The sequence below is a fragment of the Nocardioides sp. Z38_18 genome, assembly GCF_058215695.1.
On the sequence record NZ_JBZAJE010000002.1, the window covers coordinates 1,515,731 to 1,718,122 of the forward strand.

Here is a 202,392-nt window from a genome sequence, read left to right on the forward strand (position 1 = left end):
GGCTCCTCCTCCGGGTCGGCGAGCGCGGTCTCCCTGGGCCACGCCACCGTCGGCCTGGGCACCGACACCGGGGGGTCGGTGCGGGTGCCCGCGGCGTACCAGGGGCTGTGGGGGCTCCGCGCCAGCCACGGCGTCGTACCCGTCGAGGGGCTGCTGCCGCTGGCACCCAGCTTCGACGCGGTCGGCTGGCTGACCCGTGACGCGGCCACGCTGGCCCGGGTCGGTGACGCGCTGCTGCCGTCGGCGACCGCGGTGCCGAGCCTGCACGAGGAGCTGGTGCTCGTCCCGGTCCTGCTGGACCTCTGCAGGGACGAGGTCGCGGAGGCCGTGGACCGCTGGGCACTGGAGCGTGAGGCCGGGGCGGTGACCTGGGCGCTCCCGGATCTGGGCCAGTGGCTGGCCGCCTTCCAGCGCGTCCAGGCGTGGGAGGCGTGGCAGAGCGACGGCGGCTGGCTCGAGCAGCGGATGGACACCCTAGGGCCCGACGTCCGCGGCCGGTTCGAGACGGCGTCGCGGATCTCCGAGGCGGAGGCCGACCGGGAGCGGGCCGTCCTCGCCGAGGCCGCCGCCGAGATCCGGGACCTGGTGACCGGTCGCGTCCTCGTGCTGCCCTCGGCTTCCTCGGTGGCGCCCGCGACCGGTCCCGGGCTCGCGGCAGAGCTGCAGTCGGTCCGCGACGCCACGATGCGGCTCACCTGCCTGGCCGGGATCGCCGGGCTCCCGGCGCTCAACGTCCCCCTGGTGACGGCGGCCGGCCTGCCCTGCGGCGCCTCGCTGGTGGCCGGCCCCGGCCGGGACCGCGACCTGCTCGCGCTCGCCGAGCGGCTGGACGCCGAGTGAGCCGCGCTGCCGGACCAACTGCCGGGCGCTGGCACGGCGACGCGGCGTCACAGGTCCGAAACACTGGATGCCCATGGCTGTAAAGACGACCACCTACCGTCCGCGAGGGGCCAGACGATGAAGATCGAGGAGTTCAACCTGATGGGTACCGCCGAGGCACGCGAGCTGGTGCGCTCCTGCGCGGACGTGCCGAGCTGGGCGCAGGCCGTCGTCGACGGCCGCCCGTACGCCGCCCCGGACCATCTCGTCGCACGCGCCGACGAGCTCGCCGCCGGCTGGTCCGCGGCCGACGTGGAGCAGGCCCTGGCCGACCACCCACGCATCGGGGAGTCCCACGCGGGCTCCGGGACCAGCGCCGAGATGTCCGGCCGCGAGCAGTCCGGGGTGGACCGCGACGACACCGACGTCGCGGCCCGGCTCGAGGCCGGGAACCGCGCCTACGAGGACCGGTTCGGCCGGATCTTCCTGGTCCGGGCCGCGGGCCGCAGCGCGGAGGAGATCCTCGACCAGCTCGAGCAGCGGCTCGGGAACGATCCCGACACCGAGCTCGAGGCCACCTCCCGGGCGCTGCGCGAGATCGCCGGCCTGCGACTCGACGCGATGTTCGCATGAGCACCCTCTCCAGCCACGTCCTCGACGCCGCGCTCGGGGTGCCGGCCGTGGGGCTGGCGATGACCCTGGGCGGTCCCGGTGGCGACCCGGTCTCCACCGCCACCACCGACGCCGACGGGCGGGTCAGGTTCGACCTCGACCTCGAGCCCGGCGGGTACCACCTGCTCCTGGAGACCGGGCTCTGGTTCGCGGCCGCTGACCGGCCGACGTTCTTCCCCGAGATCTCGGTCGCGTTCGTGGTCTCCCCGGTCGAGCAGCACTACCACCTCGCCGTGCTCCTGAGCCCGTTCTCCTACACCACCTACCGAGGGAGCTGAGATGACCGCTGAGATCCCTGGGGCCGCCACCGGCAGCATCGTGCTGGGCGCCAACCAGTACGGCAAGGCCGAGTGCCGCCTGGTCCGGATCACCCGGGACAGCGCCAGGCACGAGATCGAGGACCTGACCGTGACCTCGCAGCTGCGCGGTGACTTCAACGCCTGCCACACCGAGGGCGACAACAGTCAGGTGGTGGCCACCGACACCCAGAAGAACACCCTCTACGCCTTCGCCAAGGAGCACGGGGTCGGCTCGCCCGAGCGGCTGCTGCTCACCCTGGGCCGGCACTTCGTGGACGGCTTCGAGTGGGTGACCGGGGGTCGCTGGGAGGCCGAGCAGCACGCCTGGCAGCGCATCCTCGTCGACGGGCAGCCCCACGACCACTCCTTCGTCCGGACCGGACAGGAGACGCGGACCGCCCTGGTCCAGATGGACGGCGAGACCACCCACGTGCTGGCCGGGCTCAAGGACTGCACGGTGCTGAAGTCGACCGGCTCGGAGTTCCACGGGTTCCCCCGCGACCGGTTCACCACCCTCGCGGAGACCGACGACCGGATCCTGGCCACGTCGGTGACCGCCTGGTGGCGCTACACGGACACCGACCTGGACTTCAACGCGACCTACGACTCGATCCGGACGACCCTGCTCGAGACGTTCGCGAGCGTGCACTCGCTCGCGCTCCAGCAGACGATCTTCGCGGTGGGCAAGGCGATCCTCGAGACCCATCCCGAGGTCGCCGAGGTGAAGCTCTCCTGCCCGAACAAGCACCACTTCCTGGTCGACCTCGAGCCGTTCGGGATGGAGAACCCGGGCGAGGTGTTCTTCGCCGCCGACCGGCCCTACGGGCTGATCGAGGCCACCGTCGAGCGCGCGGGTGCGGTCCCGGTCCCCGAGGCCTGGGCCACCGTCGCCGGGTTCTGCTGAGGTGCGCCTCGACGCCGTCCAGGCCCAGCGGGTCCTGGTCGAGGACACGTTCGTCCCCGCGACGCTGACCCTGCACCACGGGCGGATCGCCTCGATCGAGCCGTTCGAGCACGAGGCCGACGGCTTCGTGCTGCGGGTCCCGGACACGGCGTACGTCGTGCCGGGGATCGTGGACACGCACGTGCACATCAACGAGCCCGGCCGCACCGAGTGGGAGGGGTTCGTCTCGGCGACGGAGGCGGCCGCCCTGGGCGGGGCCACGACGCTGATCGACATGCCGCTGAACTCGGTGCCGCCCACCACCACCATGGCGGGGCTGCGCGCCAAGCAGGCCGCGGCCGCCGGCGAGCTGATGGTCGACGTCGGGTTCTGGGGTGGCGCCGTGCCCGGGAACCTGCCGGACCTGGAGCCGCTGTGGGAGGCCGGGGTGTTCGGCTACAAGTGCTTCCTCTCACCGTCCGGGGTCGAGGAGTTCCCGCCGCTGGACCCCGCGGAGTTCCTCGCCGCGCTCACCGAGGTCGCCCGACTCGGCGCCCGGATGATCGTGCACGCGGAGGACGCCCGCGTGCTGGAGGAGGCGCCCTCGCCGCCGAGCCGGGCCTACCGCGACTTCGTGGTCTCCCGGCCCGACCGGGCCGAGGTCGCGGCCATCGCCCAGGTGCTCGACGGCGCCCGGGAGACCGGCGCCCGCGTGCACATCCTGCACCTGTCATCGGCCCGCGCCCTGGACCTGATCGCGGACGCCCGCGCCGAAGGGCTGCCGGTCACGGTGGAGACCTGTCCGCACTACCTGTGCTTCGCCGCCGAGTCGATCCCCGACGGTTCCCCTCAGTTCAAGTGCTGCCCGCCCATCCGCGACTCCGGCAACCGCGAGGAGCTCTGGCAGGCGCTGCGGGACGGGATCATCGACACCATCGTCAGCGACCACTCGCCCGCCACGGCAGAGGAGAAGGGTCGTGGCGACGGTGACCTGCAGCAGGCCTGGGGCGGGGTGTCCGGGCTCCAGGTCGGGTTCAGCGCGATCGCCCAGGAGGCCCGCCGGCGAGGGATCCCGCTGGCCCGGGTCAGCCGGTGGATGTCGCGCAACAGCGCCGACCTCGTCGGGCTGACCAACAAGGGCCGGATCGAGGTGGGCGCCGACGCCGACCTGGCCGTCTACGACACCGGCGTGGACTTCCGGATCGAGGCGACCCGCCTGGCGCACCGCAACCCGATCTCGGCGTACGACGGCCTCCGCTACGGCGGCCGGATCACCCGCTCGGTGGTCCGCGGCAACGCCGTCGACGTGGAACGCCCCGACCACGGCTGGGGCCGGCAGCTGCTCCGCCCCTGACCTGACCGCGTCCGGTCAGTCGCCCGTCAGTGGTGGCGGCGCCGCGGCCGTCGAGGCGCGCACGACGAGCTCGGTGGCCAGCTCGACGTGGTTGGAGTCGATCTTCTCGCCGTCGACGAGGCGCAGCGCCGTGCGCAGGGCGACCGCGCCCATCTCCTGGAGCGGCTGGCGCACCGTGGTCAGCGGCGGGGAGGCGATCCGCGCGATCTCGGTGTCGTCGAACCCGACCACGCTGAGGTCCTGCGGCACCGAGAGGCCCATCGAGCGGGCGGCCTCGATCGCTCCACGGGCGAGCTCGTCGCTGGCGGCGAAGATCGCGGTCGGCCGGTGGGGGAGCGAGAGCAGCCGCGGCGCCCCGTCGAGACCGTCCTGGTAGCGGAAGTCCAGCGTGCTGTGCACGTAGTCGTCGGGGAGCGCGACCCCGGCCGTCTCGAGAGCGGAGCGGAGCCCGGCCAGCCGCGCCTGGCTGCACTCCGCCGTCGAGCGCCCACCCAGGTAGGCGATGCGGCGGTGCCCGAGCTCGACGAGGTGGCGGGCGGCGGCCTGTCCGCCGCGGAAGTTCGTCGAGCCCACGCTGACGACGTCGGGCGAGGGGATGTTCATCGGGTCGATCACCACGAGGGGCAGGCGCAGCCGGCTCAGGGCGGTGAACTCCTCGGGCCCGAGCTCGTCGGTCACGGCGATCACGGCGCGGCGCCCGCTGACTGCGAGGTTGCGCGCCCAGGTCGTCGCCTCGACCTTCGCCGAGGGCCGCTGGTCGACGGGCTTGACCCCGATGGTCACCGAGACGCCGAGCTCCGCAGCCGCGGCGGCGACGCCCTGGACGATCTCCGAGGAGTAGGCGCCGATGGTGCCGCGGAAGGTCAGCTCGATGGTGGGCTGCCGCTCGATCGTGCGCAGCTGGCTGCCGTAGTCGTGCGTGCGGAGCAGCTCCTGCACCCGGGCCCGGGTCGCCGGGGCGACGTCGCTGCGCCCGTTGAGCACCTTGGAGACGGTGGCGACCGAGACGCCGGCGGACGCGGCCACCGTGGCGAGCGTCGTACGGCGCTGTGTCACGGGCATCTCGGGTGCTCCTCCTGCAGGCTGGCTACTCTGACGCGTGGTGCTCGACCCGGACGGGGGTGTCCAGCCGGCGGTCGTGACCAACGACGCGGGTCTGACCCACCAGACGGACGGGGACCCGGGCCCGTTCGTCTGCCGCGGAGGTGCCGACGAGGAGCTCCACGTCGCCTGCCTCGACGATGCGGTCCAGACTCGGGTCAGTGTAGGCCGTCCGGTCGGCGTGGAGGTCGAAGAAGACCTCGGCCGAGCACCCGGCCTCGAGGTGGACCCGGGCGAAGCCGACCAGCTGCCGTACGGGCCGGGCGACGCGCGCCACCGGGTCGTGCAGGTAGACCTGGACGACCTCGTCACCTGCCCGTTCTCCGGTGTTCGTCACCACCGCGCTGACCTCCACCGACGCGTCGGTGCTGATCTCCTCCGCGCCGGCCCGCACCTGGTCCACCCGGAAGGAGGTGTACGACGCGCCGTACCCGAAGGGGAACAGTGGCGTGGAGTCGACCGAGGTGATGCCGGCGCTCTCCACGCCGCCCAGCGCCGGCTGGAGGTAGGTGCTCGGCTGGCTGCCCGCCCGCCGGGGGACCTGCACCGGCAGCCGTCCGGCGGGGCAGAGCCGTCCCGAGAGGACACCGGCGATCGCGGCGCCGCCCTCCTCGCCGGGGAAGAACGACTGCACCAGTCCCGCCACCCGGCCGTGGAAGGCGCCCAGCGCGTAGGGACGGCCCGAGACGACAACCAGCACGACGGGGGTCCCGGTCGCCAGCAGCGCCTCGACCAGCTGGGCCTGGACCCCCGGCAGCCGCAGGTCCTCCGCGTCGCAGCCCTCGCCCGAGGAGCCGTGGCCGAACAGTCCGGCGAGGTCGCCGACGTAGGCCACGCAGAGGTCTGCCTCCCGGGCGGCGGCCGCCGCGGCCTCGATGCCGCTGGTGTCCTCGCCGGTCACCGCACAGCCGGGCTCGTGCACGACCTCGGCCTCGCCCAATTCGGGGCCCAGCTCGGCACGCAGTGCATCGAGAGCTGTGGGGACCTCGATGCCGAGATCGGAGCCGGGGTGACGCGGCAGCACGTGGGTGGGGAAGGCGTAGCAGCCCATGAACGTCAGCGGGTTGTCGGCGCAGGGCCCGACCACGGCCACCCGTTGGGGCAGCGGCCGCTGTGGGTCGCGGATCGGCAGGGCGGTGCCGGCGTCCAGCAGGACGACCGAGCGCTCCGCCATCTCGCGCGCCAGCGCGCGGTTGGCCGCCGAGTCGAGGTCGACCCTCGCGGCCCCGGCCACCGACGCCTCGGCCGACCAGTCGTCGTCGAGCAGCCCGAGCTGGACCTTGGCGAGGAGCGCGCGACCCGCGGCCCGGTCGACGAGGGCCTCGTCGACGACGCCGGACCGCACCAGGTCGACCAGGCCGGCGCCGTACCCCAGGGTGTCGGGCAGCTCGACGTCGATGCCGGCCTCAAGGGCCAGGGCGCCGGCACCCGCAGGGTCCGCGGCGACACGGTGCATGGAGGCCAGGAACGGCACCGCCCAGTAGTCCGAGACGACCGTGCCCTCGAAGCCCCACTCCTCGCGCAGCACCTCGGTGAGCAGCCAGCGGCTGGCGCCCGCGGGCACCCCGTCGAAGTCGGAGTAGGAGTTCATCACCGACCCGGCGCCGCCGAGCGCGATCGCCGCCTCGAAGGGGGGCAGGATGACGTCACGCATCTCCCGCGGCCCCATCGAGACGGGGCCGTGGTTGCGTGCGGCGCGCGAGGCGGAGTAGCCGGCGAAGTGCTTCAGGGTCGCGATCACGCCGGCGGACTGCAGCCCCTGGACGTAGGCGGTGCCGAGGGTGGCGACCAGGTGCGGGTCCTCGCCCATCGTCTCCTCGACCCGGCCCCACCGGTAGTCGCGCACGACGTCGAGCACCGGGGAGAGGCCCTGGTGCACCCCCAGGGCCGCCATGTCGCTGCCGATCGCGGCGGCCATCCGGCGGACGAGGTCGGGGTCCCAGGTCGCTGCCCAGGCGATGGCGGCCGGGTAGACAGTTGCGCCGTACGCCGTGAAGCCGGTGAGGCACTCCTCGTGCACCAGTGCGGGGATGCCCAGGCGTGAGGAGCCCTGCACCACGCGCTGCTGCCGGACGAGCTCCGCCGCCCCCTCGGCGACCGTGACCGGAGCGCTGCCGTAGACCCGGGTCAGGTGGCCCAGTCCGTGCCGGCTCGCCTCGCCCAGCGAGGTGGTCCCGGACGCGGCGAAGACCTCCTGCATGGGCGCCACCTGCAGGTCGCTGCCCTCGGTGCCGGGGTCGCCTCCGAGGTTGTTGCCGACCCAGCGGCTGCCCAGCTGGCCCACCTTCTCCTCCAGGGTCATCGCGGCCAGGAGCGAGGCGACCCGCTGCGCCGCCGGCCGGTCGCGGTCCGCCCAGGGGCGCTCCTGGGCAGCCTCGCCAGGGCTCTGCGGAGTGGGGGCGGACGTGGTGCCCGTGGGCTGGGTCATGGCTCCTCCTGGGTGGCTGAGCGCCCGCCGTCGCGGACGAGTGTCGAAAGATCTTTCGATCCATCCGAAAGAAGGCGACGACTTCGTGGCACAGTACCGCCCCGCCAGGGACTTGGGAACGACCGGGCAACGATCCGAGGCCCGCTTGCTGAGCGTGCTGAACCAGTAGAGTGTGATGCTTGACACACTCCGGCACCCGTCCTACGGTCAGCAACTAGATGCAGTCGAGATCGAAACATATTTCGGTCACGTTGCTCGACGTCGCCTCGCCTCGTGGCGACACGTCGCACGCTGACGAGCCGTGGTGGTCGCGGTCGTCGAGGTGGAGGTCAGAGACATGGAACCGATGAACGCATCCCGGCGCAGCTTCCTGCGCCTGGTCGGGCTGGGCGTGCCCGTGAGCGCGGCCCTGGTGGCCTGCGGCGGCTCCCCCAGCAAGACCGGCGCCGCTGGCGGCTCCGGCGGCGGCAAGGGGGTGGCGTCGTACTGGACGCTGTCGGGCAAGCCGCAGGAGGAGATCCGCAAGGACACGATCGCCCGCTTCAACAAGGCCAACCCGAAGTCCGCGATCGACATCACCCTGATCGCCAACGACCCCTACAAGCAGAAGGTCAAGACGGCGATCGGCGCCGGCAAGAGCCCGACGCTGATCTGGGGCTGGGGCGGTGGTGGCCTGAAGAGCTACGTCGAGGCCGACCAGGTGCTCGACCTGACCAGCTGGTTCGCGGAGAACCCGGACCTCAAGGAGGGCCGCTTCCCGGCCACGTTCGAGGCGGCCACGGTCGACGACAAGCTGTACGCCGTGCCGATCGAGACCGTCACGCCGATCGTCCTGTACTGGAACAAGAAGCTCTTCGAGCAGGTCGGCGCCGAGCCCCCGGAGTCGTGGGGCGACGTGATGGACCTCGTCGCGAAGTTCAACGCCGAAGGCATCGCGCCGTTCTCGCTCGCGGGGCAGTCGCGATGGACCAACATGATGTGGCTGGAGTTCCTCTTCGACCGCATCGGCGGGTCAGAGGTCTTCGCGAACATCTTCGACGGCCAGAAGAACGCGTGGAGCCAACCGGCGGCCCTGCAGGCGCTGGGCGAGGTGCAGAAGCTGGTCAAGGCCGACGGGTTCCAGAAGGGGTTCCAGTCCACCGTCGCCGACCAGAACGCCGACCAGGCGGTGCTGTTCACCGGCAAGGCCGCGATGATGCTGCACGGCGCGTGGACCTACGGGTCGATGAAGGCCGACGGTGGCGACTTCGTGACCGGCGGCAACCTCGGCTACATGAACTTCCCGGCGGTCGACGGCGGCAAGGGCGATCCTTCGAGCACCGTGGGCAACCCCGGGCAGTACGTCTCCATCTCCTCCCAGGCGAGCAAGGAGGCGCAGGACGCCGCCAAGAAGCTGCTCACCACCACGATGCTCGACGAGACCGAGATCAAGAAGTGGGTCGACATCGGCAACATCCCGGTCGTGAAGAGCTCCGGTGACCTGATCTCCGGCGTCTCGGACGAGAACGACAAGGCGTGGCTGCAGTTCGTCTACGACACCTCCAGCAAGGCCTCGGGCTTCGCGCAGTCGTGGGACCAGGCGTTGCCGCCCTCGCAGGCGACCGCGCTGCTGGACAACATCGGCAAGCTCTTCCAGCTCGACATCAGTCCCCAGACGTTCGCCGACGAGATGAACAAGACCATCGGCACATGAGCGCCCACGCTGCCACGTCCGGGACCCGGCATCGGGGCGGTGCCCGGGCGCGGCAGCGCGGTTCAGTGGCGTGGATGGCGCTTCCCGCACTGGCCGTCTTCCTGCTCTTCGCGATCCTCCCGCTCCTGGGGGTGCTGGCGCTGAGCTTCACCCGCTGGGACGGGCTCGGTGCGATCCAGCCCATCGGCATCGGCAATTGGCGCTCGGTGCTGACCGACTCCGCACTGCTGCACTCCCTGTGGGTCACCTTCGAGGTGATGGCCTTCTCCTGGGTGGTGCAGACCCCGATCAGCCTCCTGCTCGGCGTCTTCATGGCCAGCCGGCAGCGCTACCGGGCCGTGCTGGCGGTCTTCTACTTCGTGCCGCTCCTGCTCAGCGCCGCGGCGATCGCGGTCACCTTCAAGGCGCTCCTCGACCCCAACTTCGGTCTCGGTCCCGGGCTCGGGTCCGAGCTCCTGACGCAGAACTGGCTCGGTGAGCCGGCGCTCGCCATGGGCGTGATCATCTTCATCGTCTCCTGGCAGTTCATCCCGTTCCACTCCCTGATCTACCAAGGCGCGGTGCGTCAGATCCCGGCGTCGCTCTACGAGGCCGCGTCCCTCGACGGAGCCGGCCGGGTGCGCGCGTTCTTCAGCATCACCCTGCCCCAGCTGAAGTACACGATCATCACCTCCTCGACGCTGATGGTCGTGGGGTCCCTGACGTTCTTCGACCTGATCTTCGTGCTCACCGAGGGCGGCCCGGGCGACTCCACCCGGGTGCTCGCGCTGGACATGTACCGCCGCGGCTTCGGCGCCAACCAGATGGGACCGGCGAGCGTGATCGCGGTGATCCTCGTCCTGGTCGGCCTGGCCATCGCGCTGGCGCTGCGGCGGCTCGGCGGCAACGCGGACGACTCCCAGCTGGAAGGGATCTAGGCGATGGCCACTCTCGTAGGAGGCACGGTCCAGGACCCGACCGATCGGCTCACGGCACCTCCCTCCCAGCCTTCGGGGGGTGGCTGGGCAGGCCGCAACTGGGGCGCCGGGCTGGCCGGATGGTTCTGGCTGGCGGTGATCCTCGTGCCGCTGTACTGGATCGTGATCACCAGCTTCAAGGCGTCCAGCGACTACTACCAGCAGAACGCCTTCGCGCCACCGGCGAACCCGACGCTGGAGAACTACCGGCTGGTGATCGCGAACGACTTCGTGCACTACTTCTTCAACAGCGTGCTGGTCGCGGCGGGCACCACGATCCCGACCGTCCTGCTGGCGCTGATGGCGGCGTACGCCATCGTTCGCGGAGCGCACAGCAGGCTGCTCAAGGGCATCCACGCCCTGTTCCTGATGGGCCTGGCCATCCCGCTGCAGGCGGCGATCATCCCGGTCTACCTGATGATCATCAAGATGGGGCTCTACGACTCCCTGGCCGCGATCGCGATCCCGTCGATCGCCTTCGCCATCCCGCTCGCGGTGCTGGTGCTGACCAACTTCCTGCGCGACGTCCCGCGCGACCTGTTCGACTCGATGCGCCTCGACGGGGCCAGCGAGTGGATGATGTTGTGGCGGCTCGCGTTCCCGCTCACCCGGCCGGCGATGGTCACGGTGGCCGTCTACACCGGCGTCACCGTGTGGAACGGCTTCCTGCTGCCGCTGGTCCTGACCCAGAGCCCCGACCGGCGCACGATGCCGCTGGCCGTGTGGAGCTTCCAGGGCCAGTTCCAGGTCAACGTCCCCGCCGTGCTGGCCTCCGTCGTGCTGAGCACCGTGCCGATCGTGGTCCTCTACACGATCGGTCGCCGCCAGCTGGTCAGCGGACTGAGCGAGGGCTTCAGCAAGTAGTCCCGCCGCTCACCCGTGGCCGAGGAGGGTGGTGGGGTGGGCGGTCGTCGGAAACAGTTCTGAAACGAGGCCGCCCTAGCCTCCGCGGGTGACCACCTTCGCGCCGATCGATCCGCCGCCGCGCCTGCTGATGGGACCGGGGCCGATCACTGCCGATCCGCGGGTGCTGCGCGCGATGTCGGCGCAGCTCGTCGGCCAGTACGACCCGTTCATGACCGCGACCATGAACGAGACGATGCAGCTCTACCGCGACGTGTTCCGCACCGGCAACGAGCAGACGTTCCTCGTCGACGGGACCTCGCGCGCGGGCATCGAGGCGGCGCTGGTCTCACTCGTCGAGCCCGGCGACCGGGTGCTGGTGCCGGTCTTCGGCCGCTTCGGGCACCTGCTCGTCGAGATCGCCACCCGGTGCGGCGCGGAGGTGCACACCATCGAGGTCGAGTGGGGCGAGGTCTTCGAGGCCGACACCGTGGAGCGCGCCGTGGTCGAGGTGCGGCCCAAGGTGCTCGCGGTCGTGCACGGCGACACCGCGACCACGATGCGCCAGCCGCTCGAGGACCTCGGCGAGATCTGCCGGCGTCACGACGTGGTGCTCTACTGCGACGCCACCGCCACCCTGGGCGGGAACACCTTCGCGACCGACGCCTGGGGCATCGACATCGCCACGGCCGGCCTGCAGAAGTGCCTGGGCGGACCCTCCGGGAGCGCGCCGATCACCGTCTCCGACCGCGCGACCGAGGTGATCAACGGGCGCAAGCACGTCGAGGCCGGCATCCGGGAGGCCGACGACGCCGAGCACGGCGCGCGGATCGGCTCGAACTACTTCGACCTCGCCATGGTGATGGACTACTGGGGCCCGCGACGGCTCAACCACCACACCGAGGCGACCACCATGCTGTACGGCGCCCGCGAGTGCGCCCGGCTGCTCGTCGAGGAGGGACTCGACGCCGCCGTCGAGCGGCACCGGCTGCACGGCGCCGCGATGCTCGCCGGGGTCCAGGGAGTGGGCCTGCAGGTCTTCGGCGACCCGGCGCACAAGATGAACAACGTCGTCGCGGTGCACATCCCTGACGGCGTGGACGGCGACGCCGCCCGGGCGGGCCTGCTGGCGGACTTCGGCATCGAGATCGGCACCTCCTTCGGTCCCCTGCACGGCAAGGTCTGGCGGATCGGCACGATGGGCCACAACGCCCGCAAGGACGCCGTACTGCTCACGCTGGCCGCCCTCGAGCAGGTGCTCCGCGGCTGCGGAGCCGGCGTGATCGCCGGCGGCGGGGTGGGCGCTGCGCGGGAGGTCTACCAGGACGCCGCGGGGGAGACGCAGCCATGACCACGGCGGAGACGGTGCTGACCCGGTGCGCGGACCTGGACGCGTTCTCCGCGAGCCCGCGCTGGCTGGAGCGGGTCTACCTCTCTCCCGAGCACGCCGCGGCCAACGCCCGGGCGGCGTACTGGATGCAGCAGGCCGGCCTGACCACCTGGCAGGACGCGGCCGGCAACCAGTGGGGACGCTGCGAGGGACGTGAGCCCGGCCTGCCGGCACTGGTCCTGGGATCCCACCTCGACACCGTCCCGGACGCCGGGAGCTACGACGGGATGCTCGGGGTGGTGATGGCGATCGCGGTGGTCGAACGCCTCGCCCGGGGCGAGACCGACCTGGTCGCGCAGTTCCCGTTCGCGATCGAGGTGGTCGGGTTCAGCGACGAGGAGGGCACCCGCTTCGGAACCGCCCTGCTGGGCAGCAAGGCGGTGGCCGGGCTCTGGGACCAGGACGACTGGGACCTCCGCGACCGCGACGGAACCACGCTGCACAAGGCGTTCAAGGACTTCGGGCTCGACCCGCGCCTGGTCGGCGAGGCCGCCCGCGCGCCCGAGGAGATCATCGGCTACCTCGAGGCGCACATCGAGCAGGGACCGTTCCTGGAGGCGGCCGACACCTCGCTGGGCTACGTCACCACCATCGCGGGTGCCCGCCGCTTCCGGCTCTCGGTCCACGGTGAGGCCCGGCACGCAGGCGGTACGCCGTACGCCCGCCGCAAGGACGCGCTCGTCGGCGCGAGCGAGGCGATCTCCGCGATCGAGCGACTGGGCCGCGCCTCGGAGTGCATCGCCACCGTCGGACGCATCGAGGTGCTCCCCGGCGCCATCAACGTCATCCCCGGCCGTGCCGACTTCAGCCTCGACCTACGGGCGGAGACCGACGAGGAGCGCGACGCGATGTGGGTCGCGATGCGCGAGGAGATCGAGGAGCTGTGCCACCGCCGCGGCCTGCGCTTCGAGGCGGTCGAGCACCACAGCGCCCCTGCCTCGCCGTGCGCGGACTGGCTGCAGGAGGCGATCGTCGCCGGCATCCGCACGACCGGAGACCTCGACCCCCCAGGGCTGTGGAGCCGCGCGGGGCACGACGCGATGGCGATCTCGGCCGTGGCCGACACCGGGATGCTGTTCCTGCGCTGCTTCGACGGGATCAGCCACCACCCGGCCGAGGACGTCCGCGCGATCGACGTCGCCCGCGGCCTCGACGCCCTCGAGGCCACCGTCCTCGAGGTGGCCCGGACGGAGACGGCGCGCCTCGACGCGGCCCGGCTCGAGGCGGTCGAGGACTGATGGACCTGCCCACGGTCACCTCCTTCCGCCGCGCCGAGGTCCGCGGCGACCTCGCGCTTGCACACGGGGAGACCGTGGTCTCCGGCGGCACCTGGCTCTTCTCCGAGCCGCAGCCCGGTACCACCGGCCTGGTGGACCTGACCGCCCTCGGGTGGGAGCCGTGGGAGCGCCTCCCCGACGAAGGCCTGCGGATCGCGGCCACCTGCACGATCGAGCAGCTGCTCGCCGTCCCGGACGACATGCTCGGCACGGCCACCGGGCTGGTCCGCTCGTGCGCGGACGCGTTCTTGATGTCGTTCAAGATCCAGCACCTCGCCACGGTCGGCGGCAACGTCTGCCTGGCGCTCCCGGCCGGCGCGATGATCTCGCTGCTGGTCGCCCTGGACGCGACCGCGGTCGTCTGGACGGCCGACGGTGACGAGCGCCGGCAACCGGTCGCCGACCTCGTCACCGGGGTGCGCAGCACCACCCTGGAGCCGGGGGAGGTGCTCCGCGCCGTGGAGGTGCCGGCCGCCTCCCTGCGCGCGCAGTACGCGTTCCGCCGGCTCTCGCTGGCCCCGCTCGGCCGGTCCTCGGTGGTCCTCGTGGCACGTCGTACGCCGACCGCGCTCGTGCTCTCGCTGACCGCCGCCACCACCCGGCCGGTGCTGATCGAGCTCTCTGAAGACGACTGGGCCGACGAGCTCCCGCGCGCGCTGGACGCGGTCACCTGCTGGCACCAGGACGCGCACGGCGCCGCCGACTGGCGCGCCGCGATGGCGGCCCGGCTCGGTGCCGAGTGCCTCGCCGAGGTCACCGCCCACGGGGAGGTGCAGCCGTGAGTGCCGAGCCGCCACCGCCCGCCGTCGTGGACGGGAGCGCGTTGCCCTGCGAGCCCAGGCCGGGCCAGTGCCTGCGCACCTATCTGCGCGAGCACGGCCACCTCGCCGTGAAGAAGGGCTGCGACGCGGGTGACTGCGGCGCCTGCACCGTGCTGGTCGACGGGTCGCCGGTGCACTCCTGCGTGTTCCCCGCGACCAGGGCAGCGGGGCGGGAGATCACCACCGCCGCCGGCCTGGGCACTCCGGAGGAGCTGCACCCGGTCCAGGGCAACTTCGTCGGGGCGGCCGGCTTCCAGTGCGGGTTCTGCACCGCCGGCTTCGTCACCACGGCCGCCGCGCTGGCCGGGGAGGACGGCAGGGTCGAGGCTGGGGACGAGGAGCTCGCCCGGCTGTTCAAGGGCAACCTGTGCCGCTGCACCGGCTACCGGTCCGTGCGCGACGCCCTCGCGGGGAAGACCAACATCGAGCCCGGTGCCGGCTTCGGCGGCTCCCCGGGGGCCCTCGCCGGTCGCCGCATCGTCTGCGGTGCTGAGCCGTTCACCCTCGACCTCCCCGAGAGCGGCGTACTCCAGATGGCGCTGCTGCAGAGCCCGCACGCCCACGCCCGCATCGTGCACCTCGACACCTCTCGCGCGGAGGCGCTGCCCGGGGTGCACCTGGTGCTCACCCACCGCGACGTCCCGGACGTGCGCTACTCCAGCGCCCGGCACGAGAGCCGGCTCGACGACCCCGACGACACCCGGATGCTCGACGACGTCGTCCGGTTCCGCGGCCAGCGGATCGCCGCGGTGGTGGCGCAGAGCATGGCGATCGCCCAGGAGGCGGTCGGCCTGATCGAGGTCGGCTACGACCTCCTGCCCGCCGTCCTCGATCCCGAGGAGGCGCGCTCGCCGGGGGCGCCGCTGCTGCACGGGCACCTCGATCCCGTGACCTCACGGGTCTCCGACCCCGGGCGCAACGTCGCAGCGCAGAGTCACGGCGAGGTCGGCGATGTCGCCGCCGGGCTGGCGGCGGCCGCCGTCACCGTGCGCGGCACCTGGCGCACCGGACGGGTCAACCAGGCGGCCCTGGAGACGCACGGTGCCCGGGGCTGGCTCGACGAGCTGGGCAACCTGGTGATCCGCAGCAGCACCCAGATCCCCTTCCTGGTGCGCAAGGAGCTGGCCTACGTCTTCGGGATCCCGGAGGAGCAGATCAGGGTGCTCGCGGCCCGGGTGGGCGGTGGCTTCGGTGGCAAGCAGGAGATGCTCGTCGAGGACATCGTCGGACTGGCCGTGCTGCGGCTGGGCCAGCCGGTGCAGCTCGAGCTCACCCGCGAGCAGCAGTTCACCCTCGTCCCCGGCAGGCACCCGATGCGGGTCAGTGTCGAGCTCGGCGCCGACGCCGACGGCGTACTCACCGCGATGAAGCTCGACGTGCTCACCGACACCGGCGCCTACGGCAACCATGCGCCCGGAGTGATGTTCCACGGCTGTCACGAGTCGGTGGCGCTCTACCGCTGCCCCAACAAGCGGGTCGACGCCGAGGCGGTCTACACGAACACCGTCCCCTCCGGGGCGTTCCGCGGCTACGGACTGGGCCAGGTGATCTTCGCGATCGAGTCGGCCCTCGACGACCTCGCCCGCGAGCTCGGCATCAGCCCGTTCGACGTACGCCGCCGCAACGTGGTCGTGCCCGGCGACGACTTCGTGGTGAACGGGCCACCCGACACCGACCTCGAGTTCGGCAGCTACGGGCTCGACCAGTGCCTGGACCTGGTGGAGGCGGCCCTCGGTGACCACGACGGTGAGCCCGCGGGTGACCAGGGGGTCCCCGAGGGGTGGCAGGTCGGGCACGGCATGGCCGCCTCGATGATCGCCACGATCCCGCCCCGGGGGCACTACTCCGCGGCCACCGCCACGATGCACCCCGACGGCCGGGTCGTGCTCGACGTCGGCAGCGCCGAGTTCGGCAACGGTACGGCGACCGTGCACGTCCAGATCGCCGCCACCGAGCTCGGCGTGGACCCGGCCCTGATCGAGCTGCGTGCCTCCGACACGGCGATCGCGGGCTACGACACCGGGGCCTACGGCTCCACCGGCTCCGTGGTCGCGGGCCGCGCCGTCGCGGAGGCGGTCCGCAACCTGCGCACGATGCTGGACGGGTTCGAGGGACCGTTGCTCGGTCCTGTCTCGGCCTCGGGTGCCCACCGGGGGTCACCGCGGTCGGTGGCCTTCAACGTGCACGGCTTCCGGGTCGCGGTCGACCCGGGGACCGGCGAGGTGCGCATCCTGCGCTCGGTCCAGGCCGCGGACGCGGGGGTGGTGATCAACCCCGAGCAGCTCCGCGGACAGGTCGAGGGCGGCGTGGCCCAGGGGATCGGGTCGGCGCTGTACGAGGAGGTGGTGGTCTCGACAGGCTCGACCGCCGGGGACAGTTCGACCGCCGGGGACGGCTCGACCGACAACCTCGGGGCGGTGACCACCCGGAGCTTCCGGGACTACCGGCTGCCGCAGATGGGGGACGTGCCGCAGACCGAGGTGCTCCTCGCGGAGACCTACGACCGGCTCGGGGTGCGGGGGGCGAAGTCGATGAGCGAGGCGCCGTACAACCCGGTCGCCCCGGCCCTGGCCAACGCCGTGCGCGACGCGATCGGCGTGCGGCCCCACGAGCTGCCGATGAGCCGCGACCGCGTGTGGCGGCTCGCGCAGTCCACCTCGACCCCGCAGGAGGGCAGATGAGGGACCAGTACTGGCTGAGCCTGGCCGTGGAGCTCGCCGTCGACAACGTCGCCTCCGGCGGGGGACCGTTCGGCGCGATGATCGTGCGCGGGGAGGAGGCGCTCGCCCGGGGCGTGAACCGGGTGACCCGGGACAACGACCCCACCGCCCATGCGGAGGTGGTGGCGATCCGCAGTGCGTGCCAGGCGATCAGCGACTTCTCCCTGGCGGGCTGCGTCCTGTACACCTCCTGCGAGCCCTGCCCGCTGTGCGTCTCCAGCGCCCTGTGGGCCCGGGTCGACCGCGTGGTCTACGCAGCAGACCGCGACGACGCCGCCCGTGGGGGCTTCGACGACCGCGAGTTCTACGAGCTGTTCGGCAAGGAGCGCGACGCCTGGCCGACCCCGATCGAGGGGCTGCGGCTGCTGTCCTCCACAGCGCCCTTCGAGTCCTGGCTGCGCAACCCCGACCGCACGCACTACTAGACCGGTGGGCGGCGTAACGCCGCCGAAACTTCCAGCGTCGGGGCGCGAAACGCGACCGCCCTAGGTTTCGCAGCGATCAGGATCCGACCCGCCCCCGCACGCTCGCCACGAGGAGCCCCAGATGCGACTTCCCACCCGTCACCACCAGCGCCGCGCCAGGCGCGGAGCCGTACTGCTCGCCGCGGCGGCCCTCGTCCTCGCGGGCTGCGGCTCCTCGGACGAGGACGAGGGTGCCGCTGCCTCCTCCGGTGACGACCTCGGCGACATCGCCGTCCAGTTCTCCTGGATCAAGAACGCCGAGTTCGCCGGCGAGTTCATCGCCGACGACGCCGGCTACTACCAGGAGGCCGGAATCGGCAAGGTCAACTTCCTCGCGGGCCCCGTGGCCCAGGAGGAGATCGTCGCCACCGGCAAGGCACAGTTCGGGCTGAGCAACGCGGTCTCCACCGCCGCGGCCATCTCCAACTCCCAGTTCCCACTGAAGATCGTCGGCGCGACGTACCAGAAGAACCCGTTCACCATCCTTTCGCTCGCCGACAAGGGCAACATCAAGACGCCCCAGGACCTGATCGGCAAGAAGATCGGCGTCCAGGACCCCAACCTCTCGCTCTTCAAGGCGCTGCTGGCCGCCAACGACATCGACGAGAAGCAGGTCACGATCGTGCCCAACGGCTTCGACATCTCGCCGCTGGAGGACAAGAAGATCGACGGACTGGTCGCCTACGTCACCAACGAGTCGCTGCTCGTCAAGGGACACGGGTTCGACACCGTGGACCTGTCCTTCGCCGACAACGGCCTCCCGTTCGTCGCGGAGAGCGTCATCACGACCGACGAGATCCTCAAGAGCAAGCCCGACCTGGTGAAGGCGTTCCTCGAGGCCGAGATCAAGGGCTGGCGCGACGCCTGCGACGGCGAGGAGGGCTACAAGCGGGGAGCCGAGCTCGCCGTGAACAAGTACGGCAAGGACCTCGACCCTCCGCTGGAGCTCGACAAGGAGATCGCCCAGGCGACCCAGCAGTGCGAGTCGTTGGTCAACACCGACGAGACCAAGACGAACGGCATCTTCACGATCAGCGACGAGCTCATCGCTGCGAACATGAAGTCGCTTAAGGAAGCCGGCCTCGAGCTCGAGGCCGACGAGCTCTTCGACATGGGGCCGCTCACCGAGCTGCTCGAGGAGAAGCCCGAGCTCAAGGTCACCGGCTGATGGCGGTCTCGTGAGCGCAGAGACACACCTGTCCGCCGGGGCGCACGCTGCCGGTGGACCCTCGTCCGCAGGGTCCACCGGCACCGGCGTCCGCATCGACGGCCTCAGCAAGACCTTCTCGCTCGGCCGCCGCAGCGTGACCGCGCTCGAGGACGCTCACCTGTTCACCGACAAGGGCAGCTTCTTGTCGCTGCTCGGCCCGTCGGGGTGTGGCAAGTCCACGATCCTGCGCATCCTCGCCGGCCTGGAGACACCCACGTCGGGGTCGGCGCTCGTGGAGGGCAAGACGCCACGCGAGCTGCGTCGTGACCACGAGCTCGGCATCGCCTTCCAGGACTCGGCGCTGCTGCCGTGGCGCTCGGTCGTCTCCAACATCCGGCTGCCCTTCGACGTCTCGGGGGAGAAGGCCGACGAGGGCCTGGTGAGCGAGCTGATCAAGCTGGTCGGGCTGGAGGGCTTCGAGAAGGCGAAGCCCGGCCAGCTCTCCGGGGGGATGCGCCAGCGCGTCTCGATCGCCCGGGCGCTGGTGGTCAAGCCCAGTGTGCTGTTGCTCGACGAGCCCTTCGGCGCCCTGGACGACATGACCCGGCAGCGGCTGAACCTGGAGCTGCTCCGCATCTGGACCGAGAAGCCGGCGACCACGCTGATGGTGACCCACGGCATCTCCGAGGCGATCTTCCTCTCCGACCACGTGGCGGTGATGAGCCCGCGTCCGGGGCGGGTCCAGACCGTGATCGACGTCGACCTCCCGCGCCCCCGCACGCCGGACATGATGCGCTCGCCGGAGTTCCACGCACTGCACGACCAGGCCTCCGAGCTCCTCTTCGGGGCCGGCGGCGCCGCGGTCGACTGATGGCCGTGAGTCCCGAACGCCTGCGGCGCGCCCTGGGCACCCTGGGTACCGCCACCCTCGGCATCGTGGCCGTGGTGGCCGCGTGGTGGGTGCTCGCCGCGACCGTCCTGAGCACCAGCGTGCCCACGCCACTCGAGGTGCTGGCGAAGTTCCACGAGCGCGGCTTCGGCTACTACCGCCGGATCTTCTCGGTCACCCTCGAGGAGGCGGTCACCGGCTACGTGTACGGCGTGCTCATCGCCCTGCTGCTCGCTGTGCTCGTGCTGCTCGTGCCGATCCTGGAACCGGTGATCATGCAGTTCGCCGTGATCACCTACTGCCTGCCGATCGTGGTGCTGGCGCCGATCCTGATCCTCGCCCACGAGATCCCGGTCAAGGGCGGCACCTCGGCGACCGCGGTCGACCTCGCTGCCATCTCGGTCATCTTCACCACGGTCGTCGGCGCCGTGCTCGGCTTCCGGTCCGCCGACAAGGCCGCCCTGGACGTCGTCCACGTCTACGGCGGCGGGTCCCTCCAGCAGTTCTTCCGGGTGCGCCTCGTGGCGGCCCTGCCGGCGATCCTGACCACGCTCCAGCTCGCCGCCCCCGCGGCGTTCCTCGGCGCGCTCCTCGGCGAGTGGTTCGACAAGCACCTCGAGATCGGGGTCGGCCCTTCCCTCTACCTGGCCCAGAACAACCGCGAGATCGCCCTGGCCTGGAGCCTGGGCTTCGGCTGCGCCGTCGTCTCCGGGCTGGCCTACTTCCTGATCGGGATGGTGAGCCGGGTCGTCACTCCCTGGTCCAAGGGCGTCGCGCGATGAAGCTGCTGCGCGCGGTCGTGCGTCCCCTGGCCAACTTCTTGTTCGTGGTCATCGCCCTGGTGGTGGCCTGGCTGGTGCTGCTCGAGGTGGGCGGCGTCAACGACCTGGTCGCCCGCAAGCCCGACCAGGTCATGGAGTTCCTGTTCAGCGACGCGCAGGCAGCCCAGAACCGCGCCGCCGTCTTCGGCCCACTGCGGCAGACCCTCCTCGATGCCGGCATCGGCTTCGTGGCAGGCCTGCTCGCGGCGACCGTCGTGGCGGTCGGCACCTACCTGTCCCGGGGGGTGGAGGCGGCCACGATGCCGGTGGCGATGGTGGTGCGCACGGTGCCCCTGGTGGCGCTCGCGCCGATCATCACGCTGGTGTTCGGCAACGGCTTCGTCACCGTGGCGGTGATGAGTGGCATCGTCGTGTTCTTCCCCGCCCTGGTGACCATCTCCTTCGGGCTGCGCTCGGTGACCCAGCAGATGCACGACGTGGTCTCCGTCTACGGCGGCTCGACGTGGGACGTGCTGCGCCGCGTCGCCTTCCCGACCGCGCTGCCCAGCTTCTTCGCCGCCATCCGCATCTCCGTGCCCGGCGCGGTGACGGGCGCGTTGATCGCGGAGTTCTACACCACTCCTGACAGCGTCGGGAAGGCCGTCAACCAGGCACTCGCCCTCTACCAGTACTCGCTGGTGTGGTCGTTGCTCGTGGTCGTCACCGCTGCCTCGATCGTGCTCTACCTGCTGGCCCAGCTGCTGGAGCGCCTCATGCTGACCCGCTTCGACATGGACCAGGCCCTCTCGTGACGCGGCGGCGCTCGATCTTCACCAGCCGGCTGGTGAACAGCGCCGTCGACGGTGGACACCCACGGGTGACCGAGGACCTGCGCCACGCGATCCTCGTCGGCGACGAGCCCCCGGGCACCCCGATCCCGATCGACGCGGTCGCGCAGTTCTTCGGGGTCAGCCAGATCCCGGTCCGGGAGGCGCTGAAGGTGCTGCTCGGGGAGGGCCTGGTCGAGCACGTCCCCCGGGTCGGCTACACCGTGGCCAAGCTCGGGTTCGACGAGTTCAGCGAGCTCTACGACGTCCGGGCGGCGCTCGAGGTCTCGGCGCTGCGCCAGGCAGTGGTCCGGGCCTGCGAGCGAGACGACGAGGAGGTCCGGCGTACGCACGCGGGGATGCGGTCCGCGATGGACGCCGACGACGAGCGGGGCTACCACGCGGAGTCCCGGCGCTTCCACATGGCGCTGATCGCGCCTGCGCAGATGCAACGGCTCACGCACATGTATGAAGCGGCCTGGAACATCACCGAGCCCGCCCGGCCGATGTCGCGGGTGGACACCAGCGGCCGGCAGCGCTTCTACGAGGACCACGACCGGATGCTGGCCGCCTTCGTGGCCAGGGACGCCGACGAGCTGGTCCGGGAGTCCCAGCGACACTACGAGCACCTCAAGCGGGCGATCCACGCATTTCGTGATGATCCCGAGGTGTTCCGCTCTCCTATATCTCTCCCGTGACACGGGCGTGACGCGACGACAGACCGGCTGAAACACCGCGCTCCTAGTTTCGCCGGAACGTCCGAGCGAGGAGTCCGCCATGACCGATGTGCAGCCGTCACAGACCCAGTCCGAGCACCACGTGGTCATCACCCCGCCGCATCCTGCGGGGCCGGGGCTGATCAAGCAGGGCTACGACCCCCGCCTGACCAACGAGGACCTGGCGCCGCTGAAGGAGCAGACCTGGAGCACCTACAACATCTTCGCGTTCTGGATGTCCGACGTGCACAGCGTCGGCGGCTACGTGACCGCGGGATCGTTGTTCGCGCTCGGCCTGACCAGCTGGCAGGTGTTCGTCTCCTTGATCGTCGGGATCCTCCTCGTGCAGTTCTTCTGCAACCTGGTCGCCAAGCCGAGCCAGGTGGCAGGGGTTCCCTACCCGGTGATCAGCCGGGCGTCGTTCGGGGTGCTGGGGGCGAACATCCCGGCCATCATCCGCGGCCTGATCGCGGTGGCCTGGTACGGCGTGCAGACCTTCCTCGCCGCCGGGTCGCTGAACATCGTCTTCCTCAAGCTCTGGCCCGGGCTGGCGCCGTACGCCGACGTCGAGACCCACGGCTTCCTGGGCCTCTCCGCGCTCGGCTACCTCAGCTTCGCCATCCTCTGGGTGGCGCAGGCGGCGGTGTTCTGGCGGGGCATGGAGGCGATCCGCAAGTTCATCGACTTCTGCGGCCCGGCCGTGTACGTCGCCATGTTCGCCGTGTGCATCTACATGCTGGCCCGCGCCAACTGGGACATCAGCTTCACCCTCACCGACAAGGACCTCTCCACCGGCGCCACGATCACCACCATGCTCGGCGCGATCGCCCTGGTGGTGTCGTACTTCTCCGGACCGATGCTGAACTTCGGTGACTTCTCGCGCTACGGCAAGAGCTTCGAGACCGTGAAGAAGGGCAACTTCTGGGGCCTGCCGGTCAACTTCGTGTTCTTCTCGCTCCTGGTCGTGGTCACCGCCTCCGCCACCGTGCCGGTGTTCGGCGAGCTGCTCACCGACCCGGTGGAGACCGTGCAGCGGATCGACACCTTCACCGCGGTCCTGCTCGGCGGCCTGACGTTCGTGATCGCCACCGTGGGCATCAACATCGTGGCCAACTTCATCTCGCCGGCCTTCGACTTCTCCAACGTCGCGCCGCAGAAGATCAGCTGGCGCATGGGCGGCATGATCGCCGCGGTCGGTTCCGTGCTGCTCACGCCCTGGAACTGGTACAACGAGCCGGACGCGATCTTCTGGACGCTCGGCATCCTGGGCGCGATGATCGGGCCGCTCTTCGGGATCCTGATCGCCGACTACTACCTGATCCGGGACCAGCAGGTGGTGGTGGACGACCTGTTCACCCTCGAGGAGTCCGGCTCCTACTACTACAGCCGCGGCTACAACCCCGCCGCGGTGATCGCGGTCGCCGTCTCCGGCGCCATCGGCATCCTCTCCGTGGTGGTCCCCAAGGTGGGCGACGTGCTCACCTGGCTGCCGGACTACAGCTGGTTCCTGGGGTGTGCGCTCGGGTTCGTGACCTACTACTTCCTGGCCAGGGCCATGGGAGTCGGCCCGGCATCGATCGAGCCGACCGGGACCGCGAGCGAGGCGACCGCCTCCAGATGAGGATCAAGGTCGTCAACCCGAACACCACGGCGTCGATGACCGCGACGATCGGTGAGTGCGCCCGGGCCGTCGCCGGCCCGGGCGTCACCGTGGATGCGGTCAGCCCGTCGACGGGTCCGGTCTCGATCGAGTCCCACTACGACGAGGTGATGAGCGCGCCTGGCGTGGTCCGCGAGGTGCTCAGCGGTGAGGTCGAGGGGTACGACGGCTACGTGATCGCCTGCTTCGGCGACCCCGGCCTGCTCGCCGCTCGTGAGGTCGCGTCGGGCCCGGTGGTGGGGATCGCGGAGGCAGCGATGCGTACTGCGGCGTACCTGGGCCGCTCCTTCAGCGTGGTCACCACCCTGGAGCGCACGATCGGGCACACCCGCGACATCGCCCGCTCCTACGGGGTCTCCGACCTGTGCGCGGGGGTGCACGCCTGCGAGATCCCCGTCGTGGAGCTCGAGACCGATCCGGCCGCGCGGGCCACGATTCTCGCGGCCTCCCGGTCGGCCCTCGCCGCCGACGGGTCGGACGTGGTCGTCCTGGGGTGCGCCGGGATGGCCGACCTCTGCGGCTGGCTGTCGGCCGAGCTGGAGGTGCCGGTCGTCGACGGGGTGGCCGCCGCGGTCACGACGGTCGAGCAGCTGCTCCGGCTCGGGTTGCGCACGAGCAAGCGCGGCGAGCTGGCCACGCCTCCGGTCAAGGAGCACCTGGGGAGCTGAGCGGCTCGTCGGCGCTGACGCGGGCGTGCAGGAAGCCGACGAGGACGACGAGGAGCACCAGGACTCCCTCGGCCACGAGCCCTGCCCACAGGTGCCAGTGCAGGAGCGCGGCACCGGCCGCCGCCCCGGCGACGATCAGCAGCACCGCGGCAGCGCGACGCGCGCTGCTGGCGCCCCTGCCGCTGCCGTTGCCCAGGACGGAGTCGGCCGCGAGACCGGTGATCGTGGAGGTGACCACGACCGTGGTCACGTCCTTGACCCCGATGAACCTCGCCGTCGCGGCCTGGACCCCCATCGCCGCGCCGAGCACGGTGGTGACCACGAACAGGGCCTCGGCGGACGGGTCCTCCACCAGGGCCAGGGGCAGCGCCAGGGCGAGCACGGAGAGGCCGACCAGGGCGAGGAGAGCGGTGGTCCGACCGGTCCAGGCATGCGGGGCTCCGCGGAGGGCGCGGCCGCCCAGGGCCGCCCCGGCCATGAACCCGGCCAGGGCCAGCAGCGGGCCGAGGATCGGGAGGCCGTCCCCGCCCACCAGGGCCATCCCCAGGATGACGACGTTGCCGGTCATGTTGCCGGTGAACACCTTGTCCAGCCCGAGGTAGCCGACGGCGTCGACGATCCCGGTACCGAAGGTGAGGACCAGCATCAGCACCAGGTGCAGCCGGTCGGGATCGATGCGGCGGAGCCCGGTCATGTGCTGATTGTGCCGGACAACCATCGTGACGAAGGCCACCGTACAAACCTGTTCAGTGCACGGCTGTTCACCCCTAGTCTTGGCCGGTGACCCAGAACATCGATGTGAGCCAGCGCACTCCCGACGCGGACCCGAGCGACCGGCTGGACAAGCGGGTGCTGCTCGTCGCGGGCGTGGTCGTCCTCGGCGGAATCATGTCGATCCTCGACATCACCGTGGTCTCGGTGGCGCTGCAGACCTTCCAGCAGGAGTTCGACGCCACCGCGGCCCAGGTCGCGTGGACCATGACCGGCTACACCCTGGCCCTGGCGAGCGTGATCCCGCTGACCGGGTGGGCCGCGGACCGGTTCGGCACCAAGCGCCTCTACCTGCTCGCGGTGGCGCTGTTCACGGCGGGCTCCGTGCTCTGCGCCATGGCCGACTCGCTCTCGATGCTGGTGGCCTTCCGGGTGGTGCAGGGTCTCGGCGGCGGCATGCTGATGCCGCTGGGCATGACGATCCTGACCCGTGCCGCCGGTCCCGACCGGATCGGCCGCGTGATGGCCGTGCTCGGCATCCCGATGCTGCTCGGCCCGATCTTCGGCCCCATCCTCGGCGGCTGGATGATCGACTCCCTGAGCTGGCACTGGATCTTCCTGATCAACCTGCCGATCGGCGCGATCGCGTTCATCTACGCCCTGCTCGTGCTGGAGAAGGACAACGTCGAGCCCTCCGAGTCCTTCGACTTCGTCGGCATGCTGCTGCTCTCGCCGGGTCTGGCCGCCTTCCTCTATGGCGTCTCCTCGATCCCGGAGGCGGGGACGATCCTGGACACCGGCGTGATCACCTGGACCGCGGTCGGCACGGTGCTGATCATCGCGTTCGTCCCGTGGGCGCTGCGGCCCAAGAACATCCACCCGCTGGTGGAGCTCCGGCTGCTGAAGAACCGGGCGATGACGGTCTCGGTGCTGGCGATGATGCTGTTCGCGATCGCCTTCTTCGGGGCCAGCCTGCTGTTCCCGCTGTACTTCCAGCAGGTCCGTGGCGAGGAGGCCCTCCGGGCCGGCGTACTGCTGGCCCCGCAGGGCATCGGCGCGATGCTGACGATGCCGCTCGCCGGCCTGCTGGCCGACAAGATCGGCCCCGGCAAGGTCGTGATGACCGGCATCGCGGTGATCACCGTCGGCATGGCGATGTTCACCCAGATCGGTGCGGACACGCACTACCCCTACATCATCACCGCTCTGTTCATCATGGGCCTGGGCATGGGCGCCACGATGATGCCGATCATGAGCGCGGCCCTGGGCACCCTGACCCGGCACAACATCGCCCGCGGGTCCACGTTCCTCAACATCACCCAGCAGGTCGCGGCCTCGATCGGTACCGCGCTGTTCTCGGTGCTGCTCACCAACGGCTTCAAGAGCAGCGAGGCGATCAAGCTCTCCGGTGCGGTGGCCGAGGCCAAGGACGACCCGTCCAGGCTGGCAGCACTGCTGGAGAAGGCCGGGCTCACCCCGGCCGACCTCGACAAGCTGGGAGCCCGCGCGCTCGTCGACATGGCGGACGCCTTCAGCAACGTCTTCATCGTGGCGACCATCCTGGTGGCCTGCTGCCTGATCCCGGCGTTCTTCCTGCCGCGCAAGAAGAGCGAGACCCCTGTCGACCCCACCGCGATGATGGGGCACTGAGGGGTCTCGACTGGGCGCTTGGCTCGGCTGGAGGGGGTCTCGACTGATCGCTCGCTGCTCGACCGCCTAGGGCTCGACCGCCTAGCTCTCGACTCCCAGGGTGAGGGGGAGGACGGCGGAGGCGCCGGCGCCGCGGAGCGCGCGGCCGGCCATCGTCAGGGTCCAGCCGGTCGCCATCAGGTCGTCGACCAGCAGCACCGGTCCTCCGTCCAGCGGCTGGTCCACGGCCAGGGCGTAGCGGCGGCCCACGGCCGCAACGCGCTGCGCGGAGTTGGCCGACCCCTGGCCCGGGGGGACGTCGGGGTCCACGATCTCCCAGCGGGCCACCAGCGGCAGGTGCAGGTAGCGCGCGATCCCCTCCGCGAGGTCGCGGACCAGCTGGGGGCGCCGCGCGGAGTCGACGTAGGCCACCCCGGTGGGCCGAGCCGGCCACGACGGGTGCCAGTCGCCGAGCACCTCGAGGACCGCGTCCACCAGGGGGCGGGGGACCGGCCCGTCCTCGGCGTCGGGGCGGAAGAGCTCGCGGAGCAGCTGACCGTGGCCGAGGTCGGTGAGCCGGCCCACCGCCCGCCCCTCCTCGGCGCCCTCGGCGATCTTGCCGCGCAGGTCGATGCCGAGGTTGGCCAGGGCGCTCGGCCACATCTTGCGGGGGGCCAGGGTCACCCCGGGGCGGCGTAGCCGTTCACCGGCCTGCTGCACGGCCTCGCCCGAGACCCCCGCGGGCAGGTCGATCCCGCCGCAGTTGTCGCAGCGCCCGCAGTCCTGCGCCCCCGGGTCGTCGAGCTGCTCACGCAGGAACCTCATCCGGCAGCCGTCGGTCGCGATGTAGGCGAGCATCGCTGCCTGCTCGTCGCGCCGGGCGGCGGCCACCCGGTCGTAGCGCTCCTGGTCGTAGTGCCACTCCTGCCCGGTGGCGGTCCACCCGCCGCGGACCCGGTTGACGGCCCCGTCGACGTCGAGCACCTTGAGCATCGTCTCCAGCCGGGTCCGGCTCAGGTCGACATGGGTCTCCAGCGCAGCCGTGGACAGCGGGGCGCCGGCCTCGGAGAGCGCTCGCAGGGTGGCGCGGACGTGCTGCTCGGGCGGGAAGGCCAGGGAGGCGAAGTAGCGCCAGATGTCGCGGTCCTCCTGGGCGGGCATCAGCACCACCTTCGCGTGCTCGGTCCCGCGGCCGGCTCGGCCGACCTGCTGGTAGTAGGCGACCGGCGAGGAAGGTGCCCCGAGGTTGACCACGAACCCGAGCCGGGCGTCGAAGCCCATCCCGAGCGCGCTGGTCGCGACCAGCGCCTTGAGTCGCCCCGCGAGCAGGTCCTGCTCGAGTGAGAGCCGCTCGGTGGTCTCGGTCTGGCCGGAGTACGCCGCGACGGCGTGGCCCCGCGAGCGCAGGTGCTCGGCGACCTCCTGGGTGGCAGCCACGGTGAGCGTGTAGATGATCCCCGAGCCCTCGAGGTCGCCGAGGTGCTCCGCGAGCCAGGCCAGTCGCTGCTCGGGGCGCTCGAGCTGCAGCACGGCGAGGTGCAGCGACTCGCGGTCCAGCGACCCGCGCAGCACGAGCACATCCTGGCCGAGCTGCTCGGCGACGTCCCCGGTCACCCGCGAGTTCGCGGTCGCGGTCGTGGCGAGCACCGGGATCCCGGCGGGCAGCGTGGTGAGCATCTGGCGGATCCGGCGGTAGTCGGGCCGGAAGTCGTGGCCCCAGTCGGAGATGCAGTGCGCCTCGTCGACCACCAGCAGCCCGGCGGTCTCGGTCAGCTGGGGCAGCACCTCGTCGCGGAACGTCGGGTTGTTCAGCCGCTCGGGACTGACCAGGAGGACGTCGATCTCGCCGGCGTCGACCCGCGCTCGGATGGCCTGCCAGTCCTCGATGTTGGTGGAGTTGATCGTGGCCGCCCGGATCCCGGCCCGCTCGGCGGCCTCGATCTGGTTGCGCATCAGCGCCAGCAGCGGCGAGATGATCACCGTGGGCCCGGCCCCGAGGCCGCGCAGCAGCGCCGTGGCCACGAAGTACACCGCGGACTTGCCCCAGCCGGTCTTCTGCACCACCAGCACCCGGCTCTGCTCCACCACCAGTGCCTCGATCGCCGCCCACTGGTCGTCGTGGAGGCGGGCGTCCTCGCGGCCGACGAGCGCCCGTAGGTGCTGCTCGGCCTCGTGGCGGGCACTGGTGGTCGTCGTCATGGGCCCCTGTCTACCAAGAGGGAGCGACATGTTCATCGGCGCGCTCCCCGACAGACACCTGGCTGCTGGAGCGTCGGGACCACACCAGTTCTTTTCCAGGAAAGGTTCCCCATGCAGCTCAAGCACTCAGCGCTCGTACTCGGCGCCGCGGTCCTCTCGCTCGGCGCACTCGGCTCCTCGGCCGTCGTCGCCGGCGGGCGACTCCCTCTCGTCGAACGCTCGGCAGTTGGCAACGTCGACCAGTACGGCGGCGCTGCCCGCCTCGAGGGCGACCAGAGCAAGGTGATCGCCGGCTCGATCAAGTCCGGGAAGGCGAAGAACGTCATCCTGGTCATCGGTGACGGGATGGGTGACTCCGAGATCACCGTGGCCCGCAACTACCTCGAGGGAGCCGGCGGGGCCTTCAAGGGCCTCGACGCGCTGCCGCTGACCGGGCAGATGACCCACTACAGCGTCGACAAGGCCACCGGGAAGCCCGACTACGCGCCCGACTCGGCCGCCACCGGGACCGCCTGGGCCTCCGGGGTGAAGACCTACGACAACGCCGTGGGCGTGGATCGCCACGGGAAGGCGCACGCGACGCTGCTCGAGCTGGCCAAGAAGCAGGGCAAGGCGACCGGCAACGTGAGCACCTCCGAGATCCAGGACGCCACCCCTGCGGTGCAGGTCAGTCACGTCAGTCAGCGCAGCTGCTACGGACCCGTCGCCACCTCGAGCAAGTGCCCCGAGGCGGCCAGGGAGAACGGTGGTCGCGGCTCGATCACCGAGCAGCTGCTCGACGCCCGGCCGGACGTGACGCTGGGAGGCGGCTCCGCGACGTTCGCGGAGGTCGCCACGGCCGGGAGCTGGAAGGGAAAGACGCTCGAGCAACAGGCCAGGGAGCGTGGCTACAACTACTTGACCGCGAAGAAGGATCTCGCTGCAGTGGCGAGCGCGGATCAGAAGAGGCCACTTCTCGGACTGTTCGCACCGGGCAACCTGCCGGTGAAGTTCGCACCCCTGGTGGCCACCCCGGGTGGGGCGAACCGAACCGCCCAGACCTGCAGGCCCGAGCCGGCGTTCGGCTCGGTGCCTGACCTGAGGTCGATGACCGGGAAGGCGATCGACCTGCTCTCCAGGAACGCCGCGGGGAAGAAGAACGGGTTCTTCCTCCAGGTGGAGAGCGCCTCGATCGACAAGAAGGATCACGCTGCGGACGCCTGCGGCCAGATCGGCGAGACCCAGCAGATCGACGAGGCCGTCGCCACGGCCCTGGACTTCGCCCGCCGGGACGGCAACACCCTGGTGATCGTGACTGCCGACCACGCGCACACCAGCCAGGTCGTCGACGGCAACACCCCCGGGCTCACGACCCGGCTCCGGACCAAGGACGGCTCCGACATGGTCGTGGCCTACGGCACCTCGGCCGCCGGTGGCAGCCAGCAGCACACCGGCAGCCAGGTCCGGGTCGCCGGCTACGGTCCCGGCGCGGCCAACGTGGTCGGCCTGATCGACCAGACCGATCTGCACTTCATCATCAAGAAGACCCTGGGGTCGGGTCGCCGCTGAGCCCTACTCCCGCCGCAGGACGACAGCCCCGGTGTTGGTCGCGACCGCGACCAGCCCGGGGCTGACGGCCACCTGGTAGGGCCAGTAGGTGGTGTTGATGCCGTCGGTGGGCAGGGCAGCGGAGGTCATCGCGCCCGTGCGCAGGTCCAGGGTGTGCAGCGCAGTGGTGCCGCCGATGAGCGCGTGGTCCTCGTCGAGCAGCGGGACGGCGCCGACCTCGAAGCCGTACGGCAGCGGCTGCGGCGACTCGGGCAGCGACCGGCTCCACAGCCGCCGCCCGTCACCGAGGGCGTACGCCGAGAACCGGTTGCCCACCCGCACCAGCACCCGCCCTGACCGCAGGGCGGCATCGAAGAAGACGCCCGTGGCTGGGACGGTCGACCAGACCGTCTCTCCCTCGCGGTCGATCGCCGTCAACCGGGCCTTGCCGGCCCGGGCGTCCCACTCCTGGACCACCGCGAGACCCTGCCCTGTGTCGGTTTCGGCGTCGGGGTCGGTGCCGATGACGTGGAGCCCGGAGCCCGCACCGGCCTCCCGCTCCCAGATCGTGCTCCCGTCCCGCGCCGAGAGCAGCGCGAGGGCAGGTCCCGCGGGCCGCTTCGCGAGTGACTCGGTGTCCACGAGGTCGAACTGCGCCCTGCCGCCGACCAGCAGCGTCTCCTCGTCCAGCGCTCCCAGGAAGTCCCCGGAGTCGGCGTCGAGGTCACGCTCCCACTTCTGCGACCCGTCCGCCCCGCTCAGCCTGCGCACCCGCTCGTCCTGGTCGCTGCCGGGTGCGAGGACGACGACGTCCTCGCCGCCGAGCAGCTGGGTCGCGAAGGCGTCCGAGGCCTTCACCGCACGCCCGCTCAGCTCGCTGCACCACTTCCGCTTGCCCGTGCCGGCGTCGAGCGAGACGAGCGTCGGCGCCCGGCCGCCCGGCATCGTCGCGACGAGGTAGCGCTCGTCGCTGGCGTCGTACGCCGACCGGCGACTGCTCACCTGGACGCTCCACCGTGGCTCCAGCGTGCGGTCGTCGAGCATCGTGAAGTCGGGGTTGTCGCGGGTGCGCACCCCGATGCCCTGCGCGAACGCCGACACCTGGGCCCACTGCTCGTAGTGGTAGCCCACCGCCCCGAGCACGTCCCCGAACGGGGCCGGGGCGGCCTCCATCGCCGCGACCAGCGCGTCCCGGTCGCGATCGGGCTGCTCACTGCGCCGCGCCGCATCCAGGAAGGGCGACTCGGAACGCGCCCCGGGGACGGACACGACCTGCTTGCCGCAATCGGCCCCCCGGCCGGGGATCAGGCTGGGAGCCGCGACAGCCCCCACGGTGGCCAGCGCCACGACACCGGCCACCGTGCCGATGACCCAGGCGCGTCTGCTCACGCCGGACAGCGTAGGGCCGGACTCTTCCTGCCACGAGGAGTAGCAGTTCCCGGGGTCGGGTCCAGCGGGTTGTGCGGTCAGTGGTTTCGCGAGCTGCGTGCGTCCCCGAGCTCCGGGCACGCGAGCCTGACCTGCGGATCAGGCCCGTCGTCGGCGGAGCTCCTCGTTGATCGCGGGGACGACCTCGTGCATGTCCCCGACGACCGCGTAGGTGGCCTTGGTCATCATCGGCGCCTCGGCGTCGGTGTTGATCGCGATGATCACCTTCGAGCTCGCGCAGCCGGCCCAGTGCTGGATCGCACCGCTGATGCCGCAGGGGAGGTACACCTCGGGCGCGATCCTGCTGCCCGTCTGGCCCACCTGCTCGTGGTGCGGGCGCCAGCCCAGGGAGGTGACCACGCGGGAGACGCCGAGCGAGCCGCCGAGGAGGTCGGCGAGCTCGAGGACGCCCTTGAAGCCGTCAGGGCCACCGGCGCCGCGACCCGCCCCCACGACGATCCGGGCCGATCGCAGGCCGCTGTCGTCCTCGGCGGAGTCCTTCTCGACCGAGACCACCCGGACGGCGAGGTCGGCCGCGGTCAGCTCCACCGGGAGCGGGGTCACGCTCGCGCCCTCGGGGGCGGTGACCGGCTCCGGGGCGGGGGTGGGCTCGAGGGCGTGCCCGGCGACGGTGAACACGGCCGGGCGTTGGGCCAGCCGCACCTCCTCCAGGGCGGCCCCACCGACGACCTGCCGGGTGACCACGAAGGGGGAGAGGCCGCCGAAGGAGACCACGTTCGCTGCCATCGGCACGCCGAGGCGGGTGGCGACCCGCGCCAGCACCTCGTTGCCGCGGTTGGTCCCGCCGGCCATCACGACCACGGCACCGGCGGCCTGACGCGCCGCGATCACGGCAGTCGCCGTCGCCGCACCGGAGAACAGGTCGAAGTCGTCGCCGCCGGCGTGGTGCACCGTGCGGACGCCGTACGTCGCCAGCTCGGTCGCCACGCTGCCGGGGGCAGGGCCGACCACGACCGCGTCGACGGGGACGCCGCCCCCGGCCGCGGACAGGTCACGAGCGAGGGTGACCGTCTCCAGGGAGACCTCGCTGACGGCCTCTTCGGTGGTCTCGACGTAGACCAGGATCATCGCCCGACCCCCAGCTTCTGCAACAGGTCCACCACGGCGGTGGCGGCTTCGGGACCCTCGCCGAGCACCTCGGCCGAGGACGGTGCGGGGGGTGGTACGTCCAGCCGGACCCGGCCGCTGCCGACCAGCTCGGCGGAGGGAGCCCGGGTCTCGACGGCGACCTTCTTGGCCTTCATCCGGCCGGTGATCGTCGGGTAGCGCGGCTCGACGCCGCCCTCCATCACGGTGACCACGGCGGGCAGCGGCACCAGGTAGGTCTCCAGGCCCTCGGGGCCGTCGCCCTGCAGGCGGACCGAGCCGTCCTCGACGGTGATGTTCTTGATGCCGGTCACGACCGGGCGGTCGAGCTCGTGCGCGATCCGGATACCGACCTGGAAGTCGCCGGAGTCGGCCGCGTCGTTGCCCACCAGGACCAGGTCGTGGGTCGTCCCGGCGGCCTCGTGCTCGCGGACGACCGAGGCGATCTCGCGGGCCACGTCGATCGGGCCCAGGGCGACCGGGTCGGCCTCGACGAGCACTGCGGCGGAGCAACCGACCCCGAGGGCGGAGCGCAGCTGCTCCACGGAGTCGGCGGCCCCCACGGTGAGCACGGTCGCCTGGCCGCCGGTCGCGGTCGCGACCTGGACGGCCAGCTCGACCGCGCAGTTGTCGTGGTCGCTGAGCGTGTACCCGACGAAGCGCGCGTCGGTGGACTGGGCGTCCTCGGTGAGCAGCACCTCGCCCGAGAAGTCCGGCACCCGCTTGACGCAGACGAGCACGTTCACGCCACTCACCGGATCCGCTCGTTCGCGGGGTCCAGCAGCGCAGTCGCGTCCACGGAACCGACCGTCACCGGGTAGAGCTCCTCCATGTAGGAGACAGCGAGCTCGTTGCCGATCCGGGCCTCCTCCGGAGGCAGGTAGGCGAGCAGGACGTGCTTGCCCAGCGAGGGCGCGGAGCCCGCGGAGGTGACGTAGGGGTGGTGCCCGTGACCATCGGTCAGGGTGCCGCCCTCACGGGTGAGGATCGGCTCGCCGCCGAGCATGTAGCGCTTCACGCCGCTGGCCGAGGTGTGGTCCTCCACCGTCAGGGTGCACAGCACGGCGGCCGGGTCTGCCTCGCGTTGCGCCAGGTAGGCCTCACGGCCGACGAAGTCTGCCGCCTTCACCTTCGGCCGCTGCATCCCGGCCTCGACGATGGTGCGCTCCGCGTCGAGCTCCGCGCCGAAGGCGCGGTAGCCCTTCTCCAGGCGTCCGGTGGTGCCGTAGACGCCGATGCCGACGGGTACGGCGCCGTGGTCCTTGCCCGCGGCGAGCAGCGCGTCCCAGAGCTGGGCCGCGGAGGCGAACGGCACGTAGAGCTCCCAGCCGAGGTCGCCCACGTAGGAGATCCGCGACGCCAGTACGGGGCCGTCGACCCCCTTGACGGTGATCTCGCGGCTGCTCAGGAAGCCGAAGCCGGCGTCGGAGACGTCGTCACCGGTCAGGCCGGCCAGGATGTCGCGGGCCCGAGGACCCCACAGCCCGATCGTGGACAGCTCCTCGGTCAGGTCCTGGATCCGGGTCTCCCCGGACGGGTCGTCGGCGAGGTGGCGGGTGAACCACTGGAGGTCGGCCCGGCCGTGGGCGCCGCCGGTGACCACCCGGAAGTGATCCTCGCCGAGCCGCATCACGGTGAGGTCGGAGATGAAGCCGCCCTTGGCGTCGAGGACCGGGGTGTAGATGACCTTGCCCACGGCGACGTCGCACTGGGCCACGCAGGTCTGCTGCACCGAGGCCAGGGCGCCGGGACCGGTGATGTCGAAGATCGAGAAGGCGGTCAGGTCGATCACGCCCGCGTTCTCGCGCATCGCGAGGTGCTCGGCGTTGATGATCGGGCTCCACCAGCGCGAGTCCCACTCGTGCTCGCGGGGCATCACGGCGTCGCCGTACTTCTCCACCAGGGGCGCGTTGGACTCGTACCACCACGGCCGCTCCCAGCCGACCGTCTCGTAGAAGACGGCGCCGAGGGCCTTCTGGGACTCCGCCATCGGCGACCAGCGCACGCCGCGGTCCGACTCGTACTGCTCGGAGGGGTGCACGATCCCGTAGGTCTTGATGAAGGACTCGCTGGTGCGTGCCCGGACGTGCTCGCGGGTGGTCTCGTGGGGGTGGAACCTCGCGATGTCGCTGTGGTGGATGTCGATCTCGGAGTGACCGTGGGTCATCCACTCGGCGACCGCGCGGCCGACGCCGGGACCCTCCTTGATCCACACGGCGGCGCAGACCCACAGTCCCTTGACCTCGCTCTCGCCGAGGATGGGGGAGCCGTCGGCGGTGAGCGAGAGGAGCCCGTTGATGGCGTAGCGGATCTCGGCCCCCTCGGCGCCGAGCAGCTCGGGCATCAGCTCGAGCGCCTGCTCGAGCTGGGGGTCGAAGTCCTCCTCGGTGAACGGCATCTCGGTCGGGGAGAGCTTGGCCTGGTCGATCGAGGGGATGTCCTCGGGCTCGTGCAGGATCGCGCGGTGGGCGTAGGAGCCCACCTCCATGTCGGCGCCGTGCTGGCGCTCGTAGCAGAAGGTGTCCATGTCGCGGACGATCGGGAAGCTGATCTCACCGTCGGTCTCGGCGAGCTGGGGGCAGGGGCCGACCGAGATCATCTGGTGCACCGCCGGGGTGAGGGCGATGTTCACGCCGGCCATGTCGCCGATCTTCGGGCTCCACACGCCGGCGGCGATCACGACGTACTCCGCCTCGATGTCGCCCTGGTTGGTGACCACCTTGGTGATCCGCGTGCCGTGGGGGCCGGCCTCCACCCCGAGGTCCTCGACCTCGACGTTGGGTACGACGGTCAGCGCGCCGGCTGCCAGCGCCGCCTCGCGCATGATCGTGCCCGCGCGCAGGGAGTCGACCACGCCGACGCCGGGGGTCCAGAACGCGCCGACGATCTGGTCGGGGTCCAGGAAGGGCACCTTCTCGGCGACGAACTCGGGCGAGACCAGCTCGGACTCGATGCCCCAGGCCTTGGCGCTGGACATCCGCCGGCGCAGCTCCTCCATCCGCTCCTCGGTCCGCGCGACCTCGAAGCCGCCGGACTGGGTGAAGACGCCCATCTCCTCGTACTGGCGCACCGAGTCCAGGGTGAGGTCGGTGATCTCGCGGGAGTGGTCCACGGTGAAGATGAAGTTGGAGGCGTGCCCGGTGGATCCGCCCGGGTTGGGCAGCGGCCCCATGTCGAGCTGGACGATGTCGGTCCAGCCGAGCTTCGCGAGGTGGTGGACGAGGCTGTTGCCGACGATGCCGGCGCCGATGACCACGACCTTGGCGGTGGCGGGGACTGTAGCCACGAGGGCCTCCTTAGGTGTTGCGCAATAGGCAACATGATGCGCGATACGAAACAAGTCCAGAATCGGTCAGGGGCCCGGCACCTGTCAAGGGTGCCGGGCCCCCACCTGCAGCTATCGGGCCAACTATCGGGTCGTGGTCAGCTCAACCAGGCCTTGACCTTGTCGGGGTTGTCGGCGATCCACTTGTCAGCGGCCTCCTCGCCGGACATGCCGTCGCCGGCGATGTACTTGCCGACCAGGTTCTGGTCCTCGTTGGTCCACTTGAAGTTCTTGACCAGGTCGACGGCCGGTGACCCCTCCTTGACCCAGGAGGTCGAGAGGATCTTCTTCAGCGGGGTCTCGGGGTAGTCGCAGGCGACCTTGCCCGGGTCGTCCTGGCAGCCCTCGGTGTACTCCGGCAGCTTGACCGGCACCAGCGGGACCTCGGCGAAGAGCCACTGCGGGTCGTAGAAGTAGCCGATCAGGAACTCCTTGTTCTTCTCCGCCTTCCGGAACGCCGCGATGCTGGCGGCCTCGGAGCCGGAGAAGGTCACCTTGAAGTTCAGCTTCAGGTTGCTGATGATCGCCTCGTCGAACTGCACGTAGGACGGGTCGGCCCCGAGGAAGGAGCCCTTGCCGCCCGACTCGGAGGTCTTGAACTTGTCGGCGTACTTGTTCAGGTTCTTGTAGTCGGTGATGTCGGGGTACTCCTTGGCCAGCCACGGCGGCACGTACCAGTGGATGATCCCGATGTTGCCGGTCGGCCCGCCGTCCTCGGCGCTGCCGTCGCCACTCTCGGCGAAGAACTTCTTCTCCAGGTCGGGGTGGTTCCAGTCCTCGATCACCACGTCGACGTCCCCGGTGCCGAAGCCCTGCCAGGAGACGTCCTCCTTGAGCTCCTTGTAGTTCACCTTGCAGCCCAGCTCGGTCTCGGCGAGCCGGCCCACGACGTAGGCGTTGGCCTCGTAGCCGACCCACGGGTTGACCGCCATGTTCAGCTCGCCGCAGTCGCCCTTGCTGGCGGCGTTGGACTCGTTCTCCTTGGTCTGCTCGTCGATGGAGCCACCGCTGCCGCAGCCGGCGAGGACCAACGTCGCGCTTGCCACCAGGGCGAGCACGCGTCCGGTGCTTCTGCTTCTCAATCTCATCTTCGATCTCCCGCTCGTTCGTTGTCGGACACTTCTCGCCCCGGTCGGGGCCTTTCCGAGACCTGTTAGAGAGCGGGTCGCCACCACTGGCGTCGCTCGGTCGAGACGTTGCCGGTGCCCGCGGCCGCGGCCTTGGTGATCCGGTCGATCATGATTCCGAGGAAGACGATGGTGATGCCTGCGGCAGCGCCCTTGCCCCACTCCTCGCTGCGCGAGAAGCCGAGCACGACGTCGTACCCGAGCCCGCCGGCGCCCACGAGCCCGCCGATGACGACCATCGCCAGGACGTAGAGCAGACCCTGGTTGGTGGCCAGCACCAGCGAGCCCTTGGCCATCGGGAGCTGTACCTGGGTGATCTCCTGCCAGGCGGTGGTGCCCGAGGAACGCGACGCCTCGATCGTGGTCGGCGAGACGGCCTTGATCCCGTCGGCCACAAGCTTGATCGCGGCCGGGGCGGCGTAGACCACGCCGGCGACGATCGCGGTGAACCGGCTGGGGCCGAACAGGGCCAGCACCGGGATCAGGTAGACGAACGCGGGGATCGTCTGTCCCGCGTCGAGCAGCGGGCGCAGCACCAGGTCGGCGCGGGGGCGCCGCGCCATCCAGACGCCCAGGACGACGGCCAGGAGCATCACCAGCAGGGTCGCGACCAGGGTCATGTTCAGCGTGATCATCGCGTTGTGCCACAGGTCGAAGAACCAGATGCCGGCCAGGCAGACCAGCGTCGGGACGAGGGCGCGTACGCCCCCCAGCACCACGGCGATGCCGGCGATCGCCAGCCCGGCCAGCCACCACGGCGACTCGGCGAGCAGCTCCTGCATCGGGTTGAGCAGCACGGCGCTGACCAGGTCCTTGAAGCTCCCCGCGGGGCCGTCGATGACGTTCACGACCCCGTTCACGAACGAGTCCAGGGTGTCCGCGAGCCGGGAGCCCAGCTTCGAGGCGGGGAAGGCCGCGGCGTCGGGGTAGGTGCGCGAGGCCCACAGCAGGACCAGGGCGACCGCGGCCCCGATCCCGAGCACCAGCTGGCGGGTGCGGCCGGTGAGGCCACGTCCGCGGGTGGCGAGCTCGGCTCGCTCGCTCGCCGCCGTGGTGGCCCGGTCGAGCATGATCGCGATAGCCACGATCAGGAGCCCCGGCACGATCGCGCCGCCGACGTCGCTGCGCACCAGCGCGCGGAGCACCGGCTTGCCCAGCCCCGGACCGTCGACGTACGACGCGATGATCGCCATCGACAGCGCCGCCATCGTGGTCTGGTTGAGCCCGACGATGATGGTCTTGCGAGCCATCGGGATCTGCACCTTGGTCAGCCGCTGCCAGCCGTTCTGGCCGGCGGAGTCGGTCGCCTCGATCGTTGTCGCGGAGACGCTGCTGATGCCGTAGCCGCCGATGCGGACCAGCGGTGGCAGCGCGTAGACCAGCGTGCACACCACCGCGCCGGAGACGCCGATGCCGAAGAACAGCACCACCGGGATCAGGTAGACGAAGGTGGGCATCGTCTGCATCAGGTCGAGGAACCAGGTGATCACCGTACGAGCGCGGGGCCGGGTGCCGACCAGCACCGCGAGCGGCATTCCGATGAGCACAGCGAGGCCCACCGAGAGCCCCGTCACGAGCAGCAGGTCGATCGAGTCCTGCCAGTAGCCGAGGAGTCCGAAGGAGACGAAGGTGGCCGCGATCAGCACCGCGATGCGCCAGTTGGCCACCGCGAGACCGACCCAGGTGGCGACAGCGGTGACGCCCAGCCAGCCGATCTGCGGGACCGGGCGGGGGAAGTCGGGCGTGGAGACCATCCGCTGCAGCCAGTCGAAGACGCTGCGGAAGATCTCGGCGATGTTGGTGGTGAACTGGATCAGTGGGTTGGTGTCGCGGCCGGCCAGCACGGAGTTGCGGAACTCGCTGAGGTCGTTCCACAGGTCGGTGCGTTCGCGGCCGGGCACGGCGAGGGTGTTGGTGCCCTTGGTGAACGTCCAGACGAGGTACCAGACCACGAGGATCCCGAGCACGTACGCCCACTTGGGCACGCCGCGCGACTGCACGTCCTCGGGTGGTGCTTCCTTCCCGGGGCCCTCGGGTGCGACGGGGGCCTCGGTGACCGCGGTCATGGCTTCTCGACCATCGGCGTCACCCGCTCCTCGGCGACCACCACACGCAGGATCGCCTCGTCGTCGACTATCCCGACGAGCTGGCCGTCGTCGACGACCCGCAGCGGGTGCGCGGAGGCCAGTGCGGCCTGCGCGGCTTCGCGGATCACCGTGGTGGACGGCATCACCGGGCCCTCGGTGGAGTCGCCCTCGCGCGGTGGTCGCATCACCCACTTCAAGGTGAGCACGTGCGAGCGGGGTACGTCGGAGGTGAAGTCGGCGACGTACTCGTCGGCCGGTGCCCCGACCACCTCGTCGGGCGTCCCGATCTGCACGACCTCGCCGTCGCGCAGGATCATGATCCGGTCACCGAGCTTCAGGGCCTCGGCGAGGTCGTGGGTGATGAAGACCATCGTCTTGCCGACCTCCTCGTGGAGGCGGATCACCTCGTTCTGCATGTCGCGCCGGATCAACGGGTCCAGCGCCGAGAACGGCTCGTCGAACAGGAGCATGTCCGGGTCGCCGGCCAGGGCCCGCGCCAGCCCGACGCGCTGCTGCATGCCGCCGGAGAGCTGGTCGGGGTAGTTGTTCTCGTAGCCGGTCAGGCCGACGAGGTCGACGACCTTGCCCGCCTGGGCCCGGCGCTCCTTCTTGCCCATCCCGCGGACCTCGAGGCCGTAGGCGACGTTGTCGATGACCTGCTTGTGGGGCAGCAGCCCGAAGTGCTGGAAGACCATCGAGACCCGCTTGCGGCGCATCTCGCGCAGCTGGGCGGCGCTGGCGCCGGTGACGTCTTCCTGGCCGATCCGGATCGTGCCGGCGGTCGGCTCGATCAGCCGGGTCAGGCAGCGCACCAGGGTGGACTTCCCCGACCCGGAGAGCCCCATCACGACGAAGACCTCGCCGGGGGCGACGTCGAAGGAGACGTCCTTGACGCCGGCAACGCAGCCGGTCTTCTCCTTCAGGTCGCTGCGCGAGAGGTCGGCGTCCGGGGTGCCGATGATCTTGTCGGCGCGCGGCCCGAAGATCTTCCACAGCTCGCGCACCTCGAGCGCCGCGCCGCTCTCGGCGCTCTCGGTGGGCTCTTCGGAGATCGTGGTGCTCGTCATGGGCTGTCCTCACCGTCAGGAGCAGTGCTCTGGAGTTGACCCGCGTTGCGCGGGTCGCCGGGCGGGTAGAGCGGTGAGCCCTCGCGGTAGCGGTAGAAGGGAGCCTGCGAGGGGGGCAGTGGGGTGTTGCCGAGGATCAGGTCCGCGGACTTCTCGGCGAGCATCATCACCGGCGCGTAGATGTTGCCGTTGGTGACGTAGGGCATCGCGGAGGCGTCGACGACCCGCAGTCCCCGGACCCCGTGGACTCGCATGGTCTCGGGGTCGAGGACCGAGTTCGCGTCGGTGCCCATCCGGGCGGTGCAGGACGGGTGCAGCGCGGTCTCGGCGTCCTTGGCCACCCAGTCGAGGATCTCCTGGTCGGTCTCGACCGAGGGGCCGGGGGAGATCTCGCCGGCGTTGAACGCGGCGAACGCGGGCTGGTTGAGGATGTCGCGAGCGGCCCGCACCATCTCGATCCACTCGCGCCGGTCGTTCTCGGTGGAGAGGTAGTTGAACTGCAGCGCCGGGTGCTCGTAGGGGTCCCGGGACTTCAGGGTCAGGTTGCCCCGTACGTCGGAGTACATCGGGCCGATGTGCACCTGGTACCCGTGGTCGGCGGCCGGCTTCGACCCGTCGTACCGGATCGCGATCGGCAGGAAGTGGAACATCTGGTTGGGGTAGTCGACCCGGTCGTTGCTGCGGATGAAGCCGCCCGCCTCGAAGTGGTTCGAAGCGCCGACCCCGCTGCGCAGGAACAGCCACTCCGCACCGATCCGGGGCTTGTGCCGGTGCTTGAGCCAGGGGCCGATGGAGACCGGCTGCAGGCTCGCGTACTGGATGTAGACCTCGAGGTGGTCCTGGAGGTTCGCACCGACGCCGGGCAGGTCGGCGACGACCGGGATCCCGAGCTTCTCGAGGTCGTCCTTGGGACCGATGCCGGACAGGAGGAGCAGCTGGGGGGAGTTGATCGCCCCGCCGCACAGGATCACCTCGGACGCGGTGACGCGGCGGTCGCCGCGTCCGGCCCGGTGGTAGTCGACGCCGGTGACCCGGTCGCCCTCGGTCACCAGCCCGGTCACCATCGCGAGGGTCTCGACGCGCAGGTTGGGCCGCTTGCGGACCGGGTGCAGGTAGGCGCGTGCGGCGCTGAGGCGGCGGCCGCGGTGGACGTTGCGGTCGAAGGCCGCGAACCCCTCCTGGCGGTAGCCGTTCACGTCGTCGGTCAGCGGGTGCCCGGCCTGCTGGACGGCCTCGAAGAAGGCGCCGAAGAGAGGACTGGTCGCGGGGCCCCGCTCGAGCACGAGCGGTCCGCTGCCACCGCGCCAGGTGTCGGCCCCGGCGAGGCAGGTCTCCATCCGCTTGAAGTACGGCAGGCAGTGCGCGTAGTCCCAGGAGCTCATCCCCTCGTCGGCAGCCCAGCGCTCGAAGTCGAGGGGGTTGCCGCGCTGGAAGATCATCCCGTTGATCGAGCTCGACCCGCCGAGCACCTTGCCGCGTGCGTGGTAGACCTTGCGGCCGTCCATGAACGGCTCCGGCTCGGACTCGTACTTCCAGTCGTAGAGCTTGTTGCCGATCGGGAAGGGCAGCGCGGCGGGCATGTGGATGAACGGATCGATCCGGGCGTCGCTGCGTCCCGCCTCGAGCACCAGCACCGAGGTGCCCGGGTCCGCACTGAGCCGGTTGGCCAGCGCACACCCGGCCGACCCCCCGCCCACGATCACGTAGTCCCAGTGCGTCATGACCCACCCCCGGTGGTCGAGCCCAGTCGAGACCTCATGCCCCACCCCCGAACCAGCCCTGCGGTGCAGGCGCGATGTTGTGCCACACGTGCTTGGTCTCGAGGTACTCCTCGAGCCCGGCGCTGCCGAGCTCACGCCCGATGCCGGACTGCTTGTAGCCGCCCCACTCGGCCTGGGCCACGTAGGGGTGGAAGTCGTTGATCCACACCGTCCCCATCCGGAGCCGGCCCGCGACGCGCTGGCCCTTGCCGCTGTCCTGGGTCCACACGGCGCCGGCGAGACCGTAGATCGAGTCGTTGGCGATCCGTACCGCGTCGTCCTCGTCGGTGAACCGCTCCACGGTGAGCACCGGACCGAACGACTCCTCCTGCGCCACGCTCATGTGCGACTCGACGTCGCCGAGGATCGTGGGTGCGAAGAAGTAGCCGTTCTCGAGGTCGCCGTCGGTGACCCGCTGCCCGCCGAGCAGGAGCGTGGCGCCCTCGGCGACGCCGGCATCGACGTACGCCGTCACCTTGTCGAGGTGGGCCAGCGAGATCAGCGCGCCGGTCTGGGCCGACTCGTCGAACGGGCCGCCGAGCCGGATCTTCCGCGCGCGTTCGACGAGCTCCGCGACGAACTCGTCGTGGATCGAGTCCTCCACGAGCAGCCGGGCGCCGGCGGAGCAGACCTGCCCGGAGTGCAGGAACACCGCGGTCAGCGCCATGTCCAGCGCGCTCTCCCGGTCGGCGTCGGCGAAGACGATGTTCGGGTTCTTGCCACCGAGCTCGAGGGCGACCTTCTTCACCGTCCCCGAGGCGACGGCCATGATGTGCTTGCCGGTCTGCAGGCCCCCGGTGAACGACACCAGGTCCACCCGCGGGTCCTCGCTCAGTGGTCCTCCGGCGCCGGGGCCGTCCCCGACGACGAGGTTGGCCACGCCGGCCGGCACGCCGGCCTCGTCGAGCAGGCGCATCAGGTGGATCGCGGTGTGCGGGGAGAGCTCGCTCGGCTTGAGCACGAACGTGCAGCCGGCCGCCAGGGCAGGCGCCACCTTCCACGAGACCTGGAGCAGGGGGTAGTTCCAGGGCGTGATCAGCCCGCACACCCCCACGGGTTCGCGGACGACGCGGCTGACCACGTCGGCGCGCCCGGTGTCCACGACGCGGCCGGGGTCGATGTCGGCGGTCCGGCCGAAGTGCGCGAAGACGCTGGTGACGTCGTCGACGTCGTACACGCTCTCCACCAGGCGCTTGCCGGTGTCCAGCGACTCCATCCGGGCCAGCTCCGCCTTGTCCCGCTGCAGCAGGTCCGCGACCCGCAGGAGCAGGTCCCCGCGCTCACGTGCGCTGGTGGCGGGCCACGGCCCGGTGTCGAAGGCCGTCCGGGCTGCGCCGATCGCTGCGACGGTGTCCACCTCGGTGGACTCGTCGATCTCGGCGACCAGCTCGCCGGTGCCCGGGCAGCGGATCTCGCGTGTTCCGCCCTCGCGGGCGCAGACCCATTCTCCGTCGATGAAATTCTCGGGCATCAGGTTCCGTCCTCGCCTAGTCGTTGCGCTGTTCGCAACGCCTCGGCGCTATTTGAGACACAATGGAGAACCCGGACGGTCCCGTCAAGGTTCGTGCACGGATCGAGACCAAGCGGTCTGAACCGGGCGGAGCGGCATTGGGGCCGGTCATCTCTCGCCCCAGCCCAGGCGGTGGGAGAGCTCGTCGGCCGCGTCGAGGAGCTGGGGGACCACCTCGCTGACCCGCTCGGGAGGCAGCCGGAAGGTCGGTCCGGAGAGGCTGATCGAGGAGATGACGTCGCCGTGGGCGTTGCGCACCGGAGCGGCGATCGCGGTCAGCCCGACCTCGAGCTCGTCCACCGCCACGGCGTACCCCTGCTCCCGGACGTGCTCGAGCGCGCGCCGCAGCTGGGCCTTGGTGGTGATCGTGGAGCCGGTGAACGCCGGCAGCCCGCCGAGCAGCTCGTCGAGCTCTGAGGGTGGCAGCCAGGCCAGCAGCACCTTGCCGTTGCTGGTCGCGTGCAGCGGGATGTGCTGGCCCACCCAGTTGTGCGGCTGCAGCGCGGAGGGGCCGGCGACCTGGTCGAGGTAGAGCGCGCTGTGGCCGCTGAGCGTGGCCAGGTTGACCGTCTCCCCGGTGCTGGCGGCCAGCTGCTTGCACAGGGGACGCGCCTCCTGGACCACGTCGAGGCGGGCGCTGGTCGCGCCGGCGAGACGGAGCAGCCCCACGCCGAGGCGGTACTTGCCCCGTCCCTCGACCTGCTCGACGAGACCGTGCTGCTCCAGGGTGGCGACCAGCCGGAAGGCGGTGCTCTTGTGGACCTCGAGCATCGCGGCGATGTCGGTGACGCCCGACTCGCCGGAGCGGGCCAGGATCTCGAGGATCCGCAGCGCCCGATCCACGGACTGCACGCCGACACCTGCCTCGGGGGCCGAGTTGCTCATCGCGCAACCGTAGACCCTGCGGCGCCCGGGCCCCGGCAGCCGAGCCGGGCCGGAGGGGCGGGTGGGATGATCCGGACCGTGACCGGCCCCGACCCGGGGCGTCGACCGAAGGGATCCAGAACTGATGCAGGCGAGATATGCCGGGCAGTGCGCGGCATGCGCGAAACGCATCGAACCGGCGGCCGAGATCGCCCGCTCCGCAGACGGTTCCACGTGGGTGCACGCCGCCTGCGCCGGAGCCACGCTGCCGACGGCGAGCGCCTCGGGGGGCAGCAGCGCTGCCCGCAAGCGGACGCCGAAGAAGGCCCCGCGGGTGCAGGCACCCGACGAGCCGATCCCCGAGGGCGCCACCGTGGTGTTCACCGACGGCGCCTGCCGCGGCAACCCGGGACCCGGCGGCTGGGCGTGGGCCGTCGAGGGAGGACCCCAGGACTCCGGCCACGACCCGGCGACCACCAACCAGCGGATGGAGGTCCGGGCCGCCTACGAGGCGATCCGCTCCCTGCCCGGCGAGCTGGTGGTGGTCAGCGACTCGACGTACGTCGTGAACTGCTTCAAGAACAACTGGTGGACCGGGTGGCGTGCACGCGGCTGGGTGAACTCGGCCAAGAAGCCGGTCGCCAACCGCGATCTCTGGGAGCCCTTGATCGACCTGGTCGAGGAGCGCGGTGACGTCACCTTCCGCTGGGTCAAGGGTCACTCCGGGCACCCGATGAACGACCTCGTCGACCAGCTGGCGGTGGAGGCGAGCCACAACCCCGGCTGAGCGGGGCCGAGGAATTCGAATTCACCGTGATGGCGGCCCCGAGCCGCGTTAGATTGTCGTGGCCATCGGTCCGAGGTCCATCGTGCCGGGCTCGAGAATCGAACCGAGGAAGTCCTCATGCGCGCCATCGAGCGTCCTCTCGCGAGCGCCTCCGGGCGCAACCACACCCACCGGTGCGCCGGCGTCGCTGCCCTGGCGGTCGTCACCGCCCTGACGACGCTGGTGGGGGTCGGCGCCCCTGCCGAGGCCGCGGTCCGATCCAAAATCAGCCTGTACGCCGCCCGCACCACCGCCATCGCAGGCGAGGTGCTCAGCTTCCGGGGCACGGTCGCCCCGAGGGTCTCCCGGCCCGTGGGGCTGCAGCGCCTGGCCGGGCGCCGCTGGGTGCCGGTCACCTCCACCCGGTCGGCTCGCGACGGCAGCTACCGCCTCTCCACCCGGGCGCTCTCGGCCTCGACGGTCTACCGGGCCTACGTCCCCGCCATCAAGGTCAAGCGCAAGAAGCTGAAGCTCGCGGTCTCGGTGGCGCGCGGCGTGCGCACCCTGCCGCAGCGGGGCTGGTTGACGTTGTCGGCGGGACGCGTCGGTGAGCCCTCCACGGCGAGCGCGGCCTTCACGCCGGCCCGCACCGGCCGCGCCGTCCACCTGGAGCGCTGGACCGGCTCGGCCTGGGCCTACGTCGCCGGCGGCCGGGAGTCGGCCGCGGGCCGGGTGAGCTTCACGTTCCGCAACCGGGTCCCCGGCCGCATCTCCTACCGTGCCCGCGCGCTGGCCTCGGCCGGAGCCGCGACCGTCAGCAGTCCCGCCGTGGCGCCGACCTTCACCTATGCCCGGACGGCATCGCCCACCTCCGGGCTCCCCGCGAAGAGCGTGGAGAGGGCGAGCTCCGACGGGTCCCCCTCGGCGGACGGCCGGTTCGTGGTCTTCGAGTCGAGCGTCGCCAACCTGGTCGCCAACGACACCAACGGCACCAGTGACGTGTTCGTGTGGGACCGCGCCACCGGTGCCACCCTGCTGGTGTCCCGCTCCCGTGCCGGCCGCCCGGGCAACGGCGCGAGCACCCAGCCCGACATCTCAGCCGACGGGCGCTGGGTCGCCTTCCGATCCTCTGCCTCGGACCTCGTCACGGGCGACACGAACAACGCCGCCGACGTCTTCTTGTGGGACCGCACCAACGGTGCCGTCACCCGCGTCAACCCGAACAACACCAGTGGCTTCGTCCGCGCCGAGCGTCCGTCGGTCTCCGGCAACGGCCGCTTCGTCACGTTCGTCTCCGAGGGCTCCAACCTGATCGCGGGTGACACCAACGGCGTCCGCGACCTGTTCGTCTGGGACCGGGAGAACGCCGGGATCCGGATGGTCTCCCTGGACACCGAGGGTGGACCGACCAACGGCGCCACCTATGAAGGGGTCATCTCCGACGACGGCACCCACGTCGCCTACACCTCCGCGGCCTCGGACCTGGTCGTGGGCGACACCAACGACCGCCTCGACGTGTTCGTGCGCAACCTCGACGAGGGTGAGCAGCGGCTGGTGTCCACCAGCTCGGCCGGGGGGCCCGCCGACGGCGACTCCGAGGAGCCGGCCATCTCCGCGAACGGGAGCGTGGTCGCGTTCTCCTCGAAGGCGACCAACATCTCGGCCAGCGACGCCGACGGCCAGCCCGACGTCTACCTGCGCCAGATGACGCAGGGCGCCCCCCAGCTCGTCTCCCGCCGTCCCGGTGGCAGCGGCTCGCGGATCTCCAGCGACGCGCCCTCGATCTCCGGCAACGGCTCCCTGGTGGCGTTCCGCTCCGAGGAGAGAGACCTCTCCACCGCCGACAAGAACGCCTTCGACGACGTGTACGTGTGGCGCTCGGGGACCGGGACGATCGAGCTGGTCTCCCGCAACGTCTCGGGATCTGCTGCCGGCAACGGTCACAGCTCCGCGCCGAGGCTCTCGGCCAACGGGACCTTCCTCGCGTTCTTCTCCGAGGCGACCGACCTCGTGGCGAGCGACGCCAACGGTGGGTACGGTGATGTGTTCATGCGGGACCTCAGCGCCCCCTGAGCCGCGAGAGCCGGGGCCTGACAGCTGAGCCCTGGAACCCGAGCCGCCGAGGGACGGAGCCGGACGTGACGCCACCGCAGCCCCCGGGCCCCGCCAGGACGGGGAGCCGCCCGGCGAGCCGGGCGCCCGGGGACGTGCTCGTGCACCTGCGCCGGGCGCGGGACCACGTGGACCGGCACTACGCCGAGCCGATCGACCTCGACCTCCTCGCGGGCACGGCGGGCCTGAGCAAGTACCACTTCCACCGGCTGTTCCGGGCGACGTACGGCGTCACGCCGGCGGCGTACCTCTCCGAGCGGCGCATCGAGCGGGCCCAGGACCTGCTGCGGGCCACCACGCTGAGCGTGACCGAGGTCTGCCATGCGGTGGGGTTCTCCAGCCTGGGCTCCTTCAGCAGCAGGTTCCGCCAGGTCGTGGGGGAGAGCCCGCGGGAGTTCCAGGCGCGCTGGGGAGCGCAGGCCCCGCGGATCCCGGGCTGCTACGTGTTCATGTGGGGGCTGGCCGAACGTTGCGCAAGCGAGGAGAAGCCGGACGTCGGTCCCGAGTCCTAGCGTGAGGACATGATCACCAACATCAGCCTCGCCTCGGTCTTCGTCAAGGACATCGACGCGTCCAAGCGGTTCTACCTCGACGTCCTCGGCTTCGTCGAGGGCGCCGACCTGACCCTCGGGGACGACTACCGCTGGTGCACGGTGGTGCACCCCAACCAGCCCGAGCTCCAGGTGCACCTGACCACGCCCGGCCCGCCGTTCGCCCCGGACCTGGTCGAGGCGATGAACCGTGCGCTGGACGGGGGCGGCATGAACGGGCTCGGGCTCGCCGTCGACGACTGCCGCAAGACCGCCGAGGAGCTCAAGGCCAAGGGTGTGGAGTTCCTCCAGGAGCCCGAGGAGCGCCCGTACGGCGTCGAGGCCGTGTGCCGCGACAACTCCGGGAACTGGATGGTGCTGGTCGAGCAGAAGCCCTGGACCGAAGCAGACTTCGAGTGAGGCCGACTTCGAGTAGACCGACCTCGACTGGGGTGGGCTAGCGGAAGACGACCGTCCGGCTGCCGTCGAGGAGCACCCGGGACTCCGAGTGCCAGCGCACGGCCCGGGAGAGCACCTGTGCCTCCACGTCGCGGCCCGCCGCGGTGAGCTGGGCCTGGTTGTGGTTGTGGTCGACCCGGATGACGTCCTGCTCGATGATCGGGCCCTCGTCGAGGTCCGCGGTGACGTAGTGGGCGGTGGCGCCGATCAGCTTGACCCCGCGCTCGAAGGCCTGGTGGTAGGGCTTGGCGCCCTTGAAGCTCGGCAGGAACGAGTGGTGGATGTTGATCGCGTGCCCCTCGAAGCGGCGGCAGGCGTCGTCGGAGAGCACCTGCATGTAGCGCGCGAGCACGACGAGCTGGATGTCGAGCTCGTCGTGCAGCGCCAGGAGCTCGGCCTCCGCCTCGGCCTTGGTCTGGGGCGTGACCGGGATGTGGCGGAAGTCGATGCCGTGGCTGCGCACCAGCGCCTCGGCGTCGGGGTGGTTGGAGACCACCACCGGGATGTCGATCTGCAGGTCGCCGTTCGCGGTGCGGAAGAGCAGGTCGTTGAGGCAGTGCAGCTGCTTGCTGACCATCACCAGGGTCCGGTAGGGGACCCGGGCACCCCAGATCTCGAAGGTCATCGCGAAGCTGCGACCGATCTCGGCGAAGTCGGTGCGCAGCGACTCCGCCGTGACACCGGGCTCGTTCAGCGCGAAGTCGATGCGCATGAAGAAGCGGCCGTTGAGCCGGTCGAAGAACTGCTGGCTCTCCACGATGTTGCCACCGCGTTCGAACAGGAAACCCGAGACCGCGTGCACGATGCCGGGCTGGTCCGGGCAGTCGAGGATGAGCACGAAGTCACCGGAGGGGTTGCCCGCGTTGGCGGAGGTCCGGTCGAGCGAGATCGCTGCCATCAGTCGCCGAGTTCCTTGCGACGGCGTACCACGAACTCCTCCATCTCGGCCCTGATCGACTCCTCGAGCGCCGGCTGCTCGTAGGCGGTGAGCCTGTCCTGGTAGATCTTAGAGGCCCTCGCTGCGGCGTCGTTCCCCCCGTTGCGGGTCCAGCGCTCGAAGTTCTCCGAGGAGGAGAGCAGCGGCCGGTAGAAGCAGGTGCGGAAGCGCTCCATGGTGTGCATCGCGCCCAGGAAGTGGCCGCCGGCGCCCACCTCCTCGTGGGCCCCGAAGGCCAGCGAGTCCTCGTTGATCTCGAGCGGGGTGAACTCCGCCTGCATCATCTGGAGCAGCTCGATGTCGACGATGAACTTCTCGTAGCCGGCGACCAGTCCGCCCTCCAGCCAGCCGGCGGAGTGCATCACCCAGTTGGCGCCGGCCAGGAAGGTCGGCATCAGGGTCATCAGCGCCTCGTAGCCGGCCTGCGCGTCCGGGACCTGCGAGGAGGTGAGCGTGCCGCCGGAGCGGAACGGGAGGCCGAAGTGGCGGGCGATCTGGCCGGTGCAGAGCAGGCCGATGCCCGACTCCGGGGTCCCGAAGGTCGGGGAGCCGGACTGCATGTCGATGTTGGACAGGAACGAGCCGAAGACCACCGGGCAGCCGGGGCGGATCAGCTGGGCCAGCGCGATGCCGGTCAGGGCCTCCGCGATCTGCTGGACCAGGGCGGCCGGGATCGTGACCGGCGACATCGCGCCCATCAGGATGAACGGCGTGAGCACGACGGCCTGGTTGGCCTCGGCGTACTCGAACAGCGAGTCGAGCATCCGGTCGTCCCAGCGCAGCGGGGAGTTGCAGTTGATCAGCGAGATCAGGGCGGGCGTCTGCTCCATGCTCGCGCGGCCGGCCTCGCGGCCCTTGCTGCCGCCGAGCAGGATCGAGGTCAGCTCGATCGTGTCGCGGGCGTTGGGACCGGAGACCACGTTGCCCATGAACACCTTGTCGGTGAGCGTGGCCAGCGCGTAGGTCATGTCGAGGTGGCGGCTGTCCAGCGGGGTGTCGTTCGGCTCGCAGATGACACCGCCGGCGGAGTCCATGATCGGGAACGACTGCGCGAGCTTGGTGAAGTTCTTGAAGTCGTCCATGGTCGCGTCGCGGCGTACGGCGCCCTCGCGCACGAACGGCGGGCCGTAGACCGCACCGAAGGCCATCATGTCGCCGCCGATGTGCAGGTTGTTCGCCGGGTTGCGGGCCTGCAGGTCGAACTCACGGGGTGCTTTGGCCACCTGTTCGAGAATGAACTCAGGGTCGAAGAACACCTTGTCGCCCTCCACCCGCTGGCCCGCGGCGCCGAGGAGGTCGAGGGCCCGCTGGCTCATGAACTCCACGCCGAGCTCGGAGACCAACCGGCGCCAGCCCGCGTCGAGGGTGGCCATCGCCTGCTCGGAAAGGATCTCGTAACGGGGCATCTGGTTGCGGAACATCGTCACTCCCTGTGGTTCGCGGCCCGAGGTGCTTGACCCGGCGGTTGAGGAAACCTAGCCTCACCATGTGGGCACAGAGTTCCACATCGTGGGAGCAGGCTTCCACCGACACACTGGACTGAACCGGGAAGGCAGGTCAAGAGTGGCCAGCACATCGGTCATCGAGAACGTCGGCGGCACCCAGGCGGTGGACCGGGCCGCCCTGCTGGTCACGCTCGTGGTCGAGGCGGACGCGCCGGTTAGCTTCGGTGAGCTGATCGAGACCACCGGCCTCGCCAGGTCCACCACGTCGCGACTGCTCGCGGCCCTCGAGCGCACCCGGCTCGTGGAGCGGCTGCCCAGCGGGGAGTACATCGGCGGGCCGCTGTTCGTGCTGTACGCCGCCCGGCACGACCGCAACGCACAGCTGGCCCGGCTCGCCACCCCGATGCTGGAGAAGATCGGTGCCGAGACCGGTGAGTCCGTGCACCTCGCGGTCGCCAACGGCGGCCGGGTCGCCCACATCGCCCAGGTGGACTCGACGTTCCTGCTCGGGGCTCGTGACTGGACCGACGTCGAGGTCCCCTCGCACTGCTCGGCGCTGGGCAAGGTGATGCTCGCCTGGAACGTGCTGAAGACTCCCGAGGACCCCTTGGAGCAGTGCACGGAGCAGACGCTGCCGACGCGGACCGAGCTCGAGGCGGACCTCGGTCTCGCCCGCAGCCGTGGTTTCGCGATCACCATCGACGAGCTCGAGGTGGGGCTCGCCGGGGTCGCGGCGCCGGTCCTCGGCCCGGACACCATCGCGGTCGCCGCCATCGGGGTCTCCGGCCCCACGGCCCGGCTCGAGGACAGGACCGACCATGTGGGTCGGCTCCTGATGGAACAGACGGAGGCGCTGTCCCGGCTCCTTCGCCACGGAACCCGCACGGAGGCCCAGGAAGGGGCGCAGCATGACACCTGAAGAGATCCTGCAGGGGCTCTACGACGAGACCCTGGTCGGCAACGCCCCGAGAGTCCTCGAGCTCACCCACGAAGCGCTGGGAATGAGCATGGAGCCGCAGAACCTGCTCTTCGACGCGCTGATCCCCTCCCTGGAGGAGGTGGGTGCGCGGTTCGAGCGAGGTGACTTCTTCGTGCCGGAGATGCTCATCGCCGGACGCGCGATGGCGGGCTCCATGGAGGTGCTGCGCCCGCTGCTCGCCGAGACCGGGGTGGAGACCGTCGGCAAGTTCCTGATGGGCACCGTCAAGGGCGACGTGCACGACATCGGCAAGAACCTCGTCAACATCATGCTCGAGGGGGCCGGGTTCGAGGTGATCGACCTCGGCGTCCAGGTGGCTCCGGAGACCTTCATCGCCAAGATCGAGGAGCACCAGCCCGACATCGTCGGGTTCTCGGCGTTCCTGACCACCACGATGCCGATGTTCAAGGCCAACATGAACGCGCTCGAGAAGGCCGGCATGCGCAACGACGTGATCGTGATGGTCGGCGGCGCCCCGGTCACCCAGGAGTACGCCGACGCCGTGGGCGCGGACGGGTACGCCGCCGACGCCTCCGGCTGCGTGCGCAAGGCCAAGGCCCTGCTCCAGGAGCGTCGCGCCAAGGTGTCCGCATGACCGCGCCGATGCACGAGACCCGGCTGCGCTCGGCCACCCGCGAGGTCGTGATCGGGCGCCAGCACCGGTTCTGCCTGATCGGCGAGCGGCTCAACCCCACCGGGCGGCGCATCTTCCAGGAGCAGATCCGGGCCGGGGACCTCTCCGCGGTGGAGCGCGACGTGAAGGCCCAGGTCGAGGGCGGCGCCGACGTGCTCGACGTGAACATGGGCGTGCCGCTGGTCGACGAGGCCGAGCTGCTCGCCAAGGTGGTCACGATGGTGCAGGAGCTGACCGACCTCCCGCTGTGCATCGACTCCTCGGTCGTGGAGGCGCTCGAGGCAGGCCTTGCGGCGTACAACGGACGCGCGCTGGTCAACTCGATCACCGCCGAGGACGAGCGGATAGAGCAGATCCTCCCGCTGGTCAAGAAGTACGACGCCGCGGTGATCGCGCTTCCCAACGACGTGGACGAGATCCCGATGGAGCCGGAGAAGCGACTGGCGCTGGTGGACAAGATCGTCCGGGTCGCCACCACCGAGTACGGCATCGCGATCGAGGACATCGTGATCGACCCGCTGGCGATGCCCATCGGTGCCGACGTGACCAACGGGCTCGCGACGCTGGAGACCATGCGCGGGATCCGCGACAAGCACGGGCTGAACATGACCTGCGGCTCCTCCAACGTCTCCTTCGGGATGCCGGGGCGCCACGTCCTCAACGGCACCTTCCTTTCGATGGCGATGACCGCCGGCCTGACCAGCGCGATCATGGACACCCGCACCCCCGAGGTGGTCTCCATGGTCAAGGCCACCGACCTCCTGATGGGCCACGACGAGTGGGGGATGGCCTGGATCTCCCGCCACCGGGCGGCTCAGGCGGCGGCCCAGGCGGCCGCGTCGGCGTGACCGGGGTCCCGGTGGTCGAGGCGTCGCCCACCCCGCAGGACGGGGTCGGGCGGGTCCAGCTGTCCTTCACCGTCGAGGACGGGCAGGACCGCGAGGTCCGGGTCCCGCCCGGCGTCACCGTGTTCGACTCGGGGTCCTGGAACGGGATCGCGATCGACTCCACCTGCGGTGGCCACGGCACCTGCCACAAGTGCAAGGTGCGCATCGACACGGGTGACTCCTCCGGGCTGCCGGTCTCGCGCCACGAGCGGCGTACGTTCAGCGAGGCCGAGCTGGCCGACGGCTGGCGCCTCGCCTGCCTGGCCACCGCCACCCGGGACCTGAAGATCACCGTCCCCCCGCTGACCACCCGGCCCAAGGCCGCCACGGTCGGTGTCGGCCGCCAGGTGATCCTTCGTCCCGCGGTGCAGAAGCGGTACGTCGAGCTGTCGGACCCGTCGCTCTCGGACCAGCGCAGCGACCTGCAGCGACTCACCGACGCGATCGAGGACCTCGAGCTGACCATCGAGCTCGAGGTGCTGCGCCGGCTGCCGAAGGTGCTGCGGGAGGCCGACTTCAAGGTGACCGCGGTCGTCGTCGACGAGACACTGATCGACGTGGAGCCCGGCGACACCACCGGCCACCGGCACGCGATCGCCTTCGACCTGGGCACCACCACCGTGGTGGCCACCCTGCTCGACCTCAACACCGGCACCCCGGTCGCGGTCGCTTCGCGGATGAACAAGCAGCAGCCCTTCGGTGGAGACGTGATCACCCGGATCAGCGCCACCATGATGGATCCCGACGCGCTGGGACGCCTGCAGGCGCTGGCCTCCGAGACGCTCGACGAGCTGGCGCGAGAGGTGTGCGCCGAGGGTGGTGTCGACCCGCTGCACGTCTACGAGGTGGCGATCGCCGGCAACGCGACGATGACCGCCCTGGTGCTCGGCATCGACCCCGAGCCGCTGGGGGTGGCCCCGTTCGTGATGACCACCGCCCAGCCGCCCGTCGTGCTCGCCCGGGACCTCGGCCTGGGCCTGCACCCGCGGGCGCAGGCGGTGATGTTCCCGGCGCTGGGCGCCTACGTCGGCGGCGACATCGTGGCCGGCATGCTCGCCACCGGGATGGACCGCGACAAGCGCACCCGGCTGTTCATCGACGTCGGCACCAACTGCGAGATCGTGCTCAGCAACGGCGACACCATCCTTTCCACCGCCGCGCCGGCGGGGCCGGCCTTCGAGGGTGGTGCCATCCGCTGCGGCATGCGCGCCGCGGAGGGGGCCATCGAGGTGGTCAGGCTCGACCCGGCTGCGGGGGTGACCCTGCAGGTGATCGGCGACGTCCCCGCCAAGGGACTGTGCGGCTCCGGACTGGTCGACGCCGTCGCGGAGCTGTCGCGGCTCGGGCTGCTCGACGCCAGCGGCCGGTTCGTGCCCGACGAGGACGCGGCCCTGCGTGCGCCCGGGCTCGCCGACCGGTTCGCGCGGATCGGCGAGGAGCGGGTCTTCGTGCTGGACCGTCGCGATCCGGAGACCGAGGTCCGCGACAGCGTCTACCTCTCCCAGCGCGACGTGCGCGAGCTGCAGTTCGGCAAGGCCGCCATCGCCACCGGGTGGACGCTGCTCCTCGAGGAGCTCGGCCTCGAGCACGCCGACGTCCAGCAGGTCCTGCTGGCGGGCTCGTTCGGCTCCTACCTCTCACCGGCCGCCGCGGTCCGGATCGGGCTGGTGCCCAAGCTGCCGGTGCTGCGCATCGTCTCCGCGGGCAACGTCGCCGGGGAGGGCGCCAAGATGGCGCTGCTCTCCCTGCGCGAGCGCGCCGGCGCAGCCACGCTGCTGGAGGAGGTGAAGTATGTCGAGCTCTCCGACCGACCCGACTTCAACGACAAGTTCGTCGACCAGCTCTCCTTCCCCACCTGAGCTGGTCGAGCAGCGAGCCGATGGTCGAGACCCTCACGAGCAGGTCACCACCACCGCCCTGATCGCCTGCGGCGCGATCGCCCAGCCGGCGGCCCGGATCGTGGAGCAGCAGGGGTGGCCCGTCGACGTGCACCCGCTGCCGCCGCTGCTGCACAACCAGCCGCACCTGATCGCCGGCGCGGTCGAGGTGCTCGCGGACCGGCTCGGTTCGTCGTACGACACCGTCGCGGTGGGGTACGCCGACTGCGGCACCTACGGCGCCCTCGACGAGGTCTGCGACCGGCTCGGCCTGCGGCGCCTCGAGGGACTGCACTGCTACGACGTGTACGCCGGGGCCAGCCGGATCGAGTCCTTCTTCGCCGACCAGCCCGGCACCTACCTGCTCACCGACTTCCTGGTGAAGTCGTTCGCCCGCACGGTGGAGACCGAGCTCGGCCTGGACCGGTGGCCCGAGCTGCGCGACGACTACTTCCGCCACTACACCCGGATGGTCTGGCTCGCCCAGGACGAGACCCCCGAGCTGCGCGAGGCCGCCGAGGCCGCCGCCTCCCGCATCGGCCTCCCCCTCACCGTCGTACCAACAGGCCAAGGGGGCCTGGAACAGGCCTTGGCAAGCCTCCTCACCTGACCCCAGACCCCGCCGAGACGTCCCATCTGAAACCCCAGCACCCGCCGAGACGTCGCATCTGGAAGCTTCAGAGGCGCGCCAGCAGCTCCTGACGCCACTGCTCGGTGGCGTCGATCTGGTTGAAGGTGAAGATGTGCAGGCCCTCGATCAGTGACTCCGGGCGCGCCGCGGTGACCGCACACTCCTCGAGGAACCGCTCTCCGGTGAACCCGCCGGGCGCCGCGAGGCGGGCGAAGGTGCTCTTGTGCTTGGCGAGGAACCGCGTCGACTCGCCGACGCCGATCTTGGTCGCCATCGCCAGCAGCTTGGCGCGGTCGATCGGCCCGGGCATGCCGAGCAGCAACGGCATCGTGACGCCACGGCCGCGCATCCGCCCGACCCAGTTCTTGATGGCGCCGGCGTCGAAGGTCAGGTTGCTGACCACGTGCGTGGCGTGGCGGCGCTTGTCCCACATCGCCTGCACGGTGAGGTCGTCGGTGATCTTGGGGTGGGTCTCGGGATACCCGGTGACGCCGATGTGGTCGAACGGCGCGTCGAGTGCAGTGAGGTCCTCCAGCAGGCTGAACGCGTCGGGGTAGTCACCGACCGGGTCGACGTCGCCTCCGGGGACGAAGACCTGGGTGATGCCGGACTGCGCCAGCCGGGCGCAGATCTCCGCGAGCTCGGAGCGGCCGCTGATCATCCGGGCGGCGAGGTGGGGCACGCTCACGTAGCCGTGGCCGGCCAGGGTCTCGGCGAGGGACAGCGTGGCCTCGAGGCCCTTGGCGCCCGAGGCGGTCACTGTCACTGGCACGTCGCGCGGGACCGAGGCGAGCACCTTCTCCTCGGTCGTCGCCGTTGGCAGGACCTCGTAGCGGGCATGGGTCAGCAGGCGATGAAGGGTCTGGTTCCGAGCCACCGTCTTGTTGCGCATGATGAGACTCGTTTCGTATTACGCAGCGCTGAGGGGTTCACGCTACTGCGCCGGACCGCCCGCGACAAGGGCGCGACGGAACGCAATTGCCCGGTCGGCGTCGTACGGCGGGACGCAATTGCCCGGTCGGCGTCGTACGGCGGGACGCTCGTGCCCGGTCACCGCCGTACGACGCGCGAGGTCACCAGATGCGGACGCGGTCCTCGGGGTCGAGCCAGAGGCCGTCACCGGGCTGGGTCTCGAAGGCGCGGTGGAACTCCTCGAGGTTGCGGGCGATGTTGGCGCGGAACTCCGGCGGGCTGTGCGGGTCGGTGGTCAGGAACTGCTTGGCCAGCTCGAGGCGACGCTTGGTGCGCCACACGTAGGCCCAGCTCAGGAACAGCCGCTGCTCGCCGGTGAGGCCGTCGCGCTCGGGCATCTCGGATCCCTCGAGGGAGATCAGGTAGGCCTTGTGGGCGATGGTGAGGCCGCCGAGGTCGCCGATGTTCTCCCCGACGGTGAGCGCGCCGTTGACGTGCTCGCCGGGCAGGTCGCGCGGCTCGAAGGCGTCGTACTGCTCGATCAGCGCCTTGGACTTCACCTCGAACGCGGCCTTGTCGTCCGCGCTCCACCAGTCGTTGAGGTTGCCTGCGCCGTCGTACTGCGCGCCCTGGTCGTCGAAGCCGTGACCGATCTCGTGACCGATCACCGCGCCGATGCCGCCGTAGTTCTCGGCCGGGTCGGCGTCGGCGTCGAAGAACGGCCGCTGCAGGATGCCCGCGGGGAAGCAGATCTCGTTGGTCCCGGGGTTGTAGTAGGCGTTCACGGTCTGCGGCAGCATGAACCACTCGTCGCGGTCCACCGGCGAGCCGATCTTGTTCAGCTCGCGGTCGGTCTCGAAGGCGGTCGCGGCCAGCACGTTGTCGACCAGGCTGTCGGCGCTGATCTGCAGGTCGGAGTAGTCGCGGAACTTCTCCGGGTAGCCGATCTTGGGCCGGAAGCTGTCCAGCTTCTCGAACGCGCGCTGCTTGGTCTCCTCGCTCATCCAGTCGAGGTCGGTGATGGAGCGGCGGTAGGCCTCGAGCAGGTTCTCCACCAGCTCGTCCATCATCTCCTTCGAGCGCGGCGGGAAGTGCCGGGCGACGTACTCCCGGCCCACGGCCTCGCCCAGCGCGCCCTCGACCAGGCCGACGCCGCGCTTCCAGCGGGCCCGGAGCTCGGGGGTGCCGGAGAGCGTGCGGCCGTAGAAGTCGAAGTTGGCCTCCACGAACCCGCTGGAGAGGTACGACGCGGCCGTGCGGATGGCGCGCACGGAAAGGAACGCCTTCCAGTCCTCGATCGGGGTGTCGGCGAGGACCGTCTCGAGGTGCGTCAGGTACGACGGCTCCCGGACGATCAGCTCCTTGATCGTCTCCTCGGACCCGCCCAGCGCCGCCACCCACGCGTCGACGTCGAAGCTCGGCACGGTGGCCTTGAACTCCTCGAGCGTGGTGAGGTTGTAGGTCTTGATCACGTCACGGGTCTCGGCCCGCTCCCAGTGGCCCTTGGCGAGCCGGGTCTCCAGGGCGAGCACTCGGGCCGCGGAGCCGTCGGGGTCGGGGCGCTCGGCGAGGCTCAGGATGCGGGCCAGGTAGGCGAGGTACTTCTCGCGGATCTCGGCGAACTCGTCCTGGCGGTAGTAGCTCTCGTCGGGCAGGCCGATGCCGCCCTGCACCACGTTGACCACGTAGCGCTCGGAGTCACGGTCGTCGGCGTTGACGTAGGACCCGAACACCCCGCCGCCGCCGCGGCGCTCGAAGTAGCCCAGGAACTCGCCGAGCTCGCTGACGTCGCTGAGGGCGTCGATGCGCTCGAGCAGCGGGAGGATCGGGGTGTGGCCGAGCGCCTCGACCCGCTCCTCGTCCATGAAGCTGGCGTAGAGGTCCCCGATCTTGCGGGCCTCGTCGGCCCGCGCGGGGGTGGAGTCCTCGCCGGTCTCGGATCCGTCGGTCGAGACCCCGCTCGCGCAGGCCTCGATGATCTCGCGCACGTGCTCCTCGGCGGCGTCGGAGAGCAGCACGAACGGGCCCCAGGAGGAGCGGTCGGCGGGGATCTCCGCGGTCTCCAGCCAGGTGCCGTTGACGTGACCGAAGAGATCGTCTTGTGGGCGGATGGCCGGGTTCATGCCCTCGCGGGCGTCGTCGAGAATCGTCACGGCGCCAACCTATACGTCGCCTCCACCCCGGTGCGGCCTTAGGCTCTCGCCCCATGAGCCTCCCGACACGTTGCGCGCGATGACCGCATCCGTCTGCATCATCGGCGCGGGGTCGTCGGGGATCACCGCAGCACAGTCCCTCCAGGCGGCCGGCGTCGAGTTCGACTGCTTCGAGGCCGGCAGCGGGGTCGGCGGCAACTGGCGCTACGACAACGACAACGAGATGTCCTCGGCCTACGAGTCCCTGCACATCAACACCTCGCGGCAGCTGATGCAGTACGCCGCCTACCCGATGCCCGAGTCGCTGCCCGTCTACCCCAGCCACCGCCAGATCGCGGCGTACTTCGAGTCGTTCGTGGACCACTTCGGCCTCCGGGACAAGATCACGTTCCGCACCGAGGTGACGCGAGTCCGCCCGGCGGCTCCCCGGGCGGACGACGCCCGCTGGGAGGTCACCTTCCGGTCCCGCGACGGCGGCGAGCCGCAGACGCGCACCTACCGCGACGTGATCGTGGCCAACGGCCACCACTGGGACCCGCGCTGGCCCGAGCCGTCGTTCCCGGGGGCCGACACGTTCCCGGGCGAGCAGCTCCACGCCCACTACTACCGCACGCCCGAGCCGCTGGTCGGCAAGCGCGTGCTCGTGCTCGGTATCGGCAACACCGCCTGCGACCTGTCGGTCGAGTCCAGCCGGGTCGCCGCGAGCACCGACCTCGCGATGCGCCGCGGCGCGCACATCCTGCCCAAGTACATGTTCGGGATGCCGACCGACCACCTCACCGACTCACCCCTCGCGCGCGGCCCGCTCAAGCTGCAGCAGCTGGCGATGGCGACGCTGCTCCGGCTCAGCCAGGGCAAGGTCACCGACTACGGCCTGCCCGAGCCGGACCACAAGGTGTTGCACGCCCACCCCACCATCAACCAGGACCTCCTGAACCGCCTCGGGCACGGCGACATCACCATTCGCCCCAACATCGACCGCTTCGAGGGCTCCAAGGTCTTCTTCGTCGACGGCACCTCGGGGGAATACGACGTCGTCATCTACTGCACCGGCTACAAGGTGACCTTCCCGTTCTTCACCGACGAGGTGGTGCGCGCCGAGGACAACCACGTCGACCTCTACCGCCGAGTCGTGCACCCGGACCACCCCGGGCTCTACTTCATCGGGCTGATCCAGGCACTGGGCGCGCTGATGCCGCTGGCCGAGGCCCAGTCGGTGTGGGTGGCCGACCTCCTCACCGGGCGAGGGGCCCTTCCCTCCGCCGAGGAGATGCGCCGCCAGATCGCGTCGTACGACGAGGGGCTGCGCAAGCGCTACGTCACCTCCAAGCGCCACACCCTGCAGGTCGACTTCCACGCCTACCGGGCGGAGATACTCAAGGAGCAGAAGCGCTCGCGCAAGCGTGCCGCCGCCCGCGGTGAGCCGCAGCTTTCACCACTGACTACGTCGAACGGCTGATGTGCCGCTCCTGGTGTGGTCCCTAGGTTGGCCCTGATCCACGGCCCACCGCTCAGGAGTTTCCATGCGTGTCCAGACCTTGCCCTCGCGGCGACGGCTCGGGGTTCTCGGGCTGACGCTCGTGGTCGTCGCAGCGATGTTCACGGTGCTGCTGACCAGCGCCTCCCAGGCGGCCGGCACCGTCGTCGTCGGGACCAGGGGCCACTCCATCGACGGCGTCGACGTCTACCGCGGTGCCAACCTGCTGATCAAGTACACCCCCGCGAGGGGGGCCAGGACCGGCACCAACTCCTACGGGTTCGAGGCAGCCGTGGTGGGCGGCAAGGTCGTCAAGATCGAGGACGGGGTCGGCAACATGACGATCCCGACCAACGGGTTCGTCCTGTCCGGGCACGGCACGAGTCGCAGCTTCCTGAAGACGAACGCGGTCCTGAACGCGCCGGTCACCGAGAGCACTGTCCCGCCTCCGGGCGGCTCCACCCCGGAGAACGCGACCAGGGTGACCATCGCGGGGCCCTCGGCGGGGTCCAACTCCCGGGTGATCGACGCCAACAACGCCCGGCGCCTGAGCAACCAGCTGATCCGCTACACCGCCGCCTACGGGACCACCACGGACACCAACGAGTACGGCGTCGAGGTCGAGGTGGTCAACCAGAAGGTGACCCGCGTCCAGGACCGGGTGGGCAACATGACCATCCCCACCGGCAACGGCTACGTGCTCTCCGCGCACGGGACGGCCGCGACCTGGCTCAAGGCCAACGCCCAGGTCGGCTTCAGCGCGATCCTGGACACCGACGGATCGGCGCCGCCGCCCCCGCCTCCGCCGCCGCCCCCGCCGGGTGGTGGCACCGGTACGCCGCTGTACCCCGACGTCCGGGTGCACAAGCTGGACCGCACCCTGAGCCAGGACCCCAGCGGTGGCCACGGGTACTTCGTGACCAACTCCGGTGGAGCCAAGCTGCTCAAGTTCCCGGTGATCACCGCCAACGTCGGTGACGGGCCCCTGGAGATCCGCGGCACCCGCTCGAGCACCTCCGCGGTGGACTGGGTCGGCCGTCAGGTGGTGATGAGCAGCGACGGTTCGTCCACCACGCTGGGCGACTCGGGTGCCTCGTTCTTCTACGCCGGCGACGGGCACAACCACTGGCACATCCGCGACTTCGACAAGTACGAGCTGCTGGACAGCACCGGCAAGTTCGTCAAGGTGGGCGAGAAGCACGGCTACTGCTTCGAGGACAACACCTCCCGCAGCAGCACGTGGAGCCAGGCCCCGTCCGGCCCGGTCCCGAGCTTCCCGGTGTACGCCAACGCCACCTCGTGCGGCCAGGCGCAGCCCAACGCCACCAGCATCGTGCACGGGCTCTCGGTCGGCTGGGGGGACACCTATCCCTCGAGCCTCCCCGACCAGGCCATCGACATCACCGGCCTCCCGGACGGCACCTACAAGGTCCGGGTGACCGCCGACTGGCAGGGGTTCTGGAAGGAGAAGGACGAGTCGAACAACGTGGCGGTGTCCACGATCCGCATCACCGGCAACACGGTCGCGTTCGTCTCGGCGGACAGCGGGCTGTGAGCCACCTTGGCGGGTAGCTCAATTGGCAGAGCACTCCTTCGTTCGAGGAGATGGTCAAGGTTCGAGTCCTTGTCCGCCAGCACAACGTCCCAGAGAAGTTCCCTGCCCTCGGGGCGAGACCATCACCGGGAGCGCCCTGATCGCGGAACGCGACCCGAGGTCGATCCCGCAGCTGGCCGGTGAGGACCAGGGCATCACCGAAACCCAGCAGCTGAGCGGGACCGGCGCGGAGCGCTGCACCGGACAGCAGCCGCCCCTTCTTCGTGCAGTACTGCGCGGCGCCCAACTGCGCCTCGGAGTCCGGCCCGCGCGTGACCCTGCGGTAGGCCGGCGCGGCCGGGTTCAGCGGCCGCGGGTCTTCTCGCCCTGGGGGTGATGGTTCAGGGTGGTCCTGCGGCGGGCCAGGGGACGGGGCCTCTCCGGGGGATGTCCGGTCATCGTCATGATCACCTCGTGCGCGAGCTCGCTGACCTTGCGGTTGGTGGTCTGCGAGATCCGCCGCAGCATCCGCAGCGCCTCCCGCCCCCGGATCCGGCGGGCGTGCATCAGCACTCCCATCGCCTGGTCGATGACCGAGCGGGTGACCAGCGCGTCCTGCAGCTGGTCGTCGAGGACGAGGTGGGCGGACTCGCGGAGGAGCAGCGCGAGGGCGATGGCGGCCTGGTGGACGAAGGTGCGCGCCCGCACGATGTCGGCATCACCCAGTGGGCGCGAGGGGTCCGTGTGCAGGTCCAGGGTGGCGATCACGACCCCGTCCACCAGCAGGGGCAGGGAGACGCCGTCGCTGGTGATCCGGGGCTCGGCGTCCTCCGCGCCCCGATGGTCGTCCCCGCTCGGCTGACGGGGGATCTCGGTGCCGGGCACGGTCAGCGCGGCGTCCGCCACGGTCTCGGCCTCGGTCTCGTGGAGGATGAGCGAGCACCGCACACCGGGCACCACCGACACGGCGAGCTCCCCGATGCGGCGCAGGAACGCCTCCGTGCTCGGCTGCTCGAGGAGCAGGTCATACAGGTTGGCGTACGCCGCGAGGAGGTTGAGCGGCTTGCCGCTGTCACCTGTTCCCCGGTCGGCACTGATCTCCACGAGCATCGCCCACCGTCTCCCTTGGCGCCGTCTCTAGAACTCTAACGAGCAACATGCTCCGAGGGCATGCCCCCATTACGGGGAGTTTCGAGACGTACACGTCCGGCGCTGGACAGCATCTTGTGCAGCGCTGACGGCTCCGTCTATGTTTCGGAACAGGGTGTGGATAAGCGCCTGCATGGCCGGCCCCGAGGGGCCAGGCCAGTCAGTTCGCAAGAGAGAGCAACGTGCACGGCGGGGGTCCACCGCCAGTGCAATCGCTGACGCACGTCGCGACGCCGCAGATGACGTCTGATCCAGACACCTTCCCGGCACCGACGGTGGTTCGCCAGCCGACCCGTGGGTCGGGGAAGGTTCCCGACGCCGGCCAAGCGGTGCCCGCGGGCGGCTCGATCACAACTGCAGATCACCAAGGGGCCAGACGGAAGCTTGCGTTCCGCCTGGGTGGGATTAGGGGTCACCATGACGGAGGAACTCGAACGAGGTCCGTCGAACGCGCAACACATCGACAAGGTCTGCCACGACTTGAGGCAGCACATCGCAACGGGTCTGCTGCTCTCGGAGCCGATGGACGACGAGGAGCTCGACGCCGACGAGCGCCGGAGGCTCGCGATGCTCCATCAGCAGTGGCTGCAGGTCGGTGACCTGGTCACGGCGCTCAGTGACCAGCACGGCGCACGCGTCCACTTCCGGGCCGACCTGGTGGCGCTGAGCCGCCAGTGCGTCAACTCGATGCCCACGGCCCACGACGTGACGCTGCAGGTCGACGGCGAGGACCACGTGGTCGCGCTCGATCCTGTGCTTTTGCGTCGCGCCATCGCCAACCTGCTGGACAACGCGCTGCGCGCCACCGCGGTGGCCGGTGGGGTCCAGGTGTGCGTGGGCTCCTCGGGAACGCATTGCTGGGTCGAGGTCGTCGACGACGGGCCGGGCTTCGGTGAGATCCCGGGCCGGACCGGTTTCGGGCTGGAGATCGTGCGCGCCACGGTGTGGGCCGGCGACGGGCAGCTCCGGATCGAGACGGCGCCAACCAGCGGCACCTCGGTCCGGATGAGCTTCCCGGTCGCACTGCGAGCAGTGCGATGAGATTGGCGCTCGCCGACGACCACCAGATGTTCCTCGACGCCCTGGGTGCGGGTCTCGCCCAGCGGGGCTACGACGTCGTCGCCGCCAGCGACCACCTCGACGGGCTCGTCGACCTGGTGGAGGCCCGCCAGCCCGAGCTCTGCCTCTTCGACGTCGACTTCGGAGGTGAGTCGGTGATCGCCTCGGCCGAGGTGATCCGGGAGCGGCACCCCGGGATCGCGGTGCTCCTGCTCACGGCGACCGCTGGTCCGGAGGTGTGGTCGGCCTACGAGCGCCACACCGTGGACGGCGTGGTGAGCAAGCTCTGCGAGATGTCCACGGTGGTCCGCGCGATCGAGCGCGTCCGTAAGGGGGAGCGCGTGGTGGAGCGGTTCTCGCGTCCCTCGAGGCACGCCTCGTCGGGGTCCCTGACCACCCCGCTCAGCGACCGCGAGCGAGACGTCCTGAAGCTCCTCGTGCGCGGGGCCTCCACCGAGGAGATGTCGGTCGAGCTGGAGATCAGCACCCACACCGTGCGGACCCACGTCCAGAGCGTGCTGCGCAAGCTCGGCGTGAACACCCGGGCCAAAGCAGCGAGTCTGGGAGTCGCGGCAGAGATGACCGAGAAGAGCCTCGGCGGTGCGCGATGACGCAGGTCCCCGAACGCCTGGCACCTGTCGCCCAGCTGGGGCACCAGGTCCTCCTCGTCGACGACTCCCGCATCTTCGCCGAGGTGCTGGCCAGCCGGATGCGGCAGGACTCGCACGTCCGACAGGTCGAGGTGGCGACCTCGCTCACCGAGGCGCGCGCCACGCTGCGGCGCTCACGCCCCGACCTCGTCCTGCTCGACCACCAGCTCGGGGACGAGGTCGGGCTCGACCTGCTGGGTGACCTGAACCAGATGCCGGACCCTCCTCGCGTCCTGATGCTGTCCGGCAGCGACAGCGTCGAGTACGTCATCGAGGCCCTCGACGCCTACGTCGACGGGTGGGTGAGCAAGACCGCGCGCTTCGAGACGCTGATGGCCGCGGTCAACGAGGTCGCCCGCGGCGACATGTACCTCTCCCCACAGTCGCTGAGCCCGGTGCTGCGGCACCTGCTCCGCCGCCGACGCGCGCCGCGCAGCTTCGTCGACGAGCTCTCGCCGCGTCAGGTCGAGGTCCTGCGGTGTCTGGTGGCGGGCATGTCCCGGCTCGAGTGCGCCCAACGCCTCTACCTCTCGGTGAACACGGTCCGCACCCACGTCCAGGCGCTGATGAAGCGGGCCGAAGTGCACTCCACCCTGGCGCTGATCGCGGTTGCCCGCGATCTGGGGGTACGCGGCATCGACGAGTAGGCCGGAGCAGGGAGACCCGGCGGCACACTCACCCCGATGACGTACGCCGAAGTCATCCCCTTGCCGGAGGCCAACCGGCGATCGCGTCCCTAGCGTCAGACCCAGACTGCTGATGGCTGGAGGTTGGCGATGGGTGAGGTGACGCACGAGGCGGGCCGGGAGCTCCCGGCCCGGCGAATGCCGGAACGCGCGCCGTCGCCCGTCCAGCCCGGCGGTCGAGTGATGGTGGGGGCCCCAGACGTCCGCGTCCTCGGTTCATCGCCCGTCCCTGAGCGGCGAGTTGGTGGGACACCCCCCCCACGAGGCGATCGCGACCCGGTCGCGTCGCCTTGCCCGCCAGGCCGGGGGCGCGGACCCTGGAACCCCACACATCACTCGGACGGCGAGGCCGGGAACGTCGCTGCGACGCCGTTGCCCTGGGCCGCCCTCGTGGGGAGCCAGGACCCAACCGTGGACACGAGGCTCCATCGCTTCGACGAGTGCGTCCGAGCGCTCCGCGACCTGGGGTCGCAGGCCTCGGTGAGCATCACCGACGACCGGGTGCTGAGCCGGTTCCGGCTGCGCCGGCTCGCCCGCCGCGCCGGTCTGGCGGTCGAGCGGGAGCTGGTCGTGATGCCGTCGATCGCTGCGCCCGTCGCGGTGGTCGAGGACACGGAGTGGGCGGTGCGGGCCTTCTGGCGCACCGACACCGCCATAGCCGTGCAGCGTTCCCTGGGGACGCGGACGCTGCTGGGCGTGCTGCCGCTGGAGGTCGTCCGGTCCCTGCCCTGGTCCTGGACGGGACTGCTGGTCCGGCAACGGGTGGTCCTGGGGAGGCGGCGATGACGACTCTTGCCGACGAGGGGCCCTTGCGGGCCGACGTACGAGCCCTTCTCGGGGAGGCTGCGGGCGGCGTCCTGATCACCAGTGACGAGTTCCTCGGCACCTTGACCTACACGTTCCCCGGGGTGCACCCGGGTGACTCCCCGGCCGAGCCACTCTCGGTCCGGGTGCCCACCAGCCTCGAGGCGGCGCACTGGGTGCACCAGGAGGCGAGACTGCTCGTGGAGCTGCGCCGCCGTGGACTCGGCCCGATCGAGCGGACCATCCCGCGCCACGTCGGTGTCCGTCAGCTCGACGGCCGTCTCGTCGCGATGGCTACCACGCTCCCCGGCCTGCCGATGGCGGTCGAGTGCGACCGGCTGATCCACCTGGTCCGGCCCGACCTGGTCAGGCGTGACTTCCGGCGCGCCTCGGGCTGGCTCTCCCGGTTCCAGGAGGCCTCAGCCGCCGGGACCGCACCCCTGACCTGGGTGGCGGAGGTGGTCGAGGCGCTGGGCAACCGCTCCGCGGGTCACCCGCTGCTGCCGCTCGCCCTCGCCCGCCTGACCGCCGCGGGGGAGCGGCTCGACGGGCACCTGGTGGAGCGCACTGCGGTCCACGGTGACTTCTCGCCCGCCAGCCTCCTGCTCCAGGACGGCGAGGTCAGCGGAGTGGTCGACTGGGCCAGGGGCGAGCCGGAGGGATGGCCCCTGCGTGACGTCGTACGGTTCGCGCTGCGCTACTCCCAGCTCCTCGACCAGCGCACCAGGACGGCGCGCGGCGGCGCGCTCAGCCGGACCACCGGCTGGGGTTCCGGCTGGGGGGCCGGTGCCCATGCGCTCGCCGGCGCCCTGCTCGGCGCCGGGTGGTTCCCGCGTACGGCGCAGAGCTGCCTGCGTGACGGTCTCGTCAGGGTCGGGATCCCGGCTGACCGCTGGTACGACGTCGCGCTGGTCGGCATCGCCGAGCTGGCCGCCGAGGCCGGCGACCAGCGCGCGAACGACGAGCTCCTCAGCGTCCTCTCCAGCATGCCGGCCCGCCGCTCGTCTGATTGACGTAGCCGGAAACCACCACTGCGAGGGGCGCGACGAGCCCCGCGAATTCCTACGTTGATGCCTACGCGACCACCGTCGCGATCACCACAAGGAGCGCCTGATGGCCCACCCCAGAGACGTTGCCGCCGAGAAGGCGACGCAGCGATGAAGCGCGTCGTGCTCGCGCCGCACTGCGACGACGAGACCCTCGGCTGCGGCGGCCTGCTGGCCAAGTACCCCGATGAGTGCTCCGTGGTCGTGCTCGCCACCCCGGACGACGTCCGCCGCAAGGAGTTCGAGGAGGCCAAGGAGATCCTGGGGTACGGCGCGGCGATGCTGCTCGGCCTGCCCGACGGCAACATCGGCGAGGACATGCACGGCCTGGTCGGGATCCTGGACCGGGTGGTCTCGGACCTGCGGCCCCAGGAGCTCTACCTGCCGTTCCCCTCGATCCACCAGGACCACATCGCCACCTACGAGGCCGGCATCCGCGCCGGGCGCCTCTCGATGAGCGAGGGGCACTGGTTCACCCCGTCCCTCTACGTCTACGACGTCGCGGCGTACGACGTCTCGCTCTACCCCAGCAACCTCGACTGGAACGTCTTCGAGGCCCTCGAGGAGGAGAGCATCGACCGGAAGGTCGAGGCACTGCGCGCCTACGGCTCGCAGGCGGTGACCGGACCGCACCCGGTCAACAGCGTCAAGGAGCTCGCCGCGGTGATCGGCCACGCGCGCCAGGTGCACTGGGCCGAGCCCTTCTCGCTGGTGCGGGGGGTGCGGGTATGACGCTCTACTCCGCCCACCAGCCGGACCTGCTGCCCTACTCCGGCTTCTGGTACAAGGTCGCGAAGGCCGACGTCTTCGACCTCAAGATCTGGGACCAGTTCATTCACAAGGGCTACCAGCGCCGGGTGATGATGCGCGGCGAGTGGGTCTCCCTGCCGCTGGTGAAGAGCTCGGCCACCGACCCCATCAACACCAAGCACGTGACGCCCGAGGCGGCCGGATACCTGGCCGACTCGATCGTGAAGCGGTACACCCACGGGGCCAGGAAGCCGCGGTTCTGGGACGAGTACGGCCCGAGGGTCTGCGACGAGGTGCTGTCGATCAAGACCGATCTGCTCTGGGAGTTCAACTTCCGGCTGATCCTGATGGTGCGCGACCTGCTCGGGATCGAGACCCCGCTCACCTTCAGCAGGCCGGCCGCGCCGGGGCTGCGGGGCTCCGCCGGGATCATCTCGGTGATCCAGGCCTTCAACGGCCCGATGGAGTACCTCTCCGGCGCCGGAGGCCGCGCCTACATGGGCGACTGCCAGGAGTTCACCGACGCAGGCATCCCGGTGATCTGGTCGCGTCACCAGCACGTCACCGGGGACTCGATCCTCTCGGTGCTCTTCGACTTCGAGGAGCCGCTGTCGGTCGTCCTGGCCGAGAGCAAGGAGCAGCAGGACCAGCATTCGACTCCCGTCCCCGCCACGGGGACGGCCCAACAAGAGGTGTTCGCATGAGCAAGGTATTGGTAGTCGGACTCGGCTACGTCGGCCTGCCGTTGGCGGTGCGCGCAGCGGAGGTCGGTCACGACGTCGTGGGACTCGACCTGGACGCCCAGCGGGTCGCGCTGCTCCAGGTGGCGCGCACCTACACCGAGGACGTCAGCGACGAGCGCATCGCGGAGGTCGCCGCGAGCGGCCGGTTCTCCGCGCGACTCGGCTGGAACACCGACTTCTCGGTCAGCCCGCCCGCCGACTTCGACATCGACATCGACTTCGACATCGCGATCATCACGGTGCCCACGCCCCTGAAGCTGGGGGTGCCGGACCTGTCCTACGTCGAGTCGGCCGGCCGGATGATCGGGCAGATCCTGCGGCGGCACGCCGCTGTGGTGCTGGAGTCGACCACCTACCCCGGCACGGCCGAAGGGCTGCTGGCCAAGACGCTGGAGGACGTCTCCGGGCTCGTGCCCGGTGTCGACTTCCACCTCGGCTTCTCTCCGGAGCGGGTGGACCCCGGCAACAAGCAGTACACGCTGGAGAACACCCCGAAGCTGGTCTCGGCGACCACGCCCGCCGGCCTGGAGGTGATCGACTCCTTCTACTCCACCATCGTGGAGAGGACGGTGCCGGTCTCGAGCCCGCGGGTCGCCGAGATGGCCAAGGTCTTCGAGAACACCCAGGCCTACGTCAACATCGCGCTGATCAACGAGCTCTCGGAGATCTGCCACGACCTGGAGATCGACGTGCACGAGATGATCGACGCGGCGATGACCAAGGGCCACTCGATGGCCCGCTGGGTGCCGGGTCCCGGAGTGGGCGGTCACTGCCTGCCGATCGACCCGATGTACCTCGCCTGGCAGTCCCGCACCTGGCTGGGTCGCCCGTTCCGGATCGCAGAGCTCGCCGACGAGATCAACCAGGACCGGCCCGATTACGTCGTACGGCGGACGGTCGCGCTGCTCCGGGAGCGCGATCTTCCGGTCCGGGGTGCCCACGTGCTGGTGATCGGGCTCGCGTACAAGCCCTGCGTGGGCGACCTGCGCGAGTCGCCTGCGGTGGAGGTGGTCAAGGCGCTGACCAAGTGCGGCGTCGAGGTCACCGTCTCCGACCCGCACGTCGGCACGTGGTCGATGACTCCGATGCTCGGGCTCGAGGACCTGACCGGTGCGGTCGGGCGCTTCGACGCCGTCGTGATCACGACCGACCACCCCGAGTTCGACTACGAGAAGATCGCCCGCGAGGCCCGGGTCGTGCTCGACTGCCGCCACGCGATGCCGGCTGCTGCGAACGTGGTCGCCCTGTGACCAGGACTCTCCTCCTGCTTCTGCTGGCACCGTTGGCGTTGTTGCTGATCCCACCCGCGTACGCCGCACCGGCGGACGGGGAGACGGTCGTCTCGCTCACCTTCGACGGCACCTACAAGTCGCAGGACACGTTCTCCGAGGTGCTCGCCGAGCACGACATGGCCGGGACCTTCTACGTGAACTCCGGGTACCTGAACTACCCGGCGTACCTCAATGTCGAGCAGCTGCGCAGCATCGCCCGCAACCGCAACGAGATCGGGGGTGCCTCGCTCCACGGCGACGACCTCGCGAAGCTCACGGAGTCCAAGGCGAGCCGGGAGATCTGCGACGACCGGGCGACCCTGGCCCAGCTCGGCTTCCAGGTGACCACGTTCGCCTACCCGTACGGGCACGCCGACCCGACGGTCAAGGCCGCGGTCCAGCGCTGTGGCTACAACGCTGCGCGCCGCTACACCGGCCTCTACGAGTCCGAGACCCAGTGCTCGAGCTGCCCGGCGTCCGAGATGCTTCCGCCCAGCGACGACTTCCGGATCCGGACGGCCTCGCAGTCCAGGAGGCTGGCCGACCTCGAAGCGCGGGTGACGCGTGCCGAGCAGGCGGGCGGGGGCTGGGTGACCCTGGTGTTCACCAAGGTGTGCGTGTGCCCCGAGGAGCCGAAGGCGATCAGTCCCGGCGACTTCACGGCCTTCGTGCAGTGGCTCGGCGACCGCCCGGAGTCCACCGTGGTCAAGACGGTGGACCAGGTGATGGGAGGACCGCTGAAGCCGGTGCGCGGGGTGCCGCTGAAGCGCCTCGTGGCCGATCCCTCGCCGGCCATCGGGGTGAAGGAGCCCCTGTCCAAGGCGCCGGCATGGTCCGTGCTCGGCCTCGGCATCGGACAGGCCCAGATCATCTTCACCGGCGTACTCGTGAGCATCGCGATCGTCGTCACGTTCCGGCTCGCGACAAAGGGACACCGTCATGCCCAGTGACGGGCCCAGTGACCGGCCCAGTGACCGGCCCAGTGACCGGCTGCTCGACCGCAGCGAGCCGCTGCGCGGAGCGCGGCGGGCTCTCGCCTTCGCCTCTCTCGCGGCGTTCCTCACCTACGTGCTCTGGTCCCAGATCCGCTGGGGCTTCCGCCCCGGTACGGCGTTCCTGGCAGCCTTCTTCGGCTTGATGGCGGTGCTGATCACCTACTTCATGCTGTCGGCGATCTTCTGGAAGAGCTTCACCCACCTGCCGCCCGCGGCGGGGCGGGTCCTGGCGATCGTCCCGGTCTACAACGAGGAGCCCGAGCTGGTCCACCAGGTGGTCCGCTCGCTGCTGCGGCAGACGATCCTGCCCGACGCCATCCACGTGATCGACGACGGCTCGGTGGTGCCGCTGGAGACCTTCGACGACCCGCTGGTCACCTGGCACCGGATCGAGAACTCGGGCAAGCGGCACGCGCAGGCGGAGGTGCTGCGCAGCTACCAGCCCGACGAGTTCGACTTCATCCTGACAGTGGACTCCGACTCGGTCCTCGACGACGACGCGCTGGAGCACATGCTCCGGTCCATGCGTGACGAGCGGGTGCAGGCAGCCACCGGGATGATCCTGGTCAGGAACTGGGACACGAACTTCCTCTCCCGGCTGACCGACATCAACGTGGTGACCTCGTGCCTGCTGTTCCGGATGGCACGGTCGTGGCTGGGCATCGTGAGCCCCACCTCCGGTGCGCTGGCGATCTACCGGTCGGCCGTCGTCTACGACAACCTCGACGACTACCTGACCTCCGGCACCGCCGGCGACGACCGCCGGCTCTCCTTCTACGCGCTCCTGCGCGGGCAGGTGGTCGGGGTGACGGAGGCGATCGCGAGTACCGAGCTCCCGACGACGTGGGGCGGTGCCTTCCACCAGCGGATGCGCTGGTCGAAGTCCGCCTGGCTGGGGGTCGGCTTCGTGATCACCAACCTGCGGGCCCTGACGGTCTTCTTCTACGTGATGCCGCTGGTCTTCTGCATCATGTGGCCGATCATCGTCGCCGCGCTGCTGACCCTGGCGGTCAGGTACGACAGCCCGGTGTTCTTCCACGGTGTCGTGTGGTGGCTGGTCTGCTCGGTCACCCAGACGGCGATCTACGCGATCTACCGGCCGGGGTTCACCATGGCCCAGCGGTTGGCTCAGTTCGTCCTCTCGCCGGTCTACCCGCTGCTCGGCCTGGTGATCCTCAGGCCGGCCGCGTACTGGTCGCTGACCAAGCTCAAGTCCACTTCCTGGCACACCCGAGAGGTGGTCGCCGTACCGAGCGTCGCGGTCGCCATCGGTGGCGGAGACGCCCCGATGGGTAGTAGTAGTAGATGAGTGCAGGCACGACGATGAAGACGAGACACGCAGTCCGCCCCTTCGACGCCGACGGCCCGTGAGCCACCGGGCTCCGGTCGCCCCGTGGCGCCGCCGGAGGAGGCGGGGCGGTGCCATGCCCAAACGACGGCGGCTGCTCCTGCTGGGAGGGATCGCCGTCGTCGCTCTGCTGGCCGTCGTGCCCGGACTGTCCCGCGGGGGAGCGTCGCCACCCTCGGGGAACGGCGACCCACCGCTGCCCAACCAGGCCTCCGCCGCCGACGTACGGGCCACGAGCGACGTGTTCGGGATCAGCTACCTGCACGGCACCCTTCCCCGGGGCACCTACTGGATCTCCCGGTGGGGTCCGGAGCGCGAGTTCTCCGGCGTCGATCCCAAGGACACCTGGTTCGACGCCGACCACGGGTCGGGCAGCTACCGCGCCGGGGGCGGTGAGCTCGCGATCAGCGGCTCGACTCCCCGGATGTATGTGCACGACCCCGCCAACGTGCGGCAGTGGCGCGACGTGGAGGTCACCGTCTACGCCAAACGGGTGAAGGACGAAGGCATCCCCTTCGCCGGGATCACGGCGGTCGCCCGGTCCAACCACCTGCAGACCGAGGAGGGACCCTCGGACCTCTGCGACACCCGCGGGTACGGCGGACGGTTGCGCTTCGACGGGCACGCCGACTTCGAGAAGGAGACCGCGCACCCGCGCAACGAGGCGATCGGCAACACCCGTGTCTTCGCCGGCGGACTTCCCTCAGGGGTGTGGATCGGGCTCAAGTACGTCGTCTACGACGCCAAGGACGGGGTCCACCTCGAGCTGTGGCTCGACCGGACCGACGGCCGGGGCGGTGGGGACTGGAAGCTCCTCGGCGAGGTGGTCGACAACGGCAAGCTGTTCGGGAACGTCCCGTGCGCCGAGGGGATCGACCCGCGGATGGCGCTGACGCGGTCGCCGGAGCGGGTGGGGTCGGAGTCGGGGAAGCCGAACCTCAGCGTGTACTTCCGCAGCGACGGCATCGCCCCGGCCGGCCTGGTCTACAAGTGGGCGAGCATCCGGGAGATCAAGGCCGGCCGGCCCGACGTCCTGCTCGGCCGGCCCGGGTAGGTCGCCCGTTCAGCGCTGCATCGCGCGGTAGTGGGCCTTGAGCCGGGTGGCGCCGAGCTCGTGGTGGTAGAACGCGACGTCGCCGATCGCTCCCTGGAAGAAGCTGCCCTTGTAGCCGGTGCCGATCCGCAGCGGTGCCTTGCCGCTCCTCGGCTTGATGTTGTAGCTCTTCAGGGAGTCGGTGTCGCGCAGGACGCCGTTCTTGTAGATCCGCGTGTAGCCCGTCGGGTACTTCTTGGTGCGTTTCCTGGTGTTGATCACCACTGCGACGTGGATCCACTTGCCGACCGTGACCGGGTCCTGGAAGTAGGAGCCGGCGCCGAGTCCTCCCCTGGGGTTGAACGCGTAGCCGCTGATCCGGTTCGGCCGGGACTCACGGTTGGACTTCGAGTACATCCGGATGTGCCACTCGTGGGCTCCGGGGTTGCCCTTGCCCAGCATGTAGACGTAGCCGCTGCCTTCCTGGTTGGCGAACTGGAGCGTGTCCGGACGCATCCAGAACTCGATCGTCAGCACGCCGGTCGCGTCGACCTCGAACGCCTTCCGGTCGGGGAACCGGAGGAACTGCCCCCGGCCGTTGAACTTCGCGGCGGAGTCCCCGTTGGGGAGCCGGGTGGTGGTCGGGTTGCCGATCGGGGTGGCGGCGCCGCCCCTCCCGGTCAGGTCTCGGCGCTTCTGGAGGAAGGCGACCGGGTCGTCCTTGAGTGCGGCCTTGACGTAGGCGGAGCGCTTGGCCGCGGTGGGTGCGTCCGGGGAATCGGGGGAGGTCAGGGTGTTCAGGTAGGAGATCGAGCCGGCGAGCAGGAGGGCCAGCCCGAGTGCGGTCGTGGTCAGGAAGCGGTGCATGCGGGACTCCGTAGTCACGGGAAGCGCGCGGAAGGGCGCTCCGAAACGGATCTGCAGCCGATGGCACTCCGGCCCATCGGGGGAGGGAGGCCTGCGCAATGCCTGCTTCGGGGGGATCGGTCCTGCGACCGGGGGGAAGGTTGTCCCACGGGCGTCACGCCACACACATGCTTGTGGACTATCGATGCAGCCGTTGGTCCAAGGCTAGCCAGCCACCCCTCGCCGAACCCCGGGGAAAGGGGCATTCCCCGCATCACGCTCCGGCGATGCGGCAGGTGGTGCAGTCAGGCTGCGCCGTGCCGATGTCACGAGGATTCGGCGGCCATTTAAAGTCAGGCTTGACTGTTTGTTCTCAGGGGCTCAGGATGGCGGCGTGACCACTCAGCGCGTGCCGCAGGAGGAGCGGAGCCGGGCGATGCGCCAGCGTCTGCTCGAGGCGACCGTGGACTGCCTCGTGGAGCACGGCTGGAGCGGAACGTCGACCACGCTGGTCTCGCAGCGGGCGGGGGTCAGCCGAGGCGCGCAGCTGCACCACTTTCCGACCAAGAACGACCTCGTCCTCGCGGCCGTCGAGCACCTCAGCGAGCTGCGCGGCGAGGAGCTGCGCGCTGCCGCGAAGAGGCTGCCGGGTGGCAAGCGGCGTACGCGCGCGGTGCTGGAGATGTTCGGGGACCACTTCACCTCGCCGGTGTTCAGCGCCGCGCTGGAGCTCTGGGTCGCCGCCCGCACCGATGCCCAGCTGCACGACGCCGTGATGCGGCTCGAGCAGCGGGTGGGTCGCGAGGCGCATGCGATCGCGGTGGCTGCCCTCGACGTGGACGAGTCGCAGCCGCGGGTCCGTGAGCTGGTGCAGGCGACCCTCGACCTCGTGCGGGGCCTCGGGCTGGCGAACACGATCACCGACGACACCGCCCGCCGGGCCCGGATCCTCACGGCCTGGGCACACACCCTCGATGCAGAGCTGAGGCAACCATGAACGACGTCCTCGACCAGGTGCTGGCCGACCTCGATGCCGAGGGTTCGGCGCTGGATGCGACCGTCAGCCTGCTCGACGCCGACGGGTGGCGTACGCCGACCCCGGCCGCCGGGTGGGACGTCGCCACCCAGGTCGCGCACCTCGCCTGGACCGACGAGGTCGCGGTGGCGGCCGCGACCGACAAGGAGCGCTGGGACGGCTACGTGCTCGAGGCAATCGCCGATCCCACGGGCTTCGTGGACGCCCAGGCGATCGAGGGCGCCCAGATGCCCCCCGAGGAGCTGCTCACCCGGTGGCGCCAGGCCCGCCCCGCGCTCCAGCAGGCGCTGCGGGACCTCCCTGACAGGCACAAGATGCCGTGGTTCGGCCCGCCGATGAGCGCCACCTCGATGGCGACGGCCCGGTTCATGGAGACGTGGGCGCACGGGCTCGACATCGCCGAGGGGCTGGGTCTCGATCCCGCCCCGACCGACCGGATCCGGCACGTCGCGCACCTCGGCGTCCGCACCCGCGACTTCTCCTTCGGCGTCCACGGCCTCGATGCTCCGGCCGAGGAGTTCCGCGTGGAGCTGACCGCCCCGTCGGGCGAGCTCTGGACGTGGGGGCCGCAGGACGCGACCCAGACGGTCCGCGGCTCGGCGTACGACTTCTGCCTGCGGGTCACCCAGCGCCGCCACCGCGACGACCTCGACCTCGTCGCGCACGGCCCCGACGCCGACCGCTGGCTCGACCTCGCCCAGGCGTTCGCCGGCCCTCCCGGCCCCGGCCGCGACCCGCAGGAGTCGGCCAAGTGAGCGCCCCCGGCGGTCGCGCCCCCGGTGGTCGAGCAGTGAGCGAAGCGAGCGGACAGCCGAGACCCCTCCCCAGCCCCCTGCGTGTGGCAAACTGCAGCGGCTTCTACGGCGATCGCCTGGGGGCGATGCGCGAGCTCATCCTGGGAGGGGAGCTCGACGTCGTCACCGGCGACTACCTGGCTGAGCTGACGATGCTGATCCTGGGCAAGGACCAGATGAGGGACCCCTCGCTGGGCTACGCCCGCACCTTCGTGAGCCAGGTCGAGGACTGCCTGGGCCTCGCGCTGGAGAAGGGCGTCAGGATCGTCACTAACGCCGGGGGCCTCAACCCCTCGGGGCTGGTCACGAAGCTGCAGGAGGTCGCCGACCGGCTCGGGCTGGCGCCCCGGATCGCGTGGGTCGACGGCGACAACCTCGGTCCCCGCGCGACCGAGCTCGGCCTGGACGGGGCGCTGACCGCGAACGCCTACCTCGGCGGCTTCGGCATCGCTCGCGCCCTGGAGGCCGGCGCGGACATCGTGGTGACCGGCCGCGTGACCGATGCCTCGGTCGTCGTGGGACCCGCGATCTGGAGGTTCGGCTGGACCCCGGAGCATCTCGACGAGCTCGCGGGCGCCGTCGTGGCCGGGCACGTGATCGAGTGCGGCACCCAGGCGACCGGCGGCAACTTCTCCGGCTTCCTCGACCTGCCCCGGGACGGCAGGGCGCTGGGCTTCCCCGTCGCGGAGATCGCCGCCGACGGCAGCTGCGTGATCACCAAGCAGGAGGGCACCGGCGGACTGGTCTCGGTGGACACCGTGACCGCCCAGCTGATGTACGAGGTGCAGTCCGAGCGCTACCTCGGCCCCGACGTCACCGTCGACCTCACCACCATCGAGCTCTCCGAGGACGGACCCGACCGGGTCCGGGTCACCGGTGTCCGCGGGGAGGCGCCGCCGGCCCGGCTCAAGGTGTGCGTCAACGAGCTCGGCGGCTGGCGCAACCAGATGGACTTCGTGCTCACCGGCCTCGACATCGAGGAGAAGGCGGCCTGGCTCCGTGCCCAGCTCGACGGCCGGATACCCGCCTCGTCGGTGACCTGGACGATGGGGCCCGCGCCGTTGCCGGACGCCGAGACCGAGGAAGGCGCCTCCTGCCTGCTGCGCTGCGTGGTGAAGGACCCCGACGCCAAGGTCGCGGGCAAGGGGTTCACGGCACCGCTGGTCGAGCTCGCGCTGGGCTCCTACCCCGGGTTCACGATGACCTCGCCCCCGGGACCGGCCTCGCCGTACGGCGTCTACCGGCCGTCGTACGTCGAGCGCGACCAGGTCACCCACACCGTGCACCTCCCCGACGGGAGCACGGAGGTGATCCCCGACCCGCCCGTCACCGAGCAGGTCACTGCCCCGGTCCCGACCGCGGGTGTGATCGCGGAGCAGCGGCCCACTCGTCGGGTGCCGCTGGGCACGTTCGTGCACGCCCGGTCCGGCGACAAGGGCGGCGACGCCAACGTGGGCCTGTGGGTCCGTGCGGGAGACCGCCAGGCCGAGCGCGCCCGCTGGCTGGCTGGCTTCATCACCGCCGACCGGGTCCGCGCCCTGGCCCCGGAGGCACACGACCTCGACATCGAGGTGTTCGCGCTGCCCAACCTGTACGGCGTGAACGTGCTGGTCCACGGCCTCCTCGGCGAGGGCGTCGCGGCCAGTACCCGGTTCGACCCGCAGGCCAAGGCACTGGGCGAGTGGCTCCGGTCGCGCCTGGTCGACATCCCCGAGGAGCTCCTATGACCGCCCGAGACGTCGCAACTGAAACCCCACAACCCGCCGAGACGTCGCATCTGAAAGAGGCCGCACCGTCGCGCCGCGACTCGATGCTGGCCAAGGTCGCCGACCTCGACGCGCAGCACGCGGTCGCCGTCGCCGGTGGCGGCGAACGGGCAGTGGCCCGGCACCGCGCCCGCGGCAAGCTGATGCCGCGTGAGCGGATCGAGCTGCTGATCGACCCCGGGAGCGCCTTCCTCGAGCTGTCCCCGCTGGCCGGCTGGGGCTCGGACTTCACCGTCGGGGCCAGCGTGGTCACCGGCATCGGCGTCGTCGAGGGGGTGGAGTGCCTGATCACCGCCCACGACCCGTCGGTCAAGGGCGGCGCCTCGAACCCGTGGACGGTGAAGAAGATCTTCCGCGCCTCGCAGATCGCCGAGGAGAACCGGCTGCCCCAGATCGCGCTGGTGGAGTCCGGCGGTGCCGACCTGCCGACGCAAAAGGAGATCTTCATCCCGGGCGGGAAGCTGTTCCGCGACATCACCCGCTCCTCGGCCGCGGGCGTGCCCACGATCGCGCTGGTCTTCGGCAACTCCACGGCCGGCGGCGCCTACATCCCCGGGATGAGCGACTACACCGTGATGGTCAAGGACCAGGCGAAGGTCTTCCTCGGCGGTCCGCCGCTGGTGAAGATGGCCACCGGCGAGGAGTCCGACGACGAGTCGCTCGGGGGTGCGGAGATGCACGCGCGTACGTCGGGGCTCGCGGACTACCTCGCGGTCGACGAGCACGACGCCATCCGGATCGGGCGGCGGATCGTGGCCCGGTTGAACAAGGACCGGGCTTTCAGTTGTGACGTCTCGGCGGGTTCTGGGCTTTCAGATGGGACGTCTCGGCGGGGGGTTGGAGGGTTCGTGGAGCCGGCCGGGAGCCCAGAGGAGCTGCTGGACCTGATCCCGAGCGACCTCAAGGAGCCGTTCGACCCGCGGGCGGTGGTCGAGCTGGTCGCGGACGGGGTGTCGGCGGGCAACTCGGTGGTCTTCGACGAGTTCAAGCCGCTCTACGGCCCCTCGCTGGTCACCGGGTGGGCGAAGATCCACGGCCACCAGGTCGGCATCCTCGCCAACGCCCAGGGCGTGCTGTTCGCCGAGGAGGCGCAGAAGGCCACCCAGTTCATCCAGCTGGCCAACCAGATCGACGTACCCCTGCTGTTCCTGCACAACACCACCGGCTACATGGTCGGCAAGGAGTACGAGCAGGGCGGGATCATCAAGTACGGCGCCCAGATGATCAACGCGGTCAGCAACTCCAAGGTGCCGCACATCTCGATCATCATGGGCGCCTCCTACGGCGCCGGGAACTACGGGATGAACGGCCGTGCCTACGACCCGCGCTTCCTGTTCACCTGGCCCAGCGCCAAGTCCGCGGTGATGGGCCCTGCCCAGCTCGCCGGCGTCCTCTCGATCGTGGCGCGGGCCGCGGCCGAGGCCAAGGGCAAGGCGTACGACGAGGACGGTGACCGCGGGATGCGCGAGTTCATCGAGGCCAGCGTCGAGGAGCAGAGCCTGCCGTTCTTCCTCTCCGGGATGCTCTACGACGACGGCGTGATCGACCCGCGCGACACCCGCACCATCCTCGGCATCTGCCTGTCCGTGATCACCGCCAACCAGCCCGTCAAGGGCGCCGACGCCTTCGGCGTCTTCAGGATGTGAGAGACATGATCACCCGACTGCTCGTGGCCAACCGCGGCGAGATCGCCCGCCGGGTCTTCGCCACCTGCCGGTCCCTCGGGATCGAGACCGTGGCGGTGCACTCCGACGCCGACGCCGGCCTGCCGTTCGTGCGGGAGGCCGACTTCGCCGTACGCCTGCCCGGCAACGCGCCTGCCGAGACCTACCTCCGCTCCGACCTGATCCTCCAGGCCGCACGCAGTGCCGGCGCGGACGCGATCCACCCCGGCTACGGGTTCCTCTCCGAGAACGCCGGGTTCGCCCGTGCCGTGATCGAGGCCGGCCTTACCTGGGTGGGTCCCACGCCCGAGTCGGTCGAGGCGATGGGCTCGAAGGTCGAGGCGAAGCTGCTGATGGCCCGGGCCGGGGTACCGGTGCTCACCGAGCTCGCGGCGGCCGAGGTGACCGAGGCCGACCTGCCCGTGCTGGTCAAGGCCTCCGCCGGTGGTGGCGGCCGCGGGATGCGGATCGCGCGCTCGCTCGACGTCCTCGCCGATGAGGTCGCCGCGGCCCAGGCCGAGGCCGCCTCGGCGTTCGGCGACGGCACCGTGTTCATCGAGCCCTACCTCGAGCACGGCCGCCACGTCGAGGTCCAGGTCGTCGGGGACACCCACGGCGGCGTGCTCGTCCTCGGCGAGCGGGACTGCTCCTTGCAGCGTCGCCACCAGAAGGTCGTCGAGGAGGCCCCGGCCCCAGGGCTTTCCGAGGAGGTGCGCGCGACGCTGCACGAGGCGGCGCGCAAGGCCGCTGCCGCGGTCGGTTACGTGGGTGCGGGCACGGTTGAGTTCATGGTCTCGACAAGCTCGACCCCCGAGGGAGCGAGCTCGACCACCGGGGGAGCAAGCTCGACCACCGGGGGAGGCCGCGCGTTCTTCCTGGAGATGAACACCCGGCTCCAGGTGGAGCACCCGGTCACCGAGGCCGTGTTCGGGATCGACCTGGTCGCTGCGCAGCTCGCCGTCGCCGAGGGGGCACGCGTCGACTCGCTGGTCGCGGCGCCGGAGCCGCGGGGGCACGCGATCGAGGTGCGCCTGTACGCCGAGGACCCGGCCGCGGACTACCAGCCGCAGAGCGGGCTCCTCGAGACCTTCGAGATCCCCGGCGTCGACGTGGAGTTCGGTCAGTTGTCCGGACCGGGCGTGCGGCTCGACTCGGGCTTCGAGTCGGGCAGCGAGGTCGGCACGCACTACGACGCGATGCTGGCCAAGGTGATCTGCTGGGCGCCGACGCGCGAGCAGGCCGCCCGACGGCTCGCCGGCGTCCTGGACCGGGCCCGGCTGCACGGCCTGGTCACCAACCGTGACCTGCTCGTCGCCTCACTACGCCACGAGTCCTTCCTGTCCGGGGACCTCTCCACCGACTTCTTCGACCTCCACCCCGAGGTGCTCGCCGGTCGTCCGGTCGACGTGGACTCGGCTGCCTTCGCCGCGGCGGTGATGCTCGCGGAGCAGGACCGGGGGGAACGTCGCGTGCAGCAGGCCGCGCCGATCGCCTGGCGCAACGTGGTCTCCCAGCCGCAGCGCACCGTCTTCGACGCCCCGGGCAACGCCGTGGACGGCGACGGCATCGTCGTGGAGTGGTACGGCGGCCGCGACGGCCTCCGGCACGCGACCCGCGAGGACGTCGTGGTCGTCTCGTCCTCGACGACCGCCGTCGTGCTGGAGATCGACGGCGTCCGGTCCAGGTACGACGGGGCGCACGGCTCCGGCGGACGAGGGGCTGCCCGTCAGCTCCACGTCGACGGCCCCTCCGGCTCGCTCACCCTGGTCGAGCGGCCCCGCTTCGTGGACCCGGCCGATGTCGTGGAGGAGGGATCGCTGCTCGCCCCGATGCCGGGCACCGTGATCGCCGTACCCCACGGGGTCGGCGCCCAGGTCACGGCGGGAGAGCCGGTCCTGGTCCTCGAGGCCATGAAGATGCAGCACACGATCACGGCTCCCACCGACGGCACGCTCAGCGAGGTCGCCGTCGCCGTGGGCAGCCAGGTCGCGGCCGGCGAGGTCCTCGCCGTCGTGACCCCACCCGAGTCATCTGCCACCACCACCGAGGAGAACAACTGATGAGCACCTTCACCGAGTCCGACGAGCGCCGCGAGCTGCGCAAGCAGGTCCGCAAGCTGGCCTCCAGCTATGGACGCGAGTGGTTCGCCGAGAAGGCCCGCAAGGGTGAGAAGACGACCGAGCTGTGGCAGGAGATCGGCCGCACCGGCTACCTCGGGATCAACATCCCCGAGGAGTTCGGCGGCGGTGGCGGCGGCCTCGGCGACATCGCCGCGGTCTGCGAGGAGCTCGCCGCCGAGGGCTGCCCGCTGCTGATGATGGTGGTCAGCCCGGCGATCTGCGGCACCGTGATCAGCCGCTTCGGGACGCCCGAGCAGAAGCAGCGCTGGCTCCCCGGGATCGCCGACGGCTCCAGCACGATGGCGTTCGCGATCACCGAGCCGGACGCCGGCTCGAACTCGCACCGGATCACCACGACGGCTCGTCGCGATGGTGACGAGTGGTTGCTGACCGGACGCAAGATCTACATCTCCGGCATGGACGAGGCCGACAACGTGCTTGTGATCGCGCGCACCGAGGACGCGAAGACGGGCAACCTCAAGCCGTGCCTGTTCGTGGTGCCCACCGACGCCGCCGGCCTGGAGTACCAGCCGATCGCCATGGAGATCGTCAGCCCCGAGCTGCAGTTCCAGGTGTTCATGGACGACGTGCGGCTGCCCTCCGACGCCCTCGTCGGCGACGAGGACGCCGGGATCATCCAGCTCTTCGCCGGACTCAACCCCGAGCGGATCATGGCCGCCTCCTTCGCCACCGGCATCGCCCGGCTCGCGCTCGACCGCGCCACGGCGTACGTCAAGGAGCGCCAGGTCTGGAAGGCCCCGCTGGGCGCCCACCAGGCGATCGCGCACCCGCTGGCGGAGTCGCACATCGAGATCGAGATGGCGCGGCTGATGACCCAGAAGGCGGCGGCGCTGCTGGACGCGGGCGACGACGTGGGTGCCGGCGAGGCCGCGAACATGGCGAAGTACGCCGCTGGCGAGGCGTGCGTGAACGCCGTCGACCGGTCGGTGCAGGCGCTGGGCGGCGCGGGGATCACCCAGGAGTACGGCATCGCCGGGCTGCTGGTTGCCTCGCGGGTGACCCGGATCGCGCCGGTGAGTCGCGAGATGATCCTGAACTTCGTCGCGATGCACTCCCTCGGCCTGCCCAAGTCCTACTGAGGAGGAACCGATGACCGACGAGCTCGTCCATCTCGGCGTCGACGGGGCGGTCGCCTCGATCACGCTGGACTCGCCGCACAACCGCAACGCGCTCTCGCGGCGGCTCGTCACCGAGCTGCTCGACGCGCTCGACCGGGCGGAGGCCGACCCTGCCGTGAGGGTCGTGCTGCTCCGCTCGGCCGACCGGGTGTTCTGCTCAGGCGCCGACCTGGCTGAGGCAGGCGCGGGCGGGATGGAGGACGGCACCCGGGCGCTGGTGGCGCTGCAGCGACGACTGCTGACCCACCGCTGCCCGGTCGTCACCCGCCTCGCCGGCCCGGTCCGGGCCGGCGGGCTGGGCATCGTCGCCTCCAGCGACGTCGTGGTGTGCAGCGAGGAGGTCACCTTCGCGTTCACCGAGGTGCGACTGGCGCTGGCGCCGGCGGTGATCTCGCTCAGCGTGCTCCCGCGGCTCACCAGCCGTGGGGCCGCGGACACCTTCCTGACCGGCCGCAGCTTCGGCGCCGCCGAGGCGGTCGCGATGGGCCTGGTCACCCGCGCGGTCCCGGCGGAGTCCCTCGACGAGGCGGTCCTCGCCGTCTGCACCGACCTCGCCCAGGGTCACCCGCAGGGCCTGGAGGAGACCAAGGCGCTGCTCGCCGCCCCCGTGGTCGCCCACCTCGACGCGAACGCCGAGGCCATGGCCGCACTCAGCGCCCGGCTGTTCGCCTCGGACGGCGCCAAGGAGGCGATGGCGGCGTTCCTGAACCGGGGGAAGTAGGGGCCGGGAGGCTGCTGCTGGTGGTCGCTTGCGGCGGTCCCCCGGTTGCCACAAATGCTGGCGAATGACAGTCGTCTGGCCGCTCACGATGACTTTTCCCAGCAATTGTGGGCTGCGGATCGCCCGCACTGCGTGAGATCCACCCCAGCGACCCAGCCGCCCGGGCCCGTTCGTCCGGGCTCCCGTTCGCCTCCGCGATCGGGCTCCTGATCGCCGGGGTGTGGCTCGCCGTGGGCCGGAGCGCGATCACCCAGGCGTGAGGGGGCGGCATCTCCCCGCAATTGCTGGGAAATGGCAGTCGCCTCGCTGCGAGACGTGACATCTGCCAGCAATTGCGGGGAAGTGGCCGCCCCGCAGCCCCCTCACCCCAGCCAGCGCCCGAGCCGCTCCAGCCCTTCGGTGATCTCCTCTGCGCTGCCGGCGAAGGAGATGCGGACGAACTCGTTGCCGCGGCGGGTGTCGAAATCGATGCCCGGGGCGGTGGCGACCCCGGTCTCGTCGAGCAGGCGCAGGCACCACGCGTGCGAGTCGGTGGTGAGGTGGCCGATGTCGGCGTAGACGTAGAAGGCGCCGTCCGCGGGGGCGAGGCGGTCGATGCCGAGGCGGGGGAGGCCGTCGAGGAGCAGGGCGCGGTTGGCGGCGTACCTCGCGACGTGGCCGTCCAGCTCGGCGTAGGACTCCGGGGTGAAGGCCGCGATCGCGGCGTACTGGCTCAGCACCGGCGGGCAGATGGTGAAGTTGCCGGCGAGGACGTCGATCGGGCGGCGCAGGTCCTCGGGGACCAGCATCCAGCCGAGCCGCCAGCCGGTCATCGAGAAGTACTTCGAGAACGAGCCGAACACCACCCCGGTGCGCGAGGTCTGCCAGGCGCTCTGCGACTGGGAGCCGTCGTAGGTGATGCCGTGGTAGATCTCGTCGCTGACCAGCCGGACGCCGCGGTCCTCGCACCAGCGTGCGATCGCGGCGAGCTCCTCGGCCATCAGCATCGTGCCGGTGGGGTTGGCCGGGGAGGCGATCACCAGGCCCGCGACCGGGCCCTCGATCGCGTCCAGCTGCTCGACCGTCGGCTGGAACCGGGTCTCGGGGCCGCACTCGATCTCGACGACCTCGCAGCCCAGGGCCGTGAGCACGTTGCGGTAGCAGGGGTAGCCGGGCCGTGCCATCACGACCCGGTCGCCGACCTCGAAGGCCGCGAGGAACGCGAGCAGGAACCCGCCCGAGGAGCCCGTGGTGATCACGACGTCGTCGGAGGTGACCTCGATCCCGCTGGCCCGGCGGTGGTGCGCGGCGACCGCCTCCCGCAGCGCGGGTACGCCGGTGGCCACCGTGTAGCCCAGGGTCTCCTCGTCGAGCAGCCGCTTCGCCTCCTCGCGCACCCCCGCCGGGGCACCGGTCGAGGGCTGACCGGCGACGAAGTTCACCAGGTCGCCGTGGCTGAGCTGGCGCTGCTGCGCCGCCGCGAGCAGGTCCATCACGTGGAAGGGAGGCACGTCGGCACGCTGCGCCACCTGGAGTCGAGAGGTCATGGGCTCAGGCTAGGCGGGCGGCATCGGGCATGTAACGCGGTGTTATGGACGGTCGGAGCCCGGCAGGAGCCTTGATGAGCGTCCATAACCCCGATTTACATGCGGGTCAGATGGTTCCGCCCCCGGTCGCGAGGTGGAACGCGGGCTTCGACAGAGCGGGTACGGCGAGCACGCGCGGCCTGCGACCGATGGAGGCCTCGGCCTCGCGCAGCGCCTCCTCGACGGTGGGCGTCGTGCGGGCGCCCATCGCGCGGGCCAGGTCGGGGCGCTTGGCTCCGGCGATGTAGACCGCGCTGGAGTGGTCGCGGGCGATGCCGCCGACGTAGATCATCGAGAACGCGTGGAACGGGTGGTAGCCGTAGTGGTGGCGGTAGCGGTAGACCCACTCCGGGTCGGTCGCCAGCGTCTCCTGGTGCGCGACCATGTCGGCGGGGTGCTGGCACTGCTGCAGCAGGTCGAAGGCGGCCTTGTACGGCGGGAACTCCAGGTCGTTGAACCAGCCGTCGCACACCGCCGCCGCGATCACGATCGGCCGGTTCACCAGCGCGCGCTTCGCCCGCACGAGCGAGGACCCGATCGCCTGCATCATCAGGATCGGGTTGCTGCCCATGCCCGGGCCGTAGTGGAAGTTGCGGGGGATCCCGACCACCAGCACGTCGGCGGGCTCCTCGGTCACCACCAGGTCCGTGCGCTGGCTGGCCAGCGGCCACGTCGCCTGCTCCACCTCGGGGATCAACCCCGCAGCGACCCCGAGCTGGCGTGAGCGGGAGTCGAGCACGGCGTCGACGGTGAAGAACGGCTGGCTCATCCGCGCCTCCATGCCCTGCCCGATCGCGGTCAGCTGGTCCCGGAAGTGGCTGCGCGTCGAGGCCGGCACGAAATCGTCGCGGTACAGCGACTTCGGCGCGTGGTGGGAGGCGATCGAGCGCCACGAGGTGAGTCCGGTGGCCGGCATCTTGTAGCCGCCGCTGAAGCCGCCGTACGGGTTCCCCGCCGTGTGCCCGATCATGATCGACAGGTCCGAGTCGACGACCGCGCTGTTCACCTGCACCGGGTCGCCCAGCGCGGAGAGCCCCAGGTCGGCCATCCCGGCAGGGTCCTCGGCGTCGTGGTTGACGACCTGGTGGGCGGGGAGCCGGTCGAGGACCTCCTGGCCGAGGTAGTCGAGGAACTCCTCGCGCCGGTTCTTGCGGTGCAGCCCGATCGCGCAGACCAGCCTGATGTCGGAGGTGCGTACGCCGGCCGCCTCGAGCTCGTCGAGGAGCAGTGGGATCACCACCTTGCGGTGTGCCGTGGCCTGGGCGCCGCCCTTGACCCGGTCGGGGAAGGCGATCGTCACCGTCGAGCCGCGCTTGACCAGGTCGCCGATCGGGCCGGTGCCGAGCGGGTTCGCCAGCGCCTCACGGGTCGCGGCCACCGGGTCCGCCAACGGGGTCGGCTCGTGGTGGGTGAGCAGGTGAGCGTGGTCCGGGGAGATCACGGTCGTGTCGTCCGGAAGCTCGACGTCGACGTGTCCGTCGCCGTACTCGATGGCGAGTCGCATGCAGTTTTCCTCTGGGTGGGCCCTATTGTGCACTGAAATTGTTGTATATCAGGGGGAGGCATTGGTGCTGGTCACCGTACGGCGCGTGGTGCTGCCCATCCTCGGGGTGGCGCTGGTCCTCGGCGCATGGTGGGCCGTGGTGGCATCCGGGCTCGTCGACGACACTCCCACGCCCGGCGCCGTGTTCGAGCGCATGTGGGAGGGGATCCGCTCCGGCAAGCTCCTGGTGGACATCCGGCTGAGCGTGCTGCGAGTGCTCATCGGCGTGACGATCGGCTGCGCCGCGGCGGTGCCGGTCGGGTTCGCGCTGGCTTGGTTCCCCGTGGTGCGCAGCATGTTCAACCCGCTCGTCAGCTTCTTCCGGGCGCTCCCGCCGCTGTCCCTGATCCCGCTGGTGATCGTCTACCTGGGGATCGGTGAGTCGGCGCGGATCTCGCTGCTCGTCTACGCCGCGTTCTTCTCCGCCGTGATCGTCATCTACGAGAGCGTTGCCGCGGTCGACGACGTCTACGTGCGTGCGGCCAGGGCGCTGGGTGCCAACCAGTGGGAGCTGTTCCGTCGAGTCGTCGTGCCCCTCACGGTGCCCCAGATCTTCGTCGGGGTCCGGGTCGCGCTCGGTGTCTGCTGGGCCACGGTCGTCGCAGCCGAGCTGGTGGCCTCCCAGCGTGGCCTGGGCTGGATGATGCAGGATGCGGCGTCGTACTTCCGCCAGACCGACGTCTTCGTCGGGATCATCCTGATCGGGCTCTGCGCCGTGGCGATGGACCGGATCCTGCAGGTGGCGATGTCGCGGATGGTCCGCTGGCAGGAGCGGGTGGCCCGATGAACCATTCGATGAATGACACCACCGCACAACGGATCCGCTTCGAGGGAGTCGACCTGGGCTTCGGGCGAGGCAAGAAGCGCCTCGAGGTCCTCGACGGCGTCTCCTTCGGCGTGGGCGCCGGCGAGTTCGTCAGCGTCCTCGGCCCCAGTGGCTGCGGGAAGTCCACCCTCCTCAACCTGGCCGCGGGCTTCCTGAGACCTGACTCCGGCCTGGTCGAGGTCGACGACGACGTGGTCACCGGACCGGACGCGCGGCGGGGGGTCGTCTTCCAGCAGTACGCGATCTTCCCGTGGCTCACCGTGGAGAAGAACATCGCGTTCGGCCTGACCCTGCGTGGCAACAAGCGTCCCCGCGCGGAGATCGCTGCGGTGGTGGCGAAGTACGTCGACCTGATGGGCCTGCGCGGCTTCGAGAAGGCGTTGCCGAAGACACTGTCGGGCGGAATGCGCCAGCGGGTCGCGCTCGCTCGCGCCTACGCCACCGACCCCGACGTGATGCTGCTCGACGAGCCGTTCGCCGCGCTCGACGCGCAGACGCGGGAGTTCATGCAGGAGCTGCTGCACGAGACCAGCCAGCAGGACGACCGAGCAGCCATGTTGATCACCCACTCGGTGGAGGAGGCGATCTACCTGTCCCACCGGATCGTCGTGCTCACCAACCGGCCCACGCACGTTCACGAGATCGTCGACGTCGACGTCCCGTGGCCGCGGACGCCGGAGTCCCGCACCTCGCCCGCCTTCATCGAGCTGCGCAAGCACCTCGAGGAGGCGATGCGGTCGATGACCCTGCGTGCCCAGGCGCGCACCGACAGCTATGTCCCCCTGACCCCGCACGACCACAGAGAGAAGGAACGACGATGAGATCCATGCGACGACTGACCGGGACGTTCCTGGTTGCCCTGCTCGCCCTGCTCCTGTCCGCGTGCGGTGCCCTGGACGAGGGCGGTGACGACTCCGGGGCGGCGAAGGCCGAGTCCGGGGCGAAGGTGGTCAAGGTCGGCTACCTGCACACCATCGCCGTCGACGACAAGCTCTGGCTGGGCCAGGCCGAGGGCCAGTGGGCCGACGCCGGGCTGAACATCAAGCCGACCGCGTTCGCCACCGGCATCGAGCTCAGCCAGGCGCTGGCCAGCGGTGACCTCGACGTCGCGATCATGGGCGGCGTCACCTCGAACTTCCCGGCCCAGGGGCAGGGCAAGATCTTCATGCTGAACTCCCGCGAGACCGCCACGGCCCGCCTGTTCGTGCAGAAGGACAGCGGCATCAAGTCCGTCGCGGACCTCAAGGGCAAGAAGGTCATCACCACGACCGGGACCACCGCGGACATCTACCTGCACCGTGCGCTGACCAAGGCGGGCCTGACCCGCACTGACGTGGAGGTCGTGAACGCCAAGATGCCCGACGCCACGACCGCCTTCATCGGCGGCAACGTGCCGGCCATCGCCTTGTGGGTACCCTTCGACCTCCGCGTGAACGAGGCCGCCAAGGGCGCCAAGGAGATCGACAACGCCGGCAACTACCCCGACGCGGGTGTCGGCGACGGCTGGATCGCCAACAACGACTGGTACGCCGAGAACAAGCCCACGATCAAGAAGCTCATCGGTGCCTGGCTGAAGGTCAACGAGGCCTTCCGCGCCGACCCCGAGGGCTCGCTGAAGAAGGTCCACGAGATCGGCTACAAGGAGGACGCGAAGCTCTCCGACCTGCAGCACCAGGTGGAGTTCCAGAAGGACTACACCAACGAGGAGTGGCTCGCGGCCTACGAGAACGGCGATGTCTTGAAGTGGGTCGGTGATGCCGAGAAGGCCTACGTCGAGCTCGGTGGCGTGCCGGAGTTCGTCGACCCCAAGGAGTTCTTCGACACCAGCCTGTTCATCGAGGCGGCCAAGTCCCAGTGAGGACAGCCCAGTGAGTTCTGTTCCCAACACTGACGGCCCCGCCCGGGTGTTCCCGGTCGGGGTCGTCGGCCTCGGCGCGATGGGGCTGCCGATCGCGCGCACGCTCACCGGCGTGAGGTCGGTCCGGGCTTACGACGCGGTCCCGGCCGCCCGTGAGCGCGCGGCCGGAGACGGAGTCACCGTCGCCGCCTCGGTCGCCGAGCTCGCCCAGGAGTGCCGGACCATCCTGCTGTCGCTGCCGTCGGCCGGGATCGTCGAGCAGGTGGTCGAGGAGATCGCCGCCTCCGCGCCCGGACGTCTCATCCTCGACACCAGCACGATCGGGCCCGACGACACTCGTCGGATCGCGGCCCTCGCCCTGGCGGCGGGGACGACCTACCTGGACACCCCGGTGCTCGGTCGTCCCGAGGTGGTCGGCGCGTGGACCATCCCGATGGGCGGTCCCGCTGCGGCGTACGTCGCCGTGGCCGACGTGTTCGAGCCGTTGGCCAAGAAGGTGGTCCACGTCGGGGACGTCGGTGCGGCCGCCACGCTGAAAGTCGCCAACAACCTGATGTTCAGCGTGATCAACGCGGTCACGGCCGAGGCGCTGCTGCTGGCGAAGGCGGCCGGGCTCGACCCCGGTGTCTTCGTGGACACCGTCGTCGACTCCGGCGCCGCCACGGTCAGCGGGCTGTTCCGCTCGATCGCCCCGCGAGCCGTGGACGGCGACTTCACCCCGACGTTCTCCCTCGACCTGGTCCGCAAGGACAACGACCTCGCCGTCCAGCTCGCCGCGGGCCTCGGCCTCGAGCTGTCGGTGGGCCTGGCCGCCCGTGAGCTGCACGACCGGGCCGTGCTCGCCGGCCACGGCGCCGAGGACTCGGTCGCCGTGCTCCGGCTCCTCGAGGAGGAGTTCGGCCAGCAGGCCCGCCGGGGAGCCGCCGACTAGGCAGCACCCGACTCCTGCTTGCAGCGCAGGGCGGCTCTAGAACATGTCGGGGCACCACGGATCGCGCGACCAGCCGAATGCTGCCGAGGCGGCGGCCACGGCGCCGGGGGTGTGCTCGGTGACCCGGCGGACGCGGTGCAGCTGGTCGAGGGGTACGCCGCCGAGGTAGACCGTCCCGAGCTCGCGGATGCCCATCGAGAGGTCCGGGTCGGTGTCCACCCGGGTCACCTCGGCGGGTGACCCGTGCGATCCGGCCCGCACCCGGTAGCAGCCGGTGTTCGCGGGCAGGAGCGGGTCCTCGACCGCGATCACCACGTCCACCGGCGCGGCGTACTCGCGCGCGGCGAGGGCGGTCGCGACGTCGACCACCCGGACGTAGAGGCTGTCGGTGATCGAGGTCCGCACCGCCCGGGCGTCCGCGACCAGGTGGCGCAGCGGCTCGTCGGTCGCCCCGTTCCACCACTGGAAGGTCCGCGCCAGGTCGAGGTCGAGCAGGTAGCGCCACAGGCCGGCGTACGCCTGCGGGTCCTCGGCCCACAGGTCCTTGATCTGGACCTCGCCCTCGGGGTCCTCCCCGAACTTCTCCTTGAACCGGTAGGTCGCGAACCCGTCCGGGTCGCCGGCCTCGCCGTAGTGCAGGACGTAGTGGAGCTCCGAGGACCCGCGGCGGGCGAACTCGAGGTCGAACAGGGCCAGCTGCCATGCCGTGTCGTCGCGACTCATCGTCCCCGGGCGCTCCTTGCGCATCGCCTGGTGCAGGGCGGGTGCGGCCGCCAGGTACTGCTCCCGGCTCACCTCGTCGCTCGATCCCGCGATGGCCGTGCCGGGCAGGTACCCGAGGCTCCGGGTGCTGCCGGACAGCACGCTCCTGCTGACGGCCGGGCCGTAGCCGAACCGTCCGTAGATCAGGGACTCCGAGGCCCACAGCGCGGCCAGCGGTTCGCCGCGCCCGGCCACCTGCTCGAGCTGGTGGCGCATCATCGCCGTGAGCAGCCCGCGCCGGCGGTACGGCGGGTGCACGGTCACCACGGTCACGGCCGCCACCGGGACCTGGGCCCCGCCGGGCACCGTCAGGCTGCGGGCGAAGTCGGCGCAGGTCGCGACCCAGCGCGGGCCGGCCTTGAACCCGAACGTCCGGTCGTTGTCGAACACCGCGCGGTCGAGGTCCAGCGTCTCGGGGTGGTAGGTCTCCTGGAACCCCCGCGAGACCGCGGCGCAGTACTCCTGGAAGCTCGCGTCGGTGACGTTCTCGAGCCGGGGCTCGACGAGGTGGGGAGCGGCGCTGGGCTGCTGCGCGGGTGGGTTGGCCATCCCCTCATTCCAGCCGAGGACGACCGTGGCTCCAAACCGTCACCGCTCGCGGGACCGGGTGAGGCCGTGCAGCGGGCACACCGAGCCGGTGCCCGCGCACGCGTCGCAGTCGACGTGCGGCAGGCGTCCTCCCTTGCAGACCACGCAGTCGACCAGGAAGCGCGAGCACTCGCCACACCTCAACAACGTCCCCCCTCTCGTTGTCCTGATGAACCTAGGTCGTTGTCGGGGAGCCGGGGCATCCCCGATTTGGGTGGATCGCGCAGGACGGAGCTCAGGAGGCGGCGTGGCGTCCGGCCCGGCGGCCGAAGTAGGAGCCCTCGGCCAGTTGGGTCCCGGAGGCGTAGCTCTTGCCGTCCTTGGCGATGTTGACCGCGCATGCGCCCGCGGCGTACAGCCCGGCGACCACGGAGCCGTCCTCGCGGCGCACCTCCCCGTCCACGCTGACGCTGAGACCGCCCATGGTGAACCCGGCGTACATCGCCTTGCCCAGGGTCAGGTCGTAGGCGCCCCACGGCCCGGTGTCCTGCGGCTCGAGCCAGTCGGGGTGCTTGTGGAACTCGGGGTCCTCCTTGCGCGCCGCGTTCTGGTTGTACGCCGCCAGCGTCGCCTGCAGCGCACCCTCAGGGATACCGAGTCCCTGCTCCATCTCCTCGGGCGTCTCCCAGCCGTCGATGAACGGGCACAGCGGGAAGTCGGGGTGCTCGATGTGGTTGGAGTCCACGATCAGGTACGCCGCCTGGCCGGGCTGGTCCATCACGAAGCCGGAGGTGCGCGAGTGGTAGGAGTCCTCGGCGACGAACCGGTTGCCCTCCCTGTTCACCACCAGGCCGGTGACCAGCTTGGAGGGCGGGTAGAACGGGGCGGTGATGAACGCCTGGTCCATGCACCGCAGCTCGCCCCCGACCGAGGCGCCGAGCCGGATGCCGAGGCCGTCGTCGTAGGTCGAGGCGAGCGGGAACAGCTTGGAGCCGAGCTGGGGGGTGAACTCCTTGACCATGGTGTCGTTGCCGACGTACCCCCCGGCCGCGATCACCACCGAGCGGGCCCGGATGGCGCCGCGCTCCTCGAACCGGCGCCAGGCGACGCCGACCACGCTGCCGCCACCCTCCGGACCGACCATCACGACCAGCTGGCTGGCGCCGGTCTCGTAGCGCACCTCGACGCCGGCCTTGGTGAGCTGCTCGGCCAGCAGGTCGAGCACGATCTTCGCGCCGCCGGTGTCGCCGGGCTTGGGGACCTTGTGGCCGCGCGGTGCCGGCTTGGCGAGGTCGCGGAACGGGTGCACCTTCTCGTTGCCGGTGAACATCAGGCCCTCGGTGCCGGGCTGGATCACGGCCTTCTTCTCGTACAGCGAGCGCTCGAAGGTCATCCCGAGCGCCTCGATCCACTCGAAGTGCTCGACGCTGTCCTCGCAGAACGCCCGCACCTTGTTCTCGTCGGGGTCCAGGCTGACCGCCATCAGGTACTTGAACATCTCCTCGGCGGAGTCCTCGACGCCGACCGCCTGCTGCACCGCGGTCCCGCCGCCGAGGTAGAAGTGACCGCCGGCCATGGCGCTGGTGCCGCCGTACTCCGCGGCCCGCTCCAGCAGGATCACGCGGGCGCCCGCGCGGGCGGCCTCGAGCGCCGCGCACGCGCCGGCGATGCCGAAGCCGACCACGACGACGTCGGTCTCGTCGCTCCAGGCGTCCACGTCGGCTTCGGGGAGCGGTGCGGGGAGGTCGAGGCTCATGGGCGGAGTGTAGAACAAACTAGAACAAGTTCTAGCAGGCTGGTCGCCGCAGGTGCGGACGTCGGGCAGCCGGAGGCGTCCGCTCAGGCGCCGAACCAGCCGTCGTCGCGCGCCATCCTCGCCACCGAGATGGTGTTGGTGACCTGGCGGCCGAGCTCGCGGTACTTCAGGCAGGCGTTGTTCAGGTGGCTCTTGACGGTCTCGGGGCTGATCCCCAGCCTGCTGGCGATCTGCTTGTGGGCCAGGCCGTCGTCGACGGCCTGGAGGATCTCCACCTCGCGGGGGGTCAGCCCCGCCGTCAGGCCCGGGTCCTCGAGCAGCGCCTGGGCCAGGGTGCTGGAGACGACGTACTCCGCCGTGCTGATCGCCAGCAGCGCCTCGCGCAGGGACTCGGGCCGGTCGCTCTTGAGGACCAGTCCGTTCGCACCGGCGGCGACGGCGTCACGGAGCAGGACCGGGCTCTCCTCGGAGGTGTGCAGCAGGACCTTCGCCCCCCACTCCCGCAGGCTCGGGATCGAGGGTGTGGACAGCACGTCGTCGCGCCCGAGCCGGAGGTCGAGGACGACCACGTCCGGTGCCGGGTCGCGCTCGAGGTCGAGCTGGCTCACGTCGTCGTAGGACCCCACCACCGCGAACTGCTCAGGGTGCTCGACTGCCAGCGCCTCCACCCCACGCCGCATCGTGGGGTGGTTGTCGATCACGACCAGGCTCGTCCGGCCGGGGTAAGGGAGAGAGGTCACGATTACGTCATACCTGCTCGGCGACCGCACGGGGATCCCCACTCAGGGGGACGTCGGGGAAGCGCACCACGGTCACGAACCCGTCGCCCGTGATGAAGGCACGCGGGGGGAGGCCCGCGACCTGCGCCCGCACGGCCGCGGGGAGGGCAGGGACCACCGCCAGCCGCAGCTCGTCGGTCCCGGGCTGAGCCGAGATCGTGAGCCGGTACGACGGCGGGAGCGTCTCGACGAGGCCACGCAGCACCCGGCCCGAGGTCCTCTCGGAGGCACCGGGGGCGACCCCCGAGCGGACGACCACCTCGCCGCCGCCTCGGCGGTACTCGGTCACCAGCTCGCGGAGCTCGCCGTCGAAGAACCCGGGAGCGTAGAGGTCGTCGCGCGCCTCGAGGCCGAGCAGCCGCGCCCGCTCCCGGGCGGCGGCCGAGGTGCAGTCGGCGCCACCGGACGCGACCTCCTCCAGCCACGGCAGGATGCGCTCCTCGGTGTGGTGGAGGTACTGGCTGCGCGCACGCGCGAGGTACTCGACCTGCTGCGTCTCCCGGTGGGCGCGGACGACCCGGGCGCGCTGGCCCTCGGTCTGCGCCGCGGAGCGGCGCATCAGCGCGCCGGTGCCGGCTGCTGCGCCGGGACCGAGCACGGCCGGGGTGAAGCAGCCGAGGGCGTCCAGCACCTCGACCTGCGGGTCCAGCGCCGTCGCCAGCGCCACCACCGCGAACACGGGGATGATCAGGAGCGGTGCGTATCGCACCGGGGCCACGCAGGCGAAGAAGAGCAGCGGCAGGCACGCGAACCCGACCACGAAGGACTCGATCGTGGCCATCGCCCCAGGACCGGCGACCCAGAGTCCGGTGGCGGTCGTGACCGCCATCGCCAGGCCCCACCCGGTCAGCCCCAGCAGGCTGGGCGCCCCACGCTCCAGCTTGCCCCTCGCCACCATCGTCGCGGCCACGAGGGCGACCACGACGCCCGGCGTCGCCCACTGGTGGGCGGTCCAGTGCCCGGCGGTGCTGAGCATGACGCCCCCGGCGACCGTGACCTGGGCCGCGAGCATCGGTCCGGCCACCATCGCCAGGATCGACACCCCTCCCGTCGACGTCATGGTGAGGGCGTACGCCCGTCGGATCCGGTCGTCGTGGGTCTCCTCCGAGGCGTGCCAGCGGAGCCGCACGCGCGTGCCGGCACCGTTCCTGCCCGGTCCGATCTCCGCGCTGCCCCCCACCTGCTCCATCCGGCGGAGGACGGACTCGCTGAGGCCGTAGCCGTGGGGGGCCTCGGCGGGCAGCCCCCGCCCCTGGTCGGTCACCTCCACCCCGATGCCGCGTGAGGTGGCGTGCAGGACGAGCTCTGCCCGGCCCACTCCCGAGTGACGTGCGACGTTGCGCAGCGACTCGCGAGCCGCGCCGACCAGCGCGTCGAGCACGTCCTCGGGGACGCCCTCGCGGGGAGCCGAGACGTGGAGATGCGTCTCGACCGGGATGCCGGCGTCGCGTGTCATCGCCGCGGCCAGCCGCCGCCAGGACTCGGTGCGGCCGGCGTGGTCCCTCACGGCTCGGCCACCTGCCCGCGGACGGCCGCGACTGCGTTGCCGGCGACCTGGCGGACCTGGTCCTGCCGCTCAGGGGGCAGGTCGGCGATCGCGCGCAGCGCGCTGATCACCTCGTCGTGCAGGAGCCGTCGGACAGCACTCCCGGAGGTCTGCTCGAGCTCGCGCAGCGCGGCCGCGATCTCCAGCGCCGTCGCCTGCTCCGCCAGCTCGTCGCGCAACCGTGAGCTGCGCACCAGGGCGCCCAGGAAGGCGATCCCGGCGATGCACATCCCGAAGTCCAGGATCACCAGGCCGGCGACGGTGGCCACCGAGTCGCCGGCCCCGACCCAGTACACGAGCAGGTAGGTCGGGGCGGAGAGGGCGAGCACCCACCGCGCGACCCGCGGGTGCAGGTTCGCCACGACGGCGAGCAGCCACAGGGTGAGCACGAGGTGACCCGTGAAGCCGGGGCCTGGACCGGTGGGATCGGCGGAGGGCACGATGACGACCACCGCGATCCCCGCTGGGACCAGGTCTGCGACGACCACGGGACCACGCAGGAAACGTACGGCGCTGATCCCCAGCAGGGCGCTCGCGGCCGCGGCTGCCAGCCGGTCCGGGGCCAGGGCGAGCTGCCACGTCCCGGAGAGGCAGACGACCCCGGACAGGAGGAGCAGGCCACCGAGCATCCGGTTGAGCCCGCTGCGCAGGGCAGTGGACGCAGGCCCGTCGCCCGCGGTCCACAGCAGCCAGGTCCCGGCCATGTCCAAGGATCGTGTCAGCGCACGGGGCCACGCGGAAGCAGCTGTCCAGAACGCGTCGGGGGCCGCGGGGCCGGTACCCTCACCGAAGTGGCAGGCCACCTGCCCGCCACGTCGTCCACCGCCGGTCTCGGTTCCCCCGCGACCATAGACTTCGGGCACTCCGCCACCGACCGCCGAGGGCCCTCATGACGCTCGACGTACACACGCTCGACCAGGCGCTCCTGGTCGGGACCGGTGTGCTCCTGCTGGGCATCCTGGCGGTGCGGCTCAGCGTGGGTGTGGGCCTGCCCAGCCTGCTGCTCTACCTGCTGATGGGCGTCGCCCTGGGCTCCTCGGGCCTGGGGCTGAAGTTCGACGACGCCGAGCTCGCCCATGCGCTCGGGTTCGCGGCCCTGATCCTGATCCTGGCCGAAGGCGGCCTCACCACCCAGTGGCCCGAGATCCGCCCGGTGATGCGCCTCGGGGTCTCCCTGGCCACGGTGGGCGTCGCGGTGAGCGTGATCGTGATGACGGTCTTCAGCCACTACGTCCTCGGCCTGAGCTGGCAGCTCTCGGTGCTGCTCGGGGCGATCACCTCCCCGACCGACGCGGCGGCCGTGTTCTCCGTGCTGCGGCGGGTGCCACTGCCGCGCCGGCTCACCGGTTCCCTGGAGGCCGAGTCAGGACTCAACGACGCGCCGACCGTGGTGCTGGTGACCCTGGTCAGCGTCGGCGGTGGTCACGGGGTGCTCGGCTTCCTCGGCGAGATCGTCCTGGAGCTGGGCGTCGGCGTCCTGGGCGGGCTGGTGGTGGGCTTCGGTGGTGCCTGGCTGCTGCGCCGCTCGGCACTGCCGAGCTCGGGCCTCTACCCGCTCGCCGTGCTCTCCTTCACCGTGCTGGCCTACGCCGGGTCGGCCGCTCTCCACGGCTCGGGCTTCGCGGCGGTCTACGTCGCGGCGCTGATCCTGGGCAACGCCGACCTGCCGCACCGCGCGGCCACCCGGTCCTTCTCCGAGGGGGTCGCCTGGCTGGCCCAGATCGGGCTGTTCGTGATGCTCGGCCTGCTGGCCACCCCGAGCCGGATCGACTTCAACACCGTCCTCACCGCCGTGGTCGCCGGGCTGGCCCTGACGTTCCTGGCCCGGCCGATCTCGGTGGCCGTCTCGGCCCTGGTGCAGCCGATGCGCGCGCGCGAGCTGGCGTTCATCTCGTGGGCGGGACTGCGGGGGGCCGTCCCGATCGTCCTGGCGACCATCCCTCTCTCGGAGGGGATCGACGGTGCCACGCAGCTCTTCGACATCGTCTTCGTCTTCGTGGTCATCTACACCCTGCTCACGGCTCCGTCGCTGCCCCTGGCCGCGAAGCTGCTCCGGGTTGCCCGGCGCAACGAGCCCCGCGACCTCGAGGTCGAGGCCGCGCCGCTGGAGCGGGTGGCGGCCGACCTGCTGCAGCTGACGATCTCCCCGGAGTCGCTGATGCACGGTGTCGAGGTGGGCGAGCTCCGGCTCCCGCCCGGTTCCTCGGTGGCTCTGATCGTGCGGGCGGGCAAGACCCTGGTGCCCGAGCGGCGTACGGTCCTGCGCCGGGGTGACGACGTCCTCGTGGTCACCCCCCGCCGGGGCAGGGAGGCCACCGAGCAGCGCCTCCGGGCGGTATCGGTGGGCGGCCGCCTCGCGCAGTGGTACGGCAAGCAGGCGCCGAGCTGAGGGCTCGGGCCCGCTCCGGTCTCAGTCGACCGGGACGCAGGTCTCGACCGGCTCGGCCAGCCGGATCTTTCGCGGCGCCTTCGGGTCGAGTCCGCGGAAGCGGTCCCCGACGAGGACGTCGACCCCCGGGCCGAGATCGGTCTCGGTGATCTCCACCTGGACCCGGCGCCCGAGGGCGCGGGCCACCAGCGCGGCGGCCGGGTCGTCCTGCTCGGTGGTCCAGACGACGGCACGGGGGACCTCGGCGCTCTGGGGCGCGTTGCCCGCGTCGCCGGCGCGGAAGCCCGCCGCCTCGACCCGGGCCAGCGTCGTGCTGGCGAGACCCTTCTTGGTGCCGGCGTTGAAGACGCTCACCTGGACCTCGCTGCGCCGCAGGAAGTCCTGCACCTCCTTCTCCACCTCCGAGCAGGTCTCGACCGCCGTCGGCCGGTCCACCGGCTGGGTCAGGGCCTGGAACCCCACGACCGCCATCGCGACGAGGACGGCCACGAGGACCGTCATGGTCACCGCCGTGGTCAGCTTGCGCCCGCGCACCGCGATCAGTCCCCCGCCACGAAGACACGTGCGTGCAGCACGTGGCGCTGCTGGAGGGCCGCCCGCAGGGCACGGTGGAGCCCGTCCTCGAGGTAGAGGTCGTCGCGCCACTCCACGACATGGGCGAACAGGTCGCCGAAGAACGTGGAGTCCTCGTCGAGCAGCGTCGCGAGCTGGAGGGTGTCCTTGGTGGTCACCAGCTCGTCGAGGCGGACCGGGCGGGGAGGGAGGGACGCCCACTCGCGGGGCCCGAGTTCGTGGTCCGGGTACGGACGTCCGTCCCCCACGCGCTTGAAGATCACGCCGCCACCCTATCCAGCGACCGGTCCCCGGCCGGGCTCCTGACCAGGACCCGAGGCCGGATCTGCTCCGATCGTGGCCGTTGAGTGGTAGAAGCATCGTGTGACCCACGACGACATCGAGCAGATCAAGCAGCTCAAGTACCGCTACCTGCGCACCCTCGACCTCAAGCAGTGGGACGAGTACGCCGAGTGCTTCCTGCCCGAGGTGACCTGCGACTACGCGGGGCTCGTCTTCGAGAACCGCGACGCGCTGGTCTCCTACATGCGGGAGAACCTCGGCGAGGGGCTGATCTCGATGCACCACGCCCACCACCCCGAGGTCGTCGTCGACGGGGACGAGGCGACCGGGGTCTGGTACCTCGAGGACAAGGTGATCGTTCCCGAGCTCGACTTCGTGCTCGAGGGGGCCGCGTTCTACACCGACCGCTACGTGCGTACGCCGGACGGCTGGCGGATCGCGCACACCGGCTACCGGCGTACCTATGAGATGAGCATGTCAACGGCCGACCTGACCTCCTACCAGGTCAAGCGCGGCACGGCGTACGACGCCTGAGCGTTGTGGCGGCTGGTTAGTGTCGAGCACGTGGTCCCACCTCGCCTGATCGCCTCGTCCGCCACCCGTTCCGTCCAGCGCAGGCTGGGCCTGGCACTGCGCTCCCGGGTCGCCGGGGACGACGCCCCCGAACGGGCGCGGAGGATCTGGGGCAGCGAGGGCGAGCGCTGGTTCACCAGCGAGGACCCGATCTGGCGGGTGAACGCCGACGCGGCGATGTTCCCCGGCGGCATCTGTGCGCTGCTGCTCCAGTCGCTGCACCCGTCCGCGATGGCCGGGGTGGCCGGCCACAGCGGCTACAAGGGCGACCCCTGGGGGCGGCTGCAGCGCACCAGCCACTACCTCGCCGTGACCACGTTCGGCACCGTCGCCGACGCCGAGAGGTCCATCCAGCACGTGCGCTCGGTGCACCGGTTCGTCCGGGGGACCGACGAGCGGGGCCGTCCCTACGCGGCCGACGACCCCCACCTCCTGCGCTGGGTGCACGTGGCCGAGATCTGGTCGTTCCTGCGCGCCTTCCAGGCCTACTCGGCCCAGCCGCTGACCCCGAGCGAGGCCGACCTCTACGTCGAGCAGGCCAACGTCGCGGCCACCCTGCTCGGCGCCACCGACCTGCCGAGCACGGTCGCCGAGCTCGACGAGGTGATCGCGGCGTACCGCCCCGAGCTGGCCAGCACGGCGGCCGCGCGGGAGGCGACGAGGTTCATGCTGCTGAACCCGCCGGTGCCGCTGGTCGCACGGCCGGGGTACGCACTGATCTCGGCCGGCGGCGTGGCGCTGCTCCCGGCCTGGGCCCGGACCGGGCTCCGGCTGCCGGTCTACGGTCCGGGCGTCGCCCTGGCCTCGCGGGCAGGCTCGCTGTCGACCTCCCTGGTGCGGTGGGGGATGGCCGGGCTCGAGGACCGGGCGCCCGGGGCCACGGCCGACCGAGCCGGCGCCGAGGTCACGGAGCAGGCCTCGCGGTGAGCGCGTGGACGCAGCTCACCCGGGGACCGGGGCGGGGCCGGAGCCTGCGCAACCTGGCCGCCACCGGAGCCGCTGCCGGGGTGAGCGCGGCGCTCGGCGCTGCGGCGACCACCCCTGACAGCGACTGGTACGCCGGGCTGGACAAGCCGTCCTGGGACCCGCCGCCGATCGTGTTCCCGCTCGTCTGGACGCCGCTGTACGCCGACATCGTGGTGACCACCGCCGCCGCGCTGACCATCCTCGAGGGTGAGGGCCGCAACGACGAGGTGGCCGCGCTGCGACGGGCGCTCGCGACCAACCTGGTGCTGAACACCGGCTGGAGCGTGCTGTTCTGGCGGGTGCGCCGGCCGTGGCTCTCGTCGGCGTGGTGCGGTGTGCTCGCTGCCCATTCGGCGGCGCTGACCCGGCGGGTCGCCGCGGTGGATCCGGCGCTGGGTGCCGCGCTGGCGCCGTACCCGGCCTGGTGCGGGTTCGCCACGGTGCTCAACAGCGCCATCGCACGGCGCAACTCCTAGCCGAACCCGCCGCACCCTCGGGCCCCCTCGCCAACACCTGGGCCCAGTGGTTAGGTGACACGAGGAACCCCATCGGAGGAGAGCGACATGACGAGCACAGCCGAGACAGTCTTCACCTACGGCGCCCCCCAGCTGAAGTTCGGCCCGGGCGCCTCGGACGAGATCGGCTACGACCTCTCCCAGCTCGGTGCGTCCCGCGTCCTGGTGGTCACCGACGCCGAGTTCGCGAAGACCGGGCTGCCGGGCCGGGTCGCGGAGCAGATGAGCGGGTTCGGGATCGAGGCCGTGCTCTACGACGGTGCCCGGGTCGAGCCGACGGACGAGAGCATGCGCGACGCCATCGCCTTCGCCCGCGACCAGGGCGACTTCGATGCCTACGTCGCGGTGGGCGGCGGGTCCAGCATCGACACCGCCAAGGCGATCAACCTGTTGATGAACAACCCCGGCGAGCTGATGGACTACGTCAACGCACCCGTCGGGGAGGGCAAGGCGCCGGTCAACGTGCTCAAGCCGCTGGTCGCCGTACCCACGACCGCGGGGACGGGCGCGGAGAGCACCACGGTGTGCGTGCTCGACGTGCTCAGCCTGAAGGTGAAGACCGGGATCAGCCACCCCCGCCTGCGGCCCGCCCTGGCGGTGATCGACCCGGAGCTGACCATGACCCAGCCGCCGATGGTGACGGCGTCCTCGGGGATGGACATCCTCTGCCACGCGCTGGAGAGCTACACGGCGCGCGCCTACACCAGCTATGACAAGAAGCGCCCCGAGCAGCGGGTCCCCTACTGCGGCTCCAACCCGATCGCGGACATGTGGTCGGAGAAGGCGATGCGACTGCTGGGCGAGTCCTTCCGCACGGCCGTGCACGAGGGCGACAACCGCGAGGCGCGCACCAACATGGCGCTGGCGGCCACGTTCGCGGGGATGGGGTTCGGCAACGCCGGGGTGCACATCCCGCACGCCAACGGCTACCCGATCGCGGGCCGGGTCACTGGCTACCACCCGCCGCAGTACCCGGGCGACGAGGCGATGGTCCCGCACGGGATGTCGGTTGCCCTGACCGCACCCGAGGCGTTCCGGTTCACCTTCGAGGCCTCGCCTGAGCGGCACCTCCGGGCGGCCCACCTCCTGGACCCCTCGGTCGATCCCGAGAAGGGCGACGAGAACACCCTGGCCGACGTGGTGATCTCCCTGATGCACGACATCGAGATCCCCAACGGCATCGCGGCGGTGGGCTTCGAGGCCGCGGACATCGACGACCTCGTCGAGGGCAGCATGAAGCAGCAGCGCCTGCTGGCGACCTGCCCCCGCGACGTGGACGAGGACGTCCTGGCCTCGGTGTTCCGAGGCTCGCTGCAGCTCTGGTGAGCCCCGGGTCGAGGGCCGAGTCGAGGGCCGGGAAACCTTGCTGGCCCCCGACTCGTTGACAGCCCGCGCGAGCGCGTGTGACGGTGATCACACCCCACAACTGCCACGAACTGGCGGACTCCGGCCGCCAGATGGAGGGCCAGATGACCGACGCACCCGACATGACCGAGCTGCTCAAGGACGCTCCCACCAACTGGGGGAAGTGGGGTGACGACGACGAAGTCGGGGCGCTGAACTACCTCACGGTCGATGAGGTGATGCGCGGTGTCCGGCACATCACCTCGGGCACGGTGTTCACCCTCCAGCGCCTGATCGGCGACCCCAAGGGCGACCCGGTGTGGCCGGGGCGGACCCCGGCGGAGAAGACGATGGTCCTCGACGAGTCCAGCTGGGACAGCGACGAGGCGCCCGCGTTCCCGGGCGGGCTGCACTACGCCGACGACAAGATCTCGGCCTTCCTGCAGGGCTCCACGCAGTACGACGCCCTCGGTCACGTCTGGTACGGCGGGCAGATCTGGAACGGCTACGAGGCCCGCACCACCGTCGGGGGACTCGACAAGGCGAGCGTCGCGCCCATCGCCGAGCGCGGCGTGGTCGGTCGCGGGATCCTGCTCGACATGGCGCGGTTCCGCGGCAAGGAGATGCTCGACAAGGCCGAGACCTTCAACCACGAGGACCTGATGGCCTGCGCGGAGTCTCAGGGCGTCACGATCGAGCCGCACGACATCCTGGTGATCCGCACCAACTTCCTCCAGCAGTTCTTCGAGCTCGGTGACGCGTTCTACGAGGACTTCTGCGAGGCCGGGCTGGTCTACAGCCCGGAGCTGGTGCAGTGGTTCCAGGACATGGAGATCCCGAACCTGGTGACCGACACGATCGCCAACGAGGTCACCTACGACCCCAACAACGGCACCGCGCTGCCGCTGCACTGCGCGTTGATGCGCAACCTCGGGATCACCCTCACCGAGATCTGCGACCTCGAGAAGCTGGCGGCCTCCTGCGCCGAGGACAAGCAGTACACCTTCCTCTACGCCGCGGCACCCCTGAAGGTGCACGAGGCCAGCGGCTCACCGGTCAACCCCCTCGCGATCAAGTGAGTGTCTACGACGACCGCCCGTGGCTGAAGCTCTACCAGGACGGCGTACCCACTGACCTCGAGCAGGAGTACGCCGACATGCTTGGGCTGTTCGGGGCCACGGTGGCCCGGGACCCCGAGGCGGTCGCGATCCGCTACTTCGACACCGACCTCACCTTCGCCGACCTCGACCGGCGGTCGGACGCGCTCGCGGTTGCCCTGGGTGAGGAGGGGTTCGCGGCAGGGGACCGGCTGGCGGTCTACGTGCAGAACAACCCTGCGTTCGTGCTCGGGCTGCTGGCCGCCTGGAAGGCCGGCGGTTCCGGGGTGGCGATCAACCCGATGAACAAGTCGCGCGAGCTGACCTACCTCCTCGCCGACTCCGGTGCCACGGCGATGCTCTGCCTCGATGACCTGTGGCGTGACGTCGGCCGCGGGGTCGTGGACGCCGACGAGGTGCGGGTGCGCACGGTGATCACCTGCTCGGCCCTCGACGGCCAGGGTCGCGACGACGAGCGGCTGTTCGGGGGGATGGAGCGCATCCGCGACGAGCAGACCTCCGACCTGTCCCAGCTCCTCGAGAAGTACGACGGACAGAGCCCGCCGCCCGTCTCGATCAAGGGCGAGGACGTCGCGATGCTCACCTACACCTCGGGCACCACGGGGGTCCCGAAGGGGGCGATGAACAGCCACGCCAACCTCGCGTTCAACTCCCAGGTCTACCGGGACTGGATGGGCCTGGGCCCCGACGACTCCGTGCTCGGGATCGCGCCGCTGTTCCACATCACCGGTCTGGTCGGGCACGTCGGGGTCGCCCTGCTCACCGGATGCCCGCTGGTGCTGGCGCACCGGTTCGAGCCCGGCGTCGTGCTGGACACGATCCGGGAGCAGCGCCCGACCTTCACGGTCGGGGCGATCACGGTCTTCATCGCGCTCGGAGGCATCGAGGGGTCGGACCGCGACGACTGGTCGTCGTTTCGGACCGTCTACTCCGGCGGAGCCCCGATCTCCCCGGCGGTGGCGAAGTCGTTCCAGGAGAAGACCGGTCTCTACATCCACAACATCTACGGGCTGACCGAGACGAACTCGCCCTCGCACGCGGTCCCGCGGGGCGTCGAGGCGCCGGTGGACCCCAACACCGGAGCGCTCTCGGTGGGCGTGCCGGTGTGCAGCACGGTCGTCCGGATCCGCGACGAGGAGGGCAACGAGGCCCCGGTCGGCGAGCTCGGCGAGATCTGCACCTCGGGGCCCCAGGTGATCGCCGGCTACTGGGACAAGCCGGAGGCCACCGAGGAGTCACTGCCCGGCGGGGAGCTGCGCACGGGCGACGTCGGGTTCATGGACGAGCAGGGGTGGTTCTACCTCGTCGACCGCAAGAAGGACATGATCAACGCGTCCGGCTACAAGGTCTGGCCCCGTGAGGTCGAGGACGTGCTCTACGGGCACCCGGCCGTGCGGGAGGTCGCCGTCGTGGGTGTGGCCGACGAGTACCGCGGGGAGAGCGTGAAGGCCTTCGTCTCCCTGAAGCCCGGCAAGCAGCTCAGCGAGGAGGAGCTGATCGCCTGGGCGAAGGAGCAGCTGGCGGCGTACAAGTACCCGCGGTCGGTCGAGTTCGTCGACGAGCTGCCCAAGACCACCACCGGCAAGATCCTGCGCCGCGAGCTGCGCGACCAGCTCGGTTGAGGCGGCAGCCCTCAGGTGCGGGAGGCGTGCCTGGCGAGGAAGCCGAGTTCCACGGCGAGGACGTTGGTGTGGTCGGCTCCGCCCTCGTAGACGTCGTAGTGACCGCCTGCACTGCGGTAGAGCTCGCCTCGCGGAGCGCGTGCCGCTGCGCGCAGGGCCGGAGCCACCGGCGCCATCGAGTCGGACTCGGCCACCACGAGCAGCAGCGGGCAACGAGCATGCCGGGCGCGGCGAACCGGTCGGGCGAAGCTCACGTCGAGCAGGCTGCGGGCGGTGATCCGGTTCGGCCAGGGTGATCCGTCACGAGGGGCGATCTGGGCCTGTCCGGGGAGACCGTCAGGTGTGGTGATGACGCCCTGCTCGCCGGGTGCCGCGATCAGGGTCAGGTAGCGCGGCTCACGGCCCAGGGCTGCGCCCACGCGGTCCCGCACGGCCGAGGCGGTGAGGCGGAGCCCGGTGATCGGCGCGATGTTCACCATGCCTGCGACCCCGTCGACGAGCGGGCACTGCGCGATCGCCCCGGCGAGGCCGTCCTCGGAGGCGGCGAGCTCGAGCACGTGCATCCCTGCGAAGGAGGTGCCCCACACGAAGACCGCCGCCGGGTCGACGTCGGGCAGGGTGCGCGCGTACGCCAGCGCGCTGCGGTAGTCCTCGAGCTGTTCCCTGATCGAGAGCATCTCGCGGGGTTCCCCGCCGGATGAGCCCCAGTGTCGGTAGTCGAAGGTGAGGGCGACGTGACCGGCTGCGGCGAACGCCTCGGCGAAGGGCGCCAACCCCGCTGCCTTGACCCCGCCGATGCCGTGCGCCAGGACCACGACGGGCAACCGGCCCGAGGGCGGCGCGGCCGGACGGTGCACCCAGGAGTGGAGGGGGACCCCGTCGACTCCCTTGAAGGTGTGGGTCTCGCGGGTCGTCGCGGTGGTCGTCATTTCATTACGTTACGATGCGTAAACTATGGTGGTCAAGAGTGGTCGGCCAAGGGACGCACGCATCGACGAAGCGGTGCTGCAGGCGGTCTGCGAGCTCCTCGCGGAGGGCGGGTACGCCGCCGCGACCCTGAGCGCTGTCGCGGAACGTGCCGGCACCACGAAGCCCACGATCTACCGCCGCCACCGCAACGCGGCCGAGCTGGTCGTCGCGGCCCTGGTCGGGCGCTTCGGTGCTGACCCGACGCGCGACACCGGGACGCTGCGCGGCGACCTGGAGGCGCTCCAGCGCCATCAGCGTGACCTCTTCGTGGACCCCGTCGTGACCGGGGCACTGCCCGGCCTCCTCGTGGCCCTGCGGGCCGAGCCTGCTCTCGCCGATGCCTTCGTGGACACGTTCCTCGAGCCCCGACGGGCCGCGACCGCGGCCATCCTGCGCCGGGCCGCGGATCGTGGCGAGATCGCGCCGTACGACGACTGGGAGTGGATCTGCGACCTGCTCACCGGACCGATCCTGATGAGGGCCGTCCTGCCCGGCCTGCCGCCGGTTGACGACACCATCGTCGACCGCACCGTCGAGGCGGCGCTGGAGTCGCTCTCGGCGAGACCCTCGGGGTGAGCCGTGCGCACCCGGGTTCGGGTCAGCTGCCCGCCTCGCGTGCGGCCGCGACGACCGCGGTCGCGGCGGTGACCCACCGCTCGGGGAAGCGCGCTGGATCGGCGAGCCAGGCCAGCAGGCTCTCGACGGCCCGGTCCACTCCCGCGAGCTCGTCGGCGACGGCCGCGACCAGGAGTGAGCCGGCCTCGGGCACCCCGGTCACGGGGGCCGGGTCGACGCGACGGTCGAAGTCCCGCACGAGTGCCGAGGTCGTCTCCGCGTCCAGGCGGCTGAGTCGCTCGTCCCGGAGCACCACCGAGACGCGGCGCAGCTCGTCGTACGCCGCCGGACGGTCGGGCAGGCCCCGGACCAGCTCGGAGTGCAGCACGGCGAGGTGCTCCTCCAGGAGCCAGCGGGGCATCCCCCGAGCTGCGAGCAGCGCACCCAGCCAGCGCAGCTGGCCCTCGGCAATGTCTCGGGGCTGTGTGACCAGGGTGACGATCCAGGCACTGTCGCTCTGGGTGAAGCGCCGCCCTCGCTCGCCGTACCTGCGTTCGTAGTAGGCGAAACGCCGTCGGCTCTGCTCCCCGGCGCGCAGAGCCGCCCGGAGCTCCCCGGGGTCGACAGTGACGTGGTGGTGGCCCGCCTCGGGGTTGAGGACGTCCACCGGCCAGGCGTCGTCCGGGCCCGTGGAGCCGGCCGCCACCGCAGCCACCGTCGCGTCAACGCGCTCCGCGACCTGGTCGAGATATTCAGGCTCCTGGCCCGGTCGATCAGCCATGGGTACGACTATTCCTTCTCGCAGAGGCGCACGCCATGGGCTGCGGCTGGGGTTGGGGCTGGCACTGGCTCGCCTGGTGAGGGCCTCTCAGGTGAGCAGGTTGATCTCGAAGGTGTAGCGGCTGGCCGCGTAGATGTGGGTGCCGTACTCGACCGCGACGCCCCCGTCGTCGTAGGTCACGCGCTGCGCCGTCACCAGCGCGCTGCCGCGGGGCTCGTCGAGCAGCCGGGCCTCGGCGGCGGTGGCGGTCCGCGCGCCGAGCGTCTGGGTGGCCGAGTGCAGGGAGATGCCCTGCTGGCGAATCAGGTCGTAGAGGCCGTGCTCGACGAGGTCTGCCTCGTCGAACCCGGCGACCTGCTCGGGCAGGTAGTTGGTCAGCCGGGCGATCGGCTCGCCGTCGGCCCGGCGCAGCCGGACCAGTCGCAGGACGGTGGTGCCCTCGGGGACCTCGAGACGCTCGGCGACCGTGTCGGCCGCCTCCACCCGGTCGAAGGCCAAGAGCTCGGTCGTGGGCGTCCGGCCGGCACGGGCGAGGTCGTCGTGGAGGCTGGAGAGCTCCAGCGACCGCCGCAGCTTGGGCTGCACCACCCGGGTGCCGATGCCGCGCCGGCGTACGACGAGGCCCTTGTCGACGAGGTGCTGCATCGCCCGGCGCATGGTGGGCCGGGACAGGCCGAGCGAGGCCGCGAGGTCGACCTCGTTCTGGAACAGGGTGCCGGTGGGGATGGCACCGGACTGGATGGCGTCCTCGAGGTGCTGCGCCACCTGGAAGTACAGGGGGACCGGGCTGGTGCGGTCGACCGCGAAGCGGGGCAGCGAGTCGACACGGGGAGCTGACACGGACATGGAGCTCATTATGTCAGAACTAACTGTCAAAGGCTGAGGGTGTCGCAAGCACCGTCACACGAGCAGCAACGCCGCCGCGGCCGCGGAGAACAGCAGGGCCGCGACCTCGAACTGTCGCTGACGCAGGCGTCCCAGCACCCCGATCCCCACCGCCGCGCCGAGGAGGAGTGCCGGGACGAGGGTCGCGTCCCGGGCGAGCGTGGCCGGGGTGATCACTCCCACGCCCGCGCTGAACGGCAGCTTCGCGAGGTTCACGATCAGGTAGAACCAGGCGCCGGTGCCGACCAGCTGGACCATCGGCAGGCCGGCCCGGACGAGGTAGACCGTGGTCACCGGGCCCGCGGCGTTCGCCGTCATCGTGGCGAACCCGGCGCCCGCGCCGGCCGCGACCGTGGTCAGCCGGTGCGGCCGTACGCCGGCCAGGGGTGCCGTGCGACGGGTGAGCTGGCCCAGCTGCAGCACGCACATCACCAGCAGGATGACGGCGATCGTGCGCCGCATCACCTCGTCGTCGACCACGTGCAGGAACCACGCCCCCAGCAGGAGGCCCGGTGCCACCCCGGGCAGCAGTCGCCAGATGGTGCTCCACCGGGCGTGCCGGCGGTACCAGGTGACGGCGACGAGGTCGCCGCACACCAGGAGGGGGAGCAGGGCGCCGGTCGACTCCCGGGCCGGGAGCACGGCGGCGAAGATCACCACGGCGACCGACCCCAGCCCGCTGACGGCCGTCTTGGCGATGCCCACCAGCACCGCAGCTGCCGCCAGCCACAACCACCCGCCGAGCGTCAGCTCAGCGGGCCCCACTGCTGCCCTGCGACTGGGTCTTCTTCTGGGGTGCCTTCACCACGAGGACGGGGACGTTGGCCTCCAGGATGATGGTCTGCGCCACGCTGCCGAGCAGCGCCTTGCCGACCGGGGAGCGCCGCCGCGCGCCCAGGACGAGGAGGTCCGCCCGGGTCCGGTCGGCGAGGCCGACGATCAGCTGGCCGATGTCGTCTCGGCTCCCGGTCGCGAGGTGGAGCTGCCAGCTGATCTCCACGTCCTTGCCCACCGCCCGCTCGATGTCGTCGGAGACACCCGCGCGGTAGGCGTCCTCGCGGTCGGCGTCGATCCCGGAGTCGACCACGTGCAGCACGGCGAGGTCGGTGCCCCGGAACACCGCCTCCTGGACCGCGTGCGACAACGCGAGGCGAGCGGTCTCCGAGACCTGGTGTGCCACCGCGACGGTCATCGGTGCAGCTCGTGGGAGAGCTCGGTGAGCTCGTCGCCGCCAGCCATCTGACGCGTCAGCTGGTCGAGGGTGACCTCGCTGCGCTTCTTGTCGAGCACCGCCTCACCCAGCTTGAGGATCACGAAGTGGTCGCCGACCAGGTGGGCGTGGTGGGGGTTGTGGGTGATGAACACGACGCCCAGGCCCGCGTCCCGGGCTGCGGCGGTGTACTTCAGCACCACCCCGGACTGCTTGACCCCCAGCGCGGCCGTCGGCTCGTCGAGGATCAGCACCCGGGCGCCGAAGTACACGGCCCGGGCGATGGCCACACATTGCCGCTGGCCGCCGGAGAGCTCGCCGATGGGCTGGTCGATGTCCTTGACCACGATGCCCATCTTGCGGAGCTCCTCGTCGGCGATCCGCTTCATCTCCTTGACCTTCAGGCCCGAGAGCGGGACCCGGCTCTTGGTCAGCTCGGAGCCCAGGAAGAAGTTGCGCCACACCTCCATCAGGCTGACCACCGCCAGGTCCTGGTAGACGGTCGCGATCCCGTGCTCCAGGGCCTCGCGCGGTGAGGAGAAGTGCACCTCCTTGCGGTCCACCTCGAGGATGCCCTCGTTGTAGGGGTGCAGGCCCGAGATGATCTTGATCAGGGTCGACTTGCCGGCTCCGTTGTCACCGAGCACGCAGGTCACCTCTCCCGCGCGGACGGTCAGGTTGATGCCGCGCAGGGCCCGGATCGCGCCGTACCTCTTGCCGACGTCCTTCATCTCCACCAGGGGCTCGCCCTGGCTCAGCGTCTCGTCGGCGTGCTCGGTGATGGTGTCGGTCATGGCTAGGCCACCTTCCTGGTGGTCGAGAGCTTCTTGACGTAGAGGTTGACGAGGACCGCGAGCAGGAGCATCACGCCGAGGAAGGCGCGGAACCAGTTCGGGTCCCAACCGGCGTAGACGATGCACAGGCTGGTCATGCCGAAGATGAACGAGCCGATCGCGACCCCGATGGCGTTCCCGTAGCCGCCGGTGAGCAGGGTGCCGCCCACGACCGCGGCGATGATGTAGAGGAACTCGTTGCCCACGCCGTTGCCGGCCTGGATCGTGTTGAAGTTGTAGAGCGTGTGCATGCCCATGAACCACGCCAGGAAGCTCACGGTCATGAACAGGCCGATCTTCACCGCGGTCACCGGTACGCCGACGGCGCGGGCGCTGGCCTGGTTGCCGCCGACCGCGTAGATCCAGTTCCCGATCTTGGTCCGCAGCAGCACCCACGAGGCGATGGCCACGAACAGGAACCACCAGATGACGATGATGCTCACGCGCACCGAGCCGACCTCGAAGGAGGAGGCGAAGACCTTCTGCAGCTGGTCGTAGCCGTTCATCTGGTTGATGTTCGGGGTGGAGACCGAGCCGGTGACCAGCTTGGTCACGCCCAGGTTGGCGCCCTGGAGGACGAAGAACGTGCCCAGGGTGATCAGGAAGCTGGCGATGCCGGTCTTCATCACCAGGAAGCCGTTGAGGAACCCGATCGCCAGCGCGACGACGAGGCTCAGCACCGCGCCGACCCACAGGTTGAGGTTGTACTGGTAGGAGAACATCGCGTTGAACAGGCCCGCGGTGGTCACCATGACGCCGGCGGAGAGGTCGAACTCCCCGCCGATCATCAGCATGCCGACGGCCACGGCCACGATCCCGATGGTGGCGCTCTGGTAGAGCACGGTGGCCAGGGACTCCGCCGAGCGGAAGGGCGGCGCCACCACCAGGAAGAAGATGCCGATCACCACCGCGGCGACGAGGGCACCGATCTCGGGGCGGGCCAGGAGCCTGTTGGTGAAGCTGAGCTGGACCCGGTTCGATGCCTCGGTCGGGGCGGCCTCGGCGGCCGGTCTTTCAGACGTCTGACTCATGAGTTCCTCCGTGGTTCGGTTGGTGCGGGTGGCCGGCCGTGGTGGCCGGCCACCCGCGGGGCGCCTACCGGGTGCCCTTCTGCGCGAACGGGAGGATGGTGTCGATGTTCGACGCGTCGACGAACGAGGGGCCGGTGAGGACCGGTCCACCACCGCCGATGTCGTTCCCGTTCTTCCGGTTGAGGTACAGCGAGGTCACAGCGAGGTAGCCCTGGACGTAGGGCTGCTGGTCGATCGAGAACTCGATCTTCTTGTCCTTGATCAGCTGGGCCGCGTCGGCGTTGAGGTCGAAGGTGATCAGCTTCGCCTTGCTGCCGGAGGCCTCCTTCGCCTTGATGGCGTCGAGGGCGATCGGGGCGCCCAGCGTCACGATGTAGTCGATCGACTTGTCCTGGGCCAGCTTCGCCTGCAGCGAGGAGACCACCGCGGAGTCGTCGGCACCGTTGACCTGGATGTTGGTGGTGCCCGGCGCCTTGGACTTCACGCCGGCGCAGCGGGTCTCCAGCGCCACCGAGCCCGAGGCCTGGATCACGCACAGCGGCTTCTGGCCGCCGTCCTCGACGATCCGCTGCCCTGCCGTCTCACCGGCGAGCTCCTCGTCGGAGCCGAAGTACATCGAGGCGCCGAGGTCCTTGTACTGGTCGATGCCCGAGTTGAACGCGACGATCGGGATTTCGGCGCTCTCGGAGGCCTTCACCGACGACGCCAGGGCGTCCGGGGTGGCCAGGGTGGTGGCGATCCCGTCGACCTTCGAGTCGATGGCGTTCTGGATCAGCGTCGCCTGCTTGCCCGGGTCGGGGTCGTTGGCGTACTTCAAGGTGATGCCGTAGTTCTTCGCCGCCTGCTGGGCCCCCGACTTGATCTTGTCCCAGAAGGTGTCGCCCGGCGTCTCGTGGGTGATCATCGCGATCGTGTAGCCGGAGTTGTCGCCGGCGCCACCGCTGGCCTCGGAGCTGTCGTCCTCCATGTCCGTGCGGCCACCGGAGGCGCAGGCGGACAGGATCACAGCGAGCACTGCCCCCACGACGAGGGGACCGCCTCTTCGGGCTCGGGTCTGCTTCATGGTCGGTGTTCCTTTCCTCGAGGACCGCAGTGCCCCGGCGCGGGGCTGGAGTGTGTCTTCCGTCACAGCCTCGTCCCGCCCAAGTTGGCTTGTCAAGACTTTGTTCTAACATACTTAAGTTCGGAGCATGTGGAGAAGTTTGCTAGGCCGACAGAATGTAAGAACAAACCCTTGACAGCACTCCGGCTCCTCGGTGGAATGGGTGTGACGCGGGGCACACCTCGCCCGTACCCGCCCACGCACCACCCGGACAAGCTCGGAGCAGCCATGTCAGACCTCTCCAAGATCCGCCTCGGCACCGCGCCCGACTCGTGGGGCGTCTGGTTCGCCCGCGATCCCCACCAGGTCACCTGGGACGTCTACCTCGACGAGATCGCGGCGGCGGGCTACCTGTACACCGAGCTCGGTCCGCAGGGCTTCATGCCGCAGGACCCCGCGCAGCTGAAGGAGGAGCTGGCCCGGCGCGACCTCACCGCGTGCGGAGGGACGGTCTTCGCCGGCCTGCACCGGGGGAAGGAGGCGCTGGAGACGGCGATCGCGGAGTTCAGCCAGGAGGCGGCGCTGCTGGCGGCGGTCGGGGCGCAGTACCTCGTCCACCTTCCGGAGCAGTACACCGACCAGCACACCGGGGCCGCCTCCGGGTCGGGAGAGCTCGACCCGGAGGCGTGGCACGACCTGGTCTCCGGCACGAACGAGCTGGCCAAGGTCATCGCCGGCGAGTACGGCGTGAACCTGGTCTTCCACCCGCACGCCGACACCCACGTCGACACCCAGGACCGGATCGAGCGCTTCCTGGAGGACACCGACCCGCAGCTGGTCAACCTGTGCCTCGACACCGGCCACGTCGCCTACTGCGAGGGCGACAACGTCGAGATCATCCGTCGCTTCCCCGAGCGGATCACCTACGTGCACCTCAAGTCGGTGGACCCCGTCGTACGGGCTCGGGCGCTCGCGGAGCGGATGCCGCTCTCGGAGTCGGTCAAGCTCGGGATCATGTGCGAGCCGCCCTACGGGGAGCCGGACATGCCGCCGCTGCTCGACGAGCTCGGGAGGCTCGACCGCGAGATCTACGCGGTGATCGAGCAGGACCTCTACCCGGTCGAGCCGCACATCCCCCTACCCATCGGTGCACGCACCGCCGGCTACTACGTCGGCTGCGGTCTCGGTCCCGTCCGCCGCTGGCCCTACTGAGACCGCGGATCGATGAAGGAGCGCCAACCATGAGCCTCGACGTCGGCGTCATCGGAACCGGGATGATCGGCCGCGACCACGTCCGTCGACTCACCAAGGTCGTCTCGGGGGCGGACGTGGTCGCGGTCAGCGACGCCGACGAGGTCGTCGCCAAGGAGGTGGCCGCGGGGCTGCCGGGCGCGCGGGTGCACGCCACGGGCGAGGAGCTGATCGCCGACAGCCGGGTGCAGGCGGTGATCGTCTGCTCCTGGGGGCCGACGCACGAGCAGTACGTCGTCGCGGCCATCGAGGCGGGCAAGCCGGTCTTCTGCGAGAAGCCGCTGGCGACCACCACCGACGCGTGCCGCCGGATCATCGATGCGGAGCTGGCAGGTGGCCGCCGCCTGGTGCAGGTCGGGTTCATGCGCCGCTACGACGCGTCGTACCGAGCGCTGAAGCGCGTGATCGACTCCGGCGCCGTGGGGGCGCCCCTCATCTACTACTCCGGCCACCGCAACCCGTCGGTGCCCGACCACTACACGCGGGACATGGCGATCGTCGACACCGCCGTGCACGACTTCGACGTGACGCGGTGGCTGCTCGGCGAGGAGCTCCGGGCGATCCGGGTGGTGGCGGCGAAGCCGAACAGCCACGGGGGCGACCTGCAGGACCCCCTGCTGATGATCCTGGAGACGGAGTCGGGCGTGCTGGTCAACGTGGAGACCTCCGTGAACATCCGCTACGGCTACGACATCCGCGGCGAGGTGGTCGGGGAGGACGGCACCGCCGCGCTGGCCGACACCGGGCAGGTGGTCCTGCGCCGCGACAACAGCGCCGGCGTCGCGGTCCCGGCGGACTGGCGTGAGCGGTTCGTGGCGGCCTACGACGTGGAGTTCCAGGAGTGGATCCACGAGGTGGCCGGCGGGGTGCCGCTGACCGGCCCGAGCTCGTGGGACGGGTACGCCGCGCAGCAGGTGTGCGACGCCGGCGTGCAGTCCCTCTACGGCGGGGAGCGGGTCGAGATCGTGCTGGGCGAGCGGCCCGGCCTCTACCGATGACCACCGTCCGACCCTTCCCTCGTCACCAGCAGGAGGAACCGCGATGACCCACCCCATCGACCCCATCGGTGTCGCCGTGATCGGCGTCGGCATGGTCGGACGAGCGCACGCCGCCGGCTACCGCACCGCCGGGACCCTGTTCGACCTCGACCGTCCCGACACCCGCCTCGTCGCGGTGGCGGACGCGCACGCGCCCTCGGCCGCCGACGCGGCCAAGCGGTTCGGCTACGAGAGGGCGGAGACCTCCTGGGAGGCCGTCGTGGACGCGCCCGACATCGACGTGGTGAGCGTCGCCGTCGCCAACGACCTGCACCGGGAGGTGGTCGAGGCGCTGCTCGCTGCCGGGAAGCACGTCCTGTGCGAGAAGCCGCTGGCCCCCTCGGTCGAGGACGCCAAGGCGATGGTGGCCGCGGCCGAGGCCGCCGATACGCACGCCGGCATCGGGTTCACCTTCCGCCGGGCGCCGGGGATCAACGCGATCCGCGAGCAGGTCAGCGCCGGTTCGATCGGGCAGGTGCGCCACTTCAACGGCCACTACTGGTGCGACTACGGCCAGGACCCGGGCAACCCGATCAGCTGGCGCTACCGCGGCGGCCCGGGCAGCGGTGCGCTCGCCGACATCGGCAGCCACCTGATCGACATCGGCGAGTTCCTCTGCGGGCCGATGACCAGCGTCAGCGGCGCCGTCTTCGCGACCTTCACCGACCAGCGGCCGGTGCCCCTCGGTGTCACCGTCGGCCACGCCGGCGGCGCGGTCAGCGACGAGCTGGCGCCCGTGGAGAACGAGGACATCGCCACGTTCACCGCCACGTTCGCCAACGGTGCCGTGGGGACCTTCTCGGTCTCGCGGGTCGCCCACGGCCTGCCGAACGGGCTCGGCTTCGAGGTGTCCGCGGAGGTCGGCTCGGCGGCGTACGACCTGGGCCGGCCCGGGGAGTTCACCTTCGCCGACCTGGGGCCGGACGGGCTCGTGAACGGCCCCCGGCAGGTGCTGCTCGGTCCCGGGCACCCCTATCTGGCGCGCGGTCTGCCGATGGACTTCCCCTCGGTGGGGCACGGGCAGAACGACTTCTTCGCCTGGCAGGCGCGTGCGTTCCTCGACCAGGTCGCCGGGCTCGACCGGCTGCCGCCCGTTCCGACGCTGCGGCACGGCCTGCACAACCTGGAGATTCTCGCCGCCGTCACCCAGTCCGCGCTCCACGGCGGCCAGGCCGTCTCCCTGGCCTGACGTCACCCCACCAAGAGAGAGGTTGGCCGCGATGAAGATCGGTGCCTACACCGCCTGCCTGCACGACTTGCCCCTCGAGGAGGCGCTGGCGATCATGCGCGACCTCGGCCTGAACAGCGCCGAGGTCAACGCCGGAGGGTTCATCGGGACGCCGCACCTGCCCGTGGATGAGCTGCTGGAGAGCGCGGAGGCGCGCGAGGAGTACCTCGCGATCTTCCCGAAGTACGGCATCGAGCTCACGGCGCTGAACTGCAACGGGAACCCGCTGCACCCCGATCCGGAGGTGCACCACGCCGAGGACCTGAGGCGGACCATCCGGTTGGCCGGGTTGCTCGGCATCAGGACCGTGATCACCATGTCGGGCCTGCCCGCCACCGACCCCGGCGGCTCGCGGCCGGCCTGGACGGTCATCCCGTGGGACAGCGTCCACAAGGAGACCCTGGACTACCAGTGGGACGAGGTCGCGGTCCCGTTCTGGAAGGAGATCCAGGAGCTCGCGGCCGAGCACGACGTCAGGGTCGCGATCGAGATGCACCCGCACAACCTGGTGTTCAACCCGGCGACGATGAAGCGACTGGTCGAGCGGACCACGCCTGCGGACGGCAGGAACCGCCTCGGCGCCGAGATGGATCCCAGCCACCTCTTCTGGCAGCACATCGACCCGGTCAGGGCGATCGAGGACCTCGGCCCGCTGGTGTTCTTCGCCGCGGCCAAGGACACGCTGATCCACGAGACCGCCGCCGTCAACGGCGTGCTCGACGACCGCTTCGAGTGGATCCCGGCGGAGGAGGACCCCGTGGGTCTCGGCGGTCGCTACACGGTGACCAGGTGGCCCGAGGTGCCCGGCTGGTCCTTCGTCGCCGTGGGCCGCGGCCACGACGTGGGCTTCTGGGCGCGCTTCCTTGCCGCCATCTACAAGGTCGACCCCGAGATGCCGGTGAACATCGAGCACGAGGACGCCTCGTTCGGGCAGGTGGAGGGGCTGGAGTTCGCCGCGCAGCACCTGCTCGCCGCGGCCGAGGACGCAGGGGTGGCCTGAACGCGCACCCACTGTTAAAGTCAGAATGTAAGTACAAAGTAGGAGGTCCGTATGAGAACCATCGAGCACTGGATCGGCGGCAAGCCGACCTCCGGAGTCTCGGAGCGCGCGTCCGCGGTCTACGACCCGGCCACGGGGGAGCAGCAGGCCGAGGTCCTGCTCGCCGACGTGGCCGACGTGGAGGCTGCCGTCGCCGCGGCGAGGGATGCGTTCGAGGACTGGTCGCAGACGTCGGTGAACAAGCGCGCCAAGGTGCTGTTCGCCTTCCGCGAGCTCGTCAACGCCCGTTCCGCGGAGCTGGCGGAGGTGATCACCGGCGAGCACGGCAAGGTCCTCTCCGATGCGCTGGGCGAGGTGCAGCGCGGCCTCGAGGTCGTGGAGTTCGTCTGCGGCATCCCCAACCTGCTCAAGGGCGACTACTCCGACCAGGTCTCGACCGACGTGGACACGTTCTCGTTCCGCGAGCCGCTCGGGGTGGTCGCCGGGATCACCCCGTTCAACTTCCCCGCGATGGTGCCGATGTGGATGTTCCCGGTCGCGATCGCGTGCGGGAACACCTTCGTCCTCAAGCCGAGCGAGCGCGACCCCTCCGCGTCGATGCTGCTCGCGCAGCTGTGGCAGGAGGCCGGCCTCCCCGACGGCGTCTTCAACGTGGTGCACGGCGACAAGGTCGCGGTCGACGCGATCCTGGACTCACCCGACGTGGCCGCCGTGTCCTTCGTGGGCTCGACCCCGATCGCGAAGTACATCCACGAGCGCGGCACGGCCAACGGCAAGCGGGTCCAGGCGCTCGGCGGAGCCAAGAACCACGCCATCGTCCTGCCTGACGCCGACGTGGACTTCGCCGCCGACCACCTCGCCGCCGCGGCCTTCGGCTCGGCCGGCGAGCGCTGCATGGCGATCTCGGCCGCCGTCGCGGTCGGTGACGTCGCGGACCGCCTCGTCGAGGCCGTCAACGACCGGGCACGCGCGGTCAAGGTCGGCGACGGCCGCGAGGCCGACAGCGAGATGGGTCCGGTGGTCACCCGTGCCGCGCAGGAGCGCATCGTCGGGCTGATCGGCGCCGGCGAGGAGCAGGGCGCCCGGATCGCCGTCGACGGCCGCGAGCACGTCGTACCCGGTCACGAGGACGGGTTCTTCGTCGGCCCCACGGTGATCGACGACGTCTCCACCGCCATGGACGTCTACACCGAGGAGATCTTCGGGCCGGTGCTCTCCGTCGTACGCCTCGACACGGTGGATGACGCCATCGCCCTGGTCAACGCGAACCCCTACGGCAACGGGACGGCCATCTTCACCAACAGCGGTGAGGCCGCGCGGCGGTTCCAGCGCGGCGTGCACGTGGGGATGATCGGCATCAACGTGCCCGTCCCGGTGCCGATGGCCTACTACTCCTTCGGGGGCTGGAAGAACTCCCTGTTCGGCGACCTGCACGTGCACGGGCCCGAGGGCGTGAGCTTCTACACGCGGGCGAAGGTCGTCACCTCCCGCTGGCCGCGCAGCGAGAACGCCAGCGACGCCAGCTTCCACTTCCCGACGTCGAAATGACCTCCGCAGCAGGCAGGAGATGCAGATGAAGATCGCGCTCGACCCGTACATGTTGCGCAGCACCCCGCTGCTCGAGCTCCCCGGCGTGGTGGCCGAGCTCGGCTTCGAGCACCTCGAGCTCTCGCCCCGCGAGGACTTCACCCCGTTCTTCCTGCACCCCCGCGCCGACGACGCCACCGTGCGCTCGTTCAAGAAGGCCCTCGACGCTGCCGGGGTGAAGGTCGCCTCGCACCTGCCGCTCTACCGCTGGTCCGGACCCGACGAGGACGAGCGCCAGGCCGCGGTCCGCTACTGGAAGCGCGCCATCGAGATCACCGTCGACCTCGACTGCCGGGTGATGAACTCGGAGTTCAACGGCCGCCCCGAGGCGGCGAGCAGGTCCGAGGCGCAGTTCTGGCGGTCGATGGAGGAGCTGCTCCCGGTCTTCGAGCGCGAGGGCGTCGAGCTCCGTCTCGAGCCCCACCCCGACGACTTCGTCGAGGACGGGCTCGTCGCGGTCGACATGATCCGCGGGATCAACTCACCGCTCGTGTCCTTCCTCTACTGCGCGCCGCACACCTTCCACATGGGCGGGAACATGGCCGAGATCATGACCTACGCCGGTGACCTGATGACCCACCTGCACCTGGCCGACTCCTTCGACCACACCGGGTCCTCGGGCCTGCGCTACATCACCAACCCGCCCGGGAACCCGGTCCGGGTGCACCAGCACCTCGACATCGGCCAGGGCGAGGTCCGCTGGGACGAGTTCTTCGCGACCCTGCACCAGCTCGGCTTCGGCTCCCGTGAGGGCAACGTGATGACCTCGTGCGTCTTCGCCTGGGAGGAGCGGGCCCAGGACTCCAGCCGCTTCATGCGCAAGACCATCGACTCCTACGTGGGGTCCTGGTGAGCGTCGCGGGGGAGCTCGAGCTGCTCACCGTGGGCCGGGTGGGGGTCGACATCTACCCCCAGCAGGACGGACCCCTCAAGGACGTCTCCACGTTCGCCAAGTACCTCGGCGGCACGGCCACCAACGTCGCCGTGGGCGCGGCACGGCTGGGGCGGCGTACGGCCGTGCTCACCAAGGTGGGCCCGGACGGGTTCGGCGAGTTCGTTCGGGAGGCCCTGACCGGGTTCGGGGTGGACGCGTCGTACGTCGGGACCGCCCCCGGGTTGCTCACGCCCGTGGTGTTCTGCGAGCTGGACCCGCCCGAGGACCCCGGCCTGGTCTTCTACCGGGAGCCGGTCGCGCCCGACCTCACCATCGGCGAGGACGACATCCCCTGGGACGTGGTCCGTGACGTGCCGGTGTTCTGGGTGACCGGGACCGGCGTGAGCGCTGAGCCGGCGCGCACCTCCCAGCTGACCATGCTCAAGCACCGGGGCCGTCCGGAGGCCGGGTCGGGCAGGCACACCGTGCTCGACCTCGACTGGCGGCCGATGTTCTGGTCCTCGCCCGGGCACGCCGGCGCGGAGTACGACGCCATGCTGGACCACGTCACCGTGGCCGTCGGCAACCGGGCCGAGGTGGAGGTCGCCGTCGGCACCGGCGACCCGGACCGGGCGGCCACCCGGCTGCTCGACCGCGGCGTGGAGCTGGCGCTGGTGAAGATGGGCGCCGAGGGTGTCCTGGTCGCCACCGCCGAGGGCCGTGACGTCGTACCGCCCCACCCCGTCGAGGTCGTCTGCGGCCTCGGGGCCGGGGACGCCTTCGGCGCTGCCCTCGTGCACGGGCTCCTCGCCGGGTGGGGGCCGGCCGACATCGCGCGGCACGCCAACGCGGCCGGGGCGATCGTCGCCTCCCGGCTGGCGTGCGCGGACGCGATGCCGACGCTCGCCGAGCTCACCGACCTCGTCGCGCGGGGAGGGGATCGTTGATGAGTGCCAGCGAGGTCGAGCCGATCGTGGAGCGGCGGGGACCGAAGATCACCACCGAGCAGTGGCGAGACCTGCTGCGGCTGCGCGCCAGCGACCCGGGTGCGGTCGCCAAGGCCTATGCCGCCCGGCGACGCCCGGCCCGCTTCCTCTCCGAGCGGGAGACGCTGTTCCTGGTCGCCGCCGACCACCCTGCCCGCGGCGCGCTCGCGTCCGGGGGCGACGCGATGGCGATGGCCGATCGCCGGTCCCTGCTCGGCCGGCTCGTCGAGGCGCTGCACCACCCCGATGTCGACGGGGTGCTCGGCACCCCCGACGTGATCGAGGAGCTGCTGCTGCTCGGCGCCCTCGACGACAAGGTCGTGATCGGGTCGATGAACCGGGGCGGCCTCGACGGCGCGACCTGGACGATGGACGACCGGTTCACGGGCTACGACGCCGAGAGCATCGCCCGGTGGGGCCTGGAGGGCGGGAAGATGCTGCTGCGCATCGACGACACCGACTCCGGGACGGCCACCACGATCGAGGCCTGCGCGCGCGCCGTGAGCGAGCTCGCCGACCGGGGCCTGGTCGCGATGGTGGAGCCGTTGCCCTACGAGCGCGACGCCGACGGCACCCCGTTCCTGCGCAAGGACGCGCCCGCGCTGTCCCGCGCGGTCACGATCGCCTCGGGGCTGGGTACGACGAGCGCCTACACCTGGCTCAAGATGCCCTCCTGCGACGACTTCGAGACCGTGTTCGGGTCGACCACGCTGCCCTGTGTCGTGCTCGGCGGAGTGCCGAGCTCGGACCCTGCCGCCGCCCTCGAGTCCTGGGGGCAGACCCTCTCCCACCCGGCGGTGCGTGGGCTCGTCGTGGGCCGGAGCCTGCTCTACCCACCCGACGGAGACGTCGGCGCCGCCGTACACGCTGCGGCCGAGGTGCTCCGCTCCGCCAAGGACGGTGAGTGAGGTGACTCTCCACCGCCCCTTCCCCGGGTCCGCCGGGAGCGCCGCCGAGCTGGTGGCGCTGACGCCGCAGGACGCCGGCTGGGAGTGGACCGGGCTACGCGTCCTGCGACTGGCCCCCGGCCAGGCGGTGCAGGTGGAGACCGGGCCGAGCGAGGTCTTCGTGCTGCCGCTGCGGGGCTCGGTGCGGGCGGAGGTGTCCCTCGCGGAGTCGCCCGGGACGTGCGAGGCGAAGTTCGACCTCGACGGCCGGGCGAGCGTGTTCAGCGCCGTCACCGACTTCGCCTACGTGGGCCGGGACAGCCTGCTGACCCTGCGGTCCGAGACGGTGGCCGAGGTGGCCCTCCCGGCCGCACGCTGCGAGCACCGCCTCGAGCCGCGCTACGGCGCCGCCGCCGAGGTGCCGGTCGAGGTCCGCGGGGCGGGGACGGCGACCCGCCAGGTGAACAACTTCGGGGTCCCCGGGGTGTGGGACCACGCCGAGAAGCTGGTCTGCTGCGAGCTGGTCACCCCGCCGGGCAACTGGTCGAGCCACCCGCCGCACAAGCACGACGCGTCGGCGCCGTGCGAGGTGGTCAACGAGGAGATCTACTACTACCGGATCGCCGGCCCGGACCAGGTGACTCCCTCCCGCACGGGCGTCGGCTACCACCGGACCTACACCGGCCCCGAGCACGAGGAGGCCGGCCTCGCGCCCCTCGACGAGACCGTCGAGGTTCGCGACCACGACGTCGTCCTCGTCCCGCACGGCTACCACGGTCCGTGCATGGCGGCCCCTGGATACCCGATGTACTACCTGAACGTGATGGCCGGCCCGGGGGCCGAGCGAGCTCTCGCGTTCTGCGACGACCCCGACCACGCGTGGATCCGGGACGGCTGGGCCGACCAGCAGCTCGATCCGCGCTGCCCGGTCACCTCGGCGTCCGGGCGCGCCGACGGCCTGGTCCCGTCGTACGACGATCCAGCCCACCCGGAGGAGGCACGATGACCGGCACGATCCGACTCACCACGGCGCAGGCCCTGGTCCGGTGGATGATCGCGCAGCGCTCGGAGCTGCTCGACGGGACCGAGGTGCCGCTGTTCCCGGGGATCTTCGCCATCTTCGGGCACGGCAACGTCCTCGGGCTGGGCACGGCGCTGCACGAGCACCGCGAGGAGCTGCCCACCTGGCGCGGGCAGACCGAGCAGGGGATGGGCCTCGCCGCGGTCGGGTTCGCCCGGGCGATGGACCGCCGGCAGGTGATGGCCGTGACCACCTCGATCGGGCCCGGTGCGCTCAACCTGGTGACGGCGGCGGGGGTGGCCCACGCCAACCGGCTTCCGGTGCTGCTGCTCCCCGGGGACACCTTCGTCGGACGGGCGCCCGACCCGGTGCTCCAGCAGGTCGAGCACTACGGGGACCCGACGACCTCGGTCAACGACTCCTTCCGGGCTGTCTCGCGCTACTTCGACCGGATCACCCGGCCCGAGCAGCTGCTCGCCACGCTGCCGCAGGTGGCGCGGGTCCTCACCGACCCGGCCGACTGCGGGCCGGTCGTGCTGGCGATGCCGCAGGACGCCCAGGTCGAGGAGTTCGACTTCCCGCTCGCCATGTTCGAGCCCCGGGTGCACCGCGTCCCCCGGCAGCGCCCCGACCGGGACGACCTCGAGGAGGCGGCGGTGGCGCTGCGGCAGGCCGAGCGTCCGCTGCTGGTCCTGGGCGGCGGGGTGCGCTACTCCGGCGCGGCGATGCAGGCGATCGCGTTCGCCGATTCCCACGGGGTCCCGGTCGTCGAGACCGTGGCGGGCCGCACCCTGGTCCCGCACGACCACCGCCTCTACGGCGGGGCGCTCGGTATCGTCGGCGCCACCTCCGCCAACGAGCTCGCGGCGCAGGCCGACGTCGTCCTCGCCGTGGGCACGCGACTGCAGGACTTCACCACCTCCTCGTGGACCGGGTTCGCCGAGGGGGTGCGCCTGGTGACCGTCAACGCCGCGCGGTTCGACGCCGTGAAGCACTCCGCGCAGGCGGTCGTGGGCGATGCGCGGGTGACGCTCGCGGAGCTCTCGGAGTCGCTGGGCGAGTGGAGCGCGGACACCGCGTGGTCCACCCAGGCCGGTGCCCGGCTCACCGACTGGGACGCGCACGTCGACCGGCTCCGTGAGGGTGCCGCCCCGGACGGGTCCCTGACCTATGCGCAGGTCGTCGGCGTGGTCAACGACGCCAGCGGCCCAGAGGACTACGTGCTCACCGCCTCCGGCGGGATGCCCGGCGAGCTGCACGGCGGTTGGCGGACCGGGGTGGTCAAGCACGACCAGTCCCCGACCTCCGGCGCCACGATGGACCTCGAGTACGGCTTCTCCTGCATGGGCTACGAGGTCGTCGCCCCCTGGGGCGCGGCGATGGCGCGTGCGCAGACCCACCCCCACGGCCTGGTCACGGGCCTGTTCGGCGACGGGTCCTACCTGATGCTCAACTCCGAGCTCTACTCCGCCGCCTTCGCGGGCCACCCCTTCGTGGCGGTGCTGTGCGACAACTCCGGCTTCGCGGTGATCCACCGGCTGCAGACCAACCAGGGCGCCGAGGGGTTCAACAACCTGCTCTCGGACTCGCGTGGTCCCGGCGCGGACGGCAGCGTGCACGTCGACTTCGCCGCCCACGCCCGGTCGCTCGGGTGCCTCGTCGAGGACGTGCCGGCCGACGCCGGCGTGGAGGAGCTGCGTGCGGCGTACGACCGCGCGCGGAACGCTGCCCGGGAGAAGCGCCGTCCGGCCGTCGTCGTGTGCCGCACGCACCCCGCCGCCTGGACCGAGGCGGGCGCCTGGTGGGAGACCGGGGTGCCGGGCTCCCTGAGTGGTCGCGAGGCCTACGACGAGGCCAAGCAGGAGCAGGTCCGATGGCTGTGAGCAGGCCATCATGACCGGATGCCGCGACCTGCGCGTGGGCGTGATCGGCTTCGGCTGGATGGGACGGCTGCACGCGCGCGCGTGGAGCCGGCTCTCGGCGCACTACCCCGAGCTGCCGGTCCGTCCAAGGCTGGTCGCGGTGGCTGACCACCTCTCGGACGCGGAGCTGGAACGCTCCGTTCGCGGGCACGGCTTCGCCGAGCTGCACCGCGACTGGCGCAGCCTGGTCGCGCGTGCCGACCTCGACGTGATCTCGGTCTGCGGCCCGAACCACCTGCACCGGGACATGGCGGTCGCGGTGGCGGAGTCGGGCCGGCACCTGTGGATCGAGAAGCCGGCCGGGCGCAACGCGGCGGAGACCGCCGAGATCGTCGCGGCCGTCGAGAAGGCGGGTGTGCGGTCGGCTGCCGGCTTCAACTACCGCAACGCCCCCGCGGTCGAGCACGCCCGGCAGCTGGTGCTCCAGGGAGCGCTGGGCAGCCTCCAGACCGTGGAGGTCAGGTTCCTCGCCGACTACGCCGCCCACCCCCAGGGCGCCCTGTCGTGGCGCTTCCTCCAGGACCAGGCCGGCAGCGGGGTCTCCGGGGACCTCGCCAGCCATGCGGTGGACCTCGCGAGCCACATCGCGGGCGAGGTGGTCGAGCTCGTCGCCGACGAGGGCCGGTTCGTCACGCAGCGGCCGCTGCCGGCCGGCGCCGGCTCCCACTTCGCGCGCGGGGTGAAGGGGACCCGGGGCGAGGTCGAGAACGAGGACTACGTGGGAGCGCTGCTGCGGTTCGCCTCCGGAGCCCGCGGCACCCTGGTGGCCGGCCGCACCGCCGTGGGTGAGCAGTGCGGCTACGAGATCTCGGTCCACGGGGACCTCGGTGCGTTCGCGTGGGACTTCCGCAGGATGGGGGAGCTGCGCCTGTGCCTGGGGTCTGACTACCAGGACGCGGCGTACTCGACGGTGCTGGTGAGCCCCCGTCACGGTGAGCTCGCCGCGTTCCAGCCGGGCGGCGGCATCGCCATGGGGTACGACGACCTCAAGGTGATCGAGGCGCTCCGGCTGGTCGAGTCGATCCAGTCGGGCGACCCGGTGGGGGCCACCGTCCAGGACGCGCTCCGGGCAGCCGAGCTCGTCGACGCGATGCAGACCTCGATCTCCGAGCAGAGGTGGGTACGGCCGTGAAGCCAGTTTCTCAGGTCCGCGTCGGGCTGGTCGGTGCCGGGCGCATCGGCTCCTCCCACGCGGAGGTCATCGCCAGGCACGTCCCGGGAGCGACCCTCGTCGCCGTCGCCGATCCCCGCCCCGGTGTCGCCGAGGCGCTCGGGGCGCCGCTGGGCGCCCGGGCGATGACCTCCCCGGAGGAGCTGTTCGCGGCCGACGACGTCGAGGCAGTCGTGATCGCCGCCTCCAGCGTGGCCCACTGCGAGCTGGTGGTGGCCGCGGCCGGGTCCGGCAAGGCGGTGTTCTGCGAGAAGCCGATGTCGATGACCCTCTCGGAGGCCGACCGGGCGATCGCGGCGGCGGAGAAGGCCGGGGTGGCGCTCCAGGTCGGCTTCAACCGGCGCTTCGCGGCCGACTTCGCTGCCGCGTACGACCTCGTCATGGCGGGTGGCATCGGCTCCCCCCACCTGATGCGGTCGCTGACGCGTGACCCGGGGCTGGCCGACCCCGGCGGCGTACCGCCGTGGACGATCTTCACCCAGACCCTGATCCACGACTTCGACACGCTGTTGTGGCTCAACCCGGGCGCCGCGGCCGTCGAGGTCTACGCGACCGCGGACGCGCTGGTGGCTCCCGAGCACAAGCACTCCGGCCTGCTGGACACCGCGGTGGTCGTGATCACCTTCGACAACGGCACCCGGGCCGTTGCGGAGGCGAGCTTCTCGGCGGCGTACGGCTACGACGTCCGGGCGGAGGTGTTCGGGTCGGCAGGGATGGTGACCGCCGGTGGCGCCGCGCTGGCCCCGGTGACCCACTACGACGCCGGTGGTCGGCACGCACCGACCCCACGGGGCGACGTCGAGCTCTTCGGTGATGCCTACGTGGCCGAGTTCGTGGAGTTCGCCGACGCCGTGCGCGAGGGCAGGGCGCCGGCCGTGACCGGGGTGGATGCGCGGCGGGCGCTCGCCGTGGCGCTGGCGTGCGTGGACTCGGTCCGGGCCAACGCGCCGGTGCCGGTGGTCCAGTGAGCTTCGTGCTCGCGGTCAGCGCGGAGATGGTCCATCTCGACCTGCCGCTGGTCGAGCGCGTGTGCCGGCTGCGCGACCAGGGCTTCGCCGTCGAGATCTGGGACTGGACGGCCAAGGACCTCCCCGCTCTGGCGGCCACGGGGGCGCGGTTCACCTCGATGACCGGGTACGTCGAGGGCGAGCTGGTCGATCCCGACGGTGCCGACACGCTCCTGCGCACCGCTGAGCGCTCGATCGAGGCCTCCCGCGTGCTGGGCTCGCCCAGCCTGAACCTCCACGGCACCGGTCTGGACGGCCGTGGCCTGCCGGTCCGGCCGGTCGAGGTCGTCACCGGCGAGATGTGGCTGCGTGCCCTGGAGACGCTGCACCGGGTCGCCGACCTGGGCCGGCGCCACGACGTGGTGTTCACCCTTGAGAACCTCAACCGCGAGGTGGACCACCCGGGCACCCCGTTCGCGCGGGCCGCCGACACGCTCGCCCTCGTCCGCGCCGTGGACAGCCCGCACCTGCGGATGAACCTCGACCTCTACCACGCCCAGATCGGCGAGGGGAACCTGATCGAGCTCGTCCGCCGGGCCCTCCCCTGGGTGGGGGAGATCCAGGTCGCCGACGTACCCGGGCGCTGCGAGCCGGGCACCGGGGAGATCAACTACGCGGCGGTCGCCCGGGCGCTGGCCGCCGAGGGGTACGACGGGGTCGTGGGCCTCGAGGCCTTCGCGAGCGGTGACAGCGACGCCGCGGTCGAGGCCTTCCGGAAGGCGTTCACGCTCTGAGAGCAGGGGCCGGACGCGGGGTGGTCACGGGCTTCGTGGGCCCGCCACGAACAGCGACGCCGGCCGAGCCCTCGGGGGGCTCGGCCGGCGTCGATCGGCGGAGGATAGGGGATTCGAACCCCTGAGGGCGTTAACCCAACCCGCTTTCCAAGCGAGCGCCATAGGCCACTAGGCGAATCCTCCGTCGCGAAGGCTACCTGCCCCGATTGGCCGTAGCGAAATCGACCTCCTAGACTTCCTGCCAACCCCCCATGCGGCGGTACCTCGCTGAATCCCCCAGGGCCGGAAGGCAGCAAGGGCAGGCGAGCTCTACCGGGTGCATGGGGGGCCTTTGTCTGTGTCGGTGACCCAGACCGCTCTGGCTAGCGGTCACCTTGATGGCTGGTTCGCAGCAAGAGGTCGCCTGCGGCGGCCGTGAGCTCCTCGCGGGCGTCGGGATGGGCGGCGTAGGTGATCAGGTTCGCTGCCTGGCGCTCCTGGTCGTGCCCGAGGATCTCCGCGGTGCCCTGCTCGGTGATCACCGCGGTCATCTGGAAGGAGGTCACCGGAGCGGAGACCATCGGCACGATCGTGGAGCGGCCAGCGCGGGGGTGCCACGAGCGCAGCCCGATCAGCGCCTGGCCGCCGGGGCTGTGGATCGCGCCCACGACGAAGTCCGCCTGACCGCCGAGCCCGGAGTAGATCCGCCCGCGGACGCGCGAGGCGTTCGCCTGGGCGTACAGGTCCACCTCCAGGGAGGAGTTGATGCTGAACATCGCCGGGTTCGCCGAGATCCGGGAGGGGTCGTTGGTGACCTCGGTACGGGTCATGTGCACGCGCTCGTTGCGATCCAGCCACGCGTAGAGCTCCTCGGAGCCGAACACGAACGAGGTGGCGATCGGGACGTCCCGGTCGAGCGCCCCGGCCCGTTCCAGGGTGAGCACGCTGTCGCTGAACATCTCCGTCCACACCCGCAGGGAGCGACGGTCGGTCAGCCCGAGCAGCGCGGCGTCGGGCACGGCGCCGATGCCGGCCTGCAGGGTCGCGCCGTCCGGGACCCGTGCCCCCACGGCGGTACCGATCGCGACGGAGGCCTCGTCGACCGCGAGCTGGTGGTGCACGTCGAGGGGCTGGTCGACCTCCATGACCAGGTCGACGTCCTCGAGCGCGATCACCGCGTCGCCGAAGGTGAACGGCATCCGCGGGTTGGCCTGTGCGATCACGGCGCCGCCGGTCCGGCGTACGGCCTCGATCGCGGCGGGGAGCACGTTGACCTCCGTGCCGAGCGAGATCATGCCGTCGCGGGGCAGCGAGGTGTGCAGCACGACGAGGTCGGGCGCCATGTTGCGGTTGAACAGCGCCGGCACCATCGAGAGCCGCGACGGCACGTAGCGCAGCCGGGGGCTGCGCCGCATCCCGGCGCCGACGAACGAGGTCTCCAGGACGACTCCCTCGCGGTCGGGCAGGCCGGGCTGCCCGTTCAGGGCCCACAGTCGGTACGTCGGGAGCAGCCGGTCGACCTCGGCGACGAGGTGCCACGGTGTCGCGAAGTTGCCGGAGACCACGATGCGCGGCTCCGGGGGTAGTCGGTCCAGGATCTGTCGCAGTTGGTGGTCGCTCACGGTCGCGAGCCTAGACGGCCGCCCGGTGCCGGCCTCAGGCCACGAAGATGCAGAAGGGGTGCCCGGCGGGGTCCGCAGGGGCGAGGAGGGGGTCCTCCGCATCATCCGTGCGGTCCAGGAGGAGCAGCCGTGGTCGCCACCTGTGCCAGGTGTCGTCCCGGCCGTCTAGGGTTCAGGTGTGGAACCAACCCTCGCGCTCTACCGCCGCTACCGGCCGGAGACGTTCGCCGAGGTGATCGGTCAGGACCATGTCACCGAGCCGCTCCGAGCGGCACTGGCGAACAACCGGGTCAACCACGCCTACCTCTTCTCGGGACCGCGTGGGTGCGGCAAGACCACCAGCGCCCGAATCCTGGCGCGAGCGCTGAATTGTGAGAAGGCGCCGATCTCGGACCCGTGCGGGGAGTGCCAGTCCTGCCGCGACCTCGCCCGCGGGGGCCCCGGCTCCATCGACGTCATCGAGATCGACGCGGCCAGCCACGGTGGCGTCGACGACGCCCGTGACCTGCGGGAGCGGGCGTTCTTCGCGCCGGTCAGCAGCCGGTTCAAGGTCTACATCATCGACGAGGCCCACATGGTCTCCTCCCAGGGCTTCAACGCACTGCTGAAGCTGGTCGAGGAGCCTCCGGAGCACCTGAAGTTCATCTTCGCCACGACCGAGCCGGAGAAGGTCATCGCGACCATCCGCTCGCGCACGCACCACTACCCGTTCCGGCTGATCCCGCCGCGCACGCTCTCGGACTACCTCGCCGACCTGTGCCAGAAGGAGGGCGTCCGGATCGATCCGGCCGCCCTGCCGCTGGTCGTCCGGGCCGGTGCGGGCTCGGCTCGCGACTCGCTCTCGGTGCTCGACCAGCTGCTGGGCGGGGCCGGCCCCGACGGGGTCACCTACGAGGTGGCCACCAGCCTGCTCGGCTACACCCCGGACAACCTGCTCGACGAGGTGGTGGACGCGTTCGCCGCGGTCGACGGCGCGGGTGTCTTCGGGGTGGTCGACAAGGTGATCGAGACCGGGCAGGACCCCCGTCGCTTCACCGAGGACGTGCTCCGCCGCCTGCGCGACCTCGTCATCGTCGCCGCCGTCCCCGACGCGGCCACCACCGGCCTCATCGACGTGCCGGCCGACCAGGCCGAACGGCTGGTCTCCCAGGCCGCCCGGTTCGGCAGGGCCGAGCTCGTCCGCGCGGCCGACATCGTGGCCAGCGGCCTCACCGAGATGCGCGGGGCCACCACGCCGCGGCTGCTTCTGGAGCTCATCTGCGCCAAGCTGCTGCTCCCGGCGGCCGACCACGACTCGCTGGGCCTCGGAGCCCGGCTGGACCGGCTCGAGCGCCGGGCCGCCGTCACCGGTCCTGTTTCTGGTCCTGTTTCTGGGGCACCCGCCGAGGACGTCCGCGGACGTGGCGCCGAGCCGCAGCGGCCGTCCACCCCGGCACCGGCGGAGCCTGCGCCTACCCCGCCCACCCGGCCCGCTCCGCCGCAGCCGGCGGCAGCGCCCCCTGCACCCGCTTCGCCTCCTCAGGCCCCCGCCGCACCGGCTGCGTCCGCGTCGGCGCCTGCACCGCAGGCCGAGCCTGCTGTCGCCGCGGCGTCCGATGGCGGTGGCGCCGGTACGGGGACCCTGTCCCTGGCCGACGTACGCCGGATCTGGCCCGACCTGCTCGAGGCGGTCAAGAAGATGCGGCGGTTCACCTGGATCCTGCTCAGCCAGAACGCCCAGGTGATCGGGGTGGACGCGACCAGCCTGACCATCGGCTTCAAGACCGCGGGTGCACGCGACTCCTTCGTCGGCGGGGGGAGCCAGGAGATCCTGCGCCAGGCGGCGATCGACATGATCGGGGTCGACTGGAAGGTCGAGGTGGCCGTCGACCCCTCGGCCCAGCCGGGCCAGGAGACAGCCCCTCGGGTCATCCGCCCCGCCGCGGCGAGCGCCCCCGAGCCGGGCGCCGACAGCTCGCCCGGAGGCCCCCCGGCCTGGGCCGGCGACGAGGCCCGCGGTGAAGGCCAGCCCGCGGCCGAGCGGGTCCGCCCGCCCGGCGTCGCCGCGGCGCGCAACAACATCGCCCCCACCCGCCGGGGCGACGAGCCGGTCCCCGCCCACGCCCAGGGCCCCGACCTCGACGCCGACGCCAGCCGCGACGACCCCTCCGACGAGGACAACGGGATCGACACCACGCAGCTCCTCGAGCGCGAGCTCGGAGCCACCGTGATCGAGGAGATCCCCCATGACTGACCGCGGCGCGACCGCGACCCAGAGTTGTGACACCAGAGCGAACACCGGGAGCAGATGAGATGACGGACAACCCCTTCGGCAACCTCGCAGGCGAGGGCGGCTTCGACCTGCAGGCCATGCTCGAGCAGGCCCAGCAGATGCAGGCCCAGCTCGTCGCAGCCCAGGAGGAGCTGGCCGCCACCACCCTGGAGGGTTCGGCCGGAGGCGTCGCGGTCTCCGTCACCGGCACCGGCGAGCTCGCCGGCGTCACGATCACCCCGGGCTCCTTCGACGGCACCGACCCGGAGTCGCTGGCCGACCTCGGCGACCTCGTGGTCGCCGCCTACCGCGACGCGAAGACGCAGGTCGACGCGCTCGCCGCAAGCACCCTGGGGCCGCTGGCCGGTGGCGCCCTCGGTGGCCCGGGGGACCAGCCGGGCGGACTGCCGGGAGGCCTGGGCAGCCCCGGTGTATGAGGGCGTCCTCCAGGACCTGATCGACGAGCTCGCGCGGCTCCCGGGCGTGGGCCCCAAGGGCGCCCAGCGGATTGCGTTCCACCTGCTCGCGGCCGACCCGGTCGACGTACGCCGTCTGGCCGACACCCTCATGGAGATGAAGGCCAAGGCCAAGTTCTGCAAGGTCTGCGGCAACGTCTCCGAGGAGGAGCTGTGCCGGATCTGTCGCGACCCGCGCCGTGACCCTGCGCTGATCTGCGTGGTGGAGGAGCCCAAGGACGTCGTGGCGATCGAGCGCACGCGCGAGTTCCGCGGGCGCTACCACGTGCTCGGCGGTGCGATCTCGCCCCTGGAGGGCATCGGCCCCGAGCAGCTGCGGATCCGCGAGCTGATGGCCCGGCTGGCCGACGGAGTGGTCACCGAGGTGATCCTGGCGACCGATCCCAACATCGAGGGGGACGCGACCGCGGCCTACCTGAGCAGGTTCCTCAAGGACATGGACTTGCGCGTGACGCGTCTGGCGAGTGGACTGCCTGTGGGGGGAGACCTCGAGTACGCCGACGAGGTCACTCTCGGCCGGGCATTCGCAGGAAGGCGAAACGCAGGTGACTGAGATCGTGGTGGATGCCGAGCTCGAGGAGTTCGCGCAGCAGATCGCCGACGCGGTGGAGTCCTTCCTGGTCTCCCTGCAGGCGATGTCGCGCGAGGAGAACGGCGGGACGGTGCTGCCGCTGCTCCTCGTCGAGGTCAGCCAGATCCTCCTTGCCGGCGCGCGTCTCGGCGCGCAGCGCGACTTCGCGCCGCGGCTGGAGTACCAGCCCGACGTCGGTCCCGACCCCGACCTGGACGCGATGCGGCTACGGCTGGCGCGGCTGCTCGATGCCGTCGACACCTACACCTACAACTTCGACCCCTACGTCCCCGAGATCGTCCAGGGCCAGCTCTCCGACGACCTCACCAGCATCGCCACCGACCTCGCCAACGGGCTGCGGCACTTCCGCTCCGGTGACGTCTCGGAGGCGCTGTGGTGGTGGCAGTTCTCCTACCTGGCCAGCTGGGGGGACAACGCGAGCGCGGCGCTGCGGGCGCTGCAGTCGGTGATCGCCCACGACCGGCTCGACGCGGACCTCGCGGACGAGAGCGACCAGATCGCCGCCGCGGCGGCCGCGTTGGACCGTGGCGTCGGCACCGCCTGACCCCACGTAGAATCGTCGGCGGCCAGCAGTCGGCTCTCCGGAGCCGGGCCTCATATCCGACCACCAGGAGGAGAGCAGCGCCGTGGGCATCGTGGTGCAGAAGTACGGCGGGTCCTCGCTGGCAGACGCCTCGGCCATCAAGCGGGTGGCCCGGCGGATCGTGCAGGCGAAGAAGGACGGCCACGACGTCGTGGTGGCGGTCTCCGCGATGGGTGACAGCACCGACGAGCTGCTCGAGCTCGCCGAGGGGGTCAGCCCACTGCCCCCGGCCCGTGAGCTCGACATGCTGCTCACCGCCGGTGAGCGCATCTCGATGGCGCTGGTCGCGATGGCGATCTCCGACCTCGGCCTGACCGCACGCTCGTTCACCGGCTCGCAGGCCGGGGTGATCACCGACTCCGTGCACGGCAAGGCCAAGATCATCGACGTCACCCCGGGGCGGATCTCCGCCGCGCTCGAGGACGGGCACATCGTGATCGTCGCCGGGTTCCAGGGCGTCAGCCAGGACACCAAGGAGATCACCACCCTGGGTCGTGGCGGCACCGACACCACGGCGGTCGCGCTCGCGGCTGCCCTGAGTGCCGACGTGTGCGAGATCTACACCGACGTCGACGGCGTCTTCACCGCGGACCCGCGGATCGTGCCGACGGCACGCAAGCTCGACCAGGTCACCTACGAGGAGATGCTGGAGCTCGCGGCCGGTGGTGCCAAGATCCTGCACCTGCGCTGCGTGGAGTACGCCCGCCGCTACGACATCCCGATCCACGTCCGCTCATCGTTCAGCCATCTCGAGGGCACCCTCGTGAAGGGCAGCATCAACGACGAGGCCCACCAGGAGGCCACCATGGAAGCAGCGATCATCGCCGGCGTCGCACACGACCGCAGCGAGGCCAAGATCACCGTCGTCGGCGTACCCGACAAGGTCGGGGAGGCCGCCCGGATCTTCGACGCGCTCGCCCGGGCGCAGATCAACCTCGACATGATCGTGCAGAACGTCTCGGCCGCCGCGACGAACCTGACCGACATCTCCTTCACCCTGCCGCGCACCGACGGGCAGACCGCGATGGCGGCGCTCGCCGCGCTCCAGGACGAGATCGGGTTCGCCTCGCTGCTCTACGACGACAAGATCGGCAAGGTCTCCCTGATCGGGGCCGGCATGCGCTCCCACCCGGGGGTGACCGCGAAGTTCTTCAACGCGCTCGCGGAGGCCGGGGTCAACATCGGGATGATCTCCACCTCGGAGATCCGCATCTCGGTCGTCGTCGACGAGGCCCAGGTCGACGCTGCCGTGGTCGCGACCCACACCGCCTTCGACCTCGACTCCGAGGACGTCGAGGCGGTCGTCTACGGCGGGACCGGACGATGAGCGGCGTACGCCTCGGCATCGTCGGCGCCACCGGGCAGGTCGGCGTCGCCATGCGCCAGATCCTGCTCGAGCGCGCCCCGTTCAATTCGATCGGCCCGGCCGATGAGATCCGGTTCTTCGCCTCCGCCCGCTCCGCCGGCACGGTGCTGCCGTACGGCGACCGCGAGGTCACCGTGGAGGACGCGGCCACTGCCGACCCGAGCGGGCTCGACATCGTGCTGTTCTCCGCCGGGGCGACCACCTCGCGGGCCCAGGCGGCGCGGTTCGCCGAGGCCGGCGCCGTGGTGGTGGACAACTCCTCCGCCTTCCGGATGGACGACGACGTGCCGCTGGTGGTGAGCGAGGTCAACCCCGAGGCGATCGAGCTCGCCCTCTCGGGGCGGCGGATCATCGCCAACCCGAACTGCACCACGATGGCAGCGATGCCCGTGCTCAAGCCGCTGCACGACGAGGCAGGCCTGGTCCGGCTGATCGCGTCGACCTACCAGGCCGTCTCCGGGTCCGGCGTGGCCGGCGTGGACGAGCTCGCCGGTCAGGTCGAGGCCGCCGGCGACAAGGCCCGCGAGCTCTCCTACGACGGCGAGGCGATCGAGTTCCCCGCCCCGGTGAAGTACGAGCGCACCATCGCCTACAACGTGGTCCCGGTCGCCGGGAGCATCGTCGACGACGGGCTCGGCGAGACCGACGAGGAGAAGAAGCTCCGCAACGAGTCCCGCAAGATCCTCGGCCTGCCCGAGCTGCTGGTCTCCGGCATCTGCGTGCGGGTCCCCGTCTTCACCGGTCACTCCCTGGCGATCAACGCCGAGTTCGGCTCCACGATGACCGTGGCCCGCGCTCGCGAGATCCTCCGGGACGCGCCCGGCGTGGAGCTCAGCGACATCCCGACACCGCTCCAGGCGGCTGGCAAGGACCCGTCGTACGTCGGCCGGCTGCGGCAGGACCCGGGCGTGCCGGACGAGCGTGGCCTCGCGCTGTTCATCAGCAACGACAACCTGCGCAAGGGCGCTGCCCTGAACACCGTGCAGATCGCCGAGCTGCTGGCCGCCCGCTAGCACCCAAGCACGCAAGAACAACGGCGCGGGCACACCTCTCGGTGTGCCCGCGCCGTCGTTGTTCTCCGCGCTGGAGCCCCTGGGTCAGGAGTTCGGGACGCTCACCACGGCCGTGACCGGGTAGTGGTCCGAACCCGTGCTGCTGGGGTGCATCATGTCGACCCGGAAGCTCTTCGCCCCGCCCATGCCCTTGGTGAGCAGGTAGTCGATCTGCGTCCCCCAGGTCGGGTGCCAGCCGGTCACCGGCCCGGGACCGCTGAGCCGGGTGTTGTAGCGCCGGCCGGCGTTCTTGGTGTCCACGAACCCGTTGGCCGTCATCATGGCCTGCGGCTGGTTGCCCCACACGTGCTCCTGGGCGGAGTTCAGGTCGCCCGCGAAGACCGTGGGAGTCCCCGCACAGGCCTGCCCGACCCGGGTCCCGACCCGGCGCAGGTTGCTCTTCGGGTTGTTCAGCTGGGACAGGATCTGCCCGGTCTCCGTGTTGCGGTGCGCAGCGGAGGCCTTGTCGTAGTTGCCCTGGTTGGAGAGCAGGTGGGCGTTGATCACGCAGATCTGGGTCGAGGCGTGGTCCCGGGCGCGCAGCTTGGTCCACGACACCCAACGGTCCACGTTGGTGCCCGAGTTCTTTCCGCCGATGGGGACGTGGGTCATCAGTGCGCCGTTGGCCACCTGCTGCCAGACGCCGGTCTTGTAGTAGGTGCGCACGGCCTGGGTGGAGTGGGAGCGGGACAGGCCGCTCGCCAGGTCCCAGTCCCGGCCGTCGGCCAGGGCCCAGCCACTGGGCCGGAGCCGGTTGGCCAGGTCGGTGTACTGACCCACGCCGCTGCCCACGCCGGTGTGGGAGTTGGAGTTCTCCTGGGTCGCCACGATCGAGGCGCCGGTGCCGTTGATCTGCTTGACGATCTTCGGCGCCCGGCTGGGCCACGAGGGCACGCCGGTCGAGCTGGCCGCGAGCACGTTGAAGCTGGTCACGGCGACGTCGCGCCCCTTGGCGGGCGGCAGGGGGAGCGGCATCTGAGAGCTCATGGTCGGCAGCCAGTCCACCGCCGCGGCCCTGGCCGGCGAGATCCAGGCGTCGTAGGGGTAGGTGGTGCCGGTCCAGTTCAGCAGGGTGGCGTTGTGGGAGAAGATCTTGAAGTGCACCGCGTTGCCGGAGTTCGAGGAGACCCGGCGGGCGTAGGAGCTCAGGTCGGCCGCGGACAGGGTCATCGAGGTGCCCCGGGTGAACCGACGCTTGCACGGGGAGTAGCAGGTGGCCGGGGACTTGGGGATCCGGTTGATCAGGGGGGACCACGTCACCGTGTAGCCGGTGGTGTTCAGGCGCTGGGGCCAGCTCACCGTGATCTGGTTGACCCCGCGGACGGTGCGCACCGTGCGGCGGGCGAAGTTCTGGGGCCGGGCAAGCGCCTTGCTCTTGCGGGCCTTGTTCTTGCGGGCCTTGTTCTTGCGGGCCTTGCGCTTGTTCTTCTTGGCCTTCTTCTTCTTGCGCGCCGAGACCATCGTGGCCGCGGTCAGGGCCGTCGCGCCCTGTACGGCGGGCGCCTGGGCGGGTGCGGTCCGGGCGGCGGACGTCGCGGAGGCGGGGCTGCCGGGCAGCATCCCGATCGCGAGCAGGACGGTCAGGGCAGCACCCAGGGCACTGCGTCGCACGTTGGGCATCGTCGTCTCCAGGTCGTACGTCGGGGGAATCAATACCAAGATATCCGACGAAGACCTGAAAAAGGGTGGTATTAGGCTTTTGTCCGAATTAAGGAATGGGGGCGGGCGATCCTCTGAGCTGACGTGGTTCCTGGGCTCTCATCGAGGATCGAGCCGGCCGACGTCGGATGACGGCATCGCGATGTGCCAAGCCTATCGAGGGGGTCCTCGCGCCTAGCGCGGAGGGGTCCCGGTCTCGGTGCTCTCGACCAGGGTGCTGGTGACCCACAGCGACAGCAGGTAGGTGAGCGCTGTCAGGACCGGGATCACCAGCAGCATCCACGGAGACTCCAGCGACCCGAGCAGGAAGAGCAGCACGAACACGGCGGCGACTCCGACGGCGAGGAAGCTCGTGCTGGTCGGGTCCGGGATCCGCCAGGCCTCGAGGAGCACGGCGCCCAGGACGATGGAGACGGCCGTGATCGCCAGCAGTGCCACCAGGCCGATCCCGCCACAGGAGCCGACCCCACGCACGGCCTCGCAGCCCCGGCTCGCCAGCGCGGTGAGGAGGACCGCTGCGAGTCCCACCAGCGCGCCGGTGACCAGCACCGCGATCCGGGCGTCGATCCTGGGGAGCCGCACCGAACGAGACTTGCTCGCGGCTGCCGGCGCGGTCGTGTCGGCCGGCCCAGCAGGGGTGGCCGGCGCGATCGGGGGGATCGGGACGGTCTCGACCCTCGCTGACTGCGCAGGGGCGGCCGCAGCCTCGTTCTCGGGTGGCGAGGACACGAGCAGGCTCGGCAGCACGGTGGTCTCCTCCGTGTCCGTGTCCGGCGCCGGGAACGGGTCGTAGGAGGACGCGGTGACCGGGGTGTGCGGCGCAGGCCCCGGCTCGGGCATGGGTTCGGGCGCCTGCTCCGGCGGCTCGATCGGCTCGGGTGGCTGGACCGCCTCAGGCGGCTCGATGGGCTCCGGCGGCGCGGCGGGTGGCTCGACGAGCTCGACCGGCTCGACCGGCTCGCTGGGCTCGGGCGGCGCGGCGGGTGGCTCGACGAGCTCGACCGGCTCGACCTGCTCGGCCGGCTCGGCCGGCGCGGCGGGTGGCTCGACGAGCTCGACCGGCTCGGCCGTCTCGATGGGCTCAGCCAGCGCGACGGGCTCGATGGGCTCAGCCAGCGCGACGGGCTCGCTGGGCTCGGGCGGCTCGATGGGCTCGACCGGCTGGGGCGGCGACTGGTCCTCGGTCGGGCGTGGCGGGGGTGGGACCGGTGGCAGCCGCCTGGCAGCCCCGGGTGCCGGCGCGAGACCGGTCCCAGTGCCGGGCGCGCGGGTGGCCGACGGCTCCTCGGGTCCCGGCGGCGGGGCCACCGGGTCGGCCACCAACGGGTCCGTGACCTCGGTGGGCTCCTCGGCGGGGGCTTCGCTGCCGCGGGGCCCCGGGCCGGATGCCGGTGCGGGCTGCTGCTCGAGGTCGCGCGAGCGCTTCCTCTTCTTGCTCCGCCCGAACCCGAGCAGGGGCGGCAACTCCAGGTTCGGCTCCAGCCCACCCTTGTCCGGTTCGTCAGCCATGCTGCGAATGGTGCCATGACAGGGCTCCGGATCGACTCGATCCGGCCCAGGAACGCTCGAAAACGAGACCAGCCGGGGAGAGCGGGCCCGCGAGAGCCGGCCGGAGAACCGGCGAGGGCCCGGACCCACAGGTGGGTCCGGGCCCTCGTGATGTCTTGCGACATCACCCGGTCGGGGTGACAGGATTTGAACCTGCGGCCTCGTCGTCCCGAACGACGCGCGCTACCAAGCTGCGCCACACCCCGAAGGCGTGGGAAGTCTACCGGAGCATGACGGCGGCGCCGAACCGGGTCATGGCGTCCGCGGCAGGAGGGTCAGCAAGGTGGCCTCCGGGCGGCAGCAGAAGCGCACCGGAGCGTACGGCGAGGTCCCGGCACCGGCGGAGACGTGCAGCCACGAGCTCCCCGGATCGCTGGGCCGGGAGTCCGCCGGATGCCGGTGCAGACCCTTCGCCCGGGCCGGCTCGAGATCGCAGTTGGTGACGATCGCGCCCTTGACCGGAAGGCAGACCTGGCCGCCGTGGGTGTGCCCGGCGAGGGTGAGGTCGTAGCCGTCGCGGGCGTACTGGTCGAGCACCCGCAGGTAGGGAGCGTGCGCCACCCCGATGCGCAGGTCCGCATCGGCGGGGGCGGGCCCTGAGACCGAGCCGAGGTCGTCGTACTCCAGGTGCGGGTCGTCGACCCCGGCGAAGGCGAGCGAGCTGCCGCCAACCTCCAGTCGCGCCGAGGTGTTGGTGAGGTTGGTCCACCCCCGGGACTCGAACGCGTCCCGCAGGTCACCCCACGGCAGCTTGGAGGTAGCGGTGTTCCGGCGCCCGTCGTCGGGGAAGAGGTACCACAGCGGGTTGCGCATCGAGGGGGCGAAGTAGTCGTTGGACCCGAACACGAAGACGCCCGGCAGGTCCAGCAGCCGGCCCAGGCTCGCCACCACCGGCTCCACGGCGTCGAGGTGGGCGAGGTTGTCGCCGGTGTTGACGACCAGGTCGGGCTCCAGGTCGGCCAGGGAGCTGAGCCAGCGCTGCTTGCGTCCTTGGGACGGCGTCAGGTGCAGGTCACTGAGGTGCAGGACCTTCAGCGGCCGGCGCCCCGGGGGCAGGGCGGCGACCTCCACCCGGCGTACGGCGAAGTTGCGGACCTCGATCCCGGCGGAGTAGGCGAGCGTGCCCGCGCCGGCGAGGGACACGAGCCCGGCGCCGTACCCGATCGAGCGCAGCGTGCGTGACACGGCGGGCCCGGAAACCGAGGGGAGAGGCATGGGGCAAGGCTGCCACAATGGCCGACATGAGTGCTCTCAAGGACCAGCTGCGCAGCGACCTCACGACCTCGATCAAGGCGCGTGACGCCCTGCGGTCCTCCACGCTGCGGATGGTGCTCTCCGCGATCACCAACGCCGAGGTGGCAGGCAAGGAGGCGCGCGAGCTCAGCGACGAGGACGTGCTCTCGGTGCTCACCAGCGAGTCGAAGAAGCGACGCGAGGCAGCCGAGGCGTTCGACGCCGCCGGCCGCACCGAGCAGGCCGCCAAGGAGCGGGCCGAGGCCGAGGTGATCGCGGGCTACCTGCCCGAGCAGCTCAGCGGCGAGGAGATCGAGGCCCTGGTCGCCGCCACCATCGACGAGCTCGGGGTGCGCGCGGACGGGATGAAGGCGATGGGCCGCGTGATGGGTGCGCTGCAGCCGAAGACCAAGGGTCGCGCCGACGGCGGGGCCGTGGCCGCGGCCGTGCGGTCCCAGCTCTCCTCCTGAGCCCGGCGCCCATGCATGGGCGCGCTCGGGCGCTGAAAGCCCTCCAGATGCGACGTCTCGGCGGGCTGTCGGCTTTCAGACGCGACGTCTCGGCGGGCTGTGGGATTTCAGATGTGACGTCTCGGCGGGTTTCTGGAGAGGGAGCGCCGGGTCAGCCGCGGGTGGGGACGAGGGTGACCGTCTGGCCGCGGGAGGCGCTCTCGCCGGCGGCGGGGCGCATCTCCCGGACGGTGCCCGGGGCGTCACCGGCGTCGTCGCCCTCGATGTTGACGTAGAACCCCTGCTCGGCCAGGACCTGGGCCGCGCGGCGGGTGGGCATCCCGACCGCGTCGGGGATCTCCAGCTTGACCGGGGCGCTGGAGCCGGTCCCGGGTCGCACGAAGCTCTCGTTGGGGAGCTTGCCCTGGATCGCCCGCATCGCCGAGGCCCACATCGGGCCGGCGACGGTGGACCCGAAGGCCTGCCCGATGGTGCGGCCGCCCACGCTCTGGCCGTTCAGGGAGATCGGCTCCCCCTTGGAGTTGGCGCCCGCGATCATCGCTGCGGTCGACATGTTGGGGGTGTAGCCGTTGAACCAGACCGCCATGTTGCTGTTGATCGTGCCGGTCTTGCCGGCGGCGGGCTGGCTCAGGGCCAGCGCCTGGCCGAACCCGCCGGGGGCGAGCACGCCGGCGAGGATGGCGTTGACCGTGTCGGCGGTGGTCTGCTTGATCACCTGCGTGCACTTCTTCGGGTAGTCCTTGAAGACCTTGCCGTCGCTGTTGAGGATCTGGCTGACGGGACGGTTCTCGCAGTGCTCGCCGCGCGCGGCGAAGGTCGCGTAGGCGCCGGCCATCTCCAGCGGGCTCACCCCGGCCACGCCGAGCACGAAGGAGGGGACCCGCTCGGTCTGCGGTGAGGTGAGGTCGACCCCCATGGCCTTGGCGAGCGCGTACGGCTCGCACAGCCCGGTCCGGCGCTCCAGCTGGGCGAAGTAGGTGTTCACCGACTTGCGGGTGCCGCTGACCATGTCGAAGGTGCCGCTGCCGGTCGAGTTGCCGAGGTTCCAGGCCGAGTAGACCGGGTAGGCGCCGTTGCAGGTCCTGAAGTCGTTCTGCGGGATGCTGATCCGCTCGGGGGAGGGAAACCTGGTCGAGATCGGCAGGCCCTGCTCGAGGGCGGCAGCGAGCACGAAGACCTTGAAGGTCGATCCGGCCTGGAAGCCGCCGGAGTCGCCGTACTTGCTGTCCACGATGTAGTTGAGGAACGTCTGGCCCTCCTTGGCCGCACGTCCCATCGGCCGCGACTGCGAGATCGCCTGCACCGCCCCGGTGCCCGGCTGCACCATCGCGAGGGCGCCGATCGCCTGGTCCTGGGGGTTGACCGCGGCGCTGGTCGCGGCGTCGGCCGCGCGCTGGCTCTCCAGGTCGAGGGTCGTCTTGATGGTCAGCCCGCCGCTGGTCAGCAGCTGTGCCCGGTCGGCGACGGTCTTGCCCAGGGCGGGGTCCAGGAGGAGGTAGCGGCGTACGTAGTCGCAGAAGAACGCGGCCTCGGTGCCCAGGCAGCCGTTGCGGCTCCGGCTGACCTTCAGTCCCAGGGGCTGCTTGGTCAGCTTCATCACGGCCGTCTGGTCGACGATGTCGAGCTCGGCCATCCGGTTCAGCACGATGTTGCGACGCGCCAACGCACGGTCCTTGAACCGGGTGGGGTCGAAGCCGACCGGGTTCTTCACCAGGCCGGCGAGGGTGGCGGCCTGCACCAGGTTGAGCTGGGAGGCGTTGACCGAGAAGTAGTGCCGGGCCGCTGCCTGGATGCCGTAGGCGCCGTCGCCGAAGTAGGCGAGGTTGAGGTAGCGCTCCAGGATCCAGTCCTTGGAGTAGTTCTCCTCGAAGGCGATCGCGTGCCGGAGCTCCTGGATCTTGCGCTGGTAGGTGTTCTCGGTGGCCGCCTTGCGCTCCTCGGGGGTGCTGGCCTGGGAGAGCAGGGTGAGCTTGGCCATCTGCTGGGTGATCGAGGAGCCACCCTGGGTGCCACTCGAGGAGGTCTGGTTGCTCACGAAGGCGCGCAGGGTGCCCTTGAGGTCCAGGGCGCCGTGCTCGTAGAAGCGGTAGTCCTCGATCGCGATGATCGCCTTCTTCATCACCGGCGCCACCTTGTCCAGGGAGACGTTGACGCGGTTCTCGTCGTAGAAGATCGCCACCTGCTTGCCGGTGCGGTCGAGCACGCGCGTGCGCTGGGCCAGCGGTGCCGCCTTCAGCTCGGCCGGCAGGTTCTCGATCGAGCGCTTGGTCGCCCCGGCCCCGTAGCCCACCGCGGCCAGCATCGGGACCGCGAGCCCGGCGGTCAGGACACCGAGGACCACGGAGACCGCGACCACCACCCCCAGGTGCGAGATCACGGTGCCGAAGGTGAGCGGGGGGCGGCGTCGTGGCATATCACAATCCTAGTGGCGGGCCCTGACTTTCGACCGGATGGCTCGGAAGATCTAGTCATTTCGGACTATACGAGAATGACGCCCATGTGTCTGTATCGAGACGCTCGTGTTCTTTAGTCTCTAGATGGGTTGATAACGGACGTATTGGGACGAGCCGGAAATGCCCAGGACCTGAACTGTGGAGGTAACATGTCCTGGAACGAAATGTGGGCCAATGTAGCCCTGTGCCAGCAGTCGTCGCCGGACGAGCTCTTCGTCCGCGGAGCCGAGCAGCACAAGGCCAAGGCCGTGTGCGGGGCGTGCCCCGTGCGCGCCGAATGCCTGGCCGAGGCGCTGGACAACCAGATCGAGTGGGGCGTCTGGGGTGGACTCACCGAGCGTGAGCGCCGGGCGCTGCTGCGCAAGCGGCCGAACGTCACCTCGTGGCGCCAGCTGCTGGAGACCGCCAAGTCCGAGCACGAGACCGCGGGCGCCGTCGAGACTGCCTGACCGGACCCCTGAGCGGGTTGCTGGGCGGGTTGCTGCTCGGGGCCTCGGGCAGGTCGTCGGGGCGGGCGTGGCCGAGGGTCACGCACTCTCGGACTCCCCGGCCCGGCCCTGCTGGTCAGCCAGCAGGTCGCCGATGCGCCGCAGGCCGTCGAGGTCGTGCACGTCGGTCGACAGGGCCGGCAGCACGGCCGTGGGTACGTCGGGGTGGCTGGTCCGGAACCGGTCGGTCAGACGCTTCTCGCGGGCGACCACGACCAGCCGGTCGGCGTGCAGGCGCAGCAGCCCCGCGGCGAGGCCGTGGCCCTCACCTTGTGAGCGCAGCTTCTCCACTCCGGTGCTGGCGGCGTGTGCGGAGAGGTCTCCCGGCGGCTCGGTGCTGGCCCGGTTGATCACCAGTCCGGCCAGCGGCATCTGCTCCTGGCGGAGGCGCTCGACGAAGTACGCCGCCTCGCGCAACGCGTCGGGCTCCGGCGCGGCGATCACGAGGAACGCCGTACGCGGGTCCTGGAGGAGCTCGAAGGTCCGCTGCGCCCGTTGGCGGAAGCCGCCGAAGAGGGTGTCGAAGGCGGCGACGAACGCCTTCATGTCCATCAGCACCTGAGCGCCGATGAGCTTGGTGATCGCGTTGGTCACCAGCCCGAAGCCTGCTGTCATCAGCCTGGCCGGGCCACGGGCGGGCGCGAGGAGCAGCTTCATGAACCGCCCGTCCAGGAAGCTGGAGAGCCGGTCGGGCGCGTCCAGGAAGTCCAGGGCGCTGCGCGAGGGGGGTGTGTCCACGATGATCAGGTCCCAGCGACCCGTGCGGCGCGCGTCCTGGTCGAGCTGGCCGAGCTTCTCCATCGCCATGTACTCCTGCGTGCCCGCGAACGAGCTGGAGACCGCGACGTAGAACGGGTTGCTCAGGATCTGCGCCGCCTTCTCGGGGCTGGCCTGGCTCTGCACGACCTCGTCGAAGGTCCGCTTCATGTCCAGCATCATCGCGTCCAGCGACCCACCGGCGGTTGAGCCACCGTCGGTGGTTGAGCCCCCGTCGGTGGTTGAGCTTGTCGAAACCCCCGGCACCGGCCGGGGTGTGTTGTCCAGCGCCTCGATGCCCATCGACTGCGCGAGCCGCCGGGCAGGGTCGATGGTCAGCACCACGACCTTGCGGCCGCGCTCGGCCGCGCGCAGCGCCAGGGAGGCCGACGTGGTCGTCTTGCCCACCCCGCCGGAGCCGCAGCACACGATGATCCCGCGAGCGGGGTCGTCGAGCAGGGCGTCGACGTCGAGGGTGGTCTCGGGGTCGTGCCCCGCGACGAGCGGTCCGATCCGGGCGCTGGAGCGGCTGCTGCGGTGAGTGGCGGCACGGCTGGCCATCACGCCATCCCCTCCTCGGTGAGAGCCTCGGCGAGCTCGTAGAGCCCGCCCATGTCGATACCGCCGGGCAGCAGCGGCAGCTCGTAGGAGGGGACGTCGAGCGCCTCGATCAGCTCGCGCTGGCCGTCCTCGAGGCGGCGGCGCTCGGCGTGGTGGCGCCCCTCGGCGAGCAGCGCGTCCACCAGCTCGTCCTCGGCCGGGATCCCGGCCTTGTCCAGGCTGGTCACGAGCTGGCCGCGGTCCACGGTGCCTTCGAGCAGCTGCTCACGCGCGGTCGCGTCGAGGTCCTGGGGCCGGACCATGTTGACGATCACGCCGCCGACGGGCAGGTCGGCGGCGCGCAGCTCGGCAATGCCGTCCCCGGTCTCCTGGACCGGCATCTCCTCGAGCACGGTGACCAGGTGGATCGCCGTACGCGGAGAGCGGAGCAGGGTGGTGACCGTGTCGGCCTGGGACTTGATCGGGCCCACCTTGGCCAGCCCGGCCAGCTCGTTGTTCACGTTGAGGAACTGGGCGATCCGGCCGGTGGGCGGTGCGTCCAGCACGATCGCGTCGTAGTGCCGCGAGCCCTTGTTGCGGCGGTTGCGGTTGGCGGCCTCGTAGACCTTGCCGGTGAGCAGCACGTCGCGTACACCGGGGGCGATCGTGGTCGCGAACTCGATCACCCCGAACCGGTCGAGTGCCTTGCCGGCCCGGCCGAGCCGGTAGTACATGTCGAGGTACTCCAGCAGGGCGGACTCGGCGTCGATGGAGAGGGCGTAGACGTCGCCGGCCCCGGTGGTGCCCCGGGCGAGCAGCCGCTCCTCGTAGGGCAGCGGGGGTACGTCGAAGAGCTGCGCGATCCCTTGGCGACCCTCGACCTCGCAGAGCAGCACACTCTTGCCGCGGGCGGCGAGGGCGAGCGCCAGGGACGCGGCGACCGTGGTCTTCCCGGTGCCGCCCTTGCCGGTGACGACGTGCAGCTGCACGCCGGGCCAGTCGGAAGCGGAGTCGGGACCGGAGCCGGAACGCTGCTCCTCGGGTCGTCGCCCCGGCCGCTTGGGGTCGGACGGCGGCGTCGGCTGGACGGGCATGGGTCGAGGGTAGCCGCGCGTGCCGCGCTGCCGAGTGACGTGGGCCACGTCAGGACGGCCGAGACGTGGCAGGATCGGGGACCTGAGCTGGGAGGTCACGTGGACAAAGTTGTGGGTAGTGCGGCCGAGGCGGTCGCGGACATTGGTGATGGTGCGTCGTTGTCGGTGGGTGGGTTCGGGCTGTGCGGGATCCCGTCGGTGCTGATCGGGGCGTTGCTGGAGGCTGGGACGACTGATCTGGAGGCGTTCTCGAACAACGCGGGGGTCGATGACTGGGGGCTGGGCCTGTTGCTGGGGCAGAGGCGGATCCGCCGGATGGTGGCTTCCTATGTGGGGGAGAACAAGGAGTTCGCGCGGCAGTACCTCTCCGGTGAGCTGGAGGTGGAGCTGACTCCGCAGGGGACGTTGGCGGAGCGGATGCGTGCGGGTGGTTCGGGGATCGCGGCGTTCTTCACCGCGACCGGTGGTGGCACCCAGGTCGCGGAGGGTGGTCTGCCGTGGCGCTATGACGCGGAGGGGAACGTGGCTCTGTCGTCGCCGCCGAAGGAGACCCGTGACTTCGTGGTGGACGGGGAGCCGCGGCAGTTCGTGCTGGAGGAGGCGATCGTGGCGGACTTCGGTCTGGTGCGGGCCTGGAAGGGCGACCGGCACGGGAATCTGGTTTACCGGGACTCCGCGCGGAACTTCAACCCGCTCGCCGCGATGTGCGGGCGGTTGACGATCGCTGAGGTCGAGCACCTGGTCGATCCCGGTGAGCTGGATCCCAACGAGGTGCACACCCCGGGTGTGTTCGTGCAGCGGGTGGTGGAGCTGACCCCGGAGCAGGCCGCGGACAAGCGGATCGAGAAGCGCACGGTGCGACCCAAGGGAGAGCCGGCATGAGCTGGAGTCGTGAGGAGATGGCGGCGCGGGCGGCTTCGGAGCTGGCCGATGGCAGCTATGTGAATCTGGGGATCGGTCTGCCGACGTTGGTGCCGAACTATGTCGGGGACGACGTGGAGCTGGTGCTGCAGTCGGAGAACGGTGTCCTGGGCACCGGTGCCTACCCGGTGGAGGGTGAGGAGGACGCCGATCTGATCAACGCGGGCAAGGAGACGGTCACGTTGCGTCCCGGGGCTTCGTTCTTCGACTCCGCGACCAGCTTCGGGATGATCCGGGGCGGGAAGATCGATGCGGCGATCCTGGGGGCGATGCAGGTCTCGAGGACCGGTGACATCGCGAACTGGATGATCCCGGGGAAGATGGTCAAGGGCATGGGCGGTGCGATGGACCTGGTCCATGGCGCGAAGCGGGTGATCGTGCTGATGGAGCACAACGCCAAGGACGGGTCCTACAAGATCGTCGAGGAGTGCTCGCTGCCCTACACCGGCCGGGGCGTGGTGGAGCGGATCATCACCGACCTGTGCGTCCTCGACGTCACCGAGAACGGTCTCGAGCTCGTGGAGCTCGCCCCCGGAGTCACCGAGGACGAGGTCCGCGAGAAGACCGAGCCCGAGGTCCTCAGCCGGCTCTGAGGCGGCCGTTGCAAGCCCCCGTCACATCGTGCTCAGCCCTGCGGCGGGAGTGACCCGGACGGCGTTGCGCGCGGGCAGCACGCAGGCCGCGAGCCCGGCCACGCCGGCGCCCGCCACCACCAGGAGCAGCTGGAGGACGGGCACGTGCAGGTTGACGCCGGTCTCGCCGAGCACCCCGCCGAGCATCGACTGCACCCCGATGAAGGCGTACGCCGACCCGAGCACGACTCCGATCACGCTGGTGACCGCCGCCAGCAGCACCGCCTCCACCGCCAGCGTGCCGCGCAGCTGCCTGCGGGTCAGGCCCATCGCGCGCAGCATGGCGTGCTCGCGGGTCCGCTCGAGCACGCTGAGGCCCAGCGTGTTGGCGATGCCCAGCAGCGCGATCACGAGCGCCACGGCCAGCAGCCCGATGCTCACCAGCACCAGGATGCGCAGCTGCAGGTGCACGTAGGAGCGGTTCGCCATGCCGCCGCCGAGGTCGGCCTGCCGGGCCGAGGCCAGGGTGCCCAGGGCCTCGCTGGCCTCGTCGGCGTCGATGCCGTCCGAGGTGCGTGCCCAGATCGCCCTGGTCTCCACGGCGTCGCCGCCCAGGCTCCGCAGCACCTCGGGTGAAACCAGCGCGACCCCCTTCACCCCGAGCGCCCCGACGAGGTCCAGCTCCACCCGGCGCCCCTCGACGGTGAAGATGAGCGGCTGCTCGGTATCGAGGTCCAGGTTCGCGACCACGTCCCACGCCACGTGGACCTTCGCCGCGTCCCCGCCGGCGAACGCGGGGGTGCCACGCAGCACGGCGCGATCGGCCGGGACCCCGAGGACCGAGAGCTCGCCGAGGTTCTTGCCGCGCTGGGCAAGAGCGGCGGTCGTCCCCTCGAGAGCGACCGCCCTGGTCACGCCGTCGACGGCGCGCACCGCCTCGAGGGTCGAGCCCGGCAGCGGGACCGTGGCGGACATCGTGACGTCGAGCGGGTACTCCGCGTCCATCTCGGTGTCGACGGAGCCGCCGATGGTGGCGATGCCGGTGACCATCCCGGTCATCAGGGTCGTGCCGACCAGCAGCGACGCAGCCGTGGCCGCCGTACGCCTCGGGTTGCGGACGGCGTTGGACGCGGCCAGCCGACCGGGTACGCCGAACAGCCGGCCGGTCACGAGCCCGGCCACGCGCACGCACGCCGGGATGAGGACGGGTCCCAGCAGCAGCACGCCGAGGAAGGAGACGAACCCGCCCACGACCATGGCGGTCAGCGAGTGCGCGGTCATCGACCACAGCAACAGCGCCGTGCCCCCCAGGATCGCCGCGGTCGCGAGCACGAGACGGACGACTCCCGCACGGTTGCGGACGTCGACGCTGCCCAGCGGGTTGAGCGCCTGGAGGGGGCTGATCCGGGTGCTGCGACGGGCCGGGAAGACCGACGCGCCCAGCGTGACCAGCACGCCCACCAGCCAGGAGCCCACCAGCCACGTCCACGAGATGCCGCCGTCGCCCGTGGCCAGGGCGGGCACGAACCGGTCGACCAGCGTGACCGCCAGCTTCCCGAGACCGAGCCCGATCAGCACCCCGGCGGTGGCGGAGACCACCCCGACCAGGAGCGCCTCCTGCCGCACCGAGCGCAGCACCTGCTTGCGGGTGGCGCCGACGCAGCGCAGGAGGGCGAAGTCGCGCAGTCGCTGCGCGAGCAGCACGGTGAAGGTGTTGGCGATGACCAGCACCGAGACGAACAGAGCGATGCCGGCGAAGACGAGGAGCATCGAGGCGATCACGTCGACGTCGCGGGTGATGTTCGCGGCCTGGGCCTGCAGGTAGTCGTCGACCGTGGTGCTCCCGACGTGCTCGAGCCCGGCGGCCTCCAGGGCAGCTTCGACCTCGCCCGGACTGGTCCCGCCGCCCACGACGACGTTCCTGGTGTAGGCGGTGTCGTCGAAGCCGATCAGTCCCGGCCAGGTCAGGTACAGCGACGCCGCGAGCTCACCGGTGCTGTGCTCGGCAAGGCCGGTGATCGTGACCGGCACCTCGTCGGCGCCCTCACCGAGCACGATCACGTCCCCGATCCCGACGTCGGCGCGGTCCGCGGCCGCGCGGTCCACGAGGGCCTCGTCGGGCCGGGCCGGGTATCGACCGCTCTCGAGGAGCTGCCAGCGCAGCGAGGGCTCCGAGGCGACGGTCCCGAGCCGGCTCTCGGCCGTCAGCGCACGTCCCTGCTCCGACATCAGCGCGTAGGTGGTGGCGTTCACCGCCGCAGGCCCGAGGTCGTCCACGACGCTCAGGGCCCTGGTCACGGCCTCGCTGTCCAGGTCGGTGACCACCACGTCGGCCCCGCCGTACGACGTGGCCAGGTCGGCCAGCATCCCGGCCTTGGTCGCAGAGGAGACGCTCGCGGTGACCACGATGAACGAGACGCCGGCGACGACGGCCAGCACGGCGGCCACGTAGCGGCGTGCGTAGACGCGGACCGAGGCGAGCATCACGGTGCGCATCACGCCTCCGCGTTGGTACGACGGGACGCGACGCGACCGTCCTCGATCACCACGACGTCGTCGGCGTACTCCGCCGCGCGGGAGTCGTGGGTGACCATCACGACCGTCTGGCCCAGCTCGCGGACCGAGCGGCGCAGGAAGCCCAGCACCTCCGAGGAGGTGTGGCTGTCCAGGTTGCCGGTCGGCTCGTCGGCGAAGACGATGTCGGGGCGGGTGACCAGCGCCCTCGCCACCGCGACCCGCTGCTGCTGGCCGCCCGAGAGCTGACCCGGCAGGTGACCGAGCCGGTCGCCGATGCCGAGGACGTCCACGACGGTCTGGTGCCAGGCGCGGTCGGGCTTTCGGTTCGCGAGCTCCAGCGGGAGCAGGATGTTCTGCCCGGCCGTCAGCATGGGCAGCAGGTTGAACGCCTGGAACACGAAGCCGATGTGGTCGCGGCGGAACAGGGTCAGGGCGGTGTCGTCGAGCCGGGAGCGGGCACCGAACAGCTCGGTGTCCCCGACGACGACGGACCCCGCGGTCGGGGTGTCGAGTCCGGCGAGGCAGTGCATCAACGTCGACTTGCCCGAACCCGAGGGACCCATGATCGCCGTGAACCGTCCGGCGGCGATGTCCAGGTCGACCCCGGCGAGCGCCTCCACCCGGGTGTCGCCCTCGCCGTAGGTGCGGGTCAGGGCGCGGGCGCGCGCCGCCGGCGCCCGGCCGGTGCCGGGAAGCTCGCTACGGGTGTCCGAGACGGTCATGGAAGTGCCCTCCTGGGCGTGCGGGGATGTTGACCCGAACGCTAGGCAGCAGGTGCCGCGAAGTCGTCAGGCCCCGGGCCGGACCTCGGCTGCGACCAGGGGTGGACCAGGCAGGGGCGGGTCCTCCCACGGGTGGAGGGTCAGGTCTGGGGACCGACCAGTCCGGCCTCGTAGGCGAGGACCACGAGCTGGACCCGGTCGCGGACACCGGTCTTGGCGAGCAGCCGCCCGATGTGGGTCTTCACGGTGGTCTCGGCGACCACGAGGTCGCTCGCGATCTCGGTGTTCGAGCGACCGCGGGCCACCAGCGTCAGCACCTCGAGCTCACGCGCGGTGAGCCCGGCGTCCTGCAGGGTCCGGGAGACGGGCGCCTCCGCGGGGAGGGCGGCGAAGTGGTCGAGCAGCCGGCGGGTGGTGGAGGGTGCGACCACCGAGTCGCCGGCCTGGACCGACCTGATCGCGTCCAGCAGCACCGGTGGGGTGGCGTCCTTGAGCAGGAACGCGGAGGCCCCCGCCCGGATCGCGGCGAAGGCGTACTCGTCGAGGTCGAAGGTGGTCAGAACGATCACCCGGGGAGCGTCGTCGCCGGCGGTGAGCTTCGCCGTGGCCTCGACGCCGTCCATCCGCGGCATCCGGACGTCCATCAGGACGACGTCGGCCGGGGCCCGGGTGAGGGCCTCGACGGCTTCGGCGCCGTCCCCGGCCTCGCCCACCACCGACATGTCCGGCTGGCTCTCGACGAGCATCCGGAAGCCGGCGCGCACCATCGACTGGTCGTCGACGAGGAAGACGCGGATCGGCCCAGAGATCGGCCCAGAGACCGGCCCAGAGATCGGCCCAGGACCGGACCCGGGGTCCGAACCGGAGGGAGTGCTGGGATGGGGATCGTTCACGGGAGCATCCTCGCGCGTGCCTCCCCGAGCTCCGCGTAGGGCAGGCTCGCCCGCACCTCGAAGCCGCCGCCGGGGCGCGGTCCGGCCGTGAACGTCCCGCCGTGCAGTGCCGTGCGTTCCTGCATCCCCACGATGCCGTGCCCCCGCCGGTCGTCGGGTGCGGTGGCCCCGCGCCCGTCGTCGAGCACCACGATGTCCAGCCGGCCGTGGTCGCCGCCGACCTCCACGGTGACCCGGGTGCCGGGCCCGGCGTGCTTGAGGACGTTGGTCAGGGACTCCTGGACGATCCGGTACGCCGCCAGCCCGACACCCTGCCCGACCGGCGGCAGCACGTCGGGCACCCGGGCGACCAGCTGGACCTGGTCGCCGAGGTCCTGCTCGAGCAGGAACCGCAGGTCCTCGAGGCCGGGCTGGGGACGGGTGCCGGTGTCGGCGTCCTCGGCACGGAGCAGGCCGAGCATCCGGCGCATCTCCTGCAGCGACTCGCGGCCGGTCGCGGCGATGGTCTCCAGCGCGCGGGCGGCCCGGTCGGGGTCCTGCTCCAACTGGTAGCGGGCGCCGTCGGCCTGGACCACCATCACCGAGATCCCGTGCGCGACGACGTCGTGCATCTCCCGGGCGATCCGGGCGCGCTCGTCGGAGGCGGCCAGCATCGCCTGCTGGGCGGTCTCGCGCTCCAGCCGGATGCCGCGCTGGATCAGCTCCCCGACGTACGCGTGCCGGGTGCGGACGAGCATGCCGATCGCCCAGGCGGTGATGACCACCAGCGCACACAGGACCGCAGCGCTGAGCATCGACTCGAGGCCGCCACTCCTGTATCCCCAGTCGACGGGGCCGATCACGGACCCCACCAGGCCGAGGACGAGGGCAGCGCGCCCGGTCCTGGCGGAGCCGAAGGCTGCGGCCGAGTAGACCGCGACCGGGACGGCGAGCTGGCCGACGCCGAAGATGTCGGTCCAGGGCAGCTGGGCGAGCGTGAGGAGGGCGACGAGCCACACGCAGACCGCCGGTCGCACCCGACGGACCAGCAGCGGCAGCACCTGCGCCGCCGAGAAGGCGGCGGCGCTCACGGCGTCACCGGGGCCGCGGCTGTCCAGGGACAGGCTGACCAGCACCGCGAGCAGCAGCACGGCCACGAGCGTCACGTCGAACGCGACTCCCTGCCACCGCGACCAGGGTCCCCTGGCCTCGTCGGCGAACGCGGTCTGGGCCATGACCGGACCCTATGCCGCCGTGCGGGCGAGCTCCTCGGAGACGGTGCGCCACGCAGCCGAGTCCGGGTCGATCAGCTCCATGTGGCCGACACCCGCGAGCTCGCGGAGCCGGACCCAGGGATGGGCGGCGGCGAAGCCGCGGCTGAGCGCGACGGGGACATCCTCGTCCTGGTCGCCGTGCACGATCGTGACCTCGGCGGCGGGCCGCTCCGCGAACAGGGTCATCGGGTCGGCCGGGGCGGGGTCGGCGCCGTCGAGGAAGGCCTGGGTCGCGTCGCTGCCCAGGCCCAGTCGGGCGGCCTCGCGCAGGTCGCACACCGGGGCCAGGGCCACGACGCGCTCGACGGGCAGCGTCGTGGTCGCGAGCCAGAGCGCGAGGTGGCCACCGGCGGAGTGGCCGGCCACCGTGAGGGGACCGGTGGGCAGGTCGAGACCCGCGAGCAGCGACGGCAGCCGTCCGACCGCGAGCTCGACGTCGGTCGCGGTCACCGGCCAGCCACCGCCGATGCCGACCCGGCGGTACTCCGGCGTGGCCACCAGCCAGCCGGCATCCGCGAGGGCCCGCGCCATCGGCCGGGTGTGGCGCCGGTCGTGGGCCGCCTTCCAGAACCCTCCGTGGACCAGGACGAGGAACCCCGCGGGCGGGAAGTCGGGCAGGTGCAGGTCGATCACGGCGTCGTCGTGCTCGGCGTACCGCACGGTCGCGTCAGGCAGCATGAGCGCCACCGTAGTGCGAGCGCGTGGCCCGCACCCTAGGGTGGCGGGCATGACCAAGTGGGAATACATGACTGCCCCTGTGCTGGTGCACGCGACCAAGCAGATCCTCGACAACTTCGGCGCCGACGGGTGGGAGCTCGTCCAGATGGTGCCCGGGATGAACCCGGAGAACCTCGTCGCCTACTTCAAGCGTCCGCTGGCATGAGCACCCCCGAGGAGCGGCTGGCCGACCTCGGGCTCAGCGTGCCGGAGGTGGCCAAGCCGGTGGCGGCGTACGTCCCGGCGGTGCGCACCGGCCAGTACGTGCACACCTCCGGCCAGCTGCCGATGCGCGACGGCGAGCTGATGCTCACCGGCAAGGTCGGTGGCGAGGTCAGCGAGGAGGAGGCCGTCGAGTGCGCCCGCCAGTGCGGGCTGAACGCGCTCGCGGCGATCCGCGCGCTCGTCGGGGAGCTCTCCGAGATCAAGCGCGTCGTCAAGGTGGTCGTGTTCGTCGCCTCCACCTCCGACTTCACCGCGCAGCCGCAGGTGGCCAACGGTGTCTCCGAGCTGCTCGGCGAGGTCTTCGGCGAGGCCGGGCGGCACGCCCGCTCCGCGGTGGGCGTCTCCGTGCTCCCGCTGGACGCCCCGGTCGAGGTCGAGCTCCTCGTGGAGGTCTGAGGTCGTGCCGGTCCGGGTCAGGCTCCCTCCCCAGCTCATCGAGGACGCCAGGGCGTACGCCGACGGCACCCGGGAACCGGCCGAGCCGCGCAACGCGGCCACGGTCGTGCTGCTCCGACCGGGTCCGGACGGTCCCGAGGTCTACCTGCTCCGTCGACAGACCTCGATGGCCTTCGCCGGCGGGATGTGCGTCTTCCCCGGCGGCGGCGTCGACCCGCGGGACTTCGACCACGCCGTCGCCTGGGCCGGACCGGCCCCGCAGGCCTGGGCGGACCAGCTCGGCACCGACGAGGCGACCGCCCGGGCGCTGGTGTGCGCCGCGGTCCGCGAGACCTTCGAGGAGTCGGGGGTGCTGCTCGCCGGGGAGTCGGCCGACACGGTCGTCGCGGACACCACCGGCGCCGACTGGGAGGCCGACCGCGCTGCGCTGGAGGCCCGCGAGCTCTCGTTCACCGACTTCATGGAGCGGCGCGGCCTGGTGCTGCGTACCGACCTCCTCGGGGTCTGGGGGGCCTGGCTGACCCCGATCTTCGAGCCGCGCCGCTACCGGACCTGGTTCTTCGTCGCCGACCTCCCCGAGGGCCAGCTGACCCGCGACGTCTCCACCGAGTCCGACCAGGTCACGTGGCTGCCCGCGATGCAGGCGGTGGCCGAGGTGGAGCAGGAGCAGCTGATGATGCTGCCGCCGACCTACCTGACCTGCCTCGAGGTGGGGCAGTACGCCGACCCGGCCGAGGTGCTCGACGCGGCCGGCGAGCGGCACGTGGAGATGTACACGCCCGAGGTCGAGGAGGACGAGGAGGGCGGGACGCTCTCGGTCCCGCCGCGCTTCGAGGAGATCCTGGCGGCCCGCGGATGAGCCCGGGCAACGGGACGGGCGGGACGGGCGCCTGGACCGGTGGGTCCTTCGGCGAGCGGGCGCACTGCGTGCTGGCCCCCAACGCCGACATGATGACCCTCGACGGCACCAACACCTGGGTGCTGCGCGAGCCCGGGGCCGCCCGGTCGGTGGTGATCGACCCCGGTCCCAGCGACCTCGCCCACCTCGATGCGGTGGCCGAGCAGGCGGGCCGGGTCGGGGTGGTCCTCCTGACCCACCACCACCTCGACCACTCCGAGGCAGCCCGTGAGTTCGCCGAGCGGATGGGCTGCGGCGTACGCGCCCTGGACCCGGAGTACCGCCTCGGCTCCGAGGGACTCGGCGACGGCGACGTCGTGGAGGTCGACGGGCTCGAGGTGCACGTCGTGGCCACCCCGGGACACACCGCCGACTCGCTGTCCTTCGTGGTGCCTGCCGAGGGCGCCGTGCTCACCGGTGACACTGTGCTCGGCCGCGGCACCACGGTGGTGGCGCACCCCGACGGCCAGCTGGGGGCCTACCTGGACTCGCTGGACCGGCTGCACGCGTTGGCTCAGTCCCGCGAGGTCGGCCGGATCTGGCCCGGCCACGGCCCGGTGATCGAGGACGCGCTGGGCGCCCTGGACCACTACATCTCGCACCGCGCGCAGCGCCTGGCGCAGGTGGAGTCCGCGGTGGCCGACCTGCGCGAGCAGCCGCATCCCGAGGGCCTGGCCGCCGACGAGCTCCCACGGCGGGTGGTCGAGGTCGTCTACGCCGACGTCGACCCGGTCCTGTGGGGCGCCGCCGAGCTCTCGGTACGGGCGCAGCTGGCCTACCTCGCCGACCGCGGCTGACCGCTCCCGTGAGGCCGTCCAGAATCCCGCAATAGCCGAACGCGCCGTGGCCGGCCGAGATACCTTGCGACTGTGCGGGACAAGTGGGGGATGGCGGCCTTGGTGATGGTGCTCGGCACCGTCTGGGGTGTCGGCTTCCTGTGGGCCCGTGGAGACCTCGGGATGGGCAGGGAGCCGGAGGTCACGGCGACCAAGGCGTCGCCCCGGCCGCTGCCCACCCAGATCCCGGGCATCAGCGCCTCTCCGAGCCCGAGCGCCTCGGCGGATCCCTCCGCTAGCGCCCCTGCCCCCGCGGCGACCTACAGCGCGACCATCGCGCCGGCGCAGGAGCGCAAGCCGGTCGACGTCAACCCCGCGCCGCCGCGTCCTGCGCCCCTGCCGCTGCCACCGGTGGTGCAGTTCAAGATGGCGAGCTTCAACCTGCTCGGCGCCTCACACACCGCACCCGGTGGCAAGGCCCCCCAGATGGCCTCCGGCCCGCAACGGATCAACGGGGCGATCCAGCTCCTGGCGACCCACGGCGTGAGCGTGGTCGGCTTCCAGGAGTTCCAGGGGAGCCAGCGCTCCGCCTTCGCCGCCCGCGCCCCGCAGTGGGCGATGTACCCCGGGAACGCCGCGGACGGGGGCGAGAACTCGGTCGCGTGGGACACCGCGGTCTGGGACCTGGTCAAGCCGGCCACGGTGCCGATCCCGTACTTCAACGGCCGCAACCGGCCGATGCCCTACGTGCTGCTCCGGCACAAGCAGACCGGCATCTCGGCGTACTTCTCGACCTTCCACAACCCGGCCTCGATCCCGCGCTTCGGCAACCAGCAGCGGTTCCGCAACGAGGCCACCCGCCGCGAGATCGCGCTGTTCAACAGCCTCGAGCAGACCGGCATCCCGCAGTTCGTCACCGGTGACATGAACGAGCGCGAGGAGTTCTTCTGCCAGGTCACCGGGGCGACGCCGCTGATCGCCGCGGCCGGAGGCAGCAACGACGGTGCGTGCAGGCCGCCGCGGCCGATCCAGATCGACTGGCTGATGGGCAGCCCCGGGGTGGTGTTCAGCGGCTACACGGTGGACCGCAGCCCGCTGGTCCGGCGTACGACGGACCACCCGGTGATCGTCAGCGAGGTGCTCATCGACGCGCTGAAGTTCAAGAACGCCTACACGCCGCCGGGATCGGTGCCCGTCGCTCCCTGAGCCGGAGCTCCGGTCAGCGCGCCCGGCGCCGCATCCGCTCGAGGTCGTGGATGACCACCGAGCGGGGCTCCAGGCGCAGCCAGCCGCGCGAGGCGAAGTCGGCCAGCGCCTTGTTCACGGTCTCGCGGGAGGCGCCCACCAGCTGGGCGAGCTCCTCCTGGGTGAGGTCGTGGTGCACGTGCACGCCGTCGTCGGCGGTTCGGCCGAACCGGTCCGCGAGGTCGAGCAGCGCCTTGGCGACACGGCCCGGGACGTCGGAGAAGACCAGGTCCGCGACGACCTCGTTGGTCTTGCGCAGCCGTCCGGCCAGCTGGGTCAGCAGGCCCAGCGAGACGCCGGGGCGACCCTCGAGCCACTTGAGCAGGTCGTCGTGGGAGAGCGAGAGGAACGAGGTCTCGGTGACCGCCGTGACGGTCGCGGAGCGGGGGCCGGGGTCGAAGAGCGAGAGCTCGCCGAACATCTGGCCGGGGCCGAGGATCGCCAGCAGGTTCTCGCGGCCGTCCGCGGAGGTCCGCCCGAGCTTCACCTTGCCCTCGGTGACGATGTAGAGCCGGTCGCCCGGGTCTCCCTCATGGAACAGCACCTCTCCGCGACGGAGCCTGTTCTCGCCCATCGAGGCGCGAAGCGCGGCTGCCGCTTCGTCGTCGAGAGCACTGAACAGCGGCGCCTGCCGGAGTACGTCGTTATCCACGTGATGTCCCTTCACTTCTCCGCACGAGTCAACACGTGCGCGTGTTTCACTTCACAGTCTGTCCCATCCACCCCTGCGGACGCCACGTGACCCACCCGGGAAGACACGGTGGAGCGGTCACAACCCGGTCCGGGACGCGCTCCCAGGAGCGCCGTACCCTGAACGGCGTGCCGGCGACGACAGTGAACCCCAGCCCGGATCCAGCGCTGGTGCGCAGGGCCCGCAAGGTCAACCGGGTGCTCGCCGAGACCTACCCGGACGCGCGCATCGAGCTCGACTTCGACGACCCGTTCCAGCTGCTCGTGGTCACGGTGCTCAGCGCCCAGACCACCGACCGCCGGGTGAACGCGGTGCGTCCCACCCTGTTCGCCGCCTACCCCGACCCTGAGGCGATGGCGGCGGCGCCGCGCGAGGACCTGGAGCGCATCGTCGGCCCGCTCGGGTTCTTCCGCGCCAAGACCGACGCGCTGCTCAAGCTCTCCGCCGCGCTCGTCTCCGACCACGGAGGACAGGTGCCGGCCAGCCTCGAGGAGCTGGTGAAGCTCCCCGGCGTGGGGCGCAAGACGGCCAACGTGGTGCTGGGCAACGGCTTCGGCGTCCCGGGCATCACCGTGGACACCCACTTCGGCCGGCTGGCCAGGCGCCTGGGGTGGACCGAGGAGACCGACGCCGTCAAGGTCGAGCACGCGGTCGGGGCGCTGTTCCCCAAGCGCGACTGGACCATGCTCAGCCACCACCTGATCTGGCACGGCCGCCGGGTGTGCCACGCCAAGAAGCCCGCCTGCGGCGCCTGCCCGGTGGCGCGCTGGTGCCCCTCCAACGGCCTCGGCCCCACCGACCCGGAGGTCGCCGCCGCCCTGGTGAAGACCCAGGGGCCCGCGTGAGCCTGCGCCTGGCAGGCGCGCTCGCCGCGCTCCTGCTCGTGGTCACGGGATGCTCCTCCACCGAGGAGCAGGCGAAGGAGCCCGACCGGCTGCCCGACGTCACCCTGGCCGCGCTCGGGAGCGGTCCGGCCCTGGACCTGTCCACGGTGCGGGGCCCGGCCGTGGTCAACCTGTGGGCCAGCTGGTGTGCCCCGTGCCGCCGGGAGCTGCCGATCTACCAGGAGTTCGCGGAGAAGTACGCCGGGAAGGTGAAGGTCATCGGGATCGACTTCCAGGACACCCAGACCCAGAAGGCGCGGAAGCTGATCCGTGACACGGGTGTCACCTACCCCCTCTACCGTGACCCCGACGGCCTGATGAAGGCCATCGGCCTGCCCCAGCTGATCCTGGTCGACGAGCAGGGCAACCGGGCGTATGAGAAGTACGTCGAGATCGTCTCGCTCGCGCAGCTCGAGAAGCTGGTCGACAAGCACCTGGAGGCCTCATGAGCACCACCGACGCCGGCTTCCCGGAGTGGCTCGAGCCGATCCGCGAGGGCGCCGCCTCGATCACCGCGGGCGACATCAGCAGGTTCGTCCCGCCGGAGGGTTCCCAGGCCCGCAAGGGCGCCGTGCTGATGCTCTTCGGCGAGGGACCCCTCGGTCCCGACCTGCTGCTCACCGAGCGCGCGCACGACATGCGCTCCCACCCCGCCCAGGTGTCCTTCCCCGGAGGGTCGATCGACCCCACCGACCCCACCCCCGTCGCGGCGGCGCTGCGCGAGGCCGAGGAGGAGACCGGGCTCGACCCCACGGGCGTGGAGGTCTTCGACACCCTGCCCGAGCTGTGGCTCCCGCCGAGCAACTTCGCGGTGACCACGGTCCTGGGCTGGTGGCGCGAGCCGTGCGAGGTCCGCGTGGTCGACCCGGCCGAGGTGCACTCCGTGCTCCGGGTGCCGATCGAGGAGCTCCTCGACCCCCAGCACCGGGTGACGGTCACCCACCCCCTCGGCTACAGCAGCCCCGGGTTCCTGATCGGCGACTCCAAGGACCTGATCCTGTGGGGTTTCACCGCGGGTCTGATCAACAAGCTGTTCGACCACGTGGGCCTGACTCGTCCGTGGGACGCGTCCGTGGAGCAGGAATTGCCCGACTACATGCTGGGCCTGAGTCAAGATTGACCCCGTCACCTGCCGGACCGCCCCATCAGACCGCCCGACAGACCGCCCGAAAGACCGCCCGAAAGACCGCTGAGAGGCACCCATGAACTTCCTCGACTGGTGCCTGGTCGTGCTCACGCTGGCCTATGCGCTCTCCGGTTACTGGCAGGGCTTCATCACCGGCGCGTTCGCCACCACGGGCCTGCTGCTCGGCGGCCTGGGTGGGATCTGGCTCGCCCCGATCCTGCTCGGTGACGCCGCGCCCTCCCTGTGGGTCTCGCTGGGGGCGCTGTTCGTCGTACTCGTGATGGCCTCGATGGGGCAGGCGATCCTGCAGTTCGTCGGTGCCCGCCTGCGCGACCGGGTGACCTGGCAACCGGCGCGGGCCGTGGACGCCGTCGGTGGCGCCGCGCTCAGCGTGGTGGCCGTGCTGCTCGTCGCGTGGACGCTGGGCGTGGCGATCAGCGGCTCCCGGATCCCGGGGATCAGCCCCCAGGTGCGCGAGTCGCGGGTCCTGGTCGGGGTCAACGACGTGATGCCGGCGCGGGCGCAGCAGGCGCTGCGCTCCTTCGACGACGTGGTCGGCTCCAGCTTCTTCCCGCGCTACCTCGAGCCGTTCGCTCCCGAGCGCATCGTCAGCGTCCCGCAGGCGCAGCGCCGGCTGCTGCGCGACCCGGACATCCGGGACGCCGCCAGGAGCGTGTTCAAGATCCGCAGCAACAACCGCTGCGGGAGCGGCGTGGAGGGGACCGGCTTCCTCTACGCGCCGAACAAGCTGATGACCAACGCGCACGTGGTGGCCGGGGTCACCGAGCCGCTGGTGCAGGTCGACGACCGCTCGGTGCGGGCGACGGTCGTCTACTACAACTCCGACATCGACGTCGCCGTGCTCGACGTCCCCCGCCTGGACGGACCCACGATCCGGTTCGACCTCGGGGGCGAGGAGCGCGAGCAGGGGGCTGTGCTCGGGTTCCCCCAGGACGGGCCCTTCGACGCCCAGCCGGCGCGGATCCGCAGCGACCAGCGGCTGCGCTCGCCCGACATCTACGGGAACGGGACCGTGACCCGGCACGTGTTCGCCCTGCGGGGGCTGATCCGCCCGGGCAACTCGGGCGGGCCGCTGGTCTCGACCGAGGGGCGCGTGCTCGGCGTGATCTTCGCGGCCTCGGTCAGTGACCGGGACACCGGGTACGCCCTCACCGCCGACCAGGTCCGCCAGGCGGCGGCACGGGGCCTGAACGCGACCGAGAGGGTCTCGAGCGGGAACTGCGCGTAGCGCCGCTCCCGGGGCCTCAGCCGCGCTTGAGCAGTGCCTTGTTCTGCTTGGCCTGCTCGATGGAGCGCTCGGGTGCCTTGACCTGCTTGAGCTTGCGGACGCCGATGAAGGCCAGCAGGCCGGCGATCAGCACGTAGGCGGCGAACACGATCAGGTAGCACCACGCCAGGTCGAGACCGGTCATGTGCAGGAAGTAGGCGATCGCCACGGAGAGCATGATGATCGCCAGGAGGCCGAGGAACGCGGCGCCTGCGAACAGGGCGATGCTCATCCCACCTGCCCGGACCGAGACCTTCAGCTCTGACTTGGCCAGGGCGATCTCGCTCTGGATCAGGCTGGAGACGTCCCGGCTGGCGTCGATGACGAGCTTGCCGATCGTGGGCTCCTCCGTGATCACGGAATCGCTTTGGGACATGGCAGGTGACTTCCCTTCGAGGAATTCTTGAGTCGGCTCGCACACTATCGCCCGATCCGCCGGTGACCACCCCGTCGGCTGTCCGTTTGGCCAGCCGCTGGGTGATCTGGAAGACTTCCCGGGGTTGGAGGGGAGCATTCCCTCGCGGCAACTCGGTGGCCATCTCGGTCCGACCCTGCGCCGCGAGACCCCGGCCCGGGGTCGTCGGTCGCCTGAAGGTGGCGAAGGCCTCCGGACCCCCAACACGATCAGGGCGTCTGCGCGTGCAGTCCCCGAGTCCGGAGGAAGAGTCGTGGACGTATCCCCCCTGGTGTGGTGGCTGACCATCGGCGTCACCAGCGCCGTCCTGCTGTTCGACATCGTCGTGATCGGCCGGCGCCCGCACGAGCCGTCCCGCAAGGAGGTCGGCGTCGCGCTCACCTTCTTCATCGGGCTGGCCGTCATCTTCGGCATCGGGGTCTGGGTGTTCTCCGGCCATCAGTACGGCACCGAGTTCTTCGCCGGCTGGCTGACCGAGTACTCCCTCTCGGTGGACAACCTGTTCATCTTCTTGATCATCATGAACAAGTTCGGCGTGCCCAAGCAGCTGCAGCAGAGCGCGCTGCTCGTCGGCATCGTGCTGGCGCTGATCATGCGCGGCATCTTCATCGCCGTCGGCGCGGCCGCGATCAACAACTTCAGCTGGGTCTTCTACATCTTCGGCCTCTTCCTGCTCTACACCGCGGTCAAGCTCGCCAAGGAGGGCGCGGAGGACGAGGACGAGGAGGACGAGTTCGAGGAGAACCGGCTGATCAAGCTGATCGAGCGCCGGTTCCCGGCCACCACCGAGTGGCACGGCACCAAGCTGCTCACGGTGGAGAACGGCAAGAAGGTGATCACGCCGATGTTCATCGTGATCGTCGCGCTCGGCACCACCGACCTGCTGTTCGCGCTCGACTCGATCCCGGCCATCTACGGGCTCACCAGCGAGCCCTACCTGGTGCTCACCGCGAACATCTTCGCGCTGATGGGGCTGCGGCAGCTCTACTTCCTGATCGGCGGCCTGCTGGAGCGGCTGGTCTACCTCTCCTACGGGCTCGCGTTCCTGCTCGGGTTCATCGGCGTCAAGCTGATCCTGCACGCGATGCACGAGAACGAGCTGGCGTTCATCAACGGCGGCGAGCACATCAAGTGGGCCCCGGAGATCCCGATCTGGCTCTCGCTGACGGTCATCGTGGGCACCCTGGTCGTCACCACGATCCTGAGCCTGTGGAAGTCCCGCAGCATGAACGACAAGTCGCGCGACGAGGTCACCGGCCCACGACGTGACTGGGACAACGGCTGAGGCAGGCTCCAGGGGGAATCCGCCACCTCCGGGAGGCGTTGACCATGACAACCAGTCCTGAGCAACGAAGGGTGGTCACATGAAGATCCTCATGCTTGTGGGCAGCCTGCGTGCCGAGTCCCTGACCGGCCGGCTGACCGAGGCGATCGCACGGCTCGTCCCGGCGGGCGCGAGCGCCGAGGTGTACGCCGACCTCGGTGGTCTCCCGCACTACGACCAGGACCTCGACACCGACGACGCCCCCGAGGCGGTCGTCGCGTTCCGGGCGGCCGTCGCGGACGCTGACGCACTGCTGGTCGCGACCCCGGAGTACAACGGCTCCCTGCCCGGCGTACTGAAGAACGCCGTCGACTGGGCCTCCCGGCCCCGCGGGTCCGCGGTGATCGCCGGCAAGCCCGTCGCCGTGGTCTCGGTGAGCCCATCGCCGCGTGGCGCCCAGTGGGCCCGCGAGGACGCGACCAGGATCCTGCGTGTCGCCGGCGCCCTGCCCGTCGAGAACCCCGTCGGCATCCCCACGGCCCACGCCGCAGTCGTGGACGGCTTCTTCACCGACTTCCGAGTGGAGGCCAAGGTGAGGAACCTGCTGGCGTCCCTGGGCCAGGACATGAACCACAGCGACCCCCACGCAGCCTGAGACGATGCCCCGCCGCCTCCGCCGAGACGTCCCATCTGAAACCCGAAAACCCGCCGAGACGTCCCATCTGAAATTTCAGATGCGACGTCTCGGCGGGCTCGGGGGGCGGGCTGCCCTACTCCTTGGAGTCTGAGTCCATTCCCTTGCCGATCAGGTCCATCACCGTGGAGTCGGCGAGGGTGGTGACGTCACCGACCTCGCGGTGTTCGGCGACGTCCTTGAGCAGGCGGCGCATGATCTTGCCCGAACGGGTCTTCGGGAGCTCGGGCACGACCATCACCTGACGCGGCTTGGCGATCGCGCCGATCTCCTTCTGGACGTGCTGGCGCAGCTCCTGGATCAGCGATTCGGGGGCCTCCTCGCCCTCTTCGAGCGCGGACTCCTTGAGGATCACGAACGCGCACACCGCCTGGCCGGTGGTCTCGTCGGCAGCACCGACCACAGCGGCCTCGGCCACTTTGGGGTGCGAGACGAGTGCGGACTCGATCTCGGTCGTGGAGAGCCGGTGGCCGGAGACGTTCATGACGTCGTCGACGCGGCCGAGCAGCCAGATGTCACCGTCGTCGTCCTTCTTGGCGCCATCGCCGGCGAAGTAGAAGCCCTGCTTCTCGAAGCGCGACCAATAGGTGTCCTTGAACCGCTCGTCGTCGCCCCAGATGGTGCGCAGCATCGAGGGCCAGGGCTCCCGGATGACCAGGAAGCCGCCGGAGCCGTTCGGTACCGACTCACCCTCGTCGGTGACCACGTCGGTGACGATGCCGGGGATCGACTTCATCGCCGAGCCCGGCTTGGACGACGTGACGCCGGGAAGCGGGCTGATCATGATCGAGCCGGTCTCGGTCTGCCACCAGGTGTCGACGATCGGGGTCTCGCCCCGGCCGATGGTCTCGCGGTACCAGACGTAGGCCTCGGGGTTGATCGACTCGCCCACCGAGCCGAGCAGCCGCAGCTTGGACAGGTCGTGCTTGGTGGGGATGTCGTCGCCCCACTTCATGAACGTCCGGATCGCGGTCGGCGCGGTGTAGAAGATCGTGACGCCGTACTTCTCGCAGATCTCCCACCAGCGGCCCTTGTCCGGGGTGTCGGGGGTGCCCTCGTACATCACCGAGGTGGCCTGGTTGGCGAGCGGGCCGTAGACGCCGTACGAGTGGCCGGTCACCCAGCCGACGTCGGCGGTGCACCAGTAGACGTCGTCCTCCTTGAGGTCGAAGATCCCCCAGTGCGTGTACGCGCAGCCGACCAGGTAGCCGCCGGTGGTGTGCAGGATGCCCTTGGGCTTGCCGGTGGTGCCGGAGGTGTACATCACGTAGAGCGGGTGCTCGGAGTCGAAGAACTCGCACTCGTGCTCGGTGGACTGGGAGTCGACCAGCTCGTGCCACCACACGTCGCGGTCGTCGTTCCACTCCACGTCCTCGCCCGTACGACGGACCACCAGCACCTTGCGGACCTCGTGGTCCTTGTCCGCGGCCTTCTCGCAGGCCTCGTCCACCGCCGGCTTCAGGGCCGAGGGCGCACCGCGCCGGTAGCCGCCGTCGGAGGTGATCACGACCTGGGCGTCGCAGTCCGCGAGCCGGCTGGCCAGGGCGTCGGAGGAGAACCCGCCGAAGACCACCGTGTGCGGGGCGCCGATCCGGGCGCACGCGAGCATCGCGATCGCGGTCTCCGGGATCATCGGCATGTAGATCGCGACCCGGTCACCGGTCTGCACGCCGAGCTCGATGAGCGCGTTCGCGGCCTTGCAGACCTCGTCCTTGAGGTCGGCGTAGGTCAGGTCGCGGGTGTCGTCCTCGGGCTCGCCGACCCAGTGGAACGCGACCTTGTCGCCGGCGCCGTTCTCGACGTGGCGGTCGACGCAGTTGTAGGCCGCGTTGATCTTGCCGCCGACGAACCACTTCGCGAACGGGGGGTTGTCCCAGTCGAGCACCTGGTCCCACTTGGTGTCCCAGTCGAGTCGCTCGGCCTGCTTCTCCCAGAAGGCCAGCCGGTCCTTCTCCGCCTCGTCGTAGGCGTCGGCCGTGAGGTTTGCCTGCTCCGCGAACTCGGCCGGCGGGTCGAACCGGCGCTCCTCGTTCGCCAGGTTGGCCAGGGTCCCGTTGGACTCGTCGCTCATCGGTGTCGCTCCTCGTGTCCTGTGGTTGGTGTCACGTTCGGTGTCTCGAAACCTACTCTCCGGGCAGCGTCCGGACGACCCCGTGGGACCGCCCGGACGCTTGCACGCGAGCGCCCGGGTCAGTGGCTGACCGCAGCCTCCGATCCCGCACCCGTGAGGGCGCGCACCTCGAGCTCGGTGTAGCGCTCCTCGGACTCGGGCTCCTTGGAGGTGACCGAGCCGATGTAGCCGAGCAGGAAGCCGAGCGGGATCGAGACGATGCCCGGGTTCTCCAGCGGGAACCAGGAGATGTCGATGCTGGTCGGCAGGATCGACAGGTTCTTCCCGGAGGGGTCCAGGCCCTTGCCGGACATGATCGGGCTGAAGATCACCAGTCCGACCGATGAGATGAGGCCGCCGTAGATGCTCCACACCGCCCCGCGGGTGTTGAACCGGCGCCAGAACATGTTGTAGACGATCGCCGGCAGGTTCGCCGAGGCGGCGACCGCGAAGGCCAGCGCCACCAGGAAGGCGATGTTGAGCTTCTGGGCCGGGATCGCCAGCAGGATCGCCACCAGGCCGATCACACCGGCAGCGATGCGGGCGACCTTGAGCTCCTCGCGCTCGGTGGCCTTCCCCTTGCGCCACACGCTGTTGTAGAGGTCGTGGGCCACGCTGGCGCTCGAGGTGAGCGTCAGGCCCGCGACCACCGCGAGGATGGTGGCGAAGGCGACCGCCGCGATCAGCGCCAGCAGGATCGCGCCACCGGTGGAGCCGGCACCGCCACCGACCGTCTCGGCGAGCAGCGGTGAGGCCAGGTTGCCGCCGGAGGCCGCGGTGCGCTCCATGTCGCCCTTGTTCAGCAGCGCCGCGGCACCGAAGCCGAGGACCAGCGTGAACAGGTAGAAGACGCCGATCAGCCCGATCGCCCAGAGCACGGACTTGCGGGCGTCTCGCGACGTCGGGACCGTGTAGAAGCGGATCAGGATGTGCGGCAGGCCGGCCGTGCCGAGCACCAGCGCGATGCCGAGGCTGAGGAAGTCGATCTTGCTGGTCGTGGTCGCGCCGTACTTCAGGCCGGGCTCCAGGAACGACGACCCCTTGCCGCTGTTGGTGGCGGCGGTGCCGAGGAGGTCGGAGAGGTTGAAGTTGAACTCGATCAGCACGAGTACGACGATCAGCGCGGATCCGGCCATCAGCAGGACCGCCTTGACGATCTGCACCCAGGTGGTGCCCTTCATCCCGCCGACGGTCACGTAGAAGACCATCAGGATGCCGACCGCGAAGATGGTCAGGTTGATCGCCGTCTGGCTGTCGACGCCGAGCAGCAGCGAGACCAGCGTGCCCGCACCGACCATCTGGGCGAGCAGGTAGAAGATCGAGACGACCACCGTCGAGGTCGCGGCGGCCTGACGCACCGGCCGCTGCTTCATCCGGTAGGCGAGCTGGTCGGCCATCGTGTAGCGACCGGAGTTGCGGAGCACCTCGGCGACGAGGAGCAGCGCGACCAGCCACGCGACCAGGAACCCGATCGAGTAGAGGAAACCGTCGTAGCCGGACAGGGCGATCGCTCCGGAGATGCCGAGGAACGAGGCCGCCGACATGTAGTCGCCGCCGATCGCGAGGCCGTTCTGGAAGCCGCTGAAGCTGCGGCCGCCCGCGTAGTAGTCGGCGGCGCCGCTGGTCTGCCGGCTGGCCCAGAAGGTGATGCCGATGGTCAGTGCGACCACGGCGAGGAACAGGCTGCTGGTGAGCAGCTGGTGGTCTGCGGCCATCACGACGAGCTGGCCGTTGACGTGGGTGCTCATGCGTCCTCACCTCGGTTGTTGCGGTTCTGCTCGTAGTCCTCGTTGAGCTGGCGGGCCAGCGGGTCGAGGTTCTTGGTGGAGTAGTTGCTGTAGATCCACGCGAGGATGAAGGTCGTCGCGAACTGGAGCAGGCCGAAGACCAGGGCGACGTTGATGTTGCCGACGAGCTTGTGGGCCATGAAGTCGGTGGCCCAGTTCGACATCACCACGTAGAGCAGGTACCAGACCAGGAAGGCGATGGTCGCCGGGAACGCGAACCCGCGGTACCGGCGGCGCAGCTCGGCGAACTCGGCCGTCTCGGCCAGGCGGTCGTAGACCGGATCGTGTCGTGAGGCTTGATATGAGACGTTCCCGGGACGGCGTTCCGTGCTCGGTTCGGACATGGCGTGGCACCCTTCGAAGGAGTCGCTGTGATGCACGTCACCGTGGCAGCCGCGCCGACCGGGCGCCACAGCCGCGCGGCAGCCGCTCGGCAGGCGGGCGCCGCGCATCGCCCAGCGGTCGATGGAGTACGACGAACGGTCACCCAGCGGGCCGGGCTCATGCTCAGCCGCGGTCGAGCTGGACCGTCTCCGGGGTGTGCAGCCGGACCATGAACCGCTTGGTGTGCGCCGGGACCCTGTGCCGGGTGAGCCGCGAGACCACCACCATCGTGGCGAACGACAACGGCACCGCCCAGGCGGCCGGCTGGTCCACCAGCGCGGCGAACCAGCCGCCGGAGCGGTCCGTGAGCAGGTTGTCCACGACGGCGCCCCCGGTGAGCGCACCACCCACCAGCAGGCCTGCCAGCGCGCCGGCGTCGGTGAGGCCGCGCCACCAGATGCCGAGCACCAGCAGCGGGCAGAACGTGGCCGCGGCCATCGCGAACGCCAGCCCGACCACGGTGGCCACCGCCACGTCGCGGGCGAGGAGCGCGAGCAGGAACGGCACCACCACCGCCACCACGGCGCTGAGCCGGAACGCGGTGACTCCTTCGACACGCTTGCTCATCACGTCCTGGGTGATCACCCCGGCGACCGCGATGGTCAGACCCGAGCTGGTGGCCAGGAAGGCGGCGAACGCACCGGCGGTGAGGAGCGCCGTGAGCAGCTCGCCGCCGAGGTCGCCGATCATCCGCGAGGGCAGCTCGAGCACGACCGAGTCCGCCTGCCCGCTGCCGACGAGGTCGGGGGCGTAGAGACGGCCGAGGGCGGCGTACACCGGCGGGAGGACGTAGAACAGCCCCAGCAGCGCAAGCACTGCCACGGTCGTCTGCCTGGCCGCGCGGCCGTCGGGGTTGGTGTAGAAGCGCACCACCACGTGCGGCAGCCCCATCGTGCCGAGGAAGGTCGCGATCATCAGGGAGTACGTCGAGTACAGCGGGTGGTCTCCCGCGAACGCGATCGGGTCCGCCCACGACTCCCCGGACAGGCCCCCCACGAACAGGGCCGGGTCGGCCGGGGAGCGGCCGCCGTCACCGAGCCAGACGATGACCAGGAACACCAGCGGGACCAGGAGCGCGACCAGCTTGAGCCAGTACTGGAAGGCCTGGACGAAGGTGATCGAGCGCATCCCGCCCGAGAGCACGTTGAGGAGTACGACGACCGCGACCACCAGGCCGCCTGCCCAGGCAGGGAGGCCGGTCGCCGTCCGCAGGGCCACTCCGGCGCCCTGCAGCTGCGGCATCACGTAGAGCCAGCCGATCGCCACCACCATCACCGAGGCGAGCGTGCGGACCGTGCGCGAGTCGAGCCGGGCCTCGGCGAAGTCGGGCAGCGTGTAGGCGCCCGAGCGGCGCAGCGGGGCGGCCACCAGCACGAGCAGGACGAGGTAGCCGGCGGTCCAGCCGACCGGGTACCAGAGCATCTCCGCGCCGAAGGTGAGCACCAGCCCGGCGATCCCGAGGAAGGACGCCGCGGAGAGGTACTCCCCGCTGATCGCGGACGCGTTGAGCCCGGGGCGTACCGAGCGTGAGGCGACGAAGAAATCCGACGTGGTCCGGCTGAACTTCAGCCCCCACGTGCCGATCGCCAACGTGGCGATGGTGACGAGCACGACCGCGACGAAGCCGAAGGCGAGGTTCACGGCCCGCCGCCGACGGGCCTCATGACCGCTCGACCACCCGGGCGAAGGCCCGCTCGTTGCGGTCGGCCCGACGCTGGTAGCGCCATCCCAGCGCGACCAGCACCGGGTAGCAGCCGAACGCGAGGACTCCCCACGAGACCGGCATCCCGAGCACCTGCCGGGTGGTCAGGGCCGGGACGAGGGTGAACACCAGTGGGAGCAGGCCGATGGTGAGCGCGAGCAGCGCCAGGGTCCCGAGCGCGAGCCGGAGCTGGGCCCGCAGCAGGGTGCTGACGTAGATGTCGCCGACCTCGCTCTGCGCGTCGATCTCGGAGGTGGCGCTGGGACGGGGATGCAGCCGCGGTCGCTCGGTCCAGGGGCTGGTGACGCGGACGCGCTGCGGGGGTGGCTGGTGTGTTTCCTGGGCGGGTCCCTGGGACGGGGTCTGGCTCATCAGGTCGCCCCGGGCCGCGCGGCCCGGACCAGGAGGTCCCTCAGCTCGCGGGTGTGGCGACGGCTGACCTGCAGCTCGCGGCCGTCGACCAGCACCGAGCACCGGCCGGCGTCGACGCGCACCTCCTCCACGAACCCGGTCGCGATCAGCAGCGAGCGGTGGATCCGCACGAAGCCGGCGTCGGCCCAGTCGGCCTCGAGCTGGCTCAGCGGTACCCGGACGAGGTGGGTCCCCTCGGCCGTGTGCAGCCGGGCGTAGTCGCCCTCGGCCTCGACGTAGCGGATCTGCGAGAGCGGCACGAACCGAGTCACCCCGCCGAGCTCGACGGCCACCTGCGCCTCGGCCTGCTCCGCCGGCGCGACGGCGATGATCCGGCGTACGGCCTCGGCAAGGCGCTCCGAGCGCACCGGCTTGAGCACGTAGTCCACGGCGTTGAGGTCGAACGCGTCCACGGCGTGCTGCTCGTGGGCGGTCACGAAGACGGTGGCTGGGGGTGTCCGGAAGCGCGACAGCACCTGCGCGAGCTCGATGCCGGTGAGGCCCGGCATCTGCACGTCGAGGAACACGGCGTCGACCTCGAGCTGCTGGAGCAGCCGCAGCGCCTCGGTCGAGGAGTCGGTGGTGTGCACCTCCGCGATGCGCTCGTCGCGCTCGAGCAGGTAGCGCAGCTCGTCGAGGGCGGGCCGCTCGTCGTCGATGACCAGCACCCGCAGGGCCGCCGGGAGGGCGCTCACGGTGCGACCCCGGGGGCGAACTTCGGCACGCGTACGACGACCTTGGTGCCGGCGCCGCGTGCTGTCTCCACCACCAGACCGTATTCGTCACCGAAGGTGGTGCGCAGCCGCTCGTCCACGTTGGCGAGCCCGACCGACTCGCCTCCGGACTCCCCGGCGAGCACGGCCCGGATCCGTTCGGGGTCCTGGCCGGCGCCGTCGTCCTCGATCGAGATGAGGCACTCGCGGTCGGAGTCGCGGGCGACGATGGAGATGTGGCCTCCCCGCGCAAGGGGGCCGAGGCCGTGCTGCACCGCGTTCTCCACGAGCGGCTGCAGGCACAGGAACGGGATGTTCACGCCGAGCACCTCCGGCGCCACCTGCAGGGTGACTCGCAACCGGTCGCCGAAGCGGGCCTGCTCGAGCAGCAGGTAGCGCTCCACCGAGCGCAGCTCCTCGGCCAGGGTGGTGAAGTCGCCGTGCTGGCGGAACGAGTACCGGGTGAAGTCGGCGAACTCCAGCAGCAGGTCGCGCGCCCGGTCGGGGTCGGTGCGCACGAACGAGGCGATCGCGCCGAGGGAGTTGTAGATGAAGTGCGGGCTGATCTGCGCCCGCAGCGCCCGCACCTCGGCGCGCACCAGCCGGTGCCGCGACTCGTCGAGCTCGGCGAGCTCGAGCTGCCCCGAGACCCAGGCCGCGACCTCCTCGGTGGCGCGCAGCAGGCTCGCGGAGGCCTCGTCGGTGAGTGCGACCAGCGCGCCGGCGACCCGGTCGTCGACGACCAGCGGGCTCGCGATGGCGTGCTGGACCAGGCACCCCTCAGTCGAGCAGTCGAGGTCCGAGCGACCGGCCACGACGGTGCTCGCGGCCTCCACGGCGCGCCGGGCCAGCTCGCCCGCCTGGTCGGTGTGGTGGGTGGAGAGGCCGTCGTACCCGAGCAGGGTGTGGGTGTCGGCGATCGCCACGGCCGGGGTGCCGAGGAGGTTGCGCAGGTGCCGCAGGCTGCGCTCGACCGACTCGGCGTTCAGCCCCTGGCGTAGTGCGGGGGAGGCCAGCGAGGCCGTGTGCAGCGTCCGGAAGGTGGCGAGGTCGGCGTCGCTGCCGAGCTGCCGGGCGTACCACCGGCTCCGGAGAGCCTCGAAGGCCACGGCTAGCTCACCGGAAGTCGATCAGCTGGGTGCCCGGGTCCTCCGGGGGCTTGCGCTGCCTGGCGACCGGCAGGCCGGGCGCCTCCTCCTCGAGGCCGGGCGGCGGCACCTCGCGGCGCCGGGGCGGCGGTGGCTCGGGCGGCAGCTCCTGGTGGCGTACGACGGCCCGGTAGCACCTGGTCACCCAGGGCAGCTGCATCCCGTCGTGACCGCGGCCGTACTCGGCGTACAGGGAGTCGACCTTCGCCAGCACCCGGGCGCGCTCGGACTCGCTCATCGTCGCGACGTGGGCGACCGAGCGGGTCAGGTCGGCCAGGCTGGCGGCGGTGTGCGGCTGCCAGAACCGGAACTGGCTCTTCTCCACGAACCCGAAGTAGGGGGTCTCCATCAGCGGCATCGCGGCCTCGTCGCCGGTGCCCATGTCCGGTGAGATCAGGCCCTTGAGCCGGCGTACCCACGGGATGCTCACGTCGTAGGTGTTGTAGGCCAGCGCGAGCACGCCTCCGGGGCGCAGCACCCGGGCGATCTCGGCCAGTGCGAGGTCGTGGTCGAACCAGTGGAAGGACTGACCGCACACCACGAGGTCGACCGAGCGCGAACGCAGCGGGATGTGCTCCGCGGCGGCCAGCACGTGCGGGGCCGGGACCCGCCTGGCGAGGAGCGCGAGCATCTCGGGCAGCGGGTCCATCGCGAGGACGGCGTGGCCGGCGGCGTGCAGCGGCTCGGTGAGCTTGCCGGTCCCGGCACCGAGGTCGACCACGGTGGACCTCGCCGGCCCGGTCATCCAGGTGACCGCTTCCTCCGGGTACGACGGGCGGGCACGGTCGTAGGCATCGGCCACCGCCCCGAAGGACCGTGCAGGTGGCTGGTTCTGCTTGCTCCCGGGCTCGCTCATCGCGCTCGAAGTTACCCGATATCCTTCCCGCCGTGCCCCACCCGCCCACCGGGTCCCGCCGGGACCCCGAGCCCGACCCCCTTGCCTGGCTCACCGAGCTCGAGGGAGTGCCCTCCGCGTTCGCGGCGACGCGTGACGGGATCGACGTGATGCTCCGCGACCGCGGGCTGCGGCGGACCAGGCCGGAGCAGACCGGGGAGTCCCTGCTGCGCGGCGCCCACGCCAGTGCGGTGCTGGCCGGCTCGACGTCCTCGCCGGAGGAGGTGCGCACCGGCTCGGGTGACCCGGTCGCGCAGGCCGCGGTACGGGTGAGCACCGAGCTGCTCTCCCTCGCGCCGGTGCTGAACCGGTCGCCGGCGCAGGCCTTCGCCCGGCTGCACGCGCTCACCGGCGGCGCCTCGCCCGGCCAGCCGGTCTCGCCCGCCAAGGCCGACCGGCTGCAGTCGCTGGCCCGGACCCTGCTGGCCACCACCGCACCCGCCCTGCTGGTCGCCTCGCTGGTCCACGCTGAGCTGGTGGCGGCCGAGGCCTTCGCCGACCACAACGGGATCGTCGCGCGTGCGGCCGAGCGGCTGCTGCTGGTGTCCCGCGGCGTCGACCCGGCCTCGCTCGTCGTACCCGAGGCGGGGCATCTCGCGCTGCGGGCGGAGTACGAGTCGAACCTGCGCGGCTACCGCGACGGCGGGCGCAACGGGGTGCACTCCTGGCTGCTCTACGCGGCGCTGGCCCAGGCCAAGGGCGCCGAGGCGAGCCCGCTGCGCACCGACTGAGCCGGTGGCGAAGGACCCCACATGGATGAGCGGCACCGGGAATCTCCAGATAGCTCTGGAGATTCTCGATGCCGCTCTACACACGGAGGGTGGCTACCATGCGTGCACTGTCTAACTGTGGCCGCCGGAGGATCCGGGGGACCACGCCCTGAAAAAGGGTAGATCGCCGCGTGGGTACCGCCACCGTGTGCGTTCTTGGGTTTTCCTGCCTCCATTTGTACGCCGGGTGCCCGGGCAGCACAAGGGTGGTGGAGCCCAGTTCCGGGGATCCTCAGGCCGCGGTGCGGCGGCGCCTGGCGATCAGCCAGTACGCGGTGCCGAGCGCGGCCACCCCGCCCACCGTCAGTGCCGCCAGGGTCGGTGCGGCGGAGGGAAGGTGCATCCGGCTGCGCAGCGCGACGGGCTTGTCGAAGACCAGGATCGGCCAGCCGCGCTCGCGCGCGACCCGGCGCAGGTCCTTGTCCGGGTTGACCGCGTAGGGGTGCCCGACGGCCTCGAGCATGTGCACGTCGGTGATCGAGTCGCTGTAGGCGTAGCACCGGTCGAGGTCGTAGCCGCGCTCGTCCGCGAGCTCGCGGATCGCCTTGGCCTTGTTCTCGGCGTAGGCGTAGTAGCGGATGTCGCCGGTGTACTTGCCCTCGGCCACCTCCATCCGGGTGGCGATGACCTTGTCGGCGCCGAGCATCTCGCCGATCGGCTCGACGACCTCGGAGCCGCTGGTCGAGACGATGATCACGTCGCGCCCGGCCAGGTGATGGGTCTCGATCAGGCTGACGGCCTCGTCGTACACGAGCGGGTCGACGATGTTGTGCAAGGTGTCGGCGACGATCTCCTTGACCGTCTCGACGTCCCAGCCGGCGCACAGCTGCGACATGAACTGCCGCATCTTCTCCATCTGGTCGTGGTCGGCGCCACCGACGAGATAGACGAACTGGGCGTACGCCGAGCGCAGCACCGCACCGCGGGAGATCAGGCCACCCTCCTGGAAGACGCGGCTGAACGCCAGCGTGCTCGACCGGGCGATGATCGTCTTGTCGAGGTCGAAGAATGCTGCCGTCGGGTGGACCACCGGGCTCATGTCTTGAGTGTAGGCAGATCGGGTGATTCGCCCACGGCCTATGGCGATTTCGGCGCCGCGGGCTCGCGCTGCCCCGGCGTGGGCTGGGCCTCGCCGTGGCGCGCCAGGCTGACCGCGCCGGCCACGGCCAGGACGAACCCGGCCAACGCGACGGCCCCCCAGCCCGGGCGGGGCTGGTCGCCGAGCAGGAGCAGGCCCACCAGTGCGGGGACCACGGTCTCGCCGATGACCAGGGGTGCGGTGGCCTCGGTGACGCTGCCGCGCTGGAGTGCGATCGAGTAGGTGAGCATCGCGACCCCCCCGGCCACCACCAGCGCGTACGTCGCCGGACTCTGCAGCAGCGGGCCGACCTCGTCGAGGAGGTGCCGGGGTGCCAGGTCGCCCGGCAGCATCCGGGACGCGACCGCGGTGGCCCCGAAGGCCAGACCGGCGACGGTGCCCAGTGCCCGGGCACCCGCTGGCCCACGCAGTCGCGCGAGCGGGATCGCCGCAAGGGCCAGCACCACGGTCGTCAGCAGCACGCCCCACTGCTCGGCGTCGCTGGCCTCCACGGTGCGGTCCTCGGTGGCCGAGGCGGCCACCAGCACCAGTCCGCCGACCACGACCGTGATCCCGATCCGGTCCGCCTGCGTCAGCGGTGTCCGGAGGACCACGGCGCCCAGGAGGGCCGTGATCGCCAGGAAGCTGGCGACGATCGCCTGCACCACGAAGATCGGCAGGCTCCGGACCGCGACGAGGCTGAGCAGGAACCCGGCCCCGTCGATGCCGACGCCGGCGACGTACGTCCAGGACCGGAGCAGGCGGACCAGCAGCCGGGGATCGAGCCCTTGTACGGCGGCGGTGCGCCGCGCGGCGAGCGCCTCGAGGATCGAGCTCACGCCGTAGCAGAGCGCGGCCCCGGCGGCCGCGAGCAGCCCGAGAAGCATCACTCCACGCTACCCAGCGCTGCCACGCCGCGCCGGTGGGTGCCGCGCTGGCTCCGGGCCTGAGCCGTCGGGAGGCAGCCGGGGGACAGGCACACTGGAGGGCATGGCTCCTGTGGAGCGCGGTCGCTCGGCGGACCGGACACGCTCGTGGAGCAACGTGCTCGACGGCTGGCTCTTCGCGCTCTCGGGCGTGACCGCCATCTGGTTCGCCTACGTCCTGCTGCGCGACGGGATCCGCGACGGTCTCCCGACGCTGGTGCTGTTCCTGTTCTGGATCTTCTTCACCTACCTGGCGCTGCCGCGCCTGCACCGGATCCTCACCTCGATCTACCTGCCCGGCTACTTCGTCGGCCGCACCCGCACCCGCGACGGGTTGCTCGGCGACCCGGTGAACCTCGGGTGGCTGGGGGAGGAGGAGCAGGTGCACGGCGCGATGCTCCGGGCGGGGTGGACGCTGGCGGACCCGCTGGGGGTGCGGACCGCAGTCGGCATCGTCCGCGGCGTACTGGTCCACCGCAGCTATGCGGCCGCTCCGGTGAGTGCGCTGCAGCTCTTCGGTCGCACGCAGGACTTCGCCTACGAGCAGGAGGTCGCGGGCACACCCTGGCAGCGGCACCACATCCGGTTCTGGCGGTGTCCTGACGGATGGCTGCTCCCCGGTGGCTTCCGGGCCGACTGGCTGGCCGCGGCCACTTTCGACCGTGGCGTCGGGCTGTCCCTGTTCACCCTGCAGTTCACCCATCGCATCGAGGAGGACACCGACGTCGAACGCGACTTCGTCGTCGAGTCGGTGTGCGCCTCGGTGCCCGGGGCGGAGGTCAGCGTGATCGAGAACTTCTCTTCCGGGTACCACCATCGCAACGGCGGTGGGGACCGGATCCGCACCGACGGCGACCTTCCCATCCTCGACCTGGGACCCGTCCGGGCCCGGACCGCTCGGGCGGCCCGGGCCGCCCCCGAGCACGAAGGTCAGACGTCCGCGGTCCCGGAGCTCGTCCTCGTCGGCTCCGGCCTCGCGCTCGCCCGCGCGGCGACGTACGGCGTGGGTGCGGCCGTGTACGCGATCCGGGAGTCCGTCACCCCGACCGTGGTGGTGTTCATCGTCCTTGCTGTGTGCGAGAGCGGTCTGGCGTTCGCCGTCCTGACCGGGCGGAACTGGGCCCGGTTGCTGCTCGTCGCCGGCTGCTCGGTGACCGCGGTGGCCTCGATGGCGGTCTCCTGGACGGGCCGCCAGGAGCCGCTCGGAATGGCGCAGCTGCTCACCGCGGGCGGCAGCATCCTGGTGCTGCTGGCACTGTCCAGCCCGGAGACCCGGGACTACACCCTGGGCAGGGCCACCGGGAGGGCGACGGAGAAGGCGACCCCCAGGGCCGGGTCGGGCGCTCGCGGGGCGCCGGGGGAGCGACCGTGAGGACCCGGCGCCGCGCCCTGGTGCCGGCCGTCCTCGGGATCGGTGCCGGGCTCCTCTACGCCAACTTCGTCCTCGACCTGGTACGCCGCGGCCCGGCGAGCCTGACGCACTCGGTCAGCGAGCTGGCAGCTCCGGACGAGCCGCAGGCATGGGTGTACCGGGTGGGCGAGGTCGGGAGCGCGGCGATGACCCTCGCGCTGCTGCCGATGGCGCGCGCCGCGCTCCCGCCGGGGCCGGCACGTGAGGTGGCCACCGGCGCCACCGCCGTGTTCGCCGGTGCCACCGTGGTGGCAGGCGTCGTCCCCACGCCCTGCGGTCCGGGTCTGGCGCACGCGCTCGGCGTGCTCGACCTGCGGCCCCGTAACGACGTGCACGACGGGGCCAGCGTCGTCGGCGACGCTGCGATCTACCTCGGCGTGGCGGCGTCCTGGGTGGCAACCCGGGACCGCGGGCCCCGCTGGATCCGCCGGGCCGCGGTGACGGTGCTGCTGCTCGGGGCCGGCAGCAGCGCGGTGCACGGCTACGCGCGCCCCCACGTGGCCCGCCGCTGGGCGGGCGGCATCAGCCAGCGCGTCGACATCCTCACGATCAGCGCCTGGCTGGGCTGCCTCGGCGTGCTCGGGGCCCGGGCCCGAGCGAGCACCGTCCGGGACCGGGGACGAGCCGGATGAGTGAACCGGTCGCAGAGCACGGAGTGCGCCGCCACCTGCCGACCGACGACCGGTGGCCGGACCGGTTCGCGGCCGGCCTGTTCGCCTTCGCCGCGCTGGTGGCAGTGGCCTCGGTGGTGCCGTCCTGGCGCCGGTACTTCGAGAGGTCCACCGATCCGGTGTCCCTGCTGACCATCCCGGTCGTGCCCAGCCTGGTCTACGCCGCGCTCCTCCTGGTCACCGGCGTCGCGGTGCGCAGGCGGCTGCTCGCGGCGTGGTGGGTCGTCGTGGTCTGGTGGCTGGGCGTCCCCGAGGTCGGCAGGCTGGTCTGGCTCTACCGCGGGGAGCACGTGGCGCTGTCCGCCGTCGGGCTGGTGCTGGTGGGGGCCGTGATCGCCCTCGCTGTCCGGGTGCGCCACCAGTTCGCCGCCCGTGGCGCTCCGGGGAGCCTGTGGACGGCACTCGCCGTGTTCGTGGGCGGGGGGCTGGCGACCCTGGCGGGCGGGGCGGCGCTGGTCCGCGCCCACGGCAGCTCGAGGAGCTACCTCGACTCCATCGTCTACGTGCTGGACCAGATCCTGGTCGACGTCGGTCAGATCGGGTCCGGGCCCGGTGCCCGGCCCGGCGCCGACGCACCGTGGTGGGTGCGGCTGGTCATCGGCGTGCTCGGTGCCGTGGTCGTCCTCGGCGCCGCGACGATCCTGTTCCGGCCCCGGCGCGACACCCGCACCCTCGGCATCGCCGACGAGGCCCGCGTGCGCGGGCTGCTGCGCGACTTCGGCGAGCACGACTCCCTCGGCTACTTCGCCACCCGGCGCGACAAGGCGGTGGTCTGGGACACCGGCTCCGCCGCGTCGGCGCGGGCAGGGGTGTCCTACCGCACCGTCGGCTCGATCAGCCTGGCCAGCGGCAACCCGGTCGGCGATCCGGCGTACTGGCCGGAGGCGATCGCGCGCTGGCGTGACCAGGCCCGTGCCAACGGCTGGTCGCTGGCGGTGATGGGTCCCGGGCACGAGGGCGCCCAGGCGTACGCCGACGCGGGGCTGTCCATGCTCGACATCGGCGACGAGGCGATCGTCGACCTGACCACCTTCTCGCTCAACGGTCCCGGGATGAAGTCGGTGCGCCAGTCGGTGTCCCGGCTCCGCCGCCGGGGCTACACGACCCGGGTGCAGCGCCACGCGAGCCTCACCGAGTCCGACTTCGCCGCGCTCGACGCCGCGGCCGGCTCCTGGCGGGGGGACGGGGGCGACGAGCGCGGGTTCTCGATGGCGCTGGGCAGGCTCGCGGACCCGCTCGACGAAGCGTGCGTCCTGGTCGCGGCGTACGACGAGGACAGTGCCCTGCGCGGCTTCCTCAGCTTCGTTCCGTGGGGCCGCAAGGGATTGTCGCTCGACCTGATGCGACGGGACTCCTCCGCGGAGAACGGCCTTGTGGAACTGATGATCGCGAGCCTCGCCGAGGAGTCCTCGACGTTCGGGATCGGGCCGGTCTCGCTCAACTTCGCGATGTTCCGCGAGGCGTTCCAGCGTGGCGCCGAGCTCGGCGCCGGCCCCGTCGCCCGGCTCTGGCGGCAGGGACTGCTGCTGGCCAGCCGCAACTGGCAGCTGGAGTCGCTCTACCGCTCCAACGCCAAGTACCTCCCCGAGTGGCAGCCGCGCTACCTGGCCTACGAGTTCACCTCCGACCTGCCGCGGGTCGGGATGGCGGCAGGGAGCGCCGAGGGGTTCCTCACCGCACCCTCGATCGCGATGCTGCGCCGGCACGCGCACGCCGAGGAGGGGCTGGCGGGAGAGGGCCCGGGGCTCTCAGCCGGGGCCGAGCACGCCGCCGCCGTGCTCGCCCTGGTCCCGCCGGCTCGCGACGTCGTCGCGGAGTCCGTCTCGCCCGACCACCTGCCCGAGCAGATCCGGGTCCGGCGCGCGAAGCTCGACCGGCTCCGGGCCGAGGGGATCGACCCCTACCCGGTGACGGCACCACGCACGCACACGCTGGCGGAGATCCGCTGCCTGGTGGCCCCCGACCTCGCTGCCGACACCGAGACCGGGATCACCGTCTCCGTGGTCGGCCGGGTCCTGCTCAAGCGCGACATGGGGCACCTCGGCTTCGCCACCCTGCGCGACGGCAGCGGTGACCTCCAGGTGATGGTGGACGCCCAGCACCTTCCGGCAGACCAGCTGGCGTTCTGGGAGCACTCCATCGACCTCGGCGACCAGGTCGGCGTCACCGGCGAGGTGGTCACCACCCGTCATGGCGAGCTCTCCGTGCGTGCCGACTCGGTGCTGCTCACCAGCAAGGCGCTGCGTCCGCTGCCGGACAAGCACGAGGGGCTCACCGACCCCGACGCGCGGGTGCGGATGCGCTACGTCGACCTGATCGTGCGGCCCGACGCGCGCACCGCGGCGTACCGTCGCGCCGCCGTGGTCCGCAGCATCCGGGACTCCCTCCAGGCCCGCGGCTTCACCGAGGTCGAGACCCCGATCCTGCAGACCGTCCACGGCGGCGCGAACGCCCGGCCCTTCGAGACCCACATCAATGCCTACGACCTCGACCTCTACCTGCGGATCGCCACCGAGCTGCACCTCAAGCGGCTGCTGGTCGGCGGGATGGAGAAGGTCTTCGAGGTCGGCCGCCAGTTCCGCAACGAGGGCGCCGACTTCAAGCACAACCCGGAGTTCACCTCCCTGGAGGTCTACGAGACCTACGGCGACTACGGCACCATGCGGGTGCTGACCCAGGAGCTGATCCAGGAGGCGGCGACCGCGGTGTACGGCGAGCCGGTGGCCCGCCGGCCGGATGCCGGCGGCAAGCTCGTCGAGCACGACCTGTCGGGGCAGTGGCCGGTGAAGAGCGTCTGCGAGGCGGTCTCCGAGGCCCTGGGCGAGGAGGTCACCACCGAGACCCCGCGCAGCGTCCTGCTCGGGCACGCCGCGCGGATCGGCCTCGAGCTCGACCTCGACCCGGCCTGGGGGTTCGTGCTCGAGGAGATCTACGGGGAGCTGTGCGAGTCCAGGACCACCACGCCCGTCTTCTACACCGACTTCCCCAAGGAGAACGCGCCGCTGACCCGGCCGCACCGTCGCGACCCGCGGCTCACCGAGAAGTGGGACCTGGTCATCTTCGGCGCCGAGCAGGGCACGGCGTACTCCGAGCTGATCGACCCCGTCGACCAGCGGGAGCGGCTGGTCGCGCAGTCGCTGCTGGCGGCCGCCGGGGACGCCGAGGCGATGCAGGTCGACGAGGACTTCCTGCGTGCCCTGGAGTACGGGATGCCCCCGACGGGCGGCATGGGGCTGGGCATCGACCGGTTGGTGATGAACCTGACGGGTCTGAGCATCCGCGACACCATCCTGTTCCCGCTGGTCCGGCCGCAGCGCTGAGGCCACCGGCCAGTTCGCGTGCACAGACCCTTTCGCGGTGCCCTTCGTCCACAGGGGGCTCCGCCTCGGGTGCCTGACCGCCACTGGGAGCCGAGCATCGGGAGCATGGATGTCACCGCTCCCGCCTCCGGTCCCGTCCTCGTCTCGGCCGATCCGCTGCTGGTCGCCGACGTGCAGCGGCTGTGCGCGGCTGCCGGCGTCGTCGCGGAGGTCGTCCACGACGTGACCCACGCGATGCGGCTGTGGCGCAGCGCCTCGGTGGTGCTCGTCGGTGAGGATCGGGCCGCCTCGCTGGCTGCGCTCAGCCCGCCGCGGCGCCCCCGCGTGCACGTGCTCGGCCGGTCACCGGTGGGTGACGAGTTGTTCCGGGAGGCGCTCGGCATCGGCGCGGAGTCGGTCGCCGCCCTCCCGGCCTCCGAGACCTGGCTGGTCGAGCTGCTCACCGACGTGGGCGACGGCGGTACGGCGCCGGGGGTCACGATCGGGGTGATCGGCGGCTGCGGCGGGGCCGGCGCCACCGTGTTCGCGGCAGCGCTGGCGCAGACGGCCGCCGGCCTGGGCCGGACGCTGCTGGTCGACGCCGACCCGATCGGCGCCGGCATCGACCGGGTGCTCGGGCTCGAGGGCTCCGAGGGGATCAGGTGGGACTCGATGCTGCAGACCACCGGGCGGCTGAGCTCGCGCTCCCTGCGGGAGGCCCTGCCGCGCTCGGGTGCCCTCTCGGTGCTGACCTGGCCCACGGACCGCCCCGTGTCGCTGCAGGCCTTCGCGATGCGGGAGGTCCTCTCCGCGGGACGCCGTGGCTTCGACACCGTGGTGATCGACCTGCCCCGGCACCGCGATGCCGTGATCACGGAGACCATCGGTCGCTGCGACCACGTCCTGCTGGTCTCCACGCTGACCGTGCCGGGGGTCAGCTCGGCGGCACGGGTGGCGCACCGGCTGCCGGAGACGACACCGATCCGGCACCTGGTCACGCGTGGTGGGCGGGCAGGGGTCTCCCCGGAGTCGGTGAGCCGCCTGCTCCGGATGCCGCTGCTCGTGGCGATGGGCGACCAGCGCGGTCTCGACGAGGCGATCAACCTGGGAGCGGGGCCCGCCCGGTCCCGGCGGGGGACCCTCGCCCGGGCCGCCCGGTCGGCGGTGGACTCCCTTCTCGAGCATCCGGGGACGGCCGCGGCATGAGCGGGGCGGTCCCGGTCGAGGACCTGTCCGGGATGGTCGACGGCGTACGCGAACGCCTCGCTCGTGACGCCGCGCCGTTGACGCCCCAGCTCGTCGCCCGCGCGCTGCGGGAGCAGGGCAGGCCGGTGGGTGACGCGACGGTCCTCGCCGTGCACGACGCCCTGAGACGCGACGTCGTGGGCGCGGGCCCGCTGGAGCCGTTGCTGCGGCTCGAGGGTGTCACCGACGTCCTGGTCAACGGCGCGGACCAGGTGTGGATCGACCGTGGCGCGGGCCTGGAGCTCACCGGGATCAGCTTCGCCGACGACCAGTCTGTACGCCGCCTGGCGCAGCGTCTCGCAGCCTCCGGGAGACGCCGGCTCGACGACGCCTCGCCCCACGTGGACCTGCGGCTGCCCGACGGCTCCCGGTTCCACGCCGTGCTCGCCCCGGTCTCGCGGCCCGGGACCGTGCTGTCCCTGCGGGTCCCGCGGCAGCGGGTGTTCACGCTGGCCGAGCTGGTGCACGCGGGCGCAGTGGCCACCGAGGGTGCGGCGCTCCTCGAGCAGGTGGTGCAGCGGCGGCTCGCCTTCCTGGTCAGCGGCGGCACCGGCTCGGGCAAGACCACGCTGCTCAACGCGCTGCTCTCGCTGGTCCCCGCCGACGAACGTCTCGTCCTGGTCGAGGACGCCTCGGAGCTCCGGCCCGAGCACGCCCACGTGGTCGCCCTCGAGGCCCGACCGGCCAACATCGAGGGCGCCGGCGCCGTCACCGTGCAGACCTTGGTCCGCCAGGCACTGCGGATGCGCCCCGACCGGCTGGTGGTCGGAGAGGTCCGCGGGGCCGAGGTCGTCGACATGCTGGCCGCGATGAACACCGGCCACGAGGGTGGCTGCGCCACCGTGCACGCCAACTCGGCCGCCGACGTGCCCAGCCGGATCGAGGCGCTGGGACTGGCCGCGGGCCTGACCCGGGCGGCGACCCACAGCCAGCTGTACTCAGCCGTGGACCTGGTGATCCACCTCGGACGGGGCCGCGACGGCCGCCGCAGGGTCCGGGAGATCGGGGTGGTCACCCGGACCCGGGACGGCACGGTCGAGGTGGTCCCCGGTGTCAGCTTCGCGGCCGACGGGGCCCTGGTGGGCGGGCCGGCCCTGGACCGGTTGAGCGGGCTGGTCGAGTCGTGACCGCCGCCCCGGTCGCCGTGGGCGTCGCGGTCACGCTCGCGATGCTCTCGGTGTCCCTCCTGGTGCCCGGCTCACCCGGGATCAGGTCCGCCCCTGACCGGCCCCACCGGGCCATCTCGCCGGCGCTGGCGCTGACCGGCGGGAGCGCGGCGCTGCTGGTGCTCTGGTCATGGCTGACCCTGCAGACCTTCGTCCTGGTGGTGCTGCTCGCCGCCACGGCACTCGGGCTGCTGCGTGTCCTGCGCCGCAGCCGCGCCGACCGGGTGGCGCAGGTGCGCAGCGACCAGGTCCTGGCGGTGTGCGACTCGATCGCCTCCGACCTCGCGGCCGGCCAGCCCCCGCTGCTGAGCCTGGACCGGGCCGCTGCGTCCTGGCCGGAGTTCGCCCCGGTGTCCGCCGCGGGGCGGATTGGGGCCGATGTGCCGGCAGCCCTGCGCGAGCTCGCGGCCAGGCCCGGGGGTCGCCAGCTGCGCACCCTCGCGGCGACCTGGCAGGTGGCGCACGAGACCGGGTCCGGGCTCGCGGCGGCGGTCGGGCAGGCGGCGGAGGCGATCCGCGCGGAGCGGCGTACCGCCCGGCTCGTCGCCGCGGAGCTGGCCGCGGCCCATGCCACGGCGCGGATGCTGGCCGCGCTCCCGTTCGGGGTGCTGCTCCTCGGCGCGGGGGTCGGTGGTGATCCTGTGGGCTTCCTGGTCGGCACCGTCCCGGGCCTGGTCTGCCTCGCCCTGGGGCTCGGGCTCTCGTTCGCGGGAATGTCCTGGCTGGACCGGATCGCCGACCGGGTGCTCGGCCGATGACCTGGTGCGCCGCCGTGCTGAGCGCGGGGGTGGTGCTGCTGCTGGTCCCGCGCCGCCCGACCCTGGCCCGAGCGGGTGCAGCGCCGCCCCCAGCGGAACGGTCGCAACGCGCGGGCCTGTTGCGGTTGCGTCCCGTCCTGGCCCTGGCGGGCGCCGCCGGCGGGTGGGCGATGGTCGGCGGACCCGTGGGGGTCGCGGTCGGGGTCGGTTGCGGTGCGGCGGTGTGGGTGGTTCTCGGCCGCACCGAGGACCCGGCCGTCGTACGCCGACGCGAGCAGCTCGCCGAGGACCTGCCCGTCGGGGTGGACCTGCTCGCTGCCTGCCTCGACGCCGGCGCCGCGCCCGAGTCCGCGCTGGCCTCGGTGAGCCGGGCCCTGCCCGGGCCGGTGGGGGAGGAGTTCCTCGCGATCTACCACCGGCTCGACGTCGGCGTCGATCCCGCGGTCGTCTGGCGTTCGGTCGCCGAGGACCCCCAGCTGGCGCCCCTGGGACGCGCGGTCGGCAGGGCGCACGAGACCGGGGCGCCGGTGGGCCGCGCCGTCCACCAGCTCGCCGGTGAGCTGCGCGACCGTGCGGCGGCAGAGGTGGAGACCAGGGCGCGCGGCATCGAGGTGAAGGCGGCTGCCCCTCTCGGGCTGTGCCTGCTGCCCGCGTTCGTGCTGCTCGGGGTGGTGCCCATGGTGGTGGGTGTCTTCACCTCGATGCGCCTGTTCTGAGCCCGCGGGCCGGTCTGTCGGCCGCCACGAACCGCGCACACCCGGCCGGCGTGCGGTGGTTGTCCACCACTTCGCAAGAGCTCGTCGCCGCGACGTCCTGCGCCGCGAATCCTCAACCCCGTCAGTGAATTCTCCCGGCCAGGGTGCCGGGCAACGTCAGGAGAAAGTCATGCAGAACACCACCCTCGCCCTCGTCCAGGACCAGGACTTCGACGTCCGGGACGAGGCGGGTGCCACCACCGCGGAGTACGCCACCGTCACGGGCTGCGGCGTCGGCTTCGCTGCCGTGCTGTTCAAGTTCCTCACCAGCGACGCGGGTCAGCAGCTGATCAAGCTGATCTTCAACGCCATCAAGGCCCTCCTGCCCTTCTGAGGTTCCTCCCCGGCCCGTTCCGGGCCGTTTCTCCGGCCCCCTCGATGAGGGCCGTCGACCGACCGGCGGGGTGGGATGGGCTGCCCGCCCCGCCGGTCGCACCACCGAGACCGGGACACCGGTGAACTGAGAGGAGGAGCCCATGGAGCGACGGCGGGAGGAAGGCGCCGTGACGGCCGAGACGGCGACGGCACTACCGGTGCTCGTGCTGTTCACGCTCTCGATGGCCTGGCTGGTCAGCATCGGGATCACCCAGGTGCGGGCCCTGGACGCCGCTCGCGAGTCGGCGCGGGCGGCGGCCCGCTCGGAGAGCGACGGCGTGGCGGTCGCCCTGGGGAGGCAGGTCGCAGCCCCCGGGTCGCGGATCGCTGTCACTCGTCGTGACGGGACCGTCGTGGTCCGGGTCAGCAGCCCGGTGTCCGGGCCCGCAGGGCTGTTCCGGCGTCTCGGACCGGTCGAGGTCGAAGCGCGGGCAGTGGCGGCGGAGGAGCCGTCGCGATGACTTCGGCGGGCCAGGTCGGCCGGCGCCGGGAGGACGGTGCCGGGACCGTGTTGACGGTGGCGATGATCGGGGTGCTGGTCACCGTGACCGTGGCCACCACCGGCGTCGTCGGTGTGATCGCGGGACACCGGCGCGCCCAGGCGGCGGCCGACCTCGCCGCCCTCGCTGCGGCCTCCGCCTTGCAGGACGGCCAGGACGCCTGCCGCCGGGCAGGCTCGATCGCCCGCAGCAACGGCGCTGACCTGCGTGGCTGCACCGTCGAGGGGTGGCAGGTCGCGGTGGAGGTGGTCTTCGAGGGAGTGCGGCTGCCGGGCGCGGCGATGGGGCTCGAGGCGCGTGGACGGGCCGGCCCGGTCAGTGCGCTGCCGGAGACGCCGTGAGGCCAGGGGCGTCTGTGGCGGGACGCCTCAGCGGTCGTCGCGGACGATGTCGTCGTGGCTGTCGCGCTCGTCGCGCTTGTAGGCGTCCAGCTTGTCGCTGAGCTCGCTGACCTTCTTGCGGTCCGCGCGACGGGCGGCGGCGCGCTTGGCGGCGGTGCGGAACATGCCGAGGCTGAGCACGAACAGCAGCAGGGTGCCCATCCCGGCGAAGAACACCAGCGACGTCGGACCTTCGACGTTGAAGGCTCCCAGGTCGACGAGGGTGGGCTCGTTGCCGCCGAAGAGGGCAGCGATCACCAGCAGGACGGCAATGATCAAGACGATGAGGGCGGCGACGAACACGGGGAGTTCCTCTCGAGAAGCGGTCTGCTCGACCCTAGTGGTCCGGGACGCCCGGAGCGCTCATCAACAGGAGGTCGAGCAGGACAATCGCGCCCGACTTGTCGAGCGGGTTGTTCTGGTTGCCGCACTTGGGTGACTGGACGCACGACGGACAGCCCTCCGCGCACCCGCACGAGGCGATCGCCTCCCGGGTGGCGCGGAGCCACTCGGCCGCGGCGTGGAAGCCCCGCTCCGCGAACCCCGCCCCGCCCGGGTGGCCGTCGTGGACGAACACGGTGAGCTTGCCCGTGTCGGCGTGCAGTGCGGTGGAGACCCCGCCGATGTCCCAGCGGTCGCAGGTCGCGAACAGTGGGAGCAACCCGATCGAGGCGTGCTCGGCGGCGTGCGCCGCGCCGGGAAGGTCGGCCTCGGCGAGCGCCGACTCGGCGAGCACGTCGTCGGGGAGCGTCCACCAGACCGCGGTGGTCTGCAGCACCCGCTCCGGGAGATCGAGCGGCTCCTCGCCGATGACCTCCCCGCTGGGCACAGACCGCTTCAGGAACGAGACCACCTGGTGGGTTACCTTGACGCTGCCCAGACTGAGCCGTGCTCGGCCCCACGCGACGCTGGCGCGCTCGTCGAGGATCTCGATGTCGGTGATCTCCCGGGCCGAGGTCGAGTAGTCGGGCGCAGCCCGCTCGACGATCGCGACCGACTCGTCGAGGTCGAGCTCGGTGACCAGCCAGGTCTCGCCCTGGTGGAGGTAGACCGCTCCCGCGTGGGCGGTGCCGTGGGAGGAGGAGTGGTCGACGGTGCCGAGCACGCGACCGGTGTCGGACTCCACCAGCCGGACCGGCGTACCTCCACTGGAGCGGATGTCGGCCAGGTCGCTGGCGCGTCGCCGGTCGGTCCAGAACCAGCCGTGGGGCCGGCGGCGCAGCAGCCCGCCCTCGGTGAGCGCGTCCACGGCGGTCCGGGAGCCCGGGCCGAAGAGGGGCAGATCCGCCACGGTCAGGGGGCTCTCGGAGGCTGCCGCGCACAGGTGCGGCCCCAGGACGTAGGGGTTGTCCGGGTCGAAGACGTTGGCCTCGACCGGTTGCCCCAGCAGCGCCTCGGGGTGGTTGACCAGGTAGGTGTCCAGCGGGTCGTCGCGGGCCACCATCACCCCCAGCGCGTCACGCGCGCCCCGGCCGGCCCGACCCACCTGCTGCCACAACGCCGCCCTGGTGCCGGGGAAGCCGGCCAGCAGCACGGCGTCGAGGCCGCTGATGTCGATGCCGAGCTCGAGGGCGTTGGTGGCGGCCAGCCCGAGCAGCCGGCCTGACCGCAGTGACTCCTCGAGCTCGCGACGCTCCTCGGGCAGGTAGCCCCCGCGGTACGCCGCCACCTGGCCGACCAGGCTCGCGTCGACCTCGCCCAGCAGGCGCCGGGCGGTCAGCGCCACCGTCTCGGCCCCCCGCCGAGACCGGACGAAGGCCAGGGTCCGCACCCGCTCGACGACCAGGTCGGTGAGCAGGTCGGCCACCTCGCTGGTCGCGGAGCGGCGTACCGGCGCACCGTTCTCGCCGTGGCCGGGCACGAACGGTGGCTCCCACAGCGCCAGGGCCACGCGGCCCCGCGGGGAGCCGTCCTCGGTGACCGAGGCCACGTCGAGCCCGGTCAGCCGGCCCGCCGAGAGCTCCGGCTCCGCGACCGTGGCCGAGGCCAGCACGAAGGTGGGGTGTGCGCCGTACAGCGCCGCCACCCGGCGCAGCCGCCGGATGATCTGGGCCACGTGGGCGCCGAAGACCCCGCGGTAGTGGTGGCACTCGTCGATCACCACGTAACGCAGGGAGGCGAAGAACCGCGACCAGCGGGCGTGTCCCGGCAGCAGCGAGTGGTGCAGCATGTCGGGGTTGGTGAGGACGTACTCCGCGTGGTCGCGGGTCCACTCCCGCATCTCGGGGGTGGAGTCGCCGTCGTGGGTGCCGCAGCGCAGGTCGGGCAGGCCGAGCCGCCGCAGGGCCGCCAGCTGGTCCTGGGCGAGCGCCTTGGTCGGAGCGAGGTAGAGCACGCTCGCGCCGCGCTGACCCTTCGGCCCGCGGCTCGACTCGATCGCCTGCAGCCCGGGCAGCAGGTAGCACAGCGACTTCCCCGAGGAGGTGCCCGTGGACACCACGGTGTGCTGCCCGGAGTGGGCCAGGTCGGCCGCCGCACGCTGGTGGGACCACGGACTGAGCACGCCGACCCGCTCGAACGCCTGCTGGACGGGGGCGTCGAGCCAAGTGGGCCAGCCCGCCTCACGGGCCGGCCGTGAGGGGCTCACCTCGAGGTGCAGCAGGCTGTCGCCACGACCGGGCGCACCGCCCAGTCGGCCCATCAGTGTCTCGAGATCCATCACCTGCACGCAGCCAGTGTTCCAGCGGGGTGTGACGGTCGGCCCCCGGCGTGGCCGCGGGCATGGTTGAATACCCACGTCTGAACGCAAGTGCAAGGGCGGGGGCCGGGCTTGGTCCCATCCCTGCTCGGAGGAGTGACCGTGGATCTTTCGCTGCAGACCCGTGAGGTCGACAGCCGCACGATCGTTGTCGTGGGCGGCGAAATCGACGTCTACACCGCTCCCAAGCTCCGGGACAAGATCACCGAGCTGGTCGGTGCGGGCCATCACGACCTCGTCATCGACATGGAGGCGGTGGACTTCCTCGACTCCACCGGGCTCGGTGTCCTCGTCGGCGGGCTGAAGAAGGTCCGCGCCCACGACGGGTCGATGGAGCTGATCTGCTCCCAGGACCGGCTGCTGAAGATCTTCCGGATCACCGGGCTGGCCAAGGTGTTCACCATCCACGAGTCGGAGTCCTCGGCGCTCGGCGCCTGACCCTCCGCTCCGCCCGCCCTCTCGGGACCCACTCCCCGTCTCTCCCCGGGGAGTGTTGCGACACGCCCTAGGTTGGCGCGTGTGTGAGCCTTGTCACTGTGTTGGGCCGCGCGGCACGTAGACTCCGCGGCGGTCACTACTGACAACCCCGAGGAGACACATGACCGGGCTTCCCGCTGTCGTGGACCTCGAAGGTGCCAACTTCGTTCTGGTCATCGTCGTCGCCGTGATCGCGCTCGTCGCGCTCGCGCTGGCCGCGATGTTCCGCAACGAGGTGCTGGCTGCCGACGAGGGCACCGACAACATGAAGAACATCGCGCACGCGGTGCAGGAAGGCGCCAACGCCTACCTCACCAGGCAGTTCCGCACGCTCGGCATCTTCGCCGCCATCGCGTTCGTGGCCCTGCTGGCGCTCCCCGCCGACGACGTCGCCGTCCGGATCGGCAGGTCGATCTTCTTCCTGGTCGGTGCCGGGTTCTCCGCGGCGGTCGGCTACCTGGGCATGTCGCTCGCGGTGAAGGCCAACCTCCGGGTGGCGGCAGCCGCGAACAGCCAGGGTCGTGACCCCGCGATGAAGATCGGCTTCCGGACCGGCGCCATGGTGGGCATGCTCACCGTGGGGCTCGGCCTGCTGGGCGCGAGCATCGTGGTCCTCCTGTTCAAGGACGAGGCCCCGCACGTCCTCGAGGGCTTCGGCTTCGGCGCAGCGCTGCTGGCCATGTTCATGCGTGTCGGCGGCGGCATCTTCACCAAGGCGGCCGACGTCGGCGCCGACCTCGTGGGCAAGGTCGAGAACAACATCCCCGAGGACGACCCGCGCAACGCCGCGACGATCGCCGACAACGTGGGCGACAACGTCGGTGACTGCGCCGGCATGGCAGCCGACCTGTTCGAGTCGTACGCCGTGACGCTGGTCGCCGCTCTCATCCTCGGTTCGCAGGCCTTCGGTGACGCCGGCCTGGTCTACCCGCTGATGATCCCGGCGATCGGGGCGCTGACCGCCGTGCTCGGTGTCTACATCACCACCCCGCGTCCGGGTGAGAACGGCCTGACCACGATCAACCGGGCCTTCTACATCTCCGCCGCCGTCGGTGCCGTGGCCTCGGTCATCGCCTCCTACATCTACCTCCCGGGCAGCTTCGCCGACTTCGACAACGTGATGGGCACCGACATGACCGGTGCCGAGGGCGATCCCCGCCTGATCGCGTCGGCCGCAGTGGTGATCGGCATCGTGATGGCCGCCGGCATCCTCGCGCTCACCGGCTACTTCACCGGCACCGAGTACAAGCCGGTCAAGGACGTCGGCAAGACCTCCCTGACCGGGGCCGCCACCGTGATCCTGAGCGGTCTCTCCGTCGGCTTCGAGTCGGCCGTCTACACCACGCTGGTGATCGGCGCCGCTGTGTTCGGGGCGTTCCTCCTCGGTGGCGCCACCCTGACCGTCTCGCTGTTCGCGGTGGCACTGGCCGGCTGCGGCCTGCTCACCACGGTCGGCGTGATCGTGGCGATGGACACCTTCGGCCCGGTCTCCGACAACGCCCAAGGGATCGCCGAGATGTCCGGCGACGTCAGCCCCGAGGGCGCCCAGATCCTCACCGAGCTGGACGCGGTCGGCAACACCACCAAGGCGATCACCAAGGGCATCGCGATCGCCACGGCCGTGCTGGCGGCGACCGCGCTGTTCGGCTCCTACTCCACCTCGGTGGTCGAGGCGCTGCAGGACGCAAACCCCACGGACAAGGAGCTCGCGGGCCTGAGCTTCGCCGTGTTCAACCCCGGCGTCCTGGTCGGCGTGCTCCTCGGAGCGGCCGTGGTGTTCATGTTCTCCGGTCTCGCGATCAACGCCGTGGGCCGTGCCGCCGGTGCGGTCGTCTACGAGGTCCGTCGCCAGTTCCGCGACATCCCCGGGATCATGGAGGGCACCGGCCGTCCCGAGTACGGCAAGGTCGTCGACATCGTCACCAAGGACTCGCTGCGCGAGCTGGTCACCCCGGGCCTGCTGGCCGTGCTGGCTCCGATCGCGGTCGGGTTCGGCCTCGGCGTCACAGCCCTCGCCGGCTTCCTGGCCGGCGCGATCGGCACCGGCACCCTGATGGCGGTCTTCCTGGCCAACTCCGGTGGTGCCTGGGACAACGCCAAGAAGCTGGTGGAGGACGGTCACCACGGTGGCAAGGGCTCCGCCGCGCACGAGGCGACGATCATCGGCGACACCGTCGGTGACCCGTTCAAGGACACCGCCGGCCCGGCGATCAACCCGCTGATCAAGGTGATGAACCTGGTCTCGCTGCTGATCGCCAGCGCCGTGGTCTCGATGAGCCTCGGGGACGACCAGAACGACGTCCTCCGCGTGCTGATCGCCCTGGTCGCGGTGGCGATCATCGTGGTCGCGGTGGTGATCTCCAAGCGTCGCGGCAACGTGATGACCGACGAGGCACCGGCCCCCAACCAGTCCGCCGCCTGACGTCCCGCTCCAGCACGCTGAGCGGGCACGAACGATCCGCCGTACGACGTCGACCGGGCACTTCTGTTCCGCAGGAGTGCCCGGTCGCGTGCTACCGCGGGACGTTGGTGCCCGGTCGGCGGATAGCGTTCAGGGGTGATCCAGGATGACTGAGCCCACCTCCCGACCTTCCTCTTCATCACCCGGGTCCTCGTCCGGGCTGGCCTCGCGGTTGCGGGAGGCGCTGGTGGCCGTGGACTTCACCTACGACGCCGTCGCCGCCCTGCTCGGTACGACGGCGCACGCGGCCCTGTCGCGCAACGAGACCCTGCCCGGCCTGCGGGCCACCGCAGGCGGGACCCCGGTCGAGACGCTGACCCGGCTGTGGCTGCTCCAGGCGCCGGTACCGGTGCGCGAGGTGGAGCGAGCGCTGCCGGGCCTGCTCGACCCGCTGTGCAACGCCGGCATGCTCGAGCGCTCCGTCGGTGAGGTGCGCGCCCGGGTCGACGTACGCCCCTACGCCTCCGACGACCTCGACCTGTGGGTGACCAGCGACCTCACGCCCGGTCTCGACGGGCGACCGGCGCTGGTCGGCACCGACCACGTCCTCGGGATCAGCTCAGCGGCCACCTCGCTGGCCCAGCTGACCGTGCGCGAGCCCGTCGGACGCTCCCTGGACCTCGGGACCGGCTGCGGCGTCCAGGCGCTGCACCTCGCGGCCCACTCCGGGCAGGTGGTGGCCACCGACGTGAACCGCAGGGCGCTGCGGCTGACCCGGTTCAACGCGGAGCTCAACGGCCTCGCCGCCCGGATCGACGTCCGCGAGGGCAGCTACTTCGAGCCGGTGGCCGGGGAGCTGTTCGACCTGGTCGCCACCAACCCGCCCTTCGTGATCTCCCCGGGCACCGGGGAGCGGCTGGTCTACCGCGACTCCGGGCTCCCCGGCGACCGCGTCGTGGAGGACATCGTCCGGGCCGTCCCGCGTTTCCTCGCCGAGGGCGGCACCGGCCAGGTCCTGGCCAACTGGATGGTGCTGCGCGACCAGCCGTGGGACGAGCGGCTGGCGACCTGGATCCAGGACTGCGACGCCTGGGTGGTCCAGCGCGAGGTCGTCGACCTGCCCACCTACGTCGAGCTCTGGCTCAAGGACGCGGGACTGCACGGGTCGCCGGACTACCACCGGCGCTACGACACCTGGCTGTCCTGGTTCGAGGAGCAGGGTGCCGAGGCGGTGGGCTTCGGCTGGATCAACCTGCGCAAGCTCTCCGCCGGCGCGGGGGTGCAGCCGACGCTGCGCCTGGAGGACTGGCCCTATGACGTCGAGCAGCCCATCGGGCCCGAGGTCACTGCCCTGTTCGACCGCACGGCCGCGTTGCGCGACCTCGACGACGACGCGCTCGGAGCCACCCACCTCGTGGCCCGCGCCGACCTGCGCCAGGAGTCGTACGGCGCACCCGGTGCCGCCGACCCGCAGGAGATCGTGCTCCGCCAGCAGCGGTGGACCCGGCGCGCCCGTCAGGTCGACACCGTCGAGGCGGCGCTGGTCGGCGCCTGCGACGGCGAGCTGTCGGTGGTCCAGGTCCTCGACGCGCTGGCCTATCTCCTCGAGCAGGACGGTGAGCAGGTGCGGACCACCTACCTTCCCGTGGTGCGCGCGCTCGTCACCGAGGGGTTCCTCGAGCTGCCCACCGCGGCGGTCGAGGACGCATCACCGCTGCTCCACTAGGTGGCGGTGCGTAGCGTGGTCGGGGTGCGTGTCCCGCACTGAACAGACCAGTGGCCCTCACGTGGCCCCTACGGGGCCTTCGAGGCCACGACTGGACAGGGACTGGGCGGGGTGTGCAACAGCGTTGCCCAGACGCGCTACCTTGACGGGGCTCGAGGCTGCCGCACCGGCCCTCGGGGATCGACCGCAGGCAAAGGACTAACCAACAAGTGGCACACAAGCTCGTCATCGTCGAGTCACCGGCCAAGGCCCGCACCATCGCGGGATACCTCGGCCGGGGCTACGTCGTGGAGTCCTCCATCGGACACATCCGCGACCTCCCGCAGAGCGCCGCGGACATCCCGGCCAAGCTGAAGGGCGAGTCCTGGGCGCGCCTCGGCGTCGACGTAGACCACGACTTCGAGCCGGTGTACGTGGTCTCCCGCGACAAGAAGTCCCACATGACCAAGCTCAAGGGACTGCTCAAGGACGCCGACGAGCTCTACCTCGCCACCGATGAGGACCGCGAGGGCGAGGCGATCGCCTGGCACCTCTTCGACGAGCTCAAGCCCAAGGTGCCCGTGCACCGGATGGTGTTCCACGAGATCACGCCCAGCGCGATCCAGGCGGCCGTGGAGAGCCCGCGCGAGATCGACATGGACCTCGTCGAGGCCCAGGAGGCCCGACGGATCCTCGACCGCCTCTACGGCTACGAGGTCAGCCCGGTGCTGTGGCGCAAGGTGATGTCCGGCCTCTCCGCCGGCCGCGTCCAGTCGGTCGCCACCCGGCTGGTCGTCGACCGCGAGCGGGAGCGGATGAAGTTCCGCGTCGCGTCGTACTGGGACCTCGAGGCCACCTTCGACGCCGGCGAGAAGCACGAGCAGCGGATGTTCCCGGCCAAGCTGCACTCGATCGACGAGACCCGGGTGGCCCGCGGCAGCGACTTCGGCCCCGACGGCGAGCTGAAGTCCACCGGCAAGCAGGTCGTCCACCTCACCAAGACCCGCGCCGAGGCGCTGGCCGAGGCCCTGCACGACACCGAGTTCGCGGTGCGCTCGGTGGAGTCCAAGCCCTACACGCGCAAGCCCTACGCCCCGTTCCGTACGACGACGCTGCAGCAGGAGGCCAGCCGCAAGATGGGCTACGGCGCCTCCCGGACGATGTCGATCGCCCAGCGGCTCTACGAGAACGGCTACATCACCTACATGCGTACCGACTCCACGACGCTCTCGGAGACGGCCGTCAACGCAGCGCGCTCGCAGGCCCGGGACCTGTACGGCGCGGAGTACATCCCCGACGCCCCCCGCACCTACACCTCCAAGGTGAAGAACGCCCAGGAGGCGCACGAGGCGATCCGCCCGGCCGGTGACTCGTTCCGTACGCCGGCCCAGACCGGCCTGACCGGTGACGAGTTCCGGCTCTACGAGCTGATCTGGATGCGCACGATCGCCTCGCAGATGAAGGACGCCGTCGGCAACTCCGTGACGATCCGTCTCGGCGGAGCCGCCCGCACCGGCGAGGACGTCGTGTTCTCCGCCAGTGGTCGCGTGATCACGTTCCACGGGTTCCTCAAGGCCTACGTGGAGGGCAGCGACGACGCCGACGCCGCCCGGGACGACCAGGAGACCCGGCTGCCCAACGTCGCCGAGGGCGACTCGGTCAGCGCCGCGAACATCCGCGCCGAGGGCCACTCGACCAAGCCGCCGTCGCGCTACACCGAGGCCACGCTGATCAAGGAGCTCGAGGAGCGCGAGATCGGCCGCCCCTCGACGTACGCCTCGATCATCGGCACGATCCTCAACCGCGGCTACGTCTACAAGAAGGGGACCGCTCTGGTCCCCGCCTGGCTGGCGTTCTCGGTCGTCCGGCTGCTCGAGGAGCACTTCTCCCGGCTGGTGTCCTACGAGTTCACCGCCACGATGGAGGACGTGCTCGACGACATCGCCGGTGGGCGCCGCGACCGGATCACCGAGCTCGGCGAGTTCTACTTCGGCACCGGCGACGTCGAGGGCCTCAAGAAGCTCGTCTCCGAGCTCGGGGAGATCGACGCCAAGGAGCTCGCGACCTTCCCGGTCGGCGGGCCCGACAGCGGCGTACACCTCCGCGTGGGCAAGTACGGTCCCTATCTCGAGGGTCCCGGCGAGGACGGCACCCCGTTCGCGGTCAAGGCGAACGTGCCCGACGACCTCCCGCCGGACGAGCTCACCCTGGACAAGGCCAAGGAGCTGCTGGCCAGCCCTGCGGGTGAGGAGATCCCGCTCGGGACGCACCCGGAGACCGGGCTGGAGGTCGTGGCCAAGAACGGCCGCTACGGCCCCTACGTGACCGAGCTGCTGCCCGAGGACGCGCCCAAGAACGCCAAGCCCCGCACCGGCTCGCTGTTCAAGGACATGTCGCTGGAGACGATCGACCTGGCCCAGGCGGTCAAGCTGCTCTCGCTCCCGCGGGTGGTCGGCAAGGACGCCGAGGGCGTCGAGATCACCGCGCAGAACGGCCGCTACGGGCCCTACCTGAAGAAGGGCACCGACTCGCGCTCCCTGGAGAGCGAGGACCAGCTGTTCACGATCACCGAGGAGCAGGCGCTCGCGATCTACGCCCAGCCCAAGCAGCGTGGCCGTGCCGCGGCCGCCCCGCCGCTCAAGGAGCTCGGCAACGACCCCGTCTCCGGCGCGCCGGTCGTGGTCAAGGCCGGTCGCTTCGGCGAGTACGTCACCGACGGCGAGTACAACGCGACGCTGCGCAAGGAGGACTCGGTCGAGTCCATCACGATCGCGCGCGCCGCCGAGCTGCTCGCCGAGCGCCGCGCGAAGGGCCCGGCCAAGAAGGCGGCCAAGCGCGGGGCGAAGAAGGCACCCGCCAAGAAGGCCGCGAAGAAGACGACCGCCAAGAAGTCGACCAAGAAGGTGGCGGCGAAGAAGAGCTGACCCGCCGGTCGGCCCCGGCCCGCACATTTGTTGGGTTGTGACGTCCGATCAGCTGGATCGGACGGTCCGATCCCACATTTGTGGAGTTGGGGCGGCGTCGGAGCCTTCCTCGTCGCTCGGACCCCACATTTGTTGGGTCGTGACGTCCAGATCGTTCGGCTGACTGCTCCAACCCAACAAATGTGCGGTCCCGCCACCAGCAGGAACAACCCCACCCCACCGCCCCCTAGGCTGACCCCGTGTCCGAACGGTTCCCCGGCGTCTACGCCGAGCGCGGTGTCTTCGTCTGCTTCGAGGGCGGCGAGGGCGCCGGGAAGTCCACCCAGTCGCGGCTGCTGCGCCAGCGGCTCGAGGCCGAGGGCCACGTGGTGCTCCTGACGCGCGAGCCCGGTGGCACCCCCGTCGGCTCCGAGGTGCGCAGGATCGTGCTCGACCCCGCCACCGGCGCCCTGGCCGACCGCACCGAGGCCCTGCTGTACGCCGCGGACAAGGCCGAGCACGTGCACTCCGTCGTGGGCCCCGCGCTGGAACGCGGCGAGGTCGTGCTCACCGACCGCTACGTCGACTCGACCCTCGCCTACCAGGGGGCCGGCCGTTCCCTGGACAGCGGCGAGCTCGAGTGGGTGGCGCGCTGGGCCACCGGCGACCTGCGCCCCCACCTGACCGTGCTGCTCGACCTCGAGCCGAGCCGGGGCTTCGACCGGTTCGTGGGACGTGACCGCATCGAGGGCGAGTCGATCGAGTTCCACGAGCGGGTGCGGGGCGAGTTCCTGCGTCTGGCGGCCGCCGACCCCGAGCACTACCTCGTCCTCGACGCCCGGTCGCCGGTCGAGGAGATCGCCGACGCGGTCCACGCCCGCCTCGCCCCGCAGCTGAGCGTGCTGCGATGACCGCGCTCGCGGGCCCGGGCACCGTCTGGGACCGGCTCGTCGGCCAGGGGGCCCTGATCGAGAGGCTGCAGCGAGCGGTCGCCGGGGACATGTCCCACGCGTGGTTGTTCACCGGCCCGCCCGGCTCGGGTCGCTCCAACGCGGCGATCGCGTTCGCGGCCGCGCTGGAGTGCGAGCGGGGTGGCTGCGGGCAGTGCCACTCCTGCCACGAGGTCGACGTCGGGTCGCATCCCGACGTACGCATCACCCGCACCGAGAAGCTCTCGATCGGCGTCGACGAGGTCCGTGAGCTGGTCCGCAGCTCCGCGCTGGCGCCCGTGGGCAACCGGTGGCAGGTGATGGTCGTCGAGGACGCCGACCGGCTCACCGACCATGCCGCAAACGCGCTGCTCAAGGCGATCGAGGAGCCGACCGAGCGCACCGTCTGGCTGCTGTGCGCGCCCACGGTCGAGGACGTGCTGCCGACGATCCGCTCGCGCACCCGCCTGGTCGTGCTGGCCACGCCGTCGGTCGACGACGTGACCGACTTCCTGGTGAGCACCGAGGGCATCGGGGTGGAGACCGCGTCGTACGCCGCCCGCGCCAGCCAGGGCCACATCGGGCGGGCCCGCGCCCTCGCTCGTGACGAGAACACCCGGCGGCGCCGACGCGAGGTCGTCGCGATCCCGACTCGCCTGCGGTCGCTGGGGGCGTGCGTGGCCGCGGCCGCCGACCTGCACGACCTCGCCAAGGAGGAGGCCGAGGCGCTCACCAACGAGCACGACCAGCGCGAGAAGGCCGACCTGGACCGCGCCTACGGCGTCGTCGAGCGCGGGCGCCGCCCGCGGGAGTACGCCCCGGCCCTGCGTGACCTGGAGAAGTCCCAGAAGACGCGTGCCAAGCGGCGGGTGCTCGACGTCGTCGACCGCGGGCTGATGGACGTGGTCTCGGTCTACCGCGACGTGCTCGCCGTCCAGCTCGGCGCGCACACCGAGCTGGTCAACGAGGAGCTGCGCACCGACGTGCTCGCGCTGGCCCAGAGCTCCACCGCCGAGCAGAACCTCGCCCGCATCGAGGCGATCTTCGAGGCCCGCGAGCAGATGCTGGAGTTCAACGTGCCGCCGCTGCTGGCGCTGGAGTCGATGATGGTCGCCCTCCGCCTCGGCTGAGAGCGCCCGCGGCCCGATTGTGGCCACCGCTTACTGTTGCGCCCATGTCGGATTCCCCGCCGTCCCCGCCACGCCGTACCCAAAAACCAGCCACCGTCATCATCGCGCTGGTTCTCGTCGTGGCCCTCGCGGTGACCGCGGTCGGGGTCGCGGGACTGACCGCGTGGTCGCTGTTCACCGACAACGACGAGGACTCCGGCCAGACCACCAAGCTGGCTGACCCGCCCGAACCCAGCACCGCGGCCGAGGAGCCGGAGTACCCCGCCGAGCTGGCCGAGTTCTACGAGCAGGACCTCGACTGGCGCCCCTGCGGCGAGGGCCAGGACCAGTGCGTGCGGCTGAAGGTCCCCCTGGACTACGCCAAGCCCGACAAGACGACGATCGACCTCGCGGTGCTGCGGGTCCCGGCGACCAACCGCAAGCAGCGGGTGGGGCAGCTGGTGGTCAACCCGGGCGGCCCCGGTGGCTCCGGGACCAGCTACGCGGCAGCGGGGTCGGGTGCGTTCGGCGAGACGCTGAGCCGCTACTTCGACATCGTCGGCTTCGACCCCCGCGGGGTCGCGAACAGCACCCCGCTCAAGTGCGCCGACACCGCCGGGACCGACGAGTTCCTCTCCGCCGACCCCGACCCGGACACTCCCGCCGAGGCCGACCGCCTGGTGGAGCTCACCCGGGAGTTCGGCGAGGCGTGCCTCGACGCCAGCGGCGACCTGGCGCGGCACATGTCCACGGTCGAGGCGGCCAAGGACATGGACATCCTGCGCGCCGCGCTGGGCGAGCGGCAGCTCGACTACCTCGGCGCCTCCTACGGCACCTTCCTGGGCGCGACCTACGCCGACCTGTTCCCCAAGCGCGTACGCCGGATGGTGCTCGACGGCGCCGTGGATCCAGCCCAGGACACCAAGGAGGCGAACCTGAGCCAGGCGCGCGGCTTCCAGACCGCGCTGCGCGCCTACCTGCGCGACTGTGTCGACCAGGGGGACTGCGTGGTGGGGGAGACCGTCAAGGAGGGGGAGCGCCGGATCAAGGACCTGCTCGCCCAGATCGATGCCAAGCCGCTGCCGACGGCCGACGGGCGCGAGCTCACCGAGGGACTGGCGCTGTACGGCATCATCTTCCCGCTCTACGTCGAGCAGTACTGGCCGCTGCTGACCGCGGCCCTCAAGCAGGCCATCGACGACGGCAAGGGGGACTCGCTGCTCCAGCTCGCCGACGAGTACGCCTCCCGAGGGCCCAACGGCTACAAGAACAACGCGATGGCCGCGCTGATCGCGGTGAACTGCCTGGACCGTGACGAGGGGGTCCCGGTCGAGGACGTCCCGCGGGAGTTCGCCGACTTCGAGAAGGCCGCGCCCACGTTCGCCCGCCTGTTCGCCTACAGCCTGGCCACCTGCAAGGCGTGGCCGGTGCACACCGGCACCAAGGCGAGCGCGCTCGAAGCCAAGGGCGCCCCGCCGATCCTCGTGGTCGGTACGACGCGCGACCCGGCCACGCCGTACGCCCAGGCCGTCGCGCTGGCCGGCCAGCTGGACTCCGGCGTACTGCTCACCCGGGACGGCGACGGCCACACCGGCTTCCGGCAGGGCAACCAGTGCGTGGACAAGGCGATCGAGGGCTACCTGGTCGCGGGCAAGGTCCCCAAGGACGGACTAACTTGCTGACCGGCGGGGTCACGGCGCCGCGCGGCGTGGAGGGGTATCCCGGTTTGGAGACCGGGGTGCCCCCCGCCCTATACTCGTCCGGCGTGCCCGGCTGATCGGCCGGGCTCTGCGCCGCCTTAGCTCAGTCGGTAGAGCGTCTCACTCGTAATGAGAAGGTCATCGGTTCGATTCCGATAGGCGGCTCCATCCCCAAACCGCCTCCCACCTGCGAAAACACGACGGCGGTGGCAAGAACCCATCAATGTCATTGCGTGCTCCTCGTCTGCTGCGCACCCCCCGCGCCCCCCAGCGCGTTGAGACGGTCCAAACCGGCCCGGTCTGCGGGCGATCCGAGGTGGTGCAGGTAGATGTTGGTGGTGGCGATCGACGCGTGCCCGAGCCAGGCCTTGACGGTGACCGGATCGACCCACTTCCCCAGCCACAGGTAGGCCGCCGTGTGCCGAAGGTCGTGGATGCGCCGACCAAGGGGCGACCGTCGACCAGTGGTACGGCGTCTCCGCCGCCTCCAGCAACCAGGGCTTGCGCGGCAAGCTGCACCTGGCCAGGACCGCAGCGCTGATGCCTCTGTTCCACCCGGTGCCGCTCATGAACGCCAACCAGGGCGCCTTCGGGGTCAACCTCGGGCACATGTGGGGGACGAGGTCGACAGGCTGCGCCGCTGGATGGGGCAGGTGCTCGAGGGCGTCGGGTCCGGTTGGGTGCGTCCGCACGTCGACTCGTCGTACCCCCTGGCCGACGAGGGCCGGGCCCACGAGCACATCGAGGCTCGCCGCAGCACCGGCAAGGTCGTGCTGGAGCCCTGAGGTGACGCCGCCGCTGACCAGAAGCCGATCCTGCGCCCAAGTGAAGGAGGTGCACGTCGCCGAGTAGGGCTGGCCTCGGGCAGCTGCGCCCCACGCCTGCACCCCTCATGGCTCACGGCAGCCATCCCGGAGCGACATCGACGGGGGGACGAGACACCCCCGAGATGGCCGCTCACTTGAAGTTTTTGCGCAATGTTGCAGTCCGTCAAACGGTGGACTAGATCGCGTCTCAGGTGGGGTGCCGGAACGGACTGTCGACTGATAGTGAGGACCCATGCTCTTCTCAGGGCGGATGCGTGGCGACGCGCAGGCGGCAGCTTGCGGGTGGCTCTCGGCTGCGCCGTCCCTGAGGTTCTTCTACCGTCTGTTCCTCCTCCTTGGGGCGACCTTCGTCGCCGTCTTGCTCGCCACCGGCCCGGCCGATGCCGAAGAAGGCTCCGGTCTGCTAGGCGAGGTGTCTGTGAGCAGCGGGATCGAGTCGCAGCGCGTCACCGAGACGGTCGAGCAGGCGACCGAGACCGTCATGGAGACGGCTGAGCCGGTGGCTGAGAGGGTGGAGCCGGTCACTGAGACGGTGACGTCGACGACTGGGCCGGCCACCGAGCCGGTTGTTGAGTCGGTTGTTGAGGTTGTCGAGCCGGTTGTTGAGGTTGTTGAGCCGGTCGTCGAGCCGGTTGTTGAGCCGGTGGTCGAGGTTGTTGAGCCGGTTGTTGAGCCGGTTGTTGAGCCGGTGGTCGAGGTTGTTGAGCCGGTGGTTGAGCCGGTTGTTGAGCCGGTGGTCGAGGTTGTTGAGCCGGTCGTCGAGCCGGTTGTTGAGCCGGTTGTTGAGCCGGTGGTCGAGGTTGTTGAGCCGGTCGTCGAGCCGGTGGTTGAGCCGGTTGTCGAGCCGGTTGTCGAGCCGGTTGTTGAGCCGGTTGTCGAGCCGGTTGTTGAGCCGGTGGTCGAGGTTGTTGAGCCGGTCGTCGAGCCGGTGGTCGAGGTTGTTGAGCCGGTCGTCGAGCCGGTTGTTGAGCCGGTGGTCGAGCCGGTTGTTGAGCCGGTGGTCGAGGTTGTTGAGCCGGTGGTCGAGCCGGTTGTCGAGGTTGTCGAGCCGGTGGTCGAGCCGGTGGTCGAGCCGGTTGTTGAGCCGGTGGTCGAGGTTGTCGAGCCGGTCACCGAGCCGGTTGTTGAGCCGGTGGTTGAGCCGGTTGTTGAGCCGGTGGTTGAGCCGGTGGTTGAGCCGGTTGTTGAGCCGGTGGTTGAGCCGGTTGTTGAGCCGGTGGTTGAGCCGGTGGTTGAGCCGGTGGTCGAGCCGGTTGTTGAGCCGGTGGTCGAGGTTGTCGAGCCGGTCACCGAGCCGGTTATTGATCCGCGGGTCAAGGTTGTCGAGCCGGTGCTCGAAACGGTGGAGCCGGTTGAGCCGGTGACCAAGAAGATGACAGAGGTTGCGCAGCCGAGGGATGAGACCCTCGTCGAGACTGTGCAGGCGCCGACGGAGGCCGAAGAAGCGCTTGCGTGCGCGAGCATGGACGCGGTGGTGCCCGTTGCCGCTCCTGCTGGGGAGACGGCCATCGCCGCGGACGCAGTCGTGCTGGAGGACACCGTCGCAGGAGTTGTGGCATCGGCCGCACCTGGAAGCCCTATTGCCGTCGCTGCTGTCGCGCTTCAGGTGGCCTCGCCGGCCGTCTGTGGGAGCGTGGCAGGGGCGGAGTCCGTCACTAGTTGGGCAGCGGCAGCCGCTGATGCCGGAGCTGGTCGCGGCGACACGATCGAGGGCACTAGGGCTGTTCCCCAGGACCCCGCCCAGCCGACCGCTCCCAGCGCTCCCAGCGCTCCGGGCGCTCCGGGACAAGGACCAGCCTCGGTCAGTGGATCGGGTTGCTTGGCGCCCTCCCTGGGGGTCCTTGACAACTCTGACGTCGGCGCCACGCTGATCGCTGATCGATTCGCTGCTGGGGATGCCACAGTGCCGCACAGTCGTGCCGCCCTGATCCGTACCTGGCCTGGTTGACCCTCCCTGCACGGGCTCGCCCACGCCCCGTCGCCATCGACGGGTGCGAGCGGGGGCGCTCTTTTAGCGCGTCCACGCACAAACATTTCGAACTTGCAAGGGAGAAACTCCATGTACAAGCGACTCGGGTCACGGCTCTTCGTGACCACAGCATTGGTGGGAGGGTTCTGGCTCTTTGGTCAGTCCGCCGCCCAAGCAGAGGATGGGACGCCGCCACCGCAGGACCTGGTCAGCGTCTCGCAATCACTGGCTGAGGACCGGAACAAGGACCGGGGCCACAAGCACCAGGACAAGGACTGGGGCGAGGACCGGAACAAGGACCGGGGCCACAAGCACCAGGACAAGGACTGGGGCGAGGACCGGAACAAGGACCGGGGCCA

At 71.1% G+C, this 202,392-nt stretch carries 183 protein-coding genes, 4 tRNA genes and 1 other RNA gene (1 of these 188 running past the window's edge); 122 read left to right on the top strand and 66 right to left on the bottom strand.

The window, feature by feature from the left end; translation table 11 throughout:
* The 5 genes from AC4BGC_RS18415 to allB all read left to right on the top strand — a co-directional run.
* On the top strand, positions 1 to 840 hold the 3' portion of the coding sequence (locus AC4BGC_RS18415) for an amidase (protein ID WP_490557054.1). 702 nt of this gene lie to the left of the window's left edge; only the last 840 of its 1,542 coding nucleotides appear in the window; its start codon lies off the left edge, out of view; its stop codon occupies positions 838 to 840.
* Between the two features lie 117 nt (positions 841 to 957).
* Positions 958 to 1,452: a 2-oxo-4-hydroxy-4-carboxy-5-ureidoimidazoline decarboxylase gene (gene uraD / locus AC4BGC_RS18420; RefSeq protein ID WP_490557055.1), complete on the top strand. Its 495-nt coding sequence runs from the start codon at positions 958 to 960 to the stop codon at positions 1,450 to 1,452.
* The gene (gene uraH, locus AC4BGC_RS18425; RefSeq protein ID WP_490546938.1) at positions 1,449 to 1,769 is read left to right on the top strand and encodes a hydroxyisourate hydrolase; all 321 of its coding nucleotides are present in this window, start codon (positions 1,449 to 1,451) and stop codon (positions 1,767 to 1,769) included. Before uraD ends, uraH begins: the two co-directional genes overlap by 4 nt.
* Position 1,770: 1 nt before the next feature.
* The gene (gene pucL, locus AC4BGC_RS18430) at positions 1,771 to 2,694 is read left to right on the top strand and encodes a factor-independent urate hydroxylase (RefSeq protein WP_490557056.1); all 924 of its coding nucleotides are present in this window, start codon (positions 1,771 to 1,773) and stop codon (positions 2,692 to 2,694) included.
* Between the two features lies 1 nt (position 2,695).
* Positions 2,696 to 4,027, top strand: coding sequence for an allantoinase AllB (allB, locus tag AC4BGC_RS18435; RefSeq protein ID WP_490557057.1), 1,332 nt, complete (start codon positions 2,696 to 2,698; stop codon positions 4,025 to 4,027).
* Between the two features lie 15 nt (positions 4,028 to 4,042).
* On the opposite strand, the gene AC4BGC_RS18440 is transcribed toward allB, so the two are convergent.
* Together AC4BGC_RS18440 and AC4BGC_RS18445 are read right to left on the bottom strand one after the other, a co-directional pair.
* Positions 4,043 to 5,089, bottom strand: a complete 1,047-nt coding sequence (locus tag AC4BGC_RS18440; protein WP_490546935.1) for a LacI family DNA-binding transcriptional regulator — start codon at positions 5,087 to 5,089, stop codon at positions 4,043 to 4,045.
* A 25-nt stretch (positions 5,090 to 5,114) separates the two neighbouring features.
* Positions 5,115 to 7,556, bottom strand: coding sequence for a glycoside hydrolase family 3 N-terminal domain-containing protein (locus AC4BGC_RS18445; RefSeq protein WP_490557058.1), 2,442 nt, complete (start codon positions 7,554 to 7,556; stop codon positions 5,115 to 5,117).
* Positions 7,557 to 7,893: 337 nt separating this feature from the next.
* Between AC4BGC_RS18445 and AC4BGC_RS18450 the strand changes: the two genes are divergently transcribed.
* The 15 genes from AC4BGC_RS18450 to AC4BGC_RS18520 all read left to right on the top strand — a co-directional run bounded on the left by AC4BGC_RS18450 (position 7,894) and on the right by AC4BGC_RS18520 (position 24,391).
* A complete protein-coding gene (locus AC4BGC_RS18450; RefSeq protein ID WP_490546933.1) occupies positions 7,894 to 9,249 on the top strand; it encodes an extracellular solute-binding protein in 1,356 nt (451 codons plus the stop codon).
* Positions 9,246 to 10,166 carry a carbohydrate ABC transporter permease gene (locus AC4BGC_RS18455; protein ID WP_490546932.1) on the top strand — a complete coding sequence of 307 codons (921 nt, stop codon included), beginning with the start codon at positions 9,246 to 9,248 and terminating at the stop codon, positions 10,164 to 10,166. Before AC4BGC_RS18450 ends, AC4BGC_RS18455 begins: the two co-directional genes overlap by 4 nt.
* Before the next feature lie 3 nt (positions 10,167 to 10,169).
* Complete coding sequence (locus AC4BGC_RS18460) at positions 10,170 to 11,069, top strand: carbohydrate ABC transporter permease (RefSeq protein WP_490557059.1); 900 nt, start codon at positions 10,170 to 10,172, stop codon at positions 11,067 to 11,069.
* An 88-nt stretch (positions 11,070 to 11,157) separates the two neighbouring features.
* Positions 11,158 to 12,399 carry a pyridoxal-phosphate-dependent aminotransferase family protein gene (locus AC4BGC_RS18465; RefSeq protein ID WP_490557060.1) on the top strand — a complete coding sequence of 414 codons (1,242 nt, stop codon included), beginning with the start codon at positions 11,158 to 11,160 and terminating at the stop codon, positions 12,397 to 12,399.
* Positions 12,396 to 13,676, top strand: a complete 1,281-nt coding sequence (locus tag AC4BGC_RS18470; protein ID WP_490557061.1) for an allantoate amidohydrolase — start codon at positions 12,396 to 12,398, stop codon at positions 13,674 to 13,676. Before AC4BGC_RS18465 ends, AC4BGC_RS18470 begins: the two co-directional genes overlap by 4 nt.
* The gene (locus AC4BGC_RS18475) at positions 13,676 to 14,497 is read left to right on the top strand and encodes an FAD binding domain-containing protein (protein ID WP_490557062.1); all 822 of its coding nucleotides are present in this window, start codon (positions 13,676 to 13,678) and stop codon (positions 14,495 to 14,497) included. The genes AC4BGC_RS18470 and AC4BGC_RS18475 overlap by 1 nt, the downstream gene beginning before the upstream one ends.
* Positions 14,494 to 17,217, top strand: a complete 2,724-nt coding sequence (locus AC4BGC_RS18480) for a molybdopterin-dependent oxidoreductase (protein WP_490557063.1) — start codon at positions 14,494 to 14,496, stop codon at positions 17,215 to 17,217. Before AC4BGC_RS18475 ends, AC4BGC_RS18480 begins: the two co-directional genes overlap by 4 nt.
* Positions 17,214 to 17,681 carry a nucleoside deaminase gene (locus tag AC4BGC_RS18485; protein WP_490557064.1) on the top strand — a complete coding sequence of 156 codons (468 nt, stop codon included), beginning with the start codon at positions 17,214 to 17,216 and terminating at the stop codon, positions 17,679 to 17,681. The genes AC4BGC_RS18480 and AC4BGC_RS18485 overlap by 4 nt, the downstream gene beginning before the upstream one ends.
* A 121-nt stretch (positions 17,682 to 17,802) precedes the next feature.
* Positions 17,803 to 18,888, top strand: a complete 1,086-nt coding sequence (locus AC4BGC_RS18490) for an ABC transporter substrate-binding protein (RefSeq protein ID WP_490557065.1) — start codon at positions 17,803 to 17,805, stop codon at positions 18,886 to 18,888.
* Positions 18,889 to 18,898: 10 nt separating this feature from the next.
* Positions 18,899 to 19,741, top strand: coding sequence for an ABC transporter ATP-binding protein (locus AC4BGC_RS18495; protein ID WP_490557066.1), 843 nt, complete (start codon positions 18,899 to 18,901; stop codon positions 19,739 to 19,741).
* A 5-nt stretch (positions 19,742 to 19,746) separates the two neighbouring features.
* A complete protein-coding gene (locus AC4BGC_RS18500; RefSeq protein ID WP_490557067.1) occupies positions 19,747 to 20,541 on the top strand; it encodes an ABC transporter permease in 795 nt (264 codons plus the stop codon).
* Positions 20,538 to 21,332 (top strand): ABC transporter permease, encoded by a 795-nt coding sequence (locus AC4BGC_RS18505; protein ID WP_490546922.1) that lies wholly within the window; start codon positions 20,538 to 20,540, stop codon positions 21,330 to 21,332. The genes AC4BGC_RS18500 and AC4BGC_RS18505 overlap by 4 nt, the downstream gene beginning before the upstream one ends.
* Positions 21,329 to 22,045, top strand: coding sequence for a GntR family transcriptional regulator (locus tag AC4BGC_RS18510; protein WP_490557068.1), 717 nt, complete (start codon positions 21,329 to 21,331; stop codon positions 22,043 to 22,045). The genes AC4BGC_RS18505 and AC4BGC_RS18510 overlap by 4 nt, the downstream gene beginning before the upstream one ends.
* A gap of 79 nt (positions 22,046 to 22,124) precedes the next feature.
* Entirely contained in the window at positions 22,125 to 23,684 is a 1,560-nt protein-coding gene (locus tag AC4BGC_RS18515) for an NCS1 family nucleobase:cation symporter-1 (protein ID WP_490557069.1), read from the top strand.
* On the top strand, positions 23,681 to 24,391 hold the full coding sequence (locus AC4BGC_RS18520; RefSeq protein ID WP_490557070.1) for an aspartate/glutamate racemase family protein: 711 nt from the start codon (positions 23,681 to 23,683) through the stop codon (positions 24,389 to 24,391). Before AC4BGC_RS18515 ends, AC4BGC_RS18520 begins: the two co-directional genes overlap by 4 nt.
* Here AC4BGC_RS18520 and AC4BGC_RS18525 read toward each other — a convergent pair.
* A complete protein-coding gene (locus tag AC4BGC_RS18525; protein WP_490546918.1) occupies positions 24,369 to 25,085 on the bottom strand; it encodes a YoaK family protein in 717 nt (238 codons plus the stop codon). The genes AC4BGC_RS18520 and AC4BGC_RS18525 overlap by 23 nt on opposite strands.
* A gap of 86 nt (positions 25,086 to 25,171) precedes the next feature.
* Here AC4BGC_RS18525 and AC4BGC_RS18530 point away from each other — a divergent pair, with 86 nt between their 5' ends.
* Complete coding sequence (locus tag AC4BGC_RS18530; RefSeq protein WP_490557071.1) at positions 25,172 to 26,752, top strand: DHA2 family efflux MFS transporter permease subunit; 1,581 nt, start codon at positions 25,172 to 25,174, stop codon at positions 26,750 to 26,752.
* A gap of 81 nt (positions 26,753 to 26,833) precedes the next feature.
* Here the strand turns inward: AC4BGC_RS18530 and AC4BGC_RS18535 are convergent, their stop codons facing one another.
* A complete protein-coding gene (locus AC4BGC_RS18535) occupies positions 26,834 to 28,930 on the bottom strand; it encodes a RecQ family ATP-dependent DNA helicase (protein ID WP_490557072.1) in 2,097 nt (698 codons plus the stop codon).
* A 111-nt stretch (positions 28,931 to 29,041) separates the two neighbouring features.
* On the opposite strand from AC4BGC_RS18535, the gene phoA reads away from it, so the two are divergent.
* On the top strand, positions 29,042 to 30,478 hold the full coding sequence (gene phoA, locus AC4BGC_RS18540; protein ID WP_490557073.1) for an alkaline phosphatase: 1,437 nt from the start codon (positions 29,042 to 29,044) through the stop codon (positions 30,476 to 30,478).
* 3 nt (positions 30,479 to 30,481) lie between these two features.
* On the opposite strand, the gene AC4BGC_RS18545 is transcribed toward phoA, so the two are convergent.
* From AC4BGC_RS18545 to AC4BGC_RS18590, 10 genes are all read right to left on the bottom strand, one after another.
* The gene (locus AC4BGC_RS18545) at positions 30,482 to 31,846 is read right to left on the bottom strand and encodes an outer membrane protein assembly factor BamB family protein (protein ID WP_490557074.1); all 1,365 of its coding nucleotides are present in this window, start codon (positions 31,844 to 31,846) and stop codon (positions 30,482 to 30,484) included.
* A 138-nt stretch (positions 31,847 to 31,984) separates the two neighbouring features.
* A complete protein-coding gene (locus tag AC4BGC_RS18550) occupies positions 31,985 to 32,974 on the bottom strand; it encodes an electron transfer flavoprotein subunit alpha/FixB family protein (protein WP_490557075.1) in 990 nt (329 codons plus the stop codon).
* Positions 32,971 to 33,747, bottom strand: a complete 777-nt coding sequence (locus AC4BGC_RS18555; RefSeq protein WP_490557076.1) for an electron transfer flavoprotein subunit beta/FixA family protein — start codon at positions 33,745 to 33,747, stop codon at positions 32,971 to 32,973. Before AC4BGC_RS18555 ends, AC4BGC_RS18550 begins: the two co-directional genes overlap by 4 nt.
* Positions 33,744 to 36,278 carry a GcvT family protein gene (locus AC4BGC_RS18560; protein WP_490557077.1) on the bottom strand — a complete coding sequence of 845 codons (2,535 nt, stop codon included), beginning with the start codon at positions 36,276 to 36,278 and terminating at the stop codon, positions 33,744 to 33,746. Before AC4BGC_RS18560 ends, AC4BGC_RS18555 begins: the two co-directional genes overlap by 4 nt.
* Positions 36,279 to 36,415: 137 nt before the next feature.
* Complete coding sequence (locus AC4BGC_RS18565) at positions 36,416 to 37,405, bottom strand: ABC transporter substrate-binding protein (protein ID WP_490546910.1); 990 nt, start codon at positions 37,403 to 37,405, stop codon at positions 36,416 to 36,418.
* 65 nt (positions 37,406 to 37,470) lie between these two features.
* Complete coding sequence (locus AC4BGC_RS18570) at positions 37,471 to 39,510, bottom strand: ABC transporter permease (protein ID WP_490557078.1); 2,040 nt, start codon at positions 39,508 to 39,510, stop codon at positions 37,471 to 37,473.
* Positions 39,507 to 40,598, bottom strand: a complete 1,092-nt coding sequence (locus tag AC4BGC_RS18575) for a quaternary amine ABC transporter ATP-binding protein (RefSeq protein ID WP_490557079.1) — start codon at positions 40,596 to 40,598, stop codon at positions 39,507 to 39,509. The genes AC4BGC_RS18570 and AC4BGC_RS18575 overlap by 4 nt, the downstream gene beginning before the upstream one ends.
* Positions 40,595 to 42,319, bottom strand: coding sequence for a choline dehydrogenase (gene betA, locus AC4BGC_RS18580; RefSeq protein ID WP_490546907.1), 1,725 nt, complete (start codon positions 42,317 to 42,319; stop codon positions 40,595 to 40,597). Before betA ends, AC4BGC_RS18575 begins: the two co-directional genes overlap by 4 nt.
* Before the next feature lie 34 nt (positions 42,320 to 42,353).
* Positions 42,354 to 43,829: an aldehyde dehydrogenase family protein gene (locus AC4BGC_RS18585; RefSeq protein ID WP_490557080.1), complete on the bottom strand. Its 1,476-nt coding sequence runs from the start codon at positions 43,827 to 43,829 to the stop codon at positions 42,354 to 42,356.
* Positions 43,830 to 43,976: 147 nt separating this feature from the next.
* Positions 43,977 to 44,753, bottom strand: coding sequence for an IclR family transcriptional regulator (locus AC4BGC_RS18590; protein ID WP_490546905.1), 777 nt, complete (start codon positions 44,751 to 44,753; stop codon positions 43,977 to 43,979).
* Between the two features lie 124 nt (positions 44,754 to 44,877).
* Between AC4BGC_RS18590 and AC4BGC_RS18595 the strand changes: the two genes are divergently transcribed.
* The 4 genes from AC4BGC_RS18595 (at position 44,878) to AC4BGC_RS18610 (ending at position 48,560) form a co-directional block, all read left to right on the top strand.
* Positions 44,878 to 45,519 (top strand): ribonuclease H family protein, encoded by a 642-nt coding sequence (locus AC4BGC_RS18595; RefSeq protein WP_490557081.1) that lies wholly within the window; start codon positions 44,878 to 44,880, stop codon positions 45,517 to 45,519.
* 117 nt (positions 45,520 to 45,636) lie between these two features.
* Positions 45,637 to 47,571: a TolB family protein gene (locus AC4BGC_RS18600; RefSeq protein ID WP_490557082.1), complete on the top strand. Its 1,935-nt coding sequence runs from the start codon at positions 45,637 to 45,639 to the stop codon at positions 47,569 to 47,571.
* A 65-nt stretch (positions 47,572 to 47,636) separates the two neighbouring features.
* Positions 47,637 to 48,122 carry a helix-turn-helix domain-containing protein gene (locus AC4BGC_RS18605; RefSeq protein ID WP_490557083.1) on the top strand — a complete coding sequence of 162 codons (486 nt, stop codon included), beginning with the start codon at positions 47,637 to 47,639 and terminating at the stop codon, positions 48,120 to 48,122.
* 9 nt (positions 48,123 to 48,131) lie between these two features.
* Entirely contained in the window at positions 48,132 to 48,560 is a 429-nt protein-coding gene (locus tag AC4BGC_RS18610; protein ID WP_490557084.1) for a VOC family protein, read from the top strand.
* Between the two features lie 37 nt (positions 48,561 to 48,597).
* Here the strand turns inward: AC4BGC_RS18610 and purU are convergent, their stop codons facing one another.
* Entirely contained in the window at positions 48,598 to 49,497 is a 900-nt protein-coding gene (gene purU / locus AC4BGC_RS18615; protein ID WP_490546900.1) for a formyltetrahydrofolate deformylase, read from the bottom strand.
* Positions 49,497 to 50,963 carry a trimethylamine methyltransferase family protein gene (locus tag AC4BGC_RS18620; RefSeq protein ID WP_490546899.1) on the bottom strand — a complete coding sequence of 489 codons (1,467 nt, stop codon included), beginning with the start codon at positions 50,961 to 50,963 and terminating at the stop codon, positions 49,497 to 49,499. Before AC4BGC_RS18620 ends, purU begins: the two co-directional genes overlap by 1 nt.
* Before the next feature lie 136 nt (positions 50,964 to 51,099).
* Here AC4BGC_RS18620 and AC4BGC_RS18625 point away from each other — a divergent pair, with 136 nt between their 5' ends.
* Genes AC4BGC_RS18625 through AC4BGC_RS18645 form a run of 5 tightly spaced genes read left to right on the top strand, consistent with a single transcriptional unit; the run spans position 51,100 to position 55,968 of the window.
* Positions 51,100 to 51,900 (top strand): IclR family transcriptional regulator, encoded by an 801-nt coding sequence (locus AC4BGC_RS18625; RefSeq protein WP_490557085.1) that lies wholly within the window; start codon positions 51,100 to 51,102, stop codon positions 51,898 to 51,900.
* Positions 51,890 to 52,555, top strand: coding sequence for a corrinoid protein (locus AC4BGC_RS18630; RefSeq protein ID WP_490546897.1), 666 nt, complete (start codon positions 51,890 to 51,892; stop codon positions 52,553 to 52,555). Before AC4BGC_RS18625 ends, AC4BGC_RS18630 begins: the two co-directional genes overlap by 11 nt.
* Positions 52,552 to 53,442 carry a dihydropteroate synthase gene (locus tag AC4BGC_RS18635; RefSeq protein ID WP_490557086.1) on the top strand — a complete coding sequence of 297 codons (891 nt, stop codon included), beginning with the start codon at positions 52,552 to 52,554 and terminating at the stop codon, positions 53,440 to 53,442. Before AC4BGC_RS18630 ends, AC4BGC_RS18635 begins: the two co-directional genes overlap by 4 nt.
* Complete coding sequence (locus AC4BGC_RS18640) at positions 53,439 to 55,340, top strand: ASKHA domain-containing protein (RefSeq protein ID WP_490557087.1); 1,902 nt, start codon at positions 53,439 to 53,441, stop codon at positions 55,338 to 55,340. Before AC4BGC_RS18635 ends, AC4BGC_RS18640 begins: the two co-directional genes overlap by 4 nt.
* Complete coding sequence (locus AC4BGC_RS18645; RefSeq protein WP_490557088.1) at positions 55,273 to 55,968, top strand: DUF1638 domain-containing protein; 696 nt, start codon at positions 55,273 to 55,275, stop codon at positions 55,966 to 55,968. Before AC4BGC_RS18640 ends, AC4BGC_RS18645 begins: the two co-directional genes overlap by 68 nt.
* A 67-nt stretch (positions 55,969 to 56,035) precedes the next feature.
* On the opposite strand, the gene AC4BGC_RS18650 is transcribed toward AC4BGC_RS18645, so the two are convergent.
* Both AC4BGC_RS18650 and AC4BGC_RS18655 read right to left on the bottom strand, forming a co-directional pair.
* Complete coding sequence (locus AC4BGC_RS18650; protein ID WP_490546893.1) at positions 56,036 to 56,881, bottom strand: methylenetetrahydrofolate reductase; 846 nt, start codon at positions 56,879 to 56,881, stop codon at positions 56,036 to 56,038.
* A gap of 181 nt (positions 56,882 to 57,062) precedes the next feature.
* The gene (locus AC4BGC_RS18655; protein WP_490557211.1) at positions 57,063 to 59,024 is read right to left on the bottom strand and encodes a M13 family metallopeptidase; all 1,962 of its coding nucleotides are present in this window, start codon (positions 59,022 to 59,024) and stop codon (positions 57,063 to 57,065) included.
* 109 nt (positions 59,025 to 59,133) lie between these two features.
* On the opposite strand from AC4BGC_RS18655, the gene AC4BGC_RS18660 reads away from it, so the two are divergent.
* The 3 genes from AC4BGC_RS18660 to AC4BGC_RS18670 all read left to right on the top strand — a co-directional run bounded on the left by AC4BGC_RS18660 (position 59,134) and on the right by AC4BGC_RS18670 (position 62,166).
* Entirely contained in the window at positions 59,134 to 60,513 is a 1,380-nt protein-coding gene (locus AC4BGC_RS18660) for a flavin-containing monooxygenase (RefSeq protein WP_490557089.1), read from the top strand.
* Between the two features lie 64 nt (positions 60,514 to 60,577).
* Positions 60,578 to 62,086 (top strand): lysyl oxidase family protein, encoded by a 1,509-nt coding sequence (locus AC4BGC_RS18665; protein ID WP_490557090.1) that lies wholly within the window; start codon positions 60,578 to 60,580, stop codon positions 62,084 to 62,086.
* Positions 62,087 to 62,093: 7 nt separating this feature from the next.
* Positions 62,094 to 62,166: transfer RNA gene (locus AC4BGC_RS18670), tRNA-Asn, on the top strand.
* Between the two features lie 262 nt (positions 62,167 to 62,428).
* On the opposite strand, the gene AC4BGC_RS18675 is transcribed toward AC4BGC_RS18670, so the two are convergent.
* Positions 62,429 to 63,175: an ANTAR domain-containing protein gene (locus tag AC4BGC_RS18675; protein WP_490557091.1), complete on the bottom strand. Its 747-nt coding sequence runs from the start codon at positions 63,173 to 63,175 to the stop codon at positions 62,429 to 62,431.
* Positions 63,176 to 63,631: 456 nt separating this feature from the next.
* On the opposite strand from AC4BGC_RS18675, the gene AC4BGC_RS18680 reads away from it, so the two are divergent.
* The 11 genes from AC4BGC_RS18680 to AC4BGC_RS18730 all read left to right on the top strand — a co-directional run bounded on the left by AC4BGC_RS18680 (position 63,632) and on the right by AC4BGC_RS18730 (position 73,620).
* Positions 63,632 to 64,255, top strand: a complete 624-nt coding sequence (locus tag AC4BGC_RS18680; RefSeq protein WP_490557092.1) for a sensor histidine kinase — start codon at positions 63,632 to 63,634, stop codon at positions 64,253 to 64,255.
* Positions 64,252 to 64,884 (top strand): LuxR C-terminal-related transcriptional regulator, encoded by a 633-nt coding sequence (locus AC4BGC_RS18685; protein WP_490546887.1) that lies wholly within the window; start codon positions 64,252 to 64,254, stop codon positions 64,882 to 64,884. Before AC4BGC_RS18680 ends, AC4BGC_RS18685 begins: the two co-directional genes overlap by 4 nt.
* Positions 64,881 to 65,570, top strand: a complete 690-nt coding sequence (locus tag AC4BGC_RS18690; protein WP_490546886.1) for a response regulator — start codon at positions 64,881 to 64,883, stop codon at positions 65,568 to 65,570. Before AC4BGC_RS18685 ends, AC4BGC_RS18690 begins: the two co-directional genes overlap by 4 nt.
* A gap of 450 nt (positions 65,571 to 66,020) precedes the next feature.
* Positions 66,021 to 66,395 (top strand): hypothetical protein, encoded by a 375-nt coding sequence (locus AC4BGC_RS18695; protein WP_490557093.1) that lies wholly within the window; start codon positions 66,021 to 66,023, stop codon positions 66,393 to 66,395.
* Positions 66,392 to 67,426, top strand: coding sequence for a phosphotransferase (locus tag AC4BGC_RS18700; RefSeq protein WP_490546884.1), 1,035 nt, complete (start codon positions 66,392 to 66,394; stop codon positions 67,424 to 67,426). Before AC4BGC_RS18695 ends, AC4BGC_RS18700 begins: the two co-directional genes overlap by 4 nt.
* A gap of 144 nt (positions 67,427 to 67,570) precedes the next feature.
* Complete coding sequence (locus tag AC4BGC_RS18705) at positions 67,571 to 68,191, top strand: PIG-L deacetylase family protein (protein ID WP_490557094.1); 621 nt, start codon at positions 67,571 to 67,573, stop codon at positions 68,189 to 68,191.
* Positions 68,188 to 68,913 (top strand): WbqC family protein, encoded by a 726-nt coding sequence (locus tag AC4BGC_RS18710; protein ID WP_490557095.1) that lies wholly within the window; start codon positions 68,188 to 68,190, stop codon positions 68,911 to 68,913. The genes AC4BGC_RS18705 and AC4BGC_RS18710 overlap by 4 nt, the downstream gene beginning before the upstream one ends.
* Positions 68,910 to 70,202 (top strand): nucleotide sugar dehydrogenase, encoded by a 1,293-nt coding sequence (locus tag AC4BGC_RS18715; protein WP_490546881.1) that lies wholly within the window; start codon positions 68,910 to 68,912, stop codon positions 70,200 to 70,202. Before AC4BGC_RS18710 ends, AC4BGC_RS18715 begins: the two co-directional genes overlap by 4 nt.
* Positions 70,203 to 70,243: 41 nt before the next feature.
* On the top strand, positions 70,244 to 71,173 hold the full coding sequence (locus AC4BGC_RS18720) for a polysaccharide deacetylase family protein (protein WP_490557096.1): 930 nt from the start codon (positions 70,244 to 70,246) through the stop codon (positions 71,171 to 71,173).
* Entirely contained in the window at positions 71,163 to 72,527 is a 1,365-nt protein-coding gene (locus AC4BGC_RS18725; protein WP_490557097.1) for a glycosyltransferase family 2 protein, read from the top strand. The genes AC4BGC_RS18720 and AC4BGC_RS18725 overlap by 11 nt, the downstream gene beginning before the upstream one ends.
* Positions 72,528 to 72,642: 115 nt before the next feature.
* Positions 72,643 to 73,620, top strand: a complete 978-nt coding sequence (locus tag AC4BGC_RS18730; protein WP_490546878.1) for a hypothetical protein — start codon at positions 72,643 to 72,645, stop codon at positions 73,618 to 73,620.
* A 9-nt stretch (positions 73,621 to 73,629) separates the two neighbouring features.
* On the opposite strand, the gene AC4BGC_RS18735 is transcribed toward AC4BGC_RS18730, so the two are convergent.
* Positions 73,630 to 74,466, bottom strand: coding sequence for a LamG domain-containing protein (locus tag AC4BGC_RS18735; RefSeq protein ID WP_490557098.1), 837 nt, complete (start codon positions 74,464 to 74,466; stop codon positions 73,630 to 73,632).
* Positions 74,467 to 74,839: 373 nt separating this feature from the next.
* Between AC4BGC_RS18735 and AC4BGC_RS18740 the strand changes: the two genes are divergently transcribed.
* The 8 genes from AC4BGC_RS18740 (at position 74,840) to AC4BGC_RS18775 (ending at position 83,945) form a co-directional block, all read left to right on the top strand.
* Positions 74,840 to 75,442, top strand: a complete 603-nt coding sequence (locus AC4BGC_RS18740; RefSeq protein WP_490546876.1) for a TetR/AcrR family transcriptional regulator — start codon at positions 74,840 to 74,842, stop codon at positions 75,440 to 75,442.
* Positions 75,439 to 76,236, top strand: coding sequence for a TIGR03084 family metal-binding protein (locus tag AC4BGC_RS18745; RefSeq protein WP_490557099.1), 798 nt, complete (start codon positions 75,439 to 75,441; stop codon positions 76,234 to 76,236). Before AC4BGC_RS18740 ends, AC4BGC_RS18745 begins: the two co-directional genes overlap by 4 nt.
* An 83-nt stretch (positions 76,237 to 76,319) precedes the next feature.
* Positions 76,320 to 78,002 (top strand): acyclic terpene utilization AtuA family protein, encoded by a 1,683-nt coding sequence (locus tag AC4BGC_RS18750; protein WP_490557100.1) that lies wholly within the window; start codon positions 76,320 to 76,322, stop codon positions 78,000 to 78,002.
* A gap of 83 nt (positions 78,003 to 78,085) precedes the next feature.
* Positions 78,086 to 79,687, top strand: a complete 1,602-nt coding sequence (locus AC4BGC_RS18755; protein ID WP_490557101.1) for an acyl-CoA carboxylase subunit beta — start codon at positions 78,086 to 78,088, stop codon at positions 79,685 to 79,687.
* Between the two features lie 5 nt (positions 79,688 to 79,692).
* Positions 79,693 to 81,765: an acetyl/propionyl/methylcrotonyl-CoA carboxylase subunit alpha gene (locus AC4BGC_RS18760; protein ID WP_490557102.1), complete on the top strand. Its 2,073-nt coding sequence runs from the start codon at positions 79,693 to 79,695 to the stop codon at positions 81,763 to 81,765.
* Positions 81,765 to 82,925 (top strand): acyl-CoA dehydrogenase family protein, encoded by a 1,161-nt coding sequence (locus AC4BGC_RS18765; protein ID WP_490557103.1) that lies wholly within the window; start codon positions 81,765 to 81,767, stop codon positions 82,923 to 82,925. The genes AC4BGC_RS18760 and AC4BGC_RS18765 overlap by 1 nt, the downstream gene beginning before the upstream one ends.
* 10 nt (positions 82,926 to 82,935) lie before the next feature.
* A complete protein-coding gene (locus tag AC4BGC_RS18770; protein WP_490557104.1) occupies positions 82,936 to 83,685 on the top strand; it encodes an enoyl-CoA hydratase-related protein in 750 nt (249 codons plus the stop codon).
* Positions 83,686 to 83,792: 107 nt separating this feature from the next.
* Complete coding sequence (locus AC4BGC_RS18775) at positions 83,793 to 83,945, top strand: hypothetical protein (RefSeq protein WP_490557105.1); 153 nt, start codon at positions 83,793 to 83,795, stop codon at positions 83,943 to 83,945.
* Between the two features lie 102 nt (positions 83,946 to 84,047).
* Here the strand turns inward: AC4BGC_RS18775 and AC4BGC_RS18780 are convergent, their stop codons facing one another.
* Positions 84,048 to 85,211, bottom strand: coding sequence for a pyridoxal phosphate-dependent aminotransferase (locus tag AC4BGC_RS18780; protein ID WP_490557106.1), 1,164 nt, complete (start codon positions 85,209 to 85,211; stop codon positions 84,048 to 84,050).
* A gap of 106 nt (positions 85,212 to 85,317) precedes the next feature.
* On the bottom strand, positions 85,318 to 86,754 hold the full coding sequence (locus AC4BGC_RS18785; RefSeq protein WP_490557107.1) for a lactate racemase domain-containing protein: 1,437 nt from the start codon (positions 86,752 to 86,754) through the stop codon (positions 85,318 to 85,320).
* A gap of 64 nt (positions 86,755 to 86,818) precedes the next feature.
* On the opposite strand from AC4BGC_RS18785, the gene AC4BGC_RS18790 reads away from it, so the two are divergent.
* Genes AC4BGC_RS18790 through AC4BGC_RS18805 form a run of 4 tightly spaced genes read left to right on the top strand, consistent with a single transcriptional unit; the run spans position 86,819 to position 90,408 of the window.
* Positions 86,819 to 87,580, top strand: a complete 762-nt coding sequence (locus AC4BGC_RS18790) for an ABC transporter permease (protein ID WP_490557108.1) — start codon at positions 86,819 to 86,821, stop codon at positions 87,578 to 87,580.
* A gap of 8 nt (positions 87,581 to 87,588) precedes the next feature.
* On the top strand, positions 87,589 to 88,440 hold the full coding sequence (locus AC4BGC_RS18795) for an ABC transporter ATP-binding protein (protein ID WP_490557109.1): 852 nt from the start codon (positions 87,589 to 87,591) through the stop codon (positions 88,438 to 88,440).
* Positions 88,437 to 89,477 (top strand): ABC transporter substrate-binding protein, encoded by a 1,041-nt coding sequence (locus tag AC4BGC_RS18800; RefSeq protein WP_490557110.1) that lies wholly within the window; start codon positions 88,437 to 88,439, stop codon positions 89,475 to 89,477. The genes AC4BGC_RS18795 and AC4BGC_RS18800 overlap by 4 nt, the downstream gene beginning before the upstream one ends.
* A gap of 10 nt (positions 89,478 to 89,487) precedes the next feature.
* Positions 89,488 to 90,408, top strand: coding sequence for an NAD(P)-dependent oxidoreductase (locus tag AC4BGC_RS18805; protein ID WP_490557111.1), 921 nt, complete (start codon positions 89,488 to 89,490; stop codon positions 90,406 to 90,408).
* A 36-nt stretch (positions 90,409 to 90,444) separates the two neighbouring features.
* On the opposite strand, the gene AC4BGC_RS18810 is transcribed toward AC4BGC_RS18805, so the two are convergent.
* The 5 genes from AC4BGC_RS18810 to AC4BGC_RS18830 all read right to left on the bottom strand — a co-directional run bounded on the left by AC4BGC_RS18810 (position 90,445) and on the right by AC4BGC_RS18830 (position 96,483).
* On the bottom strand, positions 90,445 to 91,719 hold the full coding sequence (locus tag AC4BGC_RS18810) for a GNAT family N-acetyltransferase (protein ID WP_490557112.1): 1,275 nt from the start codon (positions 91,717 to 91,719) through the stop codon (positions 90,445 to 90,447).
* Positions 91,720 to 91,993: 274 nt separating this feature from the next.
* Positions 91,994 to 93,454 carry an FAD-binding protein gene (locus tag AC4BGC_RS18815; RefSeq protein ID WP_490557113.1) on the bottom strand — a complete coding sequence of 487 codons (1,461 nt, stop codon included), beginning with the start codon at positions 93,452 to 93,454 and terminating at the stop codon, positions 91,994 to 91,996.
* Positions 93,455 to 93,537: 83 nt separating this feature from the next.
* On the bottom strand, positions 93,538 to 94,194 hold the full coding sequence (locus tag AC4BGC_RS18820; RefSeq protein WP_490557114.1) for a LuxR C-terminal-related transcriptional regulator: 657 nt from the start codon (positions 94,192 to 94,194) through the stop codon (positions 93,538 to 93,540).
* A gap of 7 nt (positions 94,195 to 94,201) precedes the next feature.
* Positions 94,202 to 95,740: a sensor histidine kinase gene (locus AC4BGC_RS18825; protein WP_490557115.1), complete on the bottom strand. Its 1,539-nt coding sequence runs from the start codon at positions 95,738 to 95,740 to the stop codon at positions 94,202 to 94,204.
* Positions 95,737 to 96,483, bottom strand: coding sequence for a hypothetical protein (locus AC4BGC_RS18830; protein ID WP_490557116.1), 747 nt, complete (start codon positions 96,481 to 96,483; stop codon positions 95,737 to 95,739). The genes AC4BGC_RS18825 and AC4BGC_RS18830 overlap by 4 nt, the downstream gene beginning before the upstream one ends.
* Positions 96,484 to 96,668: 185 nt before the next feature.
* Here AC4BGC_RS18830 and AC4BGC_RS18835 point away from each other — a divergent pair, with 185 nt between their 5' ends.
* The gene (locus tag AC4BGC_RS18835) at positions 96,669 to 98,168 is read left to right on the top strand and encodes a potassium/proton antiporter (RefSeq protein WP_490557117.1); all 1,500 of its coding nucleotides are present in this window, start codon (positions 96,669 to 96,671) and stop codon (positions 98,166 to 98,168) included.
* A 21-nt stretch (positions 98,169 to 98,189) separates the two neighbouring features.
* Here AC4BGC_RS18835 and AC4BGC_RS18840 read toward each other — a convergent pair whose 3' ends face one another.
* Together AC4BGC_RS18840 and AC4BGC_RS18845 are read right to left on the bottom strand one after the other, a co-directional pair.
* The gene (locus tag AC4BGC_RS18840; RefSeq protein ID WP_490557118.1) at positions 98,190 to 98,702 is read right to left on the bottom strand and encodes a LytR C-terminal domain-containing protein; all 513 of its coding nucleotides are present in this window, start codon (positions 98,700 to 98,702) and stop codon (positions 98,190 to 98,192) included.
* A gap of 5 nt (positions 98,703 to 98,707) precedes the next feature.
* Positions 98,708 to 99,004 carry a type II toxin-antitoxin system VapB family antitoxin gene (locus AC4BGC_RS18845; RefSeq protein WP_490546856.1) on the bottom strand — a complete coding sequence of 99 codons (297 nt, stop codon included), beginning with the start codon at positions 99,002 to 99,004 and terminating at the stop codon, positions 98,708 to 98,710.
* Between the two features lie 100 nt (positions 99,005 to 99,104).
* Between AC4BGC_RS18845 and AC4BGC_RS18850 the strand changes: the two genes are divergently transcribed.
* The 6 genes from AC4BGC_RS18850 to AC4BGC_RS18875 all read left to right on the top strand — a co-directional run bounded on the left by AC4BGC_RS18850 (position 99,105) and on the right by AC4BGC_RS18875 (position 105,161).
* Positions 99,105 to 99,557 (top strand): nuclear transport factor 2 family protein, encoded by a 453-nt coding sequence (locus AC4BGC_RS18850; protein WP_490546855.1) that lies wholly within the window; start codon positions 99,105 to 99,107, stop codon positions 99,555 to 99,557.
* A gap of 30 nt (positions 99,558 to 99,587) precedes the next feature.
* Complete coding sequence (locus AC4BGC_RS18855) at positions 99,588 to 100,523, top strand: oxygenase MpaB family protein (protein ID WP_490557119.1); 936 nt, start codon at positions 99,588 to 99,590, stop codon at positions 100,521 to 100,523.
* Positions 100,520 to 101,038 carry a TspO/MBR family protein gene (locus tag AC4BGC_RS18860; RefSeq protein WP_490557120.1) on the top strand — a complete coding sequence of 173 codons (519 nt, stop codon included), beginning with the start codon at positions 100,520 to 100,522 and terminating at the stop codon, positions 101,036 to 101,038. The genes AC4BGC_RS18855 and AC4BGC_RS18860 overlap by 4 nt, the downstream gene beginning before the upstream one ends.
* A gap of 87 nt (positions 101,039 to 101,125) precedes the next feature.
* Positions 101,126 to 102,403 carry a hydroxyacid-oxoacid transhydrogenase gene (locus tag AC4BGC_RS18865; protein ID WP_490546852.1) on the top strand — a complete coding sequence of 426 codons (1,278 nt, stop codon included), beginning with the start codon at positions 101,126 to 101,128 and terminating at the stop codon, positions 102,401 to 102,403.
* Positions 102,404 to 102,546: 143 nt separating this feature from the next.
* A complete protein-coding gene (locus tag AC4BGC_RS18870) occupies positions 102,547 to 103,500 on the top strand; it encodes a cyclase family protein (RefSeq protein WP_490557121.1) in 954 nt (317 codons plus the stop codon).
* Positions 103,497 to 105,161 carry a class I adenylate-forming enzyme family protein gene (locus AC4BGC_RS18875; protein ID WP_490557122.1) on the top strand — a complete coding sequence of 555 codons (1,665 nt, stop codon included), beginning with the start codon at positions 103,497 to 103,499 and terminating at the stop codon, positions 105,159 to 105,161. Before AC4BGC_RS18870 ends, AC4BGC_RS18875 begins: the two co-directional genes overlap by 4 nt.
* 11 nt (positions 105,162 to 105,172) lie before the next feature.
* Here the strand turns inward: AC4BGC_RS18875 and AC4BGC_RS18880 are convergent, their stop codons facing one another.
* On the bottom strand, positions 105,173 to 106,090 hold the full coding sequence (locus tag AC4BGC_RS18880) for an alpha/beta hydrolase (protein WP_490557123.1): 918 nt from the start codon (positions 106,088 to 106,090) through the stop codon (positions 105,173 to 105,175).
* Positions 106,091 to 106,115: 25 nt separating this feature from the next.
* Between AC4BGC_RS18880 and AC4BGC_RS18885 the strand changes: the two genes are divergently transcribed.
* Positions 106,116 to 106,706: a TetR/AcrR family transcriptional regulator gene (locus AC4BGC_RS18885; protein ID WP_490557124.1), complete on the top strand. Its 591-nt coding sequence runs from the start codon at positions 106,116 to 106,118 to the stop codon at positions 106,704 to 106,706.
* 22 nt (positions 106,707 to 106,728) lie between these two features.
* Here AC4BGC_RS18885 and AC4BGC_RS18890 read toward each other — a convergent pair whose 3' ends face one another.
* The 7 genes from AC4BGC_RS18890 to AC4BGC_RS18920 all read right to left on the bottom strand — a co-directional run bounded on the left by AC4BGC_RS18890 (position 106,729) and on the right by AC4BGC_RS18920 (position 112,488).
* Positions 106,729 to 107,466, bottom strand: a complete 738-nt coding sequence (locus tag AC4BGC_RS18890; protein ID WP_490557125.1) for a hypothetical protein — start codon at positions 107,464 to 107,466, stop codon at positions 106,729 to 106,731.
* Between the two features lie 87 nt (positions 107,467 to 107,553).
* Positions 107,554 to 108,312, bottom strand: coding sequence for a GntR family transcriptional regulator (locus AC4BGC_RS18895; RefSeq protein WP_490546846.1), 759 nt, complete (start codon positions 108,310 to 108,312; stop codon positions 107,554 to 107,556).
* A gap of 54 nt (positions 108,313 to 108,366) precedes the next feature.
* A complete protein-coding gene (locus AC4BGC_RS18900) occupies positions 108,367 to 109,116 on the bottom strand; it encodes a sulfite exporter TauE/SafE family protein (protein ID WP_490546845.1) in 750 nt (249 codons plus the stop codon).
* A complete protein-coding gene (locus AC4BGC_RS18905) occupies positions 109,103 to 109,543 on the bottom strand; it encodes a universal stress protein (RefSeq protein ID WP_490557126.1) in 441 nt (146 codons plus the stop codon). Before AC4BGC_RS18905 ends, AC4BGC_RS18900 begins: the two co-directional genes overlap by 14 nt.
* Positions 109,540 to 110,355: an ATP-binding cassette domain-containing protein gene (locus AC4BGC_RS18910; protein ID WP_490546843.1), complete on the bottom strand. Its 816-nt coding sequence runs from the start codon at positions 110,353 to 110,355 to the stop codon at positions 109,540 to 109,542. Before AC4BGC_RS18910 ends, AC4BGC_RS18905 begins: the two co-directional genes overlap by 4 nt.
* 2 nt (positions 110,356 to 110,357) lie before the next feature.
* Positions 110,358 to 111,425: an ABC transporter permease gene (locus tag AC4BGC_RS18915; RefSeq protein WP_490546842.1), complete on the bottom strand. Its 1,068-nt coding sequence runs from the start codon at positions 111,423 to 111,425 to the stop codon at positions 110,358 to 110,360.
* Between the two features lie 64 nt (positions 111,426 to 111,489).
* Positions 111,490 to 112,488, bottom strand: a complete 999-nt coding sequence (locus AC4BGC_RS18920; protein ID WP_490546841.1) for a substrate-binding domain-containing protein — start codon at positions 112,486 to 112,488, stop codon at positions 111,490 to 111,492.
* Positions 112,489 to 112,755: 267 nt separating this feature from the next.
* Between AC4BGC_RS18920 and AC4BGC_RS18925 the strand changes: the two genes are divergently transcribed.
* The 13 genes from AC4BGC_RS18925 to AC4BGC_RS18985 are packed head-to-tail and all read left to right on the top strand — an operon-like array spanning position 112,756 to position 127,172.
* Positions 112,756 to 113,679, top strand: a complete 924-nt coding sequence (locus tag AC4BGC_RS18925) for a TIM barrel protein (RefSeq protein ID WP_490557127.1) — start codon at positions 112,756 to 112,758, stop codon at positions 113,677 to 113,679.
* Positions 113,680 to 113,708: 29 nt separating this feature from the next.
* A complete protein-coding gene (locus tag AC4BGC_RS18930) occupies positions 113,709 to 114,716 on the top strand; it encodes a Gfo/Idh/MocA family oxidoreductase (RefSeq protein WP_490557128.1) in 1,008 nt (335 codons plus the stop codon).
* Positions 114,717 to 114,759: 43 nt separating this feature from the next.
* A complete protein-coding gene (locus tag AC4BGC_RS18935) occupies positions 114,760 to 115,944 on the top strand; it encodes a Gfo/Idh/MocA family protein (RefSeq protein WP_490557129.1) in 1,185 nt (394 codons plus the stop codon).
* A 31-nt stretch (positions 115,945 to 115,975) separates the two neighbouring features.
* Positions 115,976 to 116,983: a sugar phosphate isomerase/epimerase family protein gene (locus tag AC4BGC_RS18940; RefSeq protein ID WP_490546837.1), complete on the top strand. Its 1,008-nt coding sequence runs from the start codon at positions 115,976 to 115,978 to the stop codon at positions 116,981 to 116,983.
* 51 nt (positions 116,984 to 117,034) lie between these two features.
* The gene (locus AC4BGC_RS18945) at positions 117,035 to 118,531 is read left to right on the top strand and encodes a CoA-acylating methylmalonate-semialdehyde dehydrogenase (protein WP_490546836.1); all 1,497 of its coding nucleotides are present in this window, start codon (positions 117,035 to 117,037) and stop codon (positions 118,529 to 118,531) included.
* A 25-nt stretch (positions 118,532 to 118,556) separates the two neighbouring features.
* Entirely contained in the window at positions 118,557 to 119,423 is an 867-nt protein-coding gene (locus tag AC4BGC_RS18950; RefSeq protein ID WP_490546835.1) for a sugar phosphate isomerase/epimerase family protein, read from the top strand.
* On the top strand, positions 119,417 to 120,391 hold the full coding sequence (iolC, locus tag AC4BGC_RS18955; RefSeq protein WP_490557213.1) for a 5-dehydro-2-deoxygluconokinase: 975 nt from the start codon (positions 119,417 to 119,419) through the stop codon (positions 120,389 to 120,391). Before AC4BGC_RS18950 ends, iolC begins: the two co-directional genes overlap by 7 nt.
* Entirely contained in the window at positions 120,391 to 121,338 is a 948-nt protein-coding gene (locus AC4BGC_RS18960) for a Cgl0159 family (beta/alpha)8-fold protein (RefSeq protein WP_490557130.1), read from the top strand. Before iolC ends, AC4BGC_RS18960 begins: the two co-directional genes overlap by 1 nt.
* A 1-nt stretch (position 121,339) precedes the next feature.
* Entirely contained in the window at positions 121,340 to 122,323 is a 984-nt protein-coding gene (iolB, locus tag AC4BGC_RS18965; RefSeq protein ID WP_490557131.1) for a 5-deoxy-glucuronate isomerase, read from the top strand.
* Positions 122,320 to 124,221: a 3D-(3,5/4)-trihydroxycyclohexane-1,2-dione acylhydrolase (decyclizing) gene (gene iolD / locus AC4BGC_RS18970; RefSeq protein ID WP_490557132.1), complete on the top strand. Its 1,902-nt coding sequence runs from the start codon at positions 122,320 to 122,322 to the stop codon at positions 124,219 to 124,221. The genes iolB and iolD overlap by 4 nt, the downstream gene beginning before the upstream one ends.
* Positions 124,222 to 124,231: 10 nt before the next feature.
* Entirely contained in the window at positions 124,232 to 125,392 is a 1,161-nt protein-coding gene (locus tag AC4BGC_RS18975) for a Gfo/Idh/MocA family protein (protein ID WP_490557133.1), read from the top strand.
* The gene (locus AC4BGC_RS18980) at positions 125,389 to 126,399 is read left to right on the top strand and encodes a Gfo/Idh/MocA family oxidoreductase (protein ID WP_490557134.1); all 1,011 of its coding nucleotides are present in this window, start codon (positions 125,389 to 125,391) and stop codon (positions 126,397 to 126,399) included. The genes AC4BGC_RS18975 and AC4BGC_RS18980 overlap by 4 nt, the downstream gene beginning before the upstream one ends.
* Positions 126,396 to 127,172, top strand: a complete 777-nt coding sequence (locus AC4BGC_RS18985; protein WP_490557135.1) for a TIM barrel protein — start codon at positions 126,396 to 126,398, stop codon at positions 127,170 to 127,172. The genes AC4BGC_RS18980 and AC4BGC_RS18985 overlap by 4 nt, the downstream gene beginning before the upstream one ends.
* A gap of 98 nt (positions 127,173 to 127,270) precedes the next feature.
* On the opposite strand, the gene AC4BGC_RS18990 is transcribed toward AC4BGC_RS18985, so the two are convergent.
* Positions 127,271 to 127,355: transfer RNA gene (locus AC4BGC_RS18990), tRNA-Ser, on the bottom strand.
* Between the two features lie 60 nt (positions 127,356 to 127,415).
* Between AC4BGC_RS18990 and ffs the strand changes: the two genes are divergently transcribed.
* Positions 127,416 to 127,505, top strand: an RNA gene (ffs, locus tag AC4BGC_RS18995) — signal recognition particle sRNA small type.
* A 29-nt stretch (positions 127,506 to 127,534) separates the two neighbouring features.
* Here ffs and AC4BGC_RS19000 read toward each other — a convergent pair.
* Positions 127,535 to 128,773: an acetyl-CoA hydrolase/transferase family protein gene (locus AC4BGC_RS19000; protein WP_490557136.1), complete on the bottom strand. Its 1,239-nt coding sequence runs from the start codon at positions 128,771 to 128,773 to the stop codon at positions 127,535 to 127,537.
* 178 nt (positions 128,774 to 128,951) lie between these two features.
* Between AC4BGC_RS19000 and AC4BGC_RS19005 the strand changes: the two genes are divergently transcribed.
* From AC4BGC_RS19005 to AC4BGC_RS19030, 6 genes are all read left to right on the top strand, one after another.
* On the top strand, positions 128,952 to 131,006 hold the full coding sequence (locus tag AC4BGC_RS19005) for a DNA polymerase III subunit gamma and tau (RefSeq protein WP_490557137.1): 2,055 nt from the start codon (positions 128,952 to 128,954) through the stop codon (positions 131,004 to 131,006).
* Positions 131,007 to 131,065: 59 nt separating this feature from the next.
* On the top strand, positions 131,066 to 131,461 hold the full coding sequence (locus AC4BGC_RS19010) for a YbaB/EbfC family nucleoid-associated protein (protein WP_490546826.1): 396 nt from the start codon (positions 131,066 to 131,068) through the stop codon (positions 131,459 to 131,461).
* Positions 131,454 to 132,053, top strand: a complete 600-nt coding sequence (recR, locus tag AC4BGC_RS19015; RefSeq protein ID WP_490546825.1) for a recombination mediator RecR — start codon at positions 131,454 to 131,456, stop codon at positions 132,051 to 132,053. The genes AC4BGC_RS19010 and recR overlap by 8 nt, the downstream gene beginning before the upstream one ends.
* Positions 132,046 to 132,636 carry a DUF5063 domain-containing protein gene (locus AC4BGC_RS19020; protein ID WP_490546824.1) on the top strand — a complete coding sequence of 197 codons (591 nt, stop codon included), beginning with the start codon at positions 132,046 to 132,048 and terminating at the stop codon, positions 132,634 to 132,636. The genes recR and AC4BGC_RS19020 overlap by 8 nt, the downstream gene beginning before the upstream one ends.
* Before the next feature lie 82 nt (positions 132,637 to 132,718).
* Positions 132,719 to 134,002, top strand: coding sequence for an aspartate kinase (locus AC4BGC_RS19025; RefSeq protein ID WP_490546823.1), 1,284 nt, complete (start codon positions 132,719 to 132,721; stop codon positions 134,000 to 134,002).
* A complete protein-coding gene (locus AC4BGC_RS19030; protein ID WP_490546822.1) occupies positions 133,999 to 135,054 on the top strand; it encodes an aspartate-semialdehyde dehydrogenase in 1,056 nt (351 codons plus the stop codon). Before AC4BGC_RS19025 ends, AC4BGC_RS19030 begins: the two co-directional genes overlap by 4 nt.
* A gap of 84 nt (positions 135,055 to 135,138) precedes the next feature.
* Here the strand turns inward: AC4BGC_RS19030 and AC4BGC_RS19035 are convergent, their stop codons facing one another.
* From AC4BGC_RS19035 to AC4BGC_RS19050, 4 genes are all read right to left on the bottom strand, one after another.
* A complete protein-coding gene (locus tag AC4BGC_RS19035; RefSeq protein ID WP_490557138.1) occupies positions 135,139 to 136,752 on the bottom strand; it encodes an endonuclease/exonuclease/phosphatase family protein in 1,614 nt (537 codons plus the stop codon).
* A 174-nt stretch (positions 136,753 to 136,926) separates the two neighbouring features.
* On the bottom strand, positions 136,927 to 138,261 hold the full coding sequence (locus AC4BGC_RS19040) for a hypothetical protein (RefSeq protein ID WP_490557139.1): 1,335 nt from the start codon (positions 138,259 to 138,261) through the stop codon (positions 136,927 to 136,929).
* A gap of 171 nt (positions 138,262 to 138,432) precedes the next feature.
* Positions 138,433 to 138,506, bottom strand: a tRNA-Pro gene (locus AC4BGC_RS19045).
* Positions 138,507 to 138,552: 46 nt separating this feature from the next.
* Positions 138,553 to 139,515 (bottom strand): metallophosphoesterase, encoded by a 963-nt coding sequence (locus AC4BGC_RS19050; RefSeq protein WP_490557140.1) that lies wholly within the window; start codon positions 139,513 to 139,515, stop codon positions 138,553 to 138,555.
* Positions 139,516 to 139,541: 26 nt separating this feature from the next.
* Between AC4BGC_RS19050 and AC4BGC_RS19055 the strand changes: the two genes are divergently transcribed.
* Positions 139,542 to 140,003 carry a GatB/YqeY domain-containing protein gene (locus AC4BGC_RS19055; RefSeq protein ID WP_490546818.1) on the top strand — a complete coding sequence of 154 codons (462 nt, stop codon included), beginning with the start codon at positions 139,542 to 139,544 and terminating at the stop codon, positions 140,001 to 140,003.
* 151 nt (positions 140,004 to 140,154) lie between these two features.
* Here the strand turns inward: AC4BGC_RS19055 and AC4BGC_RS19060 are convergent, their stop codons facing one another.
* The gene (locus AC4BGC_RS19060; protein WP_490546817.1) at positions 140,155 to 142,416 is read right to left on the bottom strand and encodes a penicillin-binding protein; all 2,262 of its coding nucleotides are present in this window, start codon (positions 142,414 to 142,416) and stop codon (positions 140,155 to 140,157) included.
* Between the two features lie 189 nt (positions 142,417 to 142,605).
* Here AC4BGC_RS19060 and AC4BGC_RS19065 point away from each other — a divergent pair, with 189 nt between their 5' ends.
* Positions 142,606 to 142,905 carry a WhiB family transcriptional regulator gene (locus AC4BGC_RS19065; protein ID WP_490546816.1) on the top strand — a complete coding sequence of 100 codons (300 nt, stop codon included), beginning with the start codon at positions 142,606 to 142,608 and terminating at the stop codon, positions 142,903 to 142,905.
* Positions 142,906 to 142,983: 78 nt separating this feature from the next.
* Here AC4BGC_RS19065 and bagB read toward each other — a convergent pair whose 3' ends face one another.
* On the bottom strand, positions 142,984 to 144,261 hold the full coding sequence (gene bagB, locus AC4BGC_RS19070; protein ID WP_490557141.1) for an ATPase BagB: 1,278 nt from the start codon (positions 144,259 to 144,261) through the stop codon (positions 142,984 to 142,986).
* Positions 144,261 to 145,334, bottom strand: coding sequence for an ATPase BagA (gene bagA / locus AC4BGC_RS19075; protein WP_490557142.1), 1,074 nt, complete (start codon positions 145,332 to 145,334; stop codon positions 144,261 to 144,263). Before bagA ends, bagB begins: the two co-directional genes overlap by 1 nt.
* A 99-nt stretch (positions 145,335 to 145,433) precedes the next feature.
* Here bagA and AC4BGC_RS19080 point away from each other — a divergent pair, with 99 nt between their 5' ends.
* Positions 145,434 to 146,216, top strand: a complete 783-nt coding sequence (locus tag AC4BGC_RS19080) for a CoA transferase subunit A (RefSeq protein WP_490557143.1) — start codon at positions 145,434 to 145,436, stop codon at positions 146,214 to 146,216.
* Complete coding sequence (locus tag AC4BGC_RS19085) at positions 146,213 to 146,848, top strand: CoA transferase subunit B (RefSeq protein ID WP_490557144.1); 636 nt, start codon at positions 146,213 to 146,215, stop codon at positions 146,846 to 146,848. Before AC4BGC_RS19080 ends, AC4BGC_RS19085 begins: the two co-directional genes overlap by 4 nt.
* Positions 146,849 to 146,869: 21 nt before the next feature.
* Here AC4BGC_RS19085 and AC4BGC_RS19090 read toward each other — a convergent pair whose 3' ends face one another.
* From AC4BGC_RS19090 to AC4BGC_RS19110, 5 genes are all read right to left on the bottom strand, one after another.
* Positions 146,870 to 149,323, bottom strand: a complete 2,454-nt coding sequence (locus tag AC4BGC_RS19090) for an ABC transporter permease (protein ID WP_490557145.1) — start codon at positions 149,321 to 149,323, stop codon at positions 146,870 to 146,872.
* Positions 149,323 to 150,066 (bottom strand): ABC transporter ATP-binding protein, encoded by a 744-nt coding sequence (locus tag AC4BGC_RS19095; protein WP_490557146.1) that lies wholly within the window; start codon positions 150,064 to 150,066, stop codon positions 149,323 to 149,325. The genes AC4BGC_RS19090 and AC4BGC_RS19095 overlap by 1 nt, the downstream gene beginning before the upstream one ends.
* A 140-nt stretch (positions 150,067 to 150,206) precedes the next feature.
* Positions 150,207 to 150,875 carry a response regulator gene (locus tag AC4BGC_RS19100; protein ID WP_490557214.1) on the bottom strand — a complete coding sequence of 223 codons (669 nt, stop codon included), beginning with the start codon at positions 150,873 to 150,875 and terminating at the stop codon, positions 150,207 to 150,209.
* An 80-nt stretch (positions 150,876 to 150,955) separates the two neighbouring features.
* Positions 150,956 to 152,173 (bottom strand): sensor histidine kinase, encoded by a 1,218-nt coding sequence (locus AC4BGC_RS19105; RefSeq protein ID WP_490557147.1) that lies wholly within the window; start codon positions 152,171 to 152,173, stop codon positions 150,956 to 150,958.
* A gap of 9 nt (positions 152,174 to 152,182) precedes the next feature.
* Positions 152,183 to 152,890, bottom strand: coding sequence for an alpha/beta hydrolase (locus AC4BGC_RS19110; RefSeq protein WP_490557148.1), 708 nt, complete (start codon positions 152,888 to 152,890; stop codon positions 152,183 to 152,185).
* Positions 152,891 to 152,939: 49 nt separating this feature from the next.
* Here AC4BGC_RS19110 and sp36 point away from each other — a divergent pair, with 49 nt between their 5' ends.
* From sp36 to AC4BGC_RS19135, 5 genes are all read left to right on the top strand, one after another.
* The gene (sp36, locus tag AC4BGC_RS19115) at positions 152,940 to 153,095 is read left to right on the top strand and encodes a Sp36 family protein (protein ID WP_490549095.1); all 156 of its coding nucleotides are present in this window, start codon (positions 152,940 to 152,942) and stop codon (positions 153,093 to 153,095) included.
* Positions 153,092 to 153,550 (top strand): RidA family protein, encoded by a 459-nt coding sequence (locus AC4BGC_RS19120; RefSeq protein ID WP_490549093.1) that lies wholly within the window; start codon positions 153,092 to 153,094, stop codon positions 153,548 to 153,550. Before sp36 ends, AC4BGC_RS19120 begins: the two co-directional genes overlap by 4 nt.
* A gap of 4 nt (positions 153,551 to 153,554) precedes the next feature.
* Entirely contained in the window at positions 153,555 to 154,409 is an 855-nt protein-coding gene (locus AC4BGC_RS19125) for an NUDIX hydrolase (protein ID WP_490557149.1), read from the top strand.
* Complete coding sequence (locus tag AC4BGC_RS19130) at positions 154,406 to 155,245, top strand: MBL fold metallo-hydrolase (RefSeq protein ID WP_490557150.1); 840 nt, start codon at positions 154,406 to 154,408, stop codon at positions 155,243 to 155,245. The genes AC4BGC_RS19125 and AC4BGC_RS19130 overlap by 4 nt, the downstream gene beginning before the upstream one ends.
* A gap of 72 nt (positions 155,246 to 155,317) precedes the next feature.
* A complete protein-coding gene (locus AC4BGC_RS19135) occupies positions 155,318 to 156,430 on the top strand; it encodes an endonuclease/exonuclease/phosphatase family protein (RefSeq protein ID WP_490557151.1) in 1,113 nt (370 codons plus the stop codon).
* 13 nt (positions 156,431 to 156,443) lie between these two features.
* Here the strand turns inward: AC4BGC_RS19135 and AC4BGC_RS19140 are convergent, their stop codons facing one another.
* Entirely contained in the window at positions 156,444 to 157,121 is a 678-nt protein-coding gene (locus tag AC4BGC_RS19140) for a Crp/Fnr family transcriptional regulator (protein WP_490549087.1), read from the bottom strand.
* Positions 157,122 to 157,279: 158 nt separating this feature from the next.
* Between AC4BGC_RS19140 and nth the strand changes: the two genes are divergently transcribed.
* The 4 genes from nth (at position 157,280) to AC4BGC_RS19160 (ending at position 160,419) form a co-directional block, all read left to right on the top strand.
* A complete protein-coding gene (nth, locus tag AC4BGC_RS19145) occupies positions 157,280 to 158,005 on the top strand; it encodes an endonuclease III (RefSeq protein WP_490549102.1) in 726 nt (241 codons plus the stop codon).
* A complete protein-coding gene (locus AC4BGC_RS19150; protein WP_490557152.1) occupies positions 158,002 to 158,493 on the top strand; it encodes a TlpA family protein disulfide reductase in 492 nt (163 codons plus the stop codon). Before nth ends, AC4BGC_RS19150 begins: the two co-directional genes overlap by 4 nt.
* Positions 158,490 to 159,164: an NUDIX hydrolase gene (locus AC4BGC_RS19155; protein ID WP_490557153.1), complete on the top strand. Its 675-nt coding sequence runs from the start codon at positions 158,490 to 158,492 to the stop codon at positions 159,162 to 159,164. Before AC4BGC_RS19150 ends, AC4BGC_RS19155 begins: the two co-directional genes overlap by 4 nt.
* 82 nt (positions 159,165 to 159,246) lie before the next feature.
* Positions 159,247 to 160,419, top strand: coding sequence for a MarP family serine protease (locus AC4BGC_RS19160; protein ID WP_490549084.1), 1,173 nt, complete (start codon positions 159,247 to 159,249; stop codon positions 160,417 to 160,419).
* 16 nt (positions 160,420 to 160,435) lie between these two features.
* Here the strand turns inward: AC4BGC_RS19160 and AC4BGC_RS19165 are convergent, their stop codons facing one another.
* Entirely contained in the window at positions 160,436 to 160,834 is a 399-nt protein-coding gene (locus AC4BGC_RS19165) for a phage holin family protein (RefSeq protein WP_490557154.1), read from the bottom strand.
* Positions 160,835 to 161,126: 292 nt separating this feature from the next.
* Here AC4BGC_RS19165 and AC4BGC_RS19170 point away from each other — a divergent pair, with 292 nt between their 5' ends.
* Positions 161,127 to 162,158, top strand: coding sequence for a TerC family protein (locus tag AC4BGC_RS19170; protein WP_490557155.1), 1,032 nt, complete (start codon positions 161,127 to 161,129; stop codon positions 162,156 to 162,158).
* Between the two features lie 79 nt (positions 162,159 to 162,237).
* Positions 162,238 to 162,792: an NADPH-dependent FMN reductase gene (locus tag AC4BGC_RS19175; RefSeq protein WP_490557156.1), complete on the top strand. Its 555-nt coding sequence runs from the start codon at positions 162,238 to 162,240 to the stop codon at positions 162,790 to 162,792.
* Between the two features lie 115 nt (positions 162,793 to 162,907).
* Here the strand turns inward: AC4BGC_RS19175 and acs are convergent, their stop codons facing one another.
* The 8 genes from acs to AC4BGC_RS19215 all read right to left on the bottom strand — a co-directional run bounded on the left by acs (position 162,908) and on the right by AC4BGC_RS19215 (position 171,942).
* Positions 162,908 to 164,902, bottom strand: a complete 1,995-nt coding sequence (gene acs, locus AC4BGC_RS19180) for an acetate--CoA ligase (RefSeq protein ID WP_490549080.1) — start codon at positions 164,900 to 164,902, stop codon at positions 162,908 to 162,910.
* A gap of 119 nt (positions 164,903 to 165,021) precedes the next feature.
* Complete coding sequence (locus tag AC4BGC_RS19185; RefSeq protein WP_490557157.1) at positions 165,022 to 166,689, bottom strand: solute symporter family protein; 1,668 nt, start codon at positions 166,687 to 166,689, stop codon at positions 165,022 to 165,024.
* The gene (locus AC4BGC_RS19190; RefSeq protein WP_490549078.1) at positions 166,686 to 167,072 is read right to left on the bottom strand and encodes a DUF485 domain-containing protein; all 387 of its coding nucleotides are present in this window, start codon (positions 167,070 to 167,072) and stop codon (positions 166,686 to 166,688) included. The genes AC4BGC_RS19185 and AC4BGC_RS19190 overlap by 4 nt, the downstream gene beginning before the upstream one ends.
* Positions 167,073 to 167,235: 163 nt before the next feature.
* Complete coding sequence (locus AC4BGC_RS19195) at positions 167,236 to 168,753, bottom strand: sodium/solute symporter (RefSeq protein WP_490549077.1); 1,518 nt, start codon at positions 168,751 to 168,753, stop codon at positions 167,236 to 167,238.
* A gap of 19 nt (positions 168,754 to 168,772) precedes the next feature.
* The gene (locus AC4BGC_RS19200; RefSeq protein WP_490549076.1) at positions 168,773 to 169,186 is read right to left on the bottom strand and encodes a hypothetical protein; all 414 of its coding nucleotides are present in this window, start codon (positions 169,184 to 169,186) and stop codon (positions 168,773 to 168,775) included.
* A complete protein-coding gene (locus tag AC4BGC_RS19205) occupies positions 169,186 to 169,920 on the bottom strand; it encodes a LytR/AlgR family response regulator transcription factor (RefSeq protein ID WP_490549075.1) in 735 nt (244 codons plus the stop codon). Before AC4BGC_RS19205 ends, AC4BGC_RS19200 begins: the two co-directional genes overlap by 1 nt.
* Positions 169,917 to 171,047 carry a sensor histidine kinase gene (locus AC4BGC_RS19210; RefSeq protein ID WP_490549074.1) on the bottom strand — a complete coding sequence of 377 codons (1,131 nt, stop codon included), beginning with the start codon at positions 171,045 to 171,047 and terminating at the stop codon, positions 169,917 to 169,919. The genes AC4BGC_RS19205 and AC4BGC_RS19210 overlap by 4 nt, the downstream gene beginning before the upstream one ends.
* Positions 171,048 to 171,054: 7 nt before the next feature.
* Positions 171,055 to 171,942: a class I SAM-dependent methyltransferase gene (locus AC4BGC_RS19215; RefSeq protein WP_490549073.1), complete on the bottom strand. Its 888-nt coding sequence runs from the start codon at positions 171,940 to 171,942 to the stop codon at positions 171,055 to 171,057.
* Between the two features lie 32 nt (positions 171,943 to 171,974).
* Here AC4BGC_RS19215 and AC4BGC_RS19220 point away from each other — a divergent pair, with 32 nt between their 5' ends.
* Positions 171,975 to 172,712 carry a Fic family protein gene (locus tag AC4BGC_RS19220; protein ID WP_490557158.1) on the top strand — a complete coding sequence of 246 codons (738 nt, stop codon included), beginning with the start codon at positions 171,975 to 171,977 and terminating at the stop codon, positions 172,710 to 172,712.
* A 271-nt stretch (positions 172,713 to 172,983) separates the two neighbouring features.
* Here the strand turns inward: AC4BGC_RS19220 and AC4BGC_RS19225 are convergent, their stop codons facing one another.
* Together AC4BGC_RS19225 and AC4BGC_RS19230 are read right to left on the bottom strand one after the other, a co-directional pair.
* A complete protein-coding gene (locus AC4BGC_RS19225) occupies positions 172,984 to 173,790 on the bottom strand; it encodes an HAD family hydrolase (RefSeq protein ID WP_490549070.1) in 807 nt (268 codons plus the stop codon).
* A 38-nt stretch (positions 173,791 to 173,828) separates the two neighbouring features.
* The gene (locus AC4BGC_RS19230) at positions 173,829 to 174,716 is read right to left on the bottom strand and encodes a DMT family protein (RefSeq protein ID WP_490557159.1); all 888 of its coding nucleotides are present in this window, start codon (positions 174,714 to 174,716) and stop codon (positions 173,829 to 173,831) included.
* 103 nt (positions 174,717 to 174,819) lie between these two features.
* Between AC4BGC_RS19230 and AC4BGC_RS19235 the strand changes: the two genes are divergently transcribed.
* From AC4BGC_RS19235 to AC4BGC_RS19280, 10 genes are all read left to right on the top strand, one after another.
* On the top strand, positions 174,820 to 176,127 hold the full coding sequence (locus tag AC4BGC_RS19235; protein ID WP_490557160.1) for an LssY C-terminal domain-containing protein: 1,308 nt from the start codon (positions 174,820 to 174,822) through the stop codon (positions 176,125 to 176,127).
* Positions 176,124 to 176,798 carry a DUF998 domain-containing protein gene (locus tag AC4BGC_RS19240; protein ID WP_490557161.1) on the top strand — a complete coding sequence of 225 codons (675 nt, stop codon included), beginning with the start codon at positions 176,124 to 176,126 and terminating at the stop codon, positions 176,796 to 176,798. Before AC4BGC_RS19235 ends, AC4BGC_RS19240 begins: the two co-directional genes overlap by 4 nt.
* Positions 176,795 to 180,157, top strand: coding sequence for a bifunctional lysylphosphatidylglycerol synthetase/lysine--tRNA ligase LysX (gene lysX / locus AC4BGC_RS19245; protein WP_490557162.1), 3,363 nt, complete (start codon positions 176,795 to 176,797; stop codon positions 180,155 to 180,157). The genes AC4BGC_RS19240 and lysX overlap by 4 nt, the downstream gene beginning before the upstream one ends.
* Positions 180,158 to 180,262: 105 nt before the next feature.
* Positions 180,263 to 181,342 (top strand): septum site-determining protein Ssd, encoded by a 1,080-nt coding sequence (gene ssd, locus AC4BGC_RS19250; protein WP_490557163.1) that lies wholly within the window; start codon positions 180,263 to 180,265, stop codon positions 181,340 to 181,342.
* Positions 181,339 to 182,508 carry a TadA family conjugal transfer-associated ATPase gene (locus tag AC4BGC_RS19255; protein ID WP_490557164.1) on the top strand — a complete coding sequence of 390 codons (1,170 nt, stop codon included), beginning with the start codon at positions 181,339 to 181,341 and terminating at the stop codon, positions 182,506 to 182,508. The genes ssd and AC4BGC_RS19255 overlap by 4 nt, the downstream gene beginning before the upstream one ends.
* Positions 182,505 to 183,305 (top strand): type II secretion system F family protein, encoded by an 801-nt coding sequence (locus AC4BGC_RS19260; RefSeq protein ID WP_490557165.1) that lies wholly within the window; start codon positions 182,505 to 182,507, stop codon positions 183,303 to 183,305. Before AC4BGC_RS19255 ends, AC4BGC_RS19260 begins: the two co-directional genes overlap by 4 nt.
* Complete coding sequence (locus AC4BGC_RS19265; protein WP_490557166.1) at positions 183,302 to 184,021, top strand: type II secretion system F family protein; 720 nt, start codon at positions 183,302 to 183,304, stop codon at positions 184,019 to 184,021. The genes AC4BGC_RS19260 and AC4BGC_RS19265 overlap by 4 nt, the downstream gene beginning before the upstream one ends.
* A gap of 169 nt (positions 184,022 to 184,190) precedes the next feature.
* Entirely contained in the window at positions 184,191 to 184,394 is a 204-nt protein-coding gene (locus AC4BGC_RS19270) for a DUF4244 domain-containing protein (protein ID WP_490549057.1), read from the top strand.
* Positions 184,395 to 184,536: 142 nt separating this feature from the next.
* A complete protein-coding gene (locus AC4BGC_RS19275; RefSeq protein WP_490549056.1) occupies positions 184,537 to 184,896 on the top strand; it encodes a TadE family type IV pilus minor pilin in 360 nt (119 codons plus the stop codon).
* A complete protein-coding gene (locus tag AC4BGC_RS19280; RefSeq protein ID WP_490549055.1) occupies positions 184,893 to 185,276 on the top strand; it encodes an Rv3654c family TadE-like protein in 384 nt (127 codons plus the stop codon). Before AC4BGC_RS19275 ends, AC4BGC_RS19280 begins: the two co-directional genes overlap by 4 nt.
* Before the next feature lie 27 nt (positions 185,277 to 185,303).
* On the opposite strand, the gene AC4BGC_RS19285 is transcribed toward AC4BGC_RS19280, so the two are convergent.
* Together AC4BGC_RS19285 and AC4BGC_RS19290 are read right to left on the bottom strand one after the other, a co-directional pair.
* A complete protein-coding gene (locus AC4BGC_RS19285) occupies positions 185,304 to 185,618 on the bottom strand; it encodes a hypothetical protein (protein WP_490549054.1) in 315 nt (104 codons plus the stop codon).
* A 34-nt stretch (positions 185,619 to 185,652) separates the two neighbouring features.
* The gene (locus AC4BGC_RS19290) at positions 185,653 to 187,974 is read right to left on the bottom strand and encodes a DEAD/DEAH box helicase (protein WP_490557167.1); all 2,322 of its coding nucleotides are present in this window, start codon (positions 187,972 to 187,974) and stop codon (positions 185,653 to 185,655) included.
* A 141-nt stretch (positions 187,975 to 188,115) separates the two neighbouring features.
* Here AC4BGC_RS19290 and AC4BGC_RS19295 point away from each other — a divergent pair, with 141 nt between their 5' ends.
* The 8 genes from AC4BGC_RS19295 (at position 188,116) to AC4BGC_RS19330 (ending at position 199,405) form a co-directional block, all read left to right on the top strand.
* On the top strand, positions 188,116 to 188,451 hold the full coding sequence (locus tag AC4BGC_RS19295) for an STAS domain-containing protein (RefSeq protein WP_490557168.1): 336 nt from the start codon (positions 188,116 to 188,118) through the stop codon (positions 188,449 to 188,451).
* Positions 188,452 to 188,611: 160 nt separating this feature from the next.
* Positions 188,612 to 190,912, top strand: a complete 2,301-nt coding sequence (locus AC4BGC_RS19300) for a sodium-translocating pyrophosphatase (protein WP_490549051.1) — start codon at positions 188,612 to 188,614, stop codon at positions 190,910 to 190,912.
* Between the two features lie 145 nt (positions 190,913 to 191,057).
* Complete coding sequence (locus AC4BGC_RS19305; RefSeq protein ID WP_490557169.1) at positions 191,058 to 192,617, top strand: DUF7059 domain-containing protein; 1,560 nt, start codon at positions 191,058 to 191,060, stop codon at positions 192,615 to 192,617.
* 209 nt (positions 192,618 to 192,826) lie between these two features.
* A complete protein-coding gene (gene topA / locus AC4BGC_RS19310) occupies positions 192,827 to 195,520 on the top strand; it encodes a type I DNA topoisomerase (protein ID WP_490557170.1) in 2,694 nt (897 codons plus the stop codon).
* A 239-nt stretch (positions 195,521 to 195,759) separates the two neighbouring features.
* On the top strand, positions 195,760 to 196,410 hold the full coding sequence (gene tmk, locus AC4BGC_RS19315; RefSeq protein ID WP_490549047.1) for a dTMP kinase: 651 nt from the start codon (positions 195,760 to 195,762) through the stop codon (positions 196,408 to 196,410).
* Positions 196,407 to 197,558 (top strand): DNA polymerase III subunit delta', encoded by a 1,152-nt coding sequence (locus AC4BGC_RS19320; protein ID WP_490557171.1) that lies wholly within the window; start codon positions 196,407 to 196,409, stop codon positions 197,556 to 197,558. The genes tmk and AC4BGC_RS19320 overlap by 4 nt, the downstream gene beginning before the upstream one ends.
* A 44-nt stretch (positions 197,559 to 197,602) precedes the next feature.
* A complete protein-coding gene (locus tag AC4BGC_RS19325; protein ID WP_490557172.1) occupies positions 197,603 to 199,219 on the top strand; it encodes an alpha/beta hydrolase in 1,617 nt (538 codons plus the stop codon).
* 110 nt (positions 199,220 to 199,329) lie between these two features.
* Positions 199,330 to 199,405, top strand: a tRNA-Thr gene (locus tag AC4BGC_RS19330).
* Positions 199,406 to 199,463: 58 nt separating this feature from the next.
* Here AC4BGC_RS19330 and AC4BGC_RS19335 read toward each other — a convergent pair.
* Positions 199,464 to 199,772: a tyrosine-type recombinase/integrase gene (locus AC4BGC_RS19335; RefSeq protein ID WP_490557216.1), complete on the bottom strand. Its 309-nt coding sequence runs from the start codon at positions 199,770 to 199,772 to the stop codon at positions 199,464 to 199,466.
* A gap of 76 nt (positions 199,773 to 199,848) precedes the next feature.
* Here AC4BGC_RS19335 and AC4BGC_RS19340 point away from each other — a divergent pair, with 76 nt between their 5' ends.
* From AC4BGC_RS19340 to AC4BGC_RS19350, 3 genes are all read left to right on the top strand, one after another.
* On the top strand, positions 199,849 to 200,022 hold the full coding sequence (locus tag AC4BGC_RS19340; RefSeq protein ID WP_490557173.1) for a zinc-binding dehydrogenase: 174 nt from the start codon (positions 199,849 to 199,851) through the stop codon (positions 200,020 to 200,022).
* A 274-nt stretch (positions 200,023 to 200,296) separates the two neighbouring features.
* Positions 200,297 to 202,012: a hypothetical protein gene (locus AC4BGC_RS19345; RefSeq protein WP_490557174.1), complete on the top strand. Its 1,716-nt coding sequence runs from the start codon at positions 200,297 to 200,299 to the stop codon at positions 202,010 to 202,012.
* 111 nt (positions 202,013 to 202,123) lie between these two features.
* A partial coding sequence (locus AC4BGC_RS19350; RefSeq protein ID WP_490557175.1) for a hypothetical protein occupies positions 202,124 to 202,392 on the top strand: 269 nt, incomplete at its 3' end.

What these genes read in the sequence shown, in the direction of transcription:
- uraD (WP_490557055.1), top strand. Translation starts at nt 958, where the DNA reads ATGAAGATCGAGGAGTTCAACCTGATGGGTACCGCCGAGGCACGCGAG.
- uraH (WP_490546938.1), top strand. Translation starts at nt 1,449, where the DNA reads ATGAGCACCCTCTCCAGCCACGTCCTCGACGCCGCGCTCGGGGTGCCG.
- pucL (WP_490557056.1), top strand. Translation starts at nt 1,771, where the DNA reads ATGACCGCTGAGATCCCTGGGGCCGCCACCGGCAGCATCGTGCTGGGC.
- AC4BGC_RS18440 (WP_490546935.1), bottom strand. Translation starts at nt 5,089, where the DNA reads ATGCCCGTGACACAGCGCCGTACGACGCTCGCCACGGTGGCCGCGTCC.
- AC4BGC_RS18445 (WP_490557058.1), bottom strand. Translation starts at nt 7,556, where the DNA reads ATGACCCAGCCCACGGGCACCACGTCCGCCCCCACTCCGCAGAGCCCT.
- AC4BGC_RS18450 (WP_490546933.1), top strand. Translation starts at nt 7,894, where the DNA reads ATGGAACCGATGAACGCATCCCGGCGCAGCTTCCTGCGCCTGGTCGGG.
- AC4BGC_RS18455 (WP_490546932.1), top strand. Translation starts at nt 9,246, where the DNA reads ATGAGCGCCCACGCTGCCACGTCCGGGACCCGGCATCGGGGCGGTGCC.
- AC4BGC_RS18460 (WP_490557059.1), top strand. Translation starts at nt 10,170, where the DNA reads ATGGCCACTCTCGTAGGAGGCACGGTCCAGGACCCGACCGATCGGCTC.
- AC4BGC_RS18470 (WP_490557061.1), top strand. Translation starts at nt 12,396, where the DNA reads ATGACCACGGCGGAGACGGTGCTGACCCGGTGCGCGGACCTGGACGCG.
- AC4BGC_RS18475 (WP_490557062.1), top strand. Translation starts at nt 13,676, where the DNA reads ATGGACCTGCCCACGGTCACCTCCTTCCGCCGCGCCGAGGTCCGCGGC.
- AC4BGC_RS18485 (WP_490557064.1), top strand. Translation starts at nt 17,214, where the DNA reads ATGAGGGACCAGTACTGGCTGAGCCTGGCCGTGGAGCTCGCCGTCGAC.
- AC4BGC_RS18490 (WP_490557065.1), top strand. Translation starts at nt 17,803, where the DNA reads ATGCGACTTCCCACCCGTCACCACCAGCGCCGCGCCAGGCGCGGAGCC.
- AC4BGC_RS18505 (WP_490546922.1), top strand. Translation starts at nt 20,538, where the DNA reads ATGAAGCTGCTGCGCGCGGTCGTGCGTCCCCTGGCCAACTTCTTGTTC.
- AC4BGC_RS18515 (WP_490557069.1), top strand. Translation starts at nt 22,125, where the DNA reads ATGACCGATGTGCAGCCGTCACAGACCCAGTCCGAGCACCACGTGGTC.
- AC4BGC_RS18520 (WP_490557070.1), top strand. Translation starts at nt 23,681, where the DNA reads ATGAGGATCAAGGTCGTCAACCCGAACACCACGGCGTCGATGACCGCG.
- AC4BGC_RS18525 (WP_490546918.1), bottom strand. Translation starts at nt 25,085, where the DNA reads ATGACCGGGCTCCGCCGCATCGATCCCGACCGGCTGCACCTGGTGCTG.
- AC4BGC_RS18535 (WP_490557072.1), bottom strand. Translation starts at nt 28,930, where the DNA reads ATGACGACGACCACCAGTGCCCGCCACGAGGCCGAGCAGCACCTACGG.
- phoA (WP_490557073.1), top strand. Translation starts at nt 29,042, where the DNA reads ATGCAGCTCAAGCACTCAGCGCTCGTACTCGGCGCCGCGGTCCTCTCG.
- AC4BGC_RS18550 (WP_490557075.1), bottom strand. Translation starts at nt 32,974, where the DNA reads ATGATCCTGGTCTACGTCGAGACCACCGAAGAGGCCGTCAGCGAGGTC.
- AC4BGC_RS18565 (WP_490546910.1), bottom strand. Translation starts at nt 37,405, where the DNA reads ATGAGATTGAGAAGCAGAAGCACCGGACGCGTGCTCGCCCTGGTGGCA.
- AC4BGC_RS18570 (WP_490557078.1), bottom strand. Translation starts at nt 39,510, where the DNA reads ATGACCGCGGTCACCGAGGCCCCCGTCGCACCCGAGGGCCCCGGGAAG.
- AC4BGC_RS18575 (WP_490557079.1), bottom strand. Translation starts at nt 40,598, where the DNA reads ATGACGAGCACCACGATCTCCGAAGAGCCCACCGAGAGCGCCGAGAGC.
- betA (WP_490546907.1), bottom strand. Translation starts at nt 42,319, where the DNA reads ATGACGCACTGGGACTACGTGATCGTGGGCGGGGGGTCGGCCGGGTGT.
- AC4BGC_RS18585 (WP_490557080.1), bottom strand. Translation starts at nt 43,829, where the DNA reads ATGCCCGAGAATTTCATCGACGGAGAATGGGTCTGCGCCCGCGAGGGC.
- AC4BGC_RS18590 (WP_490546905.1), bottom strand. Translation starts at nt 44,753, where the DNA reads ATGAGCAACTCGGCCCCCGAGGCAGGTGTCGGCGTGCAGTCCGTGGAT.
- AC4BGC_RS18595 (WP_490557081.1), top strand. Translation starts at nt 44,878, where the DNA reads ATGCAGGCGAGATATGCCGGGCAGTGCGCGGCATGCGCGAAACGCATC.
- AC4BGC_RS18600 (WP_490557082.1), top strand. Translation starts at nt 45,637, where the DNA reads ATGCGCGCCATCGAGCGTCCTCTCGCGAGCGCCTCCGGGCGCAACCAC.
- AC4BGC_RS18610 (WP_490557084.1), top strand. Translation starts at nt 48,132, where the DNA reads ATGATCACCAACATCAGCCTCGCCTCGGTCTTCGTCAAGGACATCGAC.
- purU (WP_490546900.1), bottom strand. Translation starts at nt 49,497, where the DNA reads ATGGCAGCGATCTCGCTCGACCGGACCTCCGCCAACGCGGGCAACCCC.
- AC4BGC_RS18630 (WP_490546897.1), top strand. Translation starts at nt 51,890, where the DNA reads ATGACACCTGAAGAGATCCTGCAGGGGCTCTACGACGAGACCCTGGTC.
- AC4BGC_RS18635 (WP_490557086.1), top strand. Translation starts at nt 52,552, where the DNA reads ATGACCGCGCCGATGCACGAGACCCGGCTGCGCTCGGCCACCCGCGAG.
- AC4BGC_RS18645 (WP_490557088.1), top strand. Translation starts at nt 55,273, where the DNA reads ATGTCGAGCTCTCCGACCGACCCGACTTCAACGACAAGTTCGTCGACC.
- AC4BGC_RS18650 (WP_490546893.1), bottom strand. Translation starts at nt 56,881, where the DNA reads ATGCGCAACAAGACGGTGGCTCGGAACCAGACCCTTCATCGCCTGCTG.
- AC4BGC_RS18655 (WP_490557211.1), bottom strand. Translation starts at nt 59,024, where the DNA reads ATGAACCCGGCCATCCGCCCACAAGACGATCTCTTCGGTCACGTCAAC.
- AC4BGC_RS18660 (WP_490557089.1), top strand. Translation starts at nt 59,134, where the DNA reads ATGACCGCATCCGTCTGCATCATCGGCGCGGGGTCGTCGGGGATCACC.
- AC4BGC_RS18665 (WP_490557090.1), top strand. Translation starts at nt 60,578, where the DNA reads ATGCGTGTCCAGACCTTGCCCTCGCGGCGACGGCTCGGGGTTCTCGGG.
- AC4BGC_RS18675 (WP_490557091.1), bottom strand. Translation starts at nt 63,175, where the DNA reads ATGCTCGTGGAGATCAGTGCCGACCGGGGAACAGGTGACAGCGGCAAG.
- AC4BGC_RS18680 (WP_490557092.1), top strand. Translation starts at nt 63,632, where the DNA reads ATGACGGAGGAACTCGAACGAGGTCCGTCGAACGCGCAACACATCGAC.
- AC4BGC_RS18685 (WP_490546887.1), top strand. Translation starts at nt 64,252, where the DNA reads ATGAGATTGGCGCTCGCCGACGACCACCAGATGTTCCTCGACGCCCTG.
- AC4BGC_RS18690 (WP_490546886.1), top strand. Translation starts at nt 64,881, where the DNA reads ATGACGCAGGTCCCCGAACGCCTGGCACCTGTCGCCCAGCTGGGGCAC.
- AC4BGC_RS18700 (WP_490546884.1), top strand. Translation starts at nt 66,392, where the DNA reads ATGACGACTCTTGCCGACGAGGGGCCCTTGCGGGCCGACGTACGAGCC.
- AC4BGC_RS18705 (WP_490557094.1), top strand. Translation starts at nt 67,571, where the DNA reads ATGAAGCGCGTCGTGCTCGCGCCGCACTGCGACGACGAGACCCTCGGC.
- AC4BGC_RS18710 (WP_490557095.1), top strand. Translation starts at nt 68,188, where the DNA reads ATGACGCTCTACTCCGCCCACCAGCCGGACCTGCTGCCCTACTCCGGC.
- AC4BGC_RS18715 (WP_490546881.1), top strand. Translation starts at nt 68,910, where the DNA reads ATGAGCAAGGTATTGGTAGTCGGACTCGGCTACGTCGGCCTGCCGTTG.
- AC4BGC_RS18725 (WP_490557097.1), top strand. Translation starts at nt 71,163, where the DNA reads ATGCCCAGTGACGGGCCCAGTGACCGGCCCAGTGACCGGCCCAGTGAC.
- AC4BGC_RS18730 (WP_490546878.1), top strand. Translation starts at nt 72,643, where the DNA reads ATGCCCAAACGACGGCGGCTGCTCCTGCTGGGAGGGATCGCCGTCGTC.
- AC4BGC_RS18735 (WP_490557098.1), bottom strand. Translation starts at nt 74,466, where the DNA reads ATGCACCGCTTCCTGACCACGACCGCACTCGGGCTGGCCCTCCTGCTC.
- AC4BGC_RS18745 (WP_490557099.1), top strand. Translation starts at nt 75,439, where the DNA reads ATGAACGACGTCCTCGACCAGGTGCTGGCCGACCTCGATGCCGAGGGT.
- AC4BGC_RS18755 (WP_490557101.1), top strand. Translation starts at nt 78,086, where the DNA reads ATGCTGGCCAAGGTCGCCGACCTCGACGCGCAGCACGCGGTCGCCGTC.
- AC4BGC_RS18760 (WP_490557102.1), top strand. Translation starts at nt 79,693, where the DNA reads ATGATCACCCGACTGCTCGTGGCCAACCGCGGCGAGATCGCCCGCCGG.
- AC4BGC_RS18765 (WP_490557103.1), top strand. Translation starts at nt 81,765, where the DNA reads ATGAGCACCTTCACCGAGTCCGACGAGCGCCGCGAGCTGCGCAAGCAG.
- AC4BGC_RS18770 (WP_490557104.1), top strand. Translation starts at nt 82,936, where the DNA reads ATGACCGACGAGCTCGTCCATCTCGGCGTCGACGGGGCGGTCGCCTCG.
- AC4BGC_RS18780 (WP_490557106.1), bottom strand. Translation starts at nt 85,211, where the DNA reads ATGACCTCTCGACTCCAGGTGGCGCAGCGTGCCGACGTGCCTCCCTTC.
- AC4BGC_RS18785 (WP_490557107.1), bottom strand. Translation starts at nt 86,754, where the DNA reads ATGCGACTCGCCATCGAGTACGGCGACGGACACGTCGACGTCGAGCTT.
- AC4BGC_RS18795 (WP_490557109.1), top strand. Translation starts at nt 87,589, where the DNA reads ATGAATGACACCACCGCACAACGGATCCGCTTCGAGGGAGTCGACCTG.
- AC4BGC_RS18800 (WP_490557110.1), top strand. Translation starts at nt 88,437, where the DNA reads ATGAGATCCATGCGACGACTGACCGGGACGTTCCTGGTTGCCCTGCTC.
- AC4BGC_RS18810 (WP_490557112.1), bottom strand. Translation starts at nt 91,719, where the DNA reads ATGGCCAACCCACCCGCGCAGCAGCCCAGCGCCGCTCCCCACCTCGTC.
- AC4BGC_RS18815 (WP_490557113.1), bottom strand. Translation starts at nt 93,454, where the DNA reads ATGAGCCTCGACCTCCCCGCACCGCTCCCCGAAGCCGACGTGGACGCC.
- AC4BGC_RS18830 (WP_490557116.1), bottom strand. Translation starts at nt 96,483, where the DNA reads ATGGCCGGGACCTGGCTGCTGTGGACCGCGGGCGACGGGCCTGCGTCC.
- AC4BGC_RS18835 (WP_490557117.1), top strand. Translation starts at nt 96,669, where the DNA reads ATGACGCTCGACGTACACACGCTCGACCAGGCGCTCCTGGTCGGGACC.
- AC4BGC_RS18865 (WP_490546852.1), top strand. Translation starts at nt 101,126, where the DNA reads ATGACGAGCACAGCCGAGACAGTCTTCACCTACGGCGCCCCCCAGCTG.
- AC4BGC_RS18870 (WP_490557121.1), top strand. Translation starts at nt 102,547, where the DNA reads ATGACCGACGCACCCGACATGACCGAGCTGCTCAAGGACGCTCCCACC.
- AC4BGC_RS18880 (WP_490557123.1), bottom strand. Translation starts at nt 106,090, where the DNA reads ATGACGACCACCGCGACGACCCGCGAGACCCACACCTTCAAGGGAGTC.
- AC4BGC_RS18885 (WP_490557124.1), top strand. Translation starts at nt 106,116, where the DNA reads ATGGTGGTCAAGAGTGGTCGGCCAAGGGACGCACGCATCGACGAAGCG.
- AC4BGC_RS18890 (WP_490557125.1), bottom strand. Translation starts at nt 107,466, where the DNA reads ATGGCTGATCGACCGGGCCAGGAGCCTGAATATCTCGACCAGGTCGCG.
- AC4BGC_RS18895 (WP_490546846.1), bottom strand. Translation starts at nt 108,312, where the DNA reads ATGTCCGTGTCAGCTCCCCGTGTCGACTCGCTGCCCCGCTTCGCGGTC.
- AC4BGC_RS18905 (WP_490557126.1), bottom strand. Translation starts at nt 109,543, where the DNA reads ATGACCGTCGCGGTGGCACACCAGGTCTCGGAGACCGCTCGCCTCGCG.
- AC4BGC_RS18910 (WP_490546843.1), bottom strand. Translation starts at nt 110,355, where the DNA reads ATGACCGACACCATCACCGAGCACGCCGACGAGACGCTGAGCCAGGGC.
- AC4BGC_RS18915 (WP_490546842.1), bottom strand. Translation starts at nt 111,425, where the DNA reads ATGAGTCAGACGTCTGAAAGACCGGCCGCCGAGGCCGCCCCGACCGAG.
- AC4BGC_RS18920 (WP_490546841.1), bottom strand. Translation starts at nt 112,488, where the DNA reads ATGAAGCAGACCCGAGCCCGAAGAGGCGGTCCCCTCGTCGTGGGGGCA.
- AC4BGC_RS18925 (WP_490557127.1), top strand. Translation starts at nt 112,756, where the DNA reads ATGTCAGACCTCTCCAAGATCCGCCTCGGCACCGCGCCCGACTCGTGG.
- AC4BGC_RS18930 (WP_490557128.1), top strand. Translation starts at nt 113,709, where the DNA reads ATGAGCCTCGACGTCGGCGTCATCGGAACCGGGATGATCGGCCGCGAC.
- AC4BGC_RS18935 (WP_490557129.1), top strand. Translation starts at nt 114,760, where the DNA reads ATGACCCACCCCATCGACCCCATCGGTGTCGCCGTGATCGGCGTCGGC.
- AC4BGC_RS18940 (WP_490546837.1), top strand. Translation starts at nt 115,976, where the DNA reads ATGAAGATCGGTGCCTACACCGCCTGCCTGCACGACTTGCCCCTCGAG.
- AC4BGC_RS18945 (WP_490546836.1), top strand. Translation starts at nt 117,035, where the DNA reads ATGAGAACCATCGAGCACTGGATCGGCGGCAAGCCGACCTCCGGAGTC.
- AC4BGC_RS18950 (WP_490546835.1), top strand. Translation starts at nt 118,557, where the DNA reads ATGAAGATCGCGCTCGACCCGTACATGTTGCGCAGCACCCCGCTGCTC.
- AC4BGC_RS18960 (WP_490557130.1), top strand. Translation starts at nt 120,391, where the DNA reads ATGAGTGCCAGCGAGGTCGAGCCGATCGTGGAGCGGCGGGGACCGAAG.
- iolD (WP_490557132.1), top strand. Translation starts at nt 122,320, where the DNA reads ATGACCGGCACGATCCGACTCACCACGGCGCAGGCCCTGGTCCGGTGG.
- AC4BGC_RS18975 (WP_490557133.1), top strand. Translation starts at nt 124,232, where the DNA reads ATGACCGGATGCCGCGACCTGCGCGTGGGCGTGATCGGCTTCGGCTGG.
- AC4BGC_RS19010 (WP_490546826.1), top strand. Translation starts at nt 131,066, where the DNA reads ATGACGGACAACCCCTTCGGCAACCTCGCAGGCGAGGGCGGCTTCGAC.
- AC4BGC_RS19030 (WP_490546822.1), top strand. Translation starts at nt 133,999, where the DNA reads ATGAGCGGCGTACGCCTCGGCATCGTCGGCGCCACCGGGCAGGTCGGC.
- AC4BGC_RS19040 (WP_490557139.1), bottom strand. Translation starts at nt 138,261, where the DNA reads ATGGCTGACGAACCGGACAAGGGTGGGCTGGAGCCGAACCTGGAGTTG.
- AC4BGC_RS19050 (WP_490557140.1), bottom strand. Translation starts at nt 139,515, where the DNA reads ATGCCTCTCCCCTCGGTTTCCGGGCCCGCCGTGTCACGCACGCTGCGC.
- AC4BGC_RS19055 (WP_490546818.1), top strand. Translation starts at nt 139,542, where the DNA reads ATGAGTGCTCTCAAGGACCAGCTGCGCAGCGACCTCACGACCTCGATC.
- AC4BGC_RS19060 (WP_490546817.1), bottom strand. Translation starts at nt 142,416, where the DNA reads ATGCCACGACGCCGCCCCCCGCTCACCTTCGGCACCGTGATCTCGCAC.
- AC4BGC_RS19065 (WP_490546816.1), top strand. Translation starts at nt 142,606, where the DNA reads ATGTCCTGGAACGAAATGTGGGCCAATGTAGCCCTGTGCCAGCAGTCG.
- bagB (WP_490557141.1), bottom strand. Translation starts at nt 144,261, where the DNA reads ATGGCCAGCCGTGCCGCCACTCACCGCAGCAGCCGCTCCAGCGCCCGG.
- bagA (WP_490557142.1), bottom strand. Translation starts at nt 145,334, where the DNA reads ATGCCCGTCCAGCCGACGCCGCCGTCCGACCCCAAGCGGCCGGGGCGA.
- AC4BGC_RS19085 (WP_490557144.1), top strand. Translation starts at nt 146,213, where the DNA reads ATGAGCTGGAGTCGTGAGGAGATGGCGGCGCGGGCGGCTTCGGAGCTG.
- AC4BGC_RS19090 (WP_490557145.1), bottom strand. Translation starts at nt 149,323, where the DNA reads ATGCGCACCGTGATGCTCGCCTCGGTCCGCGTCTACGCACGCCGCTAC.
- AC4BGC_RS19095 (WP_490557146.1), bottom strand. Translation starts at nt 150,066, where the DNA reads ATGACCGTCTCGGACACCCGTAGCGAGCTTCCCGGCACCGGCCGGGCG.
- AC4BGC_RS19105 (WP_490557147.1), bottom strand. Translation starts at nt 152,173, where the DNA reads ATGGCCCAGACCGCGTTCGCCGACGAGGCCAGGGGACCCTGGTCGCGG.
- AC4BGC_RS19110 (WP_490557148.1), bottom strand. Translation starts at nt 152,890, where the DNA reads ATGCTGCCTGACGCGACCGTGCGGTACGCCGAGCACGACGACGCCGTG.
- sp36 (WP_490549095.1), top strand. Translation starts at nt 152,940, where the DNA reads ATGACCAAGTGGGAATACATGACTGCCCCTGTGCTGGTGCACGCGACC.
- AC4BGC_RS19120 (WP_490549093.1), top strand. Translation starts at nt 153,092, where the DNA reads ATGAGCACCCCCGAGGAGCGGCTGGCCGACCTCGGGCTCAGCGTGCCG.
- AC4BGC_RS19130 (WP_490557150.1), top strand. Translation starts at nt 154,406, where the DNA reads ATGAGCCCGGGCAACGGGACGGGCGGGACGGGCGCCTGGACCGGTGGG.
- AC4BGC_RS19155 (WP_490557153.1), top strand. Translation starts at nt 158,490, where the DNA reads ATGAGCACCACCGACGCCGGCTTCCCGGAGTGGCTCGAGCCGATCCGC.
- AC4BGC_RS19160 (WP_490549084.1), top strand. Translation starts at nt 159,247, where the DNA reads ATGAACTTCCTCGACTGGTGCCTGGTCGTGCTCACGCTGGCCTATGCG.
- AC4BGC_RS19165 (WP_490557154.1), bottom strand. Translation starts at nt 160,834, where the DNA reads ATGTCCCAAAGCGATTCCGTGATCACGGAGGAGCCCACGATCGGCAAG.
- AC4BGC_RS19175 (WP_490557156.1), top strand. Translation starts at nt 162,238, where the DNA reads ATGAAGATCCTCATGCTTGTGGGCAGCCTGCGTGCCGAGTCCCTGACC.
- acs (WP_490549080.1), bottom strand. Translation starts at nt 164,902, where the DNA reads ATGAGCGACGAGTCCAACGGGACCCTGGCCAACCTGGCGAACGAGGAG.
- AC4BGC_RS19185 (WP_490557157.1), bottom strand. Translation starts at nt 166,689, where the DNA reads ATGAGCACCCACGTCAACGGCCAGCTCGTCGTGATGGCCGCAGACCAC.
- AC4BGC_RS19190 (WP_490549078.1), bottom strand. Translation starts at nt 167,072, where the DNA reads ATGTCCGAACCGAGCACGGAACGCCGTCCCGGGAACGTCTCATATCAA.
- AC4BGC_RS19200 (WP_490549076.1), bottom strand. Translation starts at nt 169,186, where the DNA reads ATGAGCCAGACCCCGTCCCAGGGACCCGCCCAGGAAACACACCAGCCA.
- AC4BGC_RS19215 (WP_490549073.1), bottom strand. Translation starts at nt 171,942, where the DNA reads ATGAGCGAGCCCGGGAGCAAGCAGAACCAGCCACCTGCACGGTCCTTC.
- AC4BGC_RS19225 (WP_490549070.1), bottom strand. Translation starts at nt 173,790, where the DNA reads ATGAGCCCGGTGGTCCACCCGACGGCAGCATTCTTCGACCTCGACAAG.
- AC4BGC_RS19230 (WP_490557159.1), bottom strand. Translation starts at nt 174,716, where the DNA reads ATGCTTCTCGGGCTGCTCGCGGCCGCCGGGGCCGCGCTCTGCTACGGC.
- AC4BGC_RS19235 (WP_490557160.1), top strand. Translation starts at nt 174,820, where the DNA reads ATGGCTCCTGTGGAGCGCGGTCGCTCGGCGGACCGGACACGCTCGTGG.
- lysX (WP_490557162.1), top strand. Translation starts at nt 176,795, where the DNA reads ATGAGTGAACCGGTCGCAGAGCACGGAGTGCGCCGCCACCTGCCGACC.
- ssd (WP_490557163.1), top strand. Translation starts at nt 180,263, where the DNA reads ATGGATGTCACCGCTCCCGCCTCCGGTCCCGTCCTCGTCTCGGCCGAT.
- AC4BGC_RS19255 (WP_490557164.1), top strand. Translation starts at nt 181,339, where the DNA reads ATGAGCGGGGCGGTCCCGGTCGAGGACCTGTCCGGGATGGTCGACGGC.
- AC4BGC_RS19265 (WP_490557166.1), top strand. Translation starts at nt 183,302, where the DNA reads ATGACCTGGTGCGCCGCCGTGCTGAGCGCGGGGGTGGTGCTGCTGCTG.
- AC4BGC_RS19270 (WP_490549057.1), top strand. Translation starts at nt 184,191, where the DNA reads ATGCAGAACACCACCCTCGCCCTCGTCCAGGACCAGGACTTCGACGTC.
- AC4BGC_RS19275 (WP_490549056.1), top strand. Translation starts at nt 184,537, where the DNA reads ATGGAGCGACGGCGGGAGGAAGGCGCCGTGACGGCCGAGACGGCGACG.
- AC4BGC_RS19280 (WP_490549055.1), top strand. Translation starts at nt 184,893, where the DNA reads ATGACTTCGGCGGGCCAGGTCGGCCGGCGCCGGGAGGACGGTGCCGGG.
- AC4BGC_RS19290 (WP_490557167.1), bottom strand. Translation starts at nt 187,974, where the DNA reads ATGGATCTCGAGACACTGATGGGCCGACTGGGCGGTGCGCCCGGTCGT.
- AC4BGC_RS19300 (WP_490549051.1), top strand. Translation starts at nt 188,612, where the DNA reads ATGACCGGGCTTCCCGCTGTCGTGGACCTCGAAGGTGCCAACTTCGTT.
- AC4BGC_RS19305 (WP_490557169.1), top strand. Translation starts at nt 191,058, where the DNA reads ATGACTGAGCCCACCTCCCGACCTTCCTCTTCATCACCCGGGTCCTCG.
- AC4BGC_RS19320 (WP_490557171.1), top strand. Translation starts at nt 196,407, where the DNA reads ATGACCGCGCTCGCGGGCCCGGGCACCGTCTGGGACCGGCTCGTCGGC.
- AC4BGC_RS19325 (WP_490557172.1), top strand. Translation starts at nt 197,603, where the DNA reads ATGTCGGATTCCCCGCCGTCCCCGCCACGCCGTACCCAAAAACCAGCC.
- AC4BGC_RS19345 (WP_490557174.1), top strand. Translation starts at nt 200,297, where the DNA reads ATGCTCTTCTCAGGGCGGATGCGTGGCGACGCGCAGGCGGCAGCTTGC.